Annotated in this window: 212 protein-coding genes (1 of these 212 only partly in view); 119 read left to right on the plus strand and 93 right to left on the minus strand. The window is 64.0% G+C overall.

Going from position 1 to position 228,043, the window contains the following annotated elements:
* Positions 1–124 precede the first annotated feature (124 nt).
* Both AC239G_RS00755 and AC239G_RS00760 read left to right on the plus strand, forming a co-directional pair.
* Complete coding sequence (locus tag AC239G_RS00755) at positions 125–928, plus strand: ABC transporter ATP-binding protein (protein WP_487489575.1); 804 nt, start codon at positions 125–127, stop codon at positions 926–928.
* A gap of 82 nt (positions 929–1,010) precedes the next feature.
* Positions 1,011–1,202: a hypothetical protein gene (locus AC239G_RS00760; RefSeq protein ID WP_039211572.1), complete on the plus strand. Its 192-nt coding sequence runs from the start codon at positions 1,011–1,013 to the stop codon at positions 1,200–1,202.
* Positions 1,203–1,232: 30 nt separating this feature from the next.
* Here the strand turns inward: AC239G_RS00760 and AC239G_RS00765 are convergent, their stop codons facing one another.
* Both AC239G_RS00765 and AC239G_RS00770 read right to left on the minus strand, forming a co-directional pair.
* Positions 1,233–2,159 carry a serine/threonine dehydratase gene (locus AC239G_RS00765; RefSeq protein WP_487489576.1) on the minus strand — a complete coding sequence of 309 codons (927 nt, stop codon included), beginning with the start codon at positions 2,157–2,159 and terminating at the stop codon, positions 1,233–1,235.
* A 145-nt stretch (positions 2,160–2,304) separates the two neighbouring features.
* On the minus strand, positions 2,305–3,669 hold the full coding sequence (locus AC239G_RS00770) for an MFS transporter (protein ID WP_139467740.1): 1,365 nt from the start codon (positions 3,667–3,669) through the stop codon (positions 2,305–2,307).
* A gap of 289 nt (positions 3,670–3,958) precedes the next feature.
* On the opposite strand from AC239G_RS00770, the gene paaZ reads away from it, so the two are divergent.
* Positions 3,959–5,995 (plus strand): phenylacetic acid degradation bifunctional protein PaaZ, encoded by a 2,037-nt coding sequence (gene paaZ / locus AC239G_RS00775; RefSeq protein ID WP_139467741.1) that lies wholly within the window; start codon positions 3,959–3,961, stop codon positions 5,993–5,995.
* Between the two features lie 78 nt (positions 5,996–6,073).
* Here the strand turns inward: paaZ and AC239G_RS00780 are convergent, their stop codons facing one another.
* From AC239G_RS00780 to paaI, 4 genes are all read right to left on the minus strand, one after another.
* A complete protein-coding gene (locus AC239G_RS00780; protein WP_487489577.1) occupies positions 6,074–6,976 on the minus strand; it encodes a diacylglycerol/lipid kinase family protein in 903 nt (300 codons plus the stop codon).
* 51 nt (positions 6,977–7,027) lie between these two features.
* Entirely contained in the window at positions 7,028–7,651 is a 624-nt protein-coding gene (locus tag AC239G_RS00785; RefSeq protein WP_487489578.1) for a TetR/AcrR family transcriptional regulator, read from the minus strand.
* Between the two features lie 89 nt (positions 7,652–7,740).
* Positions 7,741–9,036 (minus strand): phenylacetate--CoA ligase PaaK, encoded by a 1,296-nt coding sequence (gene paaK / locus AC239G_RS00790; RefSeq protein WP_487489579.1) that lies wholly within the window; start codon positions 9,034–9,036, stop codon positions 7,741–7,743.
* 159 nt (positions 9,037–9,195) lie between these two features.
* The gene (paaI, locus tag AC239G_RS00795) at positions 9,196–9,660 is read right to left on the minus strand and encodes a hydroxyphenylacetyl-CoA thioesterase PaaI (RefSeq protein ID WP_487489580.1); all 465 of its coding nucleotides are present in this window, start codon (positions 9,658–9,660) and stop codon (positions 9,196–9,198) included.
* Between the two features lie 478 nt (positions 9,661–10,138).
* On the opposite strand from paaI, the gene paaA reads away from it, so the two are divergent.
* The 9 genes from paaA to AC239G_RS00840 all read left to right on the plus strand — a co-directional run bounded on the left by paaA (position 10,139) and on the right by AC239G_RS00840 (position 18,023).
* Positions 10,139–11,152: a 1,2-phenylacetyl-CoA epoxidase subunit PaaA gene (paaA, locus tag AC239G_RS00800; RefSeq protein WP_487489581.1), complete on the plus strand. Its 1,014-nt coding sequence runs from the start codon at positions 10,139–10,141 to the stop codon at positions 11,150–11,152.
* Positions 11,149–11,493 carry a 1,2-phenylacetyl-CoA epoxidase subunit PaaB gene (gene paaB / locus AC239G_RS00805; protein WP_487489582.1) on the plus strand — a complete coding sequence of 115 codons (345 nt, stop codon included), beginning with the start codon at positions 11,149–11,151 and terminating at the stop codon, positions 11,491–11,493. Before paaA ends, paaB begins: the two co-directional genes overlap by 4 nt.
* 13 nt (positions 11,494–11,506) lie before the next feature.
* Positions 11,507–12,487 (plus strand): 1,2-phenylacetyl-CoA epoxidase subunit PaaC, encoded by a 981-nt coding sequence (gene paaC, locus AC239G_RS00810; RefSeq protein WP_487489583.1) that lies wholly within the window; start codon positions 11,507–11,509, stop codon positions 12,485–12,487.
* Positions 12,481–13,056, plus strand: a complete 576-nt coding sequence (gene paaD / locus AC239G_RS00815) for a 1,2-phenylacetyl-CoA epoxidase subunit PaaD (protein WP_487489584.1) — start codon at positions 12,481–12,483, stop codon at positions 13,054–13,056. The genes paaC and paaD overlap by 7 nt, the downstream gene beginning before the upstream one ends.
* The gene (gene paaE, locus AC239G_RS00820) at positions 13,056–14,174 is read left to right on the plus strand and encodes a 1,2-phenylacetyl-CoA epoxidase subunit PaaE (RefSeq protein ID WP_487489585.1); all 1,119 of its coding nucleotides are present in this window, start codon (positions 13,056–13,058) and stop codon (positions 14,172–14,174) included. Before paaD ends, paaE begins: the two co-directional genes overlap by 1 nt.
* Before the next feature lie 91 nt (positions 14,175–14,265).
* Positions 14,266–15,432, plus strand: a complete 1,167-nt coding sequence (locus AC239G_RS00825; RefSeq protein WP_487489586.1) for a thiolase family protein — start codon at positions 14,266–14,268, stop codon at positions 15,430–15,432.
* An 11-nt stretch (positions 15,433–15,443) separates the two neighbouring features.
* The gene (locus tag AC239G_RS00830; RefSeq protein ID WP_487490129.1) at positions 15,444–16,334 is read left to right on the plus strand and encodes an enoyl-CoA hydratase/isomerase family protein; all 891 of its coding nucleotides are present in this window, start codon (positions 15,444–15,446) and stop codon (positions 16,332–16,334) included.
* The gene (locus AC239G_RS00835) at positions 16,331–17,182 is read left to right on the plus strand and encodes a 3-hydroxyacyl-CoA dehydrogenase family protein (protein ID WP_487489587.1); all 852 of its coding nucleotides are present in this window, start codon (positions 16,331–16,333) and stop codon (positions 17,180–17,182) included. The genes AC239G_RS00830 and AC239G_RS00835 overlap by 4 nt, the downstream gene beginning before the upstream one ends.
* Before the next feature lie 64 nt (positions 17,183–17,246).
* The gene (locus AC239G_RS00840) at positions 17,247–18,023 is read left to right on the plus strand and encodes an enoyl-CoA hydratase/isomerase family protein (protein WP_139906540.1); all 777 of its coding nucleotides are present in this window, start codon (positions 17,247–17,249) and stop codon (positions 18,021–18,023) included.
* On the opposite strand, the gene AC239G_RS00845 is transcribed toward AC239G_RS00840, so the two are convergent.
* The 7 genes from AC239G_RS00845 to AC239G_RS00875 all read right to left on the minus strand — a co-directional run bounded on the left by AC239G_RS00845 (position 18,020) and on the right by AC239G_RS00875 (position 24,298).
* On the minus strand, positions 18,020–18,769 hold the full coding sequence (locus AC239G_RS00845) for a TVP38/TMEM64 family protein (protein ID WP_487489588.1): 750 nt from the start codon (positions 18,767–18,769) through the stop codon (positions 18,020–18,022). The genes AC239G_RS00840 and AC239G_RS00845 overlap by 4 nt on opposite strands.
* Before the next feature lie 45 nt (positions 18,770–18,814).
* On the minus strand, positions 18,815–20,305 hold the full coding sequence (locus tag AC239G_RS00850; RefSeq protein WP_487489589.1) for a S1C family serine protease: 1,491 nt from the start codon (positions 20,303–20,305) through the stop codon (positions 18,815–18,817).
* Between the two features lie 133 nt (positions 20,306–20,438).
* The gene (locus AC239G_RS00855; RefSeq protein ID WP_139467758.1) at positions 20,439–21,047 is read right to left on the minus strand and encodes a DUF998 domain-containing protein; all 609 of its coding nucleotides are present in this window, start codon (positions 21,045–21,047) and stop codon (positions 20,439–20,441) included.
* On the minus strand, positions 21,044–21,481 hold the full coding sequence (locus tag AC239G_RS00860) for a MarR family winged helix-turn-helix transcriptional regulator (protein ID WP_139467759.1): 438 nt from the start codon (positions 21,479–21,481) through the stop codon (positions 21,044–21,046). Before AC239G_RS00860 ends, AC239G_RS00855 begins: the two co-directional genes overlap by 4 nt.
* Positions 21,482–21,751: 270 nt before the next feature.
* Positions 21,752–21,922, minus strand: coding sequence for a hypothetical protein (locus AC239G_RS00865; protein ID WP_167193235.1), 171 nt, complete (start codon positions 21,920–21,922; stop codon positions 21,752–21,754).
* 15 nt (positions 21,923–21,937) lie between these two features.
* Positions 21,938–23,308: an L-lactate MFS transporter gene (locus AC239G_RS00870; protein WP_139467760.1), complete on the minus strand. Its 1,371-nt coding sequence runs from the start codon at positions 23,306–23,308 to the stop codon at positions 21,938–21,940.
* Between the two features lie 204 nt (positions 23,309–23,512).
* Positions 23,513–24,298 (minus strand): SurA N-terminal domain-containing protein, encoded by a 786-nt coding sequence (locus AC239G_RS00875; protein ID WP_434592815.1) that lies wholly within the window; start codon positions 24,296–24,298, stop codon positions 23,513–23,515.
* Positions 24,299–24,546: 248 nt separating this feature from the next.
* Here AC239G_RS00875 and AC239G_RS00880 point away from each other — a divergent pair, with 248 nt between their 5' ends.
* A complete protein-coding gene (locus tag AC239G_RS00880; RefSeq protein ID WP_487489590.1) occupies positions 24,547–24,903 on the plus strand; it encodes a VOC family protein in 357 nt (118 codons plus the stop codon).
* On the opposite strand, the gene AC239G_RS00885 is transcribed toward AC239G_RS00880, so the two are convergent.
* On the minus strand, positions 24,884–26,059 hold the full coding sequence (locus AC239G_RS00885; protein WP_487489591.1) for an epoxide hydrolase family protein: 1,176 nt from the start codon (positions 26,057–26,059) through the stop codon (positions 24,884–24,886). The genes AC239G_RS00880 and AC239G_RS00885 overlap by 20 nt on opposite strands.
* A gap of 64 nt (positions 26,060–26,123) precedes the next feature.
* Positions 26,124–26,906, minus strand: coding sequence for an NAD(P)H-dependent oxidoreductase (locus AC239G_RS00890; protein ID WP_487489592.1), 783 nt, complete (start codon positions 26,904–26,906; stop codon positions 26,124–26,126).
* A 67-nt stretch (positions 26,907–26,973) separates the two neighbouring features.
* On the opposite strand from AC239G_RS00890, the gene AC239G_RS00895 reads away from it, so the two are divergent.
* On the plus strand, positions 26,974–27,309 hold the full coding sequence (locus AC239G_RS00895) for a winged helix-turn-helix transcriptional regulator (RefSeq protein WP_180987771.1): 336 nt from the start codon (positions 26,974–26,976) through the stop codon (positions 27,307–27,309).
* A 56-nt stretch (positions 27,310–27,365) separates the two neighbouring features.
* Here the strand turns inward: AC239G_RS00895 and AC239G_RS00900 are convergent, their stop codons facing one another.
* The gene (locus tag AC239G_RS00900) at positions 27,366–27,923 is read right to left on the minus strand and encodes a dihydrofolate reductase family protein (RefSeq protein WP_482401132.1); all 558 of its coding nucleotides are present in this window, start codon (positions 27,921–27,923) and stop codon (positions 27,366–27,368) included.
* A gap of 159 nt (positions 27,924–28,082) precedes the next feature.
* On the opposite strand from AC239G_RS00900, the gene AC239G_RS00905 reads away from it, so the two are divergent.
* Positions 28,083–29,282 (plus strand): M20 metallopeptidase family protein, encoded by a 1,200-nt coding sequence (locus AC239G_RS00905; protein ID WP_434592832.1) that lies wholly within the window; start codon positions 28,083–28,085, stop codon positions 29,280–29,282.
* Between the two features lie 115 nt (positions 29,283–29,397).
* Here AC239G_RS00905 and AC239G_RS00910 read toward each other — a convergent pair whose 3' ends face one another.
* Positions 29,398–31,140 carry a BCCT family transporter gene (locus AC239G_RS00910; protein WP_487489593.1) on the minus strand — a complete coding sequence of 581 codons (1,743 nt, stop codon included), beginning with the start codon at positions 31,138–31,140 and terminating at the stop codon, positions 29,398–29,400.
* A 74-nt stretch (positions 31,141–31,214) separates the two neighbouring features.
* On the minus strand, positions 31,215–32,177 hold the full coding sequence (locus tag AC239G_RS00915) for a flavin reductase (RefSeq protein WP_139467767.1): 963 nt from the start codon (positions 32,175–32,177) through the stop codon (positions 31,215–31,217).
* A 142-nt stretch (positions 32,178–32,319) separates the two neighbouring features.
* On the opposite strand from AC239G_RS00915, the gene AC239G_RS00920 reads away from it, so the two are divergent.
* From AC239G_RS00920 to AC239G_RS00945, 6 genes are all read left to right on the plus strand, one after another.
* Positions 32,320–33,030 carry an amino acid synthesis family protein gene (locus AC239G_RS00920; RefSeq protein WP_139467768.1) on the plus strand — a complete coding sequence of 237 codons (711 nt, stop codon included), beginning with the start codon at positions 32,320–32,322 and terminating at the stop codon, positions 33,028–33,030.
* Complete coding sequence (locus AC239G_RS00925; RefSeq protein WP_139467769.1) at positions 33,027–33,578, plus strand: amino acid synthesis family protein; 552 nt, start codon at positions 33,027–33,029, stop codon at positions 33,576–33,578. The genes AC239G_RS00920 and AC239G_RS00925 overlap by 4 nt, the downstream gene beginning before the upstream one ends.
* A 15-nt stretch (positions 33,579–33,593) precedes the next feature.
* Positions 33,594–34,337 carry an alpha/beta fold hydrolase gene (locus AC239G_RS00930; RefSeq protein ID WP_487489594.1) on the plus strand — a complete coding sequence of 248 codons (744 nt, stop codon included), beginning with the start codon at positions 33,594–33,596 and terminating at the stop codon, positions 34,335–34,337.
* On the plus strand, positions 34,334–35,818 hold the full coding sequence (locus tag AC239G_RS00935; RefSeq protein ID WP_487489595.1) for an aldehyde dehydrogenase: 1,485 nt from the start codon (positions 34,334–34,336) through the stop codon (positions 35,816–35,818). Before AC239G_RS00930 ends, AC239G_RS00935 begins: the two co-directional genes overlap by 4 nt.
* 4 nt (positions 35,819–35,822) lie before the next feature.
* Positions 35,823–36,044, plus strand: a complete 222-nt coding sequence (locus AC239G_RS00940) for a tautomerase family protein (protein ID WP_139467772.1) — start codon at positions 35,823–35,825, stop codon at positions 36,042–36,044.
* A gap of 75 nt (positions 36,045–36,119) precedes the next feature.
* Positions 36,120–37,166 carry an LLM class flavin-dependent oxidoreductase gene (locus AC239G_RS00945; protein WP_181271100.1) on the plus strand — a complete coding sequence of 349 codons (1,047 nt, stop codon included), beginning with the start codon at positions 36,120–36,122 and terminating at the stop codon, positions 37,164–37,166.
* A gap of 124 nt (positions 37,167–37,290) precedes the next feature.
* Here the strand turns inward: AC239G_RS00945 and AC239G_RS00950 are convergent, their stop codons facing one another.
* The 3 genes from AC239G_RS00950 to AC239G_RS00960 all read right to left on the minus strand — a co-directional run bounded on the left by AC239G_RS00950 (position 37,291) and on the right by AC239G_RS00960 (position 40,602).
* Complete coding sequence (locus AC239G_RS00950; RefSeq protein WP_172172886.1) at positions 37,291–37,971, minus strand: GntR family transcriptional regulator; 681 nt, start codon at positions 37,969–37,971, stop codon at positions 37,291–37,293.
* Between the two features lie 312 nt (positions 37,972–38,283).
* Positions 38,284–39,498 (minus strand): formaldehyde dehydrogenase, glutathione-independent, encoded by a 1,215-nt coding sequence (fdhA, locus tag AC239G_RS00955; protein ID WP_139906550.1) that lies wholly within the window; start codon positions 39,496–39,498, stop codon positions 38,284–38,286.
* Between the two features lie 171 nt (positions 39,499–39,669).
* Positions 39,670–40,602: a LysR family transcriptional regulator gene (locus AC239G_RS00960; RefSeq protein WP_139906551.1), complete on the minus strand. Its 933-nt coding sequence runs from the start codon at positions 40,600–40,602 to the stop codon at positions 39,670–39,672.
* A 262-nt stretch (positions 40,603–40,864) separates the two neighbouring features.
* Between AC239G_RS00960 and AC239G_RS00965 the strand changes: the two genes are divergently transcribed.
* The 4 genes from AC239G_RS00965 to AC239G_RS00980 all read left to right on the plus strand — a co-directional run bounded on the left by AC239G_RS00965 (position 40,865) and on the right by AC239G_RS00980 (position 47,617).
* Entirely contained in the window at positions 40,865–42,085 is a 1,221-nt protein-coding gene (locus AC239G_RS00965; RefSeq protein WP_229664036.1) for an aromatic ring-hydroxylating oxygenase subunit alpha, read from the plus strand.
* Positions 42,082–43,596, plus strand: coding sequence for a flavin reductase family protein (locus AC239G_RS00970; protein ID WP_487489596.1), 1,515 nt, complete (start codon positions 42,082–42,084; stop codon positions 43,594–43,596). Before AC239G_RS00965 ends, AC239G_RS00970 begins: the two co-directional genes overlap by 4 nt.
* A 47-nt stretch (positions 43,597–43,643) precedes the next feature.
* A complete protein-coding gene (locus AC239G_RS00975) occupies positions 43,644–44,996 on the plus strand; it encodes an MFS transporter (protein ID WP_181271097.1) in 1,353 nt (450 codons plus the stop codon).
* Between the two features lie 62 nt (positions 44,997–45,058).
* Positions 45,059–47,617, plus strand: a complete 2,559-nt coding sequence (locus AC239G_RS00980; RefSeq protein ID WP_482401137.1) for a GcvT family protein — start codon at positions 45,059–45,061, stop codon at positions 47,615–47,617.
* Positions 47,618–47,758: 141 nt separating this feature from the next.
* Here AC239G_RS00980 and AC239G_RS00985 read toward each other — a convergent pair whose 3' ends face one another.
* From AC239G_RS00985 to AC239G_RS00995, 3 genes are all read right to left on the minus strand, one after another.
* Positions 47,759–48,799, minus strand: coding sequence for a PLP-dependent cysteine synthase family protein (locus AC239G_RS00985; protein WP_487489597.1), 1,041 nt, complete (start codon positions 48,797–48,799; stop codon positions 47,759–47,761).
* Between the two features lie 92 nt (positions 48,800–48,891).
* Positions 48,892–49,521: a peroxidase-related enzyme gene (locus AC239G_RS00990; protein WP_482401139.1), complete on the minus strand. Its 630-nt coding sequence runs from the start codon at positions 49,519–49,521 to the stop codon at positions 48,892–48,894.
* Between the two features lie 329 nt (positions 49,522–49,850).
* Positions 49,851–50,441 (minus strand): TetR/AcrR family transcriptional regulator, encoded by a 591-nt coding sequence (locus AC239G_RS00995; protein ID WP_482401140.1) that lies wholly within the window; start codon positions 50,439–50,441, stop codon positions 49,851–49,853.
* 116 nt (positions 50,442–50,557) lie between these two features.
* Between AC239G_RS00995 and AC239G_RS01000 the strand changes: the two genes are divergently transcribed.
* The 11 genes from AC239G_RS01000 to AC239G_RS01050 all read left to right on the plus strand — a co-directional run bounded on the left by AC239G_RS01000 (position 50,558) and on the right by AC239G_RS01050 (position 62,359).
* A complete protein-coding gene (locus AC239G_RS01000; protein ID WP_139467782.1) occupies positions 50,558–51,553 on the plus strand; it encodes a hypothetical protein in 996 nt (331 codons plus the stop codon).
* Positions 51,553–52,836, plus strand: a complete 1,284-nt coding sequence (locus AC239G_RS01005; protein ID WP_487490130.1) for an MFS transporter — start codon at positions 51,553–51,555, stop codon at positions 52,834–52,836. The genes AC239G_RS01000 and AC239G_RS01005 overlap by 1 nt, the downstream gene beginning before the upstream one ends.
* A gap of 4 nt (positions 52,837–52,840) precedes the next feature.
* Positions 52,841–53,182, plus strand: coding sequence for a DUF1330 domain-containing protein (locus AC239G_RS01010; protein ID WP_139467783.1), 342 nt, complete (start codon positions 52,841–52,843; stop codon positions 53,180–53,182).
* A 304-nt stretch (positions 53,183–53,486) separates the two neighbouring features.
* The gene (locus AC239G_RS01015; protein WP_487489598.1) at positions 53,487–54,323 is read left to right on the plus strand and encodes an alpha/beta fold hydrolase; all 837 of its coding nucleotides are present in this window, start codon (positions 53,487–53,489) and stop codon (positions 54,321–54,323) included.
* A 155-nt stretch (positions 54,324–54,478) separates the two neighbouring features.
* Complete coding sequence (locus tag AC239G_RS01020; protein WP_487489599.1) at positions 54,479–55,642, plus strand: thiolase domain-containing protein; 1,164 nt, start codon at positions 54,479–54,481, stop codon at positions 55,640–55,642.
* Complete coding sequence (locus tag AC239G_RS01025; RefSeq protein ID WP_487489600.1) at positions 55,642–57,357, plus strand: AMP-binding protein; 1,716 nt, start codon at positions 55,642–55,644, stop codon at positions 57,355–57,357. The genes AC239G_RS01020 and AC239G_RS01025 overlap by 1 nt, the downstream gene beginning before the upstream one ends.
* Positions 57,354–58,322 (plus strand): SDR family NAD(P)-dependent oxidoreductase, encoded by a 969-nt coding sequence (locus tag AC239G_RS01030; protein ID WP_139467787.1) that lies wholly within the window; start codon positions 57,354–57,356, stop codon positions 58,320–58,322. The genes AC239G_RS01025 and AC239G_RS01030 overlap by 4 nt, the downstream gene beginning before the upstream one ends.
* Positions 58,323–58,403: 81 nt before the next feature.
* On the plus strand, positions 58,404–59,444 hold the full coding sequence (locus AC239G_RS01035; protein WP_253903964.1) for a DctP family TRAP transporter solute-binding subunit: 1,041 nt from the start codon (positions 58,404–58,406) through the stop codon (positions 59,442–59,444).
* 1 nt (position 59,445) lies between these two features.
* Complete coding sequence (locus tag AC239G_RS01040; RefSeq protein ID WP_139467788.1) at positions 59,446–60,000, plus strand: TRAP transporter small permease; 555 nt, start codon at positions 59,446–59,448, stop codon at positions 59,998–60,000.
* A complete protein-coding gene (locus tag AC239G_RS01045) occupies positions 59,997–61,520 on the plus strand; it encodes a TRAP transporter large permease (protein WP_139467789.1) in 1,524 nt (507 codons plus the stop codon). The genes AC239G_RS01040 and AC239G_RS01045 overlap by 4 nt, the downstream gene beginning before the upstream one ends.
* A gap of 71 nt (positions 61,521–61,591) precedes the next feature.
* A complete protein-coding gene (locus AC239G_RS01050; RefSeq protein ID WP_139467790.1) occupies positions 61,592–62,359 on the plus strand; it encodes an SDR family NAD(P)-dependent oxidoreductase in 768 nt (255 codons plus the stop codon).
* Positions 62,360–62,463: 104 nt separating this feature from the next.
* On the opposite strand, the gene AC239G_RS01055 is transcribed toward AC239G_RS01050, so the two are convergent.
* Both AC239G_RS01055 and AC239G_RS01060 read right to left on the minus strand, forming a co-directional pair.
* A complete protein-coding gene (locus tag AC239G_RS01055; protein WP_139467791.1) occupies positions 62,464–63,420 on the minus strand; it encodes a PCC domain-containing protein in 957 nt (318 codons plus the stop codon).
* A 63-nt stretch (positions 63,421–63,483) separates the two neighbouring features.
* Positions 63,484–64,953 (minus strand): MFS transporter, encoded by a 1,470-nt coding sequence (locus AC239G_RS01060; RefSeq protein ID WP_139467792.1) that lies wholly within the window; start codon positions 64,951–64,953, stop codon positions 63,484–63,486.
* A gap of 71 nt (positions 64,954–65,024) precedes the next feature.
* On the opposite strand from AC239G_RS01060, the gene soxR reads away from it, so the two are divergent.
* A complete protein-coding gene (gene soxR, locus AC239G_RS01065) occupies positions 65,025–65,492 on the plus strand; it encodes a redox-sensitive transcriptional activator SoxR (RefSeq protein WP_139467793.1) in 468 nt (155 codons plus the stop codon).
* A 49-nt stretch (positions 65,493–65,541) separates the two neighbouring features.
* Here the strand turns inward: soxR and AC239G_RS01070 are convergent, their stop codons facing one another.
* Positions 65,542–66,441, minus strand: coding sequence for a LysR family transcriptional regulator (locus AC239G_RS01070; RefSeq protein WP_139906565.1), 900 nt, complete (start codon positions 66,439–66,441; stop codon positions 65,542–65,544).
* A gap of 138 nt (positions 66,442–66,579) precedes the next feature.
* Here AC239G_RS01070 and AC239G_RS01075 point away from each other — a divergent pair, with 138 nt between their 5' ends.
* Both AC239G_RS01075 and AC239G_RS01080 read left to right on the plus strand, forming a co-directional pair.
* Positions 66,580–68,043 (plus strand): M20/M25/M40 family metallo-hydrolase, encoded by a 1,464-nt coding sequence (locus AC239G_RS01075; RefSeq protein ID WP_487489601.1) that lies wholly within the window; start codon positions 66,580–66,582, stop codon positions 68,041–68,043.
* A gap of 79 nt (positions 68,044–68,122) precedes the next feature.
* On the plus strand, positions 68,123–69,418 hold the full coding sequence (locus tag AC239G_RS01080; protein ID WP_487489602.1) for an MFS transporter: 1,296 nt from the start codon (positions 68,123–68,125) through the stop codon (positions 69,416–69,418).
* Positions 69,419–69,496: 78 nt separating this feature from the next.
* Here the strand turns inward: AC239G_RS01080 and AC239G_RS01085 are convergent, their stop codons facing one another.
* Entirely contained in the window at positions 69,497–70,198 is a 702-nt protein-coding gene (locus tag AC239G_RS01085) for a YoaK family protein (protein WP_139467797.1), read from the minus strand.
* 204 nt (positions 70,199–70,402) lie between these two features.
* On the opposite strand from AC239G_RS01085, the gene AC239G_RS01090 reads away from it, so the two are divergent.
* The 3 genes from AC239G_RS01090 to AC239G_RS01100 all read left to right on the plus strand — a co-directional run bounded on the left by AC239G_RS01090 (position 70,403) and on the right by AC239G_RS01100 (position 73,304).
* The gene (locus tag AC239G_RS01090) at positions 70,403–72,208 is read left to right on the plus strand and encodes a gamma-glutamyltransferase family protein (RefSeq protein WP_487489603.1); all 1,806 of its coding nucleotides are present in this window, start codon (positions 70,403–70,405) and stop codon (positions 72,206–72,208) included.
* Between the two features lie 2 nt (positions 72,209–72,210).
* Entirely contained in the window at positions 72,211–72,891 is a 681-nt protein-coding gene (locus tag AC239G_RS01095) for a GntR family transcriptional regulator (RefSeq protein WP_139467799.1), read from the plus strand.
* Between the two features lie 206 nt (positions 72,892–73,097).
* Entirely contained in the window at positions 73,098–73,304 is a 207-nt protein-coding gene (locus AC239G_RS01100; protein ID WP_139467800.1) for a hypothetical protein, read from the plus strand.
* A 51-nt stretch (positions 73,305–73,355) separates the two neighbouring features.
* Here the strand turns inward: AC239G_RS01100 and AC239G_RS01105 are convergent, their stop codons facing one another.
* Positions 73,356–73,853, minus strand: coding sequence for an SRPBCC family protein (locus tag AC239G_RS01105; RefSeq protein ID WP_139467801.1), 498 nt, complete (start codon positions 73,851–73,853; stop codon positions 73,356–73,358).
* 1 nt (position 73,854) lies between these two features.
* Positions 73,855–74,265: an ArsR/SmtB family transcription factor gene (locus AC239G_RS01110; RefSeq protein WP_139467802.1), complete on the minus strand. Its 411-nt coding sequence runs from the start codon at positions 74,263–74,265 to the stop codon at positions 73,855–73,857.
* A gap of 328 nt (positions 74,266–74,593) precedes the next feature.
* On the opposite strand from AC239G_RS01110, the gene AC239G_RS01115 reads away from it, so the two are divergent.
* The 3 genes from AC239G_RS01115 (at position 74,594) to AC239G_RS01125 (ending at position 77,953) form a co-directional block, all read left to right on the plus strand.
* Positions 74,594–76,054 carry an APC family permease gene (locus AC239G_RS01115; protein WP_139467803.1) on the plus strand — a complete coding sequence of 487 codons (1,461 nt, stop codon included), beginning with the start codon at positions 74,594–74,596 and terminating at the stop codon, positions 76,052–76,054.
* Positions 76,051–76,968, plus strand: a complete 918-nt coding sequence (locus AC239G_RS01120) for a universal stress protein (protein WP_487489604.1) — start codon at positions 76,051–76,053, stop codon at positions 76,966–76,968. The genes AC239G_RS01115 and AC239G_RS01120 overlap by 4 nt, the downstream gene beginning before the upstream one ends.
* 133 nt (positions 76,969–77,101) lie before the next feature.
* The gene (locus AC239G_RS01125; RefSeq protein WP_487489605.1) at positions 77,102–77,953 is read left to right on the plus strand and encodes a fumarylacetoacetate hydrolase family protein; all 852 of its coding nucleotides are present in this window, start codon (positions 77,102–77,104) and stop codon (positions 77,951–77,953) included.
* A gap of 91 nt (positions 77,954–78,044) precedes the next feature.
* Here AC239G_RS01125 and AC239G_RS01130 read toward each other — a convergent pair whose 3' ends face one another.
* Positions 78,045–78,572, minus strand: a complete 528-nt coding sequence (locus AC239G_RS01130; protein WP_482401159.1) for a hypothetical protein — start codon at positions 78,570–78,572, stop codon at positions 78,045–78,047.
* Between the two features lie 280 nt (positions 78,573–78,852).
* Between AC239G_RS01130 and AC239G_RS01135 the strand changes: the two genes are divergently transcribed.
* The 11 genes from AC239G_RS01135 to AC239G_RS01185 all read left to right on the plus strand — a co-directional run bounded on the left by AC239G_RS01135 (position 78,853) and on the right by AC239G_RS01185 (position 89,453).
* Positions 78,853–79,200 (plus strand): hypothetical protein, encoded by a 348-nt coding sequence (locus AC239G_RS01135; RefSeq protein ID WP_259358179.1) that lies wholly within the window; start codon positions 78,853–78,855, stop codon positions 79,198–79,200.
* A gap of 1 nt (position 79,201) precedes the next feature.
* Entirely contained in the window at positions 79,202–80,650 is a 1,449-nt protein-coding gene (locus AC239G_RS01140) for a sodium:solute symporter family protein (RefSeq protein ID WP_487489606.1), read from the plus strand.
* Between the two features lie 136 nt (positions 80,651–80,786).
* Positions 80,787–82,094 carry a CaiB/BaiF CoA transferase family protein gene (locus AC239G_RS01145; protein ID WP_139467813.1) on the plus strand — a complete coding sequence of 436 codons (1,308 nt, stop codon included), beginning with the start codon at positions 80,787–80,789 and terminating at the stop codon, positions 82,092–82,094.
* Between the two features lies 1 nt (position 82,095).
* The gene (locus AC239G_RS01150; protein ID WP_180345552.1) at positions 82,096–82,563 is read left to right on the plus strand and encodes an acetyltransferase; all 468 of its coding nucleotides are present in this window, start codon (positions 82,096–82,098) and stop codon (positions 82,561–82,563) included.
* A gap of 38 nt (positions 82,564–82,601) precedes the next feature.
* A complete protein-coding gene (locus AC239G_RS01155; RefSeq protein ID WP_482401161.1) occupies positions 82,602–83,162 on the plus strand; it encodes a dihydrofolate reductase family protein in 561 nt (186 codons plus the stop codon).
* Between the two features lie 156 nt (positions 83,163–83,318).
* On the plus strand, positions 83,319–84,266 hold the full coding sequence (locus tag AC239G_RS01160) for a hydroxymethylglutaryl-CoA lyase (protein ID WP_482401162.1): 948 nt from the start codon (positions 83,319–83,321) through the stop codon (positions 84,264–84,266).
* Between the two features lie 13 nt (positions 84,267–84,279).
* Positions 84,280–85,494, plus strand: coding sequence for a CaiB/BaiF CoA transferase family protein (locus AC239G_RS01165; RefSeq protein ID WP_487489607.1), 1,215 nt, complete (start codon positions 84,280–84,282; stop codon positions 85,492–85,494).
* Positions 85,495–85,563: 69 nt separating this feature from the next.
* On the plus strand, positions 85,564–86,628 hold the full coding sequence (locus tag AC239G_RS01170) for a Bug family tripartite tricarboxylate transporter substrate binding protein (protein WP_487489608.1): 1,065 nt from the start codon (positions 85,564–85,566) through the stop codon (positions 86,626–86,628).
* Positions 86,625–87,221, plus strand: a complete 597-nt coding sequence (locus tag AC239G_RS01175) for a tripartite tricarboxylate transporter TctB family protein (RefSeq protein ID WP_376905046.1) — start codon at positions 86,625–86,627, stop codon at positions 87,219–87,221. The genes AC239G_RS01170 and AC239G_RS01175 overlap by 4 nt, the downstream gene beginning before the upstream one ends.
* 9 nt (positions 87,222–87,230) lie before the next feature.
* Positions 87,231–88,745 (plus strand): tripartite tricarboxylate transporter permease, encoded by a 1,515-nt coding sequence (locus AC239G_RS01180; protein ID WP_482401163.1) that lies wholly within the window; start codon positions 87,231–87,233, stop codon positions 88,743–88,745.
* Between the two features lie 9 nt (positions 88,746–88,754).
* A complete protein-coding gene (locus tag AC239G_RS01185; RefSeq protein WP_482401164.1) occupies positions 88,755–89,453 on the plus strand; it encodes a helix-turn-helix domain-containing protein in 699 nt (232 codons plus the stop codon).
* A gap of 40 nt (positions 89,454–89,493) precedes the next feature.
* Here the strand turns inward: AC239G_RS01185 and AC239G_RS01190 are convergent, their stop codons facing one another.
* Positions 89,494–90,168, minus strand: coding sequence for an SRPBCC family protein (locus tag AC239G_RS01190; RefSeq protein WP_482401165.1), 675 nt, complete (start codon positions 90,166–90,168; stop codon positions 89,494–89,496).
* Positions 90,169–90,633: 465 nt separating this feature from the next.
* Between AC239G_RS01190 and AC239G_RS01195 the strand changes: the two genes are divergently transcribed.
* Together AC239G_RS01195 and AC239G_RS01200 are read left to right on the plus strand one after the other, a co-directional pair.
* On the plus strand, positions 90,634–92,715 hold the full coding sequence (locus AC239G_RS01195; RefSeq protein WP_487489609.1) for a hydantoinase/oxoprolinase family protein: 2,082 nt from the start codon (positions 90,634–90,636) through the stop codon (positions 92,713–92,715).
* Positions 92,712–94,550, plus strand: a complete 1,839-nt coding sequence (locus tag AC239G_RS01200) for a hydantoinase B/oxoprolinase family protein (protein ID WP_139467824.1) — start codon at positions 92,712–92,714, stop codon at positions 94,548–94,550. Before AC239G_RS01195 ends, AC239G_RS01200 begins: the two co-directional genes overlap by 4 nt.
* 64 nt (positions 94,551–94,614) lie before the next feature.
* Here the strand turns inward: AC239G_RS01200 and AC239G_RS01205 are convergent, their stop codons facing one another.
* From AC239G_RS01205 to AC239G_RS01240, 8 genes are all read right to left on the minus strand, one after another.
* Entirely contained in the window at positions 94,615–95,304 is a 690-nt protein-coding gene (locus AC239G_RS01205) for a FadR/GntR family transcriptional regulator (protein ID WP_139467825.1), read from the minus strand.
* A gap of 194 nt (positions 95,305–95,498) precedes the next feature.
* Positions 95,499–96,356 carry an HpcH/HpaI aldolase/citrate lyase family protein gene (locus tag AC239G_RS01210; protein WP_181271064.1) on the minus strand — a complete coding sequence of 286 codons (858 nt, stop codon included), beginning with the start codon at positions 96,354–96,356 and terminating at the stop codon, positions 95,499–95,501.
* Entirely contained in the window at positions 96,349–97,722 is a 1,374-nt protein-coding gene (locus AC239G_RS01215) for an MmgE/PrpD family protein (protein WP_487489610.1), read from the minus strand. Before AC239G_RS01215 ends, AC239G_RS01210 begins: the two co-directional genes overlap by 8 nt.
* A gap of 14 nt (positions 97,723–97,736) precedes the next feature.
* Positions 97,737–98,891 carry an acyl-CoA dehydrogenase family protein gene (locus AC239G_RS01220; protein ID WP_139467828.1) on the minus strand — a complete coding sequence of 385 codons (1,155 nt, stop codon included), beginning with the start codon at positions 98,889–98,891 and terminating at the stop codon, positions 97,737–97,739.
* Positions 98,892–98,895: 4 nt separating this feature from the next.
* A complete protein-coding gene (locus AC239G_RS01225; protein ID WP_376905041.1) occupies positions 98,896–100,056 on the minus strand; it encodes a CaiB/BaiF CoA transferase family protein in 1,161 nt (386 codons plus the stop codon).
* A 77-nt stretch (positions 100,057–100,133) separates the two neighbouring features.
* A complete protein-coding gene (locus tag AC239G_RS01230) occupies positions 100,134–100,661 on the minus strand; it encodes a MaoC family dehydratase (protein ID WP_139467830.1) in 528 nt (175 codons plus the stop codon).
* 68 nt (positions 100,662–100,729) lie between these two features.
* On the minus strand, positions 100,730–102,070 hold the full coding sequence (locus tag AC239G_RS01235; protein ID WP_180345554.1) for an MFS transporter: 1,341 nt from the start codon (positions 102,068–102,070) through the stop codon (positions 100,730–100,732).
* A gap of 55 nt (positions 102,071–102,125) precedes the next feature.
* On the minus strand, positions 102,126–103,619 hold the full coding sequence (locus AC239G_RS01240) for an amidase (protein WP_482401168.1): 1,494 nt from the start codon (positions 103,617–103,619) through the stop codon (positions 102,126–102,128).
* Between the two features lie 340 nt (positions 103,620–103,959).
* On the opposite strand from AC239G_RS01240, the gene AC239G_RS01245 reads away from it, so the two are divergent.
* Positions 103,960–104,460 (plus strand): NADPH-dependent FMN reductase, encoded by a 501-nt coding sequence (locus tag AC239G_RS01245; RefSeq protein ID WP_259358188.1) that lies wholly within the window; start codon positions 103,960–103,962, stop codon positions 104,458–104,460.
* 183 nt (positions 104,461–104,643) lie between these two features.
* Here the strand turns inward: AC239G_RS01245 and AC239G_RS01250 are convergent, their stop codons facing one another.
* From AC239G_RS01250 to AC239G_RS01260, 3 genes are all read right to left on the minus strand, one after another.
* Positions 104,644–104,973 (minus strand): putative quinol monooxygenase, encoded by a 330-nt coding sequence (locus AC239G_RS01250; RefSeq protein ID WP_139467834.1) that lies wholly within the window; start codon positions 104,971–104,973, stop codon positions 104,644–104,646.
* A gap of 82 nt (positions 104,974–105,055) precedes the next feature.
* Positions 105,056–105,841: an acetoin reductase gene (locus AC239G_RS01255; RefSeq protein ID WP_446656385.1), complete on the minus strand. Its 786-nt coding sequence runs from the start codon at positions 105,839–105,841 to the stop codon at positions 105,056–105,058.
* Positions 105,842–106,010: 169 nt separating this feature from the next.
* Positions 106,011–106,838 (minus strand): IclR family transcriptional regulator, encoded by an 828-nt coding sequence (locus AC239G_RS01260; protein ID WP_172172749.1) that lies wholly within the window; start codon positions 106,836–106,838, stop codon positions 106,011–106,013.
* Between the two features lie 112 nt (positions 106,839–106,950).
* Between AC239G_RS01260 and AC239G_RS01265 the strand changes: the two genes are divergently transcribed.
* The 8 genes from AC239G_RS01265 (at position 106,951) to AC239G_RS01300 (ending at position 115,561) form a co-directional block, all read left to right on the plus strand.
* Positions 106,951–107,526, plus strand: coding sequence for a hypothetical protein (locus tag AC239G_RS01265; RefSeq protein WP_376905038.1), 576 nt, complete (start codon positions 106,951–106,953; stop codon positions 107,524–107,526).
* A complete protein-coding gene (locus tag AC239G_RS01270; protein ID WP_446656384.1) occupies positions 107,526–109,148 on the plus strand; it encodes a GMC family oxidoreductase in 1,623 nt (540 codons plus the stop codon). The genes AC239G_RS01265 and AC239G_RS01270 overlap by 1 nt, the downstream gene beginning before the upstream one ends.
* 127 nt (positions 109,149–109,275) lie before the next feature.
* Positions 109,276–109,836 (plus strand): dihydrofolate reductase family protein, encoded by a 561-nt coding sequence (locus AC239G_RS01275; RefSeq protein WP_487489611.1) that lies wholly within the window; start codon positions 109,276–109,278, stop codon positions 109,834–109,836.
* Positions 109,837–110,012: 176 nt separating this feature from the next.
* The gene (locus AC239G_RS01280) at positions 110,013–110,771 is read left to right on the plus strand and encodes an HpcH/HpaI aldolase family protein (protein WP_420096793.1); all 759 of its coding nucleotides are present in this window, start codon (positions 110,013–110,015) and stop codon (positions 110,769–110,771) included.
* A 339-nt stretch (positions 110,772–111,110) separates the two neighbouring features.
* Entirely contained in the window at positions 111,111–111,959 is an 849-nt protein-coding gene (locus tag AC239G_RS01285; RefSeq protein WP_139467840.1) for an ABC transporter permease, read from the plus strand.
* Between the two features lie 11 nt (positions 111,960–111,970).
* Positions 111,971–112,999 carry an ABC transporter substrate-binding protein gene (locus AC239G_RS01290; RefSeq protein WP_139467841.1) on the plus strand — a complete coding sequence of 343 codons (1,029 nt, stop codon included), beginning with the start codon at positions 111,971–111,973 and terminating at the stop codon, positions 112,997–112,999.
* A gap of 13 nt (positions 113,000–113,012) precedes the next feature.
* Positions 113,013–113,792 (plus strand): ABC transporter ATP-binding protein, encoded by a 780-nt coding sequence (locus AC239G_RS01295; RefSeq protein ID WP_139467842.1) that lies wholly within the window; start codon positions 113,013–113,015, stop codon positions 113,790–113,792.
* Positions 113,793–113,911: 119 nt separating this feature from the next.
* The gene (locus AC239G_RS01300; RefSeq protein WP_139467843.1) at positions 113,912–115,561 is read left to right on the plus strand and encodes a M24 family metallopeptidase; all 1,650 of its coding nucleotides are present in this window, start codon (positions 113,912–113,914) and stop codon (positions 115,559–115,561) included.
* 222 nt (positions 115,562–115,783) lie between these two features.
* Here AC239G_RS01300 and AC239G_RS01305 read toward each other — a convergent pair whose 3' ends face one another.
* The 3 genes from AC239G_RS01305 to AC239G_RS01315 all read right to left on the minus strand — a co-directional run bounded on the left by AC239G_RS01305 (position 115,784) and on the right by AC239G_RS01315 (position 119,985).
* Complete coding sequence (locus tag AC239G_RS01305) at positions 115,784–117,943, minus strand: aldehyde dehydrogenase family protein (protein ID WP_446656382.1); 2,160 nt, start codon at positions 117,941–117,943, stop codon at positions 115,784–115,786.
* Between the two features lie 109 nt (positions 117,944–118,052).
* Positions 118,053–119,000 carry a 5-dehydro-4-deoxyglucarate dehydratase gene (kdgD, locus tag AC239G_RS01310; protein WP_139467845.1) on the minus strand — a complete coding sequence of 316 codons (948 nt, stop codon included), beginning with the start codon at positions 118,998–119,000 and terminating at the stop codon, positions 118,053–118,055.
* Between the two features lie 100 nt (positions 119,001–119,100).
* Positions 119,101–119,985, minus strand: a complete 885-nt coding sequence (locus AC239G_RS01315; RefSeq protein WP_487489612.1) for a LysR family transcriptional regulator — start codon at positions 119,983–119,985, stop codon at positions 119,101–119,103.
* A 199-nt stretch (positions 119,986–120,184) separates the two neighbouring features.
* Here AC239G_RS01315 and AC239G_RS01320 point away from each other — a divergent pair, with 199 nt between their 5' ends.
* Complete coding sequence (locus AC239G_RS01320; RefSeq protein ID WP_139467847.1) at positions 120,185–120,982, plus strand: IclR family transcriptional regulator; 798 nt, start codon at positions 120,185–120,187, stop codon at positions 120,980–120,982.
* Positions 120,983–121,055: 73 nt separating this feature from the next.
* Here AC239G_RS01320 and AC239G_RS01325 read toward each other — a convergent pair whose 3' ends face one another.
* The 9 genes from AC239G_RS01325 to AC239G_RS01365 all read right to left on the minus strand — a co-directional run bounded on the left by AC239G_RS01325 (position 121,056) and on the right by AC239G_RS01365 (position 131,927).
* Complete coding sequence (locus AC239G_RS01325; protein ID WP_139467848.1) at positions 121,056–121,988, minus strand: beta/alpha barrel domain-containing protein; 933 nt, start codon at positions 121,986–121,988, stop codon at positions 121,056–121,058.
* Between the two features lie 10 nt (positions 121,989–121,998).
* On the minus strand, positions 121,999–123,303 hold the full coding sequence (locus tag AC239G_RS01330) for a CaiB/BaiF CoA transferase family protein (RefSeq protein WP_139467894.1): 1,305 nt from the start codon (positions 123,301–123,303) through the stop codon (positions 121,999–122,001).
* 49 nt (positions 123,304–123,352) lie between these two features.
* Positions 123,353–124,834: a GntP family permease gene (locus AC239G_RS01335; RefSeq protein ID WP_172172731.1), complete on the minus strand. Its 1,482-nt coding sequence runs from the start codon at positions 124,832–124,834 to the stop codon at positions 123,353–123,355.
* A gap of 244 nt (positions 124,835–125,078) precedes the next feature.
* Positions 125,079–126,152, minus strand: coding sequence for an alcohol dehydrogenase catalytic domain-containing protein (locus tag AC239G_RS01340; protein WP_487489613.1), 1,074 nt, complete (start codon positions 126,150–126,152; stop codon positions 125,079–125,081).
* The gene (locus tag AC239G_RS01345; RefSeq protein ID WP_487489614.1) at positions 126,149–126,841 is read right to left on the minus strand and encodes a phosphonatase-like hydrolase; all 693 of its coding nucleotides are present in this window, start codon (positions 126,839–126,841) and stop codon (positions 126,149–126,151) included. The genes AC239G_RS01340 and AC239G_RS01345 overlap by 4 nt, the downstream gene beginning before the upstream one ends.
* A 111-nt stretch (positions 126,842–126,952) precedes the next feature.
* A complete protein-coding gene (phnE, locus tag AC239G_RS01350; protein WP_487489615.1) occupies positions 126,953–128,632 on the minus strand; it encodes a phosphonate ABC transporter, permease protein PhnE in 1,680 nt (559 codons plus the stop codon).
* Complete coding sequence (phnC, locus tag AC239G_RS01355) at positions 128,629–129,546, minus strand: phosphonate ABC transporter ATP-binding protein (protein WP_487489616.1); 918 nt, start codon at positions 129,544–129,546, stop codon at positions 128,629–128,631. The genes phnE and phnC overlap by 4 nt, the downstream gene beginning before the upstream one ends.
* Before the next feature lie 11 nt (positions 129,547–129,557).
* Positions 129,558–130,562, minus strand: coding sequence for a phosphate/phosphite/phosphonate ABC transporter substrate-binding protein (locus tag AC239G_RS01360; RefSeq protein ID WP_487489617.1), 1,005 nt, complete (start codon positions 130,560–130,562; stop codon positions 129,558–129,560).
* A gap of 249 nt (positions 130,563–130,811) precedes the next feature.
* Entirely contained in the window at positions 130,812–131,927 is a 1,116-nt protein-coding gene (locus AC239G_RS01365; RefSeq protein WP_487489618.1) for a TIGR03364 family FAD-dependent oxidoreductase, read from the minus strand.
* A gap of 187 nt (positions 131,928–132,114) precedes the next feature.
* Between AC239G_RS01365 and AC239G_RS01370 the strand changes: the two genes are divergently transcribed.
* The 4 genes from AC239G_RS01370 to AC239G_RS01385 all read left to right on the plus strand — a co-directional run bounded on the left by AC239G_RS01370 (position 132,115) and on the right by AC239G_RS01385 (position 135,839).
* On the plus strand, positions 132,115–132,879 hold the full coding sequence (locus tag AC239G_RS01370) for a GntR family transcriptional regulator (protein WP_487489619.1): 765 nt from the start codon (positions 132,115–132,117) through the stop codon (positions 132,877–132,879).
* Positions 132,880–133,096: 217 nt separating this feature from the next.
* Positions 133,097–134,440 (plus strand): FAD-dependent oxidoreductase, encoded by a 1,344-nt coding sequence (locus AC239G_RS01375; protein WP_487490131.1) that lies wholly within the window; start codon positions 133,097–133,099, stop codon positions 134,438–134,440.
* 22 nt (positions 134,441–134,462) lie between these two features.
* On the plus strand, positions 134,463–135,404 hold the full coding sequence (locus AC239G_RS01380) for an NAD(P)-dependent oxidoreductase (RefSeq protein ID WP_487489620.1): 942 nt from the start codon (positions 134,463–134,465) through the stop codon (positions 135,402–135,404).
* Between the two features lie 39 nt (positions 135,405–135,443).
* Positions 135,444–135,839: an MmcQ/YjbR family DNA-binding protein gene (locus AC239G_RS01385; protein WP_487489621.1), complete on the plus strand. Its 396-nt coding sequence runs from the start codon at positions 135,444–135,446 to the stop codon at positions 135,837–135,839.
* A gap of 24 nt (positions 135,840–135,863) precedes the next feature.
* Here AC239G_RS01385 and AC239G_RS01390 read toward each other — a convergent pair whose 3' ends face one another.
* Positions 135,864–136,520 carry a hypothetical protein gene (locus AC239G_RS01390; RefSeq protein WP_487489622.1) on the minus strand — a complete coding sequence of 219 codons (657 nt, stop codon included), beginning with the start codon at positions 136,518–136,520 and terminating at the stop codon, positions 135,864–135,866.
* 149 nt (positions 136,521–136,669) lie between these two features.
* On the opposite strand from AC239G_RS01390, the gene AC239G_RS01395 reads away from it, so the two are divergent.
* Entirely contained in the window at positions 136,670–137,536 is an 867-nt protein-coding gene (locus tag AC239G_RS01395; RefSeq protein ID WP_487489623.1) for an aldo/keto reductase, read from the plus strand.
* 38 nt (positions 137,537–137,574) lie between these two features.
* Positions 137,575–138,105, plus strand: coding sequence for a GNAT family N-acetyltransferase (locus AC239G_RS01400; protein WP_487489624.1), 531 nt, complete (start codon positions 137,575–137,577; stop codon positions 138,103–138,105).
* An 84-nt stretch (positions 138,106–138,189) separates the two neighbouring features.
* On the opposite strand, the gene AC239G_RS01405 is transcribed toward AC239G_RS01400, so the two are convergent.
* Both AC239G_RS01405 and AC239G_RS01410 read right to left on the minus strand, forming a co-directional pair.
* On the minus strand, positions 138,190–138,609 hold the full coding sequence (locus AC239G_RS01405) for a helix-turn-helix transcriptional regulator (protein WP_487489625.1): 420 nt from the start codon (positions 138,607–138,609) through the stop codon (positions 138,190–138,192).
* Between the two features lie 4 nt (positions 138,610–138,613).
* Positions 138,614–139,066 carry a hypothetical protein gene (locus tag AC239G_RS01410; protein ID WP_487489626.1) on the minus strand — a complete coding sequence of 151 codons (453 nt, stop codon included), beginning with the start codon at positions 139,064–139,066 and terminating at the stop codon, positions 138,614–138,616.
* Between the two features lie 96 nt (positions 139,067–139,162).
* On the opposite strand from AC239G_RS01410, the gene AC239G_RS01415 reads away from it, so the two are divergent.
* Both AC239G_RS01415 and AC239G_RS01420 read left to right on the plus strand, forming a co-directional pair.
* On the plus strand, positions 139,163–139,882 hold the full coding sequence (locus AC239G_RS01415) for a hypothetical protein (RefSeq protein WP_487489627.1): 720 nt from the start codon (positions 139,163–139,165) through the stop codon (positions 139,880–139,882).
* Positions 139,883–140,070: 188 nt separating this feature from the next.
* On the plus strand, positions 140,071–141,576 hold the full coding sequence (locus AC239G_RS01420; RefSeq protein WP_487489628.1) for a PepSY-associated TM helix domain-containing protein: 1,506 nt from the start codon (positions 140,071–140,073) through the stop codon (positions 141,574–141,576).
* A gap of 139 nt (positions 141,577–141,715) precedes the next feature.
* Here the strand turns inward: AC239G_RS01420 and AC239G_RS01425 are convergent, their stop codons facing one another.
* From AC239G_RS01425 to AC239G_RS01435, 3 genes are all read right to left on the minus strand, one after another.
* Entirely contained in the window at positions 141,716–142,636 is a 921-nt protein-coding gene (locus tag AC239G_RS01425; RefSeq protein ID WP_181271418.1) for a carbon-nitrogen hydrolase family protein, read from the minus strand.
* A gap of 121 nt (positions 142,637–142,757) precedes the next feature.
* Entirely contained in the window at positions 142,758–144,731 is a 1,974-nt protein-coding gene (locus AC239G_RS01430) for a hydantoinase B/oxoprolinase family protein (protein WP_487489629.1), read from the minus strand.
* Between the two features lie 10 nt (positions 144,732–144,741).
* A complete protein-coding gene (locus AC239G_RS01435) occupies positions 144,742–146,829 on the minus strand; it encodes a hydantoinase/oxoprolinase family protein (protein ID WP_487489630.1) in 2,088 nt (695 codons plus the stop codon).
* A gap of 164 nt (positions 146,830–146,993) precedes the next feature.
* Between AC239G_RS01435 and AC239G_RS01440 the strand changes: the two genes are divergently transcribed.
* From AC239G_RS01440 to AC239G_RS01465, 6 genes are all read left to right on the plus strand, one after another.
* Positions 146,994–148,205 (plus strand): PucR family transcriptional regulator, encoded by a 1,212-nt coding sequence (locus tag AC239G_RS01440; RefSeq protein WP_139469523.1) that lies wholly within the window; start codon positions 146,994–146,996, stop codon positions 148,203–148,205.
* 9 nt (positions 148,206–148,214) lie between these two features.
* A complete protein-coding gene (locus AC239G_RS01445; protein WP_487489631.1) occupies positions 148,215–150,548 on the plus strand; it encodes an MMPL family transporter in 2,334 nt (777 codons plus the stop codon).
* Positions 150,549–150,819: 271 nt separating this feature from the next.
* Entirely contained in the window at positions 150,820–151,281 is a 462-nt protein-coding gene (locus AC239G_RS01450; RefSeq protein WP_487489632.1) for a MarR family winged helix-turn-helix transcriptional regulator, read from the plus strand.
* A gap of 73 nt (positions 151,282–151,354) precedes the next feature.
* Complete coding sequence (locus AC239G_RS01455) at positions 151,355–152,410, plus strand: pirin family protein (protein WP_487489633.1); 1,056 nt, start codon at positions 151,355–151,357, stop codon at positions 152,408–152,410.
* Positions 152,411–152,514: 104 nt separating this feature from the next.
* Positions 152,515–152,889 carry a GNAT family N-acetyltransferase gene (locus AC239G_RS01460; protein ID WP_339394073.1) on the plus strand — a complete coding sequence of 125 codons (375 nt, stop codon included), beginning with the start codon at positions 152,515–152,517 and terminating at the stop codon, positions 152,887–152,889.
* A gap of 7 nt (positions 152,890–152,896) precedes the next feature.
* Positions 152,897–153,367, plus strand: coding sequence for a carboxymuconolactone decarboxylase family protein (locus tag AC239G_RS01465; RefSeq protein ID WP_487489634.1), 471 nt, complete (start codon positions 152,897–152,899; stop codon positions 153,365–153,367).
* A 68-nt stretch (positions 153,368–153,435) separates the two neighbouring features.
* On the opposite strand, the gene arr is transcribed toward AC239G_RS01465, so the two are convergent.
* Entirely contained in the window at positions 153,436–153,846 is a 411-nt protein-coding gene (arr, locus tag AC239G_RS01470) for an NAD(+)--rifampin ADP-ribosyltransferase (RefSeq protein ID WP_039211492.1), read from the minus strand.
* Between the two features lie 238 nt (positions 153,847–154,084).
* On the opposite strand from arr, the gene AC239G_RS01475 reads away from it, so the two are divergent.
* Positions 154,085–155,392: an Nramp family divalent metal transporter gene (locus tag AC239G_RS01475; protein ID WP_487489635.1), complete on the plus strand. Its 1,308-nt coding sequence runs from the start codon at positions 154,085–154,087 to the stop codon at positions 155,390–155,392.
* On the opposite strand, the gene AC239G_RS01480 is transcribed toward AC239G_RS01475, so the two are convergent.
* From AC239G_RS01480 to AC239G_RS01495, 4 genes are all read right to left on the minus strand, one after another.
* Positions 155,382–155,879, minus strand: a complete 498-nt coding sequence (locus AC239G_RS01480) for a GNAT family N-acetyltransferase (protein ID WP_487489636.1) — start codon at positions 155,877–155,879, stop codon at positions 155,382–155,384. The two genes, AC239G_RS01475 and AC239G_RS01480, sit on opposite strands and share 11 nt — an antisense overlap.
* Positions 155,880–155,931: 52 nt before the next feature.
* Positions 155,932–156,714 carry a DUF4352 domain-containing protein gene (locus tag AC239G_RS01485; protein WP_487489637.1) on the minus strand — a complete coding sequence of 261 codons (783 nt, stop codon included), beginning with the start codon at positions 156,712–156,714 and terminating at the stop codon, positions 155,932–155,934.
* A 292-nt stretch (positions 156,715–157,006) separates the two neighbouring features.
* A complete protein-coding gene (locus tag AC239G_RS01490; RefSeq protein WP_487489638.1) occupies positions 157,007–158,035 on the minus strand; it encodes an aldo/keto reductase in 1,029 nt (342 codons plus the stop codon).
* Positions 158,032–158,469, minus strand: a complete 438-nt coding sequence (locus AC239G_RS01495; protein ID WP_487489639.1) for a MerR family transcriptional regulator — start codon at positions 158,467–158,469, stop codon at positions 158,032–158,034. Before AC239G_RS01495 ends, AC239G_RS01490 begins: the two co-directional genes overlap by 4 nt.
* 186 nt (positions 158,470–158,655) lie before the next feature.
* Here AC239G_RS01495 and AC239G_RS01500 point away from each other — a divergent pair, with 186 nt between their 5' ends.
* Complete coding sequence (locus tag AC239G_RS01500; protein WP_487489640.1) at positions 158,656–159,219, plus strand: dihydrofolate reductase family protein; 564 nt, start codon at positions 158,656–158,658, stop codon at positions 159,217–159,219.
* A gap of 143 nt (positions 159,220–159,362) precedes the next feature.
* Here AC239G_RS01500 and AC239G_RS01505 read toward each other — a convergent pair whose 3' ends face one another.
* The 4 genes from AC239G_RS01505 to AC239G_RS01520 all read right to left on the minus strand — a co-directional run bounded on the left by AC239G_RS01505 (position 159,363) and on the right by AC239G_RS01520 (position 163,289).
* A complete protein-coding gene (locus AC239G_RS01505) occupies positions 159,363–160,646 on the minus strand; it encodes a TRAP transporter large permease (protein ID WP_487489641.1) in 1,284 nt (427 codons plus the stop codon).
* Positions 160,646–161,290, minus strand: a complete 645-nt coding sequence (locus AC239G_RS01510; protein ID WP_487489642.1) for a TRAP transporter small permease — start codon at positions 161,288–161,290, stop codon at positions 160,646–160,648. Before AC239G_RS01510 ends, AC239G_RS01505 begins: the two co-directional genes overlap by 1 nt.
* On the minus strand, positions 161,290–162,324 hold the full coding sequence (locus tag AC239G_RS01515; RefSeq protein ID WP_487489643.1) for a TRAP transporter substrate-binding protein: 1,035 nt from the start codon (positions 162,322–162,324) through the stop codon (positions 161,290–161,292). The genes AC239G_RS01510 and AC239G_RS01515 overlap by 1 nt, the downstream gene beginning before the upstream one ends.
* 266 nt (positions 162,325–162,590) lie before the next feature.
* Positions 162,591–163,289: a GntR family transcriptional regulator gene (locus tag AC239G_RS01520; protein ID WP_487489644.1), complete on the minus strand. Its 699-nt coding sequence runs from the start codon at positions 163,287–163,289 to the stop codon at positions 162,591–162,593.
* 145 nt (positions 163,290–163,434) lie between these two features.
* Here AC239G_RS01520 and AC239G_RS01525 point away from each other — a divergent pair, with 145 nt between their 5' ends.
* From AC239G_RS01525 to AC239G_RS01535, 3 genes are read left to right on the plus strand one after another with little or no spacing between them, the layout of a single operon-like run.
* Entirely contained in the window at positions 163,435–164,676 is a 1,242-nt protein-coding gene (locus tag AC239G_RS01525; protein WP_487489645.1) for a CaiB/BaiF CoA transferase family protein, read from the plus strand.
* Between the two features lie 5 nt (positions 164,677–164,681).
* Positions 164,682–166,424 carry a FumA C-terminus/TtdB family hydratase beta subunit gene (locus AC239G_RS01530; protein ID WP_487489646.1) on the plus strand — a complete coding sequence of 581 codons (1,743 nt, stop codon included), beginning with the start codon at positions 164,682–164,684 and terminating at the stop codon, positions 166,422–166,424.
* Between the two features lie 35 nt (positions 166,425–166,459).
* The gene (locus AC239G_RS01535) at positions 166,460–167,608 is read left to right on the plus strand and encodes an acyl-CoA dehydrogenase family protein (RefSeq protein WP_487489647.1); all 1,149 of its coding nucleotides are present in this window, start codon (positions 166,460–166,462) and stop codon (positions 167,606–167,608) included.
* A 20-nt stretch (positions 167,609–167,628) separates the two neighbouring features.
* Here the strand turns inward: AC239G_RS01535 and AC239G_RS01540 are convergent, their stop codons facing one another.
* On the minus strand, positions 167,629–168,099 hold the full coding sequence (locus tag AC239G_RS01540) for a MaoC/PaaZ C-terminal domain-containing protein (protein WP_487489648.1): 471 nt from the start codon (positions 168,097–168,099) through the stop codon (positions 167,629–167,631).
* 113 nt (positions 168,100–168,212) lie between these two features.
* Here AC239G_RS01540 and AC239G_RS01545 point away from each other — a divergent pair, with 113 nt between their 5' ends.
* Both AC239G_RS01545 and AC239G_RS01550 read left to right on the plus strand, forming a co-directional pair.
* Positions 168,213–169,676, plus strand: coding sequence for an MFS transporter (locus tag AC239G_RS01545; protein WP_487489649.1), 1,464 nt, complete (start codon positions 168,213–168,215; stop codon positions 169,674–169,676).
* A complete protein-coding gene (locus tag AC239G_RS01550) occupies positions 169,669–170,178 on the plus strand; it encodes a nuclear transport factor 2 family protein (protein ID WP_487489650.1) in 510 nt (169 codons plus the stop codon). Before AC239G_RS01545 ends, AC239G_RS01550 begins: the two co-directional genes overlap by 8 nt.
* Before the next feature lie 2 nt (positions 170,179–170,180).
* On the opposite strand, the gene AC239G_RS01555 is transcribed toward AC239G_RS01550, so the two are convergent.
* Positions 170,181–170,819 (minus strand): TetR-type transcription factor C-terminal domain-containing protein, encoded by a 639-nt coding sequence (locus tag AC239G_RS01555; RefSeq protein WP_487489651.1) that lies wholly within the window; start codon positions 170,817–170,819, stop codon positions 170,181–170,183.
* A gap of 59 nt (positions 170,820–170,878) precedes the next feature.
* Here AC239G_RS01555 and AC239G_RS01560 point away from each other — a divergent pair, with 59 nt between their 5' ends.
* From AC239G_RS01560 to AC239G_RS01585, 6 genes are all read left to right on the plus strand, one after another.
* Positions 170,879–171,643 carry a hypothetical protein gene (locus tag AC239G_RS01560; protein ID WP_487489652.1) on the plus strand — a complete coding sequence of 255 codons (765 nt, stop codon included), beginning with the start codon at positions 170,879–170,881 and terminating at the stop codon, positions 171,641–171,643.
* Between the two features lies 1 nt (position 171,644).
* On the plus strand, positions 171,645–172,577 hold the full coding sequence (locus tag AC239G_RS01565) for an alpha/beta fold hydrolase (RefSeq protein ID WP_487489653.1): 933 nt from the start codon (positions 171,645–171,647) through the stop codon (positions 172,575–172,577).
* On the plus strand, positions 172,574–174,286 hold the full coding sequence (locus tag AC239G_RS01570; protein WP_487489654.1) for an AMP-binding protein: 1,713 nt from the start codon (positions 172,574–172,576) through the stop codon (positions 174,284–174,286). Before AC239G_RS01565 ends, AC239G_RS01570 begins: the two co-directional genes overlap by 4 nt.
* Positions 174,287–174,328: 42 nt before the next feature.
* Positions 174,329–175,504, plus strand: coding sequence for an acyl-CoA dehydrogenase family protein (locus AC239G_RS01575; RefSeq protein ID WP_487489655.1), 1,176 nt, complete (start codon positions 174,329–174,331; stop codon positions 175,502–175,504).
* A gap of 113 nt (positions 175,505–175,617) precedes the next feature.
* Positions 175,618–176,475 carry an HTD2 family dehydratase gene (locus AC239G_RS01580; protein WP_487489656.1) on the plus strand — a complete coding sequence of 286 codons (858 nt, stop codon included), beginning with the start codon at positions 175,618–175,620 and terminating at the stop codon, positions 176,473–176,475.
* Positions 176,476–176,486: 11 nt separating this feature from the next.
* The gene (locus AC239G_RS01585; RefSeq protein ID WP_487489657.1) at positions 176,487–177,635 is read left to right on the plus strand and encodes a CoA transferase; all 1,149 of its coding nucleotides are present in this window, start codon (positions 176,487–176,489) and stop codon (positions 177,633–177,635) included.
* A 70-nt stretch (positions 177,636–177,705) separates the two neighbouring features.
* Here the strand turns inward: AC239G_RS01585 and AC239G_RS01590 are convergent, their stop codons facing one another.
* The 3 genes from AC239G_RS01590 to AC239G_RS01600 are packed head-to-tail and all read right to left on the minus strand — an operon-like array spanning position 177,706 to position 179,981.
* On the minus strand, positions 177,706–178,635 hold the full coding sequence (locus AC239G_RS01590) for an HNH endonuclease (protein ID WP_487489658.1): 930 nt from the start codon (positions 178,633–178,635) through the stop codon (positions 177,706–177,708).
* A gap of 2 nt (positions 178,636–178,637) precedes the next feature.
* Positions 178,638–179,063 (minus strand): (deoxy)nucleoside triphosphate pyrophosphohydrolase, encoded by a 426-nt coding sequence (locus AC239G_RS01595; RefSeq protein WP_420095920.1) that lies wholly within the window; start codon positions 179,061–179,063, stop codon positions 178,638–178,640.
* Positions 179,064–179,072: 9 nt separating this feature from the next.
* Positions 179,073–179,981: an Lrp/AsnC family transcriptional regulator gene (locus AC239G_RS01600; RefSeq protein WP_420095919.1), complete on the minus strand. Its 909-nt coding sequence runs from the start codon at positions 179,979–179,981 to the stop codon at positions 179,073–179,075.
* Between the two features lie 208 nt (positions 179,982–180,189).
* Between AC239G_RS01600 and AC239G_RS01605 the strand changes: the two genes are divergently transcribed.
* From AC239G_RS01605 to AC239G_RS01615, 3 genes are read left to right on the plus strand one after another with little or no spacing between them, the layout of a single operon-like run.
* Positions 180,190–181,491 (plus strand): MFS transporter, encoded by a 1,302-nt coding sequence (locus AC239G_RS01605; protein ID WP_487489659.1) that lies wholly within the window; start codon positions 180,190–180,192, stop codon positions 181,489–181,491.
* Between the two features lie 29 nt (positions 181,492–181,520).
* The gene (locus AC239G_RS01610; protein ID WP_487489660.1) at positions 181,521–183,248 is read left to right on the plus strand and encodes an amidohydrolase; all 1,728 of its coding nucleotides are present in this window, start codon (positions 181,521–181,523) and stop codon (positions 183,246–183,248) included.
* 4 nt (positions 183,249–183,252) lie between these two features.
* The gene (locus AC239G_RS01615; RefSeq protein ID WP_487489661.1) at positions 183,253–184,809 is read left to right on the plus strand and encodes a zinc-binding metallopeptidase family protein; all 1,557 of its coding nucleotides are present in this window, start codon (positions 183,253–183,255) and stop codon (positions 184,807–184,809) included.
* A gap of 12 nt (positions 184,810–184,821) precedes the next feature.
* Here the strand turns inward: AC239G_RS01615 and AC239G_RS01620 are convergent, their stop codons facing one another.
* Positions 184,822–185,862 (minus strand): DUF2891 family protein, encoded by a 1,041-nt coding sequence (locus AC239G_RS01620; protein WP_487489662.1) that lies wholly within the window; start codon positions 185,860–185,862, stop codon positions 184,822–184,824.
* A 233-nt stretch (positions 185,863–186,095) separates the two neighbouring features.
* On the opposite strand from AC239G_RS01620, the gene AC239G_RS01625 reads away from it, so the two are divergent.
* Positions 186,096–187,595 carry a peptide MFS transporter gene (locus AC239G_RS01625; RefSeq protein WP_487489663.1) on the plus strand — a complete coding sequence of 500 codons (1,500 nt, stop codon included), beginning with the start codon at positions 186,096–186,098 and terminating at the stop codon, positions 187,593–187,595.
* A gap of 209 nt (positions 187,596–187,804) precedes the next feature.
* Positions 187,805–189,370, plus strand: a complete 1,566-nt coding sequence (locus AC239G_RS01630; protein ID WP_259358251.1) for an amidohydrolase — start codon at positions 187,805–187,807, stop codon at positions 189,368–189,370.
* 67 nt (positions 189,371–189,437) lie between these two features.
* Here AC239G_RS01630 and AC239G_RS01635 read toward each other — a convergent pair whose 3' ends face one another.
* Entirely contained in the window at positions 189,438–190,358 is a 921-nt protein-coding gene (locus tag AC239G_RS01635; protein ID WP_259358252.1) for a LysR family transcriptional regulator, read from the minus strand.
* Positions 190,359–190,463: 105 nt separating this feature from the next.
* On the opposite strand from AC239G_RS01635, the gene AC239G_RS01640 reads away from it, so the two are divergent.
* Together AC239G_RS01640 and AC239G_RS01645 are read left to right on the plus strand one after the other, a co-directional pair.
* On the plus strand, positions 190,464–192,323 hold the full coding sequence (locus AC239G_RS01640) for a solute carrier family 23 protein (RefSeq protein WP_487489664.1): 1,860 nt from the start codon (positions 190,464–190,466) through the stop codon (positions 192,321–192,323).
* A 155-nt stretch (positions 192,324–192,478) separates the two neighbouring features.
* Entirely contained in the window at positions 192,479–192,805 is a 327-nt protein-coding gene (locus AC239G_RS01645) for a CHY zinc finger protein (protein WP_259358254.1), read from the plus strand.
* A 25-nt stretch (positions 192,806–192,830) separates the two neighbouring features.
* Here AC239G_RS01645 and AC239G_RS01650 read toward each other — a convergent pair whose 3' ends face one another.
* Genes AC239G_RS01650 through AC239G_RS01660 form a run of 3 tightly spaced genes read right to left on the minus strand, consistent with a single transcriptional unit; the run spans position 192,831 to position 197,014 of the window.
* Entirely contained in the window at positions 192,831–193,478 is a 648-nt protein-coding gene (locus tag AC239G_RS01650) for a hypothetical protein (RefSeq protein ID WP_259358255.1), read from the minus strand.
* A gap of 12 nt (positions 193,479–193,490) precedes the next feature.
* Positions 193,491–195,452 (minus strand): primary-amine oxidase, encoded by a 1,962-nt coding sequence (locus AC239G_RS01655; RefSeq protein ID WP_259358256.1) that lies wholly within the window; start codon positions 195,450–195,452, stop codon positions 193,491–193,493.
* A 5-nt stretch (positions 195,453–195,457) separates the two neighbouring features.
* Entirely contained in the window at positions 195,458–197,014 is a 1,557-nt protein-coding gene (locus AC239G_RS01660; RefSeq protein WP_458310579.1) for an APC family permease, read from the minus strand.
* A 137-nt stretch (positions 197,015–197,151) separates the two neighbouring features.
* Between AC239G_RS01660 and AC239G_RS01665 the strand changes: the two genes are divergently transcribed.
* Positions 197,152–197,769 (plus strand): TetR/AcrR family transcriptional regulator, encoded by a 618-nt coding sequence (locus tag AC239G_RS01665; protein ID WP_458310578.1) that lies wholly within the window; start codon positions 197,152–197,154, stop codon positions 197,767–197,769.
* Positions 197,770–197,859: 90 nt separating this feature from the next.
* Here AC239G_RS01665 and AC239G_RS01670 read toward each other — a convergent pair whose 3' ends face one another.
* From AC239G_RS01670 to AC239G_RS01690, 5 genes are read right to left on the minus strand one after another with little or no spacing between them, the layout of a single operon-like run.
* Positions 197,860–199,380: an aldehyde dehydrogenase family protein gene (locus tag AC239G_RS01670; RefSeq protein ID WP_487489665.1), complete on the minus strand. Its 1,521-nt coding sequence runs from the start codon at positions 199,378–199,380 to the stop codon at positions 197,860–197,862.
* 51 nt (positions 199,381–199,431) lie between these two features.
* Entirely contained in the window at positions 199,432–200,835 is a 1,404-nt protein-coding gene (locus AC239G_RS01675; protein ID WP_259358260.1) for an MFS transporter, read from the minus strand.
* Between the two features lie 59 nt (positions 200,836–200,894).
* Entirely contained in the window at positions 200,895–202,037 is a 1,143-nt protein-coding gene (locus tag AC239G_RS01680) for a M20 family metallopeptidase (RefSeq protein ID WP_172172627.1), read from the minus strand.
* Positions 202,034–202,717, minus strand: coding sequence for a DUF1028 domain-containing protein (locus AC239G_RS01685; RefSeq protein ID WP_172172625.1), 684 nt, complete (start codon positions 202,715–202,717; stop codon positions 202,034–202,036). The genes AC239G_RS01680 and AC239G_RS01685 overlap by 4 nt, the downstream gene beginning before the upstream one ends.
* Positions 202,714–203,184 carry a RidA family protein gene (locus AC239G_RS01690; RefSeq protein WP_172172623.1) on the minus strand — a complete coding sequence of 157 codons (471 nt, stop codon included), beginning with the start codon at positions 203,182–203,184 and terminating at the stop codon, positions 202,714–202,716. Before AC239G_RS01690 ends, AC239G_RS01685 begins: the two co-directional genes overlap by 4 nt.
* Before the next feature lie 131 nt (positions 203,185–203,315).
* On the opposite strand from AC239G_RS01690, the gene AC239G_RS01695 reads away from it, so the two are divergent.
* From AC239G_RS01695 to AC239G_RS01715, 5 genes are all read left to right on the plus strand, one after another.
* Complete coding sequence (locus AC239G_RS01695) at positions 203,316–204,242, plus strand: LysR substrate-binding domain-containing protein (protein ID WP_259358262.1); 927 nt, start codon at positions 203,316–203,318, stop codon at positions 204,240–204,242.
* Between the two features lie 199 nt (positions 204,243–204,441).
* The gene (locus AC239G_RS01700; protein WP_487489666.1) at positions 204,442–205,734 is read left to right on the plus strand and encodes a flavin-containing monooxygenase; all 1,293 of its coding nucleotides are present in this window, start codon (positions 204,442–204,444) and stop codon (positions 205,732–205,734) included.
* Positions 205,735–205,822: 88 nt separating this feature from the next.
* Positions 205,823–207,379, plus strand: coding sequence for an aspartate ammonia-lyase (locus AC239G_RS01705; protein ID WP_487489667.1), 1,557 nt, complete (start codon positions 205,823–205,825; stop codon positions 207,377–207,379).
* A 181-nt stretch (positions 207,380–207,560) separates the two neighbouring features.
* Positions 207,561–207,977, plus strand: coding sequence for a VOC family protein (locus tag AC239G_RS01710; RefSeq protein ID WP_487489668.1), 417 nt, complete (start codon positions 207,561–207,563; stop codon positions 207,975–207,977).
* 40 nt (positions 207,978–208,017) lie between these two features.
* Positions 208,018–208,596: a YdeI/OmpD-associated family protein gene (locus tag AC239G_RS01715; protein ID WP_487489669.1), complete on the plus strand. Its 579-nt coding sequence runs from the start codon at positions 208,018–208,020 to the stop codon at positions 208,594–208,596.
* Between the two features lie 6 nt (positions 208,597–208,602).
* Here the strand turns inward: AC239G_RS01715 and AC239G_RS01720 are convergent, their stop codons facing one another.
* The 4 genes from AC239G_RS01720 to AC239G_RS01735 all read right to left on the minus strand — a co-directional run bounded on the left by AC239G_RS01720 (position 208,603) and on the right by AC239G_RS01735 (position 214,693).
* Positions 208,603–209,367, minus strand: a complete 765-nt coding sequence (locus AC239G_RS01720) for an enoyl-CoA hydratase (RefSeq protein ID WP_487489670.1) — start codon at positions 209,365–209,367, stop codon at positions 208,603–208,605.
* Positions 209,364–210,593, minus strand: a complete 1,230-nt coding sequence (locus AC239G_RS01725; RefSeq protein ID WP_180345660.1) for a CaiB/BaiF CoA transferase family protein — start codon at positions 210,591–210,593, stop codon at positions 209,364–209,366. Before AC239G_RS01725 ends, AC239G_RS01720 begins: the two co-directional genes overlap by 4 nt.
* A 64-nt stretch (positions 210,594–210,657) precedes the next feature.
* Entirely contained in the window at positions 210,658–213,600 is a 2,943-nt protein-coding gene (locus AC239G_RS01730; RefSeq protein WP_487489671.1) for an FAD-binding and (Fe-S)-binding domain-containing protein, read from the minus strand.
* A gap of 7 nt (positions 213,601–213,607) precedes the next feature.
* On the minus strand, positions 213,608–214,693 hold the full coding sequence (locus AC239G_RS01735) for a pyridoxal-phosphate-dependent aminotransferase family protein (RefSeq protein WP_487489672.1): 1,086 nt from the start codon (positions 214,691–214,693) through the stop codon (positions 213,608–213,610).
* Between the two features lie 485 nt (positions 214,694–215,178).
* Here AC239G_RS01735 and AC239G_RS01740 point away from each other — a divergent pair, with 485 nt between their 5' ends.
* The 3 genes from AC239G_RS01740 (at position 215,179) to AC239G_RS01750 (ending at position 217,607) form a co-directional block, all read left to right on the plus strand.
* Positions 215,179–216,621, plus strand: a complete 1,443-nt coding sequence (locus tag AC239G_RS01740; protein WP_487489673.1) for an SLC13 family permease — start codon at positions 215,179–215,181, stop codon at positions 216,619–216,621.
* Between the two features lie 120 nt (positions 216,622–216,741).
* Complete coding sequence (locus AC239G_RS01745) at positions 216,742–217,212, plus strand: helix-turn-helix domain-containing protein (protein WP_139469487.1); 471 nt, start codon at positions 216,742–216,744, stop codon at positions 217,210–217,212.
* Between the two features lie 59 nt (positions 217,213–217,271).
* Positions 217,272–217,607: a HepT-like ribonuclease domain-containing protein gene (locus AC239G_RS01750; protein ID WP_218973660.1), complete on the plus strand. Its 336-nt coding sequence runs from the start codon at positions 217,272–217,274 to the stop codon at positions 217,605–217,607.
* A gap of 123 nt (positions 217,608–217,730) precedes the next feature.
* Here AC239G_RS01750 and AC239G_RS01755 read toward each other — a convergent pair whose 3' ends face one another.
* A complete protein-coding gene (locus AC239G_RS01755; RefSeq protein ID WP_487489674.1) occupies positions 217,731–220,757 on the minus strand; it encodes a DEAD/DEAH box helicase in 3,027 nt (1,008 codons plus the stop codon).
* Positions 220,758–220,830: 73 nt separating this feature from the next.
* Here AC239G_RS01755 and AC239G_RS01760 point away from each other — a divergent pair, with 73 nt between their 5' ends.
* Genes AC239G_RS01760 through AC239G_RS01770 form a run of 3 tightly spaced genes read left to right on the plus strand, consistent with a single transcriptional unit; the run spans position 220,831 to position 221,941 of the window.
* Complete coding sequence (locus tag AC239G_RS01760; protein WP_487489675.1) at positions 220,831–221,199, plus strand: DUF6841 family protein; 369 nt, start codon at positions 220,831–220,833, stop codon at positions 221,197–221,199.
* On the plus strand, positions 221,196–221,645 hold the full coding sequence (locus tag AC239G_RS01765; protein WP_139469484.1) for a VOC family protein: 450 nt from the start codon (positions 221,196–221,198) through the stop codon (positions 221,643–221,645). The genes AC239G_RS01760 and AC239G_RS01765 overlap by 4 nt, the downstream gene beginning before the upstream one ends.
* The gene (locus AC239G_RS01770; RefSeq protein ID WP_139469483.1) at positions 221,642–221,941 is read left to right on the plus strand and encodes a biopolymer transporter Tol; all 300 of its coding nucleotides are present in this window, start codon (positions 221,642–221,644) and stop codon (positions 221,939–221,941) included. The genes AC239G_RS01765 and AC239G_RS01770 overlap by 4 nt, the downstream gene beginning before the upstream one ends.
* Positions 221,942–222,008: 67 nt before the next feature.
* Here the strand turns inward: AC239G_RS01770 and AC239G_RS01775 are convergent, their stop codons facing one another.
* Positions 222,009–222,473, minus strand: coding sequence for an SRPBCC family protein (locus AC239G_RS01775; RefSeq protein WP_139469482.1), 465 nt, complete (start codon positions 222,471–222,473; stop codon positions 222,009–222,011).
* Positions 222,474–222,710: 237 nt separating this feature from the next.
* On the opposite strand from AC239G_RS01775, the gene AC239G_RS01780 reads away from it, so the two are divergent.
* Entirely contained in the window at positions 222,711–223,991 is a 1,281-nt protein-coding gene (locus tag AC239G_RS01780) for an ArgE/DapE family deacylase (RefSeq protein ID WP_458310561.1), read from the plus strand.
* A gap of 54 nt (positions 223,992–224,045) precedes the next feature.
* On the opposite strand, the gene AC239G_RS01785 is transcribed toward AC239G_RS01780, so the two are convergent.
* Positions 224,046–224,768, minus strand: coding sequence for a haloacid dehalogenase type II (locus AC239G_RS01785; protein WP_458310560.1), 723 nt, complete (start codon positions 224,766–224,768; stop codon positions 224,046–224,048).
* Positions 224,769–224,916: 148 nt separating this feature from the next.
* Here AC239G_RS01785 and AC239G_RS01790 point away from each other — a divergent pair, with 148 nt between their 5' ends.
* The 3 genes from AC239G_RS01790 (at position 224,917) to AC239G_RS01800 (ending at position 227,085) form a co-directional block, all read left to right on the plus strand.
* The gene (locus tag AC239G_RS01790) at positions 224,917–225,702 is read left to right on the plus strand and encodes a helix-turn-helix domain-containing protein (protein ID WP_376904959.1); all 786 of its coding nucleotides are present in this window, start codon (positions 224,917–224,919) and stop codon (positions 225,700–225,702) included.
* 190 nt (positions 225,703–225,892) lie between these two features.
* Entirely contained in the window at positions 225,893–226,555 is a 663-nt protein-coding gene (locus tag AC239G_RS01795) for a small multidrug efflux protein (RefSeq protein WP_487489676.1), read from the plus strand.
* A 107-nt stretch (positions 226,556–226,662) separates the two neighbouring features.
* Positions 226,663–227,085, plus strand: coding sequence for a hypothetical protein (locus tag AC239G_RS01800; protein WP_487489677.1), 423 nt, complete (start codon positions 226,663–226,665; stop codon positions 227,083–227,085).
* Here the strand turns inward: AC239G_RS01800 and AC239G_RS01805 are convergent.
* Entirely contained in the window at positions 227,069–227,320 is a 252-nt protein-coding gene (locus tag AC239G_RS01805) for a hypothetical protein (RefSeq protein ID WP_487489678.1), read from the minus strand. The genes AC239G_RS01800 and AC239G_RS01805 overlap by 17 nt on opposite strands.
* A 160-nt stretch (positions 227,321–227,480) precedes the next feature.
* Here AC239G_RS01805 and AC239G_RS01810 point away from each other — a divergent pair, with 160 nt between their 5' ends.
* Positions 227,481–228,043 carry the 5' portion of a homing endonuclease associated repeat-containing protein gene (locus AC239G_RS01810; RefSeq protein WP_487489679.1) on the plus strand. Its footprint extends 88 nt past the window's final position, so only the first 563 of its 651 coding nucleotides appear in the window; the start codon lies at positions 227,481–227,483; its stop codon lies off the right edge, out of view.

Below are 228,043 nucleotides of genomic sequence, written 5' to 3' on the forward strand. Positions count from 1 at the left end.
AGTGCGGGGGCCGCCTCGGCGAATTGGGTCCTAGAATCGAGGAGCCCGGACGCAGACAGCTGCTCGGGATCGAACATCGGCCCATGGGCGATGTTCGACAGATGATCCGAAGTGGAGGTGAGACGTGGCAGAGACGGTCCTCGAAATCGCCGGTGTGACATTCCGGCGTGGGCAGACGCAGATCCTCCATGGCATCGATCTGCGCATCAGTGCCGGCGAGCACTGGGTGCTCATCGGTCCGAACGGGGCGGGGAAATCGACCCTGCTGAGTTTCGCCTCGGCGCAGGTGTTCCCGACCTCGGGCACCGTCGACATCCTCGGATCACGCATGGGCCGGGTCGAGCTCGCAGCGCTGCGCCGCCTCATCGGACACGTCAACCCGCGCCATCCGCTGCGGTCGAACCTCACCGTCCGCGAGGTCGTCCTCACCGGGCTGACCGGCACCGTCGAACGACCCATGCGGTGGGAGCCCTCACCCGAGGATGTTGCGAAGGCCGATGCCCAGATCGCCGAGGTGGGTCTGGGCTCCCGCGCCGACGTCGGGTGGAAAGTGCTATCACAGGGGGAGCGCGGGCGTGCGCTCGTCGCCCGGTCGCTCATCGCCGAACCTCAGCTGCTGCTCTTCGACGAACCGACCACAGGTCTCGACGTGGCCGCCCGCGAACAGCTGCTCGAGACCATCGACGCCCTGTCGGTGCGCTCGCCGGAGCTGTCGACGCTGCTGGTCACCCACCATCTCGAGGAGATCCCCGAGACCACCACGCATGCCGCGCTCATCTCCGACGGTCGGCTGACCGCCGCCGGTCCCATCGCCGAGGTGCTCACCTCCGAGCAGGTCACCGCCGCCTTCGACCATCCGATCGAGGTGGGCTTCGCCGACCGCCGCTGGTCGGCCCGCGCAGTCCGGTCCGGTGCGGTGCTCGGCTGACGAACTGCGTCCGTGCTGAGGATCGGCTGGGACGATCACCGCGCGCATTGCACGGCTGTGCACTCGGGCCTAGGCTTGAGGCATGAAGATGAGTACCGTGTGGAGCATCATCGGCGCGATCATCGCCATCATCATCGCATGGTGGGTGGTCAATGTCGCGTTCTCCATCGCGTGGTTCCTCGTCAAGGCCATCATCACCGTCGTCGTGGCGCTCGCGATCTTCGGCCTCATCAAGGCCTCGTTGAAATCGAAGGACCGCGACCGAACACGCTGACTTCCTGCCTTCGACCGCGCTGACTGCGCCTCAGAGATCGCCGAGGCTCGTATTCGCCCCGCAGAGGACGACGCAGACTTTCTCGCCCTCGGCCGGCACATAGCCGACACCGCGGACTCCCGCCAATGCCGTCGCCGCGGCGTGCTCGACCGCCAACCGGTGTTCGTCCCACAGTCGCTGCCGAGCTTCGACGATCGCGTTGTCGCTGACCAGCACCGAGGTGACCAGATCCGACCGTGCCGCCTCCTGTGCCAGCGGTGTGGCGCGACGGGCACCGAGCGAATCCGCGGCCACCGAATCGACTGTGACGTCGACCGGCTCGTCCGCCTCAATCGCTGCATTCAGCGCTCGACAGTTCTCCGGCTCGACAGCCACTGTTCGCACCCCGTGATGGGTCGCGGCCGTCGCAACCCCGGCGAACAGGCCGCCGCCTCCGACGGAGACGACGACCGTGTCGAGATCAGGCACTTGCGCCAGGATCTCGGTCATCAGCGTGCCCGCGCCCGCAGCGATGAGCGGATGGTCGTAGGCGTGCGAGGCCAGCGCCCCCGATGAGTCGACGAATTCCTGGCAGGCGGCGGCCGCCTCGGCGAATTCGGAACCGACCAACTCCACTCGCGCGCCATACGAACGCAGCCGTTCGACCTTCACGCTCGGCGCGGTGGTCGGCAGGAATACGGTCGCCGGTACACCGGCGGCACGGGCGGCCCAGGCGCAGGCGAGCCCCGCGTTGCCGCCCGAGGCGATCGTCACTCCCGCCTCGGGGAAGGTGCCTTCGGCAAGGTGAGCCTGGATGAAGTTCTGTGCACCGCGGGCCTTGAACGTGCCGGTGTGCTGCATGAACTCGAGGGCGAAGACGTGTCCTTCCTCGTCGGCCGGGGCCACGGTCACCGGGCGCACACGGCCGGTGATCCGTGCAGCGGCGGCTTCGATGTCGGAGTACGTCAGCTCAGTCATCTCATCAGCCTATGCGAGAGCTGCTGAGGGGGTGCGCCGCCTCGGTGGATTGTTGGGTCGATCCACGGCGTTTCAGGCGGAGGAATCACCGTGGATCGACCAGGAAATCGAGGTGCAGGTGACGAACCAGGGGTTCGCGGCAGCCTCAGTGATGCTTCGTCAGGCCGAGGTCGTTGCCCTTCGTCTCCTTGACGAGGCTGACGCCGATGAGCGAGATGATGCACACGATGATCATGTAGATCGCGATCGAGATCGATGAGCCGGTCTCGGCGAGCAGGGTCTCGGCGATGGTCGGGGCGAAGGCGCCGCCGAGGATCGCGCCGAGCGCGTAGCCGATCGAGACGCCCGAGTAGCGGACCTCGACGGGGAACATCTCCGCATACATCGCGGACATCGGGCCATAGGACAGGCCCATGCCGACGGTGAGGACGAAGATGCCGATGCCGTACATCCATATGTTGGCCATATCGATCATGAGGAAGGTCGGGATGAGCCAGACGATGAGCAGGACGTACCCGATCTGGAAGGTCCGCACGCGACCGAGCTTGTCCGACAGCGCACCGCCCCACATCGTGAACACCAGCCAGCCGAAGCTCGCGAGCGTCGTCGCCAACAGTACGGGTGCACGGTCTAGGCCAACCGATCCGCCCTCGGCGATGGGGCGTGAGGCGTAGGCGGCGAAGAACGCGATGATCATGTAGCCCACGGCGTTGTTGCCGATGAAGATGAGCGCGGAGAGGACGACTTCCTTCGTGTTCTTCTTGAACAGGGTGCCCAAAGGAGCCGAGGATTCGGCCTTGCGCTCGGCGAGCTCGGCGAAGACCGGGGACTCCTCGACCTGCCGGCGGATGTAATAGCCGACGAAGACGAGGACGACGGAGAAGAGGAACGGGATCCTCCATCCGAAGCTCGCGAACTGTTCGGCGGAGAGGACCGTGGTGAGCACCCAGATCACACCGGTGGCCAGGATCATGCCGACCGGCACGCCGATCTGCGGGTACGCACCGAAGATGCCGCGCTTGGAGATCGGAGCATGCTCGACCGACAGCAGCGCGGCCCCACCCCATTCGCCGCCGGCGGAGAAGCCCTGGAGGATCCGCAGCAGGGTGAGCAGGATCGGTGCGCCGACACCGATCATCGCGTAGTTCGGGAGCAGTCCGATGAGCGAGGTCGCGGCCCCCATGAGGATGAGCGTGAGCACGAGCATCTTCTTGCGTCCGATCCGATCGCCGAGGTGGCCGGCGATGATCGCGCCCAACGGGCGGAAGAGGAACGAGATGCCCAGAGACGCCCACGCCATGATCTGGCCGAGTGCCGGATTGTCCGCGGCCAAAGGGCCGAAGTACTGGGCGGAGAGGACGAGGCCGGCGGCCTGAGCGTAGATGAAGAAGTCGTACCACTCGATGGTGGTGCCGACGAGGGTGCCGGCGAGGACCTTACGCTCCTCGCGGGTGATCGAATGAGGGGTGGCCGGATTCGGAGTGACCGGGCCTGAAGCGGTGGCGGACATGAGCGGAACCTTCTGTTGCTGGGCGACTTTGCCGGGTGCCGTCTCCGGAGGCGGTGGTCCTCGACTCTGAGTGATCGCCGGTGCCTCGGGTCTGGCGGCGGACGGATGGACGTCTGCCTCGACTGACTGCCTGGTCAGTAATTGAGAACGATCATAGGTCAGAATGCACCCCCGTGTCACTCGGTGACAATTACCGACCGATTGGTTAGTATATGTTGAGGAATCGGCAGCGGTGCCGAATGCGGCCGCCGTGGACCGGGAGACGTCGTTTCACCAGGGAGAGCAAAGCATGACCGAAATCCTCAGTTCCTATGTGGCCGGAACCTGGCACACCCCCGGCTCGGCCGACGGTGCCCGGCCCGTCCGCGACGCCGGCACGGGGGAGCTCCTGCACTCGGTGAGCTCGGCCGGAGTCGATTTCTCCGCCGTCGCCGACCACGCCCGGACCACCGGCATCGCCGAACTGCAGAAGCTCACCTTCCACCAGCGCGGTGTGATCCTCAAGAAGCTCGCGACCTACCTCATGGAGCGCACGAAGGACTACCACGAGATCTCCTTCACCACCGGCACCACGAAGCGCGACGCCTTCGTCGACATCGAAGGCGGAATCGGCACACTCTTCACCTATTCCGGCGTCGCCCGCCGCCAGATGCCGAACTCGACCGTCCACCTCGACGGCGGAGTCGAACGCCTGTCGAAGAACGGCACCTTCGTCGGCCGCCACATCCTCACCTCCCGGCAGGGCCTCGCGCTGCAGATCAACGCCTTCAACTTCCCCGTCTGGGGCATGCTCGAGAAGTTCGGACCGATGTTCGTCGCCGGCGTCCCCGTCGTCGTCAAGCCCGCCACCGACACCGCCCACCTGACCCGTGCCGTGGTCGCGGATATGATCGAATCCGGTCTGCTCCCTGCCGGCGCGATCCAGCTGGTCTCCGGTGACGTCACCCCGCTCTTCGACCGCCTCGCCGAACAGGACGCGATCGCCTTCACTGGTTCCGCGAACACCGCCCGCACGCTGTCCGCGCTCGACTGCGTGACCCAGCGCGGCACCCGCTTCTTCGCCGAGGCGGACTCGCTCAACTTCTCCCTGCTCGGTCCCGATGCCGCACCCGGCACGCAAGAATTCGACCTCTTCGTCTCCGGCGTCGTCGCCGAGATGACCGTCAAGGCCGGACAGAAGTGCACCGCGATCCGCCGCACCTTCGTGCCGCAGGCCCACGCCGAGGCGGTTGCTGAGGCCATCACCGCGAAGCTCGCCACCCAAGGTGTGGGGGATCCGCGCGAGAAGTCCACCCGCCTGGGCCCCGTCGTCTCCGACAAGCAGCGCACCGACGTCCTCGACGCGGTCGACCAGATCATCGCCGGGGGAGCCCGCGTGCTCACCGGCGGGCGTGAGGAATCCGATCGTCTGGCTGCCGAACACGGTGGTGCCTATGTGGCGGCCACCGTCCTCCAGGCCGATGACGCTTGGTCCGATGCCGTCCACGACATCGAGGCTTTTGGGCCCGTGACCTCGATCATCACCTATTCCGACACCGAGGAGGCCGTCCGCCTGGCCGCCCGTGGCCGCGGTTCGCTGGTCGGCTCCGTCGTCACTCACGACCGTGAGTTCGCCACCGAATTCGTCCGGAAGATCGCCCCATGGCACGGCCGTGTGCTCGTCCTCGATCGTGACGATGCCGAAGAGTCGACCGGTCACGGTTCGCCGCTGCCGAACCTCATCCACGGCGGCCCCGGACGGGCCGGCGGCGGTGAGGAGATGGGCGGACTGCGCGGTATCACACACTTCATGCAGCGCACCGCGATCCAGGCCTCCCCGGACATGCTCACCGCGATCGGCGGGGAATGGGTCAACGGGTCGGAGCGCCGCCTCGGCGATCATCCGTTCACGAAGTCGCTTGCGGATCTGCGCCTCGGCGACACTCTCGATTCGGAGTGGCGGGAAGTCACGCTCGACGATATCGAGCACTTCGCGAACTTCACCGGGGATACCTTCTACGCCCACATGAACGAGGAGGCGGCCGCCGCGAACCCGTTCTTCCCGGGACGCGTGGCGCACGGCTACCTCATCGTGTCCTTCGCCGCCGGACTCTTCGTCCAGCCGGACCCGGGCCCGGTGCTCGCGAACTACGGACTCGAAGGGCTCAACTTCATCACGCCTGTCTCCCCAGGTGACAAGCTCAAGGTGACGCTCACCGCCAAGCGCATCACCCCGCGTGAGACCGACGAATACGGTGAGGTCCGCTGGGACGCGCAGGTCGTCAACCAGAACGACGAACCCGTGGCGAACTACGATGTGCTCACCCTCGTGGCTAAGGAATACTGAGGCGAAGGCTGGGTAGGCCTGCCGCTATGACGACGCCCCGCGCCGAGGATGCACATCCTCCGCGCGGGGCATCGTCGTTCAGGAGGTCTGCGGGACGCGGACCTTCAGCGATGACGGTCGGATCCTCACTGTGGCGGGGGTCTGAGCGATCGCGTCGCCGTCGACGATGATTTCGACCGGCGCAGCGCCCTCGGGGACGTCGATCTCCACCTCCCGGGCGTGAGCGAAGTGGATATGCGGGTGTCGGTGATGCCGGCCGAGGCTGTATTCCACGACTTCGACGGCGAGCTTGGGCAGGAACCCCTCCCGGAGCAGAACCACGTCGATGAGACCGTCGTCGAGGGCCGCCTCGGGGGAGAGCCGGAGCCCGCCGCCGTAGCGGCCGGAATTCGCGAACCCCGCGGTGAGCCCACGGAAGTCGAGGTGCTGACCGTCGATCGTCAGCTTCAGCTCGATGCGCTTGGGCGGCAGCAGTGCACGGACGACGCCGTAGAAGTAGACCCAGCGTCCGCGGATGACCCTCGCCAGATTCGCTTGGTGCTGCACTGTCGAGTCTAGGCCGAGGCAGACATTGCCGAGGCACACCTGTCCGTCGAGGTCGAGCACATCGATGGTCCGGTCACGGCCGTCGGCCATGATGGCCGCGGCGGCTTCGATGTCCTTCGGAATGCCGAGTTTGCCGATGAGGTCATTGCCGCGTCCACCGCCGATGACGCCCAACGCGGTATCCGTGTCGACGAGTCCGGCCGCGACCGAACGCGCCATCCCATCACCGCCGAGGGAGACGACGAGATCGGAGCCCTGCGCGGCGAAGTCGGCAGCGAGCTGCCTGGCATGGTCCGCACTGGTGCTCCTGACGAATGTTGCCTCGAGTCCGTGCGCGGCTAATGCCGTCGTCAGGGGGTCGATCCGCTTGAGCACGGCACCTTTGCGTGCACTCGGATTGAGGATGATCGGAACCGTCGTGGCGGCAGCACTCATGACATTCTTCCCGGGACGTCGCTGTCCAAAAGTTCGGCGGCGTGAAGGCCCTTAGGCCTCCAGCCCCTGGAAGGCCATCGTCGTGACCGCCTCGGCGATGGTGTCGGGGTCGACGGGATAGCTGGGGCGGTACCACTCGGTGATCGAGTTGACCATGCCGAAGAGCAGACGCGTGATGAGCCCGGGAGTGAAATCCGAGCGCAGACCACCCTCGGCGATGGCGCTCTCGACGAGAGCGCGGACCTTCGCATCGATACGGCGGCGGGCCTCGAGGGCCTCTCGTTCCAGAGGTGAGTTCCCGCGCACCCGCAGCAGCAGGGTCACCGAATGGTGGTACTCGATGAGGATGACCACGCTGGCGCGCACGGCCAACCGCAGCCGTTCGAGCGCGTTGACGTCCTCACGCAGACTCTCGGTCTCCACCGCCGAATCGAGGGCGCGGACCCCGCGGCTGATCGCCAGATGCAGCAGCTCTTCCTTCGACGTCACGTGATGGTAGATCGCCGACTTCGTGATGCCGAGCTCGCGGGCGACGGTGTCCATCGAGGTGCCGTCGTAGCCACGCGAGACGAAGACTTCGGTGGCCTTGTTGATCAGGGTCTCCCGGTCGTAGCCGGGACGGCCGCGGCGGGAGCGTTTGGGGGCGGTCACCTCAGTTGAGGGGGATTCAGGCATGCGCACCAGTCTAACGAGATCCGCGGCAGATCGCCGCGAATCCGGTCACAAAGCGGCAGGTGCGCATGCCCGAATCCAGAGTGCTCATCTCAGCGCACGCCTTCGCGACGGTCGATGATGCGCTTCATCTTGCCGACCGAACGAGGCAGGTCGCCGGGCATCTTGATGTCGATGGTGCAGGAGACGCCGAGGCGCTCCTTGATCCGAGCGGCCACGAGCTTGTCGAGACCGTCGAGCTCGACGGCGCCCACACCCTCGCGGGCCTCGACCTCGACGCTCATCTCGTCCATCCGGCCCGGGCGGGTGAGGACGAGCTGGAAGTGCGGGCTCAGCGGCGCGAATTCGAAGAGCACGGTCTCGACGTTCGCGGGGTAGACGTTGACGCCGCGGATGATCATGAGGTCATCGGAGCGACCGGTGATGCGCGAGATGCGGCGGAAGTTCGGGCGAGCGGTGCCCGGCAGCAGGGTCGCGAGGTCGTGCGTGCGGTAGCGGATGATCGGCAGCGCTTCCTTCGTCAGCGAGGTGAAGACGAGTTCGCCCTCCTCACCGTCGGGCAGCACTTCGCCGGTGAAGGGATCGACGATCTCCGGGTAGAAATGGTCCTCCCAGATCGTCGGGCCGTCCTTCGTCTCTGCGGATTCGCAGGCCACACCCGGGCCCATGACCTCGGAGAGGCCGTAGATGTCGACGGCGTTGATGTTGAAGGAGTTCTCGATCTCCTTGCGCATCTCGTCCGTCCACGGCTCAGCACCGCAGATCGCGGTCTTCAGGCTCGTCGAAGTCGGATCGATGCCCTGCTTGTGGAATTCGTCGAGGATCGTGAGCAGGTAAGTCGGGGTGGCCGTGATGATGTCCGGCTTGAAGTCCTGGATGAGCTGCACCTGGCGCGGGGTCTGCCCGCCGGAGATCGGGACGACGGTGAAGCCGTGACGCTCTGCGCCGTGGACGCCGAGTCCGCCGGTGAACAGGCCGTATCCGTAGGCATTGTGCATCATCTGCCCGCGTTTGCCGCCGGCGCCGATGATGGACCGCGCAATGAGGCTGCCCCACCGATCGAGATCGCCGAGGGTGTAGCCGACGACCGTCGGCAGACCCGTCGTGCCCGAGGACGCGTGGATGCGTGCGACCTGGTCCTGCGGGACGGCGAAGAGACCGAATGGGTAGTTGTCGCGCAGGTCCTGCTTGTTCGTGAACGGCAGCTTCGCAATGTCATCGAGGCTCGTGATGTCGGCGGGAGTCACGCCGAGGTCGTCGAAGGCCTTCCGGTAGAACGGCACCCGTTCGTACACCGAGGTCACCGTCGTCTTGAGGTTCTTCAGCTGGTCGGAGCGCAGCTCGTCCAGGCTCATCCGTTCGCCGGCGTCGAGGTCGGTCTCAGTCATCATCGTCTCCTTGCGAATCTCTTCTGTGTGTCAGATCCAAAGACCGCCGAGGTGGTCCACCGTTCTTCGGTGTCCGGTCGTCGACGGGTGGTTTGGTGGGGGTGGTCCGGCGCGGCTGGGTGCCGGACGCGGGTCGGAAGGTCGTGGGGTCGGCCGGGTCTACTTGCGGGCGGGCAGCGTGCGGGAGCGTCCGCGGTAGGTGGCGATGATGTCATCGCCGCGGGTGACAGTGACGTCGTAGATGCCCGAGCGCCCCTGCTTGACGATCTCCTTGCCGCGGGCGACGAGCTCGTCTCCGAGGTAGGTGGGTTTGAGGAAGTCGATGTCCCCTCCCGAGGCGACCGTGATCGAGCCGGGATAGTTGCAGGCCATCGCGAAGGTGGTGTCGGCGAAGAGGAAGACGTAGCCGCCGTGGGTGATGTCGTGGCCGTTGGTCATGATGTCGGTGACCGTCATCGAGCACTGTGCCCAGCCGGGTCCGTGGTCATCGACGATGATGCCCAGGTGCTGGGAGGCGCGGTCATTGGCGAACATCGCGGCCGCGCCGGTGAGCTCCTCGGTTGGGGAGGGGGCGTCCGGGGTCTCCGACTCCGCGGTCGTCGTATCGTGGGCGGGTTGTCCCATAGTCGGCTCCTCCTCGAGTCGCGGTTTCGGGCACCGAGGCACGGGAGGTGCCGGCGCCGCTGCGCTTGGACGACGGTGAAAGATCCCCCGCGATTCCGGACGGGCTGCCCGTCGGAGAATAAACGACCATCTGGTCAATAAATATCGTTCCGATCGTCGCCGGTGTCAAGTTCTGCGGTGGAATTTGTTCGAGGTGGAAGCTGGATTGTTGGGTCGATCCACGGTGGTTTCGGCACCGAGAACGCCGCGGATCGACCCAACAATCCACTGAACGGCACGGCGTCGGCAGGGCGGCTCCGTTGTGGGCGGCATTGCGCCTCGGCGAGGGGTGTGCGACACTGGTGGCAACAATACAGAACAAATGGTCAGTAAATGGATGTCCCAGCCCGAAGGTTCTACGATGGTCGGACCGATTCGAGGTCGGCAGACGCTGACCGAGGCAGGTCCTGACAAGGGCACATCCAAGGGTGGAGTGGTCATGACAACTCAAGTGAACGACAACCGCTTCGACGAGGCGCAGCTGCAGGAGCAGTTCGACGCCACGATCGAGGCCAAGGATCGGATCGAACCCCGGGACTGGATGCCCGAGGCCTACCGCAAGACGCTCATCCGCCAGGTCGCGCAGCACGCGCACTCGGAGATCATCGGCATGCAGCCCGAGGGCAACTGGATCTCCCGCGCCCCCTCCCTGCGGCGCAAGGCCATCCTGCTGGCGAAGGTCCAGGACGAAGCCGGACACGGCCTCTACCTCTACTCGGCCGCCGAGACCCTGGGCGCCACGCGCAACGAACTCACCGAGAAGCTCGTCGCCGGCAAGCAGAAGTACTCCTCGATCTTCAACTACCCGACCCTGTCGTACACCGATGTCGGCACGATCGGCTGGCTCGTCGACGGGGCGGCCATCTGCAACCAGGTGCCGCTGTGCCGGACCTCCTTCGGCCCTTACGGCCGCGCGATGATCCGCGTGTGCAAAGAGGAGTCGTTCCACCAGCGTCAGGGCTACGAACTGCTGATGACGATGATGCGCGGCACCGAGACCCAGCGCGAGATGGTCCAGGAATCGGTCAACCGCTTCTGGTGGCCGGCGCTGATGATGTTCGGACCCCCCGACGACAATTCCCCGAACACCGAGCAGTCGATGGCCTGGGGCATCAAGACCCACACCAACGACGAGCTGCGTCAGAAGTTCGTCGACATGTCCGTCCCGCAGGCCGAGGCGCTGGGCGTGACGTTCCCCGACGAGAACCTCAAGTGGAACGAAGAGCGCGGACACTACGACTTCTCCACCCCGAACTGGGACGAGTTCTGGGCCGTCGTCAAGGGCGACGGACCCTGCAACGCCCAGCGTCTGGCCCACCGCAAGCGCGCCTGGGACGAAGGGGCATGGGTGCGCGAAGCAGCGCTCGCCTTCGCCGAGAACCAGAACGCCGAGGCGGCAGAGACGACCCCCGCCGCCGATGAATCCACCACCGCCGAGGAGGCAGCGAAATGACCGAGACCAACCCCGGCGCCGCCTCGGCGAAGGACAATTCCGGCTCGACCGGCTCGACCCGCGGCGAATGGCCGCTCTACGAGGTCTTCGTGCGCGGCAAGCGCGGACTCAACCACGTCCACGTCGGATCGCTGCACGCTGCCGATGACCAGATGGCCGTCCACCACGCCCGCGACGTCTACACCCGACGCAACGAAGGCGTGAGCATCTGGGTCGTCCGCGCCTCCGACATCACGGCCTCGAGCCCGGACGAGAAGGACCCGATGTTCGCCCCCAGCGGCGACAAGGTCTACCGTCACCCCACCTTCTACGACATCCCTTCCGATGTCCCCCATATGTGAGTAGGGGCGAGAAATGACTGCGAACAACGAACCCACCATCCACGTCGAACACGACGAAGCCGGCACGAACGTCGAACACGATACGCACGACAACGCGTACTCCGGACTGCTCGTCAACGACGCGAACTGGGCCTTCGGCACCGACTTCGAAGACCCCCTGGCCGGAGTCGACACGACCGTTCCCGACGGCGTCGACGCGAAGGACCTCGGCGCGTACTGCCTCATGCTCGGCGATGACGCGCTCGTCTTCTCCCAGCGGATCTCCGAATGGTGCTCGAACGCCCCGGACCTCGAAGAGGACATCGCGTTGGCGAACATCGCCCTCGACCTGCTCGGTCAGGCGCGACTCCTGCTCGCCCGCGCCGCTGCCGCCGATCCGGAGCTCGTGCCCGAACTGCCCGCAGGCTCCCCGGTGCCCGATGAGGACCGCCTCGCGTTCTTCCGCAACGACCTGGGCTTCCGCAACGTCCGCCTGGCCGAGGTGCCCAACGGCGACTTCGCCGAGGCGGTCGCGAAGATCCTCATCTACTCCACCTGGCGTCTGTCGATCTTCGAACGCCTCGTCGACAGCCGCGACACCGTGCTCGCGGCCATCGCGGCCAAGGGCGTGAAGGAGATGTCCTACCACCGCGACTTCGCCGGACGCTGGGTCGTGACCCTGGCCCGCGGCACCGAAGAATCGAAGTCTCGCTTGGTGGCAGCCCTCGATGGACTGTGGCCGCTGTGGACAGAGCTCTTCGAGACCCACTCGGTCGAAGCCTCCGTGGCCGAGGCCGGAATCGGCGTTGACCCCGCGACAGTGGCCGATGAGGCATCCGTGATCCTCGACCAGGTGTTCGCCGCGGCCGGAATCGACCGCCCCGAACGCGGAGGTCTGGCCGGAGTCGGCGTCCACGGCGGCAAGGGCCGGGACGGACTCCACACCGAGGCCCTGTCGAAGCTGCTCGCCGAGATGCAGGTCGTCGCCCGGGAGCATCCGGAGGGGCAGTGGTGACCGCCATGCTCGAGACCTCCCCGACCGACACCCGCACAGCTGACATGGATACTCGTACGACTGACACCGCCGCCGAGGCGATCGACCGTGCCTGGGCCGCCGCCGAACGTGTGACCGACCCCGAGATGCCGATGCTCACCCTCCTCGACCTCGGCGTGCTGCGCGACGTCACGATCGAAGACGGCCACGTCGTCACCATCATCACCCCCACCTATTCGGGATGCCCGGCGATGGCGACGATGCGCGATGACCTCCAACGCGAACTCCTCCTCGCCGGATTCCCCGATGCCGAGGTCCGCGTGTCCCTGACGCCTGCCTGGACGAGCGACTGGATCACCGAACGTGGGAAGAAGGCCCTCAAGGACGCCGGAATCTCCCCGCCCGGAGCCGCACCGCGCAACTCCGGCCCGGTGGCGCTGACGCTCATGCCCACCCGCCGGGCCGTGACCTGCGTGCTGTGCGGATCCGACGACGTCAGGCTGTCCTCCGAGTTCGGCGCGACCGCATGCAAGGCCATGTACCAGTGCAACGTCTGCCTCGAACCGTTCGACCATGTGAAGGAGATCTGATGACCGATCTGATCGATCAGACCGCCGAGGCGGCCCCCGCCACCGAAGCCTCCGACGGACGCTCCCGGTCGGCTTTCTACCCGCTGATCGTGAAATCCGTCGACCACCTCACCGAGGATTCGGCCGCCGTGACCTTCGACGTGCCCGGAGAATACAGCGAACTCTTCGACTTCGCGGCCGGACAGTCCCTGACCCTGCGTCGCATCATCGACGGTCAGGAGCACCGCCGCACCTATTCGATCTGCGCCCCGGCCGGAACCGCCCCGCGCATCGGTGTGCGCGAAGTCCCCGAAGGACTCTTCTCCCTGTGGCTGGTCAACGAGGTCCGAGCCGGCGACGTCATCGAGGTGCAGCCGCCCTCGGGCAGCTTCCGCGCCGATGCTTCGGCTGGCGGCAAGCACCTGTGCATCGCCGCAGGATCGGGAATCACCCCGATGCTCTCCATCGCGTCGACCGTGCTGTCCAACCCCGAAGCCTCGGTGACTCTGCTCTACGGCAACCGGCACACGAACACCGTGATGTTCGCCGAGGAGCTCGCCGACCTCAAGGACGCCCGCAACCAGCAGCTCGACCTCGTTCACGTGCTCTCCCGCGAACCCCGCGATGTCGAACTGTTCTCCGGCCGCCTCGACGAGGAGAAGCTGCGAGATCTGTTCTCTGCGATCGTTCCGATCGGCAGCATGGACCATGTGTGGCTGTGCGGACCCTTCGGCATGCTCGAAGATGCCCGCAAGGTGCTCGCCGAATTCGACGTGCCCAAGGAGCGGATCCACTTCGAGCTCTTCTACGTCGACGAACCGCCACCGGAGGTCGTCCACGCGGACAAGGTCGTCGAAGGCGCAACCAGCGACGTCACGGTCATCCTCGACGGCAAACGCTCCACCTCGGCGATGTCGCAGGGCAAGACCATCCTCGATTCCGCGCAGGAATCCCGGTCCGATCTGCCGTTCGCCTGCAAGGGCGGCGTCTGCGGAACCTGCCGCGCGAAGATCTGCGGCGGCGAGGTCAACATGGTCCGCAACTACGCCCTCGAGGACGCCGAGGTCGAGGCCAACTTCGTCCTCACCTGTCAGACGTTCCCCGTCAGCGACGAAGTCGTCGTCGACTTCGACTCGTAAGCGTCCCGAACCCCAGCGGGCGCGGGCCCGCACACCAACGGGTGCAAGCCCGTACCATGTCACCAACCCGAACTCTTCAGCGAGGAGACCCATGCCCGAGGCATTCATTCTGGACGGACTGCGCACCCCCATCGGACGCTACGGGGGTGCACTGGCCGACCAGCGGCCCGACGACCTCGTGGCGACCACGATGAAGACCGTCGTCGAGCGGGCGGGCATCGACCCGACCGATATCGACGAGGTCATCCTCGGCTCGGCGAACCAGGCCGGTGAGGACAACCGGAACATCGCGCGCATGGCCGTGCTCCTGGCCGGACTTCCCGAGTCCGTGCCCGGGTTCACCGTCAACCGTCTGTGCGCCTCGGGGATGACTGCGATCACGACGGCGCGGGCGATGATCGCCGCCGGAGACGCCGATGTGGTCGTGGCCGGCGGAGTCGAATCGATGACCCGTGCTCCCTGGGTGAGCGAGAAGCCCTCACGCGCCTGGTCGAAGCCGGGCCGGACCTGGGACACCTCGATCGGATGGCGGTTCACGAACCCCGCCTTCGATGAGGACACGACTCTGTCCATGCCGCAGACGGCCGAACGCGTCGCCGAGAAGTGGAAGCTCACCCGCGAGGCCCTCGACGAATTCGCCTACCAGTCGCATCAGAAGGCCCTGGCCGCGCAGAAGGCCGGCAGCTTCGACCCGGAGATTCTGCCCATCGGCGACGTCGCCGCCGATGAAGGCCCGCGCGCCGATTCGACCCAGGAGAAGCTCGGCAAGCTGCGCCCCATCCACGGACCCGGCGGACTCATCACCGCAGGAAACTCCTCGTCGCTCAACGACGGTGCCGCCGTCGTCGTGCTCGTGTCCGAGGACTATGCGAACAAGCACGGACTCACCCCGCGCGCCCGCGTCGTCGCCGGTGCCAATGCCGGTGTGTCCCCGGAGATCATGGGCATCGGACCCGTCCCCGCGACTCGCAAGGTGCTCGAGCGCACCGGGTGGAAGGTCGGCGAACTCGACGCCGTCGAACTCAACGAAGCCTTCGCCTCCCAGTCGTTGGCGTGCATGGGCGACCTCGGACTCGACCCGGAGACCGTCAACGGCTTCGGCGGCGCGATCGCGCTGGGCCATCCGCTGGGCTGCTCGGGCACCCGCATCACGCTGACCCTGCTCAACCGTCTGGAACAGGCCGATGCGAAGCGCGGACTGGCGACCATGTGCGTGGGCGTCGGTCAGGGATCGGCACTGCTGCTGGAGCGCGTGTGAGCGCCGGCGGCATGGGAGCCGGCGGTACAGCCGGTGTGAGCGATTCCGCCTCCCCGCTGCTCGTCGAACGCCACTCCGACCGGACGATCATCCGGCTCAACCGGCCCGAGGTCCGCAACGCCATCGATCAGACGATGGTCGATGCCCTCCACGCCGTGTGCGCCGAACTCGAGGCCGAACCGAAGGTTGCGATCCTCACCGGCACCTCCGGTGTCTTCGCCGCAGGTGCCGATATCTCGCAGCTGCGCAATCGTCGCCGCGATGATGCTCTGGCCGGGATCAACTCGAAGATATTCTCCCGCATCCAGGAACTGCCGATGCCGGTCATCGCCCTCGTCGAGGGATTCGCCCTCGGCGGCGGTGCCGAACTCGCCTTCGCCGCGGACTTCCGCATCGGCACCCCGTCGACGAAGATCGGCAACCCGGAGACGGGTCTGGGCATCCTCGCTGCCGCCGGAGCCGCATGGCGTCTGCGCGAACTCGTCGGCGAACCCCGCGCCAAGGAGATCCTCCTTGCCGGGCGGACCCTGCAGGCCGACGAGGCCAAGGCGATCGGTCTGCTCAACGACGTCGTCGACCCCGAGGATCTCGAACTGGCCGGTCAGGCGCTGGCGGATCGGATTGCGAGCTTCGCACCTTTGGCCGTGCGGTTGAGCAAGTCGGCGTTCCACGCCCCTCGCGAGGCGCATCCGCTCATCGACAATGTGGCCCAGGCCGTGCTGTTCGAGACCGAAGAGAAGTTCGCCCGCATGGATGCGTTCCTGTCCAAACGCGAAGCGAAGAAGGCGAAGAAGGCCGCCGAGGCGGAAGCGGCCGAGCGTGCACGCGCCGAAGCCGTGGCCACCGAAGCGATCGACCAGCAGGAAGAGACGCGCACCCGAGGAGAAGGCGACAACGCATGAGCGACATTACGACAGACACACCGGCCCGCGTTCCCGACGTCGTCGGCGTCTATGGCGGCGGACGGATGGGTGCCGGTATCGCGCATGCCTTTGCCACCGCCGGCGCCCGCGTCATCGTCATCGAGAACACGGACGAGACCGTGGCCGCCGCCAGGGAGCGCATCGACGCATCGATCGAGAAGTCGCAGTCGAAGGGCATCGAGGTTCCCGGAACCGTCGTCGTCGACCGTGATCCCACTCTGCTCGACGAGGCTCTCCTCGTCGTCGAAGCCGTGCCCGAGATCGTCGAACTCAAGCAGGAGGTGCTCGCTGCCATCGCGAAGCACGCTCCTGCTGCGAGCATCGGCACGAACACCTCGGCGCTGTCGATCGACGAGCTCGCCGCAGCCCTGCCGCGGCCGCAGGCGCTCATCGGCCTGCACTTCTTCAACCCGGTGCCCGTGTCCGAACTCGTCGAGGTCGTCGTCGGCACCCACACCGATCCCACGCTCGTCGACGTCGCCAAGGAATGGGTGACGGGGCTGGGGAAGACGGCGATCACGGTGAAGGACTCGCCCGGATTCGCCTCCTCCCGCCTCGGCGTGGCTCTCGCTTTGGAAGCGATGCGGATGGTCGAAGACGGCGTCGCCAGCGCGGAGGACATCGACCGGGCCATGACCCTTGGCTACCGGCATCCGGCCGGGCCGCTGAAGACGACGGACATCGTCGGCCTCGATGTGCGCCTCGGCATCGCCGAGCACCTCGCAGCGGAGATCGGTGAGCGCTTCACACCCCCGCAGATACTGAAGGACAAGGTCGCCGCCGGTGAACTCGGCCGCAAGACCGGACAGGGTTTCTACACCTGGTGACCACGGGCGTCCGCCCGGCGGGCACCGGCCGCACCGCACTGACAGGACACGCAAAGGAGCATCCATGACCGAGATCCAACTGAAGAACCGCGGCCCGATCGCCGAGCTCGTCCTCGACGGACCCGAGTCCCGCAACGCCCTCGACGCGGACAACCTCCGCGATATCGCGGCCGCCGTGGCCAAGGTCGCCGAGGCGGTCCCGAACGTCCGCGTCCTCCTCATCCGCGGAGAGGGCAAGGTCTTCTGCTCCGGTCGCGACATCGCGAACGTCGACGTCGAGACGGATGACGCCCACGCCTTCCTCGCCGAGATCTTCGCCCCCGTCTTCCAGGCGATCAGGGCGCTGCCGATCCCCGTGATCGCCCAGGTCCAGGGGGCGGCCCTCGGGCTCGGGTACGGGGTCGCGGCGGCAGCCGACATCATCTTCGCCGCCGATGATGCGAAGTTCGGGTCCCCGTTCGCCGCAATCGGTGCGATGCTCGATTCCGGCGCCCACCACGTGTTCCTCGACCGGGTCGGCTATCACCGGACGATGGATCTCATCGTCACCGGTGATTTCATGACCGGCGCCGAGGCGGCCGCCACCGGGATCGTCTCCCGTGCGGTCCCCGCCGCGGAACTGACCGACTTCGTCGAATCGAAGCTGGAGAAGATCGTCACCGGACCGGCCGAGGCCTTCGCGATGGAGAAGGGCTTCGTGCAGAAGCTCGCCGACGAACGTCCGAACCTCGCCGAGGTGCTCGCCCAAGAGGCGGCCCTGCAGGAATCGGCGCGTCAGACCCCGGACTACGCCGAAGGATTCACGGCGTTCCAGGAACGCCGCAAGCCGAACTTCGGCTAAGACTCAGGAAGTTCAGGCGTCTCTGCCTGTGCGTGTTCGGCGTCTCGGGTGCGCTTCCACCGGCGCATCGTGATGATCGTCAGCGTGATGACCAAAGCCCAGGAGATGCCCACGCCGATGCCGTTGAGGACATTCGGCTCCCCGATGAAGGCGCCGACGGCCACGAGGGAGAGCTGACCCGGCAGGGACGAGATGATGGTGGCGCTGAGGAATGTGCGGTTGTCGATGCCCAGTGCTCCGCTGCCGTAGTTGACCGGCCAATACGGGAACCCGGGCATGAGGCGCAGGGCGCACACTGCGTAGAAGCCGCCGCCGGTGAGCTTGGATTCGATCGTCTCGGCATGGGAGCCGAGCAGCCGCAGCACAGTGTCCCGGCCGAGCGCCCGAGCGATCCAGTAGCCGATCCAGCAGCCCGCGACGACTCCGACCATCGACAGAATGGTGCCGAACGGCAGCCCGTAGATGAGTCCTCCGGCGGTGGCCATGATCGTCACGGGGATCGGGGTGGCGGCGACGGCCATATAGATGAGGACGAAGACGGCGAAGCCCCAGAATCCGGCGGCCGCGATATCGGCCTGCAGCACATCGACCGAGGGCAGACGAACATTGAAGACCGCCCATACTCCGGCCAGAACGACGAGGGCGAGAGCGATATTGCGCAGGATCGTCGGCCAGTCGAGGCGCCCACGGCCCGACCGGGGGCGGTGCGACCACTCCGCGGGCGAGGCGTCTTCGTGTCCGGGCATGGCCCGATCTTACGTCTCGCCCGGGGTGGTTGGGCAATCTCCGGCTCAGGCTGCGGGGCCCTCGGTCAGAGTCACCTTCGCGCTGTGGGTCTGACCGTCGGCGTCCGTCCAACTCAGCGACACGGTGTCACCGGGCTTGTGCTCGGCGATGGCCGAGGAGAGGCCGGTGCCGTCGGTGATCTGGGTCGAGCCGACCCGGGTGATCGTGTCTCCGGCGGTCAGTCCCGCCTCGGCGGCGGGGGTGTCCTCATAGACTCCGGCGACGACTGCTCCTGCGGCCTGCGACGACGAGCCCGACTGGCTTGGCTGACCTGACTGGCCGGCTTGGCCCGACTGGCCGTTCGAACTGCCGTCTCCCGGCTGGATCGACTGGCTGCCCTGGCCCGACTGGCCCTGACCCGACTGCGAATCCTGTTGGACCCCGATGCCGAGGAACGCCGGGTAGCCGAGCGTGTTCGTGCTCGTCTGCTCGCCGTCGATGATCGACTCGGCCGTGGACAGCGCCGACTCGATCGGAATGGCGAAGCCGGTGACGGTGGCCGATCCCGACGAGGCCGCGGTATTCATACCGACGACCTCGCCCTCGTCGTCGAGCAGTGCCCCACCCGAATCGCCGGAGACGATATCGGCCTGGACCTGGATCATATTGTTCAGCGTCTCCGAATCCTCGGAGCCCTGAGCGGTGGTGGTGACGGAGGCGCCGAGGTCGGTGACCGTGCCGTCGGCGGCCTGCAGCTGTCCCTGTCCCTCGGAATTGCCGACGGCGGTGACGTCGTCACCGACCGTGACCGAGTCGTCGTCGACCGTGGCCGGCTGCAGGTCCGAGGCGCCCTTGAGCTGGAGCACGGCGACGTCCTCCGTCGAATCGGAGCCGACGACGGAGGCCTCGTAGGTCTTGCCGGTGGTGGCTACGGTGACGGAGATCTTCGTCGAATCGGCGATGACGTGGTTGTTCGTCAGCACGAGACCGTCCTTGCTCAGCACGATGCCGGTGCCGGCCGCCTCGGCGTTCTCATAGCCGAGCTCGGTGTCGATGAGGACGACGCCGGTCGACTCCTTCTCACTCGCCGGGCTGGCCTCCTGCTGGGAAGAGCCGTCGCTGCCCTGGCCGGTGTCAGGGGACTGCGAGCCGCCGCCGGGAGCGGTGCCTCCGCCGTAGCTGCCTTGGCCGCCGTTTCCCTGTCCGAAGTTCGGGGACTGTGTTCCGTTCTGCACGCTGCCCCCTTGGCTGTTGCCGCTCTGCCCGCTGCCCTGGCTGGGGTCGGTCGGCTGCCCGGTGAAGGGGATGGCTGACTGGGTGGTCACGCCCGCGACCGTGCGGGTATGGGCCGCCGCGGCGGTCGGCAGACCTGCAGTCGTTCCGATGCTCAGCGCCAGCGCCGCTGCCGCTCCGGTGACGGTCAGGGCGAGTCGACGCCTCCGGGGGCGGGATCGGGTGACGGATGCTGCCGCCGTCTCGGTGCCGAATGCGTTCTCACCGTTGTACCCAGCGCCGGTCGCCATCTGTGCTGACCTCATGCGCTTCGACTCGTTCATGGTCTGTGCCTTTCTCCGTTCTGCGGAAGTGCTCTGTGATTCCTATTGAGTACCCGCACGCTGTGGCCAAGCTGTGGCGCAGCTGGAGCGAAGCTTCGACTTTGTCAGTCGAGGGCTGAGAGGGTTGAGCCGATCAGCCGGCGATGACGATGATGCCGATCGCGGCGCCGATGTAGAAGAGGTTGACCGAGAGGATGAAGATGCGTTCGGCGATGCCGAAGAACTTCGGGCGCAGGGGCTTGATGATGAGCACGGCGACGCTGACGATGAGGGACACGAGTGCGAACCACGAGATCACCTGGAGGAGCTGTGCCAAGGGTGCCGGTCCCTCGGCGATGAAGAGTCGCACGAAGTTGCCCATGCAGGCGTAGCTGAGGGCGAACCAGGCGATAGCCATGAGATAGTGCAGTCGCCCGATCGTGGTCAGCTTCTCGCCTTCCAGATCGGTGGGGACGAAGGGCAGGGCGAGGAAGATCATCGCGAGGACCGCGAGGGCGATGCTGACGAACGTCGAATCCTCCCAATCCGGCAAGCCGACGACGACCGCCGCGGCGAGCAATCCCCAGAACGGCACCGTCACCCAGGTCATCGCGCTGCTCAGGCGCCGGGTTGAACCGACCGCATAGTCGCTGACGGCGTGGCTGACGATCGAGTACTCGCTCTTGACGAGGTGGAGAGCGATGAAGAGGGCGAGCCGAGCCAATCCGCAGGCGGCCGCGAGGGCGGCGAGGATGAGGGTCATGAGTGGTCCTTCGGGGTCTCGGAGCGGATGGTGCGGACCTCGTCGTGGAGGTCGCGGATCGTGGAGGCCAGAGAGTTCGGGTCGATGCCGATCGCTCGGGCATTGTCGTCGAGGGAGTGTCCGAGCAGGCGTGCGCAGTGCCCGCTTTTGTCTTCCCCCGCCGAGGTGAGGCGCAGTTCCCTACGATTGCCGGATCCCGGAGTCGCGCCGTTGGTGATGAGGCCGTCGGTCAGCAAGGCTTTGACGATCCCGGATCCGGCCGCCTCGGTGACGCCGAGTGATTTAGAGAGCGTGCGCCCGGTGATGTCGGGGTGCTGGCCGAGGATGACGAGGGCGACGTACTGGTTGTAGGTCAGTCCCTCGGGGCGCAGCATCTGCTCCGCCCACCGGTCGAGTGTGCGGACCAGGTCGTGGAGTTCATGAGCGAGATCCATGCTGTAAGTTAAGCACTTAAGTTAGTCGGTGGCAAGGGGCCGGCGAAGATTCTTCACTGAGGGGGAGGAAGACGGTCGGGGGTCACAGCAGGGCTGTCCACGGCCGGTCCGACCATGACTGAAGACGACCGAACCCCGGCAGAACCATGGTTCTGCCGGGGATCGGAATGGGGCCCGCGTCGAGGACGGCGGGTGGGCGGCTGCGTAGGGGCCGCCTCGGCGAGGTGAGGGTGGGGAACCGCCTCGGCGAAGTTCCTGCCTGAGGGAGTCTCAGCCGGTGAAGATCGCGACGGCCTTGACCACGGTCAGGGACAGGCCCCAGAGGAGGCCGCCGACCACGACGACGGTGAGGACAGAGCCGACGGCCCTATAGGCGCCGCCGACGGGGGACTGCGGCGATCCGGAGTCGGGGACGTGGGCTACGGGGGTGGAATCGTTCATGATCTGACCCTTCCTTCAGTTCTCTTCGAGGGCGGCGGCCTGCTTGGCGGCGACGTCCTCTTCGCGTTCGAAGTATTTTTCGCTGACCGGGCGGACGAGCACATTGGCGATGAAGCCGATGACCAGCGCGCCGACCATGATGAACATTCCCGGAGTGTAGAGCTCGGGGCCTTCCTTCCCTGCCGCCTCGCCGGCCTCGACGACGGAGTTGACGATGAGCGGACCGGCCACACCGGCCGCCGACCAGGCGGTGAGCAGGGCACCGTGGATGGCTCCGACCTGGTAGACGCCGAAGAGGTCCTTGAGGTAGGCGGGGATCGTGGCGAAGCCGCCGCCGTAGAAGGAGATGATGATGAGGGTGGCCAGCACGAAGAGGAAGATCGAGCCGCCGCCGAAGAGGGCGACGACGAGGTAGAGGATCGCACCGACGCCGAGGTACATCATGTAGTTGTTCTTCCGACCCAGGTAGTCCGAGGTCGTCGACCAGATGAATCGGCCGCCCATATTACCGATCGAGAGCAGACCGACGAAGCCGGCCGCTGCGGCCGCGGTGATGCCGAAGTAGGACTGGATCATCGGGGCGGCGTTCTCGAGGATGCCGATGCCCGCGGTGACGTTGAGGAACAGGACGACCCACAGCAGCCAGAACTGCGGTGTGCGGATGGCATTGCGGACCGAGACGTTGCCCTTCGTCTGCATCGGCTTCGCCTTGACCTTCGAGGGGTCGAAGCCCTTCGGGGTCCATTCGGGGTGGGGGACGCGGATGACGAAGGCACCGGCGGCGATGACGACGGCATAGACGATGCCGAGGGTGACGAAGGTCGGGGTCAGACCGGCGACGAGGTGTTCCGGGTCGGAGCCGCCGCCGAAGAGGGCCATGAGCTGGTTCGACATCGGGCTGGCGATGAGGGCACCGCCGCCGAAGCCCATGATGGCCAGTCCCGTGGCCAGGCCCGGACGGTCAGGGAACCATTTCATCAGGGTCGAGACCGGGGAGATGTAGCCGATGCCCAGACCGATTCCGCCGATGACTCCGTAGCCGAGGTAGACCAGCCACAGCTGCCCGGTCATGATGCCGAGCGAGGCGATGAAGAAGCCGACGACCCAGCAGGTTCCGGCGGCAACCATCGAGGCGCGGGGGCCGTTCTTCTCCACCCAGGGGCCGAAGACGGCAGAGGAGATGCCGAGCATGAGAATCGCGATCGAGAAGATCCAGCCGATCGAGACCTCACCGGCGTCGAAGTGCGACATGAAGGGGATCTTGAAGACGCTGAATGCGTAGACCTGGCCGATGCACAGGTGGATGGCCAGAGCGGCCGGTGGGATCAGCCACCGGTTGAAGTTCTTCGGCGCGACGATCGCCGAGCGCGTGAGAATGGAAGCCACGGGAAGTCCTTTTCTGCAGTGGAACTCGTGTCACCGTCGACACCGGTCAGCGGACGGCAGGTGCGGCCGGCGGTCAGTTGACCGACCGGAGAGTCCACCTCAGAGTAAGTTCCACACAAGAGAAATGCGAGGAACACTCAGCATTTTCTTGAGAAAAGGCGGCAATTTCTTGCCAAGTGGGATGTCGTCCGTGGCTCTCGGGGCTCAGAGGCGGATCGTGACGTCGGCCTGCTTACGCAGCTTCTTCGCGAATTTCTGCGTCGCTTCCTGAGACTTCTGGTTCTTCACCTGTTCCTTGAGCTGGGGACGCATGTCCTCGATCGGCGGCATCTCCTGCTGGCCCTGGCCGCCCTGCTGCGCCATCTGCTCCTGCTGGGACTTCGCCTGTTCGTAGGCCTGCCCGATCTCTTCGCCGCTGACCTCGAACTCACCGTATTCGTCCTCGACGAGGCCCTCGATCTTCAGCTGGTTCTTCAGCTCCGAGCGGACGTTCTCCTCGTCCATGCCCTGGTCCTTCATGGCTTTGAGGAAGTCCTTCTCGCTCATCTGTCCCGATTTCGCGGATTCCTTGAGCCCCTTGTCGATGTCCTTGTCCGAGACGTCGATATTGCGCTTGTCGGCTTCCTGGACGAGCACTTCGGTGCTCACAAGGTTCTCGACCGTCTGCTTCTTCAGGCCCTTCTCATCGACCGGCTGACCGGACTGCTGAGCCTGCATCTGCATCTGCTGATACTGGGTTTCGAAGAGGGGAACGAAGTCGTCCTTGAGGATCTTCTCACCGTTGACCTCGGCGACGACCTTCGGAATATCCTTCGTGTTCGGTTTGCCCTGCTGGCCCTGTTGGTCTTGAGCAGAGTCGGCGCCGGGGGACTGTTCGGCCGCGGCCGAGGACTCCTTCGGCTTTGCTTCGTCGCCCTGACTTCCGCAGGCGGCCAACGCCACCACGGATACGGACATGGCCAGGCCCAGCAGCCACCGGTTCGTTCGCACATTCACTCCTGCTCATCGGTTTCAGCCTGCCAGGCTAACAGTGCCGACTCCCCGAAGAATGTGTGGAGTATGTACGTCGCTTGGTAAGGACGATTGCGGTCGGCAGGATCGGGGAGGTCCCGGGTGTTCTCTGTTCGTCTCGGATTCGTCGTTAAGGCACTGACGGTCGGCCGCCTCGGCGGATACACTGCGGCTACCGGAATCGTACGGAGCACGGTCCGTGCCATCCGCAGCGAAGGGAGTTGGCCATGGAATCGACGTTTCGCGGAGTGTTCCTCACCTGCACAGACGCCGAGGCGACCGCCGCCTTCTATCGCGAGATCGCGGGGCTGCCGCTGACGACCGAGGGCGATGAGGAGTACTCCTACTTCGTCGTCGAGGCCGGGGGAGTGCAGGTGGCTCTGCACTCGGCCGAGGCGTTCGCCGACTATGCGTTCCCGCCGGTGACGGAGGCGAATCTCACGCACCTGTACTTCCGGATCCCGGATCAGGCGGAGTTCCTCGAACGGATCAAGAACGCGGGCACTCCGCTCGTGGCGGTCGACGATGTCGTCGTCACGGTCGAGGACCCCGACGGCCGGAAAGTCATGTTCGGCACGGCGTGAGGATTGCCGTCAGACCGGCCCTGAGGTCAGCGAGGAACTCGTGCGGTGCTTCGAGGGACGGGAAGTGTCCGCCTTTCGGGGCCGCCTGCCAGCGGACGATGCGCCGGTAGCGTTGCTGTGACAATGCGCGCGGATACCTTTCGATATCGCAGGGGTACATCGTGATAGCCGTCCGAACGTCGACTCGCAGATCGGGGTCGAGGGAGTCGTGGCTTTCGAAGTAGATGCGCGCCGAGGAGGCACCGGTGCGCATCAGCCAGTACAGAGAGACGTTGTCGAGCAGTCGGTCCCGTGAGATCGTTTCGAAGGGGCTGTCGCGGGTGTCCGTCCATTCGGCGAACTTGTCGAGGATCCACGCCAGCTGGCCGACAGGTGAGTCGACGAGGGCGTAGCCGATGGTCTGTGGTCGGGTGGCCTGCTGATGGGCATACGCTGCCCGATTGGCCCAGAAGTCTTCAGCGTCCACGGCCCATGCGCGCTCGCCTGCTGTCAGCTCATCGAGTGATGCACCGGGAATGCCGGGTGCATAAGTGGTGTGGATGCCGATGAGGTGATCGGGGAAGCGTCCGCCGAGGATCGTGGTGATGACCCCTCCCCAGTCGCCGCCGAAGGCTGCGAAGCGGTCGTAGCCGAGTCGGCCCATCAGCGTGACCCAGGCTTCGGCGATTCGGTCCGTCGACCAGCCGGTGCCGCTCGGTCTGTCGCTGAAACCGAAACCCGGCAGTGAGGGAACGACGCAGTGGAACGCCGGTGCCTCGGAATCGGTCGGTTCGGCCAGTTCGTCGATGACGTCGACGTATTCGGCGATGCTGCCGGGCCACCCATGGGTGAGGATCAACGGGGTCGCGTCGGACCGCGAGGACCGGCGGTGGAGGAAGTGGATTCCGAGTCCGTCGATGACGGTGCGGAACTGGCCGATCTCGTTGAGCCGAGTCTCGAAGTTTCGCCACGAATAGTCGGTTCGCCAGTAGTCCACGAGGTCGACGAGGTCGGTGAGCGGGACACCCTGGGACCACCGGCCAGGTCCCGGTGCCGGCGTCTGGCCCGCGACGGTCTCTGCTTCGGGCAGGCGGGCAGTGGCGAGTCTGCGGTTGAGGTCATCGATTTCGGACTGCGGGAGGTGGAGGTCGAAGGGTTCGACGGCACTTGTGCTCATGGGTTCGGTGGGCCTTTCGATAGTGCGGCGTACGACGGGCTGCGGATCTGTATTGAGCGTCCGGTCAGCAGACGGTGTGGATCCGCAGCCCGTGCTCTCCGGGGCACAGGTGGGGCGCGAGTTCCCAGTCAGGTGTGTACTCGCCGGTGAACTGCGGCCGGTAGGGGACTGTCGGGGCAGTGAAGAGCTCGCCGAGTCGGTCGGTGAGTCGGGTACGGATCGGCGTCAGGTCGTCGATGCGGTCGGCGCTGGGAATGGCGAACGGTTCGAGCACGCTCATGCCGGTGTAGGCGAAGGTCCCGTGCAGGAGGCCGAAGAGGAGTTCGTTGAGCTCGCCGGACTTCCCGCGGGGGCCGATGGCGTGCGGGCGATCTCCGAGGGTGGTGATGACGAATGCGCGTTTGCCGGTGAATGGGCCCTGTTCGAAGCGGAGCCGTCGTCCCGTGTTTTCGTCGGTGCCGAAGGCGAAGCCGCTGACGAAGACTCGGTCGAACCAGCCTTTGAGAATCGCCGGCATCCCGTACCACCACAGCGGGAACTGAATGACGAGCGCATCTGCCCGTCGCAGCTTCTCCTGCTCGCGGACGATCGCGTCAGGTTGGGCGCCGGTGAGGTGCGCAGTGCGGGTGTCGGCACTGATGCGGAACCGATCCGATGAGGGGATGCCGGCATCGCGAGGGCGAAGCACCGGGTCCCATTCCATGGCATAGAGATCGGATTCGAAGACGGTGTGGCCGAGTGTGCGCAGATGCTCGATTCCGATCGTGCGCAAGCTTCCGTTGAGCGAGCGTGGTTCGGGGTGGGCGCTCAGCCAGAGGACTGTCGAACGTGTGTCGTCGTATTGCATGTCTACATCGTGGACTCTTAGAGTACAAGCGTCTAGTACGGACATTTCTGTCCCTATGGAGGTGCATATGCGGTTGCCGGTCCGTCGCGCGATGGAGGTGTGCCCGGTCGAGGTGGCGGTCTCGGCGGTCGGCGGCACCTGGAAGCTCACTGTCATCAAGCATCTGCTCGAGGGAACTCGCCGATTCAACGAACTCGGGCGACTGGTGCCTTTGGCGAACACGAAGACTCTCACCAGGCAGCTGCGCGAGCTCGAAGAGGACGGCCTGGTTCTGCGCACTGTATATCCGGAAGTGCCGCCGCGCGTCGAGTACTCACTGACCGATCTGGGACGCAGTCTTCAGCCGATCGTCGAGGCGATGAACGAGTGGGGCAAGGACTTCGAACGCACTCACGCGGACTGAAGACAGGGGCAAGTGCCGTCCGCGGGCTCTGGCGCTCGGTCCTGCCGTATGGTGCTTCAGGCGCTCGGCTCGTAGGCCGAGTAGGTGATGCCGCTCGGGAAGGACTTCGCATCGATGAGCTTGAGGCGCGGCGGTCTGGCCGAGTGCGCGCCGTCGTGAAAGTAACCGCGTCCGCGACCCTGCCATACCGGATAGGTGAACATCCGATACTCATCGACGAGTCCCTCCGCGATGAGGTCGTGGGCCAGGGTGATGCTGCCGGTGACGATGACATCGCGTCCCGGTGCCTCGCGCAGGTCAGCGACCGCGCGCAGCGGATCGGAGCTGATGATCTGTGTGTTCTGCCAGCCCGGTTCGGTCAACGTCGAAGACACGACGCGTTTGTCGACCTGATTGAGGTGGTCCGCGACTCCGGTGGTGTCATCGGTGGCGTTCGGCCAATAGCCGCGGAAGTCCTCGAAGGTCTGCCGACCGAGCAGCAGCACGTCCTCGTTCGCGGATTGCCGCATGAGTTCGGCCGAGAGCTCTTCGTCCTGGGCCTGCGGATCGAACCAGTCGTCGAGCATCTCGACACGACCGTCGAGGGTGATGTTCTGAGTGATGATGATGCGCACGCTCGGTCTCCTCGTTGAGTGACGTGGGTAATCAACACTACTTGCCCGTGTAGACCGGCAACAAGGGTGCGTTGACCACCGGAGGGCATAGATTGGTAACAGCAGCCGACCGGAACCGGTCGAACCGAACCGCACGCCACCCACACGATGAGGAGCCCCATGACCACCCCAGATTTCCGCACCGAAGCTCAGGGCCACCTCGGCGATCTCATTTCCCTGCGACGGAAGCTGCACGCGAACCCCGAACTGGGATTCGACCTTCCTTTCACGCAGCGGACGGTGCTCGATGAGCTCGCCGGGCTGGGACTTGAGATCACCACGGGGGAGTCGCTCACCTCGGTGGTGGCCGTCCTCAAGGGCGGGAAACCCGGGCCCGCGGTGCTGCTGCGCGGCGACATGGACGCGCTGCCGGTCGTCGAGGACACCGGCCTCGACTTCGCCTCTGAGAACGGGAACATGCACGCGTGCGGTCACGACCTGCACACGGCGGGGCTTGTCGGCGCCGCACGCTTGCTCGCCGCTCACCGCGAGGAGATCCCCGGATCGATCATCTTCATGTTCCAGCCCGCCGAGGAGGTCGAAGGCGGGGCCGAGCCGATGATCGCCGAGGGCGTGCTCGAAGCCGCCGGTGTCCCGGTCGTCGCGGCCTACGGCATCCACGTCGAAGCCGACGTTCGAGGTCGCTTCACGACGAAGGGCGGGCCGCTCATGGCCGGCTTCGCCGACCTCAACCTGACCATCCACGGGGCGGGCGGACACAGCAGTCAACCGCAGGCGACCCGCGACCCCGTGCCGGCGCTCGCCGAGGTGGTGCTGGCCCTGAATACGATGACCGGTCGGTCCTTCGACATCTTCGATCCCGTCGTCGTCTCGGTCACTCAGCTCGAAGCTGCGCAGGCCAGCAACGTCATCCCGGACTCGGCGAAGCTCACGGCCTCCATCCGCTTCCTCTCCGCCGAGTCTGTGGCCCTGCTGCAGGAGCGGGTGACGGAGATCGCCGAGAACATCGCCCGGGCTCACCGCTGCACCGCCGAGGTGGACTTCCAAGTGGGATTCCCCGTGACCGTCAATAACCCCGCCGAGTCGACGGTCGTGCTCGAGCGACTGGGCTCAGTATTCGGGTCCGAGCGGGTCGTCGAGATGGAATATCCGCGGATGGGGTCGGAGGACTTCTCCTTCGTCTTGCAGAAGGTGCCGGGTACCTTCGTGTTCCTGGGCGCGACGCCCGAGGGCATCGACCCGGACGCCGAGACGAACCATTCGCCGAGGGTGGTCTTCGACGACGGCCTGCTCGGCGATCAGGCCGCGGCGCTCGCCCACTTGGCATTCGCGCGGCTGAAAGATGAGGAGAAGCGCTGACACCTCTGGCACAAAACAGTGGTCGCAATCGGATACTCAGGAGGTCGTCCTGAAAGTATCCGATTGCGACCACTGTTCGAGATTCCGTCTGAGGCGGTGGAGTCTGCCAGCGGGGTCAGTCGGCGGCGGGTGCCGGCTTGACGGTGGTGTCATCGATATCAACGGACTCATCGCCGCGCGTGCCTGTCCCGCCAGTTTCGAGGTCCCGGCGCCGCACCGTGCGGTACGCATCCATCGTCTGATCCTCGTGCAGCGTTTTGACGATGCAGTAGCCGAGCAGCGCCACGATGACCGCGAACGGCAGGGCGGAGAGCATCGCCGCTTGCTGCAGTGCCGCGAGTCCTCCGGCGAAGAAGAGGACCATCGCCGATGTTCCCGTGAGCGCACCCCAGACGGCGAGCACCCATCGGCTCGGCTCGAGCGTGCCGCGAGACGTGAGCATGCTGAGCACGAATGTGTTCGCATCCGCACCCGAGACGAAGTAGAGGACGACGAGAAGAATCGCGATCACCGAGGTGAGGCCCACCCAGGGCAGATGTTCGAGGGTCTCGAAGAACGCCGAGTTCACATCTTCGGCCGCTGCCGCGCCGATCCCGCCATCACCGTCCATGTCGATCTTGATCGCGGTGCCTCCGAAGATCGTGAACCAGACGAAGAAGACAAGACTGGGAATGCCCATGACGCCGAGGACGAATTCGCGGACGGTCCGCCCCTTCGAGATCTTCGCGAGGAAGACGCCGACGAAAGCGCCCCAGCTCAGCCACCAGGCCATCATGAAGTAGGTCCAGTACTGGTACCACTCGACGTCACCGGAGACCAGCGGAGTGAGCAGGCTGACCTTGAAGAAGTCGTTGAGGTACTCACCCGTCGAGCGGAAGAAGAGGTTTCCGATGAACCCGGTCGGCCCGACGATGAGGACGAAGAGGCCGAGGAAGATCGAGAGCACGGCGGTCGTCTGGCTGAGGAACTTGATCCCGCGGTTGACTCCCGAGAGTGCCGAGAGCGTGAAGACCACCGTGATGCCGAGGATGATGACGATCTGAACGAAGAGCTCGTTCGGGATTCCGAAGACTCGGTTGAGGCCCTCGCTGATCTGAGAGGCACCGAGGCCGAGCGACGTGGTCGTGCCGAACAGCGTGGCGATGACGGCGAGGATGTCGATGACATTTCCCAGCCAGCCGTCCATTGCCTTGCCGAACAGTGGCCGCAGCATCGGGGAGATCAGTCCGGTGTTGCCGCGCCGGTGAGTCGAGTAAGCGATGGCGAGGCCGAAGACTCCGAACACGGCCCAGGCATGCGGTCCCCAGTCGAAGTAGGAGAACTGCAGAGCACGTACGGCGGCTTCGTTGGTGCCGGGGTCGGCGAGCCCATGCGGCGGGGTGGTGAAGTGGGTGATCGGTTCGGCCACACCGTAGCTGATGAGGCCGATGCCCATCACCGCGGAGAGAATCATCGTCAGCCAGGCCCAGGTGCTGTATTCGGGACGGTCATCATCGGCACCGAGGCGGACCCGGCCGAAACGACCGAAACCGAGGTAGACGAGGAGACCGATGCACCCGAGCGTCAGGACGAGATAGACCCATCCCACCTTCGCGGCGACGGCATCCATGGCAGTGGTCATCGCCGCAGCCATGCCGTCAGGGGAGAGGACTCCCCACAGCGTGAATGCGCCGACACCGAGGATCGAGATCCAGAAGACGCGTCCAGGTCGGTGTCGCATGGCATCGGCATAGCGTATGGCCGGACTCGGCCCTGTCAGCGAGTCGAGGCCGCTGCCGGGCAGCTGCGCGCGGCGGCGTCCGCTCCGTTCCCCACTGTCATCGTCAACGTCGGGATCGTGCTCGGGTTCGGAATACATCAGGACTCCACTTCTTCGTGTGTCGTAGGGAGAGGGGTTCGGGTGGTATTGGAATTCGCCAGGGCGGGACGAGATCAGTTGAGAGAGGTGAGATCTTCGCTGTCGAAGAAGCGACCGGCTTTGTAGATCATCGGCTCGTCCTCGGATGCCTCGGCACTGCGGACACGTCCGATGAAGACCGTGTGGGTCAGCGCTTGGAAGCGCTCCTTGATCTCGACTTCGATCGATGCTGCTGAGCCGTCGATGAGTGGAGAGCCGCTGGCTCCCTTGTGCCAGTCGAGCTCGGCGAACTTGTCTGCGGCTTTGGACGCGAACGTGCCGATGGTGTCCCGCTGATTCCGGCTCATGATGTTGATGCCCATGTGCGTTGAGCGGAAGAGCGCGGGATACGTCGACGAGGTCTTCTGTACGCAGACGAGCACGAGCGGCGGGTCGAGAGAGACCGAATTGTAGGAGTTGACCGCGAGGCCGCGCGGCTTGCCGTCCTCGTCTGTGGTGGTGACGACGGTGACGCCGGTGATGAACTGACGGTTGAAGGCCTTGAGGGCATCGGCCGAGGGCTCTCCGGAGAGGTCATCGGTGACGACTTCGGGTTGAGCCTCGAATGCCGAGGACAGGGACTTCAGGCCCAGATCGGCCAGGAGCTCGTGGGCATCCCAGGTGACCTCTTCGCGGGCGATCCGGCCCTCTTCGAGGCGGATGAGATTGGAACCGTGCGTCGTCACCGGCTGTCCTGTGGGCGGAACGTCGTTGAGCGGCTGGGTGAAAGTGCCCTCCGAGTGCCAGTAGATCGCGCCCTGGTCGCCTTCGATGAGAATGTGGTCGATCGTCGTTGTGAGGTCGGGGAAGGCGGCGCGGATCTCGTTGATCTCGGCCTTCGTCTCCTCGGCGGTCATGGTCCGACCGGAGTTGGCTGACACTCGCTGGTAGTCGTCGGTGAAGAGCGAATCGAGCGCATCGGTGCGCCCGCTGTCCCAGGCCTCGTGCCACACTGCGCGGATTTCTGTCTTGAGCTGTTCAATCGTGATCTGTTGCATGCTAGGTAGCGTAGATAGAGTGTGATGCATTCGTCAATAGATCGTGAAAAACTCGTAAAACGCGCAATCTAAGAGAGCTATTGACATGCTTCGATGCATGCAAGTAGATTCCTTGTATGCAACAAACTCGAGAGAAGGACGCATGACAACCACCCCGACACGGCTGCAGAAGCCGGGCCTCGGAGCACAGAAGCCCAGCCTCGATCGATTGAATGATTTCGATGAGCTGCCGGCTGATTTCGACGAGCTCGCCTGGCGTCTAGGTGTCCGATCGATCACCGTGCAGCGTGAAGAGATCATCGCCGACGGCGGAGCCTCGCCGGATGCCCCGTTGACGCAGGCGGCCGCCATCGCCGTGCTCGCCAATCCCTGGGCGGGCACGGACACGCAGGCCGATCTGGCGCCGGCTGCCGAACAGGTTGCACCGGTGCTCGCAAAAGTGCTCACCGACAGACTGCTTGACGCGCTCGGGCCGGCTTCTGCGATCGAGGCCTTCGGCAAGGGTGCCGTCGTCGGTGTCGATGGAGAACTTGAGCACGCTGGGGCTCTCATCCACACTCCGTACTTCGGCAATATCATGCGAGAGATGCTTGAAGGCACTTCTGTTCTCTGCTTCGCCGACGGTCGATCGGGTCCTTCGGCATCGATCAGGGTGCCGATGTGGCACAAGACCCACGCCACCTCGCGAGACCATTATCAGACCATCGACCTGCGACTCACAGATGCTCCGAAGGCTGACGAACTCTGTGTGATTGCGGCGGCCTCAACGGGGCCGAGGCCCTTCGCCCGCATCGGCGACCGTCGCACCGACGGTGCTGTGACCACCGAAATCCTGAAAGGACTGACGAAATGAATATTCGCAAGATCACGACGGTGACCGAAGAGATCCTGGCCGAAGGCGGACGGCGAACGGACCCCGTCATCACTGTGGCTGCCGTGGCGGCAGTCATCGAGAACCCTTGGCATGGGCAGGACTTCGTTGAGGACCTCGGCCCGGGAATCGACGCGACGGCGAGCGAACTCGGCGCTGTTCTCGCTCCACGGGTCATGGAGGCTCTGGGCGGCACGCTCGAGGCCTATGGCAAGGCCGCGATCGTCGGACTCTCGGGAGAGATCGAGCACGGTTCGGCACTCATCCACACCCTCAAGTTCGGCAACCACTTCCGCGACGCCGCGCAGGCCTCGACTCTTCTGCCGGCTGTGGAGAAGCGCGGCGAGGCCGGAGCTGTCTTCGACATCCCTCTGAAGCACTTCACCGACGCGACGATCCGGTCTCACCACCAGACTTTCGAGTGGAGGGTCGCGGACGCTCCGCACCCCGGCGAGATCCTCATCGCACTCGCAGGCTCAACAGGTGGACGCCCGCAGCAGCGACTCGCTTCGCTCTCGACCGAGCAGTAGGAAACGAGGCGGACGATGCCGACAGACGATGAAGACCCTGTCGTATTGCTCCACGGGGTCGGTCTCGACCGCACGGTATGGACACGGGTCGAAGCGCTGCTGCCCAGGACCACCTCGGCGATCGACCTGCCCGGGCACGGAGCCCAGCCGCCGCTGACCGGACCTACGGACCTGGCGGCGATGGCGTCTGATGTGCTCGCACGGATGCCGGCCGGTCAAGTGCACCTTGTGGGATTCTCCCTCGGCTCGCTCGTCGCCCAGCAGATCGCGATCGGGGAGCCGACGCGCGTGCGCAGCCTCACCTGCGTGAGCTCCGTCTGCGCTCGCACGCAGGAGGAATCTTCTGCGGTGCAGGGGCGACTCGAAGGTGCGGAGTCGGACTTCCGCGGCAGCATGGAACGAGCACTCGACCGGTGGTTCCCGGAAGATGAGGGAGATTCCGAAACGCTGCGGGACGAGACGCGGCCTGTGCTTCTGGCCAACGACCCCGATTCCTATCGTCACGCCTACGCCGTCTTCGCGACGGGCGACCGGGAGCTCGAATCGAAGCTGAATGCGATCACCGCACCGACCTTGGCGATCACCGGCGAACTCGACCCGGGGTCGACTCCGGAGATGAGCGAGAGGATCGCGAATCGGATTCCGGACACACGGGTCGCGATCGTCTCCGGCGCCCGGCACATGCTGCCCGTCACCCATCCCGAGGTGCTCACCGATCACCTCCGCGCCCTGATCAACCACACAGAAGGGAGTCGATGATGACTACGCGACTCGACCATTTCATCGGAGGGGAGCACCGCGCACCCGCCGACGGGGAATACCTCGAGAGCACGAACCCTGCGACCCTTGAGACGCTCTACAGCTTCGCTCGCGGCACAGGCGCCGATATCGCACAGGCAGTCGAGGCCGCGCAGCGAGCCTTCGACTCCACCGCTTGGCAACGGACCACGCCGACGCAGCGAGGGCACCTGCTGCGCCGATTCGGCGACCTCATCGGGCAGAACGCCGAGGAGCTCGCCCGTTTCGAGAGTCAGGACAACGGCAAGCTCCTGCGCGAGATGAAGGGGCAGCTGCAGGGCCTGCCCGAATACCTCTACTACTATGCGGGACTGGCCGATAAGGTGCAGGGATCGCAGATCCCGACGAATTCGCCCGAAGTCATCAACTTCACCCAGCGCGAGGCGCTCGGCGTCGTCGGACTCATCACGCCGTGGAATTCGCCGATGACCTTGACGATCTCGAAGCTCGCACCGGCGCTGGCGGCGGGGAACACCACGGTCATCAAGCCGAGCGAATACACCTCGCGAACGATTCTGCGCCTGGCCGAACTTGCGGACGAGGCCGGTTTCCCCGCCGGCGCCGTCAACGTCGTCACTGGCCTCGGCGCCGAGGCGGGACAGGCCCTCGTCGACGCACCGCAGCTGGCGAAGATCTCATTCACCGGCTCGACCCAGACAGGTTCGGCCATCGCCAAGTCCGCGGCCGGCCGCTTCATCGGATCGACGCTCGAATTGGGTGGAAAGTCTCCGAACATCGTCTTCGACGATGCGAACGTGTCCAATGCGGCGATGGGCGTCATCGCCGGCATCTTCGCCGCAGCCGGACAGACCTGCATCGCCGGGTCTCGAGTCTTCGTCCAGCGCGGGGTCTACGACGAACTCCTCGAAAAGGTCACCGCTCGGGCGGCATCGATCGTCCTCGGCGATCCCATGGCCGAGGACACCGAGCTCGGACCGCTCGCCTTCGCGGCTCAGCGGGACAAGGTCGAGGAATACGTCCGCCTCGGCGAGGAAGAAGGCGGACAGATCGCCTACGGGGGCAATCGTCCCGATGTCGGTCTGCCCGGGTACTTCTTCGAACCGACCGTTCTCACGGAGACGACGAACGATATGCGCATCTGCCAGGAGGAGATCTTCGGGCCGGTTGCCGCGATCATGCCCTTCGACACCGAGGAGGAGGTCCTCGGGCTGGCCAACGACACCGAATACGGACTGGCTGCCGGGGTGTGGACGCAGAACCTCGCCCGCGGGATGAGGATGTCGCAGCGACTCGATGCTGGCACCGTGTGGATCAACATGTATCGGGCGATGTCGCCGATGTCTCCTCGGCAGGGTTTCAAGAACTCCGGGGTCGGGGTCGAACACGGTCTCGAGTCGATGCACGAATACACCAGGCTCAAGAGCGTATGGATCAACACCGACGAAGGGCCGGTCGCAGATCCCTTCGTGCTGGGCAGGTGAGATCATGCCGCTCATCGATATCTCGATCGCGAGAGGCCGCACTCCCGAACAGCTGCGTGCCCTAATCGCCGGAGTTCATGAAGTTGCCGCATCCACGACGGGAGCCGCCGACGAGAACATCACCGTGATCGTCCGCGAAGTAGAGAAGGACCTCTGGTCGCGGACGAACACGACGATCACCGAACGCGAGAGTGCCGCGGCCGGTGTTCGGGAGACCGACGGTTGAATACCGCCACGGCGATCACACATCACTGAAGAACATGTCGGAGGCACGGAGGCCTCCGCTGGGAAAGGAACCATCATGCGCTTTTCACTCTTCCTGCACATGGAACGCTGGGACGACTCGGTCAGCCCTCAAGAGCATTGGAAGAACCTCGTCGAGCTCGTCAAGATCGCCGAAGCCGGAGGATTCGGCACTGTCTGGATCGGTGAGCACCATTCGATGGAGTACGTATCCTCGCCGAGCCCGATGCCGCAGCTGGCCTACTTGGCCGCCGAGACGTCGACGATCCGGTTGGGGTCGGGCACGATCATCGCCCCGTTCTGGCACCCGATCCGAGCTGCCGGCGAGGTGGCTCTGCTCGATGTGCTCAGCGGCGGTCGGGCCGAGGTCGGCATCGCCCGCGGTGCCTACCAGTTCGAGTTCAACCGTCTGGCCGATGGTATGCCGGCAGCCGACGGTGGTGAATATCTGCGTGAACTCGTTCCGGCGATGAAGGAACTGCTCCAAGGTGACTACGCCCATGAGGGCAAGCATTGGCAGTTCCCCGTCTCGACGGCCGTGCCGAAGCCGGTGCAGAACCCGACTCCTCCGATCTGGCTGGCCGCCCGCAGCCCTGAGACTCATGACTTCGCCGTCGCCAACGGCTGCAACGTCCAGGTCACGCCGCTGATGAAGGACGACCGTGAGGTCGAAGACCTGATGAACAAATTCAACACCGCGGTCGCCGCCCATCCCGAGGTCGAAAAGCGCCCCGAGATCATGGTGCTGCGCCACACCTACGTCCACTCCCCGGAGGAGCCGGACGGTTGGAAGGTGGGTGCCGCCGGGGTGAACAAGTACTACCGGACGTTCTCGTCGTGGGCCTTCGGGAAGAAGGACCCCGTCGACGGATTCCTCGATCCGACCCCGGAGGAGAACTTCGCCGACCGCCCCGAATTCGAGCTCGAGTCGCTGCACAAGTCAGCGATGATCGGCACCCCGGCGGAGGTGACCGAACGCATCCGCCACTACGAGGACCTCGGCTACGACGAGTACAGCTTCTGGTCGGACAACGCGCTCAGCCATGATGAGAAGAAGGCGTCCCTGCAGCTCTTCATCGACGAGGTGGTTCCGAACTTCCAGTGAGGTGACCAGTTCGCCTGACGGCGTACGCCAACGGGGCCGGGAAACATAGAGTTTCCCGGCCCCGCTGGCGTGCGTCAGAGGTGGCGACGGCTCAGCATCAGGTGGTCCGGCCGTTTTCTGGAAGTCAGGAGTCGCGCTCGAGAGACAGGGTGGTGCGTGTCTGTGGAACGAGGAGTTCCTGGGTCGAGGCGAACACGTGCGCACGCATCGTCGTTTCGGCGCCGAACGGGTCCTTGTCCTGGATCATCGTGAGAATCTGGCGGTGCTCTCGGCTCGAGTCCACTGCCCTGCCCGGATGGTTGAGAGTTTTGCGCACGAGTCTGAAGTACGCGAGCTGATTCATCAGGCGCGAGTACTGTTCGACGAGTTTGTTGTTGTCCGCTCCGTCGACGAGGGTCTGGTGGAAGTCCTGAACCTGCGAAGCGTAGGTGTCTGTGTCGCCTGCGTTCGACGACACCTCTGATGCTGCGACGATCTCTTCGAGCTGGTCGAGTTCCGGGCAGGGCCCGCGGCGAGCCATCAGGGCGGCGGCCAGGCCTTCGAGGACCTCCTTGAGCTGGAAGAGCTCGACGATCTCGCGTCGGTTCGGCTCGCGGATGAAGGTGCCGACCTTTGGGCGGATTTCGATGAGGCCCTCGAGCTGGAGCTGCTTGAGGACCTCTCGGATCGGGGTTCGGCTGACATCGAACTCCTGTGCGAGGGAGACCTCGGAGAGCGGATTGCCCGGTTCCAGTTCGCCGCTGGTGATCTTCGACCGGATACGCTCGAGAAGCGTGGGTGGCGGGGAATCGGGAGAATTCTGCATAGCCCGATGCTATGTTGCATGCATCAAAAGGGTCAAGGCGAATGTGGTCTATCCTCGCGCTTGGCCGCAATGGCAATGTTTTCTTTGGCTGCGACCTAGGCTCGAGTGCATCTACACACGACCGCGTGGCAAATTCTGCCATGCAAGATACGTCACTTGGGTGCTCTCATTTCGGTCCATGGGGCACAAAACAGTGGGCGCAATCGGATACTCAGGAGGTCGTCCTGAAAGTATCCGATTGCGACCACTTCTCACCGCTTCACCCGGCTTTCGGCCATGAGAAGCTCGGGCTCAGCGTGAGGTCTGAGAGCCTCAGGCGGAGATGAGGCCGTGCGGGTCGAGGACGAACTTCTTCGCGACACCGGAGTCGAAGTCGGCGTAGCCCTGCGGGGCATCCTCGAGGCGGATCGGGGTCGCATTGACGTTCTTCGCGATCGAGACCTTGTCGTGCAGGATCGCCTGCATCAGCCCCCGGTTGTACTTCATCACCGGGCACTGGCCGGTCACGAACACATGCGACTTCGCGAAGCCGAGTCCGAACCGCATCGACAGCGACCCTTCCTTCGCCGCCTCATCGGGCGCGCCCGGATCGCCGGTGACGTAGAGGCCGGGAATGCCGAGGCTGCCGCCGGCTCGGGTGATGTCCATGAGCGAGTTGAGCACCGTTGCCGGCGCCTCGTGGCTGGCGTCCTTGCCGTGTCCGCGCGCCTCGAAGCCGACGGCGTCGATTCCGCAGTCGACCTCGGGCTCGCCGAGGATCTGCGCGATCTGGTCCTTCGGGTCACCCTTGGAAACGTCGACCGTCTCGCAACCGAATCCGCGGGCCTGAGCCAGTCGATCCTCGTTGAGATCGCCGACGATGACGCAGGCCGCGCCGAGCAGAAGCGCCGAGGTGGCCGCGGCAATTCCGACCGGACCCGCACCGGCGACGTAGACCGTCGAACCCACCCCGACACCGGCGCTGACGGCGCCGTGGAACCCGGTGGGGAAGATGTCGGAGAGCATCGTGAGGTCGAGGATCTTCTCCATCGCCTGATCCTTGTCCGGGAACTTCAGGACGTTCCAGTCGGCATAGGGCACGAGCACGTACTCGGCCTGACCGCCGACCCAGCCGCCCATATCGACATAGCCATAGGCCGAGCCCGGACGATCGGGATTGACGTTGAGGCAGATGCCGGTCTTGCCTTCCTTGCAGTTGCGGCAGCGACCGCACGAGATGTTGAACGGCACCGACACGAGATCGCCGACCTTGACGAATTCGACGTCTCGGCCCACCTCGACGACCTCACCGGTGATCTCGTGTCCGAGCACGAGACCCTCCGGGGCAGTCGTACGGCCCCGGACCATGTGCTGGTCGGAGCCGCAGATGTTCGTCGCCACCGTCTTGAGGATGACACCGTGATCGACCTTGCGGCCGATATTGGCGGGATTGACTCCAGGCCCGTCCTTGAGGACGAATTCCGGGTACTCGGTGTCGATGACCTCGACCTTCCCGGGACCTGCATAGCTGATTGCCTTATTGCTCATCGTTGAGCCTCCATGGGTGCGAAAGCGTGGGAATTCGATATGCGAGTGCGACGAACGGGAGCTCGTCGACAGCTCTGACATATCAGTCTGACATCAGACTTAGATGCAGTCTCGCCGTCGTGAGAGAGCTCTGTCAAGCCCCCGTGTCGGTGGCCGGGCAGAGGTGCCGTTTCAGGAGTCTTCGCGCAGGCGCGTCGAGAGGATGTACTGGGAGGTCGTGCGCAGATGTTGAAGGGAATCCCTGATCAGCGGGGATCTGCGACTGCCGGCGCGGACAGCGGCGATGATCTTCCGGCTCAGTCTCCCGGTGCCCGTCAGCCGCACCCGGCTGACGTTGTCCTCTCCGGCGAGGCTGGCCAGCCTCGGCAGCAGGCTCACTCCGACCCCGGCGCCGACCAGGGCCGCCGACGTCTCCCACTCCGCGGACTCGTGCGCGACCGTCGGCGTCACTCCCGCGGCGGTGAACGCGGCGATGAAGAGCGAATGATAGGGCGAGCCAGGGCCGGCCGTGATCCAATCCTCACCGGCGAGCTCGCTGAGAGTCACCGACTCCCTGCCCGCCGCAGGGTGGCCTGAAGGCACCATGACGTCGAGGGGATCGTCGAGGAGGTCGATGCTCTCGAAGCGGGGATCCTCCTCGACCTGGACATTGCCCTGCATCGAGACGATGACGGCGAGGTCGATGCGCTCGGCGACGAGGAGCTCGAAGCAGCGAGTCGGAGTCGCCTCGATCACGTGGACGCGGACCTTCGGCCGTGAAGCCCGCAGGTTCGCCGCCAAGGGCGCGAGCAGGTTCGAGGATGCTGTCGAGAAGCCCCCGATTCCGAAGTGAGTGGGGGCCTGATCCCCGGCCCCGAGCGCGCCGGCGCGGATGTCCTCCCACGCGGCGGTCAGTTCGTCGGAGCGGCGGACGAGGTAGCGCCCCGTCGCGGTCAGTCGCAGACCGCGACCGTCCTTGACGAGAAGGGTCATGCCCAGGGACTGCTGCAGCTCTCTGAGCTGGCCGGAGACCGCCGATGCGGAGTAGCCGGTGAGCTCGGCGGTGGCGGCGATGGTGCCGCAGGCGGCGAAGGTGCGCAGTGTCGTCAGGCGCGGATCGATCATGCGCACAATTATGCAGTGAATCCGCAGAATATGTAACGAAATCTCGCGCTTTTTCTGCAGGGAGTTCCTCGCTAGTGTGACTGTCGAGATCGTTCCGGCAGCACACGGTCTCCGCGGTCTCCGCCGAGGATTTCGCCCCTTCCATCGGTGGGCCGCTGCAGGCAGACATCAAGGGAGATGAGCATTGACAGCTACTAACCTGGCACCGACGAAGAAGGGCTTCCCTGCGGGGTTCACCGAGGAGAAGCTCGACGAGACCCGAATCCGACTCGACACCCGTCGGACAGGCTTCTCGCTCGAAGCTCCGTTCTACACGGATCCCAACCTCTTCAATCTCGATATGCAGGCCATCTTCGGTCAGCACTGGGTCTTCGCGTGCAGCGTCGCCGAGATCCCCGAGCCGGGTGACTATGTCACGCTCGACTACGGTCCGTACTCCCTCATCGTCCTGCACAACGACGACGGCGGCGTCAACGTCCTCCACAACGTCTGCCGCCACCGCGGGGCACGAGTCCTCACCGATGCGCAGGGAACGACGGGCAACCTCGTCTGCGGCTACCACTCGTGGACGTACTCCCCCGAGGGCGACCTCATCCACGCCTCGGCGCCGGGGGAGATGACCTTCGACAAGTCCTGCTACGCACTCAAACGCGCGCACGGGAAGATCGCCGCCGGACTCGTGTTCATCTGCCTGGCCGAAGAGCCGCCGACGGACTTCCACGAGACCGCGAAGATCTTCGAACCTTATATCGCCCCTCATGAGCTGGCGAAGACGAAAGTCGCCTATCAGCAGAACATCGTCGAAGAGGGCAACTGGAAGCTCGTGATGGAGAACAACCGCGAGTGCTACCACTGCGACGGCCACCCGGAGCTCGCGTGCTCGCTGTTCCCGACCTGGGGCCTGACCGATGAGACGATCCCGCCCCACCTCGAAGACGTCTGGGACCGCAACCAGCAGGCGCAGGCCTCCCTCGAATACCGCTGCCGCCGCTACGGCCTGCCCTATGAAGTCGTCGAAGAACTCGACACCCGGGTCGGCGGCATCCGCATCTCCCGCGAATCGCTCGACGGAGCGGGGGAGTCCTTCTCGGCAGACGGGCGCCGGCTGTCGAAGAAGCTGCTCGGCGATCTGCCGGACTTCCGCCTCGGCCGCTGCTCGATGCATCTGCAGCCGAACTCCTGGTTCCACCTCCTCGGCGATCACGTCATCACCTTCGCGGCATTCCCGATCAGTGCCTCGAAGACCCTCGTGCGCACCACTTGGCTCGTCGCCGACGACGCCGTCGAAGGCGTCGACTATGACCTTGAGACCCTCACTCACACGTGGAAGCAGACCAACCTGCAGGACAAGGCCTTCGTCGAACTCTGCCAGCAGGGAGCGGCGAGTCCGTTCTATGAGCAGGGTCCGTATATGAAGAGCGAATACCAGGTCGAAGCCTTCATCAACTGGTACGTGCAGCGGATGCGGGAGCACGTCGGATGAGATCCTCCGCTGTGCCCGCGCTGCCGCTGGCCCAGCGGGTGCGCGGACTGGAGATGCCCTGGAACCGCGTGCTCTCGAGCGCCTCGGGGCCGGCCGGAGCCGCCACCGCGCTGGGTCCGTGGCACCCGCAGGAATTCGCAGCCGAATGTGTGGAGACCATCCCCGAGGCGGGAGGGATGATGGTCTTCGTCTTCCGTCGCATGGACGGGGCGCCCCTGGCGTTCCGGTCGGGGCAGTACATCAACATCGACTTCCCCATCGACGGACCGACTGCCGAGCCGGTGTCGCGCAGCTATTCGATCTCCTCGGCCCCGACCGAGCCGTGGACGTTCTCTATCACGATCAAACGCGACCCCAAGGGCAAGGTGTCGCCCTGGGCGCATGACAATATCCGCCCCGGCACCGTCCTCGACATGCTCGGCCCTGTCGGTGCGTTCCACCTCGCCGATTATGACCGGCGAGCACGGTTCCTGCTGCTCGCTGCCGGAGCCGGAATCACTCCGTTGATGTCGATGATCCGCACCGTCCACTCGCTGCCCGGCCAGGCCGATGTCGTCCTCCTCTACCACGGAGCCGCCCCCGACTCCTTCGCCTTCTCCGAGGAACTCGACTTCCTCGCGAACGTGGATTTCCGGATCAAGGTCATCTACTGCCTCGGCGATCGGGAATGCGGCGACGAATGGGAAGGGCGGACGGGACGGCTGTCGACGTCGCTTCTCGAGGAGCTCGTGCCCGACGCCAACGGTCGGCAGGTCTTCGCCTGCGGCCCGGAGGGATACCTCAACTCCGCGACCGAACTGCTGCGCGAAGTCGGCGTCGACGACACCTCGGTGTTCATGGAGTTCTTCTCCGGCGATCGTGAGATCCGTGCCGAATACGCCGAGGAAGTCGCCATCGCCGGCGAGATCGCCGAGGAGATCGCGGCGACGACCGAGGAATACTTCGAGTCCCAGCCGGCCGCGCTCGACATGTACGAACCCGAGTACGACGCCGACGGACCGGTCGAGGCGGTCGGCGCACCGACCGAAGCCGTCGACGCCGAGGCGGTCGTGCCCGTCGACGACGAGGTCGAGATCGAGGTCGTCGGGGTCACCGATGAGAACCTCGCCGAGGTGGGGCCCGGATCTGAGTCCGACGCTGGGCCCGCGGTCCCGGCTGGGGATGAGGCGGCCGCCTCGGCGGGGGGATCGGGCGACGAGGACGAAATCGCCGTCGTCGACCCGGCCGCACTGCCTACTGTGGGGCAGGGTGAGCACACGATGTCGTTTGTGCGCACCGGCCTCAACGTCTGCGTCGGGGAGGACGAAACGGTCCTCCAGGCCGCGCGGAAGGCGGGGGTGAAGATCCCCGCGAACTGTCAGGAGGGCATGTGCGGATCCTGCAAGGTCGTCAAGCTCGACGGCGATGTCGAGATGAACCATCTGGGCGGAATCCGCGCCAGAGAGATCGACGCGGGGAAGTTCCTGCCGTGCTGCTCGACGGCGAAGACCGACCTCGTCATCGACGCCTGAACCGGGCGCTGACTACCATATTCGTTCGGTGAGTCGAAGGAGACCACATGACACAGCAGAAGGACATCGACGGCATCGAGCCGGTCCGTCGTGATGCTTTCGCGCAGCGGACCGATGCCGGGCGGATCTCGATCGATGAGGCCCCGCTCAACCGGCTCGTGCTCCTCGTCGCGGTTGCGGCCTTCGGTGGGATCTTCATCGACGGCTACATCCTCGGCGTCATCGGCGGTGCCGTCGCTCCGGCGGCCGCGGAGCTGGGGCTGTCGGCATTAGGGCAGGGACTGATCGCGGCAAGTGCGCTCATCGGGATCTTCGTCTCCGGTCTGTTCTTCGGGCGGATCGCCGACCGCTATGGGCGCAAGCGGGTGTTCTTCTGGAACCTCGTCGGCTTCGTCGTCGTCTCGCTGGCCCAGCTCTTCGTCGTCGGCACGTGGGACCTCGTGGCCATGCGGCTGCTGCTGGGCCTGCTCATCGGCGTCGAATACGCGGTCGGCACCGCTCTGCTGGCCGAATTCACCCCGCGCCGCCACCGCAGCGTTCTGCTCGGGTCGATCGCGGCGTTCTGGTTCATCGGGTTCATCTCGGCATTCGTCGTCGCCCACGCCTGGGACGCGGATTCGTGGCGAATGCTCCTGGCCAGCAGCGCGGTGCCGGCCCTGGTCGTGCTCATCCTGCGCATGGCCCTGCCCGAATCGCCGAGGTGGCTGCAGGCACAGGGACGCACGACCGAGGCGCAGGCGATCGTCTCCGCCCACTATGGCCCGCAGTACGGACTGCCTCCGGCGCCGACCGAGGTTGTCAAAACCCGCCTGCGTGACTTCTTCCGCGAGAACGACGTTCGCACGGTGATCTACTCCGGACTGTTCTGGTTCTGCCAGGTCGGTCCGCTGTTCGCGATCTTCACGTTCATCGTGCCGGTGCTCGAGGACCTCGGACTCAACAGCGGATTCTCCACGGATCTGCTCATGAACGGGCTCCAGCTCCTCGGTGCCGGCGTGGGATTGTGGCTGCTGTGGCTGCTGCCCCGACGCACGTTCGTCAATTGGACCTTCGCGCTCATGGTGGTCCTGCTCGTCTTCCTCGGCGGCTGGACTGAGCTGCCGTCATTGGTCGTGCTCATCGTCTTCGGCGCTTTCGTCCTCATCATCACGGCGTCGAACAGCATCCAGTATGTCTATCCGCCGGAGATGTTCACCACCCGGTTCCGCAGCACCGGCGTCGGCTACGCCGCGGCATTCAGCCGAGTCGGTGCTGCCGGAGCCACCTACCTCTTCCCGGTCACGCTCGAACACCTGGGTGTCTCGAGCACCCTGCTCATCGCGGCGATCTTCCCTCTGGTCGGGTTCATCGCTTCGCTCTTCTGGGCACCGGAAACCAAATACTCCGCATTGGACGACTGAGCTCCGCTCCGGCGTCTGCTGCGACAACTGCCTCTACCACCGTCAATAACAAGGAGTACTCAGTGCCGATCTCATCACCACGAGTCGTCATCATCGGAGCCGGCATCGTCGGCGCCAACCTCGCCGACGAACTCGCGCAGCTGGGCTGGACCAACACCCTCGTCATCGAACAGGGCCCGCTGAACATCCCCGGCGGTTCGACCTCACACGCCCCGGGACTCGTCTTCTCCTCGAACGCGTCGAAGTCGATGACCGAATTCGCGCAGTACACGATCGAGAAGCTTACCTCGCTCAAGGACGCCGACGGGCGCGGATCGTTCCTGCCCGTCGGAGGCCTCGAGATCGCCACCACCGAGGATCGGCTGCAGGACCTGCACCGTCGAGCCGGATGGAACCGCTCCTACGGCGTCGAAGCCGACGTCATCGACGCCGACGAATGCGCGAAGCTCTTCCCAATGCTCAACCGGGACATGGTCCACGGCGGTCTGCTCACCCCGGGTGACGGCCTCGCATTGGCGGCGAAAGGCACTCAGATCGTCATCGATCGTGCCCGTGCCGCAGGGGTCGAATTCCGTGATCGCACAACGGTGACCGATATCGAGACCACAGGCGCTCGCGTCAGCGCTGTGATCTGCGGCGATGACCGGATTCCTGCCGATATCGTCGTCTCCTGCGCCGGATTCTGGGGACCCAAGATCGGTGAGATGGTCGGTACTCCGATCCCGCTGCTGCCGCTGGGCCACCAGTTCGCCTGGACCACCGAGGTGCCCTCGCTCATCGGGAAGAATGAGTTGCCGGCGGGTGCGCAGGCTCCGATCCTGCGCTACCAGGACAAGGACCTGTACTACCGCGAATGGGGTGAGCGGATCGGCATCGGCTCCTACGCGCACCGGCCCATGCCCGTCGACCTCGACACGCTGCAGACCTACTCACCCGATGAGATCACCAGCGAACGGATGCCCTCGAGCCTCGAGTTCACCCCGGACGACTTCGCCCCCGAATGGGAGGCGACGAAGACACTGCTGCCCGAACTCGCTCAGACTCAGATCCAGCGCGGCTTCAACGGCATCTTCTCATTCACCCCGGACGGCGGTTCGCTGGTCGGACAGTCCCGTCAGGTCGACGGATTCTTCGTCGCCGAGGCGGTGTGGGTGACCCATGGCGCCGGCATCGCCCGCGCTGTGGCCGAGCTCATCGCCGAAGGACGGTCGAAGACCGATCTGTCAGGCATCGACCTCAACCGTTTCGAGGATGTGCAGACATCAGCGGACTACGTCAGCGAGACCTCCCAGCAGAACTTCGTCGAGATCTACGACATCATCCACCCTCTGCAACCACGAGTCTCCCCGCGTGACCTGCGCTCGAGCCCGTTCCGGAGGCAGCAGGAGGAACTCGGTGCGTTCTTCCTCGAGACCTCCGGCTGGGAGCGGCCGCACTGGTTCGACGCGAACGCGAAGCTGCTCGAGGAAATGCCGTCCGAGTGGGCGGCACCGGAACGGGACGCCTGGGCGGATCAGTTCCATTCGCCCATCGCCGCAGCCGAAGCGTGGAAGACGCGCACCTCGGTGGCGATGTTCGACATGACCCAGCTCAAACGCTTCGAGGTCACCGGCCCCGGTGCCGGCGAACTGCTGCACGGGATGACCACTTCGTCGATGCTGCGCAAACCGGGAGCGGTCAGCTACACGTTGCTGCTCGACGAAGCCGGCGGCATCACGAGCGACATCACGGTCGCGATCCTCGACGAGGAGACCTACCAGGTGGGAGCGAACTCGAACATCGACCTCGCGGCCATCTCGCGGGCGGCCAAGCATCAGTCGGCCGCCGACCCGTCCAAGTGGGTGACCGTGCGCGAGACGACTCCCGGCACCTGCTGTATTGGTCTCTGGGGCCCGCTGGCCAGGGATGTCATCGCCAAGGTCACCGATGAGGACTTCAGCGATGCCGGACTCAAGTACTTCCGCACGAAGCCGGCGGTGCTCGGCGGTGTGCCGGTTACCGCGATGCGCCTGTCCTATGTCGGCGAACTCGGCTGGGAGATCTACACTTCGGCGGATCTCGGGTCGCGACTGTGGGACGTGCTGTGGGAAGCCGGTGAGGAATTCGGCATCATCGCCGGAGGCCGCGAAGCCTTCAACTCGATGCGGCTGGAGAAGGGGTTCAGGTCCTTCGGCACCGACATGACCAGCGAACACGAACCGGTTCAGGCCGGACTCGGATTCGCCGTGAAGGCGTCGAAGACCGACGACTTCACCGGCAAGGCCGCGCTGGAGTCGAGGGCCGCAGCCGCGACGACGAAACTGACCTGCCTCACCCTCGACGTGCCCTCTGACGTGGTGCTCGGCAAAGAGCCGGTGTACGTGGTCGGTGGGTCGGGTGTCGCGGACGGCGAGACCGCCTCGGCGAAGTCGGACGGATCGGACGGATCGGGAGTCGCGGACGGCTACGTCACCTCGGCGGCTTACGGATACACGATCGGGAAGTCGATCGCCTACGCCTGGCTGCCGAACACTCTGGCGGTTGGTGACGCTGTGCAGATCGAATACCTCGGCCGCCGCCTGCCGGCCACAGTCACCGCCGAGCCGCTCTTCGACCCGGGGATGACGCGCCTCAAGGGGTGAGGCATGGGGTGTGAAGGCTGAGTCTTAGCCCCGTGCCGAGACAATGGTCGAGCGCCGAGACGACTGTGCACTCGGTGCGCACAGTCGTCTCGGCGCTCGACCATTGTCTCAGTGTGAGAAGTGGTGCCCCGGATTTCCGCCTCAGGCGTGTGCTGCTGGGGCCGGTTCCGTTTCTCTCACGTCGTCGTTCGTCCGCTTGTAGAGTCCGGTTGAGAGGTATTTGAAGCCGTTGTCGGGATAGATTACGACGATGTTCTTGTCCTCTGCTTCCGGACGCTGAGCGATCCGCAGAGCCGCGGTGAGCGCTGCAGCTGCGGAGGTGCCCAGGAACAGGCCATCGGATTTCGCAGTGTCCTGCGCTGTTCGGTAGGCGTCTTCGGCTCTCACATCGATCACCTCGTCGAAGGCGAAGCCGTTGTTGAGGTTGGATCTGATGAGGGTCGGAACGAGGTCATCCGGAACATCTCCCACCGGCAGCGTGCCGTCGATGATGTTCCCGGTGAAGTCTTCACTATCGGGGCGTGAGGATTCTGCGGCTTGAACGCCGACGATTGTCACGTCAGGATTCTTCTCTCTGAGGTAGCGTGCCGTGCCGACCAGAGTGCCTGCGGTGCCGGCGGCGGCGACGAAGTAGTCAACGTGTCCGTCGGTGTCCTCCCAGATCTCCGGTCCCGTGGTCGCGTAGTGGAATTCTTGGTTGGCCTCGCTCACGGTCTGACCCGCATAGTAGTGACCCTGCTCGTCGGCGATGCGTTTGATGCCTCGGATGAGGTCATCGAGCACCAGGCCCTTCTCTTCGAAGTCGGCGACCTCTTCGATGTCGGTGAGCGAGTGAGTGTCGAGACCGTATCCGTTGAAGATGTCGATGCGCTCCTGAGTGGTGCCCGGCTCGAGGTAGGGAGTGAATTTCAAGCCCTTGGCATGTCCGATCGCGGCCAATGAGATTCCGGTGTTGCCGCTTGTCACGTCGACGAGCGTGCTCCCTTCCGAGATCTCACCCTTCTCCAGTCCCTCATTGATGAGGGCAACGGCAAGACGGTCCTTTACGCTGCCTGAAGGGTTGAGGTACTCGAGCTTTCCGATGACGTGGGCTCTGATTCCGTGCTGTTTCTGATAGTTCGTCAGTTCGACGAGTGGGGTGTTGCCGACGAGCTCGACAATCGACCGGTGGATGTTCGACATGGTGATGCTCTCTCTCAAGATGGGGCTGGGTCCAGTGGGGCTATGTGCACTGGTGGCTGACGGTCGCAGGCAGGTTCGGTGCGCGGCGCGGGTCAGCTCTCGAAGAACTGTTCGTCGGGAAGGACGCCGAGTGCGATGGTGAGTCTGTTGCCGGCAGCGAAGGCGATTACGACGTAGAGAGCCTCGGCGATCTGTTCGTTGCTCAGGCCGTGGCTGCGGAGTTCCGCGTAGTCACGGTCGGTGACGGAGCGAGCATCAATCGACACCTTCTCTGCGAATTCGGCCAAAGCGCGCTCGCGTGCGTCCAGTTCCGAGACCTCGCGATGGTCGAGTCCGATCCTCGTCGCCAGGGAATGGTCGTGAACGGTTCGGCCGTACGACTGGATGTGGTTGAGACGGCAGTATGAGCAGCCGTTGACTGCGGAGGTGACGAGGGCGAGGAAGTCTCTGTCCCTGTAACTCAGATTCCCCTTCGTCCCTAGGAGCGACAGAAGGAACGAATTGAGATGGAAGGCAGACTCCCCGCCGATCGCACCGGCGGCTGCCCAGTTCGGCAGATATCCGAGCTGGGACTCGAGTTGGCGGAGTTGGTTCTGCAGCGCTTCGGGGAGGTGCTCACGATCGGGGACCGGGAGTCGAGAGATGGGATTGTCCCGTCGCGGTGTCTCATCTCCGGTCAGATTCGCAGAGTTGATGTCTATGTGGTCGAGGGTGTCAGTCATGCGTTCCACTCCGTTCTCGTGTCGGCGCCGCCGATCGACGTCGTGATGGGAACACTAAGCAGTGAGGGGCGAACGGCATCGGGCGATGCGTCACAAACGGTTGAGCGGAGTCATGGAGTGAAAAGCCAGGTCACATCGTGACTTATTGGTTGAGGCCGTGACGCCACCCCTCTGTTTGTGGTCGGTCCACCGCGGTGAGATCGCTGGTTTCGCCGCGTCGCCTCGGTGGAGTCACCACAAACCCGATTCCGACTGCGCTGCGGTGTTCGCGATCGCGCTCCTTCAGGCCCCGAGGTAGCCACGTTCGGCGGCAGGGTTGTTCGTCCTCGTCAGCGTGACGTGACCTCGGCCGAGGCGACAGCCTTGATTGCGGCAGCGATCGGCTGATCGAGCCAGGTCGGGATCTCGCCGCCGATGTGGCTGCGCACCATGCCGTAGGGGGTATCCCTGGAAGCCAGGGCGATCAGCTCCAGTCTGCGCTGCGTGACTCTGCCGAATCGGCGTCGGGTGAGATCGGCGAAGAGGGCGGCCACCGGGTCATTGAGTCCGGTGAGGTCATCGAGCAGTCCCTTGGGCGGGTCGGCGAGCAATTCTGAGTGCCGGTAGAGGGTGAGAGTCCGGGCCTCGTCGGGATTCTCTCGACAGAACCGGGGGATGAGCAGGCCGGTCTCGACGATCGCCTCGAGCGGGTCATCGACATCCGTGATCGCTGCAAACGTGTCGTGGAATCGGTGCACGCACCGGATCCAGGCAGAAGCGAACAGCGACTCCCGAGTGGGGAAGCGGTGGTAGATCGAACCCGACGGTGCACCGAGCTCATGCGTCACATCGGCCACTGTGGCGGCATGGCCGCGTCGGCCGACAGCGCTGATGGCCGCCGAGAGAATATCGTCCCGCGAATAGAGTGCGCGTTTCGCCATGCTTGTCACGTCCTCTCGCTCCAGGTGTTCGGATCAGTCCGGCGAATCGGGGATTCTCGTTCGAAGGGTTGACCGTCGAGCCACCGTACCTCAAACTAGAGACTAGCATCTAGAGAATGTCCTCTAATTCGGGAGTCGCCGTGGCGAACGCACGGACATCAGCACCTGCACCTGTGACATCGCTGCAGCGCGCCGCCATCATCACGGCGATCGTCGCGGTTCTGCCATATCTCGCCTTCAAGGTCCTGTGGCTGAGCGGTTCGTCGGTCGGTTCGACCACGTCGGCCGGAGGCGAGGGAATGCTTGCGCCGCGCTTTCTCATCGGTAACACCATCACTCTCGCGATGATGGTGGTGGGCGTGGCCTTCGTGGTGGCGCTGACACGACCGTGGGCGCAACGCATTCCGGCACCTGTGGTGTTCGTGCTCGGAGCCGGAGCGGCCGGGCTCCTCGGTCCGATACTGCTGGGACTGCCGCCGGGCATTCTCATTCAGGCGCTCATCGAAGGAGAGGTGCGACTGGCCGAACAGGGAATGCATCCCTGGGTGTTCGGGCTTGTCTACGCCGGATTCTGCGCTCTGGGCGTGGCGATGGCGATCGTCGTCGGAGCCTATGTGATCCGGCGCTGGGGCGATCTTCTGAACACTCCGCCCCCGGCACCGTCGCCGACCATGATCGTCTGCGGTGCGCTCGGCATCCTGCCCTTCAGCTGTGCCATGGCCTTCTGGGCGATTGCGGGACCGGGAAGCACCGGGCCCCAGGGAATGGAGCAGCCGGCACAGCGGATGGTTTTGGCGGTGACCGCGCTGTTCGGCCTTCTCTGCCTGCTGTGGCCGCTGCTCTCCCGCCACCTCGGACGATGGCCGCGAACGGCGTGGCTGGTGACCTGGTCCGGGTGCTGCGTTGTGGCTCTCCAGGGGCCGACGCAGATTCTTCTCGCTCAGGGCGGAGAGATTGCGCCGGTGGTCGTCGGGATCGCTGTCCTCGCGACTCCGGGCGCCAGCCTCTTCGGTCTCGCTGTGCTGAGAACCCACCTGCGCAGGCTGGGCCGGACTCATCTGCCGTCGAGCCGGGACCGGCCCCGGCTCGATGGTGCGGATCGGTCAGCGTGATGCCGCCCTGGCTCTTCGTCCTGCTCGCAGTCTCGTTCGTCCTCTATACGGACGACTATGTCATCGCCGGAATTCTGCCCGAGATCGCCGCCGACCTCGGGGTGACCGAAGGTCAGGCTGGTCAGCTCGTCACGGCGTTCTCGGCGACCGTGGCCGTGGCCGCGCCGGTGGCAGCTGTCGCGCTCGCCCGGGTCCCGCCTCGGCGGCTGTTCCTTGTCGCGCTCATCATCTTCGCCTTAGCGAATTTCGGCGCGGTGGGAACTTCGTCCTTCGCCGTGCTGATGGTTCTGCGGGTGGTGGCGGCCGCGGCGACAGCCAGCGCCACCCCGGCCATCTTCGCGTTCGCTGCGTCCCATGCGCCGACGGAGAAGACTGGCCGCTACCTGGCGACCGTCTCCCTTGGGGTGACCGGATCAATCGCGCTCGGTGTCCCACTGGGGACGTGGATCGGCGGCGCATTCGGATGGCGGGCGACCTTTCTGGCCGTTGCCGTAGCCGGGATGCTCGCGCTCATCGGTGTCCTCCTCACTGTTCCCGGAAGCGGCCGCGGCGACCGCTCTCCACGACTGTCAGAACAGCTGCGCAGCCTCACGCGCGCCCCGATCGCCGTGAGTCTCGCGGCGAACTGCCTGCTCATGGCGGGGACGATGATGGTCCTCACCTACCTGGCGCCCTATCTGAGTGCGACCGCCGGATCCGGAGTCGAGGAACGGGGAGTGGCATTCGGGCTCTCCGGGTTCGCGGGCATGGCCGGAATCTGGCTCGGCGGTCAGGTCGCAGACCGATGGGGCCCCGGGCGAGCACTGTTCTTCGGGATCGGCGTCATCATCGCCGCCATGGTCGCGATGTGGGCGATGTGGGCAGTCCGGCCAGTGCCCATCTGGCTCGTGCTCATCGTCACGACAGTGTGGGGCGGAATGGCCTTCTGGAACTCACCCGCGATCCAGATGCGCCTGCACAGACTTGCCGGGCCCCTGGCCGGACAGGCACTGGCGGTCAACACTTCTGGGACCTACCTGGGCATCGCATTCGGGGCCGCCGTCGGCGGGGCCGTGCTCACCGAGACGGGTCCCGGAGTCCTGCCGCTGACCGCGGCGGGATTCGGGCTGGTTGCCCTGTTTCTGTTGGAACTCGTTCGGCGGTCGCCGCCGGCTGGACGGGCGCGAGACACCGATGTGACGCCGCCTGCTGGCGAGGCGTCCCACGGCAGCAAATCCTCGAACCACGGAGATCAATCGCACCACCGCAACTCATCGAAGCACACAGAGAACACAGGAGAATGACACCATGACCGCCTACGCAATCGCCCACCTGCAGCAGTTCGCGCCGCACCCCGAGGTCGCCGAGTACATCGACCGGATCGGTGAGACCTTCGAACCCTTCGGCGGACGGTTCCTCGTCCACGGCACCGTCCACGAGGTGATGGAAGGGCGGTGGCCGGGACACGTCGTCATGATCGCCTTCCCCGACGCTCGGCTCGCTCACGAATGGTGGGACTCACCGGCCTATCAGGACATCGCCCCACTGCGTTCGCGCCATATCGACACCGACATCGTCATCGTCGAGGGAGTGGCCGAGGGCTACGATCCGCGGACCACGGCTCAGGCCCTGCGCGACCAGCTCGGCTAGCCGCCGAGCTGGCGGGGCTTTATCGAAAAACGCACGGAGCGTCGAGAAACGGGCGCGCACACCCGTTTCTCGACGCTCCGCCCGTTTTTCGGCGGCTACGCCAGTGGTGGTGTTTAGAAGGCCGACACCAATGTTCCATATGGTGGATTTTCGTTGCCTCGCGGAACGTGAACGATGACGATAGCGAGACAGGGTCGAAATGAGGTCACAAAGGGGTCTTCACTGCGTCGAGTTTCGTGCAATGGCGACTCATCGGGTCGGCTCTGCCTGTTCACCGGACCGGTGCTTTCTGAAGGAGCGTGCCATGCCTGTTCTCACCACCAACGATGGAGTGAACTTGACCTACCGCGACAGCGGAGGAGACGGAGTTCCCCTGGTTATGCTCCACGGCTGGGGCCAAACTCAGGCAATGTTCCGCTACCAGCTCGCCGGATTGGCGGGGAGTCGTCGAGTCATCACGCTTGATCAGCGCGGTCACGGACTCTCTGAAAAGCCTCACCACGGCTACCGGATCGCGCGTCTCGCTCAGGATCTCAGCAATCTTCTGGATGACCTTGGACTCGAAGAGGTAGACCTTCTCGGCTGGTCGATGGGCGTCTCCGTGTCCTGGAGTTATATCGATCAGTACGGTACTGGACGGATTCGACGTTTCGTCGCTGTCGACCAGCCAGCTGCCGTCGCAGCGGTTCCGTGGCTGACTGAGGACGAACAACGCGAATGCGGTGCGATCTTCGGTGTTGACGGACTCCTCGAACTGGGCAGTGCGCTCAACGGACCTGACAGTGAACAGGTGTGTGAGGACTTCGTGCGAGGAATGTTCTCCGGGGAACCCGATCCAGAGGTATGGAACTTCGTCGCCGAGGAGATCAAATCGTTCCCGTCCTATGCCGCGGTCCCACTGCTCTTCGACCATTGCGCTCAGGACTGGCGAGACGTCTTGCCCCACATTGATGTGCCCACTCTTGTACTCGGGTGCGATGGAAGCCACGTCAACCCCGATTCCCAACGTTATGTTGCCGCACAGATTCCCGACGCACGCATTCACGTGTTCCCGGTCGAAGAGGCGAACTCGCATTTTCCGTTCCTCGAGAATCCGTCGGCGTTCAACGCCGTCGTCGAGGAGTTCCTCGTCGCGAAGTGACTCACACCGGACCACGCCTCAGGCCGTGCGCAACCAGCTCGGCTGAACGACACCAATGTTCCATATGGTGGATTTTCTTTGACCAGCTGGTGGGACCGGGAAAGTATGAGAGGACAGTGCTCGTTCCGCAGAGCCCGGTACCCGAAGGAGTGTCCATGTCCTCACCTGCGATCATCGGCTGGTCCCACGGCAAGTTCGGACGATCCGAATCACCGCTGCCCCAGATGATGGCCGACGTCGCCCGCGACGCCATCGCCGAGGCGGGACTGGAACCGGCCGACATCGACGTCATCCACGTCGGCGTCTTCAACAACGGACTCTCCCGCCAAGGCTTCGAAGCCGCACTGCCGGGGACCGTGTTCCCCGAACTCGCGCGCACACCTGCCCACCGCCACGAGAACGCCTGCGCCACCGGGTCCGCCGCGATCTTCGCAGCCCACGACTCCATCGCCGCCGGCCGCCACAGGACCGCCCTGGTCATCGGCGCCGAACGCATGACCCAGGCCTCCGGCCACGACGTCAACGAAGTGCTGCTCAGCGCCAGCTTCCGGGAAGAGGAAGAGCACTATAAGTCCTTCGCCGGAGTCTTCGGCGAGATCGCCCGCCAGTACTTCGACCGATACGGCGACCACTCCGAAGCACTCGCGAAGATCGCCGCGAAGAACCACGCCAACGGATCGCAGAATCCTCTGGCACACATGCAGAAGGACCTCGGCTTCGAGTTCTGCAACACCGTGAGCGAGAAGAACCCGTACGTCGCCGAACCCCTGCGCCGCACCGACTGCTCGATGGTCTCCGACGGAGCTGTGGCACTCGTCATGGCCGCCGAGGATGTCGCCGCCTCCGCATCGCAGGCCGTGACCTGGAGAGGCATGGGCAACGCCAACGACGTCCTGCCGCTGTCCCAACGCGACCCGCTCGAGATGGCCGGCGCCCGCGCCGCCATGGAGCAGGCGCTCACAGCTGCCGGCATCGGCATCGACGACCTCGACTTCCTCGAGACTCACGACTGCTTCACCATCGCCGAGCTCCTCGAATACGAAGCCTTCGGACTCGCCGCCCCCGGGCAAGGCCACACCCTGCTCGACGACGGTGCCACCGAGGTCGGCGGCCGCCTGCCCGTCAACCCCTCCGGCGGACTCAAAGCCAAGGGCCACCCCATCGGCGCCACCGGTGTGTCCATGCACGCCCTCGCCGCCGCCCAGCTGACCGGTCGCTCGCCCGGCATCCAGATCGAGACCCCGGAACTCGCCGGCGTCTTCAATATGGGCGGTGCCGCCGTATCGAACTTCGCCTCCGTGCTCGAGCGCGTCCGCTGATGCGCGCCATCTCCCAGACGTCCCCGGCCAAGGACTTCACGCCCACACCTCGGCGCGGGGTCAACGTCTCCCACTTCCTCACCCAGACCGCTCGCCGGATCCCCGACCGCCTCGCCGTCGTCGACGACGACCACGGGCAGCGGTGGACCTGGGCCGAACTCGACGCCCGCGCCGAAGCGCTCGCCGCTGCCCTGCAGACCGGTGGAGTCGACCGCCGCGACACCGTCCTCCTCGTCTCGGCCAACCACGCCGAGGTGATCCAATCCTTCTGGGGCATCCTGCGCTCCGGCGGTGTCATCGCCCCACCGAACGCGGCCCTGTCGACCGAGGAGCTGCTCGGCATCAGCGCCGAAGTCGCCCCCGCCGCCGTCATCGCCGACCGCGCCCACGCCGACTTCGTCACCGCTCTCAAAGACACCGGCTTCACCGGCCCCGTCTTCTGGATCGGCGACCTGCCTACCGGCGGCGCCTCGCCGAGCGCACGACTTGACGTCGACAGCACTCATTACGAAGAGTCGTCTCGGCGCGAAGGTGTGCTCTCGGCGGAGGTGAGTGATGCAGAAGCCGTCGACTCGGCAGTCGACGAGGACGATCCCTGCTGGTACTTCTTCACCTCCGGGTCGACCGGGCGACCCAAGGCTGCGACTTTCACGCACCGCCACCTCGGCGCGGTGCTGATGAATCACCGCTGCGACCTCTTTCCCAACGAGGACGAGACGGGGGCGTCCCTCGTGCTCGCGCCGCTGTCGCACGGTGCGGGCATCCACATGCTCGGTCAGGTCTTCGGCGGCACCCCGTCGATCATCCACCCCGGTGGCAAGCCCAGCGTGGAGTCCCTGTGGCCGGCCATCGATGCCTACGGGATCACGAACGCCTTCACCGTCCCGACCATCCTCAACCGCATCGCCGCCGGCTACCCAGAGGGCCGCGGACCCGAGGACCACACCCTCGAGCGGGTCATCTACGCCGGAGCCCCGATGCTCGCGACCGACCAGGCCCAGGCACTCGAAAGGCTCGGGCCCTGCCTCGTCCAGTACTTCGGACTCGCCGAGGTGACAGGAGCGATCACGATCCTCCGCCCCGAGGACCACGGAGCCATCCCCGTCGACGACGCCGGCATCGGCACCTGCGGCCGAGCCCGCACCGGAGTCGAAATCGTCATCGTCGACGAGGCCGGCACGCAGCTGCCCGCCGGTGAACAGGGGGAGGTCTGCGTGGCCGGACCGACCGTGTGCGCCGGCTACCTTGGCCGCCCCGATGCGAACGCCGAATCTTTCGCCGGAGGACTCTTCCACACCGGTGACGTCGGCTACCTCGACGAACGCGGGTACCTGTTCCTCACCGGCCGGAAGTCCGATATGTACATCTCCGGCGGTTCGAACGTCTACCCCCGCGAGATCGAGGAGCTCCTCCTCACCGACACCGAGGTGGCCCAAGCCGTCGTCGTGGGCGTGCCCGACCCGCAGTGGGGCGAGATCGGCGTGGCCGTCATCGAACGCGCGCCGTCGACCGGGAACGAAGGTGCCGGTGGCGCCGATGCCGATGCGGAGGACCTGGCCGAACGGCTGACCGCGCTGTGCAAGTCGGGGCTGGCGAAATACAAGGTACCCAAGGAGATCCACTTCGTCGAGACCATGCCGGTCACCGCCTACGGCAAACTCGCGCGCAAGGAACTCAAGGCCGAATACTCCCAAGGACGGGGCAGCGCACGATGAACACGACAGAGACGGCAGCCGTGTCAGTGCCGACAGGTAGGTTAGTCGGCACGACGATCATGGCCATCGGATGCGGCACTCCGGACGGGGAGGTGAACAACGGCTTCGCCGCGGCGATCGGATTCCTGCGCGAGGGAGCGAAGGTCTGCATCGTCGACCGCGACCCAGGTGCGCTTGACGAAGCGACGCGGGCCCTCGCCGAGGCGGCCGCCGCCGACGGTGCTGACGGCACTGACCGTGTCGACCTCAGCAACCGTCGCGACGGTGAGCCCGACCGCGACACCGGTGCCGATCGCGTCCCCGGCACGGGCGTCCACCTCGGCGGGGTCGACCTCGACTCTCAGCTGACCACGGTTGTCGCCGATGTCGGCGACGAAGACTCCCTGGCCGCGGCGTTCGCGCACTGCGCCGACCGCCTCGGTGGACCGACCGTGCTCCACTACAACGTCGGCATCGTCGTCAACGGGGGAGTCGACGAACTCGACACCGACGGCTTCCGACGTGCCCTCGATATCAACCTCACCGGGGCGTTCTCCTCGATCAAGCATGCTCTGCCGCATATGCGTGCGGCCGGGCACGGGTCGATCATCACGGTGTCCTCGGTCGGCGGCATGCGCTACATGGGGTATGACTATCCGGCGTATGCGGCGTCGAAGGCCGGACTCATCGAACTGACGAAGGTCGTCGGCGCGCAGTACGCCTCCGAAGGCATCCGCGCGAACTCGATCGCCCCGGGCCTCATCGAGACCCCGCTCATCCACCGCTCGATCTCGGGCCACTTCGGCTCGGTCGAGGAGATGCTCGCCGCTCGGCATGCGCAGTCACCGACGGGGAAGATGGGTCGGCCCGAGGACGTAGCGGACCTCGCGGTGTTCCTCGCATCAGGCGAATCGGCTTACATCAACTCCACTCTCATCCCCGTGGATGGGGGACTGACCCATTACGCGGGGATGCCGAAGCGATGACGCGGACGGCGGCGGTCGCCTCGGCGAGGGCCCGACCCCACCGAACTCAACGACAGTGACATAACGGAAATCAAGGAGGCAATGGTGCCGAGAATACGGACGACGAGGACCATGCTCGTCTGGTCCGCCGTACTGATGGTGTGCGCCCTGCTGCTGGCAGGGTGCGGAACGAACTTCGGCACCACCGACGACGGCAAGCAGCGCTACCGGTGGAAGATGACGGTGACGACCGGATCGACTTCGACGTGGTACCTCGCTGCGGAGAAGTTCGCGAAGGACCTCGACGAGGAGACCGACGGACGGATCACCATGAAGGTCTTCGCCAACGAACGGCTTTCGGCCGGTGAGGCCACGGCCGGAGTCGAACAGCTCATGGACGGGGCGAAGGACTTCTCCTACAACTCGCCGATCATCTACGCCGGCGTCGACCCGCGCTTCGGCGCCGTCACCGCCCCCTTCGTCTTCGACTCCGTCGAGGACGGTCAGAAGGCGCTCGCCGGAAAAGGCGGGGACGTCTACGGCGACTACCTCGCCGAACGCGGAGTGCACCTGCTCGGCTTCGGCGAATCCGGAATGCGGCAGCTGACGAACACGCATCGGCCCATCCACACGCCCGAAGACATGAAGGGCATGAAGTTCCGCATCCCCGGCTTCGGCATGTACACCGACCTCTACCGCGGTCTCGGCGCGAACCCGACGACGATGCCCTTCGGCGAGGTCTTCACCGCTCTGCAGCAGGGAGCCATCGACGGGCAGGAGAACCCGATCGACGTCATCTACTCGGCGAATCTGCAGGAGGTCCAGCCGTATCTGACGCTGTGGAACTACTCCTATGACCCGCTCGTCCTCGGCATCAACAAGGACCTCTATGACTCACTGACTCCGGAGGACCAGAAGCTCGTGAGCCGCCTGGCCGGCGAGGCCAACGACTTCCAGATCAAGAAGAACCGCGACGGCGAAGAGAAGCTCATCGCCGAACTCGCCGACTCCGGTATGGAGGTCAACGAACTCAGCGATGAGGAGAAGGACGCCTTCCGCGCCAAGCTGGGTCCGATCTACAGCGAATACCGCAAGGTCTGGGGACCGGACATGTCCCAGGCGTTCATCCCGAAAGGACTGTGAGATGAGAGTCATCAGATTCTTCGAGGACTGGGTCGTCATCGCCTCGTTCATGGTGATCGTCCTCGTCACCTTCGTCAACGTCCTCTCCCGCTACATCTTCAAGGCCTCACTGGCCTTCTCCGAGGAGATCACCATCAACCTCCTCGTCGTGCTCACGATGATGGGAGCCGTCGTCGGGATCCGCCTCGGCGCGCATCTCGGGTTCACCTACCTTGTGGAGAACGCGAAGGGCAGCGTTCGCCGGGCACTGCTCATCACCGGCACCACGCTCATCGTCGTCTTCCTCGCCGTCCTCCTCATCTGGGGCGGCGAGATGACCATCGCGCAGGGGCTGCGCGGCCGGGCGACGCCGTCGCTGGGCATTCCGCAATGGCTGTTCACCCTGTCGATTCCCTTGGCCGGGCTGCTCGGAATCTTCCGCAGCCTCCAGGCCCTGCGGACGGCACTGCACGAGGACACCTCCGCCGAGGCGGTCGTCGAGCGGCTCGCCAGCGAAGCCGCCCCGACCATCGACTCGTCCGAATTCTCAACCGACTCCGAAGGAGGCCGGAAATGATCGCGCTTCTGCTCTTCGGCAGCTTCTTCCTCTTCCTCGGCCTCGGGATCCCCGTCGCCTTCGCCCTCGGCCTCTCCGCCGTCGTCACCCTGGTGACCACCGACGGTGTGCAGGTCCTCGACGTCGTGCCCTCGGTAATGTTCCCGTCGATGAGTTCGGGCACGCTGCTGGCGATCCCGTTCTTCATCCTCGCCGGCATCGTCATGCAGTACACGGGCATCTCGCAGCGGCTCGTCGACCTCGCGTTCCTCATCTTCGGACGCCTGCGCCACGGCCTGGCCGCGGTGACGATCATCTCCGCGTTCTTCTTCTCCGCGATCTCCGGATCGGGACCGGCCACCGTGGCCGCAATCGGTGCGATCCTCATCCCCGCGCTCGTGCGCAACGGGTACCAGAAGAAGCACGCGGTCTCCCTCGTCGCGGCCTCCGGTTCGATGGGCATCGTCGTGCCGCCGTCGATCGCGTTCATCATCTTCGCCGTCGTCGCCGCCGAGTTCGGCAAGATCTCGATCTCCCGGCTGTTCATCGCCGGCATCGTGCCCGGCATCATCATGGCCGTCGCGTTCTTCATCGCCGCCCTGTTCGTCCCTAGGGTGCGTGAGCTCGCCGGTCTGCCGGTGAGAACGAAGCCCGACGCCGAGGTGGTCACGGGGTCGACGTCGACCGGAACGTCGGCGTCCGGTTCCGCCGGTGCTGACTCCGCCGGGAACGGCGGTTCGGGTGACAGCGCGGCAGGGAGCAAGACCCAGCTGCTGACGGCGAACGGGCAGGCCGCCTCGGCGAATTCCGGATCCACCGGATCGAGCGTCGGCGCCGCGGATCCGACAGCCACGGTCAACCCCGAGGGCGGGTTCGGCGAGATCATGACCGCGCTGGTCAAAGCCATCCCCGGGCTGCTCATTCCGGTGATCATCCTCGGCGGGATCTACGGCGGAGTCTTCACCCCCACCGAGGCGGGAGCCGTCGCATCCGTGTACGCGCTCATCGTCGGGGTGTTCGTCTACCGGGAGCTGACCTGGAAGGACATGCCGAAGGTGTTCCTCGAATCCGGGGTCTCGACCGCGGTCATCATGTTCATCGTCGGCGTGGCCAGCCTCTTCTCCTACGTCATCACCGTCGAAGGGGTGGCCGACCGGATCTCGACGGCAGTGCTGGGGGTGACGGACAACAAGTACCTCATCCTCGCGGCGATCACGATCATCCTGCTCATCGTCGGTGCCTTCGTCGACGCGATCAGCGCGTTCTACCTGTTCATCCCGATCCTCGTGCCGATCCTCATCGGTGTAGGCGTGGACATGACGACGATCGGCGTGTTCATGACCGTCAACCTCGCGATCGGCCTGTTCACGCCGCCGGTCGGACTCAACCTCTATGTGGGTGCGGGCATCGGGAAAGCCAAACTCGAGGAGGTCGTGCGCGGGATCCTGCCGTTCCTCGTCTGCGCGATCGTCGCCCTGCTGCTCATCACGTACATCCCGGCGATCTCGAACTGGCTGCCTGACCTGCTCGGGGTCGGGTAGTTCGGGCAGGTCCCGGCCATTCGGTTGGGCCGGGGATCTCACGCCTCACTCAACTCTGTCGAAGGAGAAACATGGAACCGTATCTGCTCACGAACAAGACGGCCCTGGTCACCGGTGCCGCGCAGGGCATCGGCCTGGCCATCGCCACGGCGCTGGCCAGGCGAGGCGCTTCGGTCGGCATCGTCGATCTCAAGGGCGCCGAGGAGGCTGCCGCGACGTTGGCCTCGGAGTACCCGGATCAGCGGTTCGCGGCGTTCTCGCTCGATGTCCGCGACGCCGAGGAAGTGACCGCTGCGGTCGGATCGTTCGTTTCGACGTTCGGGGGTCTCGATATCCTCGTGAACAATGCGGGCACGGCCGCGCGCATCGGCATCGATGAGATCACCGCCGAGCAGTGGCAGCGTGATATCGAAACCAACCTGGGTGGGACGTTCAACTTCATCAAGGCCGCCGTCCACCCGCACATGTGTGATGCGGGACGCGGGTCGATCATCAACATCTCATCGATCTCGGGCATCAACGGCGGAGCGGTCTCCGACGGAGAAGCCGGGGCACGGTCGGGGCCGGCATATGCGGCGAGCAAGGGCGGGATCATCGCCCTGACGAAATGGGTGGCCAAGGAGTACGGACGCCAGGGCATCCGCTGCAATTCGGTGGCACCGGGGCCGGTCGAATCAGCGCTCACCGTCGGTCAGACTTATGACACCTCAGGGCAGGCTCTCGATCGGATGGGCCAGCCGGATGAGATCGCCGAGGCGGTCGCCTACCTTGCCACCGATGGTGCCGCGTTCACGACCGGACAGATCCTCCGCGTCGACGGCGGGGCCGTGATGTCGTGAGCGTTTGAGTGTTCTGAGCTCGAACGGACGATCCCCGCATCATCCTCAGGATGGTGCGGGGATCGTTGTCTCTGCGGACCTGTCTGGCTGGGCGACGTGTCCGGTCAGGCTGTGCGGCGGACGAAGAGTTCGAAGGTCACGGCCACGGGGTTGGCTTGAGGCTTGAGGGTGCCGGAGCTGACCTCTCCGGCGACGTCGACGACCTCGCCGGAGAGGGCGATCCGTGGAGTTGAGTTTCGCGCTCCGGTCACGGCGCCGCTCAGATGGGTGAACTCGACGGCCGGCCACGGGGCGGTGCCATCGGTGAACACGGCTCCGGTCGTACTGCCGAGACTCGCGACCACCTCGGCGGAGTCGAAGTCAGCGGTGCGGCAGACGGCGAGGACCGCCTCGTCGAGGATCTCACCGGGACGTACGCGGGTGACGACGGCTTCAGCGGGGCGGGTCGCCGCGGCGAGATCGGGCGCGGTTGATGATGACGCGGCGGCGTGTGCCGGTGTGACCGGGTGCGGTGCGAAGGCGGAGAACCCTGTCTCGGGATCGACGTCGCTGATCAGGTGGGCATCGGGCAGGGCGAAGAGCCGGATGGTCAGTCCGAACGGTCCTGTCAGGGTGCCCGGGAGCAGGTGGCCGCCCTTGGTTTCGCCGTCAGCATTGGTCCACGATGCATGGACGTGGCAGAAGGGGGAGTCATCGCGCCAACCGATCGTAGCCGAGGCGTGGCGCAGGCGGCTGGGGTCGTCGACAGTGAATGCTTGAGTGAAGGACATCGGGTGCTCGGCGTCGGGGCCGTAGGCCGGATGAACATAGTCGATATGGCCGAACTGTCCGGAGACGAACTCGGCCATGATGCCGGGAACGGCGAAGTCGGTCAGGGATGCTTCGAGTGAGGCGAACAGGTCCGCGCCCTCCGGCAGTTCGAGGACATGCTCGGTGCAGCGGGTCGGGACGGAGACGATGCGGGGGCTCTGTCGCTGACCCGCGTGGACGACCGCAGTTCCGGGTGCCTTCAGCGGGAAGGTCGGCTGTTGCAGTGCTGTCGTCTCGGCTCCATTGCTCATGTCTCGATTATGGTCAGGCGCCAGGGCCGGTGTCGCCGAAGATCCAAGTGGTGGAACATGAGCTCAGACATCTGACGGAACGGCGGCGGCCGCCTCGGTGCCGCGCATGATCATCACGGTACCGATGATGCCGATGCCGCCGAGGACGGCGATGCCGGCACCCATCGTCATCGCACCGGTCGCGCCCGGACCGCCGACGGCGACGAACACTCCGACAAGTGCTGAGGCGATCGTGTTGCTGATGAGCTCGGCGGTGCCGAGCCCGGCGGCCGCCTTGGATCCTTCGACGGGGTCATCGCTGCTGCTCATCGCCGCGACGTTGAGGTGCGGAAAGGCGAGGCCGATTCCGGAGCCGGCGAGCACCAGACTTACGGCCCAGACCCAAGCGATCCACTCCGCGTCGACGAATTGAGTCGCGGCGTAGATGACCAGCCCCGCGGTCACAAGGATGGGGCCGAGGGTCATGAGCCTCCGGCCGGTGCGAGAATCATCGATACTCGCGCTGAACAGCTGGACGAAGCTCCAGCCGACCGAGATGCTAACGCCGAACACAGCCGCCAACAGTGGCGGCATGCCGACGAGATCTTGACCGAACTTCGGCAGAAAGATCTCCACCATCGCCGCGGAGCTGAGGATCCCGATGACGAGGTAGATCCACTTGAGCGGATTGCCGCGCTGGTAGGTGATGTGCGGGAGGACTGGAGAAGCGGAAGTCCGATCGACGGCGATGAAGGTGATGATGAGTGCCGCTCCTGCAACAAGAGCGATCGTCGTGGGCCAGCCCGTGTGAACCACTGCGGCAATGCTGAAGGCAGCGGAGGCAAGGACGAGCAGCGACAGCGAGGGGATCGGAAGGCGGCCGAAGTCCCGTTGACCGGAAGCCTCGAGGGGAAGGCTGCGCAGCGCCATAAGGCCGAGCACAACCGATATCAGCGTCAGCAGACCGAAGGCCCCGCGCCAGTACCCGACCTGGGCGAATGCTCCGCCGACGGCTGGGCCGATAAGTGTGCCGAGCCCCCACATCGCCGAGACCAGTCCTGTCGCGCGAGTCCAAAGGCGCTTCGGCAGGGCATCGCGGATCACCGAGTAGCTGAGCCCGGCGAGCAGACCTCCGCCGAGTCCCTGAACGACCCGCGCGATCACCAGCAGCTCCATGGTAGGAGCGAGCGCGGCGCCGAGCGAGCCGACAGCGAAGAGGCCGAACGCGAGCAGGTACGACCACGCAGCGCCCATCGAACCGAGCACTCTGGCGACGAGCATTGAGGCGAGCACAGAGGCGACGAGGAATGCCGTGGTCACCCATGCGAAGTACTGCTGCCCGCCGATGTCGGCGATCGTCGACGGCAGAAGGGCTGCCGTGACGAAGGTGTTCATCGCGAACACTGCGATGCCGCCGGCGAGGACGAGGGAGGCGCTTGCATGCTCGGCGCTGAAGAGTTCCCGCCAGCCGCCCGTCGACTGCGCTGCGGCGGCATCCGCGGTTGCGCCTTCGGAGGGGTGTTCGGGAATCGCACTCTCGTGTTCGTCTCTCATATCGATTACGCTAGAACCTCAACTTAAGTTGAGGTCAATAGGTCTCTGCTGAGCGAGGAAAAAGAATGTCCATGAGCGACAAGAAGCCGTCGCCGACCGATATCCTGTCCGTGGGCGATGTGGCTGCACGAACCGGAGTCGCCGTCTCTGCGTTGCATTTCTACGAACGGCAGGGCCTGATCGCCTCGGTCCGTACCGCTGGAGGCCAGCGCCGATACGCCCGTCATGTTCTCCGCCGGGTTTCGGTGATCCAAGTGGCGAAGAGGATGGGCATTCCCCTCGCCGAGGTGGCCGAGGTGTTCGAGGATCTCCCTGCCGATCGGATGCCCGGGAAGTCCGATTGGCGACGGATCAGCGAGCGCTGGAGGGGCAAGTTGGAAGCCCGTCGCAAGGAGATCGAGCGGATGGAGAGCGAACTCGTCGAATGCATCGGCTGCGGCTGCGTCTCACTGCGCAGCTGCCGAGTGCTCAACCCGGATGACGCGCTCGGCTCGAGCGGTTCGGGCCCGCGCCTGCTTCCGGAATTCCCCTCCGAGTGAGGGGATGAACGGTTCTAAGAGAAGAAGAATGTGAAGAACCCGGAACATCTCACAAACTGTTCTGCAGAGCCTCCACTACGAGATCGAGACCGTGGGATTCGCGGCGCGGATCGGCTTCGAGGACCTGAATGTAGCGCGATTCGATATCCGGATCGACGATCGGAATCGCTTTGCAGCCAACTGCATTGAGATTCGTCGGAATGGTTCGCCCGGCCATCATCGCGATCATCGACGTTCCCACGAGAGAGCGCAGCATGAGAACCGGACATGTGGCCTCAAGTGACGGGGAGAAGACCTGCCCCTGGGCCCGGACTGCCTGCTCGATGCGCATCCGAGCAGTGTTCCCGGCGGGAAGTGTTCCGACAGGAAAGTCCGTCATATCGCTGATGAAAAGACTGGACCGGTCAGCCAGCGGATGGTGTCCGTCGAGAATCGCAAAGTTCGTCGCTTCCACTTCGGCGACTTTGCGGACCCCCGGTAAGGTTCCGAATTCGTGGCTGGAGACCGAGAAATTCACGCACAGGTCGGCCCGACGGTTCCGCAGCACCTGCAGAGCTTCGACCGATCCGCGGTCGATGATGCTGACCTGAACTCTGTCAGTCATCCGCATCAGTCGGTTGATGGCATCGGCCACCACGGTCTGCCCCAACCCGGTGCTCGTCACGATCGAGACTGTTTCGACCGCGCCCGAGTACTCCCCGAACGAGTCGGCGAGCAGTTCCGACTCGGCGATGGTTCGGCGGGCAAAATCCGCGACGGCCAGGCACTGTGCTGTGGGATTGACTCCGGCACTCGTCCGTTCGAAGAGCTGTGTGCCGTAATGCTCTTCCAGGCTCCTGATCTGACGGCTCGCTGTCGAGTGCGAGATGAAGATCGACCTCGCGGCGAGATGGATCGACCCGTATTCGACGACGGCTAGCAGGGTCTTGAGACTGCGGAGATCGGTCATCGTGGTCGTCCTTCGGCCGGGTGCGACTCCAGAGTACGTCGGTGGTGCAGCAAACGCACCACCTCGGTGCGGGAAACGCACCTGGGTGTGGACGGATCCGGGTGTTGTCGAGTCGTCTGCTGGGCGATGCTGACAGTCATGAACGCAGAGAACACTGTCCGCGAGGGTGCGGAAGATTCCCCCGAAACCCGAACTGACCTTGCCCGGCGTGCAGGCGAATTCGTCCGCGGCGCAGACTTCATCGATCGACTCTCCCGCAGAGTCGCCCGGCGCACCGAAAGCCAAGCACCCGGAGGCGGGCCGGCAGCGCTGGCCTACCTCAGCGAAGAGCTGGTTCCAGAACTCGACGAACTCGATTTCGTTTCGACCATCCACGACAATCCGGAATCGGACGAACACCCGCTTCTCATCACCAAGCGCGTCGAGGACCCGAAGCTGCCCACGGTGCTGCTCTACGGCCATGCCGATGTGCAGTTCGCCCACGATTCGCAGTGGGCCGAGGGCCTCGACCCCTGGGTGCTCACTCGTGACGGTGACCGCCTGTATGGCCGCGGCACTGCCGACAACAAAGGCCAGCACAGCGTGAACACGGCGGCATTGAAGACCGTGCTCGACGGCCTCCGTGCAGAGCACGGAACCGGCGAAGCCAGTCTCGGCTACAACATCACGATCCTCATCGAGACCGCTGAAGAGGCGGGGTCCAAGGGCTTGCGCTCGTTTGCGGCCGCACATGCCGATGACCTCTCGGCCGAGCTCTTCCTCGCCTCCGACGGTCCACGGATCGCCGCCGAGGTCCCCACGCTGTTCCTCGGCTCCCGTGGGGCACTGAATTTCCGGCTCATCGCCCACGAGCGCGACGGCGACCACCACTCGGGCAACTGGGGCGGTCGGCTGCGGAACCCGGCCACGGTCATCGCCGCCGCGATCAACGCTCTGGTGGATGCCAACGGCGTCATTCGGATCCCTGCACTGCGCCCTGACGATCCTCCCGCCTCGGTGCTCGATGCAGTGGCGAAGCTGCCTGACATCGCCGAGGAAGGTGCTCCGGAGACTGATCCGGACTGGGGTGAGCCCGGCCTGAGCCCTGCTGAACGGGTCTTCGCGTTCAATGTGCTCGAGGTCCTCGCCCTCGATGCGGGCGACCCGACTCAGGTTGTCAACGCGATTCCCGGCGCCGCCTCGGCGAGCATGCAGCTGCGATACGTCGTGGGCACGGATGTCAGCGATTTCGAGAACCGGGTCCGGACCTTCCTCGAAGAACAAGGGATCCATGGGGTCGCGGTCGAGCTCGAACACTGCATGCCGGCCACACGTCTGGACCCGGAAGCACGAGTCGTCACGGCAGCGGTGGACTCGATCCGCGAGACGACCGGACTCGACGTCGCCGTCGAGCCGAACCTCGGGGGAACCATCCCGAATGATGTCTTCGCCGAAGTGCTCGGACTGCCGACCGTCTGGGTGCCGCATTCCTACCCGGGATGCAACCAGCACGCACCGAATGAGCATGCGCTGGTATCGATCCTCGAGCAGGGTGCGGAGATCATGACGGGAATGTTCTGGGACATGCGCATGCGTCCGGGCGACTGGTTCTCCTCGAAATGATCCCGCCAGCTGTCGGAGACCCCATGTCGCAAAAAACCAAGCCGTCCCACCACCACACTGCAGGCAAAGGAGCCCAGTCATGACAGAACAGCTGTCAGCGCAGAATACCGCTGAGAACAAACCGGTGAAATCGTGGAAGGTCATCACCGCGGCCTCGATCGGAAACGCCCTCGAGTGGTACGACATCTCGGTCTATGCGTACTTCTCCGTCTACATCTCCGTGGCGTTCTTCCCCTCCGAGAGTCATGCGGTCTCAGTGATGCTGGCCTTGGGCACTTTCGCTCTGTCCTTCTTCATCCGCCCGGTCGGAGCAATCGTGCTCGGCAGCTTTGCTGACCGGAAGGGACGCAAACCGGCACTGACGCTGACGATCTGGCTGATGTTCGCAGGCACCCTGATGATCGTGCTCATGCCACCGGCTCATGTCATCGGACTGGCTGCGCCGCTGCTCATACTGCTTGCGCGGCTCATTCAGGGGTTTGCCGCCGGAGGCGAATTCGGTTCGGCAACCTCGCTCATGGTCGAACACCTGCCCGATCGCCGAGGGTTCGCTGCAAGCTGGCAGTTCACCTCGCAGGCGATGTCGACAATTCTCGCCTCCGTCATCGGTGTGGCCGTAACGACGACGCTGACGCAGGAGCAACTCGAGACCTGGGGCTTCCGCCTGCCATTCATCGTCGGACTCCTCGTCGGCCCGGTCGGACTCTACATACGTCGGCATGTCCCCGAATCTCCCGAGTTTGCCGCTGCCCAAGCTGAGAAGCCCAAGGAAGCAGCAGCAATCGGAGGGGTGCTGCGACATCACAAACTCGCGGTGCTGTTGGCGATCGGTGCGATCGCTGTCTCGACCTGCCTCAACTACTTCATCACGTATGTGCCGACTTACGCTGTCGACAACCTCGGTATGAACAGCTCCGCAGGATTCTGGGCAACGCTTGTGTCCGGACTCGTGCTGTTCCTCTGCACACCGGTCGCCGGCTACTTCTGCGACAAGTTCGGACGGTTGACCTTCATGATTCCAGCGGCGCTCGCGGTCATGGTGCTCACTTGGGTCCTCTTCACCTGGGTAGTCGCGGCCAATGCGCTGACGGTGCTCATCGTCGTGGTGGTCATCTTCTCGATCCTGAAAGCCGCCTATTACGGACCGCTGGCCAGCGTCATGGGCGATATCTTCCCGACTGAGGTGCGAGGGACCGGGTTGTCACTGGGCTACAACGTCGGCGTTGCCATCTTCGGAGGACTGACCCCGCTGGTGGCGGCCTGGCTCATCGGCATCACCGGTGATGCGAAAGCCCCGGCTTACTGGGTGCTGCTTGCTGGAGCGCTGAGCGTGGCGGCGATCCTCGTGGTGTGGAAGAAGCTCGGCGTGCGCTGATGTCCAGGGTATGGGGCCGCCGTGAGATCGGGGCCGTGGTCGATTGCGATCACGGCCCCGACTGGGCGAATACGGAACTCAGGCGTTCGAGGCAACGGCGGCGGCCGCCTCGGCGCGGGTTCGTCTCTTCTTCTCGCCGAGGTGACCGATCACGGCTGCGGCGGCGATCATGACGGCGACGAGGGCGATGCCGATCCACTGGTTGAGCATGAGCGTGGCGGCACCGGCCAGCGCTCCGATGAGGATGAGGACGACGGCGAGGGCTCGGCGGATCCAGCGGACGTTGTCACCGCCGGCCAGGCTCGAATCGGCGGCGAGGCCGACGATCGTCGAGGTCACGACCACGGTGGTGACGTCGGCGATCTTCATCTTCCGTGCTGCCGCGGCCTGCGCGCCCATGAGCGCGGACAGGGCCGAGGTGAAGATCGTGCCGGCCAGCCCGATCTCGGGGTCGGGGACGACCGCGACGTAGACGGATAATGCGGCACAGCCGACGGCGACGCCGGAGAAGATCGCGGTCGTCCGGTGGTGCCAGTTCTCGCCGATGTCGCCGAGGATGCGCCCGGACAGTGCCGCACCGACCATGAAGAACACGAGGGCGAGGGCGGGGCGGAGGACGGGAACGCCGTCGGCGCCGGCGAGGCCCATGCCGAGGATGACGACGTTGCCGGTCATATTGCCGGTGAAGACCTTGTCGAAGCCGAGGTAGCCGATGGCGTCTACCATGCCGGTCGAAAAGGTCAGCAGCAGGAGCATGGCCAGGTCGAGGCGACGAGTCATGGTGTCCTTTCCGGGCGAGTGGAGCCGGCGGCAGTGCCGGAATGTCGCCATGAGGGGCAGTTTGTATACAAAACTGTAATCAGGTGGCGGTTGGCATGCAATCGAGGGGCAACCGGAATTGTCCGGGTATCGTCGTTATCGACAGCTGACCACGGCTTGCACGCCGAACCACGATCAGCTGACCACTGCCGAAGGACTTCGCTCATGACCTTTACACCGCCCCCAGCATTCACCACGCGCCCCACCCTCGAGGGGCACTTCGGGATGGCGGCATCGACGCACTGGTTGGCCACTGCAACATCGCAGGCGGTGCTCGAACGCGGCGGGAACGCCTTCGACGCCACCGTCGCCGGAGCCTTCGTCCTCCACGTCGTCGAGCCCCACCTCAACGGACCCGGAGGTGACATGACCGGGATCTTCGCCACCGCCGCCGAGCCTTCCCGGCCACAGGTGATGATGGGTCAAGGGCCGGCTCCGGCCGCGGCGACGATCGAGCATTTCCGCGGCGAGGGCCTCGATATGGTTCCCGGTTCCGGGGCTCTCGCCGCCGCCGTTCCCGGAGCCGTCGACTCGTGGCTCAACCTGCTCGAACACCACGGGACGTGGGAGCTCGCCGACGTCCTCGACTTCGCCATCGACTACGCCGATAACGGGCATCCGATCCTCGCCCGAACAGCCGGGGCGATCGCGAAGGTCAGCGAACTCTTCACTGAGCACTGGCCGACCTCGGTCGCACAGTGGATGCCCGAAGGCCGAGTTCCCGATGCCGGCGAGCTGGTGTTCAACCACGCCTACGCCGATGTGCTGCGCAGACTCATCGCCGCCGGTGACGGCACTGCGACACGGGAGGAGCGGATCCGAGCGGCCCGTCGGGAGTGGAAGTCCGGATTCGTCGCGCGGGCGATCGCCGACTTCATCACCACCGCGCACAGACACTCGACCGGAGGCGACCACGCCGGAGTCATGACTCTGAAGGACATTTCCGTGTTCGACGCTGGGTTCGAAGATCCCGTCACCATCGACTTCCGCGGATATCAGGTCGCGAAGATCGGTGCCTGGGGTCAAGGTCCGGTGCTGCTGCAGACTCTGAAGATCCTCGAGGGCTTCGACGATGACCGCCTCGACCCGTCGACCGAGAGCGGAGCGCACACGATCCTCGAAGCGCTGAAGCTGGCCATGGCCGACCGTGACACCTACTACGGCGATGCCGACGTCGACCTCGACTGGCTGCTCAGCGACTCCTATGCGGCCTCCCGACGAGAACTCATCACTGAGCAGGCATCGGCGGAATTCCGGCCCGGTCTCGGCCGGGACGGTGCGGCGCCCGTCTTCACCACCCCCCTCATTCCCGAAGGTGATGACAAAGAAGCGCTGATCAAAGCCGGCATCGGGGAGCCGACCGTACAGAAGAACGGCGTGAACAACGGCGACACCTGTCACCTCGACGTCGTCGATCGGTGGGGCAATATGATTTCGGCGACCCCGTCCGGAGGGTGGCTGCAATCCTCGCCGACCGTCCCCGGACTCGGATTCTGCCTCGGCACCCGGCTGCAGATGATGTGGCTCGACGAGGCGGCCCCCTCGGCACTGCGCCCGGGCAAGCGTCCGCGCACGACATTGACCCCGACCTTGATCTCCCGAGACGGGCAGCCGGTCATCGCTCTCGGCTCACCCGGCGGTGACCAGCAGGAACAGTGGCAGCTGCTGCTGATCCTGCGCATGCTCGTCGGCGGCTACCGTGCGCAGGAGGCCATCGACGCACCGGCACTGCACACGACGTCGTTGGCGGGATCGTTCTGGCCGCGCACCTGGGTTCCGGGTGGGGCGGTCGTCGAGGACCGCCTCGGCGAGGATGTCATCAACGGGCTCATCAACCGCGGTCATGACGTGACCAGGGCGGGGGAGTGGGAGCTCGGTCGGCTGTCGTGCGTGACCCGGGATCCGGCGACGGGGCGGCTGAGCGCAGGAGCGAATCCGCGTGGAGCGCAGGGTTATGCGGCGGGGAGATGACCATGGCTGATTCGCACGATGCGCCACTGGATGTCGCCGCGCAGATCCGCACCGACATCATCAAGGGCAAGCTCGAGCCCGGGACCAAGCTGCGTGAGGTCGCCCTGGCCGAACGCTACGAAGTGTCGCGGATTCCGATTCGGGAAGCGCTGCGAACTCTTGAGGCCGATGGGCTCGTCGAGTCCCGGAAGTTCAGCGGTTCGGTTGTCGCGCCCTCCCCGGCCGAGGATGCCGAGGATCTGTTCGAGATCCGCATCGTGCTCGAATCGGCGACCGCGAAGCGCGCCGCCCGCCGGGCCGCCGAGCTCAGTGCCGGCGGCGAGCATGATGCGAAGTGGTCGGAGATCCGCGCAGAGATCAACGAGATCCTCGAGGCCGGCGACGCCGTCATCGCTGATGAGCGCTTTGAGGACCTCGCGGTGCTGAATATGCGATTCCATTTCGCGGTCGCCGAGCTCAGCGGGAGCCTGTCGTTCATCAGCCTGCTGCGTCAGATCTCCGGCAAGATCGAGTGGCTGTACTCGCTCAACCTCATGCGTCGAGGCCCGCAGGCGTGGCCGGAGCATCGCGAGATCATCGCTGCCATCGATGCTGGCCAGGTCGAGCTATCCGCCGAGGCAATGGCCCGACACGTGCGCCGCAGCCGCGATTCCTACTTCGCCACCATGTCCGAACGCCCCTAATTGCTACCTGACGGCGGCTCAGCAACCTGGCGCCAGGTTGCTCAGCCGCCGTCAGGTGCCTTGGAGAGCGAATTTCATCCTTTTGTGGGAGATACATCGACTCGGAGACCCGCTACTGTTGAGTGGTCCCGTCACCGTTACGACGCCCGTTGAAGGTTCGTCGGACGTGATGACGGTCCAGTCAGCCCAGCCCATCAACTGGAACGGTGATCAGAAACTTGCAGGAACCCGCCCGTCGCTCCCTGCTGCTGACAGCATTGAGCTATCTGCTCGTCGTTGCGGGAATCAGCCTGCTGATCCTCGCGGACGAGGTCCCGGGTGCAGCCCTGCTGGGCTCCGGTGTCTTCCTCATCGGCATCAACGAGCTGTGCCTGTACATCGCCAAGTCGTCCGAACGCCCCACAACTACCTGACGGCGGCTCAGCAACCTGGCGCCAGGTTGCTCAGTCCCCGTCACGTAGTAATTAGGCCTCGACGAGGAGGCGGTCGAGTTTGTTGTAGCCCTCGACGATGCCGTGCTCCATACCCGAGGCGACCATGCCGTCGCGGGATTCGAGCGAGTCGAAGATCGAGGTCGACATCAGCCGTGTCCGCCCGTCGCCGAGGTCAGTGAGCGTGAGGATCTCGAGGTTGACCGCGTCCGGGAATCCCTCAAAGGTGAAGGTCTGGACGATGCGCTCGTTCTCCCGCACCTCGTGGAACGAGCCGAAGAACGCGTACTCGCCGCGATCGTCGTTCGAAACATAGCTCCAGTTCCCGCCGGTCGTCGCATTCCATTCGCGGATCGTGTTCGTGATCGAGTCCGGTCCGCACCACTTGACGAACAGTTCGGGGTCGATGTGGGCCCGGAACACCTTGTCCGGTGAGGCGGCGAAATCGCGGGTGATCGAGACGGTCTGCACCCCCTCGGGGACGTCGAGCTTGAGAGTCGAATAGTCGGCTGCGGTGTCTGTGGTGGTCATGTCATGCTCCTTTGCGTGATTTTCTGTGGGGTGATGTGTCCTCGGATCCCTCCGCCGAGGCGGCGCTGGAGTCCGAGTCGTTCGCTTCCTCGTCCGCGTTCATCGCTTCGAGGACCGCGTCGAGGCGTTGGTAACGTTCCTCTGCCTGCTGCTTGTATCTTTCGATCCATTTCGTCATCAGATCGAACACATTGTCTTCGAGGTGGACTGGTCTGCGCTGGGCGTCACGGGTGCGGGAGACCAGTCCGGAGTCCTCGAGCACCTTGAGATGTTTCGATACGGCCTGCAGGCTGACGTCATAGGGTTCGGCGAGTTCGTTCACCGTCGAGTCCGCGACGCTGAGTCTGGCCACCATGTCCCGCCTCGTCGGGTCGGCCAGAGCGGCGAAGACCTTGGACAGCTGATCGGCCACTTGAGCCTCCTGTGAATCTGAATCGAAACAATCACTCAACCAATGGGTTGATAAAAGGGTATGTCTGCCAGTTCCCGTAAGTCAACCATTTAGTTGAATAAAGTATTCGTTGGAGCGTATCTCGTGCTCCACCTGCAGTGACGTGCGCAGGGTCGGGGCCGCCTCGGCGAGAGGCGACGGATTTCGCACCGATGAATTCCGGTAGAAACCGAATCGGACCGCGCAGTCTGTCGTATGGTCTCAGTAGCGGCGAGCAGCGAGCGCACCTGACCGGTGCGCGACGGGCTCCGCCGACAGGCAAGTAAGACGATGAAGTCTGGAGATGAACATGCCCACACTGCGACAGCAGCTGTTCCGGATCAAACCGGTTCCGCGGCAGAAGGAAGACGTCGAGACCGATCTCAAACGCACGATCGGGCTGTTCTCGCTGACGATGGTCGGCGTCGGCTCAACCATCGGCACCGGCATCTTCTTCATCCTCTCCGAGTCCGTTCCGGTGGCGGGACCCGCCGTGATCTGGTCATTCGTCATCGCCGGCGCCGTCGCCGGCCTCGCGGTCATCTGCTACGCCGAGCTCGCAGGATCCGTCCCCGTCTCCGGTTCCTCCTACTCCTATGCGTACGCGACCCTCGGCGAACTGCCGGCGATGGGGGTGGCCGCGTGTCTCCTCCTCGAATACGGAGTCGCCGGTGCGGCCGTCGCGGTCGGCTGGTCGCAGTACGTCAACCAGCTGCTGTTCAATCTTTTCGGATTCCAGATCCCGCACGCCCTGGCCTACGCGCCGGAAGAAGGCGGCATCGTCAACCTGCCTGCCATCCTGCTGCTGGCGATGTGCTGCTTCCTGCTGGTGCGCGGCACCGGCGAATCCATCGTCGTCAATGCGATCATGGTCTGCCTCAAGATCGGCGTGCTCATCTTCTTCATCTGCGTCGGCGTCACCGGCTGGGACTCGAATAACTTCGCCGACTTCGCTCCGTTCGGCATCTCCGGAGTCGTCGCCGGCTCGGGTCTGATCTTCTTCAGCTACGTCGGCATGGACGCTGTCGCCACGGCCGGCGATGAGACGAAGAACCCGAAGAAGACGATGCCCCGAGCTCTCATCGCTGCCCTCATCATCGTCACCTCCGTCTACGTCCTCGTCGCCGTCGCCGCCCTGTCCGCCCAGCCGTGGGAGAAATTCGACGGACAGACCGCAGGCCTGTCGGCTATCCTCGAGAACATCGTCGGCTCGCAGTGGCCCGGCACGGTCGTGGCCGCCGGCGCGGTGATCTCGATCTTCTCCGTCACCCTGGTCTCCATCTACGGCCAGTCCCGGATCCTCTTCACGATGGCCGGCGACGGAATGATGCCCAAGCTCTTCCGTGAGGTCAATCCCCGCACACTCACCCCGGTCAAAGGCACGATCGTCGTCTCCGCCGTCATCGCGGTCCTCGCCGGCTTCATCCCGTTGAACTTCCTCGCCGAGATGACCTCGATCGGCACCCTCGTCGCCTTCGTCGTCGTCTCCCTGGCCGTGATCATCCTGCGCGTGCGCGAACCGAACCTCGAACGCGGCTTCAAGGTCCCGTTCTATCCCGTCCTGCCGGTGCTCTCGATCATCGGCTGCTTCTGGATCATCTCGAGCCTGCAGGTCATCACGATCGTCGTCTTCATCATCTGGACCGCCTTTATCCTGGGCCTGTACTTCATCTTCGGCCGTAAGTCCTCCGTCCTCGGCCAGCAGCTCGCCGAGGCGGGACCCACCAATCCCGAATCCCCCGGACCGGACTCCACAGGAGGAGCCAAATGAGCATCGTCGTCGGTCTTGCCCCAGGTCAGGACAACCGCGCAGCCGTCGAGCTGGGCATCGTCCTCGCCCGCACCTATCGACGCCGGATCGTCGCAACCGCCGTGGACTCCGCTGCGTTCCCGATGGCGCCCGTGCACTTCGAGAGCCAGTACGAGAACAGGTTCCGCACTGTCGCCGAGGCGGCCCTCGACGAGGCGCGTGCGCTGATTCCCAGCGATATCGAGTCCGAATGTGTCCTCCACTCCGCGCGGTCGTCTCGGCGCGGTCTGCTCGAGATGTGCGAGAAGACCGACGCCTATCGCCTCGTCGTCGGACCATCGTCGGAAGGGAAGCCGGGCAAGATCGCGCTCGGGTCGGTGTCGAACGGTCTGCTGCACAGCGCCAGGCTGCCGGTGGCCCTGGCCCCGGCCGGATTCGGAGCGCCTGCAGGGGCGAGGCTGGAGCGGATCACGGCCGCGTATTCGGGATCGTCCACCTCGGCAGATCTCATTCTTGGTGCTGCGATGGTTTCGGCGGAGTCGGACGTGCCGTTCCGCATCGCTTCGTTCGCCCCGCGTTCGCGTGTGGTCGCCTCGGCGAACGTGCCTTTCGACATGGAGTCACGCGTCATCGACGAATGGACGAAGACCGTCCAGCGTGACACGGACAAGATCCTGTGCTCGATCGAGCAGCTGCACATCAAGCCAGGTGAGACGGACGTCGTCGTGGGAACCGGCGCCGATTGGGCCGCGGCTCTCGGCGCTGTCGAGTGGAAGCATCCGGAAGTGATGATGCTCGGGTCCTCCGGGCTGGGTGCGCTCAAGCGGGTCTCGCTCGGCAGCCACGCGATGCGGATCCTGCAGAACTCTCCGGTGCCGATCGTCGTCGTGCCCCGTCGAGCGAAGGCCGATTACACGCGCCAGCAGACCGTGTGACGGTCGGTCCGGGTGGGCGCTTCGACGCCTGCGGGTGTCCAATGCTTGAGCAGTTCCAAATTAGCGCAGGCAGTCTCGCTAGCCTGGCGACAGGTCACAACGACGTGGCCGAGAGCTAGTAGAGAGGAACCGCATGGAACTGCTGCGACTGGGACCGATCGGACACGAGATTCCGGCAGTCCGCCACGACGGAGTCTGCTTCGACCTCCGCCCGCTGACCGATGACATCAACCCGGACTTCTTCGCCGCCGACGGCATCGGACGCGTCCGAAGCGCGCTTGAGGCTGGGGAACTCAAGCCGCTCGACGGTGCTGATGAGATGCGCATCGGCGCGCCGCTGACCCGACCTTCTGCCATCGTGTGCGTGGGCATGAACTATGCCGCTCATGCTCGTGAGGCCGGAGCCGAACCTCCCGAGCGACCCGTCATCTTCTTCAAGATGCCCTCGACCATCGCCGGGCCCAATGACCCCATCGAACTGCCGCCGTACGCGACTAAAGCTGATTGGGAGGTCGAACTCGGAGTGGTCATCGGATCACGGACCTTCAGGGCCGCCTCGGCGGAGGAAGGACTCAATCACGTCGCCGGGTACGTGCTCGGCAACGATCTGTCCGAACGCCGACTGCAGATCGAGGAGTCCGGGGGCCAGTGGTCGAAAGGGAAGAATCTGCCCGGGTTCACCCCGATCGGGCCGTGGATCCGCCCCGCCGCCGAGGTGGACCCCGGCAACCTGCGCCTGCGCAGCTGGGTCAACGGCGAAGCCAGGCAGGATTCGTCGACGAGCGACCTCATCTTCTCCGCCGGCGAGATCATCTTCCAGCTCAGCCAGGCGATGGCCTTCGAACCGGGCGACGTCATCCTCACCGGCACACCGCAGGGCGTCGCGCTGTCGGGGCAGTACCCGTACCTGGTCGACGGCGACGTCGTCGAAATCGAGCTCGAGGGCCTCGGCCGACACCGACAGATCGTGACCGTCACGGAGTGAATGCACGAAGCGGCGCACCGATGACTGGTGCGCCGCTTGTGTTTGCGGATCGGCGTCTCAACGATGACGCCGGATCAGGTGATGGCTGAGATCAGCGGTTCTCGTCGAAGCCGCCCTGCTCGCCACCGAAGCCACCCTGGGCCTGATCCCGGCCGTCGAAGCCGCCCTGCTCCTGCTGATCCGACTGACCCTGCTGGCCGCCCTGTTCGCGGTCGTTGTCTCCACCGAAGCCGCCGGACTGCTGTCCTTCCTGGGACTGCTGGCCACGGTCGTCTCCGCCGAACCCGCCGTCGTTCTGACCGCCCTGAGCCTGCCGGCCGCGATCATCGCCGCCGGGTCCGTCCTGTTCCTGACCCCTGGGCTGGCCACCCTGCTCACGGTCATCTCCACCGAATCCGCCGGACTGTTCCTGGCCGCCCCCGAAGCCGCCCTGTTCCTGGCCGCCCTGGGCCTGCTGATCCTGGCCGCCGAAGCCACCCTGCTCCTGCTGGCCCGACTGGCCCTGCTGGCCACCCTGATCGCCGAAGCCACTCTGCTGTCCCTCGGGACCGCTCTGCTGCTCATTGCCGAAGTCGTTCTGACCGCTGTCGTTGTTGCCTGCGAAATCGTTCGATTCCATGTCCAACTCCTCATTCGGTGACGAATCATCGCTGTCTGCGACTCGATTGCCAGTCTTCGGTACCCAGAGCCTGGCTGACAATAGAGTTCAAGGAATGTTGCACGAAGTTCACTCAAGCCGCAGCTGATGTTCAGCCAAGGGGGCTTTTCAATGCGACTTTGCTGTCAGCGGCATTTCGTCACCGTCCAGCACCGATTGTGGAGAGAAGATGGACGTGGTCGTGACCATGGTGGTCGGACCGCCGGCCGAGCAGACCGGCCGAACGAGTGCGGGAGGCACAATGAGTACACCCGATTCCGACACACGACGGGTGACGAAAGGTCGCGTCACGGTCTGGGCGGTTCTCTGTCTCATTCCGGTGATCGCCGCCTTCGTCCTCCAATGGCTGCCGATTCTCAACGGCCCACATCTGTTTCTCGGGCTGCCGACCATCTTGTGGTGGACCTGTGTGCCCGGCAGCCTCCTCGTCACCGGCATCCTCCTGATCATTGAGAAGACCCGCCCCGATCTCGAACGGCAGGGCCACCTCGACGACCTTGCCCTCGAAGAAGCCGAGAGGCTCGAATCGGCCAAAGTCGGAGACCGACCGGAAGTGCAGGCACACCCCGACAACGGTCGGGAGGGCTGAGATGAGCACTATCGAGATCGTCACCCTCGGCGGAATCGTCCTCGTCGCAATTCTCGGTTTCATCGGACGCAAGAAGCCCAATGCCGACCTCTCCGAGTGGACCGTCGGCGGCCGACGCTTCGGCGTGGCCACGACCTGGCTGCTTCAGGCCGGCGAAACCTTCACCACCTTCACCTTCCTCGGTACCGCCGGACTCGTGGTCTCGGGAGGCGCCGCCGCCTTCTACTCGATGCCCTACGTACCCCTCGGCTACCTGGTCCTCTACTTCATCGGCCCGAAGATCTGGCGCATGGCCAAAGCACGCGGGCACCTGACACAGGCCGACTTCCTCGAACACAGCTACTCCTCGCGCACCCTCGGAGTCATCGCAGGCATCTGCGGAGTCATCTTTCTGCTGCCCTACCTGCAGCTGCAGATCACCGGACTCGGCCTCATCGTTCAACTCGTCACCGGTAACCGAACGACGGGCGTGTGGTCAATGGTCATCGCTTTCATCCTCGTCGTCGCCTTCGTCCTGTGGTCGGGTCTGCGAGGCGTGGCCACGACCGCGTACTTCAAAGACGCGCTCATGCTCGTCATGCTCTTCGTCGTGTGCATCTCGATCCCCATCCATTTCACCGGCGGATTCACGAACGTCTTCGACACCGTCGCTGCGACCATGCCCGACCTCCTGAGCGTCCACGGCACAGAGGAATACGGCATCCCCTGGTACATCTCGAACATGGCGATCAGCGCCATCGGCGTGGCCTTCGTGACTCTTCCGCACATGTGGCCGCCGATCCTCGCAGCCCGCAGCTCCGCGGTGCTGCGTCAGAACTACCTGTGGCTGCCGATCTACAACACCTTCATCGTCCTGCCGCTCATCGTCGGCTACGTGGCCGTCATCATCCTCGGTCGGAACACCGACGCCGACTCGGCTCTGCTCCACCTGTCCGGACAGATGTTCCCCGATTGGGTGATCGGAGTCCTCGCCGTCGCCGGAATCACCACGGCGATGGTGCCCTCGGCCGCGCTGCTCATCGGTATCTCGACCCTGGCTTCACGCAATGTCTTCCGGATCAGATCCGAACGGCATCAGTTCACTGCGACTCAGATCATCGTCGTCGTCGCCACTGCCCTGTCGCTGCTGCTGGCCATCGTCATGCCCGACCTGCTGGCGAACCTCCTGCTGCTGACTTTCTCCGGCCTCGACCAGCTCGCCCCTGCGATCGCCGCGGCTCTCTTCTTCCGCGGTCGTCTCAGTGTTCGCTCGATCATCGCCGGTCTCGCGGCGGGACTGATCGTCGTCATCGCCTACACGTTCTGGCTGCCGTTGCCGTGGGCGATCAGCGAAGGCATCATCGGCCTCGGCGTCAACATCCTCGTCGTTGCGGTCTGCGAAGCCGTGCGTGCCGGGGTCGGTCGGTCGAAGGCTGAGATTCCGACCGAATCCATCGGTCAACGCGCGTAGGTCACGCTGCGGAACAGCTGAGCACCGCCTCGGGGAGGTGGACCGTCCGACCGCCCGGGCGGCGGATATCCGCGCCGATCGCCCCGACACCTGGCACCATGGGAGAACCGAACCACGCACAACTAGGAGCATCGTCATGAGCACGCACCGACTTCCCCTTTCCGGTGTGCGAGTCCTCGAACTCGGAAACTACATCGCCGCACCCACCGCCGGGCGGATGCTTGCGGACTTCGGCGCCGAGGTGATCAAGGTCGAACGCCCCGGCACCGGCGATGAGCTGCGCAATTGGCGGCTCAAGGCCGGCGACACCTCGATGCTCTACCGCACGATCAACCGCAACAAGAAGTCGGTCGTGCTCGACCTGCGCAGCGACGAGGGACGCGAAGCTGTGCTCGAACTCGTCCGCCGCAGCGACATCCTGCTCGAGAACTTCCGCCCCGGCACCCTCGAGAAATGGGGACTCGGCCCCGACGTGCTCGAAGAGGCGAACCCCGACCTTGTGTTCGTGCGCATCTCAGCGTTCGGCCAGACCGGACCGATGTCGTCCCGGCCCGGTTTCGCCGCCGTCGCCGAAGGATATTCCGGCTTCCGCGAACTCGTCGGCGACCCCGACCGCCCGCCGGTGCGCGTGGGCATCTCGATCGGCGATTCGATCGCCGGAATGCAGGCGGCGTTCGGTGCCGTGATGATGCTCTTCGACCGACAGCGGCAGAAGATCGCCGGAGCCGCCGAGGCGGTCGTCGGATCCGCGCACAGCTTCGAAGGCAAGGGTCCGCTGTCGGAGCGGACCGTCGACGTCGCGCTCAACGAGGCGATGTTCTCCGTGATGGAATCCCTCGTCCCCGACTACTCCGCATTCGGCGAGGTCCGCACCCGCACCGGCGGTCGGATGGAGGGCATCGCGCCCTCGAACGGCTACATGTGCGCCGGCGGGAAGTCCGTGGTCATCGCCGGTAATGGGGATGGAATCTTCCCGCGGCTGATGACGGCGATCGACCGTCCCGACCTCGCCGAGGATGCCGACCTGCAGACGAATGCCGGCCGTTGGCAGCGGCGCGACGAACTCGACGAAGCCATCGGGGCGTGGTGCGCGCAGCGTTCAGTCGAGGACGTCGTCGAGACTCTGGAGGAAGTGGGCGTTCCGGCGGGACCCATCTACACGGCCGAAGATCTCGTCGCCGATGAGCAGCTCGCCGCTCGCGGGATGATTCAGAACCTCGACGTCTCCACCGGCGAAGAAGTCCTCGAAGACGTCGCCTTCCCCGGCATCACCCCGGTCATCGGCGGCGAATCGATCGCGATCGACCACCTCGGGCCCGACTTGGGCGAACACACCGACGAGGTGCTGTCGTGGCTGGGCCTCGCCTCGGCCGCACGCGGTGAGGCGGATTTCGGTGCCGACTCGGAGGGGAACGTCGATGGTGCCGCCAAAGACACGGACTGATATGACAGCCCTCAGGCTTCGGCCCGCATCCGGGTGCTCTGACGTCCCTGCCCTTGTGGCGATCTGGCGCAGCGCTGTCGACGCCACGCATGATTTTCTGTCCGACGACGACCGGGACGAGATCGAGAAGCATCTGGCTGCGGACTACTTTCCGGCCGTGAGACTCACCGTCGCTGAATTGGACGGCCGAGCCGTAGGGTTTTGCGGGGTCGTCGACGGAGACCTCGCGATGCTCTTCATCGACGCTGGTGAACGGGGCCGGGGGATCGGCTCCGCGCTGATTGACTATGCGATCGAACACGAGGATGTGACCACGGTCGACGTCAATGAACAGAACACCTCAGCGCTGGAGTTCTACCGGCACCAGGGGTTCGAAATGATCGGACGCAGTGAGACCGATGAAGCCGGGCGGCCCTATCCGATCCTGCACATGAGGTTGGCTGGGGATGCCGACGCCAGCGGGAATTGACTCTTCCAGCAGTGCCCGCCCAGGTCTACTCTTATGCCATGGGCGAGCTGAGGTACTCGATCAACGTCACCGTCGACGGCTGCTGTGATCATCGCGTGGGAGTCATCAGCGATGATTTCCATCGCCATCATGCGAACAATCTCAAGCGTGCCGACGGGCTGATCTTCGGTCGCATCACCTACCAGATGATGGAAGACGCCTGGCGCCGGCCCGAAGGTGACACGACCCCGGAAAAGGACCTCGACCCGTTCATTGCGGCCATCGACCCGGCTCGCAAATTTGTCGTCTCCAGCACCCTGGACAGCGTCGACTGGAACTCCGAACTCATCCGCGGCGATCTCGGCACCGCTGTCCGCGAGCTCAAGGAGCAATCGGTGACGGGACTCGCTACAGGGGGAGTGACGCTGCCGCTGGCTCTGGCCGAACTCGGTCTCATCGACGAGTTCGAGATCGTCGTCCACCCCTGCATCGCCGGGCACGGACCCTACCTCTTCGCAGGACTGAGCGACGTTGTCGACCTGGAACTCGTCGACCGCAGCGAACTCGAAGCAGGCCACGCGATTCAGACATACCGGCCGAAGAAGCAGGCTTCCCGATAGACGGGACTGAACTCAGGCAATTCTTCCCGACCTCTCATATGCCGAACAAAGCCTGTTGCCTGGACTGAGCGCGTTATATAACGAGAGTGGAGTCGCGCATGGTCGCGCGGCGACGAACCGTTTCCCGTTCAGCGGGAGCCTGCGTGAAGGAGTCCCATGGTCCGGCCCACTTCCGTCGATATCCTCGACACCACTCTGCGCGACGGGCTGCAGATCGAAGAAGCCATCGTGCCCACCGATGTCAAGGTCGCCCTGGCCGAGAAGCTCATCGGCTCGGGACTCAAGCACATCGAGGTCGGCTCCTTCGTCAATCCGAAGAAGGTCCCGCAGATGGCCGACACCGACGAACTGCTGCGCCGTCTGGCACCACACGAGGCCGACGGGGTCGAGTTCTTCACCCTCGTCTTCAACCTCAAGGGCGCCCAAAGGGCCGTCGACGCCGGGGCGAAGAACATCAAACTCGTGCTCTCGGCCTCCGAAGGACACTCGAAAGCGAATTCCGATGCCTCCATCGCCGAGGCGTCCGACCGCCTCATGGACGCCGCCGTCTTCGCCCGTGACCGGGGACTGCGCTTCGACATCACGACCGCCGTGAGCTTCATCTGTCCCTTCGACGGGATCACCGAGGCTGACCACCTCGTCGAGGTCCTCCGTCCCTTTGTCGACGCCGGAGCCCACAGTGTCGGGGTGGCCGACACCATCGGCAACGCCAACCCATCGCTGGTCCGCCGCAACACCTCGGCGGTTCTCGACGCGTTCCCGGACAAGCCGGTCAACCTCCACCTCCACGACACCTACAACTTCGGCATGGCCAACGTCATCGCCGCCCTCGATCTGGGGATCGCGAACTTCGACGCGGCCATGGGCGGACTCGGCGGCTGCCCCTTCGCCCCGGGCGCCGCCGGCAACATCGGCACCGACGACCTCGTCCACCTCCTCCACCGCGAGGGCGTGGCCACCGGCGTCGACGTCGAGGCGCTCACCGAGGTGCGCGACCCCCTCATCGCCGCCGTCGGACACGACCTGACTTCGAGCCTGTCGGACATCCCCGCGACCCCCGCGGTCTTCGACGACCGGTTCGCGGCCGCCTCGGCGAAGGTCTGAAATGACTTCCCACATGACCGCCGAACAGACCCAGGCAACGACCCCCGAACCGCTGCCGCTCGAAGGCATCCGCGTCATCGAGTTCTCGCACATGGTCATGGGTCCCAGCTGCGGGATGATCCTCGCCGACCTCGGCGCCGAGGTCATCAAGATCGAACCCCGCGGAGCCGGCGACAAGACCCGCTACCTGCCCGGGTCCGGATCCGGGCTGTTCCCCGCGTTCAACCGCAATAAGCACAGCGTCCAACTCGATATCGCCGAGGCGGCCGACCGTGACCGTGTCCTCGACCTCATCGATTCCGCCGATGTCCTGCTCGAGAACTTCCGCGTCGGGAAGATGGAATCGATCGGCTTCGGATACGAGGAGCTCTCGGCCCGCAACCCCGGACTCATCTACTGCTCACTCAAGGGATTCCTCTCCGGGCCCTACGGGAACCGCGCCGCCCTCGACGAGGTCGTCCAGATGCTCGGGGGATTGGCGTATATGACCGGTCCACCCGGCCAGCCGCTGCGCGCCGGAGCCAGCGTCAACGACATCATGGGCGGAATGTTCGGAGTCATCGGCATCCAGTCGGCACTGCGGGTGCGCGAAACCACCGGCCGCGGAAAACTCATCAACTCCGCACTGTTCGAGAACAACGCCTTCCTCGTCGGCACGCACATGGCACAATCCCAGATCAGCGGCGAACCACCCCGCCCGATGCCGACCCGGCAAGCAACCTGGGCCGTCTACGACATCTTCCGCGATGCCGACGACAACCAGGTCTTCGTCGCCGCCGTCTCCGACGGGCAGTGGCGCGACCTCTGCGACGAATTCGGACTGACGGGGCTGGCCGCCGACCCGGACATGCTGACCAACCAGGGCCGAGTCGACCAGCGTGACCGTATTCATCGCGAGCTCCAGCAGGCACTGTCACAGCTGAGCCTGGCCGAGATCGAAGACAAGTGCACCCGGCGCGGCCTGCCCGTCGCTCCGGTCAACACCCCGGCCGACCTCACCGACGACCCGCACCTTGTGGCCTCCGGAGCGCTCGCCCACACCGGGCTGCCGACAGGTGCAAGCGTGGAAGTGCCGCTGCTGCCGCTGACCTTCGACGGGAACCGGCTCGGGCTGCGCAGCGATGTGCCCGAACCCGGCCGCCACAACAGCCATTACCGGGACGGCCCCGCAGTGCCGACGGGCCCACCGGTCGATGGACCCCAGCCCGACGAGACCCGCCTGGACTGACAATTCAGCCAGCGGCACCACCAAGCACACCACCAAATATCGAGAACCGAACTCACAAGGGGACAGCTCATGCGATCAACGACGATCACACGCACACGGACGGCCGCCTCGGCGAAGGAAAGGTCGACGAGTACCCGCAAGCGCGCGGCGAAGATCGGGGCCGTGCTCGCTTCGGTCGCCCTCGTCGTCACTGCCTGCGGGAACAAGGCGCAGCCCCCGGGCGAGGGCGGGGACTATCCGAAGGGACCGGTCTCGGTCACCGCTCCGGCTGAACCCGGATCCGGCTGGGACACCACGGCACGCGCGCTGGTCGAGGCGCTGCAGAAGGAAGACATCGTCTCCTCGCCGCTGCCCGTGCAGAACAAGCCCGGCGGCACCGGCTGCTCGTGGCTGACGTCGATGATGCAGCAGGAGAAGGGCAAGGACGATCAGATCGCCATCACCTCCCTGGCCAGCCAGACGATGAAGGCGCGCAACCTCTGCGAGTTCGGTCCCGAGGACACGACGCTCATCGCCACCCTCTACGTCGAGGACTTCATGGTCGTGACGCCGAAAGACGGGGACTTCAAGGATCTCGACGCCCTGGTCAAGGCGCTCAAGGACGACCCGCAGAAGGTCACCGTCGCGGCCGCCGGAGACGACACTCTGCCGTTCGCCCTGTTCGCGAAGGAAGCCGGCGTCGACCCGGCCGACATCAACTTCGTCAACTACGACGGCGGCGGCGAGCAGACGACCGCCATGCTCAACGGGGACGCGAAGGTCGCCATCGCCGGCATGAGCGAATTCCGCTCCGTCATCGAAGCCGGCGACATCGAACCCCTCGTCACCTTCGCCCAGGAACCGCTGGCGGCGCCCTTCGACACGGTGCCCACCGCGAAGGACTCCGGCTACGACGTGACCTTGGGCAACTGGCGCGGAGTCTACGGACCCGCCGAGATGCCGCAGGAAGCCGTGGACTTCTGGGCCAAGGCGCTCGAAGACGTGAGCAAGTCCGACGCCTGGCAGGAGACGCTGAAGAACAACCAGTGGGCCACCGAGTTCCACACCGGCGACGACGCCCAGGCCTACGTCGACGACGCGGCGAAGACGGTCGCCGAAGGCGTCAACGAGACCGACCTGGGCAACAGCAAATGACCGCTTTCCGCACCGACCTCATCACCGGCGGCGCCATCGCCGTCATCGGCGCGGTGTACTACATCGCGACGTTCTCCATCCAGGAGACCGCGAACATCGTCACCCCGCGCACCTTCCCCGCCATCGTCGGGATCGGACTCATCGTGCTCGGCCTCTTCCTCGCCGGCCAGGCCGTCGTCCGGCACCGGAAGGACACCCTCGCCGAGGCGGGGACCGGGTCCGGGGGAACTGCACGTACGACTCCGGCGAGGGACGGGGACGGTACGGCCGCCTCGGCGGGGGAATCATCCCTTGAAACCGCCGACCGATCCTCCGGTCAGGAGGGGGTCAGCGGGATCGTCCTCGAAGCCCCGCCGGAGCCGCAGGTGCGCAAGGTCGTATTCCAGTTCGCGCTCTTCTTCGTCTATCTGGCGATCCTCATCCCAGTCGGATTCCTGCTGTCGACGGCGGCGTTCCTGATGGGGCTGACCAGCATCTACGCACCTGAGAAGTGGATTCGCAACCTCATCTTCTCCGTCCTCTTCGCGGTCGTGGTCTACACGGCGTTCGTCTACGGACTCGCCGTGTACCTGCCGGTCGGGATCCTGGGTTAGGGGGCGGGCATGGACACTCTCATCGATCTGGGAGGCGGCTTCGCCTCGGCACTCGAGCCGGTCAGCCTCGCCTTCGCCCTCCTCGGCGTGCTGCTCGGCACAGTCGTCGGAGTGCTGCCGGGAATCGGACCGATCTCCGCGATCGCGATCCTCATCCCGGTCTCCTTCGGCATGGAGCCGGTGCACGGCCTCATCCTGCTGTGCGGAATCTACTACGGGTCGATGTACGGCGGTTCGATCACCGCTACGCTCATCAAAACCCCCGGTGAGGTCGCCAGCGCGGTGACCGCGATCGAGGGCTACGAGATGGCCCGCCGCGGTCGGGGCAAGGCCGCCCTGGCGACCGCGGCGATCGGTTCGTTCCTCGCCGGCACCCTGGCGATCATCGGGCTGACGTTCCTGTCCCCGGTGCTCGTCAAGCTCGCGAACGTCTTCGGCGCCACCGAATACTTCCTGCTCATGGCCACGGCTCTGCTGCTCGCGTCGACGATGTCGGCGGGCTCGCGGGCGAAGGCGCTCATCTCGATCTTCATCGGATTGGCCGTCGGCCTCATCGGCCTCGACTTCCAGACCGGGCTGCCCCGGCAGACGTTCGGGATGAGTCTGCTCTCCGACGGAATCGACTTCACGATCTTCGCGATGGCGCTCTTCGCTATCCCCGAGGCGATCCGGAACCTCGCGCTCGGACGTGGGGCCAAGGACGAGATCCAGAGCTTCGGCAACGACAAGTGGATGACGAAGGAAGACTGGCAGCGGTCGGCCGGGCCGTGGGCGCGTGGTTCCGTGGTCGGCTTCATCATCGGCATCCTGCCCGGAGTCGGTCCCTCGCTGGCGTCGTTCATGTCCTACATCATGGAGAAGCGGATCTCGAAGCGGAAGGACGAATTCGGCCACGGTGCCATCGAAGGCGTGGCTGGTCCGGAGGCGGCGAACAATGCCGGTGTCGGCGGTGCGATGATTCCGCTGTTCAGCCTCGGCATTCCGGGTTCGGCGACGACGGCGCTGCTGCTGTTCGTGTTCACGATGTACGGCCTGCAGCCGGGGCCGCTGATCTTCCGGGACGAGACCGGGCTGATCTGGACGATCATCGCGAGCATGTACATCGGCAATATCGCGCTCATCATCCTCAATCTGCCGCTAGTCGGGGTGTTCGTGAAGCTGTTGAAGATGCCCAAGGAGATCCTCTTCTCATCCATCCTCGTACTTGTGGTCATCGGCGCCTACGCCATCGAATTCAGTCTGTTCGGGCTGATGATGCTCGGCATCTTCGGCGTCATCGGCTACCTCATGGAGAAGGGCGGCATCCCCTTGGCTCCGGCGATCCTGGCGCTCGTGCTCGTGCCGCTGCTCGAGGACAACTTCCGGCGCATGCTGCAGATCTCCGGTGGATCGTTCGCACCCCTGGTCACCAGGCCGGTGTCGCTGTCGATCATCATCCTCATGGTGCTCGGCATCATCGGACCTATCATCTTCCGGTGGTGGGTGTCCCGGCGGAAGCTGCTCGCTGATGTGACGGTGTCGTGAGGAGTGGGAATGAAGAGTTCTGACCAGGCGCCGGCGGAGATCGGAGTCATCGACCGCAGTGCGGCCATCCTCGAAGTCCTACAGGACTCGCCGATGACGGCTGCGGAGGTGTGCCGCCGACTCGGCTATTCGAAGTCGACGACGTATCGGCTGCTGACCGACCTGCGGGCGCACAAGTTCATCGTCCGTGACTCCTCGGGGCTGCTGCGGTTGGGGCCCTTCCCGGGCAGGCGCAATATCGCCACGACGAACTCGGTGCTCGACCATCTGCGGACGATGACCGGGGAATCCGTGCAGCTGTGGGTCCGCGTCGGTGAGGACCGTGTGTGCGTGCGCAACGTCGAAGCCGATCATGAGCTGCGCGTCTCGCGCGGAGTCGGTGCGGTGCTCCCGCTCGTCGACGGCGGCTCGGCTGCCCTGGCGCTGTGCGGGCCGGGAAATCCGGCGGAGTTCTACGCGACCAAGCAGGCACGGGTGGCCGGGACCGCCTCGGCGAGTGTGGCCTTCACCGTCGGTGCGATCGTGTTCGCGCTCTGTGTGTCCTACCCGCTGACGCGGGAACCGGACAACGTCGCCGGCGCCTATCGCAGCCTGCTCAGCCGGGCTGCCGTCGAGCTGCGGGCGTTGCTCGACGGCAGCGAGGAACTCGAGGTGCTGCGCGATATCGCCCGGTTGGCGCTGGGTGCCCGGAAGCAGGCGGGAGAGTAGGGAGGACTATTCCGCCGTTGGCTCAGTCAGCGGATGAAGGTCACTCTGCCGGAGGCTGGCCGAGGTAGAAGCCGGTGGTGCGTTCTGCGGCGGCGCGCGCCTGATCGACCGGGGTTCCTGCCGCCGCCGAGGCCTCGCCCCAGCGGGCGCTGGAGGTGCGGACGAATTCCTGGGCCGACGCCGAGGCGACCCATTCATTCTCGTCTTCCGGGCGTCCCGTACCGGCCACGAGATGGTTGGCGAGACCGAGGAGGGAGATGTCCCACCCGACCCCGGTGGCGCCGGGTCCGAACTGCACCCAGAAATCGGCGTGCGCCTCACCTGCGTGCGAGTGCTCGAGGGTCAGGCGTGCGCCGCCGTCTGCCTCGGCGAAGCGGACGGTGACATGGCTGACTCCTCCCGCAAATTCCCAGGTCAGCGAGTAGAAGTGGGGCGGTTCGCAGTTCTCGATCGTGCCGGAGGCATTGCCTTCGATCTGGTAGCGACCGCCGAGTTCGAGGTCGCCGCTGACGGGTGCGAACCAGCGCTCGAGCCGAACCGGATCGGTGCAGGCTTCCCAGAGGTCTGCGACGGTGGTCGGGTAGGTCTGGCTCAGCGTCTGGACCGTGTGCTGGGTGTCGCCCTCGACGGTGATGTTAAGCCCGCGGTCGACGGCGTCGGCCTGCGCGGCGAGGACCTGGTCTTCGGTGGGGCGACTGGAGTCGGGGGTGGTCATGGAAGCTCCTCGGAGGTCGTCGATGATCTGACGGCGGTTGAAGGTGAGGTGCGGGAGGTTCGCCGAAGATCGGCGGTACTTCATGGTAACCAAGGATGCGCGGCGGTGGAATGGTGTCTGATTCGGCTTCTGCCAGACGGCACTGTCGCTTTGCGCGGGCGATCTCGGCTGACAGCATGTCCGATTGCGGGACCCAGAAACGACGGAATGGAGTGAGCCACTCGTCGACGCCGCGCAGTAGTGCCGCCTCGGTGTCGAACGGAGTGGAACTGGATCCGGTTTAGAGGGGGTATCCCAATCGCTTAAACATCAGGTGTTTATGTAAGTATTCTCGTGAATTCCTGGAAATATTGTCGAGAATTGGGTCTAGCGGCCTCTATATATCTGATGTATATTCGCTTCAGTGGTGCGCACAGAGCAGTGTCAGGCATCACTGAAATCCTCCTACACATTGATTGGACTTCCATGAGACGACTTGGAGTTGACGTCGGCGGAACTTTCACCGACCTGGTCCTATGGGACGACGACGGCACAACCACAGTACATAAGACACCTTCGACCAATGAGGACCCGTCAGTCGGCACGATGAAGGGGATCTCTGCGCTGGAGGTCAAAGCGGAGATCGACCTCGAAAGCATCGACATGTTCTTCCACGGGACGACTGTGGCGACCAACATCGTCCTCGAGCACAACGGTGACGACGTCGGCCTGATCACGACTGAGGGGTTCAGAGATCTCCTCCACATTGCGCGGAAGAAGCGTCCTCTGAACTATTCGAACTATCAGGAGCTGCCTTGGCAGAAATGGCAATTGGTTCCTCGCCGAAACAGGCGGACAGTGCCCGAACGCATTGATGCGTCCGGAGCCGTTCTCACCTCGCTGGACGAAGACGCCGTTCGACAGGAAGCGCGGCTCCTGCGGGAGCGTGGAGTTGCCGCGGTGGCCATCGCGTTCCTGCACGCCTACAAGAATCCCGCCCACGAACAACGGGCACGCGAAATCGTAGAGGAAGAGTTCCCAGAGGCGTTCATCTCTCTGTCCAGCGAAGTTGCCAGCCAGTATCGAGAGTACGAGCGATTCTCGACGACCGCTCTCAACGCCTTCGTCGGACCGAAGACATCGAACTACATCTCGAAACTCGTCGACGAGGCGAGTGCTGCGGGCGTAAGTGACGACGTCCACCTCATGACCTCTGCTGGCGGACTCGTCACTGCCAGGAGTGCTCGCCAAACCCCGGTTTCGCTCCTGACGAGTGGTGTCGTCGCCGGGCTCATCGGAGGCTGCGCAATCGGAGCGGCCTCCGGCTATCCGAGCGTCATCACGCTCGACGTGGGAGGCACATCAGCCGACGTTGGAGTCGCACCCGACGGACGCCTCCGGATGAAACACTTGCTCGATACCCGTATCGGCGACTATCACGCAATGGTTCCGATGGCCGAAGTTGACACCATCGGGGCGGGTGGAGGCTCGATCGCTTCGATAGATGAAGGAGGCATGTTCCGTGTCGGCCCGCGCAGCGCCGGTGCCGTGCCGGGTCCTGCTTGTTTCGACCGCGGCGGCACTGAACCTACCTCGACTGACGCCATGGTGGTCCTCGGGTGGCTGCGCGAGAAGAGCTTTCTCTCCGGAACCATGGAAGTCCGACCGCAGCTCGCCGAGCAGGCAGTGAGGAATCACATCGCTGAGCCTCTGGGCCAAAGCACCGAGAAGGCGGCCATGGGCATCTTTACGGTGCTCGCACATTCAATGACCGAAGCGATCAGTCTGCACTCGGTCCGCAAGGGCTACGATCCACGAGACTTCTCACTGGTCGCAGAAGGCGGCGCCGGTCCGCTGTTCGCCTGGCATATTGCAAAGCAACTCGATATTCCGCGGATCATCGTGCCAACGCACCCCGGGATCACCTCGGCAGTGGGCCTCCTGGCCACCGACATACGCTACGAAGTTCCGACAACGGTGTGGACCTCGTCGGACCAGGCTGACATCGACCTGCTTGCACGCGAAGTCGCCCGCCTGACCGACCAGGCCGTCGCGCAGCTCAAAGGCGACGGAATCCCCGATGAGCACATTGACCTCGAGTGCAGCGTCGACTGCAGATACGTCGGACAAGGCTACGAACTGCGAGTCCAGGCACCCAGCGGAGAGATCGACGCCAACTGGGTGGAGCAGGTCGCTCAAGCTTTCCACGAGCAGCACGGGCGTATGTACTCGCAGCGGTTCGACGACAAACCGGTCCAATTGGTCAATGTTCGGATGACCGGTATCGGAATGGTGCCTCAGATCAGGCTTCCGAAGATAGCCGTTGGCGATGCCGACTCTACTCCTGCGAAGGTGGCGACGGCACAGACCCTGATGTGGACGGATGATGCGGGCAGTCCGAAGTGGGTCGACACAGACGTCTATTCTCGAGAGCTTCTTCGAGCGGGCAACGTCTTCGACGGACCGGCCATTGTCGAACAATTCGACTCGACAACTGTTATTGGAATCGGACAACGGGCCACGGTCGATGAGCTCGGACACATCATCATCGAAAGGTGCGCACAATGAGTGAAACAACAATGCCGATGACTGGTGTCTCACTGGCACCTGAAGTCCCTCATCGCACGTGGAACTCGGTTGAGGTAGACCCGATCACCTTGCGAGTGATCGGAGGTGCCCTCGATTCTATGGCGAAGGAGATGGCCCAGGTTCTCTACCGGATGGCGTATTCGAGTCTCATCCGAGAATCAGAGGACTTGGGAGCTGGAATCTTCGATGTCTATGGACGAGAACTCTGCGAATCGGACTCGACACCGATGCACTGTGGGTCGATCCCCGCCTATATCAAGGGAGTAAATCGCCGGCTTGCAGGAAGCTACCGTCCCGGAGATGTGATTCTCCATAACCATCCGTACCACGGTGCAGCTCACTCGCCTGACTACGGAATCATCATTCCCATTTTCTGGAACGACGAACACATTGGATTCGCCGGATGCACAGGGCACGTATCGGACATTGGCGGTAATTTCCCGGGACTGTGCATGGACGTTGTCGACGTCTGGGCAGAGGGCAAGCTGATGGACTCGATGAAGATCTACGATGCGGGCGTGCGCAACGACATGCTCATTCAGCATATCCTCGACAACGTCAGAACGCCGGAGCAGAACCGCGGCGACCTCGAGGCGCTCGTGTCATGCGCTCGTATCGGGGAAAAGAGATTCGTCGAACTCCTCGAGACGTATGGCCTCGATACTGTGATGAGCGCGAGCGAAGCCTGGATGGACTATTCGGAGAACATGCTCCGGAGCCGGATTCGCGAATTGCCGAACGGCAGCTACGAAGCACCGATCGGCTACCTCGACGATGATGGGAAGAACCGCGGAGTCCCGTTGAAGGTGGCAGTCCGAGTCGACATCGAAGACGACGAAGTGCTTATCGATCTCACCGGTTCGAACGACCAGGTTCCTACAGCATTCAACGTTCCTTTCGAAGGCTCGGTGTTGCCGGTTGCGGTGAGCGCCATCCGAACGATATTGCTCGACGAGGAGACGACTCCAGAATACGTCCCTCAAAACGACGGCTGCTTCCGTCCGGTCCGGGCCTATGCCCCCGAAGGAACAATATTCAACCCAGACTTCCCTGCTTCGTGCTTTGCCCGATTCTCACAGGTCAATCGTGTCTTCGACTCGATCAACTTGGCGTTGGCACCGATTCTGCCGGACCAGGCGGTTGCCGGTTCATCGTCCGCGCTCTGCGCCATCGCATATTCGGGAGTTGCGGAAGATGGAGAGAGCTACTGGGTATACATCGAGATCAATGAAGGTTCGTACGGTGGTCGCAACGGCCGAGATGGGCTCGACGCCGTCGACGCGCTGATGGCGAATACGAGAAACAACCCGATTGAGGAACTCGAACTCAACCACGCCATGCGCGCCGAACGATACGAGCTGCGCGATGAATCTCCGGCACCGGGACAATGGAGAGGCGGCATTGGCAGTGTCCGCCGCTGGCTGATGATGACGGACACCTTCCTCGGGTCCGAGGCCGACAACCGAAGCGATCCGCCTGCGGGTGTGTTGGGCGGCGCTGACGGAGTCTCCGGGTCTTTCGTTCGCAATCCGGGAACGGAACGAGAAGAGGTGCTCCATTCGAAGGTCACTCAGGAGGTCGTTCACGCAGGAGATACCTTGGAGATCCGGATGCCCTCAGGAGGCGGATTCGGCGACCCTTTCAAGAGAGACCCCTTCGCGGTTCTCCACGATGTATGGGATGAGTATCTGACCTCGGAAGAGGCTGCTCGTGATTATGGTGTCGTCGTCGATACTGAACGGTGGGTCGTCGACGACGCGGCAACGTCGGCACTGAGGTCTCGAGATTCTCAAACTCGAAACGCCGAGAATTGATCTGCGCAATGCTCAGCATCAGTGAGGGCCCTCTTCTTGTAGGAGGGCCCTCACTAGTGCTGAATCAGAGACCGCGACTGCGGTAGTACTCAGAGACGGAATCCAGATGCTGGCGCATGAGTGACATCGCGGCCATAGAGTCGCGGCGGACGATCGCGTCGAAGAGCGCCGAATGATCGTGGCTCACGCTCGTGCCGATGTTTGCAGCAGCATTCGCTTCGCCGACGATGTTCTGAAGTGCATTGAACAGTGGGATAGTCACGACTTCGAGCAGGGGGTTGTGCGCCGCCTCGACGATCTGCTGATGGAAAGTCGAATGGCTGGAGAACGACGATTCTTCGCTGCGCAGACTCGGATCCGAGTTACGCAGCTTATTCAGGTCGTCGTCGGTTCGTCTCGATGCAGCATAGCCGGCTGCCGGAACTTCGGTGATATGCCGGATCTCCATGAGGTCATCGATCGAGATCGAGTCCGAAGAGGCCAGGAGAGTGACCCCGACTTCCAACTGCGAACCCAAATGACCGACGGTCGGAATCGTGACGAACGTGCCCCCATTGACGCCGCGAACGCTTTTGACCAGATGTTCGCTCGACAGGGTGCGAAGTGCTTCGCGAATGGTGCTCTGTCCGACAGCGTAGGTCTCGCGCAAGTCGGCGTCTGAGGGCAGCCGAGAGCCGGGGGCAAAAGTCCCGTCGAGGATGTTTCGACGGATCTTCTCAGCGACGACGGCATAGGCGGTTTTCGACTCAACCATGTGAAGTCCTGACCAGCAATCGATTGAGGCGGGTGCACTGAGGCATTCTGTCTACTCTCCTTGTCAGGCTGTTCGAATCGGTGGTCTGCAGCCGAAGACGATCACCTGTGATGCCATGGTAGTGCGATACCCTTCCACGGACCGCTCAGCTCGCGCAGATCCGTGTCGGATCGCATTGCCGCCGGGTGCTCAGGTCACTGGGTCCTGGCGAGAACTCCTTCCGCCCTGCGGATGATGACTTCGTCGACGAGCTCGCCATCGAGGACGAACGCGCCTGCAGCTCGAGATTCGGCCTCAGAGACCACGGCAGCTGCCCAAGCCACCTCTGACTCGCTGGGAGCGAACTCGCCGCGAATGATTTCGATCTGTCTCGGGTGAATCGCCAGTTTGCCGTCCATTCCGTATGCTGACGCCACCGCGGCGGCCCGTCGCAGCCCCGCATCGTCCGCCACAGTGGCATGCACCGAGTCAATGACGGGAACGTGGTGAGCTCGACCCGCGAAGAGGAGTGTCGCCCGGGCAAATGCGAGCAGGTCCTCGAACACACCAGCGGTCCCTTTTGTGTCGCGCGATCCCAGATCCAATTGCAGATCTGCCGTTCCCAGGGCCAAAGCATTGACGTTGGGGTGAGCCGCGATGCGATCGGATTCGACGACCCCGCGAGCCGTCTCGACGAGGGCGACGACGCTGAAGTCAGCTAGCTGAGTGAAGGGCTGATGTGATTCAGCCATCGGAACCATGACCGAACGGAAGCCCATCTCCCGTGCGAGTTCGAGGTCCCTATCGGCGTGCGCAGTAGACAGGCCGTTGATACGCAGACAAGCCCGCCTCGGTACGGACTCGGATCGCCGCAGCAGGCTTCGGGCTTTCTCCTTATCGGCTTCGCGAACTCCGTCTTCGAGGTCGATGACCATCTGGTCGCTGACTGCTGCGGCTTTCTCGAAGCGCTCTGGTCGGTCGGCCGGGACGAACAGCCATCCGGGACCCAACACGTCTGTTTCCGGCGGGTTCGTGGCGGTGACGCTCCCCGGTCCGCTGTCGACGTCAACCACAGAAATCTCCGATGACAGCGGCGGCTGGCCGGCCGACAGGAGCATCTGTCACGGTTGCCGCGATCTCTGCTGCTCGTACCGAGCCGACGACTGGTGATGCGCAGGCGGAGAACTTCTCAGCCACCTCGGCGTTCGTCAACGGGCGGGATTCGTGACCACGATTGATCTGCTCCGCCTCGTGGAAGGTGGTGCCGTCGTCGAGTGTAATGGCCAGGTCTCCGGAGAATGCTTTCGGATAGAGGCTCGCTGGGTCGTGCTGTATATCCACCCGTGCTGCGACGCTGAGGACCGACTCGTCGGCGCGAGCCGTCTCGTCGAGTTCGGCGAACGTGATCTGCCCGTGCTGCAGAGCCGCAGCTGTGAGATAAGGCAGGCTGAACTTGGCGTCGTACTCGCTGCGAGGTCGCAGCTTGTCCGCAGCCGGTTCGCAGACCACCGCACCGGGTACATCATGGATCTTCGCCGAGATCGACGCGATTCGGTCGAAGTCGAAGTTCGGTTCTTGCCGGAGGCGCAGCGCAATATCGATGAACGAATGGGTGAAGTGACAGGTGGGGAACGGTTTGACAGCAACATTCGCCACTTCCCATGTCTCACCGAGGGTTTCGAAGACCTCGAGCCCAGGCGCATCTTCACCCTGGATATGAGTCCGATACAGACCGAATCGGCCCTCGTAGATTTCCGTCGGACCGGTGTACCCGGCAGCGGCGAGCGAAACAGCATGGAGGCCGGCGTTGGCCGCCCAACCCGGGTGCAGCCGTTTCGTAGGGGCTCCCTCATCGAGGAACTGGAGGGGTCCGGAGGAGAACGAACCGACGATGCCCTGAGCGTCAACGAGTTTGCCGACCGGAAGGCTGCGCAGGACTCCGATGCCGACTGCCGATCCGAACGCTCCGAGGATACCCGTGGGGTGGAATCCTTTGTCGTGGAACCGTCCGTCGACGGCCATCCCCAGACGGGAGTTCACCTCGATGGCGAGGATGTAGCCGAGCAGGAGGTCGCCGAAGCTGATTGATTCGTCGGCGGCGCTCGCGCTGATGACGGCGGCAAGAGAGGAGGCACTGACGTGCGATACGGCGGCTATGTGCGTGTCATCGAAGTCGTGGCCGTGGATCATCAGGCCGTTCGCGATCGCCGCTCCGGTCTTGGAAAGCGTGGTCGAGCTGCCGATGACCGGAGTCTCACCAGGGTCGAGCTCAGCGAGTCCGGCCAAGGTGACTGCCGCGAAATCCTGATTGCTGGCAGCAAGGGCGACCCCGACCGAGTCGAGCATAAGATGACGGGCACGCGACTGCACTTCTGCGGGAATGTCATCGAGCCTGATCGAAGCGACTGAAGAGGCAATGGATTCTGAGATGCTGGTCATGAGGTCTCCTGAAATCAGATCGCGGTACGGCCGGAGAAGATCGACTTGGCGATCACGGTATTGAGGATGTCATTCGTGCCTTCGCCGATGCTCATCAGCGGGGCGTCGCGATACAGCCGTTCGATCTCATACTCCTTCGAGTAGCCGTAGCCGCCGTGGATGGACATGGCTTCGATTGCGGATTCGAGGGCGACTTCTGAACAGAAGACCTTTGCCATACCGGTCTCTCCGTCTGCCCGACCTTTGAGCAGCGACTGAGCCGACCAGTACATCAGCTGACGCGCCGCCTGCACCCGTGTTGCCATCCGGCCGACCCGCAGCTGGATCGCTTGGAACTGGGAGATGGGCTGACCGAAGGATTCGCGTTCCTGGGCGTAGGCGACTGATTCTTCGAGCGCCCTCTGCGCGATGCCGACGGAACGGCCTGCAATATTCACTCGTCCCCATTGCAGTGCAGAGAGCACCTGCTGCATACCTCGGCCCTCGACTCCGCCGAGCAGAGCGTCGGCGCTCACTTCGCAGTTGTCGAAGACGATCTCACAACTCTCGGGGCCCTTGTAGCCGAGCTTCGGGATGTCCTTGGTGACTTCGAAGCCGGGTGTGTCCGCACTGACCAAAAGGATGCTCATGCCCTTGTGCGCTGGCGTTGTCGAGGTATCTGTCTTCACGAGAACCGGCAGCGGATCGGCATGCCTTGCGTTCGTGATCCACATCTTGGCCCCGTTGATGACGTACTTTTCACCGATCTTCTTCGCCGTCGTCTTGATGCCCTGCAGATCGGTTCCGGCATCGGGCTCGGTCAGAGCGAGGGCCGTACGCCGCTTTCCCGAAGCGAGAGCAGAGAGGTGCTTCGACTTCTGCTCGTCTGTGCCGTGTTCGGCGATCATCTTCGCCGCCATCGTGTGGCTGCCGAGGACTCCAGCGATGCCCATCCAGCCACGGGCAAGCTCCTCGAAGACGATTCCGAAAGAAACGGGATCGATGCCCAGACCGTCGTGCTCCTCGGGGATGGTCAGTCCGAACAGCCCCATTTCTTTGAGCTTGTCGATGATTTCGGCCGGGTATTCACCCGCTGCTTCCATCTCTCGGGCGACGGGGACGATCTCCTTGTCGACGAAAGTCCGCAGCGATGTCTTGAAATCGTTCTGCTCTTCGCTGAGTTCGAACATGGTCTCAGGCTCCTTTGCTGTTCAAAGTGGTGCCGATCTCTTTCAGGAGTTCGGCGCGGTGTTCATCGATCGTCGGAGCTGCTCGATTGCTCGTCAGCGGAGGTCCGACTCGCGGGGCCGTCGCAATATTGCGGATCGTTCCCCACCGATGGTGTTCGGTGTCGAAGACCAGGCCGCGTTCGGCGATCAGCGGATCCTGCAGCGCCTCTGCCACGCTCTTGACCTTGGCCACAGGGACTCCGGCTGTTTCCAACAGCTCGACCCACTCATCGGCGGGGCGCTGGAGGAAAGCCTCGTCGAGGATGTCGAGAAGTTCTCCTCGGTGTTCGATCCGCTTGTCGAAGCTCGAGAACCTGTCGTCGTTCAGCCTTTCGTCTCCGACCACCTCGGCGAGGCGGAGATAGAACTTCTCTTTGGCGCAGCCGACGGTCATCCAACCGTCGCTGGTCTCGAACGCCTGGAACGGGACGAGCGACGGATGTGAGGACTTGGGGGTCCGCTGCGGTTCGAATCCCTCGTTGAGATGCCAGTTGCCCACGTAGGTGAGCATCGACACCGCCGTGTCGAAGAGGCTGAGGTCGCAGTCGGTGCCCACTCCGTCTCGACGGGCGGCATGGACCGCCGCGAGCATCGAGATTGCGGCGACGAGTCCGCCGCTGAAGTCGACGAGAGACAAGCCTGATTTCGTGGGTGGTCCGTCGGGCTCGCCCGTGATGTCCATCCATCCGGCCGCGGATTGCAGCATGTAGTCGTAGCCCGGCCGCTTCGCCGCCGAACCTCCGCCGTAACCGGACAGGTTGCAGCACACGATCTGGGGATTGATGTCCTGGAGGTCGGCGTAGGTGATGCCGAGCTTGGCCGGAACATCGCCGCGGAGATTCGAATAGACGACGTCGGCACCGGCAACGAGGCGGTCGAAGATCTCACGATCGGCTGCATCACTCAGGCTCAGCGCGATGCTGCGCTTGTTTCGGTTGAAGGACTCGTAGAAAAGCGAATCGGTTCCCTCGCGATACGGCGGAACATAACGTCCGATATCGCCGCCGGTGCTCGGGTCTTCGATCTTGATGACATCGGCGCCCAGATCGGCGAGTTGCATGGATCCCCAGGGGCCCGCACCGTACTGTTCGACAGCGATGATTCGGATGTCTTCAAGGGGCTGCATCCTGTCTCCTCTTGAGTTCGTTGTGTTGTCTTGATGCGGAGTCCGCGGCTGCGGGAAAGGCGTGTTCATCATGGTGCTCAGCTGTAGTCGCTGACCGAGTCAGCAGTCTCGGGGAAATGCCCTTGGCCGATTCCGCTGTCTCTCGTGGCGATCATGACCGAGCGCTTCCAGCTGACCACGGTGACGCCGTCCTGGTTGAGGCCGCGAGTCGTCATCGAGATGATGCCTGCGTAGTCACGGGACTTCGACCGACGAGCCTCGGTGCACGCGCTTTCCGCGTAGAGCGTGTCGCCGACATAGACGGGGTGGCGGAAGTTGATGTCCGTGAAGGCGAGGTTCGAGATAGCGTTCTGACTCATGTCGAACACGCTCAGGCCGAGCACCATGGCCACAGTGAGACCGGAGTTGACGATGACCTTGCCGCCAGTGATCGGATTCTGCGAAGCGAAGTGTTCGTTGAAGTGGTTCTGGTTCGTATTGAGGGTCAGGTTGGTCAGCCAGACGTTGTCCGCCTCGGTGATGGTGCGTCCGAAAGGGTGCTGATAGATGTCACCGACGGTGTAGTCCTCGAAGAACCGGCCGATGGTGGCGTCGTGGATTGTCATGTTTCTACTTTCTTAGTGGGCAGTGGCTGAAAAGTCAGGGGAGTGCTGTCTCATCGGGCAAGGCGAGATCAGGAGATCTCTTCGAGGCTGCGTCCGCGGGTTTCGATGGGTATCGCAACGACGACGGCGATCATGCACACGGCCATGGCGCAGACGAAGCCGATGGGGCCGAAGATCCCGAATGCCACGAACAGTCCCGACATGACGAACGGCACGACGATCGACGCGCCGCGAGCGAAGGTGTATGAAATGCCGGTTCCGCGCAGACGGAAGCGGGTCGGATAGAGCTCGGGCATGTAGGAGTAGAGGACAAACGTCACCAGGGTGTAGATCGCAGTAACGAGCAGAATGCCGATGACGACGATCATGAGGATCGACTGCGCGGCCGCATAGGCCAGGCCGAGTGGTATGACGATGATCGAGAACACGACGATTGCCGTACGTCGGTTGAGCTTATTGATGAGCAGCAGGCAGACGAGGCCTCCACCAGGTGCGCCGAGAGCCATCGCCGTCGTATAGGCCAGGGAGTGGGAGACGTCGATGCCCTGTTCGACGAAGAACGTCGGCATCCAGGAGATGAAGCCGTAGACGAACATGTTGACTCCGACGGCAAGGACGGTTCCGAGTACGGCAAGCTGCCAGAACGGGCGTTTGGAGGTTGTCGGCGATTCGTCGGCGTTGGTGGCAGTGGTCGGTGCAGGCGGATTGGTCTCCAAGGTCGTCGCCGATTTCGCTTCGAACCGTTCGACGATCGCCTGAGCCTCGCTCAGTCGTCCCCTGACCACAAGCCAGCGGGGCGATTCCGGGCACCTCCGGCGTGCCAACCAGACGATGACCGCCAGAACGGCCCCGATGACGAACATCCAGCGCCATCCGAAGTTCGAGATCACCAATGCGCCGATCGCCGAGGCGAAGAGCAGACCCGAATTCACGAGGATGCCGAGGGCTGCTGTCCACCTCCCGCGACTACGTGGGGGAATGAACTCGCCGAGGATGGCAGCGGCGAGGACGAGTTCGGCCCCGAGTCCGATACCCATAACGAATCGGGTGCCGACGAGGAATTCGAAGTTCGGAGCCAGTGCGGCGGCGAACCCAGCGACGGCGAAGATGGCCAGATTGATCTGATAGCTCATCCGTCGTCCGAATTTGTCCCCGACGAAGCCGGCAGTTGCCGCTCCGAGCAGCATGCCGAAGAACGTCATGGACATGAAGACTGCGATCTCGTGGACCCCGGCGAAGCCTGTCGAGACCAGTGCCGCCGAGACACCGGCCGCGACATAGATGTCGTAAGCATCAATCATGGCCCCAGCCCCGATGTAGGCGAAGAGCTTCTTGTGTTCTGTGTTGGGGGTGAGCGCATCCATGCGCGCCCCGATTTCTATTTGTTCTGCAGTGGTGTCAACGGACATCCTTGTCGCGCCTTTCATCGGATTCATACCGAAATAGTGGTGATTCTCTGGGCAGTCATTTCTGTGGTTGTCTGCAGGTCTCTGCAATAGTCGCCGCGACTGCGAGCAGCGCCCGGTCGTCGTAAGGGCGGCCGATGAGCTGAAGTGCAGGCGAGAGGCCTCCTCCTGCAGTTGGCAGCGGGACAGTGATCGCAGGCAGTCCGAGATAGTTGATGGTGCGTGTGTACCTGCTGGCTCGCATGTAGTCGCTGCGAGCACGGGAACCTGTCGCGTTGGACGTCGACATCTGTGGCGCGAGGATCGGGCTCGTCGGTGTGAGGAGGAACCGCGAACCTCCCATAGCCGTGGCGAGAAACTCGGAGGTCAGGGCCGAACGGCAGGCGAGAGCATCTGCGTAGCCGATCGCGGGAATCGCAGTTCCACGGATCACGCGTGAGAGGACCTGGTCGCCGAGGAGGTCCCAGTTCCATCCGAGGATGCTGCCGACGTTTCGTGCGGCCTCGACGCTGACAACTGTGACGGACCTTCTGTTGAGCTCGGCATCGTCGATGTCGACTCCCTTTCCGTCCAGACGTCCGAATCCACTGGTATTGCTCAGTCCGATCTCCTCGACGACGTCGAGTGCACTAGCGAATGCGGAGGCGACCTCGTCCTCGCAGTCTCTGTCGACGGCAGACCGGGACAGGTGTGTGAAGCCGGAGAACTCTGAGGCATTGCAGGTTTCGAGCCGGCTGCGAGCTTCGATATAGACGACCGAGGGGTCGGAGACGAGAACCTCGAAGGCCTGCTGCGCAATCGTGGTGTCGGAGGCCAGCAGACCGATGGTGTCAAGAGTCTCGGAAAGCGGGATGAGACCGGAATGGGAGAAGAGGCCATTGGTGGGTTTGTATCCGACGAGGCCGCAATAGGCAGCTGGAAGCCGTACGGATCCTCCGGTGTCCGTACCCAGAGAGAGATCGCAGGCGCCGGTGGCGACGGAGATTGCCGAGCCACTCGACGAACCCCCGGACAGGTGGGAAGCGCTGAGGGGATTGACGCCGTCTCCGAACCATTGGTTGTGGCCGGTGGGACTCAGCGCGAATTCCGCCATATGGTTGGCCCCGATGATCGCTCCTCCTGCCGTTTCGAGTGAGCGGAGTATGGGGGAGGTGGTCTCTGCTCGCGTGTCCGACAAGGCCGGGCTGCCAGCAGTGATCGGATAGTTGCGGATGCCGATATTGTCTTTGTGGGTGATTCTCAACCCGGACAGTTCATATGTCAGTACAGGTGCGCCAGTGACCGTGGACTCTGTGTATGTGCGGAAGATTCCGGTTCTCGGGGACTCGTCGACGGTGTTGTGCCAGTGAACATCTGAGGAATCGACTGAAGTGCCTGGTGGATTGAGCCAGTGAGGCGGTGACGGTGGTGTGAACGAGCGGTCTATTTCGGTGGCACTCGCGGCAACTAGGGATTCTGCACGGTCATTGCCGACAGAGCCGAGGAGGTTGTCGACGGCTCCGCTGATGCGCGCCGCCGGGTGCGCATCGTGGTTCTCAGAGGTGGTGCTCATTTCAGCCCGTTCTCATTGCGATGTGCGGTGCAGCGCGGCTCTGCGCGCACCGGCCATGGAGCGACTCGAGGCGATCGAGTGGAAACTCCTGATGGCAGAATCGAGCTTAAACCTATGATGTTTATACGTCAATAGGAATCTTCTAGAGCTAAAGCTGGCTCTGAGGCTCGTTAATATCTGATCAATTGGGCTTCGATGTGGCTATGTGACGGTGAAACGCGTCTGTGACTCCCTGTGACTGTGGCGAAATAGGACTCTGGTCTGCATGGTTAGGGTGACTGTCATGGAAGGCGGCGAATGTCCGTCCTTCATCGGCTCAACTGTTGGGAGAGGACCCCTTATGACCACACGCATCGCCGTCGTCGTCGGCAACCCGAGCTCGAATTCGCGAACCCGCCAAGTGGCCGAAGACCTCGCCGCCAAGATCGCCGAGGTGACCGGATCCGAGATCGACGAAACCATCGAACTCGCCGAGGTGACCGACGAGATCTTCGAATGGAAGTCCGACCGCCTCAACACACTCACCGAACGTCTGGCCACCGCCGACTACGCCGTCATCGCCACGCCGACCTATAAGGCCAGCTACACCGGACTGCTCAAAGCCTTCCTCGACCGGTACGACGCTGGCGGTCTGCACGGGCTGACCGCGATCCCGGTCTTCACGATCGGGTCCCCGGCGCACACGCTCGCGGTGGAGACGACCCTGCGTCCGCTGCTCGTCGAACTCGGCGCCAGCGTGCCGACGAAAGGTCTGGCGTTCCCGACCGCAAAATTCGATGACCGCGCAAACGTGCTCGACGAATGGGTCGACAGCCAGAAGGCGTACCTGCCGCAGAGGTGAGCCTTCAGCTTGGTGAACCTGCAGCGGCTTAGTGCAGGGGCCGAGCTATTGCAGTTTCACCACGCGGGAGAGCTGGCCGGTGCCGGGAACGTGGCGCGGGCCCGCTGAACGCATCAGCGGACCCGCGCGACATCCTCGGCGAATGAGGTCGCCCCGATCGGGGACGGGTGCCTCGGTGGGGGTTCAGCCGATCTGCAGCTCGCCCATCGCATCCCAATCGTCACCGTCGATCTGACGGGAGATGATCTTCGGGGTCGCTGCCAGCGCGGAGTGCATCGGCCCGCCTTCGGCGGTCGCGGCCTGGAAGTGGTCGGACTTCACGTGCGCTTCGGCGGCATCGTCGTCGAAGGCTTCGACGAGGACATACTCGTTCGGGTCATCGAGGCTGCGCGACCAGTCGAACCATTTGTTGCCCGGTTCGGCACGGGTCGCCTCGGTGAATTCGCGGGTGAGTTCGGGCCACTGGTCGGCCATTTCGGGCTTGACGGGGAACTTCACGACGATGAAGATCATGGCTTCTTCCTTCTCTCTGTGGTTGTTCTCTCGGGTGGAGATGTGGGTGTGGCGGTGTCGGTTTCTGCTATCAGCGACAACGTTACGAGAACTGCATTCCGCCGTCGACGAGCATGGTCTGCCCGGTGATGTAATCGGAGTCCTCGCTGGCGAGGAACGACACGAGGTTCGCGACGTCCTCGGGCACGGACACCCGGCCCATGAGGATGTCACCAGCATATTTCTTGATCGCCTCACCCTTGGCCAGTCCCTCCTCGGCGGCGAGCTTCTCATCGATGAGATCCCACATCGCGGTGCCGACGATGCCGGGCCCGTAGGCGTTGACGGTGATGCCGTGCTTGGCCCACTCCATTGCCGCACCCTGGGTGAGCCCGCGCACCGCCCATTTCGTCGCCGAATACGGCGACAGGAGGGCGAAGGGGCGGAACGCGACGATCGAGGCGGCGCCGATGATCTTGCCGCCGTTGCCCTGCTCGATCATCTGCTTCGCCGCGGCCTGATACGACAGGAACACCCCGGTGAGATTGACGTCGACGATCTTCTCGAAATCGGCCTTCGAATATTCAATGAGGGGTTCGACCTGCGCGATTCCGGCGTTGGCGACGAAGACGTCGAGTTTTCCTCCCGCTTCCACGGCGACCTCGACGAGGCGGCTCAGCGAATCCTCGTCCGTGACGTCGACCTCAGCGACGGTGGCCCTCCCACCTGCGCTTTCGATCGTTGTGACGGTCTCCGCCACCCCGTCCTGCATGCTCGGCAGGTCAGCCACGATGACATGATGGCCATCGGTTCCGAGCCTCTGCGCGATGCCCTGACCGATTCCCCGAGCGGATCCCGTCACCACTGCGACGCTGTTGTTCGTGCCCATTTCTCCTCCTTGAGTTCTCAACTGTGAGCGAGCACGATCATTCTCAGCAGAGCCGGCAGCCGGAGGACATGGTTCTTCTCATGTGGCGATAAAGCTGGGGGTCACACGTGGCCGGTTGTGGGGCGGGTGGTCGCTGTCGCGAGTGCTGTCTCCATCGGGAGTTCGGGGCTCAGGCGTGTTCGGCGACGGGGACGGTGACCGACCCGCCGCGCAGGTAGCTCGACGCCAGTCCCGCATGCTCGCGCAGGGTCGACTCGACCAGCTTCGCGCGACCCGCCATCTTCGACGAGGGGGTGCTGATCGCCATCGCCCCGACCTGCATTCCCGTGCCGTTGCGCACCGGCACGGCCGCGCAGGTCTGACGGGGCAGGAACTCCTCGTGCTCCCAGGCGATTCCGCGGGTGGCCACCTCGGCGAGGTGGGGGTCGAGGGCCTCCCGACTGATCATCGTCTGCGGGGTGAGCACCTGCATCCCGCGCGCCTCGAGGTAGTCGGTGCGCTGCGGTTCGGGCATTCCGGCCAGGAGGATCTTGCCGAAAGCGGTGGCGTGCGCCGCCTCGTGGAAACCGAAGCGCAGAGGCCGCAGCCGCGGATGCTTCTCGCAGTCGGAGCAGTAAGTGAGGATGATGTCCGAGCCGCGGTAGATCGCGAAATAGGCGGCAGTGCCCAGCGACCGGTGGAGCTGATCGGTGATCTGCCGGATCGGATGCGGAGCGACGAGGCGCTGCTGGAACGACAGTCCGAGTTCGAAGCATTTGGGACCGAGCTCGAAGCGCTTGGTGTCCTTGAGGTAGACGAGATACCCGGAATCGGCGAGCTCGTTGAGGAGCCGGTAGACGGTGGGCAGCGGGATCTCGAGGCGGGTGGCCACGGTCTTCGCGGCGGCACAGCCCGAAGCGGCGACGGCCTCCAGGACGGAGAAGGTTCGTTGGATCACGGCACTGTTGGACACACGGTCTCCTGACTGTGCGATCGCCTCGGCGATCGACTTTTTCATGTGATGAGAATGAGGATAGTCCATGGTGTCGCGGGTCACATAGGTTGCTCATGTCAGGACAGTGGTGGGCGTGCGTCGATGCCGCCTGCCGAGTGGAGCAAAGGAGCATCCGATGGCATTCCCTGCAAAATACCCATCGCTGAATGCGATGGAGATGACGGACGAGGCGAAGCAGACCCTCATCCGAGTGCTGCGCGTGGCATTCCCGCACGCAGATTTCCCCGACGGACCGTATTTGCGCACCGCGGAGAAGATCCTCATCGCCGCCGATGAGGAGACGTGGTTCCGGGTGGCCCTCATCCAAGGGCTGCTGTCGTTGGATCAGCTCTCCGACGGTGATTTCTGCGGACTCGATGATGACTCCGCGCTCAAGGTGCTGCGCCGGGTCGAGTCCACCGAGTTCTTCGGTTTCGTCCGCCGCACCGCCGTGCTCAACCTCTATGACGATGTCGAGGTGTGGGAGACGCTCGGCTACGAAGGACCCTCGTTCGACAAGGGCGGCTACATCAACCGCGGCTTCGACGATCTCGACTGGCTGCCCGAACCGCGGATCGTCTACCCCGAGGACGAGCCGCTGCCGGAGCTCGGCGACGGGGTTGCGGGTGTCCGCAGCGGCAGCGCTGCCGGTGACGATTCGACCAATCAGCCGGCGCCGCAGAGCGTCGAGATGGGTGAGGTGAAGAAGTGATGACCGCTGAGAATATAGGACGCGGTGCCAGCGCCGAGGCTGGACGCAGCGTGACCGGATTCAGCATCGACCCGGACGAAGAGGCCGTCGTCATCGTCGGCTCCGGCGCCGGCGGGGGAACCCTGGCCTACGAGCTCACCGCGAAGGGCATTCCCGTCGTCGTGCTCGAAGCCGGGCCGTATCTGCGCAACGAGGACTACGTCAACAACGAATGGGAAGCCTTCAACCAGATGGCCTGGCTCGATCCCAGGACGACGACCGGATCGTGGCGGATCGCCCGCGATTTCCCGAACCTGCCGGCCTGGATCGTCAAAGCTGTGGGCGGCACGACGACCCACTGGTCGGGAGCGACCCCGCGATTCAAGGCTCATGAGTTCAAGGCCCGCAGCGTCTACGGCCGCATCGACGGCGCCAACCTCCTCGACTGGCCGATCACGCTTGAGGAGATGGCCCCGTACTACGACCGGGCCGAGAAGGCGATGGGTTCGACCCACGTCCACGGCCGGAAGCCGCTGCCGGCGAACAACAACTACAAGGTCTTCGCCGGAGGGGCGAAGGAGGTCGGCTACAAGTTCTATGCGACCGGGCCGTACGCCACGAACGCCGAAGAATACGACGGCCGCCCCGCCTCCATCCAGGACGGCTTCAACTTCCAAGGCGATAAGAACAAATCCAAATGGTCGACCCTGGTCAGAGAGCTGCCGCGGGCGGCGGACACCGGGCTGCTCGATCTGCGGCCCGAGTCCCAGGCAGTGCAGATCACCCACGATGCGGGCGGTCGGGCCGACGCCGTGCTCTACCTCGACAAGGACGGCAACCTCCACCGTCAGGCCGCGAAGGTCGTGTGCGTGGCCGGCAATTCGATCGAGACGCCGAGGCTGCTCCTCCTCTCCGGCACACCGTCCTTCCCCGATGGGTTGGCGAACTCGTCCGGCCATGTGGGCCGGAACTATATGCGCCACCTGACCGGTACCGTGTGGGGCCACTTCGACAAGCCGGTGCGGATGTATCGCGGGGAGACGATGGCCGGAGTCATCGCCGACGAGTCGATCCACGACCCCGACCGCGGATTCTCCGGCGGCTACTACATGGAGACGATCTCGTTGGGCCCGGCATTCATGGCCTCCTTCGTCGAGCCCGGCGGCTGGGGACCGGACTTCGCGGCGCTGCTCGACCGGTATCTCAACACGGCGGGAATGTGGATCGTCGGTGAGGACATGCCGCAGGAGAGCAACCGGGTGACGCTGAATACGACGGTCAAGGACACGAACGGTCTGCCCGTGCCGAACGTCCACTACGACGACCATGCCAATGACCTGGCGATGCGCGAACACGCCTACGCCGCAGGTCAGAGGGTCTACGAGGCGGTCGGAGCGCAGACCTCCCACCGCACTCCGCCCTATCCGTCGACGCATAACCTCGGCACCGCGCGGATGAGCGAACGCCCCGAAGACGGAGTCGTCGACAAATGGGGCCGGACCCACGACGTGAAGAACCTCTTCATCTCCGACGGATCGGTCTTCACCACCGGCGCCGCCGCGAACCCGACACTGACGATCGTGGCGCTCGCGATCCGGCAGGCCGAGTACATCGCCGAGGCGCTGCGGACTCAGGAGATATAGGGGCGGCAGGATGTCGTCGCATCGATCGGCGTCGGTTCTGTCAACGGATGGAATCGACGCCGAACTGCTGTGAGAGAGCATCGGACCAATAGGATGAAAGGGAGACGCATTAAGGAGGAGACTGCCTGTGGCACGTACCGTCTACTACACCGCGACCACGCTCGACGGGTTCATCGCCGACCCGAATGACTCGCTCGAATGGCTGCTGCGCCAGACCGAAGAACCGCCGGACGACGGGTTCATCGACGGAGTCGGAGCGATCGTCATGGGCTCGACGACGTACGAATGGGTGCTGCGCAATCTCGACGGGCCGTGGCCCTATGAGGTTCCCGCGTGGGTGATGACCCACCGGAAGCTCGGCCTGCCCGAAGCCGGGAAGGATGGGAAGACACCCGACATCCGGTTCGCGAAGGGCTCGGTCTCCGACCACTACTTCGAAATGTGCACCGCCACGGGCGACCATGACCTGTGGGTGATGGGCGGCGGCGACCTCGCCGGACAGTTCGCCGACGAGGGACTCCTCGACGAGATCATCACCTGGACCGCGCCGGTGGTCCTCGGCAAGGGGCGCTCGCTGCTGCCGCGCCGCCTCGACCTCGAACTCATAGAGGTCGGACACAGCGATCCCTTCGTCATCTCCCGCCACCGAGTCATCGGGCCCCTCCTCGAGGACAGCCCAACCGAGTGAAATCCCTCGCCGAGGTGGGGCGACGTTTCGTACGGGTCGATCTTTGGTACGGACGTTCAGGGCCGCCTCGGCGAAGTGATCGATGATCTATACGCAAGGGTGGGCCGCCTCGGCGAGGTTCATCCGGATATCGGGCACCCCTGGTGGGCGGTGGGATTCCGTGATTCGATGCAGTCATGACTGCTGCGATTGAGAACCATCGGGCCCGCCTGCGCGCGGGGGAGATCTACAACGGACTGTGGATGATGTCGACGAGTCCGGAGCTGGCGAAGGCCGGGTCGGCGGCCGGATTCGACTATGTCTGCCTCGACCTGCAGCACGGGCTGGTGCGGCCCACCGACGTGCTGCGACTGTCCGACGCTGTGCGCGCCAGCGGCGACGCACTCGTAACGGCGCGGGTCGCGGCGAACCGATTCACGGAGATCGGGGCGCTCGCCGACGCCGGAGTCGAGGCGATCATCGTTCCGCTCGTGTCCTCGGTCGACGAGGCACAGGCTGCGGTGGCCGCGCTCGACTATCCCTCGCGGGGCGGGGATCGTTCGTGGGGGCCGACAGCCGAGATCATGCACGGCGCCGTGCAGGATACGCGGGATGAGCGGCCTCTGCTGTTCGTCATGATCGAAAACGAGGAGGGTCTGGCCGCGGTCGAGGACATCTGCGTCGTGCCGGGAATCGACGGGGTGTACGTCGGTCCGTCCGATCTCGCGTTCGCTGTCGGCGCGCTGCCGGGGCAGCACAACGAGGCCCACGCCGAGGCGCTCGTGCGGATCCGCACGGCCGCTGATGCCGCCGGGGTGGTTCCGGGAATCCACTGCGGCGACGGCGAGGAGGCTCGGTTGCGTCGGGAACAGGGCTTCCGCTTCATCACCTCATGCGGCGACTTGGGTGCCGCGGGCCGAGCCTTCCGAGAGGACCTGGCAAACGCCCGCTCCTAGTTTCTCCAATTACTACCTGACGGCGGCTCAGCAACCTCGCGCGAGGTATCTGGGCCGCCGTCAGGTAGTTCGGGGATCCGCGTTGCGCGCGACGTTGCCATGGTGCGCCAGGATGTTCTTGGGAAGTCCGAGTATCCTGGCGTTTCTCAGTTCAACTCTCGAGTTTTTCCTGCCTGCACAAACTCATTGATGCAATTCCTTCAGGGTATCGAAACATGCGAAAACAATCTTGGACAGGCATCGTTGAGTCGCGAATACTGGAACGCATCACAGTTGTTCCACGTCACAAATGCAATGCCACACCTGCTCATGGACCAGAACCCAATGGAGGGATCGCCAATGACAACAGCACCACGCATCGATACCGATGCAGTTCGACCTGTGGAGCCCAGCCCTGCGCCGGCAGCTCCGCCGACTGCATCTAGGCTCAAACCTGAGTCATTCACAGCGGGAATCAAAGCTGTTGTCGGGCTCGTCGGATTGTTCGCGATCTGGGAGCTAGCAGTCTTCATCTTCGACTTCCCGAAGTATCTGCTTGTCGGTCCGATTTCGGCGTTCGAAGAATTGTTCACGAACCCGGGATACTTCGCGGTCAACGCTCTCACTACCCTGCAGGAAGGTCTCGCAGGCTTTGCGCTCGGCACAGCATTGGGCGTTCTGTGTGGAGCACTCCTCTATTACGCTTCCTTCCTTCGTCCCTTCCTCTATCCGGCGCTCATCGCCATCGACACGATTCCGAAGGTCGCTCTGGCGCCGCTGTTCATCGTCTGGTTCGGCTTCGGCTTCGAGTCGAAGGCTTTCGTGGCAATGGCCATCGCATTCTTCCCGCTCGTCATCAACACATTCGACGGGCTCAACTCTGTGCCGCACGAGCTGCAGGACCTTGCACGCATCAACCGTGCCTCGAAGCTGAAGAAGATGATGAAGATCGATTTCATCTATGCGCTTCCTTCGATCTTCACGGGAGCTAAGATCTCGATCTCGCTGGCTGTCGGCGGTGCCGTGGTCGGTGAGTTCATCGCCGGGTCCAAGGGCCTCGGATACGTCATTCTTCTCGCGAACTCTCAGGTCGACCTCCCCTCGATGTTCGCAGCATTCATCGTGCTTGCGGCGATCGCATTGCTTCTCTTCTTCATCATCGACCTCATCTCGAAGAAGCTGCTGCCGTGGAAGAACTACACGAAGTGAGAGGCGGAACCATGCACATCTTGAAGAAACTGCTAGTTGCGCCGCTCCTGCTGTCTGTCGTCACTCTGACAGGATGCACGCCAAAGGACGGACTCGATGACTTCAACCTCATGGTCGACGTCGCCTATCTGCCGAAGCACGCACCGTTCTTCGCAGCTGAGGCCGAGGGGTTCTTTGAAGAGGAAGGATTCGACGTCTCGCTGATGCCGGGTTCCGGCTCAACGAACACCGTGACTTCCGTCGAAACCGGGAGAGTCGACGCCGGATGGGCCGATTTCGGCGCGACCATCCTCAGCCAGGGCAAAGGAGCTCACGTTAAGCAGGTGAATCTGCTTCAGGCCCGATCAGCGTATGCGACTATCGCACTCGAGAGTTCGGGTATCAAAACCTGGGAGGACATGAAGGGCAAGACGGTGGCGACTGAGGGTGCCGGTGCCATGACGGCTATGTGGCCGCTCGCGCTCGAACGCAGTGGCCTCAAACAGGATGACGTCAACGTCGTCCACGCCACCGGCGAATCGAAGATTCCAGGTCTGCTGGCCGACCGCTGGGATGCGAACCTCGCGCTCTACGTCTCCGACGAGCCGGCGCTGATGGCGCTCGGTGAGAAGGCGAACATCCTCAAATGGTCTGACGTCGGCATCGACCTCTACGGCAATGGCATCGTGGTCTCGGATGAGGCCCTGAAGAATGATCCCGAGCGTGTTGAGCGCTTCAACCGCGCGATGCAGAAGGGCTTTCTCTGGGCCTGCGACCACCCGGATCAGACTGCAGAGGACTTCACGAAGGAAGTTCAAGGGTACGAACCGGAGACCGTGACCTATGCGCTCAAGTCGCAATGCGAGTTGAACTGGGCCACCGGAAAGTCAGACGACCAGTTCGGTGTGATGACCGACGATGGAGTTGGGCAGATGCTGAACGTGGCCACTGACTTCCTCGGTCTCGAGAATTCGACCGACCTCACCGTCGATGACATCTATACGAACGACTACATCGACCCGATTCGCCATGACGAAGACGTTGCGGCACCCACAAAGTGAATGGAGTACGACCATGACCACTGACTATGCGATCTCAGTCAACAACGTCGGCAAGACCTACACCTCGCGAGACGGGCAGGAGAACGTCGTCCTCAAGGGACTCGACTTCCATGTCAACCCGGGGGAGTTCGTCTCGATCGTCGGCCAGTCCGGCAGCGGAAAGACCACTCTGCTCAACACGATCTCGGGTCTGCAGGAAGCCTCTGAAGGCGAAATCCTCATCCGCGGACGTGAGATCAGCGCCGCTCTCAAGGACATCGGAATGGTGTTCCAGAGCCCGGTCCTCCTGCCCTGGCGGAATAATCTCGACAATGTCCTCCTGCCCTTGGAATTTCGTGACGCCGTCACATCGGAATCCAAGGACCACGCCATGGAGCTGCTGCACATGGTCGGACTTGGAGAGAAAGCGACCCGGTACTCCTACGAGCTCAGCGGTGGGATGCAGCAGCGCGTCGCCATCTGCCGCGCGTTGGTTTCACGTCCGGAAATTCTCCTCATGGATGAGCCATTCGGCGCACTCGACGCGATGACGCGTGATTCGATGAACTTCGAAATCCAGAGGATCTGGCGCCGCACGGGCTGCAGTGTCCTCTTCGTCACCCACAGCATCTCTGAAGCTGTATGGCTGGCAGATCGAGTCGTCGTTGTCGGTGATCGTCCGGGACGGATCGTCGCTGACGTCAAGGTGGACATCGAACGTCCCCGCGCGAAAGAGCACAAATTCTCAGAGAACTTCGCCAGCTACGTGGCGGAGATCGAATCCCACATCGGCGTCACCGCCGGAATCAGCTGAGCGGTCCGCCCGTCCGGCCCGACGAACACATGCCAGGGATGGCCGGCAGGGATCCTTCGGCCCAAGGCACACCGCACGAGGCGAACACGTCTCAAGGAAGATATGGAGTTGGAAACGCAATGATCAAACTGACAACCGACAAGACGCGTCTGGCAGATTCGTTCGGACTAGATGCCCAGAAGAGCCTTCTGTTCTCTGCGATTCGCCTTGATTCGAGCCCTCTGGTTGCACCGATCATCGCCGACACGACCGACGGTGAAGTGCTGCTTGTTCGCCAGCAGGAGCAGGGAAACGCCCTGTCCGCCGGGGTACCGAAGGAGCGGATGAGATTCTATGCGCCGTGGGTGACGATCGATCCCCGAATTGTTGCCGATACACCAGCCTCAGCATCACTCTCGACATTGGTTGAGGAGCTCGCAGAAGGGGATCAGGTCGGTCTCGACTCCGGTGTTGTCATGAAGCACTACTCGACGTTGTCGAAGAGCCTCGATGTCGTCGCCGACAAGCAGCCGACGACTCCGGTGGTCGCCTATGAGATCGACACCGCAGCGGTTCTTGAGCGCTTCTCTCGCTGGCGTGAGCTCGGAGCGGAGACTGCGACGCGGCTCATCGACGACGTCGAACATCTTGACGGACTGGACAAGGAGATCCAGTCGCAGACCGACACACGCTATTCGGCGCTGCAGTCGATGGCGAAGGACCGCGGTCTCGACGCCGTCATCATCGCCGCTCCGCCGAACTTCAGCGAGGTCGTCGGAACTCAGCAGAGCGAAGATCAACTGGCGGTTTGGTCAACGCAGGACGAGAAACTCTACGTTCTCGCCCCGGAGACCGCGCACGGTGTGACCGGCACTCCTATCGGCCGCTTCGCCGGACTTGGTGCGGCAGCTGTGGCACTGGCTCATGGCAATCAGATCGGCGTTGAGGAGGAGTGGATCGCAACCGGTCTGGCACTCGAACTCGAAGCCGAAGGCGCCGTCCTCAATGAGTTGTCGACCGCTCTTGGTCACTGGCGCGATATTCGTGACCACGAAGACCTCGGGTTCCAGATCGTTGCTGCCAGGTGCAGCGTCTTCGCCATCGAAGAGGCTCTGAAATGGGCGGAGGAGTCGTTGGCGGCGGGGCTTGAGTTCACCGAGCTCGACATCTACGCGCGCTATGTGGACAAGATCGTCGAATTTCGCACGGACAACGTGATTCCTTTTGCGATCGAACCGTACTTCACCAACTTGCACTCCTCGAACAGAATGCTGTTTCCCGGACCTCCCGTCGATTTCCCGATCAACGATGACACGAAGTGCATCCAACTCGACGCCGGTGTGCGGATCACCTTTGACGGGATCACTGTGGCGACCTCCGATATGGCACGGTCGCTTCCGCGTACCGATAGTGCCAAAGAGGCCTATGAGTTCTTCTTCGACGTGGTCCGTGAGGGAATCATCGGCCAGTTGCGTCCCGGAGTCGTGTGCGAGGATGTCCATCAGGGGACATTGGACTACTTGGCGCCCCACCTCGACAGGATGATCGAGATCGGCATGCTCGGTGCAGACGTGGATTTCAACACGGAATACCGGAAGCGCAATGTCGGGCACCTCATGGGCAAGCAGGAGTCATTCGCCAACGAGCTGCGTCCCGGCTACAAGCACGTCTTGGAGGTCGGTTCCTTCGGCGCCGCGGAGATCCCGTGGCGGTACGGCAATGTGGCGATCGGCACTGAGGACCTCTGGTTCATCGGGTCGGACCGTACCTATATTCTCTCCAAGCGCTGAGGCGGGACCTCTCCACTTCGATGTGTCACACGCAGGACGCTCAACTCCTTACAGGTTGAACGGGGCGGACATTCCCACAAGGGAGTGTCCGCCCCGTTGCGTAGATTGAAACCAGCAGAAGAGTGAGATGCAGTTACCTTATGGTCAGCAGGGAATTGAAAGCGGTCCGGTCGTTGAATCGACCGGACCGCTCTGCGTTTGTGCTGTCAGCTTGGCAGCTGATCAGCTGGGGCGGAGTTCACCTGGACTCTTGAGCTTGACCACGGCTTCGATCTCAACCGGTGAGTTCGCAGGGAGACGCGGGACTCCCAGAGCAGTGCGTGCATGACGGCCTGCGTCTCCCAGAGCATCGACAAGGAGTTTGGAGGCCCCTTCAGCGACGACGGGGTGCTTACTGAAGTCTGTCGGACTGGCCACATAGACGTTGAGTTTGGCGATGCCCTCGACATTGTCGAGGCTGAGGTTCGTCTCCAGCTGGGCAATGAGATTCACCGCGCACAGCTGAGCTGCCGCAATTCCGTCCTCTATGCTCAGATCCTCACCGACGACTCCCTGGACCGGTACTTCTCCGCCTTGTTTGGCAATCTGCCCGGACACGAAGGCCAACTGGCCGGCGACGGTCACCGTCTCGTAGCTGTAGCTGGCGGGATTGGCTTCGGGAAGGTCGAATCCGAGTTCATTGAGACGGTGGCGCACGCCGTCTGCGAAGGATTTCGCCGAGACAGCTGCGTCGGTAGCGGCCGAGGCATCGCCACGCTGTGCTGCAGAGTATCGACCATCGAGCACCCGGGCCACCGCCCAAGGATTGGCGTCCTGGAGGACCGGATGAAGAATGGCCAGCGGGACGTTCTGGTAGGCGACCGGGCGGAGGAACCTGTCGATCGCAGTTGCACCCACCGAAGTGGTCTGCGGAGCTGACGTCGCTGGAAACGGTCCACCATGGATCATCGCATGGCCGACATCGACTCCTGTCGGCCAACCGTTGACGATGATCCGTCCGACGGTGAGTTCCAGCGCGCGCACAAGCGCGTCGGCCACCTCGGTGTCGTGTTCACCCATCTGCAGTGTCGCAGTCAGCTGTCCTTCGAGCTCTGCTACGACATGCTCCAGCTCATCAGTCGAGTGATAGCGCACGACGAGGGCAGCGGAACCGAAGATCTCATTCTGCAGTTCCTTGTTCGACGCGAAGTCCTGGATCGAGGTCGTGAACACGCGGGGCCCGGGCGCGTTGAGCGTCTCCCCATCCGCCCCCTGAGCCAGAGATGAGACGCCCGGCTGTGCTGAAAGCTGGTCGATTCCACTCTGCCAGGCTGCGGCTATGGAGGGAGTGAGCATCGTTTGACCCTTCGCCGCGTTGAATTCCTCAGCAATGCGAGCCGTCAGAGCATCTCCACGGTCGCCGTTGGGAACGAAGAGAATTCCAGGGGAGGTGCACAACTGACCGGAGGAACCGGTCACTGCTCCGAAAAAGCCTTGGGCCACCTCGGCGACGTCATCGGCAATGGCGCCTGGCAGGACGAACACGGGATTGATTGAACTCATCTCGGCATAGACAGGGATCGGTGTGGGTCGAGCCGCGGTGGCGGCCGACAATGCCAGTCCGGCAGCCCTGGAACCGGTGAATCCTACGGCCGTGATTCGCCGGTCCGTGGCTAGCTGCTGCCCGACCTCGGAGCCAGCCCCATAGACGAGTGAAAAGACGCCCGGGTGAAGCCCGCTGTCGCGAACGGCACGAGTGATGGCGGCACCGACCAGTTCGTTGGTCCCGGGGTGGGCATTATGGGCCTTGACGATGACCGGGCATCCGGCAGCAAGTGCGGAAGCGGTGTCACCGCCTGCGGTTGAGAAAGCAAGGGGAAAGTTGCTCGCGCCGAAGACAGCGACGGGGCCCAGAGGAACCTTGCGCTGACGAATATCGGGGCGCGGCAGCGGTGCGCGGTCCGGGAGCGCGGGATCAATGCGCACGCCGTGGGCGTCACCGAGCCGAACGACCGATGCGAACAGGCGCAGCTGGTTGGAGGTTCTGGTGATCTCGCCATTCAGGCGCCCCGCAGGAAGTCCGGTCTCCAGAACGGCCCGGTCGACGATGCGCCGCGCGTCAGACTCGATATTGGCTGCGATTCTCTCGAGAAAGGTTGCGCGGATCTCCGGCGAAGTGCCGCGGTACGAAGGGAACGCATCGTGGGCCTCGGCGATGGCTGCGGATACCTGCTCCTCGGTGAGCAGCGTGTATTCGGGATCTAAGGTCTCACCTGTCGCCGGATTGATTGCACGGCTGGTCTCCCCCTGTCCTGGCGTCTTCGTGCCGGCCACAATTGATGTGCCGGAAAGTGATGTGTCGACGTCCGAGTCGGTCGTCGCGGTAGTGAACTGCGTCGTCATAAGTGACCTCTATTCCTGATAGCGATGTCGGCGCCGACCGGCTCAAGCCGATCGGCGCCGATCTGTGGGTGTGGCTGTCTCAGCCGCGGATTCGTGGCGGACTGAACGTTCAGGCGACCGCGGACGCGGTGCGGTCGAGTCGGATGCCGGCAGCGGACATAACTTGTTCGAGATCCTGCAGGTCTGCCTCGGTGAGGTTCTGCAAGGGTGGCCGGACCGGCCCGCAGTCGCGGCCGATGACTTTGAGGCCGCCCTTGACGATGGAGACGCCGTAGCCGGCCACTCGTTCGCGGATCTTCGAGTAGGGCAGGACGAAGGAGTTGAGCTTCTCTGTCACGGCGGCGCGGTCCTGTTTGCGCACCGCATCGTAGAAGTCGAGGGCGAATTCGGGTGCGAAGTTGAACATGGCGGATGAGTAGGTGCTCATTCCGAGCTGCAGCAATGGCAGTGCATAGACTTCGGCGGTCGGAAGTCCGCCGAGGTAGAAGAGGCGGTCGCCGGTGCGGGCGTAGACCTTCGTCAGCTGCTCGATGTCGCCGAGGGCGTCCTTGAAGCCGATGAAATTCTCATGGGTGTCGGCGAGGCGCTCAACGGTCTCGGGCGAGTAGATCGCATTTGCCCGGTTGTAGACGATGACGCCGATCTTGGTTGCTTTGCAGATGGCGGATACGTGCTCGAAGAGGCCGTCTTGGCTGCATTCAGTGAGGTAGGGAGGAAGGGCCAGAAGGCCCTCTGCTCCGGCTTCCTCGGCGTCGATCGCATTCTGCACGGCGTGTGCAGTGGCACCCCCTGCCGAAGCAAGGACCGGCACTTCAGTACGTGAGTTTGAAACTGCCAAGCCCACGACCTGTTTCGCTTCCGGGGGAGTGAGGCTGAATCCCTCGCCGGTTCCGCCAGCGGCGAAGAGTCCTGCGACGTCGAAGCTCGACTGCCAGGTGATGTGGTCGGAATAGGCGTCGGCGTCGAGGGACAGGTCTGCGTTGAATGCTGTCGCGGGGAAGGAGAGGAGTCCGTCCTTGAGGTGGTCGGCGAGTTCTTGAGGTTGGTAATTGGCCACGGAATGACGTCCTTTTTAGTCGGGATAGTGATCCCACTGTAAGAACGAGGAATAATTCCTGTCCAAGATTATTTATATATGCATTGATGCCCAGAAGGTATTATCTTAATTCTCTGCGAATCAATGCGAGGACTTCCTTGAGTGCCGGGTTGCGGGACTCCGGATTCCAGATCGCATGAAGTTCGACGACATCGCGTGGAGCGTCGTGGAGCGGCACATATGTGACACCGTCGACGCCGAGGCGAGCAGCTGATTCCGAGACGACGGCGATGCCGCGACCAGCAGCGACGAGATTGACGATGGTCAGGATCTGGCTCAGCGAATGAGCCACCTCATTGGCTTCGACATCGATGTAGCGAACGGTGAGATCGTAGAAGTATCGAGCCCTCGTGGCATCGTGCATGAGCAGTCGCTGACCGGAGATCTCCTTTGTGCCCACAGAGTCACGTGCGGCGAACGCATGGTCCGAAGGGACTGCCAGTACGAGCTGCTCAGACAGGACCAGGGTCGCGTCGATGGTTTCGGGAATGCGGCCCACTCGCCCCAGGCCGATGTCGATCTTGCCCTCAGACAAGGCCTTGATCTGTTCTCCCGTAACCATCTCGGCGATCTCGACGCTTATGCCCGGCAGCTGTTCTGCCAGGGTCGAGACCAGACTGCCGAGGACGCCGAACGTCGAGACCGCAGTGCACCCGATGGTGATCTGACCCCAGGAGCCCTCGGCGATCTTCTGTGCTCGCCGCGGGGCACGCTCGACGGAGGCGAGCAGACCGTATGCCTCAGCGAGGAAGGCCTCACCTGCCGGCGTAAGTGTGACGGTGCGATTGTTGCGTTCGAAGAGGTGGACACCGATCGATTTCTCCAGCTTCTGGATCTGCCGGCTCAACGGTGGCTGGGTCATATTCAGCTCTTCAGCGGCGCGTCCGAAGTGAAGGTTTTCGGCCACCGCGATGAAGCCGGTGATCTGTGCCAAGGTGAACTGCATCGCTCGCTCGTTTTCTTTCGTGGGCCACGGCCTGTGCTGTTCAGCAGTGTATCGGGCGTGCGGCACCTCGCTTTCAGTTGTCGGCAACTCCCTCCGCGCTACCCGACGGCGGCCCAGATACCTCGCGCGAGGTATCTGGGCCGCCGTCACGTAGTTCTGGGCGGGGCACGTTGAGTCCATCGCGACTAAGCTGGCAAACATGACCGATGCGGACAAGCAAGCCGGGCGTCAGAACCAACTTCTGGTGCTCGGGAAGATTTCTGCGATCCTCGACGCCTTCTCGCTGCGTGCTCCGGAACGGACGCTCACTGATATCCGCGACGCGACTGGCTTGCCGGCATCGACCGTCCAACGACTTGTCGCCAACCTCGTCGAGCAGGGGTTCCTCGAGAAGACTGAGGACAAGTACCGGATCGGCATGCGGATGGCCTTCTGGGCGGCCCCGGCCACGACTGGGCGGGATGAACACGATGTCGTCATCCCGGTGCTCAGGGAGCTGCGGGATCTTACTGGGGAATCGGCTGTGCTGTTCCGGCGGGAAGGCGACTACCGAGTGTGCATCGGCCTGGCCGAGACCCGGCATGCGCTGCGCCGGGAGCTGCATGTTGGGAAGATGATGCCCTTGCATGTCGGCTCGGCCTCACGGGTCCTGCTCGCATGGGATCCTGAAGCGATGGAGCAGCTGCTCGATGCCACGCTCGACCCGCTCACGGATGCGACGATCACCTCGCCGGACGAATTGCGTCAAGTGGTCGCGCAGACGAAAGCTGACGGGTTCGCCATCACCATTGGCGAACGCGAATCGGGCGCATCGGGACTCTCGGCGCCGGTCTTCGATGCCAGAGCGAGGATCACCTCGGCGGTCTCCATCAACGGTCCTGTCTTTCGGATGCCCCGCGAGGTCTGCGAGGAATGGATCGAACCTGTCGTCGACGCGGCCGAACGGATCACTCGGCTCCTCGGCGGACGCTTCCCCGGCGAGGCCGCGGAATCCTGATCGTCGGCCGCGGATATTCCGCAGTCCGAATGCACCGGTTCGTCTACGACCTCTATTGGCCAATCCTTCGCAATCAGGTCGTAGGGATCACCCAGGGAAAGGCCTCCGCCTTGGAGCGGGCGCCCTGTGCAGCCTTTGATCGCGGTTCTTCACCGAGTTCAGTGGTGATCGATTCCGAAAGCTCGACGAGGTCGGCGAACGTCCCCGGCGTCAGCCATTCAGGACGAGTGGCGAAGAGCAAGTCCTCGCTCGAAGTATTGCCGCTGGCACCCGGAGCAAACGGGCATCCGCCGAGTCCGCCGAGAGCTCCATCGAGGACTGCGGCACCGGCAGAAGCGGCCACGAGACTGTTGGCGACTCCCAAACCCCATGTGTCGTGGCCGTGGAAGACGACCCGGCGGTCTCTGTTCGTCTCGGCTGCGGCAGCGATGAGCGACGACACCTGGGCCGGCACGGCCTGACCCAGTGTGTCGCAGATGACGATGTCGTCGGCGTCGATCGCGCGCGGATCGCGGGCAATGGCCAGTACCCGTTGCGGGTCGACTTCGCCGTCGAACGGGCAGGTGAACGACGTCGCCAGGCACAGTTGGATGCGTCCGCCCGCGGACCTGACGATGTCGAAGCTCTCGGGGAAGGCAGACATGCTGGTCTCCGTGTCGCGGCCGATGTTTGCCTTGTTGTGAGCGTCGGACACGGACAGACAGTACTGGATGTTGGTGATGCCGGCGTCGACGGCCCGTCGGACCTGACCGGGAGTGGCCACCCAGATCCAGCAGTGGGCGAGTTCGTCCTCGGTGAGCGCCTCGACGACTTCGAGCGTGTTGGCCATCGGCGGTACGAGGTCGGGGCGGGCCATGGAACCGAGCTCGATCTCCTCGACGCCGGCGGAGATGAGAGCTCTGACGACGGCAACCTTGCGTTCGGTGCTCAGCAACTTTCCCGTGAGCTGGAGCCCGTCGCGCAATGTGACGTCGCGGAGGATGGGAGTTGTGGAAGCGGCGGTCAAGGGAACTCCTTCAGTCCTTCTTCGTGGCCATGCGGATGTCGGCGGTGCTCATTCCAAGGCGGTCGCCGAGGATCTCCTCAGTGTGCGCGCCGAGGTCGGGCCCGAGCGTACGGATCGGCAGAGACCTCTCGCCGATTACAGGGACGATTCCAGGGAATCCCACCTCGGTGAGCGTCTCCTCGCCGGTCGACACCTCGCGGTACTGAATCATGTCGCGCGCGATGAATTGGGGCTCGTTGACGATGTCCGCGGCTGTGTGGATGGCTCCGGCCGGGACGCCGGCGGCATCGAGAGTGTTGAGTGCGTCGGACACGGTGCGGGTGAGGGTCCACGCTCCGATTGCGGCGTCGAGGTCGTCCCGGCGGTTCCACCGTCCAGCGTTGGTCTGAAGGTCGGGGTCCTCGGCGAGATCCGGCCGGTCGATGGCTTCCATATACCGTTTGAAGATTCCGTCTCCATTGCCCGCGACGACGATGGAGCCGCCGTCGCCGCACAGATAAGCGTTCGATGGGGCGATGCCCTCCATCCGTCCGCCGGTGCGCTCGCGTTCAGTTCCATAGGCGCTGTAGTCAGGGACGAGGGATTCGAGCATGGAGAACATCGCCTCGTGCAATGCGACGTCGACCATCCGGTTGGGTGCGGCTGAGCGGCTGGCGGGTTCCGCATCGGACGTCTGGTCTGGTCCAGTGGTGGCGTGGTGTTGTGCATCGCGGAGTGCGAGGCGTTGGAATAGGGAAATGGCGGTGCCGAAAGCGGCGTAGAGTCCGGCGATGGAGTCGCCGATTGAGACTCCGACCCGGACCGGAGCGCGGTCGGGGTCGCCGACGAGGTTGCGGAATCCGCTGAAGGCCTCGGCGACGGCGGCGAAGCCCGGGCGCTCGGCGAGCGGACCGGTCTGTCCGAAGGCAGAAATGCGCGTGATGATGATGTCCGGATTGACCGCGTGCAGGACGTCAGGTCCGATCCCCCAACGCTCAAGCGTGCCCGGACGGAAGTTCTCGAGAAGGACATCGGAGTCGCGGACGAGATCGAGGATCGCCTGGCGGCCGATTTCCGAGCGAAGGTCAAGTTCCACGGACTTCTTGTTGCGATTTATCGTCCGGTAGAGCATGGACACACTGCCCTTCTGCAGCCGCCAATTGCGCAGTTCGTCCCCGGTGTGCGGGCGCTCGATCTTGATCACTTCGGCGCCGAAGTCTGCGAGGAGGCGCCCAGTGGTGGGAGCGGCAATGTAGTTGCCGAGTTCGATGACACGCACACCTTCCAGGGGAAGTGGCGCCTCGGATTGTGAAGTGGTCGTCAGGAGCGTGGGCATGTCCCCGGGAGTGGGGGCGGCAGCAGTCAAGGGGAATCCTTTCGGTGGTTCAGATGAACAGGCTCAGGGCCAGGACGCAGATGAGAGCGACGACGGAAGCGATGGAGAGTGAGACGGTGACGGTCTTCAGGGCTCCGCGGACTGTCTGGCCGAGGAGGGTCTGCAGCAGCCAGAAGGTATTCGAGGTGACGTGGATGATGAACAGTGAACCGGCGCCGGCCGCGAGGGCGATGAGCACAGGGTCGAGTCCGATGCTCGGTGCCACGGGAGCGAGGAGCCCGGCGGCGGTGATCGCCGAGAGAGTGACGGAGCCGACGGCCACGTGGAGGATTGCGGCGATGCCCCAGACGACGAGGAGAGGAGCCACGGTACTCGCAGAGAAGACCTCTCCGAGAATGTCGCCCATGCCGGCTTCGGTGACCACAGCGGCCAGGGAGCCGCCGACCCCGGTGAGGAGAAGGATTTGGCCGCTCTCCCGGAAGCCGCTGGTGACGGCATCTTCGATGCCTTCGCGTCCGATGCAGAAGTGCGCAACGACCATAGTTCCGAGGAGCCCGATGAGCAGAGCGATGTTGGGCTCGCCGAAGAAGAGGACCCAACCGGGCGTGAATCCGGCGATGTCGGCCACCGCGCCACCGGCGATGAAGAACAGGGCCAGCAGCAACGGACCGAAGAGCAGCCACAGTGGTGGTTGATGGGTTGACGTCGACTCGGCCGTCGCGGTCATGACGGCACCGCCTTCATCGGCGGGACGGGAAGGGTCATCAGGCTGTGACGATGTCCTGGCGGCACCTGATGATGCACCAGCCGAAGAGCGGGCTCCTGCGGTGGACGTCCCAGCCGCAGAACCGGCGGTTGAGGTCGCCTCCGCCAGTTCCTTCTCGACTTCTTGTTCGTCTCGTTCCTCCTTCCACCAGCCCCGGCGGAAGAGGAATGAGGTGATGAAGATGGTGAGGAGGACGGTGGGCACGACGACGAGCAGACCGAAGACGAGCATCTTGCCCAGGGGGACGCCGAGGAGTCCGGCGAGGGCGAGTGCGCCGACGCCGGGGACGGTGAAGACGATGCCGCACTCTAGACCGACGGCCATTGCGACGGCCATCTTCGGAGTTCCGAAGCGACCGATCCTGTGTCCGACGCGTTTGGCCAACGGTGCAGTGATGACGAGAAGGACATCGACGAAGATCGACTGCAACACAGTTCCGACCGCAGTCCCCAGCGCATAGGGGATGCCGCGGGAGCCGAAAATGCGGAGCAGCCCATCGACGAGGCGGGAAATCGCTCCGGTGGCGTTGAGGATCGATCCCATCAGGATGCCGAAGGCGATGAGAAGTCCGAGGTCGACCATGATGTCGCCGAAACCCTTGGTGATCGTCTCGACGGTCTTCTCCACTCCCATCCTTGTGATGAGGCCGAGGTAGAGCGAACCGATGACGAGGGAAATGACTGGATTGACCTTGAAGCGCACGATCAATACAACAGTGGCGACAACCGCGATGGCTGTATTGACGATGATGGCGACGTCGGACATCAACACTCCTATGTGTGTGTGCGTGAGTCATTGCTGACTCACGATATGAGTTCAAACTCACAATGTCAATATTGCGGGAGACCGCTGGAGCGTCGATCCATTAGAGGAGACCCCGGGTCGCCATGCAGTACCTGGTCCCCGGCTGGACCTTCGACGCCAAGAAGCCCTGCCTAGTGAGGTAATTACTACCCGACGGCGGCCCAGCAACCTCGCGCGAGGTATCTGGGCCGCCGTCAGGTAGCAATTAGAGGGAGACTATCGTGCGGAGGGCTTTTGGCGGGGACGCGAATTCCTGGGGCAAGTCAGCCAAGGGGATCGGGCCGCCGAGGATGTCCTTCCACGGCAGAGCAGCCCCGTCGGCTGCCAAGAAGTCCACGGCCTCGGCCAGGTGGTGAGGTTCGAAATTGTGGACTCCGGTGATCGTGCGCCATCCGCGCACCATCTGCTCGGGATCGATCGACACCTGCGGCCCCGGCGTCACGCTGCCGGCGAGGACCACAACGCCCCCGACACCCAACGGCGAAATGCAGGAGCGCACCCCTGACTCGGCACCCGAGAGCTCGAGAGCGACCTCGACATCAGCGATCTCCTCACCTGGTTCAACGGACCGCGTCGCCCCCGCCCGGTCGGCCAGAGAGCGGCGGTCCGGGTGCGGATCGGCGGCGACGACCTCGGCCGCACCGCGGGCCAGAGCGGCTCCGACCGCGGTCAACCCGAGCATCCCGATGCCATTGACGAACACCCGTCGTCCCCGCAGGTCACCGGCTGCTTCACACATCGCCATGACGGTGGCCACGGCGCATCCCGCGGTCGCCGCCACCCCGTCGGGCAGCGAATCCGGCACCGGGACCATCGCCACCCCGGCCGGCAGGTGGATATGGCTGGCGTAGGTGCCCGACAGCGCCCAATCCGACTCGGCCGATTCGTGGCCGACCTTGCGCACCGAGCTGCATTTCGCGCTCAGCCCGCGCCGACAGTTCCGGCACTGACCGCACACCGAGGTGACCGAGAAGACCACGCGAGTGCCGACGGGCACATCCCCGCGCGTCTCCTCGACGATGCCGACGCCCTCGTGGCCGAGTACCGAGGGGCATGCCCCCGACCGACGTCCGCTGACGGTGTGCCGATCGGACCCGCACACCGTCGCCGCGGTCAGCCGGATGAGGCTCTCGCCCGGTGCCAGCTGCGGCCGGTCGAACGTGCGGAGCTCGAATTCCGAGCCTCCCGTCCACACCTGGGCAAACGGCTGAGCGGTCGCGCGGCCACGATCGGCCGCCTCGGTGCCGGTCATCGTCGAATCGGGGACGGTCGATTTCACTTCGCGACCACCGCAGCTTCCTGCTCGGCGAGGACCGCGGGCAGATCCGCCACGGAATCGAGGACGAGGTGCGCGCCCTCGGCCGCGAAATCCTCTCGGCTCAGGTGCCCGGTGAGCACGCCCACGGCTGTGACCTCGGCGTTGAGTGCCGATTCGATATCCGCCGAGGTGTCTCCCACGCTGACGACGGCAGCGCGGTCGGTGACCCCGACCGTGTCCATGACCTTGTTGATCAGGTCCGGCGCCGGACGTCCGGCGGGCACTTCGTCGCCGGTGACCGCGACGTCGAAGGTCTCACCCGGCGCCCAGCCCATGGTGGAGAAGATGAGGACGGCGATCTCGCGGGAGAACCCGGTGGTCAGGCCCACCTTGATCCCACGCTCACGCAGGGTCGACAGGGCCTCCTCGATTCCGGGCAGCGGACGCGGAGGATTCTTGGTGTAGGTCTCGCGCAGCTCGGCACGGAACCAATGCCAAGCCCGCTCGTGGACCTCCTCGGTGACCTCGATTCCGCCGAGGCGAAGCAGATTCTCGATCGCCCAGTGCTTCTCCGTGCCCATCCACTTCTGGAAGACCTCATCGGAGTAGTCTGCGCCCTCTCGTTCGGTGGCCTCGCGCAGCACGCGGTAGACCTCGTCCCGTTCGTCGATGGTGGTTCCGGCCATGTCGAAGACGGCAAGTTCAGTCATGTCGATTCTCTTTCTCTTGCGGTGGTGCCCACGCGAGTTCGTGGGCTCTGCTTCGTCCGCTTGGTCGGCGGACGGAAACTTCGGTGGGCGGGTGGACTTGATTGCGCAGGCTCAGCGCACGGCTCGGCGCAGCCACATGGACAGGGCCTCGACTGCGAGGACGACGGCGACCATGAAGATGAGCACCATCGTCACGACATCGAACTGGTTGACCCGCGAGGCGTTGAGCAGCAGGAATCCGATGCCTCCGGCGCCGACGACGCCGAGCAGCGTGGCCGAGCGGATGTTCGTGTCGAGCAGGTACATGATGTGGGCGACGAATGCCGGTGCCGCCTGCCGCAGAGTGGCGGAGAAGAACACCTGCGCCTCGCCGGCTCCGGTGGCCCGCATCGCCTCCTGGACCTGGAGGTCCGTCTCCTCGATGGAGTCGGCGATGAGCTTCGAGAGCAGGCCGATCGCGCCGATGGACAGCGCCAGTGTTCCGGCCACCTCGCCGAGTCCGGAGATGACGACGAAGATGATCGCGAGGATGAGCTCGGGGATGCCGCGGACGATGACGACGAGGACGCGGAACGTCTCGTGCACCGCCTGGTTCGCCACGACGTTGCGGGCGGCGAGGATGCCGATGGGCACCGCGAGGATCGCCCCGATGAACGTCGCCGCCAGTGAGATCTGGATGGTGACGAGCAGCTGTTCGACGAGGTTGGTAAGCGTCCCGCCGGTCGACGGCGGGAAGAACAGGGCCACGGTCTGCGGCAGGTCGAGCAGACCCGCGGCCAGGGCCGACCATGACACGTCCACCCGCCACAGGGCGGCGATGGTGAGAACGATGAGCACCGCCGCCGAGGCGAAACGACGGAACCGCGCCACGCTCCACGGTGGGGTGAGCGTGAGATCGCCGACCCCGGTGGCCCGACCCCGGTTGAATATCCGGTCGACCCAGGTGCCGCCGGTGATCTTCGCCCCCGTCGAGGCCATGAGCGCGGCCCGGATGGAGCCGGAGACGAGTTCGATGACGATGCACAGGACGAGCACGATGACCGCCAGCGCCATCCCGCGCTGGTAGTCCAAGGTGCGCAGGGAGTCCGCGATGGCCAGGCCGATTCCGCCGACGCCGACATAGCCGAGCAGCACCGAGGTGCGCAGGTTGATGTCGAAGCGGTGCAGAGCCGTGGCGATGAGCTGCGGCATGAGCGTCTGCGGGATCGCGGTGAGGATCTGCTGGGAGCGGCTGCCGCCGACGGCTTCGATCGATTCGCGGGGTCCGTCGTCGAGCTCTTCGATGGCATCGGCGTAGAGCTTGCCGATCATCCCCACCGAATGGATGCCCATGGCGATGATGCCGGCCGTGGCGCCGAGGCCGAACATCCGAAGGAACACGATGGCGAGCACGAGGTCGGGAATCGCTCTGGCGAGGACGATGAGGGTGCGCGCCGTCCACTGCGAACCGCGCCCCATCCGGGTGGGGCGAGCGGCGAAGAGGGCGACGGGGATCGAAAGCACGACGGAGAGCAGAGTCGCCAGGAACACGATCGCCAAGGTCTCGACGACAAGCGAGACGGTCTCACCGAACGCCGGGAAGTCGAGCGGGACGATGCGGGAGAAGAACCGCACGGCATTGTCGAACGACGAGGCGATCGTGGCGATGTCGATCCCGAGCGACCACACCGACCAGGCACCGGCGACGGCGAGGCCGATGAGCACGATGACGGCGACGGCGGAGTTCCCCGACGGGCGGGGACGCCGCGGTTCGACGACGGCGGGAGCCTCTCGGTCGAGCACGAGACTCATCGGGTGGCTCCCACCCGGGCGCCCGCCTCGGTGCCGGACGTCGCGGTCTGCGATCCGGCAGTGGTCGCACCGGCTCGCTCGCTCGCCTCGGTGGCGGTGTCCATTCCGGACACGCTCGAGTAGATCTGGGAGGCCTCCTCGGCGCTGAGCCCGGCGGTCTTGCGGTCGAGGACGACCCGACCGGTGCGCAGACCGATGATCCGGTCGGCGAAATCGATGGCCAGCTGCACCTGGTGCAGTGAGGCGATGACGGTGAGGTCATCCTCGGCGGAGATCTGCCGCAGCAGGTCGATGACGTCGCGGGCCGATACCGGGTCGAGGGAGGCGACCGGTTCATCGGCGAGCAGCACCTTCGGGTGCTGCATGAGTGCGCGGGCGATCGCGACCCGCTGCTGCTGACCGCCCGAGAGCGTATCGGCACGTTGGTAGGCGCGGTCGGCCAGACCGACGCGGTCGAGCTTCTCGAGGGCTTCGCGGCGGATGGCCTTCGGGTACATCATCAGGGTGATGCGCGGTCCGCGCAGCGATCCGAGCGCCCCGGCGCAGACGTTCTCGAGCACGGACATCGGGCCGACGAGGTTGAACGACTGGAAGATGACGCCGATGTCGCGGCGCACGGCCTTCAGCTCCGAGCGGCGCAGCCGGTCCATGTCCTCACCGAGGACGCGCACCTTCCCCGAGGTGGGGGTGTGCAGTCCGTTGATATGGCGCAGGAGGGTGGATTTGCCCGAGCCGGAGAGGCCGAGGAGGACGCTGATTCCGCCGGTGCGAAAACCCAGGTTGACGTCGTCGAGGCCGAGGACTCCGCCGCCGAAGTCCTTCGTCACATGGTCGAGTTGGACGGAATAGATGGAGTCGATCTCCTTCTGGAGTTCCGGTGTGGTCGGGCGGGGAATGGTGTGTGAGTGTGTCATGGTCATCCTTCTCAGCCGATGTTCTTGCAGGCGTCGGCCTGGGTGGCGTCGCAGATGTCGCGGATCGAATCGAAGTCCGAATCGGAGACTTCCTTGTAGCCGTACGTGATCTCTTCGGGCAGGACGCAGTCGTCCTCGGAGTCGCAGATTCCGGCCTCGACCATCGCCGGGACGTTGGCCTTCTCGCGCAGGATGTTGGTGATCTTCGCGGCCGTATCGGCGTCGAGGGAGTCGTTATTCACCGCGATCGGGTCCTCGGTGATCGGGTCTGATTCCCAAATGGGTTCGAGGCTGCCCTTGTCGACCTGGCCGGACTTCTCGAGGGTGGCGAGCATGGCGTCGTGGGCGAAGGCGACATCGCAGTCACCGGAGTTCAGCGACAACAGCGAGGCGTCGTGGCCGCCGGACATCACCGGTTCGAGGTCCTTGTCGATGTCGATGCCTTCGTCCTGGAGTCCCTTCATCGGCACGAGGTAGCCGGAGGTGGAGGCGGCATCGACGAAGCAGACCTTCTTGCCCTTGAGGTCCTTCATGTCCTTGACGTCGGAGCCCTTCTTCACATACGCCAGCGAGGTGTAGGCAGGATCCTTGGCTTTGTCGTTCGTCGGTGCCGCGGCCGGTTCGATGTTGATGCCCGAGTCCTTGGCGATGACGTAGGCGAAAGGCCCGAAGGAAGCGGCGTCGATCTGGCCGGCGCGCATGCCTTCGACGACGGCGGCGTAGTCCGAGGCGTTCTGGAATTCGACCTTCTTGCCGGTCTCTTCTTCGAGCAGCTTCGTGACGTTCTCGAAGGAGGACTCGAGCGTCGAGGAGGATTCGGCGGGGACGGCGGCGAAGGTGATCGTACCGTCGCCGTTTCCTCCGGAGCTGCCGCAGGCGGCGAGCAGAGGCAGGGCGAGGAGACCGGCGGTGAAGGTCCGGACCGCTGTGGAGCGGAGGAGGGAGGTCATGGTCATGGCGAATGGCCTTTCGGAGAGCAGTGCGGCAGAGGCGCTGAGGTGATCGTTCGCATTCATCGTGCCGAGATCACCGGCGAATGTCTATACAAGTAGAGGCAGTTCACCGATTGGACATGACAACTTCACGGTCGGTTCGGAGTTACCCCGACGTATCGTGGCGGCGGTCACTGAAATGGTCGGGTGGGTGCGGCCGGGCGTCGCATCTCTGAGGGCAGCGAATCGGCCCCGAGGTGGTCGCGCGGATGGGCGCGACCACCTCGGGGCCGGTTGGGTTTGTCGGTGTCAGGGCGGGGAAGGGGAGTGGCCTCAGATGTCGGCGGTGCCGCCGGAGAGGATGAGGTCGGCGATGCCGAACGACAGGGTCATTCCGATCCCCGAGGCGACGACGGCGACGGTCGTGCGTTCGTCCGGGCGCTCGAGGACGAGGTTCGTCGTCGGGCTGTCGGCGTACATTCCTAGCCACCGCTGCAGCACCCGCGGGCTCTCGATCCCGAGCATCGAGGTGGCCCGATCGAGCAGCAGTGCGCCGATCTTCTCGTCGATGAAGGGTTCCGGGCTGAGGTCGTAGGCGTGTGAATCGCCGATGAGCAGGCCCTGCGGGATGTCGGTGACCATGAGGTTCACGATGCAGCCGCGAAGCTCCGGTTCCCGTTCGTCGAGGTCGTGGCGCAGCGCCTCGGCGCCGGGCATCGCCGCGAACCCGTCGTAGCGGGCCAGGGAGGTGCCGGTGAGCATCGCGAAGCCGGTCGGAATGTGCTGCGGGGCCTCGATGAGCGACATGACGAGCGAGCAGATGCGGATCTCGTGGGATTCGGCGATCTCGGGGAAGAGGCTGGTCAGCTGATAGCCGGGGCAGACGACGACCTGCTCGGCGTGGAAGTTCCCGCGTGTCGTCGACACGGTGCCGTCGGCCACCGCGGTGACGTGCGTGTTCCAGGTGAATTCCACGCCCTGGCCGGCCAGCCATGCGGCGATTCTCGGGGCGGCCTGTCGCGGGTCGACGCGCATGTCCTGCGGCAGATGTGCGCCGCCGATGGCCGGGAGGTCGGGGTTGCCGACCGCCTCGACGATCGCCTCCGGGTCGAGCAGTCGAACTTGGTCGGGGCCGCGATGGGCGGCGAACTGCTCGAGGACGGTCAGCTCGGCCTCGGTCATGGCCGGGATGAAGGTTCCGGTCTCGGCGGCCCAGAGTCCCGTGGCGGCCGCGGCGTCGAGCCAGCCCTCGCGGGCCTTCGAGGCGATCGGCTGCGCGGCATCGGACTGGCCGGTGAAGCAGGCGTGGCCGAAGTTCTGGATGGACGAGCCCACGGGGCGGTCGGAACGGTCGATGATGTGGACGCTGCGGCCCTGTCGGCGGGCGAGGAATGCGGTGGCCAGGCCGAGGATGCCTGAGCCGGTGATGATGAGATTTGTTGTCGGCATTCCCTCATATTCGTGCGGTTGTCGGATAAGATGAAGATATGTATGTACAAGTTTGATGTCTGTTCACCTGAATGTGACATTCGGACTTCGTTGAGCCATGCCGAGTTCACCGAGACAGCGCTTCCTCAACTCTGAGGCGCTGTCCTCTGAACCGTCGAATGAGCACCGTCGAAGGAGAAGTGAGGTCATGACCACCGGCCCGAGGCACCGCACCCGTCAGCAGCATGACGAGATCGCGCACTATCTGCGCACGGCGATCCGTGAAGGCTCGTTCCAGCCCGGCGATGAGCTGCCCTCCGAGGCGGAGCTGACGCGGAAGTTCGAGAGTTCGCGCGGACCGGTGCGGCAGGCGATGTCCGCTCTGCGCGGGGAGGGGCTGATCTCCTCGGGGCGGGGGAGGCGCACGGTCGTGCTCGACAACGTCCTCACACAGTCCTTCGACGACGTCATCTCCTTCTCCCAGTGGTGCCACGCCTCGGACATCGTGCCCGGCCAGGTCACCCAAAGAGTGGCGCGGGAGCCGGCGGAGAAATCCCTGGCCGCGAGCCTGCGGATCGCCGAGGGCGATCCGATCGTCTCGGTGTTCCGGCTGCGGCTCATGGACGAAGCTCCGGCCATGGTCGAGAGGCTGAACTATCCATTCGAGTTCGGACGTCACGTGTTGGCCTTCGACACGGATTCCGGGTCGATCTATCAGGAGCTCATCGACCAGGGCGTCGACATCAACCGGGCGTCACGCACGATCGATGCGGTCGGAGCGAACGATGACGATGCCAGGCTCCTCGAAGTCCCCGTGGGCACCCCGCTGCTGCGGGTGCGCCGGAGGGCGTTCACGACCGCCGGTGATGTCATCGAGTCCTCCGATGACCGGTACCTGCCGTGGAAGGCGAGCTTCACGATGAACTCCACCCGCGGAAACCCGAGCTCCATGTCCTTGATCTCCGGCGACTAACTCCCTAATTACTACCCGAGGGCGGCCCAGCAACCTGGCGCGAGGTATCTGGGCCGCCGTCGGGTAGCAATAAGGGGCGGGTACAGTGACAGACACCGACTCGAGAGGACAGAGCATGACCACAGAGACAGTGACGCAGTAGGGCACCTCGACCGAAACCACCCCATCCTCCACCCCCACCGGAGCCGACCACACCGAGCATGTCGACTTCCTCGTCATCGGCTGGGGCAAGGGCGGCAAGACTCTGGCCGGGACCATGGCCCGCGCCGGCAAGAAGGTCGCCGTCGTCGAACAGTCGGAGACGATGAACGGCGGCTCCTGCATCAACATCGCCTGCATCCCCACGAAGATCCTCGTCCACGACGCTGAGAACAAACGCGCCGATGACGACACCGACGAATACTTCGCCAAGGCCGTCAAACGCCGCGACACACTGACCGGGGCGATGCGGAAGAAGAACCACTCGATGCTCGCCGACCTCGACTCGGTGCTGCTGGTCAACGGCCGCGCCGAGTTCACCGGCGAACGCGAAGTCCGCGTCACCGGCGGCGCCGACACCATGACGATCACCGCCGACACCGTCATCGTCAACACCGGATCCGTCGCGAACATCCCACCCATCGACGGTGCCCAGCTCGGCGGCCGCATCCACGACTCCGAATCGCTGCAGCACGTCGACCCGTTCCCGAAACGCCTCGTCATCGTCGGCGGCGGCTACATCGGACTCGAGTTCGGATCGATGTTCGCCCACTTCGGCTCGCAGGTCACCGTCCTCGACCGCGGACCCCGCCCGCTAGCGAACGAAGACGACGACGTCGCCGAGGTGGTCGCCCAAGCCCTCGCCGACGACGGAGTCACCATCGTCAACGACGCCTCCGTCACTGCAGTCGACGACGGCGCCGACGCCGCGACCGTGACCTATGAGGTCGACGGAGAAACGAAGACCATCGACGCCGAGGCGGTCCTCCTGGCCGTCGGACGCAAACCCGCGACCGCGGACCTCGGCCTCGAGAAGGCCGGCATCGACACCGACGACCGCGGGTTCATCGGCACCGATGAGCACCTGCGAAGCTCCGCCGAGGGCGTGTACGCGTTCGGCGACGTCAACGGCGGACCGATGTTCACCTACATCTCCCTCGATGACAACCGGATCCTCGCAGACCAACTCCTCGGCGAGGGCAAACGGTCGACGAAGGACCGCGGATCCGTGCCGTACACGATGTTCCTCACCCCGCCCGTCGCCCGCGTCGGCCTGACCGAGAAGGCCGCTCGCGACGAAGGCTATGAGATCAAGGTCGGAGCGAAGCTGCAGGCCGATATCGCCGCGGCACCACGGGCGAAGATCGAAGGCGACCCACGCGGAATCGTCAAGTTCGTCGTCGACGCGACAACGGACCACATCCTCGGCGCGGCCCTCGTCCACGTGCACTCGCAGGAGGTCATCAACACCGTGGCGCTCGCCATGCGCCATGACGTCACCGCGACCGAGCTGCGTGACACGATCTACACGCACCCCTCCGCCACCGAGGCGCTCAACGAGGTGCTCGGCGCACTCACGTGAGCGCCGCGATAGGCTCGCCATCATGAGCCGCCGCATCGTCATCACCACCGATTACCTCGAACCCGGCGACAGCGTCGACCGGCTGCTGCGGGAGCACGGGCTCGAACCCGTCTACTCCCCGGCAGTCGGTTCCCGCACCGAGGATGAACAGCGCAACCTCCTCGTCGATGCCGTCGGTGCGATCGTCGCCAGCGAACCGATCACCAAAGACATGCTCGCCGAGGCGGCCGACCTCCGAATCCTCGCCCGCAGCGGAGTCGGATACGACTCCGTCGACACCACCGCGGCCCAGGAACTCGGCATCCACGTCGCCAACACGCCCGGCGTCAACCATCACGCCGTCACCGAGCTCACACTCGCCCTCATGCTCAACTGCGCCAAACACCTGAGCAACGTTATCGCCGGCACCAAAGCCGGGCAGTGGCCCCGCACGGCAGGCACGGAACTGCGGGGCAAGACGCTCGGCGTCCTCGGATACGGGCCCAGCGGCAAGGCAATCGCCGCAATCGGTGCAGCTCTGGGCATGAAAGTCATCGTCGGCACTGCCCACCCCGATACCAAGGCGGACCCGAGCATCGAATTCGCCAACGTCGACACCGTCGTCGCGGCCGCCGACTATCTCACTCTCCACGCCCGAGCGACCGGCAGCCCGATCATCGGCGCCGACAGGCTCGTTGCGATGAAGGACACCGCGTTCCTCATCAACACCGCTCGCGGATCACTCATCGACGAGGCGGCCCTCGTCGACGCCCTCGACCACGAACAAATCGCCGGCGCCGCTCTCGACGTCCTCCAAGCCGAACCGATGACCGCAGACGACCCGCTGCGCAGCTTCGACAACGTCTGGATCACCTCTCACCTGGCCGGGCAGACAGTCGAAGCCAGAGAACGCGCCGGTCTCGCAGCAGCTCAAGCAGTCATCGATGTACTCGACGGAAAGGAACCCATCGGACTCATCGTCTGAAGAGTCCTATCCCACCTGCCGACGGCGTACCGTTGACTCATGGCGCATCCGCAGATGTTCGATGACGACGATCCGCTGCTCGAGCGGGCCCGCGCGATCGCACTCAGCCTGCCCGAATCGGCCGAGAAGATTTCGCACGGCAGACCGGCCTTCTTCACGAAGAAGATCTTCGCTCATTACGGCGGCACCGAGAAGCTGGCATCGGGGGAGATAGTGCAGCACCCGCAGGCACTGCTCGTCCTGCTCGACCCCATGGACGCCGAGGTGGTGCTCGAGCGACTGGACTCCTTCGTTCCCATGTACCTGGGAACCTCCGGCTGGGTCGGTCTGGAAACCGCCGGCCTGGATAACGAAGAGCTGCGCGAACTGATCATCGATTCGTACCGCAGCACCGCCTCGACGAGGTTGATCAAGGCCCTTGACGCTCAGGAATGAGCGCTCAATGTTCCCGCTGGGCGATCAGTCTCGAGCGGTCCGCACACGCTGCTGGTCAGCTTCGACCCGTGGGCGCCGCGACCTCGCAACGACGAGCAGGCCCAGTCCCACAACGGCGGCGACCACTCCTGCAAGGAACCCGTAGAAGGGGAACCCGTACAGCGTCACCGAGAACTCCTGACCGGTGACGGAGTCCCCGCTGCAGGTCAGGGCCGGCGGCAGATAGTCGGCCGTGACCGAGAAACCCAGCACATCGTCACCGCCGACGGATTCCGGGCAGATCCCAAAGCCGTCCGATTTTGCGTACCACTGAAAATACTGGCCGAGCATCATCAACGGCAGTACGAAGACCCCGACCGCGATGAGCCGCAGCGGCCACCGACCTCGACGCGTGTCGGCCAGCGGCGAACGGTACAGCCCGAGCAACCGGGTCACCGCGAACGCGATCAGCACACCGAGAAGCACCGCGACGCTGACCGCGGCGAGTGCCATCGAGACCATAAACAGCGCCGAGGTGGCTCCGGAGTGCTCGACCATCGCCGACGTCAGCCAGTGGGTGGCATGGAGAAGCATGGCGACCACCAATCCGGCGCTCGGCAGCAGGAAGGCCACCTGCCAACGCGAAAGCCTCCGAATACGGCGAAGGAATCCCCACTCCGCAGCTCGCGCGTTCGTCTCCATGCGACCACGCTAGCCCAAGCCGCATTGTGAAAACCCCACGGCAGTGCCTCCTCGGGAGACCTCATAGGAAGAGTTCACTCACGACACCCTGCTCAAACTCAAGGCGAATGCTCTGGCCAGCACGGCCTCGGCGGTCATAGGGTGAATACATGACGACCCCAGCGAACACCCCCGCGCAGAACTCACCGATCCCCACCCTCGACCTCAACGACGGACGTGCGATCCCGCAGCTCGGGCTCGGCATCTACGCGATGAAGGGCGAGGAAGGCGTCGACGCCATCGTGGGTGCCGTCGACAATGTCGGCTACCGCCTGCTCGACACCGCGGTGAATTACGAGAACGAACGCGAGGTCGGGCAGGCCATCGCGAACGCCGGAACCCCGCGCGAGGACCTGTTCGTCACGAGCAAGATCCCCGGCCGCCACCACGGCTTCGACGAGGCTATCGCCAGCACCGAGGAATCGCTGGCCCGCCTCGGCCTCGACTACCTCGACCTCCACCTCATCCACTGGCCCAACCCCAGCGTCGGCAAATACGTCGACACCTGGCGCGGGCTCATCGAACTGCGCAGACGCGGGCTCGTGAAGTCCATCGGCGTCTCGAACTTCACCGAGGAGATGCTCACCGAGCTCGTCGAGAAGACCGGCGTCACCCCGGCCGTCAACCAGGTCGAGCTCCACCCGTATTTCCCGCAGGAGAAGCTCATCGCCTTCCACCGTTCGGTCGGCGTGCAGACCGAGAGCTGGTCCCCGCTCTACCGTGACCAGGGACTGTTCGATGAAGCCCCCATCGCCGAGGCGGCCGCCGCCCATGGCGTGACTCCGGCTCAGGTGGTCCTGCGCTGGCATATCGAGATCGGCAGCATCCCGATCCCGAAATCGGCGAACTTCGAACGTCAGCGGTCCAATGCCGACGTCTTCGAGTTCGAACTCACCCCCGCCGAGGTGGCGGCGATCTCCGGACTCGAGCGCGGTCGGATGAAGGACCGGGATCCGCTCACCCACGAGGAGATGTGAGGCGGCACTGCAGTTGTTGACGCCGATCGCGAGGACAGGTGGAATTCCGACGGACAACCCGGGCTGACTTTCCGCTGCTCGCGCGGTGGCTTGACTCGCCACACGTTGCCCGATTCTGGAATCACGAGACGACTCCGGAGGCGATCGAGCGGGACTTCGGCGGCAGCGTCGACGGCACGGAACCCTCGTTCGACTTCATCGTCGAGGACGCGGGGGTGCCGGTCGGCTTCATCCAACGCAGTGCGATCTGGGATTATGCGGACGAGCAGCGGGAGCTCATCGCTCTAGCCGAGGCCCCGCCAGATGCGCTGACGATCGACTACTTCATCGGAGAGGTCACCGCGACAGGCAAGGGCATCGGCACGCGGATGATCCGGGAGTTCACCGAGCTCTGCTTCGCTGACTGCCCGGCCGCCTCGGCGATCATTGTGCCGGTGATCGCTGGGAATCCGGCGTCGTGGAGGGCTCTCGAGGCTGCCGGATATGAACGGTTCGCCGCGGGGCACATCCAGCCCGACAACCCGATCGACGACGGGTGGCACGTCATCTATCGCCGGGATCGTCCCTGAAGGCTTGGCAGACTAGGTCCGAGGTGCAGTCGCCGTTGGTACATGCCCGGGGCCGTCATTGCGGAGATCGAACTCCCGGCGCTGTCATCTCTGTTCCGGCACCTCGACGAGGCTGCCCCTGATTCCCGACAGATAGTTCGCGCCCAGCGGGGTGAGAGAGAGCAGCTTGCGTTTCGCCCCAGTCCGCGGCGCATCGACCGCCGTGCTCTGCAGGAACCCGGAATCCTGCAGGCGTTTGATGGTGCGATAGAGGCCGCGTTCTGTGATCTGCCATCCCGTGGCTGCGGTGACCGCCTCGGCGATGGTGGAGATCTCGGCCGGCTGATGCGTCGCGACAAGGGAGAGCGTGATCGGGGTGAGCATCGACTTTTTGTAAGTCTCGACCCAGGACTCGACGCGGTGGTCGAGCCACTCCCGCTCTTCCGGGGTGACTGCGGCCGGGCTGCCGTTCGCCTCAGTCGTAATGTCGATTGCCTCGTTCGTGGCGTCATGAGACTGTGCCACCACCTCAGTCCTCCCAGCCGCGGCCGAGGACTGAGCCGAGGAGGTGGACCAGCAGTCCAAGCCCCCACAGGGCGCTCATCACGAGGGTGGCTCCGAACCACGAGCTCTCGAGCAGGGTGCGGGCCGCGTCTCCGGCGCCGTCGACTTCGAAGTTGAGGAACATCACCCGGAGGATCGCGTGCAGATTGAAGGAGGTGGTGACGGTGACGAAGGCAATGGCATGGATGATGACCACGCCGAAGCGGACACGTTTGAGCGCGGTCAGGTTCCGCCACAGCCACACCGCGATTCCGATGGCGACGAGTGCTGTGAGTCCACCAGCGAGGATCGTGACCTCGCCGCCGGTGGCAGCGACGACGATCTGCACGATGGCCATGGCGATGATGAGACCGAGCGTGTATGGGAGCAAAAGGGTTCGGGCGTTGGCGGGCGATGACGTCTGCGGAGCTGTAGTCATGTTGGTACTGTACCTATGGTTCACTGCCTGGCGCAAGGGTCGATCCCGCACGATCATTCGGGTGGGTTCCACCTGTGTGACAATGGCACTGTGAGGATGAGAGTCAGGCACCGGCGCGCTCTGCGCGGCACTCTCGCCGCAGCGTTCGCGACCTTTGTCGCGCTGACGTCGCACATCCTCGGCGGTGGATCGTTTCCGACTGCGATGGGCGTCATCGTGCCGCTGGCGCTGTCGACCCTCGTCTGCGTTCTCTTGGCCGGGCGCCAAATGTCGCTGCCTCGGCTGACGGTCTCTGTCGGAATCAGCCAGACCCTCTTTCACCTCCTCTTCTCCCTCTTCACTCCGCACGGTTCCGCATCGCCGAACACGATGGCGCGCTCCGACAACGGACTCGCCGCGCTCCTCGGCTCGCACTCTCACCACTCGCCGGCGCATGGAGCCCATTACGCGTCGATGCACTCGACGCCCGGCGGCGCGATGCAAATGGCCCATGACTCCACGGTCATGCCTGCCATGGACGGTTCAGTGGGCGCAGTAGCCCAGATGCATTCGCACTCGTCACCGGGGATGCTGCTGGCCCACTGCGTTGCCGGGATCGTGACGATCGCGATGATCTATTGGGCCGAGCGACTTCCGGTCATGCTCGGCGAGTTCGCCCGCCTCATCATCCGAGCGGTCATCCCGCGCCTCGTCCTCCTGCGGGCGCAGATCGAGAAGCCGCGGTCACTGATCGGCTTCGAACCCGAACTGCCGCGCAGCCTCGGAGTGTGCCGATCCCCGGTGCTGCGGCGAGGGCCACCCCAGCCTGCTTTCTGACACTCATCACATCCGCGCATCGGCTCCCGTGAGCCGGTGCGATCACTGCTGACCCCATCCGGTCGTCGGCCGCGACTGCGTGTCGTGCGCAACCACTGCCGACCGCAACTGCCCGTCGAGCGCATCTGCTCGTCGAAGGCATCAGGCCGACCCGATCCGGCTCAGCGCACCTGAGAGAAAGCATCATCATGACCACCCCTTCATCAACCGTGCCCGAAAGCTCGGGCCCGGAACCGACCAGCCACCGTAACCACCCCGACCGCCCCGACCGTCCTATTCCGTGGCTCGGTCCGCTTCTGCGCCGTCTCCACTTCTACGCGGGCATCCTCATCGGCCCGTTCATCCTCATCGCCGCGCTCACCGGGGCGGCCTACGCGATCAGCCCGACGCTCGAGAAGCTGGTCTATGCCGACCAGCTCAGCGTCCCCGCCACCGACGACCCTCTGCCACTGGCCGGCCAGATCGACGCCGCGAACACCGTCATCGCAGGCAGCGATTCGACGCTGTCCGCCGTGCGACCGGCCCCCGAGCCGGGCGATACCACCCGGGTGATGTATGACGATCCCAGCCTCGGGGAGAGCGAATCCCGGGCGATCTTCGTCGACCCCGCCACCGCCGAGGTGGTCGGTGACCTCACCGTCTACGGAACCTCGGGTGCCCTGCCGCTGCGGACGTGGATCGATCAGATGCACCGGAGCCTCCACCTCGGTGACGTCGGGCGGATCTACAGCGAACTCGCCGCCTCATGGTTGGGAATCGTCGCCGCCGCGGGTCTCGTCCTCTGGATCCTGCGCGCTCGCAAAACAAGGAACCCCGCCGCGATGCTGCGACCGAGCCGGAAGCACAAGGGGCTGAGGCGCACGTTCTCCTGGCACGCTTCGGTCGGTGTCTGGGCGGCGATCGGCATGCTCTTCCTCTCAGCCACCGGGATCACGTGGTCGCAGTTCGGCGGTGAGAACGTGACGAAGCTGCGCGCCGCGCTGAGCTGGGAAACCCCGGCGGTCTCGACGGAACTCGGCGGTCAGAACGATGCGGAAGACGCAGCCGGTGCAGCGAGCGCCGGTGCGCATGCGCACCATGGAACCTCCGCCGAGGCGGCCGACTCTGCCGCTGCTCGTTCCGCCATCGACCCGGCCGACTTCGACATGATGTTGGCCATAGCTCGTGGGGTCGGCATCGACTCCGAGTCCGTCGAGATCCTGCCGCCCGAGGAAGACGGATCCGCATGGGTGGTGCAGGAGATTCAGCGCAGCTGGCCCACTCAGGTCGACACGGTCGCCTTCGACCCCGAGACGATGAAAGCCGTCGACCGGGTCGACTTCTCCGATTACGGTGTGGCGGCCAAGCTCGCCCGCTGGGGTGTCGACCTGCACATGGGCACACTGTTCGGCTTGGCCAACCAGATCGTGCTCGTTGCACTCGCTATCGCCATCGCGTCGATGGTCGTCTGGGGTTATGTCATGTGGTGGCAGCGACGCCCGCGCCGCGGTCCGGTGACTCGTTTCGGATCCGCACCTCCTCGGGGAGCGCTGGTCGAAGCACCGTGTTGGGGAGTGGCGGCGGTTGTGCTCGTCGCCATCGGGATCGGGGTGTTCCTGCCGTTGGTGGGCATCAGTCTCGTGGCCTTCGTCGTCATCGATGTGCTGCTGGAGCTGAGAGCGCGCAGACGGGGGCGAGCCCGAACGGCGAGTTAGCGGCCTCGGACTCCGGTCGGATCATCACATTCTGTGCGAATCGCCATCACATTCTGGACAGCCCATCGGGACGCGAACCGATGAGCTGTCCAAAATGTGATTCGATCGGAGTCTGCCGGCGCGATCAGCCGCCCTCGCCTCACTCGAACGTCACGGAGCTCTTCGCGCGAGTGTCGACTCGCAGCTCAAAAACGTCCGGCCGGGAGTAGTGGCCCACCGGGTCGAAATCGAGGTGCGAACGGGTCTTGGCGCCGAGGTCGATGTCGGCGTAGAGGATCGTCTCCTCGTCATAGACCGGTCCCGCCAGCACCTCGCCGGTGGGTGCGACGATGACGCTGCCGCCGCGGATCGCGGTCTCGCCGTAGGGGAGTTCCTCGTCGAAGGGGTGGTCGTCGGGGAACTCGCTCTTCGTGATGAACTGGCATGCCGAGAGCACGTGAGTGCGGCCCTCCAAGGCGATATGCGTCATCGTCGCCGTCCAGGTCGGACGGTCGTCGACCGTCGGCGCGCAGTAGACGGAGACGCCCTTGGCGTACATCGCCTGGCGCAGCAGTGGCATGTAGTTCTCCCAGCAGATGACGCTGCCCACTCGGCCGAAAGGTGTGTCCATCGTGTCGAGAGTCGACCCGTCTCCGAATCCCCAGATGACACGCTCGGTGCCGGTGGGCATGAGCTTCCGGTGTGCGCCGACGATCCCGAGTTTCGGGTCGATCATCACTGCTGTGCAATAGAGGGTGTTGCCGGACCGTTCGATGATGCCGATGACGACGAAGGCACCGACCTCGCGGGCCGCCTCGGCGAGCTTGGTGATTTCCGGTCCATCGACGGTGACTGCTCCGTCGAAGTACCGTTCGAATTGCGCCCGGCCCTGCCCGGTGCGCATTCCCACGGGAGCACCGAACGTGCTGCCCTTCGGGTAGCCGCCGATGAACGCTTCGGGGAACACGACGAGCCCGGCCCCCTGGCCGGCGGCCTCCCGCAGCCGGGCGATCGCCTTGTCGGTCGACGCTTCGGCATCGAATGGAACGGACCCTGCCTGGACTATTGCCACTGTGTTCATGATGCTCGACCCTCTTTTCTCTGTGGATTCTCCTGCTATCACTCTCGAACGCGAGGTGATTCAGGTCAAACAATCGGGGCGTTCGCCTCGAATGGACGAGCGCCCCGATTGATTCGAGTCATCAGCTCCAGTGCGAAGCAGACCGAGTCCGCATACTGTCGCGGAACTGTCCCGTTGACTTCTCCAACAACTCTCCGGTGCCCCAATCGAGCACGACGCCGTATTGGCGGATGACGTCGTGGACGGTGATCTCACCATCGCGGTAACGGCGGGCCACCTCGGCGGGGTCGGCTTCCAGCCAGGACGCACGTTCGGAGCGGATCCGTTCCCGCTCCGTCGCTGTCACGGTCTCATCGATCTCGTACTCATCGAGCTCGGCATCGATCTCACGGATGACGACGCCGTAGTCTTTCGCCGCCCGGTCGATGGAGACATAGCCGTCGATGACGTCCTCGAGCACCTCGACAGTCGGCCGATCCAGCGGGTCACCGAAGCCACCACCTCCGGCGCTTGGTCGTTCGAACGTGTCACCGGGGCTGATGGCTACATTCGAGAACGTGGCACCCAAGTAGCGCGGGTTCTCTGACGAAGGATTGAGCCAGACTCCGTGTGGGATCGACGGCAGTCCGCCATTGATGCCCCACGTCGTCGACCGCCCGCGGTCGCAGCAGTAGCTCATCACCGCACCGGTCGCATCTGTGAGGATGCCGCCTTTATTCACTCCACATCCTCCGCGGAATCTGCCCGGCCCGCCGGAGTCGATGTTGATCGAGTGCTGAGTCGTGATTACCGGAGTCAAGCGCTCCTGTCCCTCGACCGGCTGCACGGCGAGTCCGGTGCCGAATACCGGTGAGGTCGCGGATGAACCGTCCTTCGTCGACCGGCCGCCCCAACCGCCAGCCATCCAGTCGTACCACATGAAGTACGGGCTCGATTCGGTCCTGGCATCATGACCGCCGACGAGCAGATACTCGAGGTTGAATGCACACGCCATCGCGCGTTCGGGCATGATGTGGGACCACAGTTCGAAGATCGCGTTCATGACCTTCTCGTACGGGCCCGAACAGAACCCGGTCACTGCATGCGGCCAGCCGGCGTTGACGACGGTTCCCTCTTCGCCGATCTCTGCGGTCACCGCCTGGTAGAACCCGGAGTTGAGCGGAACCTCGGGGAAGAACGTCTTCGTGCCCGCGTAGATCGCAGAGAAGGTCGTCCCGTAGCCGGAATTGAGGAACGTTGAGACCGCCTCGGCGGATCCCGTGAGGTCGTAGTGGATACCTGTCCCATCGAGCGTGAGCTTCACCCGGATCGGAGCCAGCCCCTCGCCCTTAGCCGGATCGCCGTCGAGGAAGTCGACCGTCTCCCACTCGCCCTTCGGCAGTTCGCCGAGGCTGGCGAGCACGGTGCGGCAGACATAGTCCTGCGTCTCCTGCATCGCATCGAGGACCGTGTCCTTCGAATATTTGTCGACGAGGCGGAGCACTTCGCGTTCGCATACAGCTGTGGCCTCGGCTTGGGCGTTGAGATCGCCGAGGGCCTGATCGGGAGCACGCGTATTCGACACGAGCAGCTGAGCTACATCGTGGAGGAACCGGCCCTTGTGCCAGACCCGAAGCGGGGTGATGCGCAGTCCCTCGCCGAAGTGCTCACTGGCAGAGACATCGAACGAGCCTGGAACCGACCCTCCGATGTCAGCCCAGTGGCCCTTGTTCTGGGCGAAGCCGATGATCTCGTCGCCAGCGAAGATCGGACGGATGAAGCTGACATCGTTGAAGTGCGTGCCGCCTCGGTAGGGGTCATTGATGAGGAAGACGTCACCGGGATTGATGTCGTCACCGAACTCCTCCATGACGGCCTTGCACTGGAAGTGCAGGGTGCCGACGTGGACAGCGATGTCGGCACTGCCCTGCATGACTGTGTTTCCGTGGCGGTCACATAGTGCCGACGAGAAGTCGCGGGAATAGATGACGAACGAATAGCAGGTCCTCAGGATCTGCTCGCTCATGAGGTCGACACTTGTGGCGAAGGCGTTCTTGAGCACTTCGAAAGTCACCGGGTCAAGGGTGGATGTCGACTTTTCTGTTGTCGTGGTCATGGTTCTCTCCTCACAGTCCGTTCTGTGTCGAATTCTCGGAGGCGGAAGCCAACGCCGGCTCTTCTGCCTCGGCCGTCAGCGCGATGCGAATGTTTAACCACTCGTCGATCACCGCCGAAGAGTTCGGCGGGATCACTGTGGTCGAGTCGATCTGATTGAGAATCGCTGGTCCGATGAACGCTGCGCCGGACGGCAGGTTCTCACGCTGGTAGACCGGCGTCGGATGCCACTGACCGTCGAAGTAGACATCGCGGGTCTCGATCGGTTCTCCAGGATCCTTGCTACTGACCGGAGTCGGTTTGAAAGTCGGTTTCGGCGTTTTTCCGAGCGCCTTGAGATGCAGCTGATAGATCTCGACAGGGGTGTCGTCCTGCCGGAATGCATACTGCTTCTCATGCTCCTCGTGGAAGAGCTGGACGGCCTCACGCAGAGCGTTCGGACCCGATCCCATCTTCACTTGCAGCGAGCGCCACTGACCGTGATAGCGCATCGAGATCCCGCGTTCGAAGACCGCGTCCTCGTCGGCGACCTTCTCGTGCCGCAGTCGGTCCCGACCTTCGAGTTCGAGCTCACGGAAGTGCTGCTCGACAGCTTCGGAATCTGCGGAGTCGGCGACGCCGGTGAACATTTGCGACAGGTCGTGCTGAATGTCAACGAGGAGGCACCCCAGCGCCGAGGTGACTCCCGGGCTGGGAGGAACGATGACCGAGGGGATGTTGAGTTCGCGAGCGACGTCCGCTCCGTGCAGCGCTCCTGCACCGCCGAAGGCGATGAGGGCGAAATCTCGTGGGTCGAGCCCGCGACGGATGGACACGAGGCGGACCGCATCTGCCATGTTCGCGTTGGCCACCTGGGCGATGGATTCGGCCGCGGAGTCGACATCGAGGCCGAGCGGATCGGCGATCTTCTCCTTGATCGCTGCCCGTGCGCTCTCCCGGTCCAGCGTCATCTCGCCGTCGGCGAGGTCGGTGCCCAGACGATTGAGGGCGAGGTTCGCATCGGTGTTCGTCGGCTGATCGCCGCCGCGGCGATAGCAGACCGGACCGGGAGCGGCACCGGCCGACTGCGGCCCGTTGCGCAGGGAGCCGGCGATGTCGATGTGGGCCAAAGAGCCGCCGCCGGCGCCGATGGTGAGTACTTCGATGCTCGGGAAGACGATGGGGTGGCCGTATTCGACTTCCCATTCGTTCGTCTCCCGCAGTTCGCCGTCGGCGATGAGTGAGATGTCCGTCGAAGTGCCGCCCATGTCGAGTCCGACGGCATTGGCATGACCGCACTGCTCGGCCACGTGCTGAGCGGCGATCGCGCCGGCGGCGATTCCTGAGGCCGCGAGTCGCACCGGGAACCGCTTGACCATCTCCGAGGTCATCGATCCACCACCCGAATGGAGGAGAAGGAGTTCTCCGGCATAGCCGTCCTCGGTGAGGTTGGAGTCGAGCTGTTCGACGTAGCCGGATACCAACGGACCAAGAACGGCATTGGCGACAGTCGTGTTGAACCGGTTGTGTTCGAAGATCTCCGGCAGCACCTCGGCCGAGGTGGAGATGCTGGCTCCGGGAAGCTCCTCGGAGAGGATCTCGCGCATCCGGATCTCGTTCGCGGCGTTCGCATAGGAGTTGACGAAGCAGACGGCCACGGTGTCGGCACCGCGCTTCTTAAGCAGGCGGCCGAGCTTCCTGGCCTCGTCTTCGTCGAGCTCGGTGACGATGTTGCCCGCGTAGTCGACGCGTTCGGTGACCTCGAAGCGGTCACGGCGACGAATATAGGGGCCGGATACATCGGAATAGGCGTCCCACAGATCGTCCTTCGTGCCATCGCGGATCTCAATGACATCGCGGAAACCCTTGGTCGTCACCATCGCTGATTTGGGAAATCTGCGAGTGATGAGCGCGTTGGTGGCAACAGTCGTGCCATGTGAGAAGAGCTCGACCTGGCTGAGGTCGATGTTCGCCCGCTTCACTCCGTTGAGGACAGCTTCCATGGGGTTGTCCGGGGTGGACGGGACTTTCGTCACCCGCATCGTCTGGGTGGATTCATCGAATACACAGATGTCGGTGAATGTTCCGCCGACGTCAACTGCGACGCGTAGATCTGCCACGGTCATCTCCTTTGATTGTGGTTTCCCTCATAGCCTGGGCTTCGATGATCGGGCCGGTCAATGGAGCAGACAAAGGAAAAGACGGCTAGATTTGTAAGAATCACAAAGCCGTGCCGACGGCGCGGAATGATGCAGCAGGCGAGTGGGAGCAGAGGTGAAATCCGATGGGTTCGAGCCGAGACACCCTGGCGCGAGAGCGGATCTTCGATGAGCTTTTGAGCGCGATGAATTCTGCAGATCCGCTTGAATCGGCGCTCTCCCGGGTAGCACGGATGAGTAGGGGAGCTGGTCTCGTCATCAACGAACTCGGCGAGGTCGTCAGATCCGTCGGTTCCGCCCCGGTCCACCTCATCGCCCGGTGGACTCAGGAGGAGGTCGTCGGTCCGGCGACACCAGCGGGCTGGGCCGAGTCGACGTCCGGTGCGATCGGCCGCTGGAAGGTGCACGCTCGGACCGTGCGACTACGCAGTCGCACCCATGTCATCGTCGTCGCCGTCCACGCCGATGACGAAGGGGCCGGTACTGCCGGCAGCAAGCGCAGAAGTGGAACTGGGGAGGGCAGGGCTGGCAGCGGCACGGACACCACCCACCCTTCCGCCGAGGTGATCCTCGATGTTCTGTCCAAACTCTTGCGCGCCTTCGAGGGATTCGAGTCCTTTTCGATCAGCAATCGACGGGAGGAATCGTCGCGGGTTCTGCGCGACTTGGAAGCCGGTGTCTCTCCCGGTCGCGAACCGGCGCTCTGGCGGGTCCTCGAGACCTTCGGATTTACAGCCTACGAGCCGATCCGAGCCCTGCGTCTCCGCATCGACGCCTCCGACCCGGGGTATGGGAAACCGACCCCGAACCCGGGGCGCGGTCTGGTCATAAAGGATTCCGGGCACGTCAGTTCGATGGTCGAACGGACCGCGCTGTGTACAGCAGACTTCGATATTGAGGGCAGCCTCGACGATTTCGGCCTCATCGGAGTCGGGGTCTCCGGACTCTTCACGGCACTCAGTCAGGTACCGGAGATGCTGCAGACGGCGGACGTGGCGCTTGCCTCGGCGGGGGAGTCGAGGTTCGCTTTCGTCGACCGCATGCGCCCGATCGAGTGGGCGGCGGCCCGGATGGGTTCACGATTCGACCGTCGGCTCGTCGCTGCTTTCCTCAACCCGATAATCGCCAAGCCCGAATCTTCCACCACACTGCGCACCTACGTGGAAAGCGGCGGCAACATTTCTGAGGCTGCAGGTCGGCTGCATGTGCACGAGAACACTGTTCGTTACCGAATCGGGCAGATCGAGAAGGTATTGGGCGCACGCCTCACCGATCCACGGACGGCCGCAGAAATCGTCCTCGCACTGCAATGTCTCGATTCCGCCGAACACGCGTAGCATGAGACTATGCCCCGTCACCTCCTGACCTCGACGCCGCCGAACCCCGACCCTCGCCGAGGCGGTCCCGCCGGTGACGACGTGAACGGCTCCGACACAGCTGCCGCGCCCAAACAGCACCCCAAAGGCCCCGTCCGCGGCCGTGGGGCACTGCTCGCCCTCTTCGCCGTCCTCCTCGTCGCCTGGGTCGGCATCTCGGGAGTCGGGGGACCGTACTTCGGCAAGATCTCCGAGGTCGCCACGAACGACCGCTCGTCGTTCCTTCCAGAATCCGCGGAGTCCACGCGCGCTCAGGACCAGATCGAGAAGTTCAGCGACCTCGATTACGTTCCCGCCATCGTCGTGCTCGAGAACAGCGACGGAGTCACCGACGACGACCGGTCCCGCCTCGATGAGCTGACGAAGACGCTCGAGGACAACGACCTGCTGGCCGCAGACCCCTCCCCGGCCATCCCGTCCGATGACGACGAGGCCCTCCAGCTCATCCTCCCGGTCTCCTCGACGACCACCTCCGACGACGTCGAATCCATCAGAGACGTGGTCGGAAAGGTCTTCCCGACCGCGACTGCCGCCGATATGACTTCGGACCAGGCCGCGGAAGCACCGACCACGGTGGCAGACGTCCACGTCACCGGTCCGGCGGGCTTCTCCGCCGACCTCTCCGAAGCCTTCGCCGGCATCGACGGCATCCTCCTGCTCGTCGCGCTCATCGCCGTCTTCGTCATCCTCATCATCGTCTACCGGTCCCCGCTGCTGCCCGTCATCGTCCTCTTCACCTCGGTCGCCGCGCTCGCCGCCTCGATCTTCATCGTCTGGCATCTCGCCGACGCCGGGATCCTGCTCATCAACGGCCAGGTCCAGGGCATCCTCTTCATCCTCGTCGTCGGCGCCACCACGGACTATTCCCTCCTCGTCGTGGCCCGGTTCCGCGATGCCCTGCAGACCGAGCCGGATCGTGTTCGGGCCGGGCTCGCTGCGCTCAAGGGCGTGGCCGAACCGATCGCGGCCTCCGGAGGCACCGTCATCGCCGGCCTCCTGGTCCTCCTGCTCACCGACCTTGCGTCGACGCGCGCCCTCGGCCCGGTCGCGGCCATCGGCATCGTCGTTGCCATGCTCGCGGCGCTGACCTTCCTGCCCGCCGCGCTCATCATCATCGGTCGTGCCGTGTTCTGGCCGTTCCGACCCCAGGTGACGACCGCCGAGGTGGGGCTCCGTAAGAAGGGAATGTGGGCCCGGATCGCGGGTGGGATCGCCGCGCGCCCGCGCCTGATCTGGATCGGACTCGTCATCCTGCTGGCTCTGCCGCTCATCGCGGTGCCGCAGTTCAAGGCCTCCGGGGTCGCGCAGAGCGAGTTCGTGCTCGGTGAATCCGAGGCTCGTGACGGCCAGGACGTCCTGGCCGAGCATTTCCCAGGTGGGTCCGGAACTCCGACCCAGGTCGTGCTCGATGCGAACGAACTGAGCACTGCCGCCGAGGCGGTCGGCCGCCTCGGCGGGGTCGGTTCGATGACCGTGGCCGCTGAGGATTCCCCGAGCGGAACCATCGGGATCGACGAGGACGGAAAGCTCCAGCCCCCGCAGGGTGGCCCGGGCAGCGGCGCACCGGATGCTGCCGGCGGCTCGGCGGCGATCGATCCCACCGAGGTCGACGGTCAGGTCCTCCTCGAAGTCACCCTCTCCAATGCGGCGGACTCCCTGGCTGCCGAGACGACGGTGACGGAGATCCGCGAGGCCGTCCACGACGTCGACCCCGATGCACTGGTGGGCGGGCAGACCGCGGTCGACCTCGACACGAACAACACCGCCGAGGCGGACCGGACCCTGGCGATCCCGATCATCCTGGTTGTCATCACGGTCATCCTCATCCTGCTGTTGCGGTCCCTGTTCGCGCCGCTGCTGCTCGTGGTCCTGACCGTGCTGTCCTTCGGCACCGCGCTGGGAGTCTCGGCGCTCGTGTTCAACCACCTCATCGGATTCCCGGGCGCCGATCCCTCGGTGCCGCTCTACGCCTTCGTCTTCCTCGTCGCGCTCGGCATCGACTACAACATCTTCCTCATGTCCAGGGTGCGCGAGGAGTCGCTCAAGGTGGGCACAAGGGCAGGCGTGCTCAAGGGGCTCGTGGCGACGGGTGGGGTGATCACCTCGGCGGGCGTGGTGCTTGCGGCGACCTTCGCGGCACTCGGGGTCATCCCAATCATGTTCCTCGTCCAGCTCGCCTTCATCGTCACTTTCGGCGTGCTGCTCGACGCCATCCTCGTGCGCTCGCTCGTCGTCCCGGCGCTCGTCCACGACATCGGACGCGGAGTGTGGTGGCCGTGGCGGAAGCGGATCCCGCAAGACTGAGCCGGGCGGGGATCGGGCGAGCCGCCTCGGCGAGGTCGAACCGATGGTGAAGGGCCGACGGCGGCAACACGATACCCCCGGAGTGAGACCGGAGTCCGGGCGACTCTGCTCAATCTCTCCAGCCGGGGGTACGTTGGGGATGTGCCGGGTACTGACGCCGAGGGGTGGTCGACGGGCCCCGAATCTGGGGCCAGTTATATCATTGAACTACTATTCTGTTGACTATGCAACAAAAGTGTGGCATGACACATCGACGAGCGGGGGCGGACCGATGGACAAGACGACTCCGGTGAGCAGCATGATCAGGCAGAACGGCCCAATCAAGATCGCGGCCTGGCGTCTGATGATGGAGAAGTATCAGGACTTCTATACGAGGTTCGTACACGAGTTCCGGACACGGCACGGGCTGACCGTGAACGAGTTCGACGTGCTCATCAACGCCCGACCCGAGGCCCAGGTGCGCCATCGAGACCTGCTGCGCAGCCTCGTGATCAGCCGCAGCGCGCTCAGTCGATTGCTCGGCAAGCTCGAGGATCGTGGCTTGGTCACGCAAGAGCCCGACCCGGAGGATCAGCGCGGGGTGCTCGTCGCCCTGACCGAGGAGGGACTGCGGCTCTGCGACGAGGCGGCCGCGACGAATGCGGAGATCATCTTCGCCAGTTTCGCCGGGCTCACGGATGCCGAGGCCGACGTGATCTTCGAGCTCGTCTCGAAGATCTGCCCGGTCGAGTAGGGGAGTGGGCGAGCGGCATTCGCGCGGAACTGTCCCCCTCCCCGCCCGCCGCGAAGAGGGCTACGATGTGGCCATGAGCAACGTCGAGACCCGCCCCGATCAAGTGGTCTGCAAGGCCGGGGGACTGCCCGGGCCGGCCTGTGACCAGCAGGGACGTTCCCCGGTTGAAATCATCACCTCCCGTGAGGTTCCGCTCGGCGGTCCACGGGCGATGATCGTGCGCCGGACCCTGCCGCAGCGGCAGCGTTCCCTCATCGGCCCTTGGTGCTTCGTCGACCACTACGGACCCGCCGATGTCTCGGTCACCGGCGGCATGGACGTCGCACCTCACCCGCACACGGGTCTGCAGACCGTGAGTTGGCTGTTCGAAGGCGCCATCCAGCACATCGATTCCGGCGGCAATGCGGGCCTCGTCCTGCCCGGCGAAGTCAACCTTATGACCGCAGGCCGAGGCATCTGCCACTCAGAGGTCTCGACCGACGACACGACGACTCTGCACGGCGTCCAACTGTGGTTGGCCCTGCCTGATTCCACCCGCCACCAGCCCGAACGCGAATTCGAGCACTTCGAACCCGAGCCCGTCGACATCGACTGCGGGGAAATGCTCGTCTTCCTCGGCCGCCTCGGCGAGGGATCGTCACCGGTGCACACGCATACTCCGCTGCTCGGCGCCGAGATCCGCCTCGATCCGGGCGCAGCCATCGACCTGCCCGTCGATCCGCGGTTCGAGCATGGCCTCCTCGTCGATTCGGGTGATATCGCTCTGGAGAACGTCGATCTGCCGGTCGCGTCGATCGGCTATACGGGCATCGGCGTCGACGAACTGCGCATCGCCAACCACGGCGACGAGCCCGGCCGGCTCATCCTCATCGGCGGCGAACCGTTCACCGAAGAGATCGTCATGTGGTGGAATTTCGTCGGCCGCACCCACGAGGAGATCGTCCGGTACCGCGAGGAATGGCAGGCCGAAGGCGATCGCTTCGGCGCCGTCGACGGCTACGTCGGCAAGGGCGGGCCCGGTCGGAATGCCGATGGGATGGGCAGGCTCCCCGCGCCGAGGATGCCCGACGTCACGATCAAAGCGCGGAAGAATCCGCCCCCGCAGGTCCAGGGCGGGCCCGAAGGGTGAAGCCCTGGGCGGACTCGAAGGATGGGGTGCGGGGAATAACTTCGCACCGGAAACCGTCCTAGGTGATGACCGGATCTTCGGTTCTGAGCGAAAGGGTTGCACCAATGTCGAAGACATTCGAAGACAAGACCGGCGCCGAGGTGACCGTGACCTTCAATGAGGACGGTCAGTCCTATGACATCGCCGTAGCGGATGGGACTGTCGCCGGGCACGCGTACTTCCTGACCGGCCCCGATGCGGAGACCGAACGCATCTTCCACCACACCGTCGTCGACGAGCAGTTCGGCGGCCGCGGGCTGTCGAAGATCCTCGTCGCCGAGGCGCTCGAAGACTCACGTGAACGCGGAGTGACCGTGGTGCCCGTGTGTCCGCTCTTCGTCAAGAAGCTGCAGGAGACCGGCGACGACTACGCCGCGCAGGGCGGAAGGTTTCGCAATGCCACCGGCGCCGACTTCGACATCATCAAACGACAGGCGTGAGTGAAAGATGAGCAACGCGAGCCGACCATTCATCGACAAGATCCACCCCGAGAACTACAATGCGCTGGCGCAGGCGGCCGCTGCCTCGCGGAAGTCATCGCGAGAGGTAGGTCTGGATGACGGGCTCATTGAGCTCGTCAATACGCGGGTCTCGCAGATCAACGGCTGCCGCACCTGCCTGAGCATCCATGCCCCGGCGGCGAGGAAGGCCGGCGTCTCCCAGCTGAAGCTCGACGTGCTGCCGAGTTGGCATGAGGCCGAGATCTTCACTGACAAAGAATTCGCGGCGCTGACCTTGGCAGAGTCCCTGACCGTACTGGACAAAACGGAGGATCGGGACGCGATCCACGCCGAGGTGGCTCAGCACCTGACGACCGAGCAGATCTCTGCCATCGAATGGTCGACCATCCTCATCAACGCGTTCAACCGCATCTCGATCGCCAGCGACCACCCGGTGTTCGGAGCCAAGCAGGACTGAGTTCTCGCGGGCGCTGAGTCGGACTTTGCGCCGTTGAGTACGACGCGACGCGGCATTGCAGCAGTAACTCAGTTGATGATTTCGGCGCTGTCGTCGTCGAGAAGTGCCGCGAGCTTGTCTCTCCAGGTCTTCAGCTCGTCGGGAGACATGCGCGGCCAACCGTCGACTTCACGGATCACTTTGAGGGGTTCGGTGCTCCGATAGGACCGGGTGGGATTGCCCGGGAACTTCTTGTCGGTGACGTTCGGATCGTCCTCGAAGTCGCCGGTGGGTTCGACCTCGTAGACGTGCGGCGTCCCGTCGAGTGCGGCGACCTGGGCGGCGAGCCCTGCCCCGTCGATGATCGCTGTGAAATAGATGTGGTTCATGATCACCTCGGGGCGGTAGTTCGATGAGTACCCCGCGGTGAGCAGATCGCCCGGACTCAGTTTCGCTTTGGTGCCGTGGAAGAACGGCCCGTCATCAAGCAGCTCAGACATGCCTCGAATATACGCGTGAAGACTGCGAATCGGTCCCAGAACTGGCGACTAGAATGGGCCTTGAGCGGTTGATGTGGAGCGCTGCGGCATGGGCTGAAACAGGGGCGTTTCCCGGGTGTTGAGACTTGCGTCCCGAAATGTGACAACTTCGGCCATACTCTCCTGAGCGAACGATGCCTCGAGCGAACGATTCCGGTGGCATCGTCGACGTACTCACGTGAAGGAGCCCACCCCGCCTATGTCCGCCGATATGACGTCGCCGACGAAGAACGCCGCCTCGGCACCGAAATCACTGACCGGACGCCTCCGCCTCATCGGCCCGGGCATCGTGTTGGCGCTCGCCAGCGTCGGGGCTTCGGACATGATCACGACGATGAACTCCGGGGCCGAGTACGGACTCGCGCTCATCTGGGTGTTCACGGTCGGCATCATCCTCAAGTTCGTCCTCTCCGAGGCGGTTGCGCGGTTGCAGATGAGCGGTGATCGTTCCTTGGTCTCCCACCTCACCCGGTTCGGCGGGCGGACGTTCCCGATCCTCTTCCTCATCGCCGAGCTGCTCGTCGGGCTGTTCTTCGGGGCCGGAGTCGTCGCGGTGACGACGACGATTCTGCAGGCGATCTTCCCGGTGCTGCCGTTCTGGCCGACCGCGATCGTCGTGCTTCTTTCCGCCGCGGTGCTCGTCGGCATCGGCCGGTACGGGATCGTCGAAAAGGCCATGATGGGCTTCGGGATCATCATGTTCTTCGGCATCCTCGCTCTGGCGATCTCAGTGTTCCAGGGCCAAGACGCTCAGCAGGTGGCCGCGGCGACGATCGTACCGACGTTCCCGAATACATCGATCATCACGGTGATGTCGCTCATCGGCGGAGTCGGGGGAGCGACGGGCATCCTCGCTTACTCGTTCTGGATCCGCGAGAAGGCGTGGCGCACACCTGATTGGAAGCCGGTCGTCCGACTCGACCTGTTCATCAGCTACGCACTCGTCTTCGTCTTCGCCGTGGCGATGAGTGCCGTGGGTGCCTTCATCCTCTACGGGCAGGGCTTCACGATTTCGGACAATGATGCGCTGTTCGCCATCGCCGATGACCTCGTGGGGCGGATCGGACAGACCGGCAGGTTGGTGTTCCTCATCAGCTTCCTCGCCGTGGTGTACACGAGCGTGCTCGGCGGGTTCTCCGGCATCGCCTACGTCACCGCCGACTGCCTGCGCGTGCTGCGCCGCTACCCGCATCAGGACGAGCCAGCCAATGAGATGTCGGCGAAGTCGATCGAGTTCCGCGGAGTCCTCGTCTACCTCTCGATCGCGACGCTGGTCATCATGAGCCTCGGCAAACCCGTCACCCTTGTGCTCGTCTACGCGGCGATCAGCGCGTTCATCCTGCCGGTGCTCGCCCTCGCCCTGCTCGTCATCCTCAACCGCTCGTCGGTGCCGGCTCAGCTGCGCAACACGAAGTGGTCGAACGTGCTGTTGGCCGTGTGCCTGGCACTATTCGGATTTCTCGCCGCACTGCAGGTGCAGGAGTCGGTAATGGGATTCATCGGGTGAGATCTTTGAAGTACCGGGCGACCGGCCAGCGTTCGAAGCCGGTTGATTCGTAAGCCGACCGCGCCGGAGCGTGACCCCGATCATCGCCGGTCTCGACCATGACCATGTTCATTCCTGCACGCCTGATGCGCTCGAACGAATGCTCAAGGAGCGCATTGCCGACACCCTGCCGTTGGCAGCGAGGATCAACCGCGAGGACGTAGACCTCGCCCATGCGATCCTCCGGATGCAGACGAGTGCAGACCCAACCCGCCGGTGACCCGGCGACCAGCGCAACGTCGATCTGCTGCGGTTCGTCGTCAAGTGTCGTGGCGAGATCGTCATACTGACGTTCCCGCCAACCTCTCGGGTAGAACGATTCGTAGACGAAGTCCGGGACGTCGGTCTCGAGCAGGGGGAAGACCGGTTCCCACGCACGAATCGACAGATCCAGCAGCGCGTCACGATGTGCCGGCTGGTACGCGACGATCTGCGGTGCAGCATCCATGAACACAGTGTCGCAGACGGGGTCCGATCATGCGCAGGATAGTTGCTGAGCGCTAACGTTCAGTGATCCAAACGGCTCGTTCGCTGTTGAAGCTGAACAAGTCGTCGCTGATCAGTGCGTACTTTCCTTTTTCGCCAGTATCGTCAAAGCACAGATTTCCGTCGGCACTTCCTCCGGGGGCAATATCTCCGTAACTCAGGGGATCCTCGCCAGAGAGGGTCGTGTCTTTCATGTCTCCGGATGGATACTGAAGCTTCCAGTCGATAGCGTTGTACGAAACTTCTGAGTCGCCGTCATTCTTGATTGTGACTTTCGAGCACAGCTGGGCGCCGAAAGTATCATTGACGGTCCGTAGCTCTTCAGCCGTGACCTTGACTCCGCGGGTGCTGATTTCTTCGCCTGGTTTGCCGACAATGTCGTTCTCGGTTTGCCCCGGAAATTGGTCAGTTTTCGGTTCCATTTCCTGAACGTCTTCAGCCGGCTGGGCCGCCGGTTGCGCTGCTGACTGTGTGTCCTTTTGATCAGAACCCAGTGATCCGATGAACGCACCAGTTGTAATGCTGGACGTCAGGGCAAGAAGGATCGCTAGAATTGACGCTACGAGGCCGAAGATTGAAGCTACTTTGTTCGTTGCAACTCGCTTAGACGCCCGAACAATTCCGAGGATCCCAAAGATTCCGCCGACGATTCCCATCGGTATAGCGGTGAATAGCGATACAAATGGGATGAACCCGAGTGCGAGTGCAATGATGCCCAATACGAGTGCTGTCGTGCCGAATCCGTTCTTCGGTTGAGGGCGCATTTGGGCAAACTGAACGGGCTGATAGTAGGTCAAGGGCAGGGTTCCTTCGAGTCCAAAATGTTGCAGGGGATATATGACTCGATAGTAGGCACAGCAGAACTAGTGCCTTGACCAATAATGGGCACGTTTCAATAACGTTTTTCGAGGTCACGCAGTGTGAAAGTCGTGCCCACCTGCCCCGTGGTGTTCCGTTCAGTGGAGGTTCGACGAGGCGTCGGCGCGATTACACTCGGCAGCGTCTCAACCGAGCCAGCTCATTGGCCGACAAATGAGGCGGTCTACGCTACCGTTTGCGGGTCACTTACGCTACCGTTTGGCGCCGTCCTCACTCCCGCCCGGAGCTGATCCACTTCGGGTTGTCGACGATGTTGCGGCCGCCTTCGACCAGAGTGCGGATCTCATCGAGTTGGCTCATGTCCTCAGGCTCGAGGTGCAGGTCGAGCGCGCCGAGGTTTTCCACGCTGCGCTCGGGTTTGCGTGAGCCCGGAATCGGAACCGCGCTGACGCCCATCTCTGCCGCGCGGTGGAACAGCCACCCCAGCGCGACCTGAGCGTTGGTCGCGTTGTGACGGTCGGCCACCTCGGCGACGATGGAGACGATCCTCTGGTTGGCATCCCACGCATCACCCATTCGCGCGGTCCGGCCGCGGACATCGCCGGCGACCTGATCCTTCGTCAGCGTGCCGGTGAGGAATCCGCGACCTAGCGGGCAGTACGGGACGAACCCGACCTCGAGCTCGGCGCAGGCGGGCACGACGTGGTCTTCGACATCGCGCGACCACAGGCTCCATTCGGACTGGACCGCTGTGATCGGGTGGATCGCGTGGGCGCGGCGCAGTTCGTCCGCGGTGACCTCGGACAGGCCGATGTGGGCGACCTTGCCGGCCGTGACCAGTTCGGCCATCGCCCCGACCGTGTCCTCGATGGGAACGTCAGGATCCGGCCGATGCAGATAGTAGAGATCGATCGAATCCACGCCGAGGCGGCGCAGCGAAGCATCGCACGCTGAGTGTGCGTATTCGGGTCGTCCGTCGGTGCGTTTGGTCGATCCGTCGGTGAGCGTGCGCAGTCCGGTGATGCCGAACTTCGTGGCAAGCTGGACCTCATCGCGGCGCTTGGCAAGGAACGGAGCGAGCATCTCCTCGTTCGTCCCGGCGGGACCGGTGGTGCCTTCGCGGGGTTCGCCGTAGACGTCAGCGGTGTCGAGCAGCGTGATGCCGGCATCGACGACCTTGCCGAGTGTGGTGCGGGCATCGTCATCGGTGGTGCCGCCGTAGACGTGAGACAGTGCCATGCAGCCGAAGCCGATGGGTGAGACCTCGAGGTCGTTGAGGCGGCTGGTCGTGGTGGTCATGAGTGGTGTCCTTTCGGTGGGTGCGACGTGTCGTCGGGAGCGCCGCCGTAGACGGCGATCTTGTACTCGGTGGCAGTCAGTGCTCGTTCGAGGTCGTGAATCTGTTCGATGATCCGCTGCCGTTGGTTTCGCATGATCTGCAGGCGCTCCGGAATGGTCGACTCGCCTTGATTGACGAGGTCGACATAGCGGGTGAGTTCGCTGATTCCCATGCCCGACGACCGCATGCGCACGAGGAAGTCGAGTCGATCGACTGCCCTTTGGTCGAAGACGCGATGGCCCGAGGGCGAACGTCCTACTTCGATGAGGCCGATGCGTTCGTAGTAGCGGGCGGTGTGTGCCGTGATGCCGAGGTGGTCACAGACTTCTCCGATCGAACTGGGCGCAGCGGTGGGGCGCGGGGGAGTTCCGACAGGAACGGCAGCGTCAGTCATAGCGTCAACGCTAGAACTTCGAGCGCACTCTAAGTCAAGCGTTTGGTGGAAGAACTTGGCGCTTGTGTCGGCGGTACCCGGAGCATGCAGGGTGGAAATCGCTGTCTCCAGGATTCACCGGCAGCTCGGCAATGCGCTGCCCGACTCTATTGAATGTCGCTGCTCGCAGCTGAGACACTTGGCTACATGTCCGGGTCAGAGCAGTCCCTCCGCGCCTTCGTCTTCCTCGGTCTGAGCGTCGACGGGCGAATAGCGCGACCCGACGGGGACTTGGAATGGCTGACCAGCCGAGGTGAGGCCGCCGGGGATGCCGGGTTCACTCCGTTCATCGAGTCGGTTGATTCTCTGGTGATGGGCCGGAAGACCTACGAAGCCATCGCATCCTACGAGGACTGGCCGTACCTCGATCACCCGATCCACGTGATCAGCACGACGCTTGCCGAGGATGCCGACTCTCGAATCACCGTTCACCGCACGCCCGAATCCGCCATCGACGCTCTGCAGCGAGATGGTCGTCAGCGGGTCTACGTCGACGGCGGGGAGACCGTCCGCTGGTTCTTAGCCGCGAAGCTGGTCGACGAGATCACGCTCTCCCACGTGCCCGTGCTCATCGGCGATGGGCCATCACTGTTCGGGCCGCTCGGCGGCGATGCGGATCTTGAACATGTCCGGACTGACGTTCTCGACGGAGGCATGGTGCAAACCACCTACCGTGTTCTGTCCGGGCCAACCCCGCGCGCATCCGAATAGCGCATCCGAATAGGGGCCCTCAACCAGCCTCGACTCACCGTCTCCTGGGACAGAGAACCGCGGGCCAGGTCGGCTGCACCGAATGTGCCCCGACCTGGCCCGCGGTCGTTTTCGAGTCGCGCGGCTCGCTCTGATCTACACGCTCACCCCACGAACGCCGTGGCGAAGAACGGCACGAACGTGACCAGCGCGAGTGCCGCCAGCAGCACGAGCGCACTCGGGATCGCGGCTTTCGCCACCCCAACGACGCTCATGCCGGACATGCCGGAGGCGACGAACAGGTTGAGTCCCAGCGGCGGTGTGATCATGCCGATCTCGAGGTTCATCACCACGATGATGCCGAAGTGGATCGGGTCGATGCCCAGCTCCATCGCGATCGGCAGCAGGATCGGGGCGAGGATGAGGATCGCCGAGGATGTCTCCATCACGCAGCCGACGAACAGCAGCAGGATGTTGACGAGGATGAGGAACTGCCACGGCTGCAGATCCCATTCGGTGATCGTCGTCGAGATCTGACCCGGGATCCGCTCACTGGCGAGCACGAAGGTGAAGAGGATGCCGTTGGCGATGATGAACATGACCATCGCCGAGGTCTTCACCGACGCGATTGTGACCTCCCACAGCTGCGAGAACTTGATCTCGCGGTAGATGAGCAGCGACACGACCAGCGAATAGGCGACGGCCACGGCGGCCGCCTCGGTGGGGGTGAACCATCCGGAGTAGATTCCGCCGAGGACGAGGAACGGCAAAGCGAGCGCGAGGATCGCATCCCGGAACGCCTTCCACTTGTCCTTGTTCGACATCCGGAAGCCGACCCCGGCGTGACCGTAGCCCTTCTTCCAGGCAACGAAGACGGCCATGCCCAACAGCATGACACCGGCGAGGATGCCCGGCAGCACACCTGCGAGGAAGAGGTCGCCGATGTTCTGCTCGGTGGCGATGCCGAAGACGATGAGCGGAATCGAGGGCGGGATGAGGATACCCAGCGACCCCGAGGTGGCCACGAGTCCCGTGGAGAATTCCTTCGGGTACCCGTTCTTCATCATGGCCGGAATCATCAGCGCACCGACCGCGACGACCGTGGCCGGTGAGGAACCGGAGACCGCGGCGAAGAACATGCACGCGAGCACCGTAGTGATCGCCATGCCACCGCGCAGGTGCCCGACCATGGCCGCACCGAAGTCGGTGAGCCGCCGGGAGATCCCGCCGCGGGACATGATGTTCGCCGCGAGGATGAAGAACGGGATCGCCATGAGCGGGAACGAGTTGAGCGCATTGAACAGTCGTTCCGAGACCTGGGTCATCGGAATGAGCGTGAAGTAGTAGAAATAGACGATGCTCGTCAGGCCCAAAGCGACCGCGATCGGCGCCGAGGTGACGAGCAGTGCGATGAGGACGACGATGAGGACGATGGTGGCTTCGAACATCAACGATCGCCTCCCTTCTCGTCGGTCCCGCCATCGCCGAGGCGGTCGCCCCCGTTGGCTCCCTCCACGCGGTTCGCGCGGTCGCTTCCGTCATCGACGATCGCGAGGTCGTCGACGTCGATGCCGACGGCGGCGGCCTCCTCGGCGAGGACATCCTTGTCGAGCTCTGTCGCAGGAGTGCGCAGGGCACGGATGGTCATCTCGACGGCGCGGATGAAGAACAGCGTCATGCCCACCGCCAGCGAGAGTTCGACGACCCACAGCGGCAGCTTGAGCGCCGGGGTGATCGTCGTTCGCGAGAACGGTTCGGTGATGAGCGCCCACGACAGGTAGGCGATGAAGCCCGCGTAGACCAGAGTGGCCAAGCCGCCGAGGACGACGAAGAACTTCTTCGCTTTGCCCTTGAGCAGCGCTGGCATGATGTCGACGGCCACGTGCTCGTTGTGGCGCAGGGTGACCACTGCGCCGAAGAACGTCGAGAAGATGATGAGGTAGATGACCGCCTCTTCGGACCAGAAGAGGACGTCACCGGTGATATTGCGCAGAAGCACGGCGAAGACCGCCAGGGCCGTGGCCGCGATGAGGCAGCCGCCGGCCAGGAAGTTCTCGAGCCGACTGAGGTACTTGTCGATGGTCTTCATCATCAGCCCCTCGTCTCGTTGCGTTCGAGGAGCTCGTCGACGACCTCGGGACCGATGACGTCGCGGTACTTCTCGTATTCGGACGGCACGACCATGTCCTTGAACGCTTGGCGCTCGTCCTTGCTCGGAATGACGATCTCCGTGCCGCCGGATTCCTCGATGGTCTTCTTCGACTCTTCGTTGACCTTCTGAGCTTCCTTGCGGTTGAACTCGCTGGCCTCATCGGCGGCCTCGTCGACCGCGGACTGCGAGTCGTCCGGAAGCTCGTCGTACCAACGCTTGTTCACCGTGAGGATGTAGCCGATGTAGCCGTGATCGAGTTCGGTCACGTACTTCTGGACCGTGTGCATGTTCTGCGACTGGATGTTCGAGTAGGTGTTCTCGCCACCGTCGATGAGACCCTGCTGCAACCCGCTGTAGACCTCGGCGAACGCGAGCGGGGTCGGAATGCCACCCCAGGTCTCGAACTGGGTGCGCAGCACGTCCGAGGGCTGGATGCGGTACTTCTTGCCCTTCATGTCCTCGGGCTTCAGCGTCTTGTTGTTCGAGTGGATCTGCTTCATGCCCGAATCCCACAGACCGAGGACCTTGAGCCCATTGGCTTCCAGATCGGGATTGGCGTAGATCGCCTTGCCGATCTCCGTATCAGGACTGGCGACTTCGGGGATCTCGTCCGGTTCGTCGAAGATGAACGGCAGGTCGAGAACCTGCAGGCTCGGCGCGATCGTCGTGAACTTCGCGCTCGCCGGAGCCAGCATCTGCACGGCATTGGACTGGATGGCCTGCATCTCGTCCTTGTCGCCGTAGAGTTCCGAGTTCGGGAACACCTCGACCTCGATGCGGCCACCGGACTTCTTCTCGACCTGTTCGGCGAAGAAGTCGGCAGCCAATCCCTTCGGTGTGCCCACCGAGGTGACATGGGCGAAGCGCAGTTCGAATTTCTGTTGATCTCCGCTGCGGGCGGGATTGCATCCGCTCAGCAGCAGGAGGGTTATCGAGAGGCCCGCGATGAGCGGCTTCCACCTCGGTCGTCTCATTGACGTCATCGTCAGCTCCAGTCTGGTTGGCCAGGGGCGAAGCCGATCGGGAGTGTCTGTGTGCGGACGAGCTCACCGAAGACGACGGCCGGTCATTGCCGTGCGGGGAGTTCGTGCCGAGTCAGGTTCTCGATCGACCGTTCACGAGCCTAGAGGACTTTTAGGCAATTTCCAATATTATCAGTCAAATAATGCATTATTTGTCGGGAGGGGCTTCCCGGGTGTGAATCCCGGAGGAGTGGCGCCCACGGTCCGTGCTGAGGCAGTCAGTCCGTGTCGAAGTCGAAGGGGTCGGACACTGCCTGACCGGTCGTTGACTCGGCCAGGCGGAGGAATCCGTTCGTGATGTGATCGCCGAGGTGGCGCGCCGCCGCGTCCGGATCGACGTCGCGGACAGCGTCGACGATCGATTGATGTTCGGCGTGCACCTGGTCGAGTCTCTCGGGGCTGTCGAGGGTGAGGTCCCACGGGAACGCCCGCCAGCGTGCAGCGATGTCGTCGCGGAGCGCGGGCATTCCGCAGCGGTCGTAGAAGAAGAAGTGGAACTCCTCGTTGCGGGTGTTGCGTCCCAGCGAATCACCGTCGGCGCTGGCCTCGTCAAGAGCGTCGAGCAGGCGCTCGGCCTGGCGCAGCTCGTGCCTGGAGATCCGTGTGGTCGCACGGGCGATGGCGAAGGTCTCGGTGAGCTTGCGGGTGACGAAGAGGGATTTGAGACGGTCGACGTCGACGCCGGCGACACGGACGCCTCGGTGGGCTTCGGAGGTGACGAGTCCCTCGGCCTCGAGGATCCGCAGTGCCTCGCGGACCGGCGTGATGGAGGCGTTGAACCAGTCGGCGACCTGATCCTGTCGCAGTCGTTCGCCGCGATCGAGCTCGCGAGAGAGGATCTTCCGGCGCAGGCCGAGGACGATGACGTCCCGTTTGGTCGATGCCGACTCCTGGTCCACCCGGTGCCTTTCGTTCATACGTCACCCGCTGTCGGGGTGTCGGTTCATGTCTCGATGGTCTCAGTCTACAGGCTCAGGCATCAGCCGGGACTAAAGAATGCATTATCTGTGAAGATATGTATGATGTGGATGTCAACGTTTCACACCTCGTCGTGGAGGGCCGATGGCCACTGCTGCACCGACATCCGTACCGAGCCCCGCGGGCCAGGACGACGCGACCGCCTCGAACATGCCGCTGTCCGGCATTACTGTCATCAGCTGCGAGCAGGCAGTCGCCGCCCCCTTCGCCTCACGCCAGCTTGCCGACCTCGGAGCCCGGGTCATCAAGATCGAACGCCCAGGCGTCGGCGACTTCGCCCGCGGATACGACACGACGGTCAATGGACTCTCGAGCCACTTCGTCTGGATCAACCGGAATAAGGAGAGCCTGGCGCTCGACCTCAAGAGCCCTGACGGACTGAAGATCCTCCACGATCTCATCGCCTCGGCGGATGTCTTCATCCAGAATTTCGCGCCCGGCGCGGCAGAGAGACTCGGCCTCGGTGCCGACGAGCTGCGGTCGATTAACCCTCGGCTTATCCACGCCTCGATCTCCGGATACGGAACGGACGGCCCGTACAAAGATGCCAAGGCCTACGATGCACTTGTGCAGGCCGAAGCAGGACTGGTCTCCGTGACCGGAACAGAGGAGTTCCCCGCGAAGACGGGAATCTCGACGGCAGATATCGCCGCGGGAATGTACACGTACTCCGGCATCCTTACCGCTCTGTACAACCGCGAGCGCACCGGTGTTGGAGCCACCTTGTCGACGAGCCTCTTCGACTCCCTCGTCGAATGGATGGGCTACCCTCTCTACTTCACCCGCTACGGCGGCACCCGCCCCACCCGCGCCGGCACCTCCCATGCCGCCATCGCCCCCTACGGTGCGTTCACCTGTGGCGACGGTACTCAGATCATGCTCGCGATCCAGAACGAACGCGAATGGGAACGCTTCGCCACCCAGGTCCTCGACCGCCCCGATATGGTCACCGACGAACGCTTCGACCGCGCCGCCCACCGCTACGCCCACCGACACGAACTCCAAGAGATCATCGACGGAGCCTTTGCAGAACTCACCGGAGAAGCCTGCGACGAACTGCTCGAGACAGCCGGCGTCGCCCACTCCCGGCAGCGCGATATGAGTGAGATCGCCGACCACCCGCAGCTGACCGAACGCCATCGCTGGCACGACGTCGACACTCCCGCTGGACCGATCTCCATGCTCGCGCCCCCGGTCGAGATGTCCGGGGTGGGCAATCGCATGGACCCGATCCCGGCGGTGGGGCAGAATTCGGAGTCCATCCTCGGCGAGCTGGGGATGGACGCCGAGACGATCGGCGAACTGCGCCACAACGGGGTGATCTGACGACGATGAATGACGAGCCCGCACATACGACCGACGGCAGGGCCGCCTCGTCGAGGGGTGACGACTTCGCCTACTCACCTTTGCTGCCCACCGACGGCGAAGGCCCGCGGATGCGCAGGCTCGACATCGGGGGAGTGGAGACGACCACCGTCGAGGTGGCCGGGACGACGCGTACGTTCCTCACGGTGGCACCGGAGACCCTGACCGACCTCGCCGAGGTGGCCTTCAAGGAGATCTCGCATTATCTGCGCACCGATCACTTGGCCAGCCTGCGGGTGATCATCGACGATCCGGAGGCCAGCGACAACGACGTCTTCGTCGCTCTCGACCTGCTGCAGAACGCCGCGGTCTCGGCCGGGGAGATCCTGCCGATGTGTCAGGACACGGGCACCGCGATCGTCTCGGCCAAGCGAGGCCCGAATGTGCTCACCGACGGCGATGATGCGCGGCATCTGTCGCGCGGAATCGGTCGTGCCTACGAGGAGCTCAACCTTCGCTACTCGCAGCTGGCCCCGACGAGTCTGTTCGAGGAGACGAACACCGGCACCAACCTGCCTGCCCAGATCGAGGTGGGGCTGAGCCCTGCCGACAACTATGAGTTGCTGTTCATGGCCAAGGGCGGAGGCAGTGCGAACAAGTCCTTCCTCTATCAGGAGACGAAGGCCGTGCTCAATGAGTCGGCGATGCTTGACTTCCTCGCCGAGAAGATCTCCACCCTCGGCACCGCAGCCTGCCCTCCTTATCATCTGGCCGTCGTCATCGGCGGGCCGTCGGCCGAATTCACGCTCAAGACCGCGAAACTCGCCAGCGCCCACTACCTCGATGATCTGCCGGAGACCGGAGACGCCGAATTGGGGCACGGATTCAGGGACCGGGAATTCGAGCAGACCGTCTTCGAACTCACCCAGAACCTCGGCTTCGGTGCCCAGTTCGGCGGCAAGTACTTCTGCCACGACGTCCGCGTCGTCCGGCTGCCCCGGCACAACGGATCCCTGCCGATCGCGATCGCCGTGAGCTGTTCGGCCGACCGGCAGATCATCGCCCGCATCAACGCAGACGGCGTGTTCATCGAAGAACTCGAACACGATCCGGCGAGGTTTCTGCCGGCGATGGGCCGCGTCGAGGAGATCGAATCCGGCAATGTCACCGCCATCGACCTCGACCGACCGATGCCGAGTCTGCAGGAGCAGCTGTCCGAACTGTCCGTCGGGGACCGTGTGTCGCTGACGGGAACGGTCGTCGTCGCCCGCGACATCGTCCACGCGGAGCTGCGCGACCGCCTCGATGCCGGTGGGGAACTTCCCGAGTATTTCAAAGACCATCCGATCTACTATGCGGGACCGGCGAAGACACCCGAGGGAATGCCCTCGGGGTCGTTCGGTCCGACCACCTCATCGCGGATGGACACGTATGTGCGGCAGTTCCAGGACGCCGGCGGATCGATGATCATGCTCGGCAAAGGCAACCGGTCCGCGCAGGTGAAGAGCTCCTGCGCCGAATTCGGCGGCTTCTACCTCGGATCGATCGGCGGCCCTGCCGCCCGGCTGGCTCAGGACTGCATCACCTCGGTCGAGGTCCTCGATATGGAGGAGCTCGGGATGGAGGCAGTGTGGAAGATCCACGTCGAAGACTTCCCTGCGTTCATCATCACCGACGACAAGGGCAATGACTTCTTCGACAGCACCGGTCCGCCGACGCTCGGCCTCGGCCGGACCCGCACGGTGCGTGACGGCACCCGACTGGACTGAACTTTCCAAATGACGAACGAACAGAGGATTTCACCATGGCAGTGAGCAATGAAGAGCAGATGATGATCGACCTGGTCGCCGAGTTCATCGACGAACAGGTCAAACCCAGCGTCAACCAGGTTGAGCACGCGAACGAATACCCTGAAGCGTGGATCCAGACGATGAAGGACATGGGCATCTACGGGCTCGCCATCGACGAGCCGTGGGGGATGGGCAAGGTCTCGACCGAGGCGTATGCGCTCATCACTCAGGAACTCGCCCGCGGGTGGATGTCCCTGGCCGGTGCCATGGGCGGACACACAGTCGTTGCAAAGCTCCTCCAGGAATACGGCACCCAGGAGCAGAAGGATAAGTACCTGCCTCGGATGGCCACCGGTGAGCTGCGAGCGACCATGGCGCTGACCGAACCCGGCGGCGGCTCCGACCTTCAGGCCATGCGCACCACAGCAGTGAAAGACGGTGACGACTACGTCATCAACGGGTCGAAGACGTGGATCACGAACGCCCGGAAATCCGACCTCATCGCACTGCTGTGCAAGACCGAACCCGAGGCGGAACCCCGTCACAAGGGCATCTCGATCATCCTCGTGGAGAAGGGGGAGGGCTTCACGGTCTCCCAGGATCTGTCGAAGCTCGGGTACAAGGGCGTCGAGACCTGCGAGCTGTCCTTCGACGGTCTGCGGCAGCCGCAGTCGCAGCTGCTGGGTGAGGCCGAGGGTGTCGGGTTCAAGCAGATGATGAAGGGCCTCGAGATCGGCCGCATCCAGGTCGCGTCCCGGTCGCTCGGCGTCGCGCAGGCTGCGCTCGATGATGCGGTGAAGTATTCGCAGGAGCGCGAGTCGATGGGCAAGCCGATCTGGAAGCACCAGTCGGTGGGCAACAAGCTCGCCACGATGGCGACGAAGCTCGAGGCCGCCCGGCAGCTCGTCCTCCACGCCGCCCGCACCTATGATTCGGGTGCGCGTGTGGACATGGAGGCAGGAATGGCGAAGCTCTATGCCTCGGAGATGGCCGCCGAGGTGGCCCTCGATGCCATCCGCGTCCATGGCGGTTACGGATACTCCACCGAATACGACGTCGAACGCTACTACCGCGATGCTCCGCTGATGATCGTCGGCGAAGGCACGAACGAGATCCAGATGAACGTCATCGCCAAGCAGCTCATCGGTCGGAATAAGGCCTGAGCGGCGTCAGCCCTGTTCGGTCACGGCGTGGAAGGTGTCAGTTCGATGAGGAATCCGGATCTCCCCTCCTGCGCCTTCTCGCCGTGCTGATTGAACAGAGTGAATCGCCGGTCGACGAAGCCCTTGTCGCCCGCGGAGACCTTACGGCAGGACAGGATCTCCATCTCGAGGGTCACCGTGTCTCCGATGCGCAGCGGCTTGAGGAACTTCCAGTCGTCGAGGCTGGTCATGGCGATCGCCGATTGCGCGAACCAGCCGGCCCGGTCCATCAGTCCGGTGAGGACGGCGATTCCCAAGGCGCCGTGCAACAGACGTCCGCCTCGGTCCTCCATGTATTCGGCATCGGCATGGACTTGGTTCCAGTCGCCCGAGAGCATCGAGAACATTGTGAGGTCGGCTTCCGTCAGCGTCCGCGCGGGGGACCGATAGACCTGGCCGACCTCGAGGTCCTCGAAGTAGAGGCTGTTGTCAGTGGTGCGCTTCTCGAGCATGGAGTTCTCCTGGGTCAGGGGCCGAAATCGGGCGCCTGTTGCCTGGGTGGAGCGCCTCTGTCATACTCAGCATACAAGAACGAACGTTCTTCCCTGCTCAATGAGGAGTGATAATGCAATCAGCACCCAACTCACCCACCGGCCCTGACGCGACCACGTCCGGCATGACCAAGACCGAACTCGAAACACCCGACGAAGGCAAGATGACCCGCCTCGCTGCCGCATCTGTCATCGCCACAGCGCTCGAGTGGTTCGACTTCCTCATCTATTCGACCGCCTCGGCGCTCGTCTTCGGCCATGTCTTCTTCCCCTCGCTCGAAGGAGCCTTGGGAACAATCGCCTCGTTCGGCACTCTTGCGGTGGGCTTCATCGCCCGGCCCGTCGGCGGCATCATCGCCGGTGCACTCGGTGATAAGTTCGGCCGCAAAGGACCGCTCGTCGCCTCGATGATCGTCATGGGACTGGCCACAACCTCGATCGGGCTGCTGCCCAGCCACGAGACCATCGGAATCTGGGCACCGATCCTCCTGGTGACCGCACGCCTGGTCCAAGGACTCGGCGTCGGCGCACAATGGGGCGGCGCCACGCTGCTGCTGACCGAGCACTCACCGCTGAAGCGTCGCGGATTCTACGGCTCCCTCGTCCAGCTGGGCACCGTCGCCGGCATCATCATCGGCAACGCCTTCTTCCTCTGCATCCTGCTCTTCGTCGATGAAGGCGCCTTCATCGAGTGGGGCTGGCGCGTGCCGTTCCTGTCGGGCATCCTGCTCGTCGCCGTCGGCATCTTCGTGCAGATGAAGATCGAAGAGACCCCCGTCTTCAAGTCGATGCAGGCCAAGGCGGAGGCCGCAACCGCAGGCACGAAGATGCCGCGCGTGTCCTTCCTCCGCGCCCTGCGGCTGTACTGGAAGCAGATTCTGCAGGCCGCGGGTGCATTCTTCGTGGTCAACGGCACCTTCTACATCATGATCTCCGGAATGCTGTCCTACGGCACCGCGAATGTCGGGCTCTCGCAGACGACGATGATCATGATCGTCTGCCTCGCCGTCGCCACGCAGATCTTCACGATCCCCTACTTCGGGGCCTGGTCCGATCGACACGGCCGCCGCAAGATCTTCCTGCTCGGCACCGTTCTCATGGCCGTGTGGGCGTTCCCGTTCTTCTGGCTCGTCGACACCGGCAACCCGTTCCTCGTCGCGGCCGCCATCATCGTCGGCCTCACCCTGCACGCCATGATGTTCGGGCCCCAGGCGGCACTGTTCGCCGAGATGTTCCCTGCCGACGTCCGCTACTTCGGAGCCTCCCTCGGATTCCAGCTGGCGAGCGTCTTCGCTGGTGGCCTCGCACCGATGATCATGGTCTCGCTCATCGAAGCGACCGGCACCTCGGCGAGCGTTTCCCTCTACATCATCGCGATGGCCGTGATCACCTTCGTGGCCGTGTACTCCATCAGGGAACGCTTCCAGGCGAACCTGCATGAGACGGCCGCAGATATCGAAGAACGCGAACTTCGCGAAGCAGGCAAGCTCGATGCGGCTGTGAAGCCGACAACCGCTGAGGAGGCCGAACATGCCTGAGTCGACACTGACCCTCGAAGAGAGGATCACCTGCCTCGAAGACATCCACGAGATTGGGCAGCTCCGCGCCCAGTACTGTCAGGCACTCGATGACGGTCGCTGGGAAGACCTCGCCGACACGTTCACCGAGGACGGCGCGTTCGTCGGTCTGTCCACTGCACGCGGCCGTGCGGAGATGCTCGAGTTCTTCCCACAGCTCAACTCCTCGACCGTGACATCGTGGTGGCACTTCAGCTCCAATGAGACAGTCGAGGTCGACGGTGACACCGCGACGGGGACGACCTGGCTGCTCCAGCCCTGCGTCGTCGACGGCGAATCCCAGATCGCGGCCGGTCGGTACGAAGACACGATGGTCAGGACAGCACACGGGTGGCGTTTCCAGGAGCGTCGAGTCTCGTTCTTCTTCTGGTCGTCGCTCGAATCCGGATGGGACGCGGCACGATTCTCGTTCCCGCCCGCCGTCGACGCCGCCGATGCCCGAACGGTCGAACGGCTCGGATGATGTCAGTCGGAAGAGGCAGGCCGCTCGGCGGCACGGACGAGACCGAAGACGAGGTCGACCTGCAGATCGGCGAGTTCGGCGGGCGAGAGCTCACCGTCGGGCCGGTACCACGTCGACATCGAGTTGCAGAGGGTGACGACGCCGCGCACCGCCGAGCCGAGATTGCGCACCTCGCACTCTCCGGTGGCAGCAGCGTCACCGATCGCTGCTCGGAACACCGCTTCCGTCCTGTCTCTTTCAGTGACCACCTCGGCGCGGTTCTCCCCTTCGAGGTAGCGGAACTCGGTGATGCCCACCACCGAGGCGCGGGGCTGGGCCACGATGAAATCGACGTAGGCACGCACCGCGGCCTCGAGCCTCGACAACGGGTCCGTTCCCGCTGCGCCGACCGCTTCCTCGAGCGAATCGGCCAGGGTTCGCGCCGTCTCTTCGAGCACGAACTCGAGGATCTCACTCTTCGACCCGAAGTAGTTGTACAGATTCGACAAGGAAGTGCCCGCCGCCTTCGCGATCTGCCGCGTCGACGCACCGTGGAACCCCTGGGCGGAGAACACCTCGAGAGAAGCGTGGACAACCGTGTCACGGTCGATGAATCTCGGCGCTGCTCGCCGCCGGTTCGCATTGGCTGGGGTGTCCTCCATGGGCACCAATCTACTCATAAGTTCACCTGCACTCATAAGCACACCCGGAAGGAACTTTCATGACCACCCCGCTCAAACCCGGCCGAAGACTGCTCGCCGATGCTGACGCACTGGCTGCGTCAAGTCCGCTGTCGCTGGCCGACTCCGTTGCCGAGGCGATCGGTCAGGAGCTGGGGCAGTCGGTCCGACTGGTCTCGGCTGAGCTGGAGACGAACGGCGAGGCCCAGACCGACGACAGCGAACTCGTCTCCCCGTCTGCAGTGGTGACGGCCGTCCTGCCTCAAAAGGGACAGGAGCTGCGGACCGAGGTGACAGCTCACCTCGAAGGGGACGCCGCCTATTCCGCCTCGGTGCGTTTCGCCTTCGCCGAAGCCATCGACAACAGCGACGACGTGTCCGATCTGTTCTGCCCAGGCAGTGCTGGTTGGAACAGCGCATTGCGCGATCGCCTGCGTGAGGACTCCGAGTTCTCCACACTCATCGAGGCCTACGACGGAACGATCGGCATCGCCATCGGCGGTCGCCCAGTGCACTTTCGCTGCTACCGCGGTCACGTGCTCGAGGTCGTCGCCCGCTCCATCCTCGGCGCTGACTTCGTGCTCTCCGTCCCCGGCGACGTCTTCATTGATCTCGTGACCGCCGAGCGCAACCGCTTCATGGAGACCGCGATGAGCGGGAGGATGCGCTCCTCCGGATCCGGGTACGAGTACCTGCGCATGACCAGCGCACTGATCCGCATCATCGACCACGCTCGAGCCATGGCCGTCACAGCCGGCTATGTCGGCTCCGAACGCGTCCTCGAAACGAATCTGCAGGTGGCTTGAGATGACGACACTGAACCACACGAACGCTCCGGCAGCGACGACCCTCCGCGCTCACCAGCTGATCATCGACGACCGCATCGCCTTCGTCGAGGACTGGGGCGACATCGACGCGACGCCGCTGCTCGCTGTTCACACCGCAGGACAGTCCGGAGTCCAGTACCGCCACGTGGCGGCCGACCTCGCCGCCCTCGGCTACCGGGTCATCGTTCCCGACCTGCCCGGGCACGGCCGCACGGAGCCGGCGAAGAACGGCCCGGTGACCGACCTCGACGAATACGCGCGATTCGGTCTGACAGTGCTCGACCAGCTCGGGATCGATCGGTTCGTCGCCGTCGGGTGCTCGATCGGCGGCAAGATCACGATCGACCTGGCCGTGCGCGCCGGTGACCGCATCATCGCGGCAATCGCCATGGCCGCCGGATCCCGCCCCGGCCATGTCTCGCTGCGAGGCCTGACACGTGAGCTCGTCGACATCTCGACGCCGTCTCGCGGCGATCGAACCTACTGGGGGACGCGAGCCGTCGTCGGCTCGGCAATCGACGAAGAGCGGCGAGAGCTCATCGCCCGCATGCACTGCAGGGAGGACCCGATCGTGTCGAACTCTGATCTCATCGGTTGGGGCCGCCACGACGTCAGCGCGGGCCTGCCCGGTGTCACCTGCCCGACGGTCCTCGTCGCCGGTGAGGACGACGTGTGGATCGACACCGCAGCGATCCGCCGTGACGCCGAGTCCATCCCTCGAGGCACCTTCGTTCTCCTGCCGGGAATCGGGCACTATCCGATGGAGGAGATGCCGGACTTCGCCGAGGCGGTCGACTCCTGGGTGCGCAGTGCCGGCACTCGCGGTGCCGATACCGATCTTCCCGATTCCGGCGGGGCCGATTCCGGCAGCGCTGACCGAAAGACCGAAGAATTGGAGGCCGCCCGCTCATGAATTCGCCCAGCACTCTCTTCGGTCATCTGAGATCCTGGGCCGAAACCGACCCACAGCGGACGGCTCTCATCGATCCGCTGCCGACCGGTGCCGTCCGTGAAGGCACCGAGTCCGGGCACGTGCGCATCAGTGTCTCGGATCTGCTGGCCCGCGCCAACGAGTTCGCCGATCTGCTCGCCGAGCACGGTGTCGGCCCGAACGACTGCATCGCGGTCTGGCTGCCAAGCTGGTCCGACACCTATGCGTGGCAGTTCGCGGCTTCCGCGCTCGGTGCCCACGTGATCGGGGTGAACACCCGCTACAACGTCGCCGAGGTGGGGCACGTCCTCACCAAGGCCCGCCCGCAGGTGCTCGTCGTGGCCCACGGATTCCGCAACCTCGACTTCCTCGCTACCGCACGGAAGGCCATCGCCGAGGTGGACCAGGAAACTGCCGCACAGCAGGACCGTTCACCGGGGGAGCCGTTCACCCCGCCGAAGGCATTCGTCTGGGCGGTGCCGGGAGCCGCGAGCGAACCCACGATCGCGGACTACGACCTCGGCGCTGGGGCGGTGCTCGTCCCCGCGGAGTCGTCAACCATCGATCAGGCAGCGACTTCATTCGCCGCGGCCGCACCCGAAGAATCCCGGCTGTCGGTTGCCTTCACGACTTCCGGCTCCACGGGGATGCCGAAGCTCGCGGCTCACCGGGAGTCCGCCGTCATCACTCATTCCCAGCAGGTCGCCTCTCGAATCGGCTTCACCACCGGTGACGTCCTCGTCGAACCGCTCCCGTACTCGGGCGTCTTCGGATACTCGGCGGGAATGGGGGCTCTCTTCGGCGGAGCGGCAGTCCTCCTTCACCCGGTCTTCGACGAACAAGAACTCGTCCGGGCCTGGAGCACCTTCTCCGGCTCACACTTCGTCGGAGCCGACGACATGCTCTCCCGAGTGCGCAAGGTCTGCGAAGACACGGGCACGAAACTCGAATCGTGGCGGTGGGCAGGCGTGGCCGACTTTCAAGGAATGTCCGCCGACATCGCCGAATGGGCGGCCGAACAGTTGGGCACCCGCACCGTCGGCGTCTACGGTTCCTCCGAAGTCTTCGCACTCACTTCGTTCTGGCCGAACGACACCCCGGAAAAGCTGCGGTATTCGGGAGGCGGTCGCCTCGTCGACCCTCGCTACGAATACCGCATCGCCGATCCGGTCACGGACCAGCCTGTGTCCGAAGGCTCGGAAGGTGAAGTCCAACTCCGGGGTCCCAACGTCGTCGACCACTACCTCGGTGATCAGGGAGAAGGAAGGAAGAACTTCACCTCCGACGGATGGTTCCAGACGGGGGACCTCGGGCGCGCTCATGGGCCCGAAGCCTTCGAATACGTCTGCCGAATGGGTGACGTCATCCGTCTGCGGGGGTTCCTCGTTGATCCCGCAGAGATCGAGCTGCACCTCATTACCCATCCGGACATCGAGTTGGTCAAGGTCGTCGGGCGCAGCAGCGACGTCGGCGAGCCCGAAGTCGTCGCTTTCGTTCAGCCAGTGCCCGGAACTACTCCCGAACCTGAGGACATCCGGCAGTACTGCCGGCAGCAGCTCGCCAGCTTCAAGGTCCCGACCGAGGTCCGCCTGGTCGAGACCATGCCCGTGACCGCGGGAACGAACGGCTCGAAGATCAAAACCGCCGTCCTTCGAGAATGGGCGGCTCAGCCGGCGGTGGTCGGACAGTGATACGAATCGAAGAAGACATGAAGACCCCAGAAAGGGCAGAAGATGACTCATAAGCCGCGTCCGCGTCCGGACACTCCGCACATGATGACCGAGGAGCGCCTCGAGATCCAGGCGCTCGCCCGTGAGTTCGCCCGTGATGTCGTCCTGCCCATCGCCAACGAGCTCGACCCTGTTGAAGGGCAGTTCCCGGATTCGATGGTCAAGCAGATGGCGGAGATGGGGTTCTTCGGCATCCTCATCCCCGAAGAGTACGGGGGACTGGGGCTTGGTGTGTTCGAGTACTGCCTCGTGGCTGAGGAACTCTCCCGTGCTTGGATGTCGGTGGCCGGCCTGTTGGCTCGCGGCAACGGCATGGGTGGTGGATTCTCGCCCGAGCAGGAGGCCCGTCTGTTGCCGAAGGTTGCCAGTGGTGAGTACCTCGGTGCCTTCGCCCTGTCTGAGGCTGAGGCTGGGTCGGATGTGGCGAACCTGCGGTGCAAGGCCGAACGTAATGCCGATGGTGATTGGGTCATCAACGGTACGAAGATGTGGTGCACGTATGCCGATCAGGCCGACTACATCATCCTCTTCGCCCGCACCTCCACAGAGGAGAAGCGACATCGGGGGATCTCGGTGTTCCTCGTCGAGAAAGAACGCGGCACCTTCCCCGAGGGGATCTCCGGGGCGCCAGCGAAGAAGATCGGGTACCACGGGTGGAAGACATGGGAGCTGTCGTTCGACAACTTCGTCCTGCCTGCCGATGCCCTCCTCGGTGAGGAAGGCCGCGGTTTCTACCAGGCGGTGTCCGGACTCGAAGTCGGACGTGCGCACACGGCGGCCCGGTCGATCGGTCTGGCACAAGCGGCACTTGAGGACTCGATCAAATATCTGAAAGAACGCGAGCAGTTCGGGCATCCGTTGGCTGATTTCCAGCATCTGCGGTTCAAGGTCGCGGACATGGCCGCCCAGATCGAGGCGTGCCGACAACTGATGTACCACGTGTGCACGGAGATCGATTCCGGTCGCCGCTGCGACAAGGAAGCCGCGATGGTGAAGTACCTGGCCGGGGAGATGAGCGAGAAGGTCACCTCGGAGGCGCTGCAGATCCACGGTGGTGCCGGGTACACGAAGGACTTCGCTGTCGAACGCTACTGGAGGGATGCGCGGTTGACGAAGATCTTCGAGGGCTCGTCTGAGATCCAGATGCGCATCATCTCCGACGAACTCCTCGGCCGCTGAATTACTACCCGACGGCGGCCCAGCAACCTGGCGCCAGGTATCTGCGCCGCCGTCGGGTAGTAATTGGCAAGTTGTGGGTGCATTGATGAACTACCGATAGGAAGATGACTGCGATGAGTGAGACGAACCTTCAGGACTGGGTCGGGCGGACCTCGACCGCCTTCGAGACCGCAGACGGGGAACGGGCTGCACGCCTGGCGACCTTACTCGGTCACGACGGTGACCCGGCTGCACCGCTGTTCCCATTGGGGCATTGGCTGCACTTCTCCGAAGGCGATGTGTCGATGAGTGAACTCGGTGCCGACGGGCATGAGGCTCTGGGTGGGTTCATGCCCCCGGTCCCGCTCCCGCGGCGGATGTGGGCCGGCAGCGACCTGACCTTCCACGCCCCGATCCTGCCCGGGCAGACGATCGAGCGGACCACGATGATCGAGTCGATCACGGAGAAGACCGGCAGCACCGGTCCGTTGTGCTTCGTCGTGCTCCGCCACGAGATCACCGCGGACGGGGCCCTCGCGACGACGGATCGGCACACGATTGTCTACCGGGAAGCCACCTCGGTACCGGAAGGATCGGCGGCGAAGCCCCCTCGGACAGATTCGCCCGCCCCCGAAGGCTGGGAGTGGACCACAAGCGTTCGACCGAACGAGGTGACACTCTTCCGCTACTCGGCGTTTACGTTCAACTCCCACCGCATCCACTACGACCACCCGTACGTCACCGAGGTCGAAGGCTACCCCGGCCTGGTCACGCACGGACCGTTGACCGCGACGCTGTTGTTGGACGCGTTCATGTCCACCCACCCCGAGGCGGCTGTGACCGGGTACCGGTTCACCGCGAAGTCCCCCTTGTTCGCGAACGAACAGATCCACCTCGTCGGCCGGGAGTCCGAACCCGGAGTGCATGAGCTCCAGGCCATCGCGCCAGGTGGGAAGACCGCGATCGTCGCCACCGTGACAACGAAGAACTGAGGAGCACCAGCATGACCGACACCCGCCCCGCACCCCTGACCGGTCTCAAGGTCGTCGAGATCTCTGCATTCGTCGCCGCCCCTTTGGGTGCGATGACGCTGGCTCAGCTTGGCGCAGAGGTCATCCGCATCGATCCGATCGGTGGGAACATCGATGCGAACCGGTGGCCGATCAGCGATGACGGCACGAGCATCTACTGGGCGTCCCTGAACAAAGGGAAGCGCTCGGTCACGCTGGACCTGAAGTCGGAGGAAGGCCAGAAGATCGCCACCGACCTCATCGCCGAGGCGGGCACGCTCATCACGAATCTTCCGGCCCGCGGATGGTTGAGTTATGAGAATCTCAAACAGCATCGTGAGGATCTCGTCATGTTGCGCTTGGGTGGGTGGCACGATGGTTCGCCTGCGGTCGATTACACGGTGAATGCGGCCAGTGGTTTCCCGATCATTACCGGTGATGACGAGCGCCCGGTGAACAACGCGGTGCCGGCGTGGGATGTCGCTGCGGGGCTCTATATTTCCAACGGGGTCATGGCCGCGGAACTCGACCGTCGTACCTCGGGCGAAGGCCAGGAAATCACCCTTGCGCTCTCCGATGTCATGCTCGCGACTGTCGGCAATCTCGGCTACATCGCGGAGGTGCAGGCGACGGGGAAGACGCGTGGTGCTTTAGGTAATGGGTTGTACGGCGCGTACGGTCAGTCGTTCGAGTGCTCGGATGGCCGGCAGGTGATGGTTGTCGTCATCTCGAACAAGCACTGGCGCGGCCTGGGCAAGGCGACGGGGCGTGCCGAGAAGCTCGAAATGATCGGGCCACTGCTCGACGTCGACCTAACCACCGAGGGCGGCCGGTTCGAAGCACGAGAGGCGATCGATGCAGTGGTGCGCCCGTGGTTTGCCAAGCACAGTTCCGAGGATGCGACGAGGCTACTTGCCGAGGCGGGAGTGCTCGTCGGTGGGTTCCAGACATTTGAGGAACTGGTGAAATCTGATCCGCGGTGTTCAACCGAAAACCCGATGCTCACCGAGATAGACCAGCCAGGCGTCGGCCGTGTACTCGCCCCGCGTGTGCCGTTGCAGTTCGGCGGAACGTCGGTGCCAGATGCTGTGCCCGCGCCAGCATTGGGTGGGGATACTGAGGCTGTGCTAGCTGGCAAGTGAACGGTCGTAGACACAAGTTTGCAGAGTCCATTGACACGCCAGTTTGGTCGGCTGCCATATGGTGAATAGTTCAGGCAATATCAGCAGCTGTAGCGTTCTTGAATTGTTCATATTTGTATTTGAGTAGTTCATGCTGGGGGCGATCTCGCCTATGCTTTGGGACTGTCATGAGATTCATTCCGTGAAGTTCCTGCAGACCATGTCTGAGCATAGGGCCGTCAATCTCTTTGAGAAGGTCATGGCGGATTTCGACCGTATAGTCTGGACGGACTCCAAGGAAGAATTTGTCGAACGCAGCGTGATGGATCTTGCACATCGCTAAACCGTTAACTACTGAAGGCACCCCTTTCTCGTCGGAATCGTTCACGATATGTGCAGCGTCGAGAAGCGGCGGATGCGCCAAATTACAGACTGAACAGCGGTTCTCATACGCTGCGAGCACGGTGGATCTAAATACGGGTTGGTGGACACGTACCTTCGCCATCCGCCTGAGGTAGCGCTTAGCTACAAACTCTTGTGTAGAAAAGTCGATCCCGCTGATGTCACTGGCATCTTCGGGTGTCGTCAATAGGAACCGCTTCTCTCGAGGTTCTTCACCGACGACATACGTCGGTGCGATTACCTGGAAACGTGCAGGTTGCATGCCTACACCCCAGAACCAGATAATTGGAACCTGCGTTTCCATTGCGTTTCGGAGGCCAATGTTTTCGGAAAAGAAGGGATCGTCTCCGCGCCACATGTATCTGATCAGGCCATCATCGCCGATGGCGTCCTCGTATGGCCTTTTTTGGCCCGGTCCGCGGAAGACAGTTTGGATTGAAAGCGCTGACGAGAATCCTTTAGGTTTTCGGATTCCTTGCTGAGTTGATTGCAGTTTGAATTGCTTGCCGTCGAACTGAAAGTCTTGAATTTCTTCTCGAGTGAGCGGGTCACGACCTCCGTCCGTTCGCATCTGCAACCAAGAGATTGCTGCCTCTCGAAGCCCTGCAGGTTCAGCCACAGCTAGCCTTCTTTCTCGTCAACTTCGGCATTGATCCCATTTCGTTGGATGAGGCGTACTACTGGAAGGTCTGGTTCAGCCCAATCAAGGTGGTCAAGCTCTTCCACGGAACACCAGCGAAGCTCGTCATGATCAGTGCTCCGCTGAGGACGTGTTTCGGTTTCAGCCCAATAGCAAGCGAGATCAATCGACGTTCGGGTGGTCGTTGTGGTGTCTCGCGATATCAAGCTTCCGATCGAGCTGTTTTCCAGGCTGAGTTCTTCGGTCAATTCTCGCTGGAGCGCCTCCTCGGCAGATTCTCCCGCCTCAACTTTTCCGCCAGGAAATTCCCATTTGCCACCTGCGGTCTTTTCCGGCTTACGTCTGCACGCAAGCACCTGATTGCCGGCGTGGAAGACCGCTGCGACTACGCGAAGAGTTTCGCTCATGTCTACAGACTATGCTAACTTTCCAATCGCTCGCGCATAGTCTTCCTTGATGAGGTCGAAGTGGGTCCAAGATTCCACAGCGGCAACTTCGTCGAGTGCCCGTAGATCTTCCATTGTGCAAAGCACTTCGGCGGAGGTGGAACCGACTGCAGTGGCGATGAAATCGTGAGCGCCGTGAGAGCGCGCGGCGAATTCAATCGAGTCGGATTCGAGGATGTACTGCCGGACGGGCTCGGAGGGACCCGCGAGCGCAATGCCCAGACCAGTCGCGAAACGATTGGTGGACAATCCGCCAGATTTGATGGCTGCAATACGTATGACTCCAGCAGAAATGAGTCGTTGCACCCGTGTACGTACAGCAGATGGTGACCGATGGACTATCTTCGCAAGCGCCCGAAAACTGGCCCGGCCGTCGTCCTGCATAGCACTGATGAGCTCGTGGTCCACGTCGTCCAAAAGGATTTTCTGACGGTTCTGAGCGACGAAGAATCCGCGCAGTACGTCGACATAGGTCGTCACTCTTATTTCACGAACCCCGGGAATCGTTCGGACCAATTCGAGAGTCTCGAGCAACTCGGCGCTCGAGCCGTGGCGTGACTCGAAAACCAGAGGCCGCTCGCCGCTAGTAATCGACACGAACACAGCGTCGGGAAGCTGAGCAACTGCCTCGGCAACGGGACGCACCGGCCCGTCGATACGAACCATCGAATGTGTGAGCACGTGATGGCCGGCAACTCCAGGATCGAGGGCCGCGACCACTCGCAGCCCTTCGCGTTCAGTGAGGATCCGCAATCGTTCGGCGATGTGGTGTCGAGATACACCGAATGATCGTGCGAGGTCGAGCACACTGACACGGCCGTCGTGTTGAAGCATGCGGATGATAGCAGTGTCGAGGTGAGAATCCTCCGTCTGTACCAATGCTCCTCCATTTAGACGGTAGGTGCGAACTATTGCCGTACATTCTCGCGGAAGAGATCGGTCGAGTCGACAGATCAGCAGTTCTATCCCGATAGTTGCGAATCATTCGTCGTGACTCCGGGTGATAACCGTTCTAACATCGCTTCAAGCCCACCGCCGTCAGGAAATTGACAAGCAGTCGCGGCCCATCCGAGCAAAGGAGCTCACGATGACCACCCCAGCACCCACAGCACCCGAACGTTCGCACCGGCGAGCGCTCAAATCGGGATTTGCCGCTGCCGTCGGAACGACGATCGAATGGTACGACTTCTATGTCTACGCTACGGCTGCAGCGATCGTCTTTCCGCAGGTATTCTTCCCTGAAGTCGATCGCACGCTCGGCACGCTAGCCTCATTCGGGACCTACGCCGTAGCATTCTTCGTCCGCCCGCTCGGAGGAATAATCTTCGGGCACATCGGTGACCGACTCGGTCGCAAACCGGCACTGACCATCACCTTAATGATGATGGGCATTGCGACGGTCCTCGTCGGTTGTCTCCCCGGCTATGACACGTGGGGCATGACCGCAGCGGTGCTTCTCATCGTGCTCCGCATCGTCCAAGGGCTGGCTGTCGGAGGTGAATGGGGAGGCGCGAGTCTCATGGCCGTCGAGAGCGCTCCACCGAAGTTCAAAACGTTCTACGGAGGGTTCACGCAACTGGGTAATCCGTTGGGCGCTCTTCTCTCATCGGGCGCCTTCTGGGTACTCTCGCTCATGGGTGACGATGTTCTCTTCAGCTGGGGATGGCGCGTGCCCTTCCTCATCAGCATCGTCCTCATCGCCGTCGGCATCTGGGTTCGACTGCGTGTCGAAGAGACTCCAGTCTTCCAGCAGAGCGGCTCCAGTGAGTCGACGCCGATCATCCATACACTGCGCTTCAACTGGTATCCCGTGCTCCTGGGATTCGGGATGGTTGCGATCGCCTCTGGCGGCTACTATCTCGCAACCTCTTATGTCCAGAGCTATGCCACCAGCGAGGAGATCGGACTCGCCGCCTCGATCATCCTCGGAGCGATGACCCTCGCATCCTTCCTCGAAGCCATCGTCACTCTTCCGTTGGCGTGGCTCGGTGACAAGTGGGGCGGAAAGCGCCTCATGTACCTCGGTGTGGGGTTGTCCTTCATCTGTTCCATCCCGCTCATCCTCGCCATCGAGAACCACACGGTGACTTTGATCTACATCTTCGTCTGCGCAATACGCGTGACGATGAGCGCGACCTGGGCGCCTCTGTCAGCACTCCTCACTCAGATGTATCGCCCGCAGGCGCGCTACACCTCGATGTCCTTGGCCTATGGCGTGGGCGCCGCCGTATGGGGTGGACTCTCGCCCATTGTCGCGACCTCGCTCATGGCCGCTACCGGCTCAATCTGGTCGGTGATCGGCCTCTTCGGATTCCTCTCTGCTGTGGCGTGGATCGCGACGGCATTGGCTCCGCAGCACAGCGATGAAATCGAACCCGCCCAACCCTGACCTGTCACGCGCTTTTCGAGGAGATCCCCGTGAGACACCTGGCCACGTATGATGCCCGCGATTCCACCCCTACCCTCATCACCGCCGGAATGATCCGCACGGTCGATGGCAGTCAACCGACTGCCTCGGCGATGTTGATCGGCGGGGGGCAGGTCCTCGCGGTGGGAACTATCACCGACGCCGAGGCGGTCGCCGCCGACCGTGGACTCAATCCCGTCCACGTCGACTTCCCACAGGCCACGATCGTCCCTGGTTTCATTGATCCGCATGCGCACCCGCTCATGTACGGACAGCTGCACACCTGGATCGATGTCTCCCCAGACGCAGCAACCTCGATCCCCGAGATCATTGAGATTTTGCGTCAGGAATCAGCGAAACTTCCTTCCGGTATGCCCATACGTGGGTACGGGTATGAGCAACGTAACCTCGTCGAACGCCGACATCCGACTCGGCGAGAACTCGACGAGGTCTCCCGTGACCGCGAGGTATACATCATGAACGCCTCGGGCCACGGTGGAGTGGTCAATACATTCACGTTCGAGAAGTTCGGTGTCACCCGGAATACTCCGAATCCTGAGGGAGGCGAGTTCTTCCGCGACTCGGAGGGTGAGCTGACCGGCGAACTCTCAGACGCCGCCTGCAATATTCTCACCGGACTGGACGGAGTGAAGATCGGTCACCACGGGCCGAACTTCCACCTCGGCGATGAAGCAGCCGAGCATCAGCGGCAACTCGACATCGTTCAGAGCGAATTCCTCAAAGGCGGCGTCACTGCTATCGGGGACGCTCAGGTTTCGAAACGTGAGTTCGCCGCCTACCTCGGCATGGCCGACAGAGGTGGGCTCCAGATACGAGTGTCGATGTATTTCCTCTCTCACCTTCTTGACGCAGTGCTCGGCCTCGGTCTCACCGGACCGTTCGGCAACGCCTTCCTCTCCGCCGCAGGTATCAAGCTCTACGCCGACGGGACACTGGGAGGATGGACTGCCTACTTCCCTGACGGGTACCTCGGCGATCCCTGTCGGACCGGTCAGCTCTATCACTCTCCCGAAGAATATTCCGAACTGCTACGCCGGGCCCACGACGCTGGCTTGCAGACAGCCACTCACGCGCAATCGCCGATCGCTATCAAGATGGTCGTCGACGCCATCGAAACCGCCATGGCTGAACGTCCCGATACGGACGCTCGTCACCGGATCGAACACTGCGGACTCCCTGACCCGGCCGAAGTGATACGGATGGCGCAGCTCGGGATCAGGCCGGTCAACCAGACCCAGCACTATTACAACTGGGGCGAAGGCGTCGAACAGGCCATCGGAACACCAGGAGAAAGGTTCAACCCGCTGGGGGAGTTCCGGGATGCGGGCGTGCCGATCACCTTGTCCTCGGATGCCCCGGTGGCCGAACCCAGACCTCTCGAAGCGATCCAGGCGGCGGTCACTCGCATCACCCGCCGAGGGCGCAAGCTCGGCCCGGATTCGTTGCGCATTTCGGTAGAGGAAGCACTACGTGCCCACACACTCGAGGGCGCAATCACATTGGGCAGGGACAACGAATTTGGGTCCTTAGCCGTCGGTAAACGAGCAGATTTCACAGTGCTCGAGGCAGACCTGCTCGAGGTCCCGGGAGACGAGATTGCGACTATATCGGTCCTTGAAACGTGGGTCGATGGAGTCTGCCGGTATAGGGCGGACGACGAAATCGCAGTGGCTCGAAGCGGACTGCCAAGATCCGAATCGACTTTGAGTGGGGAGTGAACAAGTGAGCATCAAAGACACAGCACGGGCGTGGATTGACGAGCACATCGGTGATCTCCTCGACTGGCATACCCATATCTGGGAACTGGCAGAACCAGCCTGGCGAGAATTCGACTCGCAGGCGTGGTACGTGCGACGGCTGCGCGAAGAAGGCTTCGAGGTCGAGGATGGTTCAGGTGGAATGCCGACGGCATTCAGCGCCCGGTGGTCGAATGGCCGCGGGCCGACACTACTTACCTATGCCGAGTACGACGCTGTGCCCGGAAACTCACAGGCGGCAACAACTCACGAGGAGCCTCGAGGCGAGCTCTCCCGATTCGCACCTGGACACACGGATCCACACTCGGCACTGGGCATCTCCACCTTGGCCGGGCTACTCGCAACGAAGCACGCCATGACTACCCACGGCATCACCGGCACACTTCTCTATACCGGCGAACCCGCCGAGAAGATGCACGGCTCGAAGGTCGTCCACGGGTTGCGTGGCTACTACGACGTGGCGGACGCGATCGTGTCCTTCCACCCCTTCTATATGCTCCCGCTGTGCAACACCGCGCGATGGGACACTCAGTGCGGGGCGTACTACAGCAAGGTCTATTCGTTCCTCTGCGACGAACCCGAGACCTGGCAGCTGTCCAGCGCGGACCCGCATTCGCCCATCCCGGCTTCGCATTCGGCGGCGCGTGCCCCTGGTGCGAATCTCGCGCTGACTCAGATGCTCACTTCCTCGCGATCGATGCTCGATTCGATGCTGCCGGCCACTGGAGGGTGGAGCTTTACCGATGCCATCCTCACCGATGGTCAGGCGACTGCCGATAATCTTCCTCAACGCGTGGCACGGGTGCAATTCTCCTGGCGGACACCGGACATCGAAATGGCCGAGCATGTCCTAGCTGTTCTTGACAGGAATGCGACTGCTGCCGCAATGATGGCCCATTGTTCGGTCGAGGAACGGTGGGTGGCCCGGAGCCGACCGGGGCGCACGAATCATGTGCTCGCGCAGACCCTGTATGACAACCTCGCCGAGGTGGGGCCACCAATGTACGGATCCGAGGCGGTGGCGCTCGCCCAAGAAGTGCAGCGGAATCTGGGTGCCGAGGTCAGCGCGAAGCCGTTCCTTCCTGAAACGGAACGGCTCATCGAACCGCAGGAGGCCGAACGACAGTTGCGAGAGCAGATGCCCGCATGGCAACGAAACTGGACAAGCGACGACTACGTTGAGATGAGCCACTACGCGCCGCTGGTCAGGTTCTATGTATCGCGGCCTGCGCTCGCCTTGGCGCCTGGAGCTGGACCGTACCCAGGATGGGTGATGAACGCACTCGGCGGGATGCCCGAGCTCATCGCACCAACGATACTCACAGCTGGAAAGACGATCACAGGGACGTTCCTCGACTTACTCACTTCGCCGGACGTCTTGACCCAGGCGAAAGAGGAATTTGAGTCGCGGATCGCGGAAGAGCCGATGCCCGCCCTGCTGCCGGCTGATTTTGAAGCCCCGATCGACCTGCCTTGGCCGGACTACCGTGTAGATCGTGGCAGTGGACGTCGTCGGTGGTGAGAGCGAACATTGTCAGGGACAGCGCAAGTTCATAGTCTCCCAAGCGAACGTCGCGAGCCAATGAGAGGACACGTACTCATCGGAGACTGCAGCCTCGAGACCAGGCGCCATTAGCGAATCGACCCGCGTGAGCATGCCCTTGGCTTGGGCCATAGGCTCGTCGCGGCCAGTCTTTTCCGCAATCGTCTCCAACTTCGGGGCTAAACGCATCACCGATGCCGCGACTGAGAGTCCTAAACCATAGAGGTGGCTCTGCTGACCGTCGGTCGGGTCGAGGACCTTGACTGGAGTGAGAGCTGGTGTTTCGGGGGACAGCTCGGAAAGGAACTCTGGCAGCCAAGACGCAAGCTCATCCTCGGTGAGGATCTCAGCCATGAGATCGGCCTCGCACAAGCCGGGGGAGAGGAAGTCGTGACCGCTGCGTTCCTGGCGGAAGTTCCACGCGACATCCTCGGCGAAGAACCGACGAGCCGCGCCGGCAATGACATCGACTACATCGTGCCGCTCCGCTGCCCGGGCCCCGAGGAGGATTCGGCGCAGCCCAAACGCGGTATTCGAGTGCACGCCATGCCGAACCGGCGCGGCCACCTTCGGCAGCCACGTCGATGCAAGATCGAAGACCGTATCCGCGAGCACCTGAGTATTTGCGCCGAGCGCCCGCAAGTCCGCAAGGTCACTGGCATTGAGCACCCGATTGAGTTCGACCGCCCAGGCCCAGCCATACGGCCGCTCCCACGACGGATTCTCACGGAGGAAGGCCGCCTCGGCGAACATATTCTCCTCGTTCAGGTGTGAAGACAGAACGTCGAGCGCGCGTTCGCGCCAACCGGCACCCTGGGCCACCTCCGTCTCCAGCAGTGACGCCAGCAGGTAGTGCATGTGCACGCTCGAATGCCAGTCATAGGAGTTCGCGAACGCGGGGTGCTTCTCCACAGCGGGCACGATGTCGGCGAGACTCCGCGCCAGATGGTGGGAGGCGAACGGATATTCGCGGGTGATGTTGCTCAGCGCCACCTCGGCGAAGGGGTGGACGTAGTCGTCAATGTGCGGCATAGATCCTCATCGGCTCGGGGTCTCCACATTACTCGCAATTGAGTCCCGCCAAGCCTGGGGAACCGGTCATCTGAAAATCAGACAGAGAGCATCCACAACGACTATTGGAACTGTCGAAGCGCGCTCATTAGGCTCGAACTGCCTCTTCAGCGCAGATGGTAAGCCGATGATTCGCCTTGCCGATCTGCACAGAATCCCATGCTCGACAGAGCACTCAACATGCCGAGGAAGTCATGTCCAATTCGCAGATCGCCGACTCAGCAGAACCGACAGATTCTGCCGCGATGAGCCCCGCATCCAGACCCGAGCGCAAGCAGCCGATCGGCCTATACACGCTATCCTCCATCGAGATGTGGGAGCGCTTCAGCTTCTACGGCCTTCAGGTCATCCTCGCTTACTACATCTACTACACAGCGGGCGACGGAGGATTGGGGCTTTCGGAAGGTGAAGCCCTCGCCATCACCGGGGCCTACGGCGGTGCTGTCTACCTGGGACAGCCCATCGGCGCATGGTTCGCCGACCGTCTCGTCCCTGCACGGACCATGGTCATGGCCGGCGGAGTCATCATCATGGCCGGTCATATCACGTTGGCGACCGTACCGGGCCTGGCAGGGCTCATCATCGGACTCGCCCTGATCACAATCGGGACTGGGGCCCTGACTCCCAACGTGTATACGATGGTCGGCCGCCTCTACAAGGAGCACTCGCCACGGCGAGACTCAGGCTACGCAATCTTCTACACCGGCATTCTCGTCGGGGCGCTCGTCGGGCCTCTGGCTACAGGTTTCCTGCAGGCCGAGTTCGGCTTCCACTACGGATTCGGCGCCGCTGCCGTCGGCATGCTCGTCGGCCTCACCACTTACTTCCTCGGCCGCAATACCGTGCCGCAAGAAGCACGCGTGGTTCCCAATCCGATCGCTTCGTCTGGGAAGTGGAAGGCTGCTGGAGTCGGTATCTCACTCCTGATCCTCATCGCTGTCCTGGTGGGTACGGGGGTGCTGACCACCGGCAACCTCAACAACTACGTTCTGGCGACGATCTGCATCGTCAGCATCATGTATTTCCTCGTTATGCTGCGCTCGAAGAAAGTGACCCCCGAGGAACATAAGCGAGTCAAAGCCTTCATCCCACTCTTCATCACAGGAACCATATTCTGGACGATGATCCTTCAGCTCTTCACCACTTTCGCTGTCTACGCCGATACCCGAGTCACGCTGACGATCGGCAGCTACTCCATGCCAGCCGCCTATATCAGCACCTTCGAGGTCATCGCTGGGATCATCGCCGGTCCGCTAATTGCTGCCTACGGGCAGAAGGTCGCAGGTCGTTCGAACCGCGCTGTGCCGAGCACCTGCTCGAAACTCGGCCTCGGCTTCCTCATGATGACGCTGACCTTCGCCCTCTTCGCCGTCTATCCGATGATTTTCGACGGCAGAATTCCGCTCGTCCCCGTCATCATCGGCATGATCGTCATGGGCGTCACCGAGGTGATGTACGCCCCGATCGGATTGTCGGCAGCATCCCAGCTCTCTCCTCAGGCGTTCAATGCCCAGATGATGGCGTTGTGGGGACTGACGACTGCCGCAGGCGCCAGTCTCTCAGGATTCATGGGCCAACTCTACGGAGGTATGAGTGAAGTCGCGTTCTTCTCACTCATGGCTGGAATAAGCCTCGCTACTGGCCTCGTCCTCTACAGTCTGCGACGCCCGTTGCACGCGCTCGGGCTGAAGTGAATCGCTGTATGTCACCAGCATCACCCAGCGCACAAACATACCTGACCGCACCAATCGACAGCGAAAACGAAGGAGCGTCTGTGCCGAGTGCCGATCGCATCTACAGAGGCGGAACCATCTACACGGTTGATTCCGCAAATCCGACCACCGACGCCGTAGCGATTGCCGATGGGCAGATCATCGCCCTCGGCACCGCGGACTGCGACAGCGTGGCTGGCTCCGACACTGAGGTGGTCGACCTGTCGGGTCGGACATTGATACCTGCCTTCCACGACGCGCATGCTCACCCGGTACTCGGCGGCATCAACCTCGTCCACTGCAACCTCGACGATATCCACGGATATCGGGCTTACCTTGAACGCATCGCCGAGTACGTGCACAACCATCCAGAGGACGAATGGGTCATCGGCGCCGGTTGGTACGGCGACGTCTTCGAAGGAGGATTTCCCCACCGGCACGACCTCGATTACGTGATCTCAGACCGACCCGCGGTCTTCGACAGCCACGATGCTCACGGCTGCTGGGTGAACACGCGAGCACTCGAAGCTGCCGGTATTGACCGTGAAACTCCGGACCCCGACGGCGGTCGGATCGTCAGGGATGAATCCGGCGAACCCACTGGTCTGCTCTTTGAGACCGCTGCAGAGCTCGTCAAGAACCTGCTGCCGGCGACCACATCGAGCGACGTGGAGCAGGCGCTGGCCAGTGCCCAGGAGTACTTCCACTCTCTGGGGATCGTCGGATGGCAGGACGCAGGCGTCGGAGTGCTCACGGGATCGCCTATCGACACTTACCCTCCCTATTTGTCTATGGCGGAAGCGAGCGCGTTCAACAGCAAAGTCACCGCCGCGCTCTGGTGGGATCGGGACGTGCCCTACGCCGAGCAGATCGAGACGCTCAAGGAGCGTCGAGACCTGATCCGACGAGTCGAGAGCGACCGTGGCGTTGGCGGTGTTCAGGTCACCGTTGTGAAGATCATGCTCGACGGAGTGTGTGAGAACCTCACTGGAGCCCTCAAGCGCTCCTATCGTGGCCATGATCATGAACACGGGCTGCTCATGTTCACGGCCGACGAACTCAACGAGATTACTCGGGGAGTCGAGCGGCATGGCTTCGACATCCACATCCATGCTGTGGGCGATCAAGCTCTCAAGCTCGCGGTTGACGCGCTGACTCAGGAAGTAGGTCCTGCCACCGGCCGCCGCCATCAGATCGCGCATTTGGACATTGCGGATCCCGAGGATCTCGCCAGAATGGCGTCGAGCGAACTGATCGCCAACGTCCAGCCGCTTTGGGCCCGTCGAGATTCTGTCCTCGTAGAGACCAAACTCCCACTTCTTCACAATGACCAGCAAGCCCATCACTTCATATTCGCAACGATGAGAGACGCCGGCGTCCGGCTTGCGTTCGGGAGTGACTGGCCGGTTTCGAGTCCCGACCCGATCTGGGGAATCCACGTCGCGGTGAACAGAACGGCTCCGCCGGCCGACCCGCATGGGCAGGACGAGGTCGCTCAGAACGAACCGCTGCTGCCGGGCGAGGAGATCACAGTCGAAGAAGCGCTTCGTGCTTATACCTTCGAAGCCGCTCGTGCCAACAGCTATGAGGACGTCTCCGGGAGCATTGAAGTCGGAAAATCGGCGGACTTTGTCATTCTTGACTCCGATCCCTTTGACGTTGATCGACGTCAGCTAGGTGACATCAGAGTCGAGACAACGATCTCGGCAGGAAAAGTGGTGTATCAGCGCGGGCGAGCTCTTTCAGTCGCCATGTGAGTTCAGTACGATCTCAGATGGGCGACGGACCGCGGTCGAAATGACTTCATCGACCTGCGACGGAAGGTCACCGCATCCTGATAGTATCCTGCCCGTCCTCGGCAATCTCATGCACCCGATGACGGCGCAGTCGATCAAGCAACCAAGTCTCTACCGAACCGAAGCGCCGGCCACGATGCCAGATGAGATCGACGGAGACGAGCCAATCGGTGAACGGGTAGGCATCGAGTCGAAGCTCGACCAGCTCCCCGGAATCGATCTCTGCCAGGACGAGCTGCCTGGGCAGCGTCGCCCAGCCTAGACCAGACCGGGCAAGTGCTGTGAGGGCCTCGTAAGAATCAGTGTGCCATGTCTGTGTCGACTGCAGGTATTCGCTCGTCGGCAACGCGCTCGAGTGCGAGATGTAGGCGAGGTGACGGTAGCCGCGCAACTCATCGAAGCTGGGAGTATGAATCCGTGCAAGCGGGTGGTCCCGGTGTGCCACGTGGGTCATGAGCAGTTTGCCCATCTGATGAAAGCCGAGTGCATCGGGGTATTCCGGAAGGAGGAAGGCGATACCGAGTTCCGCCTCATCGGCTAACACCAGCCGACTCGCGTCGCCGCGGTCAGGATTCCTGATGATGAGATCGGTATGGGGAAACGCCTCTGCGAATTCGTCGAGCACCGGCATGATCTGCTGTGGTGGAACGCCCACTGCGAGTGTGATGCTCGCGGCCTGATCATCGGCAAGAGCGTCCCCGTGCCGCTCGAACGTCACAGCGCGGTCATAGAGTGCGCGAGCTTCCAAGAGCAGGGCTTGCCCAGCTTCCGTGAGCGTCGGTACACGGGTGCTGCGGTCGAAGAGTGCGACATCGAGTGAGATCTCGAGATAGGCGATTGCTGAGCTGATTGTCGACTGGGTGCGGCCGAGGGCCCGCGCCGCTGCAGAGAAGGAACCGTGCTCGACAGTGAGCACGAAGGCTTCCACTTGTTCCAGGCTGAGTCGCATGACTCCAATCTATCGAATGGATCGATGGAAACTCATTTCTTCTATCGGCGCCAGCACAATACTGTCGCACTTGTTCCCTCACTGAGCAATGAAAGCAGGTGCACCATGAAACTCGCGGTCAACGATGCTCGCGTCGCTGTGGTCGACCCGGTAGATGAGATCCTGCCTGTACGGTCGATGCTGACGCTGGGTCTCCAGCACGTTCTTGTCATTTACGCCGGCGTAGTGGCAGTTCCTCTGATCCTCGGGGGAGCCCTGGGGCTGGAACAACCGCAGATCGTCATCCTCATCAACTGCAACCTCATCATCGGCGGCCTGGCGACTCTGCTGCAGACTCTCGGAATCTGGAGGTTCGGTGCACGGCTGCCGCTGATTCAGGGAGCGTCGTTCATCGCCCTGGCACCCATGATGCAGATCGGCACCGAATACAGCATTCAGCATGTCTTCGGCTCAGTCATGTTCGCAGGCCTCCTGGCTATCGGTCTGGCGCCTCTGTTCTCCCGCCTGCTCCGCTTCTTCCCCCGGGTCGTCATCGGATGCCTTATCACCACGGTCGGAATCTCGCTCATGCCTGCAGCAGCCGGATGGCTCGGCGGCGGTGAAGGCAGCGACTCGTTCGGTGCTCCCAAGCATCTGCTCATCGGTTTGCTCACCGTGCTGGTCACCGTGGTCGTCTATGTGTGTTTCAAGGGCCTCATGAGCAGCCTGTCGGTCCTCATCGGCATGTCGGTCGGCACCGTTGCGGCTATGTTCATGGGACTGAGCGACTTCAGCGGAATCTCCGACGCCGCATGGGTTGGCATTGCCGTGCCGATGAGCTTCGGCATCCCCCAGTTCGACCTCGTGCCGATTCTCATCATGACCCTGGCGATGATCGTCATTATGGCAGAGACCACGGGAAACACCTTGGCGATCGGACGGATGGTCGACACACCAATTACCACCCGCCGCCTCGGAAACGCCTTCCGCGGTGAGGGCCTTGCCACGATGCTCAGTGCAATCTTCAACGGTTTTCCCCTCAACGCCTTCAGCCAGAACACCGGCCTCATCGCTATGACAAAAGTACGGAGCCGTTACGTCGTCGCAGTCGCGGGCATCATCATGGTGGTCATGGGGCTGATCCCGAAGGCCGGTGCGATCGTTGCCGCCATCCCTCCCGCTGTCCTCGGCGGAGGCGCAATCGTCATGTTCGGAATGACCACCGCCGCGGGAATCCAAGAACTGGCACGAGTGAAGTACGAAGGCACACACAATTCCCTCATCGTGGCGATCTCGCTGAGTGTTGGCGTGCTGCCGATGGCGATGCCTTCTCTATTGGACTCCGTCGAAGGCCCACTCTCGCTGATCTTGGAGAGCGGCATCTTCCTCTGCGCCATCGTCGCTGTGCTGCTCAATGCGCTCATCAACAGAACAACCCCCAATGAGAACAATGAAGAAATGGATAGAGATATGACACAGACACAGTCGGCAGCCACCGTCAGTGAAATGGACCTCGACCAGCTCCGAAACGTCATCGCACTGGCTGAAGACTCGAAGAATCGTGGCCGGCACCCCTTCGCCTCCACCGTCGTTGCAGCCGACGGGACGGTGCTGGCATCCGCAGGAAACAACTCGATGCCGCCCGAAGGCGACCCGACTCAGCACGCTGAACTGCGAGCCGCAGCCGATGCGGCACGACAGTGCACCCCCGAGCAGCTGGCTTCGGCAACTTTGTACACCAGTGCCGAACCTTGTGTGATGTGCACCGGCGCTGTGTATTGGACGGGCATCGGCCGGATCGTCTACGCGCTCTCGGAGCATCGTCTGCTCGAGCTGACCGGTGATGACCCTGAGAATCCGACCTTCGACCTGCCCTGTCGCGAGGTGCTCTCCCGCGGGCAGCGGGATATCGAAGTGCTGGGGCCGCTGCTGGAGGACGAAGCTGCAGCTGCTCACGCTGGATTCTGGTCCCGCAGAACAAACTGAGTTTCAAGCGCAAGGGGGAGGCGGTACGGGCGGCCCTCCCCTTCCGGCCGCCCTAGCAACACAGTCGATCCCCGGATTGACAGGCAAACCCTGCCACCGCAACAGCGACTAGGCTGAATGGGTACAGTGGACCGGACAATGGAAACAGGTAGGTGATGACGCAAACTCCCGAAGTATTCGGCCCGACGGTCGATGATCACACTAGGTGCGTCCACTACGCCACCGAACTCGACATCATCGCCATCCGCTTCGCCTGCTGCAACCGTTACTTTCCCTGCCACCTGTGCCACTCGGAGACTGCAGGCCATCCCGCACAGCAGTGGTCACGCGAACGATGGAACCAGCCCGCCATCCTCTGCGGGATGTGCTGGACCGAACTGACTATCGAGACGTACAAGTCGGTCGACGAGTGCCCGGAATGCGCCGCGACCTTCAATCCACGCTGCGCGGCGCATTCGGACCTCTACTTCGACGGCCAGTGAAGCCACCGGTCAGTGAGGCAACTGCTCAGTGAAGGAACTGCATCACCACGATCATCGCTGCCATCCCCCAACAGTCGAGTGAAATCAGAGGGTGCCTGCGGGCGATGTCGTGGACGGCGCAGATCACCAAGAGCACAGCGAGGACGACGACGCCAGCTGTGAGGAACGTGCTTATGAGCGACATGTCGCCGGCATGATGCCCATGGCCGCCAGCTCCATGACCGCCGGCATGCGTCGAACCGCTCATGTGCGTCCCATGGTTGAGGACCTGCCACGCCATCACCGGATAGGTGATCGCGGAGAGGACGGCAGCCGTCGGGCTCGAGTGAGGACTCGCCCGTGATACGCAGTGGTCAGGCGCGGTCGATGACCGGCCACCATGGTCGACCTCGGACCAGGACACGCCGCCCGCGCCGCTCGCGACGAGAGCGGGGGTCCGCCTCGGCGAAGGAATCCCCGCCGACGTTCGCAGGAAGAAGGCCAGGCAGAGTCCGACGATGAGCAGAGCGCCCGACCAGATCACCGACGGAACCACTTCGGTAAAGGCGAGGTCGACCATGGCGAGGACCATCACCGCTGCGGCGACGATGGCCGGACGCCCCTTCGCGGCGACGGTCCCGGTCAGGCAAATGGTCCCCGAGGCGACCATGAGGAGAGAGGCGAGGCTGCTCATCGTTCGGATCTGTCAGTCGCACTCGCAGGAGTGACCGGTCTCGGTGCCACAGTGACCCGACTTCGGGCGCGGCACGTCGAGCGCGGGATTCCTGTCGAAGAAGCCATAGGGCTTCATTGTGAACCCGAGCTTGTCGACCGGCATGATCGGCCAGTCCTCGGGACGGGGGAAGTGCGTCATCGCAAACGACGCCCACACGACGATGTCGTCACCATCGACCGGCCGCTGTTGCTCGACCCACTGTGTAATGGTGCCGGCGCCCGGGTTCTGATTCGGATACGTACCTGAGGGGAACCGTTCGTCCGCGTCGAAGTGCGTCAGCCACATGTGCTTCGACCCGAAGCCTGCCCGCTTCGAGATCGATGACCCCTCGGCCGCCATCATCGTCGGCTCATCGGGCACGCGCAGCTCGTATCCGACGGGGAAGCCGTGCCGATTGGTCTTGTCCGGATTGACGATGTGCCAGACCCGGCCGGCCTCACCATCGGCTGTCCGTCCGCCCTCGGCGGTCAATCGGGTCAGCTTGCGGGTGAAGGCGTTGCCGTAGGGGTTGTCGTCGCCGAATGGCACGCGGACAGCTTCCTGCTCGTCGACGGCGTTGGCGATGCCGTCGACCTGCATGTCGAGCCGAGCACAGAACATGTGCTGATGGAAGGGCATGCCCAGTCCCTCGTCGCCGAGGGGAGACGACCAGCGCTGCCGCTGAGTCTCGTCACCGTATGCGGCCGTGTAGACGATGCCGGTGGCCTTGCACTCGAGCTCGATCGTGCCGTCGAGGTAGAGGTACCAGTAGAAGCCGTAGTCGTAGTTGCCGACGGTGATGAAGAAGGAGATGACGAGGCGGCGATTGCGGCGCACATCGACGGCGCCGGTGAACTCATCGGTGTGCTTGAACAGGATCCCTGCATCCTCCTCGTGGATGCAGATGGCGTTCGTGATCGTGTGCGCATGCCCTTGATCATCGGCAAGCACCGCATCGGAGTAGTGGATCTCGCCGAGGCAGTCGCACCCGAGCTCGAGTGAGTTCGTGTTCTTGCCCATCGAGTACTCGCCGGCGTCGAAGTAGTTCTGCCAGAAGCGCACTGGACTGGGGTCGCCGTAGGGCACGACCATCTCCGCCACCGAGGCGCGGTAGACGATGGGGCGGCGCTCGCCCTCGTCATCGAAGCTGAGCTGATGGAGCACCAGGCCCTCGACCGGATCGAAGCCGAGTCGCACCTGCCACTTCTCCCAATCGAGGACATCCCCGTTCAAGGTGAAGCTCGCGCCCTCGGGCTGGGTGATCTCGATCGGCTTCTGCGTCGCCCGCGGCTCGGGCAGCCAGGAATCGAGATGATAGTCGAAGCGCTCTTGGGGCACGGGCACGATGTCGGTATCGACGACCTCGACGACCTCGCCGGTGTTGAGGTCGAGGTAGGCGACCAGCCCCTCGAGCGGATGCGCCCACGCATTGTCCTGCGGGTCCGCCTGGATGAACGACGAGCCGCGTACGAGGCGACGGCCGGCCTCTCCGGGAATATCAAAGCAGCCGGCGGAGAGCGCGCAGATGCGCACTGTCTCGACATCGGTGATGCCGCGAGCCTCGACTGCAGCCCGCCACGTCGCGTCGTTGCGGATCATCTGCTCGGCTTCTTCGTACTCGGTCATGGTGATCGGGGCTTGCCCCTCGGCCGCGACATCGAGCACGCGGGCGAAGAGGACCTTGCGCTCGGATAGTGACACGAGGAGCTCCGTCTGCTCCCCGGTGTCGCGATCGATGATGAGCGAGCGCACACGGCGGTCGAGGTCGGTGGCACCTGAGATGACCTCGCGCTTATCTGGTTCGACGAGGCTGACGAGAGCGAACAGCGTCTGTTCGCTCACGTGGCCGGCATCGACGATGATGGCCCGGTTGAGCTCGATCTCCTCACCGGTCAGGCGGTCGAGGGGATGTGCAGTCGAAGTGCCGACGGTGTTCGTTGTCGGTGCAGTCATGGTCTTCACATGCCTTTCTGTGTATCGAGTGTGTTGTCGAGAGCGGGGTCGAGGTCGTCGAGCAGATCCTGAGGATCGGTCGGTGTGGGGCGGAAGACGCGGACCCGGTGCCCGCGGACGTATCCGATCAGGGCCAGCGCAGCGAGGGCACCGAGGGTGCCGAGAGTGAGGGCCGTGAACGGTCCCTGATCGACGCCCCATTCGTCGAGGAAGTTGTACTCCTGCCCGAAGAGCCGATCGAGTGTGCCGGGGAAGATCGCGACCCAGGATCCGAGCAGAATCCAGAGGAAGGCGATGCCGCCGAGGATGGTGAACCCGACATTGCCGACGGGCACCCGGAAAGGGCGTTCGATGCCGGGGTGCTTCCACCGCAACTTGATGGCCGCGGGGATGATGAGCAAGTAGCTGAGCAGGAAGGTCGAGATCGAGATTGAGAGGACGACTCCGAACAGTGCACCGGCATCACCGCTGAGCTGCATGGCCGCGATGAGGAAGACCGTGGCGACGGTGCCCGAGAGCAGGTTGACGTTGACCGGTGTGCCGAGGGTACGAGAGATCTTGCCGAAGAAGCCTCCGAAGAATGCTCCGTCGGCCGCGGTCAGTGCCTGCATCCGATCGCTCATGATCATCCAGGCCGCGCCTTGTGAGGCGAGGATGATGACGAACATCAGCGCCGCGAGCACGACCATGACCTCGGCAGCGGGGCCGTAGACGGTGAACACCGTCTGCACGGCATCGAGGAGTCCGCCGATGCCGGTGATCGTCTCGGTCGGCAACACGAGCAGCATGGCGAGGACCGGCAGGAGATAGCAGAGCGCGGAGATGAATCCAGAACGTGCGATCGCGACGGGGATGTCCTTCTTCGGGTTCTTCATTTCGTCCGAGGCGCTGTTCGATGCCTCGAACCCGAGGTAGGAGAACAGCAGGAGCGGCACTAGCCCGAGGAAACCGCCGAGGCTGGGGCTGAAGTCCGAGAGGTGGAGCGGCTGAACGCCGTGTTGGGCGGCGTAGATGATCGTGGTGAAGAGGAAGAACGCGATGAAGATGACCTTGAGCACGCCGCCGAGCGTGGGCAGCCACTTCGCCTTCGCCAACGACAGAATCGCCGCGATCACCGTGATCCAGATGAAGACGATCTTGAAGATCCAGTCGCCGATCGACCCGGCCTCGAGCGGGCTGATGAACTGGTTCCAGGTGCCGGTGGCGAGGAACGCCATCGAACCGCCGACCCACACTGGCTGAGTGACCCAGCTCAGTATCGAGGCGATCGCGCCTGCGGGCCGACCGAAGGCCTGGCGGACCCAGATATAGGCTCCGCCTTCACCAACGAAGGTGCTGCCGGTCTCGGCGAAGACGAGCGCGTAGGGCACGAGGAAGAAGATCGCGAGGACGAGTGTCCAGGTGAAGGTCTCCGCGCCGAATCCTGCGGTCTCGGCGAGGACTTCAATGCTCAATACCGCCGACATGACGATGAGCACGATGTCGAATCGGCCGAGCGTCTTCTTCAGATGCTGCTTCTGTTCGTCCGCGTATGCGGTCGTGCGTTCAAGGGAAGACACCATCCACCTCCTTGTGAGTGGGCGTCCGATAGAGTTCTTTGAGTTACACCGTAAAGAATTGCACGGGCGGCCGCCGATTGACAGAGGTGCGGCCATACCGATCCGCGTTTGCCTGCATCACTTCAGGAGATAATGGGGCCATGGCACGACCGAAGAATCAGGCGGGACGCCGTGCACAGCTGGTGCAGGCGGCGAAGCAGGCGATCGCGCAGCGCGGACTCAACGGGCTGCGAACCATCGACGTGGCCGCGCACTCAGAGCTGGGTCCCGGGTCGGTGGCTTACTACTATCCCGACCTCGGAGACCTCGTGCGTGAGGTGCACGAAGACGCGGTGTCACGGTTCTACTGGAACCGGCGCGAGCAGGGGATCGCAGGTGAGACTCCGGAGGCCAAGCTGGCCAGGATCATCCGCAGCGGCATCCCGCACTCCCGCGACGACGTCGACTTCCAAGTGCTCAATGAGCTGCATACACACGCGCACAGGGATACTTTCCATGCCGGTCTCATGGCCGAGCTCTACCGACTGGAGGTCTCGCTCTATGCCGCGGTCCTCAACGAGGGCGTCGAGGAGGGCGATTTCACGATGACACTGCCCGTGGGGACGGCGGCGAGCAACCTTGTCGCCCTCGAAGACGCCTACGGACTGCACTTCATGGGCGGAACCCCGCTCGACGCCGACGACATCTTTCGGCTCATCGCCGCAAACGCCGAGGTGCTGACCGGGTGCGGGCTGGCAGAGACGACAATGGCGCGGTGAACCGGCGTCCATCCGAACAGGAGTGGTTGCCGGTTCACCGCGCCGAGAATGGGCTTCAGTGTCGGTGGGTCTTGCCGAAGCGAGGGTGCTTCACCCCCACTGCAGCCAGGTGGTCTTGAAGTCCGAGTAGTTCTCCAGCGCGTGGACGGAGAGGTCGCGGCCGAAGCCGGACTGTTTGAAGCCGCCGAAGGGTGTGGTGAAGCCCAGTGCGTCGACGGTGTTGACCGACACGGTGCCGGCGACCAGGCGCGCGGATACACGATGGGCTCGGGCCATGCTTCCCGTCCACAGTGCTGCTGCCAGACCGTAGGGCGTTTCGTTGGCTTTCGAGATCGCCTCCTCCTCGGTGTCGAAAGGGGTGACGAGGGCGACGGGGCCGAAGATCTCGTGGCTGTGCAGACGGTGATCGGCCGGCAGGTCGGTGACGATCGTCGGCTCGACGAAGGTACGGCGGCCGTTGATCGCAGGGCGGTTGCCGCCCTGGGCGATGGTGCCGTCCGCGCGGGCCTGCTCGATGCATTCCCACACCTCGTCGGCGTGCTTCTCGGATACGAGGCAGCCGATCGCGGAGTCGGGATCGAGTGGGTCTCCGGGCTGGAAGTTCTCGGCTGCGTCCTCGAGCAGATGGACGAACTCCTCGTACACGGGGCGTTCGACGAAGATCCGCGAGGTGGCCGAGCAGACCTCGCCCTGGTTGTAGAAGATGCCGAACGCAGCCTTCTGGGCCGCGGCAGCGAGGTCATCGGTGTCGGCGAAGATGACATTGGCGCTCTTGCCTCCGGCCTCGAGCGCCAAACGCTTCATATTGGACTCCCCGGCGTAGACCTGGAGCTGCTTGGCGACCTCGGTGGACCCGGTGAAGCCGAGCATGTCCACATCCATGTGCCGGCCCAGTGCCGTGCCGACTACCGAGCCGCGACCGGGAACGACGTTGAGGATGCCCGCGGGCAGCCCCGCCTCGGCTGCGATCTCGGCCAGCAGCAGGACCGAATGCGAGGCCTCGACCGGCGGTTTGACGACGAGGGCATTGCCGGCCGCCAACGCGGGCGCGATCTTCCACGTCGCGATCTCCAGCGGATAGTTCCACGGCACGATGACCCCGATGACGCCCAGCGGTTCGCGGGTGACGAGCGCTGTCGACCCCGCCGGGGTCACCGGAATCTCGTCACTGAGCTTCTCGATCGCCTCACCGTAGAAGCGGAACAGGGCCGCGGCCCCCGGGGCGTCGATCGTCGAGGACTCACCGATCGGCTTGCCCATGTCGAGTGTGTCGAGGAGGGCGAATTCGTCCGACCGCGCTTCAATGAGCTCGGCCAGGCGCAGCAGCACCTCACGCCGATGCGTCGCCGAGGCGCGCGACCACTCGCCGCCATCGAACGCGGCGCGGGCGCTCGCCACCGCCGCATCGACATCGGATCCGTCACCGAGGTGGAGCTGCGAGATCACCTCACCGGTGGCGGGGTTCGTCTTCGGATGAGTCTGCCCCGAGCGTGCATCGACCCGTTGCCCGTTGATGACTGGGCGTCCGTCGATGGTGAGAGCCGCCGCTGCGGCCCGCCACTCGGCCAGGCTCGCCGGTCGGGTCGTGGTGTCAGTCAGAGTCGTGGTCATGGAAGGTCTCCTTAGCATGTGGTGCGGAAAGCGAGTGAGCAGTGAGAGCCGTCAGCGGTCGCTGGAGGGTTCGACGGCCGAGGGGCCGGGGCGCTCGGCCGGGGCTCCCGCTTCGGTGGCCGAGGTTGCCGAGGACTCCTCGAGGTCGTCGGAGCGCAGCAGGTCGATGCCGCGGGTCTCGGGCAGGGAGGCGACGGTGACGATGCCGATGACGCCGACGACTGCGAGGAACCAGCCGGGGCTGAGCGTGCTGCCGGTGGAATCGATGAGCCAGGTGAGGATGTACGGCGCAGTGCCGGCGAAGAGCGCGGCCGTCAGGGCATAGGCGATGGACAGTCCCGTCTGCCTCGTCCGGGTCGGGAAGAGCTCGACGACGGTGGCGGCGTGGGTGCCGAGGATGATCGCGAGGATGAAGGCCAGGCCGAAGGTCGAGACGAACGACGCCCAGGGGTAGTCGGCGCCCATGAGGAGGAACAGCGGAACCGAGAGCACCGTGAGCGCGATCGCCGCGGTCATGAGCACAGGCTTGCGTCCGAACCTGTCCGAGGCGAGGCCCGCCAGCGGGACGATGACGAGGCCGAGTGCCGAGGCCAGGGTCGACAGCAGCGCGGCCCGTCCGGGTTCGATGCCGACGGCGGTCTCCTGATAGGTGAGCAGGTAGACGAGGACGACGTAGAAGGTGACGTTCATGAACGTCTCCATCCCGCAGGTCTGGAGGAACTGCTTGGGGTTGCGCTTGAACACCTCGCGCAGGGGCGCCTCGGCGACGGTCTCCATCTTCTGCAGGGCCGAGAACTCCGGGGTGTCCTCGATTTTCCGGCGGATGTAAAGGCCGATGAAGCCCAAGGGCACGGTGATGAGGAACGGGATCCGCCAGCCCCAGGCGCTCACCTGGTCGGGCGTCAGCGCCTGGTTGAGCAGAAAGACGACGAAGGAGGCCAAGAGGAACCCGGCCAGGGAGCCCACTTCGAGCCAGCTGCAGCCGAAGCCTCGGCGCTTCGGCGGTGAGAACTCACCGAGGAACGCCGCGGCGCTGCCGAATTCGCCGCCGGCGGCCAGCCCCTGCACGATGCGGGTGACGATGAGGAGGATCGGAGCGAGCATACCGATCGTCGCGTAGGTGGGAAGCACTCCGAGTGCGAGAGTCGACAGGGCCATGGCGAGGATGACCAGGGACAGGGTGTGCTTGCGTCCGAGCTTGTCGCCGAGGCGGCCGAAGATGACCGCGCCGATCGGCCGGACGAGGAAGGAGACGGCGAAGACGGCGAAGGTGGCGAGCAGTCCTGCTGTGCTGTCCTCCTCGGGGAAGAAGATCGCTGCGATCGTCGTGGCCATATAGGCATAGACGGCCCAGTCGAACCAGTGGACGAGAACGCCGATGGAGCCGGCGACCACGCTCTTGCGCAGACCTTTCTGATAGGCCAGCCCCTCGGCAGCCTGTGTGTCACCTGACATGTCCGAATCCTCCTTTGGAATCGTGGTTGCCAGCGCGGTGCTGGCGGTGCGGCCGTCCGTCAGCCGCGCTGGACGCTCACATCCGCGGCGGTCCAGGCCAGAGCGGTGGCGCCGTCGATGAGTGTGCTCTCGGCCTTCTCGCCGACGCAGGACTCTGCGAACGCCGCCTGATGGTTGCTCGCCTCGCCGCCGACCCCGATGTAGGGGTGGATGGCGTCGACGATCTGGGAGACGTTGCCCATGTCCGTCGATGCGCGGTTCATCGTCGCTGCGACGGGGTCGACGTCAAAGTCCCGGCCCAGCGCGAGAGCATTGGCCCGGTAAGCCTCGAGTGCGGCTTCATCGGTGCGCATCTCCGAGTAGCGACGGCTCTCCGGGGTGATCGACAGCTGCGCACCGGTGGCCAGGGCTCCGGCCTCGAAGCAGTTGACGACCTTCTGCTCGAGGGCGATCAGCTCCTCGGTCGACTCGGCCCGCACGTACCAGCGGCCCTCGGTCTTCTCGGGAATCGCGTTCGGAGCTTCGCCGCCGTTCGTCATCACGCCGTGCACTCGGACGGTCTTCGGCAGCTGCTGGCGGAGCAGACCGAGGGCCACCTGGGCGATGAGGAATGCGTCGTTGGCATTGATGCCGCGTTCCGGGTATGCGGCGGCATGGGCGGCTCGCCCGGTGTATTCGACATGCCAGTGGGTGACGGCGAAGGGCTCGGCCTCGGCGACATCGACGGGAGCGGGATGGGCCATGAGCGCGAAGTCGAGTTCGGTGAAGGCACCGCGGTCGAGCAGTTCGATCTTGCCGCCTCCGCCCTCTTCGGCCGGTGTGCCGATGACCTCGACGGTGATGCCGAGTTCCCCGGCCGCCTCGGCGAGGCCGATCGCCCCACCGACGCTCATCGCGGCGATGAGGTTGTGGCCGCAGGCGTGACCGAGGCCGGGCAGGGCGTCGTACTCGGCGAGGAAGCCGATGGTGAACTCGCCCGACCCGAACGTGGCGCGAAACGCGGTTTCGAGTCCGAGGTAGGGGCGTTCGACGGTGAAGCCGTGCTCGGCCAAGACCTCGGCGACGGCGGCCGAAGAGCGGAACTCCTGCCAACCGAGCTCGGGGTCGTCGTGGAGGGAGTTCGACAATTCGATGAGCCGCGGGGCGACCTCGGAGATTCTGGCGGCGACTCGATCCTTGGCTGCGGTTGCCGCGTCGTTCATCGATCGTCACCGGGCACGCCGTAGGACGGCGAGGCGGCCGGATCGAGGCCGCGCGTGATGTAGTCGTCCCGCTGGGGCATCCAGATCTCGAGGAGGCGGCCGAGCTGCCCGATCGGATCCTCATCGGCCCAATCGACGCGCAGATCGGTGACCCTCCAGCCGGAGCCGTTGACCACGGACAGGCCGGCGGAGTGGACGGGTCCGGCTTCGCCGCCGGCGGCCATCGCTGCCTCGAAGGCCGCGAAGAGGCGTTCTTCGAGACGACCGGTCGCAGACAGCGCGGTCTCGACGAAGGCGTCGAGGACTGTCAGGTCCGCGAGCATATTGCCTCCGGCCACGGCGTTGGTCTCGGTGCGGGCGCCGAAGATGCCGAGCGCCTGCGCGCCCGAGTGCGCGGCGGTGTTCCCGGCGGCGTCGATGACGAGCAGCTGCCGAAAGTCGATCGCGGTGGGATCGGCAGCGGCGACGACCGCATCGAGTGCCAACTGCGCGTCCTTGCCGGAGCTCATCTCGTCGATGATGGCCGGGCCGAGCCGTGGGTCGGTGATGTTCTGGGAGTTCACCCCGCCGACCCCGTCGGTCAGACTGATGCAGCGTGCGGCGACGGCCGGCGAGGATGAAGAGATCGCGGAGCCGAACTCCCCGGTCTCGGGATCGTGGAGGAGGAGCGAGAAGGTCACTGGGCCACCTCGGTCCGTCCCGCCTCGGTGCCGTTGTTCGCAGCGGAGTTCTCGCTGATGACGGCGGTGGCGTCGATCTCGACGAGCCACTCGGGGCGCGCCAGGGCCTGGACGACGATGCCCGTCGAGACTGGGTAGACGCCCTTGAGCCACTTGCCCATGGTCCGGTAGACGTCCTCGCGGTAGCGGGGATCGATGATGTAGACGGTGACCTTGACGATGTCTGCGAGGCTGCTGCCGGCTTCTTCGAGGAGCATCGCGATGTTCGCCATCGCCTTCTCCGCCTGGGCGGTGACATCGCCGATGCCCACGGACTCCCGGGTCTCGAGGTCCTGGCCGATCTGTCCGCGCAGGTAGACGACGCCGCCGGCGACGACGGCCTGGCAGAGATCGTTGTCCAGATTCTGCTCCGGATAGGTGTCCTTGGTGTTGAACATTCTCAAGCGTGTGTGCGTCGGCTCTGCCATGGCGGCGTCTCCTCGTCGAGTGAAGCGGTCTTTGTCTGCCACCCATTCTCGAGACATTCCATTCATCTGTGAAATAGTTATAATTTAGTCAGAGCATCTACAAAACAGATTCTTCATCGCAGGGAGACGCAATGGTGCAGAGATTCGCGATCACGCTCACCCAGCTGTCCTACTTCGCCGAATGCGCGAAGACGCTCAATATGACCGAGGCCAGCCAGGAGCTGCACATCGCCCAGTCGGCTGTGTCGACGGCGATCAACCAGCTGGAGAAGGCCCTCGGTGCTCCGCTGTTCGTGCGTCAGCACTCGAAGGGCCTCGTGCTGACCTCGGCCGGTGAGAGCCTGCTCCATGAGACCCGGGAGATCTTCGGGCGGATCACCGACGCCGTCGACTCGATCCAGGCCGGCCAGCGTGAGGTGCGCGGAACCATCGTCATCGCCTGCTTCCAGACGATCGCACCGTTCCTGCTTCCGCAGCTGCTCCAGCGATTGGGCGAGCGTCACCCCGACCTGACCGTCGAAGTCGTCGAGGGAGACCACGAGGAGAGCATCGATGCCCTGCGCAGCGGTCGGGTCGAGCTCGCGCTCAACTACGACCTCACCGAATCCGACGGCATCCGCGCCGAGATCGTCGGCGAGGCTAGGCCGCACGTCATCGTCGGCACCGACCATCGTCTCGCCCGTCGGAAGAAGGTCTCTCTGAGCGAGCTCGCCGAGGATGACTTCGTCGTCCTCGACTTGCCCGACAGCCGCGAGTACTTCCTCAACATGCTCCGCCTGGCTGGCATCACCCCGCATGTGCGCTACCGGAGCTCGAGCTACGAGACCGTGCGCTCGATGGTCGCCATGGGCCTCGGGTTCTCCATCCTCAACCAGCGACCGCGCATCCGGCAGACCTACACGGGGGAGCGTACGACTATCCTCGAGATCTCCGATCCCGTCCCCACCCTGCACGTAGCCGTGTCCACCCTGGCTCGATCCGGCCGGACGGCGAAGGCTGCTGCCGTGTCCGACGTCGTCCGCGAGATCCTCGCCGAGGTGGCCCCCGAGTCAGGTTGAGAGCGTGTCCATTAGATACCCCCAAGTGATCGACGACTAAGTCTTGCATCTATTCATAAGATGCAGTGGACCGTGAAGAACTATTGGCATTGCCGCTTCCACCTGCGGTTTGCTGGAAGGCGTCAGGGCAACATCGAAGTTGTGCCCGCCAGCAACGAAGCAGATGCCGCCGCAGCGCGGCACCGACGGAAGGGTGTCCATGTCGAACACAACCGCAGAAACCACCGAAGTCGTCGTCATCGGCGGCGGCCAGGCCGGTATCGCGATGAGCGAGCATCTCAGCGAGCGGGGAGTGGCCCATGTCGTCCTCGAACGCGACCGGGTCGCCGAGGCCTGGCGCTCCCGCCGGTGGGACTCCCTCGTCGCCAACGGGCCCGCCTGGCACGATCGCTTCCCCACGCAGGAATTCGCGGACACCGAACCCGACGGCTTCGCCACGAAGGGACAGGTCGCCGAATACTTCCAGACCCTCGTCGAGGCCAAGGACCTGCCGGTGCGCACCAGGGTCAGCGCCACCTCGGTGACGGAGAACGCGGGAACCCGCGGATTCCGCGTGACCACCGACGCCGGAGTCATCGACGCCGACTACGTCGTCGCCGCCACAGGCCCGTTTCAGACCCCGCGGATCCCCGAGATCATCCCCGCCGAGGCGGGACTGACGCAGATCCACTCGAACGACTACAAGAACCCGGAACAGCTCGCCGACGGAGGCGTCCTCGTCGTCGGCGCCGGGTCGTCCGGCGTGCAGATCGCCGCCGAGATCCAGCGGTCGGGTCGACCGGTCCACCTCGCCGTCGGTCCCCACGACCGTCCGCCGCGGGCCTACCGCAGCCGCGATTTCTGCTGGTGGCTCGGCGTGTTGGGCAAATGGGACATGGCCACACCGCCGGCTGGAGCCGAGCATGTCACGATCGCCGTCAGCGGAGCGCAGGGCGGGCACACCGTCGACTTCCGGGACCTCGCGAATTCGGGCATCACCCTGCTCGGCCGAGCGAACTCCTATGCCGACGGCATCCTGCACATCGGTGACGACCTGCAGCGCAACATCGCCCGCGGCGACGAGAACTACCTGTCGCTGCTGCGTGAAGCCGACGAGTACATCGAACGCAATGGCCTCGACCTGCCGCCCGAGCCCGAGGCGCACATCCTCGGACCGGACCCGGACAGCGTCAGCGACCCGATCCGCGAACTCGACCTTGTCGCAGCGGGGATCCGCACCGTGATCTGGGCGACCGGCTTCGGCGTCGACTACTCCTGGCTGAGCGTCGACGGCGTCCTCGACGAAAGCGGATACCCAGTGCAGAAGCGCGGTGTCAGCCCTGTCCCCGGCATGTACTTCCTCGGGCTGCCTTGGCTGTCCCGACGCGGGTCGAGCTTCATCTGGGGAGTCTGGCACGACGCGAAGTACCTCGCCGACCAGATCGGCATCCAGCGGATGTACCGTGACTATGCGCCATCGACCACCGATGCTTTCGCAGAGGCTGCGTCGTGACGGCCCTGATCGCGAGGCACCACTTCGTTCCGCCCTCGTTCTCTCGGCTCTTCGGCCGACAGGCGAAATGTGAGAGTCTGAAGACACTATGACTGAGTCGATTTCATCCTCACCGCAGACCGCTTCGATTCCCCTGACCTCGCAGAACCCGCAGACCGTGCCCACCCGCACCGAGACCGACTCGATCGGCAGCATGGAGATCCCCGACACCGCCTATTGGGGTGTGCATACTGCCCGGGCGAACGAGAACTTCCCGATCACCCGCCGTCCGATCAACGTCTACCCCGATTTCGTCCGTGCCTTCGCCTGCGTCAAGCAGGCCGCGGCCCGGGCGAATGCGGAGATCGGGGCGCTCGACGAGCAGCGGGCGAACCTCATCGACTCCGCGTGTGAAGAGATCAAGGCCGGCAAGCTCCACGATCAGTTCACCGTCGGCGTCGTCCAGGGCGGAGCCGGCACCTCGACGAATATGAACGCCAACGAGGTCATCACCAACCGCGCCCTCGAGATCGCCGGCCGACCCAAGGGCGACTACGCCTTCCTCAACCCGAACGACCACACCAACCACAGTCAGTCGACGAACGACACCTACCCGACCGCCATCAAGATCGCACTGGCATTCTCACTGCAGAACCTCCTCGGCGAGCTCACCCTGCTCGCCGACGCCTTCGCGGCCAAGGGGCGGGAATTCGCTCACATCGTCAAGGTCGGGCGCACCCAGCTGCAGGATGCGGTGCCGATGACCCTCGGACAGGAGTTCACCGCGTTCGCGGTGACTCTGCGTGAGGACGTTCAGCGGCTCGAAGAGGCAGTCGCCCTCCTCGGCGAGGTGAACATGGGAGCCACGGCGATCGGAACCTCGATCAACGCCCCGGTCGGCTACAAGGAAGCGGTCATCGAACACCTGCGGAAGATCACCGGTCTCGACCTCGTCACGGCCGGCGACCTGGTCGAATCCACCTCCGATACCGGAGTCTTCATCACCTTCTCCGGTGCGCTCAAGCGCAGTGCTCTGAAGTTGTCGAAGATCGCCAACGACCTGCGCCTGCTGTCCTCGGGGCCCCAGGCCGGCCTCGGCGAGATCAACCTGCCCGCCCGTCAGGCGGGGTCGTCGATCATGCCCGGCAAGGTCAATCCGGTCATCCCCGAGGCGGTCTCCCAGGTTGCGTACTCCGTGGCCGGGGCCGACGTCACCGTGTCCATGGCCGTCGAGGCTGGACAGCTGCAGCTCAACGCCTTCGAACCGATCGTCGCCCACTCGCTGTTCCAGTCGATCACGTGGCTCGAACGGGCCTGCCAGACATTCCGGGTCAACTGCGTCACCGGAATCACTGCCAACGAAGACCGGCTGAACGATATCGTCGACCGCTCCGTCACCGTCATCACCGCGCTCGCCCCGGTCATCGGCTATGCCTCGGCTGCGAAGTTGGCCAAGGAGGCTCTGGCGAGGAACGAATCGATCTCGGACCTCGTCGTCGAACACGGTCTGCTCGAGCGAGATCAGCTCGGTGAGATCCTCAGTCCCGAACGGCTGACCGGAATGCCGGCCGACGACAGCGTAGACAATTCGGCCGACAGCGCCGAGGCGGTTCCTCGGGACGAGATGACGGGGGAGCTTCCTGTCATCCCTGATACGGAGGGCTGAGCGGCTCGGTTGTCCGCCGCCAAGCGCGCGGGCTGCTGCTTCGTCGCTCGATGGTCGCAGTCCGCCCATGGCATCGCCGGACTGCACATGTCGTGTGCTCGCGCGCGTAACCTTGCAGGAGCACTGTGCACGTGGAACCACTGATTCTCCGACCGATGACAGCTCCGAGAGGTGACGCACGATGTCGATTGATGCCTATATCTTCTTCAGTGACGGACAATGCGCTGAAGCGTTCAACCACTACCAGGAGATTTTCGGCGGCGAGCTGACGATCATGCCGATGAAAGACGTCCCCGAAGACCAGCGAATGCCCGGTTCGACCGACGAGACTGTCATGCATGCCGCGCTGAAATTCGGGGATACCTTGCTGATGGGATCGGATGACACCACGGGCGATGGAGGTCCGCGGCAGGGGATCGCTCTGTCGTACACAGCCTCCGACCTGGAGGCCGCCGGCACGGCGTTCGCCGGTCTGTCTGACGGAGGCGAGATTCAGATGCCTCTGGGGCCGACGTTCTGGTCCGAAGGCTTCGGCATGTGCCTCGATAAGTACGGAGTGCCGTGGATCGTCGATACTGCCGAGTCGTCTGACGGCTGACGGCACAGCGCGCCCCGTGACGACTGACGACGGCCCGCCCATGACCGAAAACTCGCCTACATCCCCACTGGTCCTCGCCGACCTCGACGCCTGGCGCGAGTGGCTGATCGCCAACGAGCACACCTCAAAGGGTGTGTGGGTACTCATGGCGAAGAAGAACGTCACCACGCCGACCTCGCTGAGCTATCAGGACGCCCTCGAGGAAGCACTGTGCGGAGGCTGGATCGACGGTCAGCGCCGCACCTTCGACGCGACGACGTTCGTCCAGCGCTTCACTCCGCGACGTCCGCGCTCGAACTGGTCGAAGCGCAATGTCGAGATCATCGGCAGTCTCGAGACCGACGGTCGTCTGCGGGATCGCGGCCGCGCCGAGGTGCGGTTGGCTCAGCACGACGGCCGCTGGGAGAACGCCTACCCCAGGCAGTCGGAGGCCACCGTCCCCCATGACCTGCGGGAAGCCCTCGCCGAGGCGCCCGCCGCGCAATCCGCCTTCGACGCGCTCAACCGCGCGGAGAGGTTCACGGCCATGCTGCCGATCCTCACCGCCCGCACCGAGACGACCAGGGCCAGGATCATCGCCCGACTCGTCGACCGCCTCGGCGAGGGAAATCGGGACTGAGCCGGCTTACTCCCCGGTCCACTCAACCGGGGTCTTGGTGAGGAATCCTTCGACGGCGTTCGCGAAGTCCTGACTGCCGTAGACCTTTGAGACGACATCCGCATCGTCGACGGGTCCGCCGGCAGCCAGCCGGCGGAGGTTCTCCTTGATCGCCCACTGCGTCAGCGGTGCCCCGGTCACGACCCGCTCGATGAGGGCTTCGGCCTCGGCGTCGAGATCCTCTGCGACCGCGGTGAGGAACCCGGAGGCCAGCGCTTCCTGCGCGTCGACCTTCCGCGCGGTGATCAGCATCGACGCCGTCCGCGGTTCCCCGAACGCCCGGACCAGCCGGCGCAGGGTGTTCGCGGACAGGGTGTTGCCCAAGGTGCGGGCGATGGGAACGGAGAACGCCGAGGCGGCCGATCCGATCCGCACATCCGCGCAGCACGCGATCCCCAGACCTCCGCCCACACAGTGGCCGTCGATGACGGCGATGACCGGTTTGCCGACCGTGGCCAGAGCCCCGAGCACTTCGTCGATGCGCTGCTCGTACGCGACTCCGTCCTCACCGGTGAACCCCCGGAACTGCGCGATGTCCGTGCCGGCCACGAAGGCTCGGCCCCCGGCTCCACGGAGGACGAGGGCACGCAGCTGCGGGTCCGCGTCGACCTGAGCGGCCGCCTCGGCGAGCTTCTGATACATCTCGAACGTCATCGCATTGCGCGCCTCGGGACGATTGAACGTGACGCGAAGGGTGCGTCCGACGACCTCGGTGATCACCTGATCGCTCATGACCGGACCTCCGCGGTGATGGTGTCGGTTCCGGCAGGGGCGGAGTCCGAGTCGGACCCGGCCGTCCCGGTACCGCCCGCGAACTCCGCGAGCACCCGGTCGGTATCCGCACCGAGCGACGGTCCGGCCGGACCATGGGTCATCTGCGAACGGGAGAAGCGCATCGGATTGCCCAGCTGCGTCACCTCGCCGAGGCGGGGGTGCTGGGAGGCCCAGAAGAAGTTCCGCTGCTGCAGGTGAGCGTCGGTGAAGACCTGCTCGTAGTCGTTGATCGGTGCGGCCGGGACACCCACGCGATTCATCTCCTCGACCACCTCGGCGATGGTGCGGGCGCGCAGCCGATCCTCGATGACGGCGATGAGGGCCTCTCGGTTGGCGAACCGCAGTGCTGGCTCGGCGTACTTCGGGTGGTGCTCGAGATCGGCGAGGTCGAAGGCCGAGCAGAACCGCGTCCACGTGGCCGGAGTGTTCGCACCGATGGTGACGAAGCCGTCGCCGACCTCGATCGCCTGATACGGTGCCTGCGCCTGATGAGCCGAACCGTTCGGCCGACTCACCGTCCCGGCACCGAAGTACCCGCCGGCCTCCCACACCGCCAAGGACACAGCGGATTCGAAGAGGGAGACATCGAGGTACTGCCCCTGCCCGGACTGGCGTCGCTCATAGAGGGCGGAGACGATGCCGAGCGCGACGTAGAGCGCGGTCGAGAGATCGGAGATCGGCACTCCGACCTTCGCCGGCGGCTGATCGGGGAATCCGGTGATGCTCATCAGCCCCGACCGGGCCTGCGCCATGATGTCGAGGCCGGCCAGGGGAGCCAGCGGCCCGTCCTGTCCCCAGCCCGAGGCGGAGGCGTAGATGAGATCGGGATGGCCCTCGCGCAGATCCTCGTATCCGAAGCCCATCTTCGTCAGCGCCCCGGGTCGCATGTTCTCCACGAGGACGTCCGCCTCGGCGAGCAGGGAGTGCAGGCCGGCTCGGCCTGCGTCGGATTTGAGGTCGAGGACGATCGACTCCTTGTTGCGGTTGAGCCGGATGAACGGGCTCGATTCGCCGTCGACGAAGGGCCCCGCAGCGCGCATTGGATCGCCGCCCGGCGGTTCTATCTTGATGACGCGGGCGCCCATATCGGCCAGCTGCATCGTCGCATACGGCCCGGCGATGAACACACCGAGCTCGAGCACGGTCACCCCCGACAGCGGTCCTGGTGCTGAGTCGTCACTCATTGCGTCCTCTCTGACTGCATTCTCACTGGTCGGTCGGTTCGGCGGGTCCATCCCCTCGGTGCCATCACGCCTCGGCGGCTTCGGGCAGGCGGGAGGCGCGGGCCGAATGCCCGGGCTTCGACGCCTCGCCGGTGAGCAGCTGCGGAAGCGTCATGCCGTTCACGTTCGCGAGGTCCGCCGCCTGGGTGCGGCAGGAGAACCCGTCGGCCAGGTAGATAGAATCCTCCGGCGCATCCCGCAGGGCCGGCAGCAGAGCGTTCTCTGCCACCGCCACCGAGGTCTCGTAATGGCCGGCCTCCATGCCGAAGTTCCCGGCCAGACCACAGCAGCCGGCAAGTTCGTGCACCGTCGCGCCGGTCCGCTCGAGGAGCGCCCGGTCTGCGGCGAAGCCCATGACCGAATGATGGTGGCAGTGAGGTTGGACGACGACGGTGCGTCCCGTGAGATCGGGGACGTCGAGCTCCGCGTCGACGAGGACCTCGGCCAGCGTCGAGGTGGCGGCCGCGATCCGGCGAGCCCGTTCGTCATCGGGGAACAGATCGCCGAGGTCGCTGCGCAGCACCGCGGTGCAGCTCGGCTCGATGCCGACGATCGGAATGCCCTTCCGGGCATAGGGATCGAGGATCTCCATCGTCGATTCGAGCTTCCGCTTCGCCGCGTCGAGCTGTCCGGTGGAGATGAGTGTCAGCCCGCAGCAGGCCTGCTGCTGCGGCAGGAGGATCTCGAATCCGGTCGATTCCAGCAGGTCGACGGCCGTCCTGGCCCCGGCATCAGAGAGGTATTCGGTGAACGAATCCGCCCACAGCAGGACCTGTTTCTTGCTCGCCGAGGTAGTGCTCACGTATTCGTCGGCGATGAGGGCGTCCCGATCCGCCGCTGAGGCACCGCGCGCCTCGGCGGGGGAGATGCGGGACTTCGCCCAGCGGGAGAACCGGCGATCATTGAACCGGACCATCTTCCGGCGTGGGTCCATGCCGCCGCCGGTCAGGACGAGTGTGGCCAGGGGGCGGAACTCCAGCACCGCGTTCGCCAAAGCGCTGACTCCGGGCACCGCGGTGAGCAGGCGGCCCCAGGTGGGCAGCCAGCCGAGCGAATAGTGTGCGAGGGGACGGAGCCTGCCGCGATAGGTGCGGTGGAGCACCTCTGACTTGTACTGGGCCATGTCGACCCCGGCCGGGCAGTCGGACGAACAGGCCTTGCAGCTTAGACACAGGTCGAGGGACTCGGCCACCTCGGCGCTGTCGAATGCGTTGATCAGGCCTCCGTTGGTCACCTCTTGGAGGACCCGGGCGCGACCGCGGGTGGAGTCCTTCTCATCTTTCGTCGCCAGATACGACGGGCACATGAACCCGCCGGACCCGGAGGTGTCGGCACGGCATTTGCCGACGCCCACGCAGCGGTGGACGGCGTTCGTGAAGCTGCCTTTGTCGTGCGCGAAGGAGAAACCGCCGGCCGTGCCGATCGAGATCGACTGCGGCCTGCGCAGGTCGGAGATGATCGGCAGCGGGTCGACGATGATGCCCGGATTGAGCAGGCTGTTCGGGTCGAAGAGCCGTTTGACCTCGCCGAGAGCGGCAATCGCCTCGTCCGAGTGCTGGAGGCCGAGGAGTTCGGACCTGGCTCGCCCATCGCCGTGCTCGCCGGAGGCGGATCCGCCGTATTTCGTGACGAGTCGCCCGGCCTCCATGACGAAGTCGTGGAAGACGTCGATGCCGTCGGGGCGGTCGAAGGGGAAGTCGGTGCGCATGTGCACGCAGCCGTCACCGAAATGGCCGTAGGGCAGGCCGCGGATTCCGTAGGAGGCCATCAGCTCGTCCTGGTCCCGCAGGTAGTCGCCGAGCACCTCGGGCGGAACCGCGGCGTCCTCCCATCCGGTCCAGGCGGGGTCGCCGTCTTCGGTGCGTCCGGCCAGACCGCCGGCGTCGGCGCGGATGCCCCACAGGGTGCTCGCTTCTTTTCCGGCGGGCAGGATGCGGAAGTGGTCGGTGCCGGCCTCGGCGGCGATGATCTGGGCGTTCGCGACAGCTTCGTCCGCGGTGGTGCCAGCGACCTCGATGAGCAGCCAGCCCTTGCCCGCCGGCAGTTCGGGCACGGCGTCCTTGCCCTTGTGGTTGCGGACCATGTCCATGAGCCGCGAGTCGATGCCTTCGACGGCGAGCGGGCCGTGGGGCAGCACCCGGGGGACGGCATCGGCGGCTTCGAACATGTCCGGGTAGCCGAGGACGAGCACCGTGGGTGAGTTCGGAAGATCGCCGAGGCTGACGACCGCCTCGGTGATCGTCGACAGTGTGCCTTCGCTGCCGACGAGGAACTTCGCGAGGTTCGGGCCGTTCTCCGGGAGCAGATGCTCCATCGCATACGCCGAGGCCTGGCGGCTGAACCGGCCGAACTCGGTGCGGATGACTCCGAGGTGACGGCCGGCCACCTCGGCGAGTCCGGGAATGGGATCGAGCCCAGCGCCGGCGAGGAACGAGCGGCCGGTGCCGTCGATGGCTGTCATCTCGACGATGTTGTCGACGGTGCGGCCGGCCGAAATCGCGTGCGGTCCGCAGGAGTTGTTGCCGATCATGCCCGCGATCGTCGCCCGATTCTTCGTCGAGGGATCGGGGCCGAAGGTCAGCCCGTGCGGTTTCCCGGCCTTCTGCAGCTCACTCATGAGCACACCTGGTTCGACCCGGGCGGTCTTCGCCGTTGGGTCGATGTCGAGGATGTGGTTGAGGTGGCGGGAGAAGTCGATGACGATACCGGTTCCGATCGAGTTGCCGGCCTGTGAGGTGCCGCCGCCGCGGGAGGTGATGGGCACACTGTGCGACCTGGCCACGTCGAGAATCGAGACGACGTCGGCCGTCGATTGCGGGAAGGCGACGACCTGTGGGACCACTCGGTAGTTCGACGCGTCGACGGCATATTCGGCGAGTCGGCGGGGCGAGGTGTCTACGGTGCCTGCGATGCTGCGGGTGAGATCGGTGACGACGTCGGTGATGTCGGTGTTCGTGTCAGCGCTCATGGTGAGCTCAGCTCTCGCGGAGGATGTCGAGGGCGGCTCCGAGTCCGGCCGGGTCGATCTTCACTCCCGCCAGCTGCAGTCCCATCTGGACGCCCGCGAGGGTTCCGGCGAGGGTGAGATCGTTGAGATCACCGAGGTGGCCGATTCGGAAGACCGTCCCCTGGAGTTTGGACAGGCCCGCCCCCAGAGACATGTCGAAGCGGTCGAGGATGAGCTTTCGCAGCTCATCGGCGTCGTGTCCGTCGGGCATGACGACGGCGGTGAGCACGGGGGAGTGTTCGCTCTCGTTCGTGCACAGCACTTCGAGGCCCCAGGCCTCGACTGCGGCACGTGTCGCTTCGCCGAAGCGGATGTGGCGGGCGAAGACGTTGTCCAGGCCTTCCTCATTCAGCAGCCGCAATGATTCCTTGAGTCCGAACAGGATGTTCGTGTTCGGGGTGTAGGGAGTCATCCCGTTCCTGCCGGCGGCGAGCATCTCCGTCCAGTTCCAGACGGATTTCGGAAGGGACGAGGACTTGTGGGCTTCAAGGGCCTTGTCGCTCACGGCATTGAAGGACAGTCCCGGTGGGAGCATGAGGCCCTTCTGCGAGCCCGAGACCGTGACATCGACGCGCCATTCGTCGTGCCGGTAGTCGACGGAGCCGAGTGAGGAGATCGTATCGACCATGAACAGAGCCGGGTGGTCTGCGGCGTCGATGGCCGCGCGGATCTCGGAAATGCGGCTCGTGACCCCGGTCGAGGTCTCGTTGTGGACGACGCAGATAGCTTTGAAGCGGTGGTCGGTGTCAGCGGCGAGGGCTTCGCCGATCTTCTGGGGATCGGCGCCGGTGCGCCAGTCGCCCGCAATGACCGTGGGTTTGAGTCCCCATTTCTCAGCCATCGTCTTCCACAATGAGGAGAAATGCCCGGTTTCATAGCAGAGGATCTCGTCGCCGGGGTTGAGCGTGTTGACCAGCGCAGCCTCCCACGCCCCGGTTCCCGTGGCCGGGTAGATGACGACCTGATTGGAGGTGCCGAAGATCTCGGCCATGCCTTCGAGCACATGGCTGAAGAGTTCTTTGAAGGCAGGCCCTCTATGGTCGATTGTGGGCATCGAAATCGCCCGAAGAACAGTATCGGGAACGTTGCTGGGTCCCGGGATCTGTAGGAAATGCCGTCCGCTGATTGTCATTGAAGAATCCTCTCTGATTCCACGATGCGGTACAATACTTTCATTTGACGCTACCACAATGGTTTCGAGAGAAAAATGCCTTTTCCAGGATTCGGAACGGAGTTTTGCGGCATTCAGCTCGTCTGTCGAGTTGAGCCTTTTCTGTCCGGTTCGAATTGCGGTATTCCATTTTCTCTGAGTCTTTGACGTGGAGTTCTGTACTGTCCTGTGGCGAAAGGATTACTTTGAAAACCGCGGATTGGTATACATGCTCCTGTTATTCGGGAAAGTGAAGTCGGGGTCTTGACGGTTTGGAATTCCTCGGGGCAGACTTTCATAAAGTAGCAGCAAGATTTCCACATCGTGGAATGTCGGTTGCGGCAATGGGGTCGTTTCCGACTGATTCACACATCGCATAGGAGCGAATTGTGTCTTTGGAGATTGCTTCGATACTCGTTCTCGTGGCTCTGTTCGTCATCGCCACCTTTGTTTCGGTCCATATGGGTGCGCTCGCGCTCATGGCGACCTTCCTGTTCGGAACCTTTGTTCTCGACGAAGACGTCGACACCCTGTTGTCAGGTTTCCCTGCAGATCTGTTCCTCATCCTTGTCGGTGTCACGTATCTGTTCGCCTTGGCGAAGGACAACGGCACGGTCGATTGGATCGTCCATATCCTCGTCAAGGCCGTCGGCGGTCGAATAGCGCTGATCCCGTGGGTGTTCTTCGTCGTCACGGCTCTGCTCTCCGGTTTCGGTTCCGTGGTGCCGGCGGCCATCGCGATCATCGCGCCGATGGGGATGGGCTTCTCCCGGCGGTACGGCATCCGACCGCTGCTCATGGGGCTCATGGTCATCAACGGAGCGACGGCCGGCGGCTTCTCGCCGCTCAGCATCTTCGGCACGATCACCAATCAGGTCGTCGAACGCAATGACCTGCCGGGCAGCCCGCTGCTGCTGTTCCTCGCGTCCTTCGTCTTCAACGTCATCCTCGGCTTGGTCTGCTTCTTCCTCTTCGGCGGGCGGGAGCTGCTGGGCAAGCGCGATCTCGGGCATGGACTCGAAGACAAAGACGGTGAGCCTGCCGGTGGTGTCGGAGCCGGATCGGGCGGCACCGGTGCAGGCGGCTCGGGCGGAGCGGATGGCTCTGCTGGCGGCGTGGACGGCGGATCGGGCGGCTCTCCTGCGCCGTACCACGACCCCGAGCGCAGGGCGGCGCGACGGTCGGTGCAGACGACGATGGTCAAGGACGCCGACGAGGACGTCGAAGTCACCACCCTCGACCTCAACCGCATCGTCACCCTTGTCGGGCTCGTCGTTCTCGCTGTGATGGTCGTGCCGCCGCTCAACCAGGACGTCGGCTTCACCGCGATCAGCGTCGCCGTGATCATCTCGTTCTTCTCGCCCCGCATCAGCAAGGGCGCGGTGAGCAAGATCGCGTGGCCGACAGTGCTGCTGATCTGCGGCATCGTCACCTACGTCGAGCTCATGGAACGACTGGGCACGATCGACTGGCTCGGCGAGCAGGTCGCTGGCATGGGCGCTCCGCTCTTTGCGGCACTCATCATCTGCTTCATCGGTGCGGTGGTCTCGGCATTCGCGTCGACGACGGGCATCCTCGGTGCTCTCATTCCTCTGGCAGTGCCGTTCCTGCTCACTGGAAGTGTGAGCGAGATCGGCCTGATCATCGCACTGGCGATCTCGTCCTCGGTGGTCGATTCCTCACCGTTCTCGACTTCTGGAGCGCTCGTCGTGGCGAACTCGCCGGAGGACCAGCGTGACAGGGTGTTCAAGCAGCTCATGGTGTGGGGCTTCTCGATGGTCGTCATCGCACCGATCGTCACCTGGCTGATCTTCGTCGTCCCCGGGTGGTGATGAAGGATCCAGTCCCGGGGTCGGGGGTGGAAGGTCAAAGGCTTTCAACGCGAATCGGCGATGGGTTGGAAATGTCTGTGCCTATGGTGTTCATTATTGCACGGGGCTATATTTGAATGTATGGGACGGTTCCAATCGGATAATCCGGGCGAACTCATTCGCGAAGCGCGTCTCGATCTGGGAATCACACAGACCGAGTTGGCCCGGCGCGCCGGCCTGAGTCAGTCCAGCCTGGCCCAAATAGAATCGGGCAAGCGGAACGTCTCCTCTGAGATGCTCGAACGCGTATTGAAAGCGGCAGACTACCGACCCTCACTTGCCCTCGAGATGGCATTTGAACGAATTCGTGACGAAGCTGACCGCCTGGGCCTGAGGAATCTGAGGGTGTTCGGCTCGGTGGCCCGCGGCGACGATGGTTTCAACAGTGACATCGATTTCCTCGTCACTGCGGATGAGGAAGTCGACCTGTTCGATCTCGCGCTTTTCGGAGAGCGGGTCCGACAGATCACCGGCTTCCCCGCAGATGTCGTTGTCGATGATGGTCCGATCCCACCCGGGTGGCAAGCAATGCGAGAGGCCGTGCCGGTATGAACCCATCGGAACCTCATCGAGGCACGTATCGCCGGCCCCCGCGGCGGGAGAAGACGGACGTGGACTTTGACCGGGCGAACATCCGTACCGAGTTGAGGGCGATTCTGCGACGCACGCAATCGGTGGCCGCGACTGCCCGCGAAGAGTTTTCGGACGGAACCGCTTCCTACGATATCGCCGGCATCGCAATCATTCGCCTCGCGTCACTGACCGAGCGGGCTGAGTTCGCGATCTGGATGAAGCTGCTGACGAAAGATGAAGTCCTCAGCATCAGAGCGACCCGGAATATCGTTGCTCACGCGGGCTACGCGTCGATGGATGATGACCGCTTCTGGGACACGGTGACAAAACGTGTGCCGGAACTTATCGAGAGGCTGCTGAGCTCCGAAGAGTGAAACGGCGTCGCTTTCGGTCGCCTGGGCGACCGGGAACTATTGAGGCCGGTCTGGCGAGAATATTTACTTTAGGGCACCTAAAGTAAATACTCTTCCGTGATCCGTGAGGTTAGCTGGAATCGCCTACCCCTCGAGCAGCCCCTTGATGTCCGCGGCGGTCACCGTCTGGCTGAAGGCTTGCCCGCCTGGGCCCCGGCCCACGTACGTGCCGGCGTCGGACATGAGGTCGTCGAAGAGTTCGGCCTTGCGCTTCTGCAGGGCGAGCACCTTCTCCTCGATCGTGCCCTCGGCGACATAGCGGTAGACCATGACGCTCTTCGTCTGCCCGATCCGGTGCGCCCGGTCGATCGCCTGATTCTCCGAGGCGGGATTCCACCACGGATCCATGAGGAAGACATAGTCCGCCTCGGTGAGGTTGAGCCCGAACCCGCCGGCCTTGAGGCTGATGAGGAACACCGGCGCCTCACCCGACCGAAACGCATCGACGACCGCACCGCGATTGCGCGTCGACCCGTCGAGGACGACATAGGGAATCCCGCGAGCGTCGAGGTCCGCGGCGACGTTGGACAGGAACGACGTGAACTGGCTGAACACGATCGACCGGTGGCCCTCGGCGATGACATCGTCGAGCCGTTCCAGGAGCGCCGCCAACTTCGACGACGGCACCTCAGTATGTTCGGCATCGACGATCGACGGATCGAGAGCGAGCATCCGCAGCAGCGTGAGCGACCGGAAGACGATGAACCGCTGCTTGTCGTATTCGCTGTCGATGAAGCCGAGGATCTTCTTCCGCTCCTTCTGCAGAATCCGATCGTAGAGTCTCCGGTGCGCGGCATTGAGCTCGACCGAGATGACCTGCTCCTGCTTCTCCGGCAGGTCCGCAGCCACGAGATCCTTGGTCCGACGCATCATGAACGGTCGGATCCGCCGCTGCAGACGCTGCATCCGTCCCGGGTTCTCACCCGACTCGATCGGTCGGACGTATTCCTCCTCGAACCGGTGAGGACTCGGGAACAGTCCGGGTGCCGTGATCGAAAACAGTGACCACACGTCCTTGAGCGAGTTCTCCAGAGGAGTGCCGGTCAACGCGAGCCGGAACGGTGCCCGCACCTCCTTCGCCGCCAGGTGCGTCTGCGCCGACGAATTCTTGACGAACTGCGCCTCGTCGAGGATGAGCCCCGCCCACTCCATCCGCGAGATCGGGGTCTCCTCCAGCCGGAGCATCGCATACGACAAGACGACGACATCGGCACCGCGAGCCACCTCGGCGAGGTCGGACCCACGCGCCCGCGTCGACTCAGCCACGACACGAACATCGAGGTCAGGCGTGTACGCGGCGGCTTCCTTCACCCAGTTCGGCACCACCGAGGTGGGCGCGACGACGAGGAAGGGAGTGTCCGCCTTCGCGTGCGCGATGAGCGCGAGCGTCTGCAGGGTCTTGCCCAGACCCATGTCGTCAGCGAGGATCCCGCCCAGCCGGCACCGATACAACAGTGCCAACCACCGGAATCCCTGCACCTGATACGGGCGCAGCTTCGCACCGTTCAGGTCGGGCACCTCGGTGGCGGGCAGGTGTTCGAGGTCGGCCAGTGCGCGCACCGAGTCTCTCCAGGTCACGGCCGGTTCGGACTCGTCGGCGAGGTCCTCGAAATCCGACCACAGACCCATATGCATCCGTGAGATCTTCGGCGCTCCGGGCTCCCATTCGGGGATGAGGTCCGCCTCGGCGAGGAGGGCCTTGAGCTTGTCGAAGATCGGCTTGTTCAGCGACAGGAACGAATCGTCGGAGAGCTTGATCTTCTTCGTCCCGGCGGCCAACGCCTTGTACAGCTTGACGAAAGGGACCGGGCGGCCGTCGATGCTGATCTGGAAGCCGAGGTCGAACCAGTCGTTCTTCTCCGACTCGACCGAGGTGATCTTCACGTTCGGCTCCCCGCCGAGCTCCCGGTATGGCTGCTTCTTCCCGCGCGTGATGACCTTGACGTGCTCGATCTCCTCTAGCCCGGGCAGGACGTTGACGACGAAATCCGCGGTGTCGGCGTCGTTGAGTTCGACGTCCTTGATGCCCGGCAGGGCGGAGCCGGTTTCGTGGGTGTCGGCGAGGAGTTTGTCGACCTCGGTGACGACGGCATCTTCGAAGTCGAGTTCGCGTTGCCTCGCATATTCCCTCGCCGAGGCGGCGCTGAGCCTCAATCGATCGACGACGGGGAAGGTGCGGCGGGGTCCCTGGTATTCCCAGTACCAGCTTAAGGAGAGTTTGTCGCCGGCGCCGAAGGCGGCGAAGACGACGAGGCGGGGGCGACCGTACTGGGGGAAGGCGACGGTGGCGTCGCTGCTGATGACCTCGGCGCTGGAGCGCAGCTGCGGGTAGTACTCCTCGAAGAATTCTTCGGCCTCGGCCTCTGGGATCGTGATCGGGCCGGGGGAATGGAGCACGGGCAGTGCGGATTCCTTCGTCGGGGTCTCCGCGGGGGCCAGGGTGACGGTGAAACCGCTGGTGACGTCGACGCCGAAGAAGCCGTGTGTCCAGATCGGCTTGATCAGCCCGGGAGTATATTCGCGTTCGTCGATGGTCGCCCGCGTCTGCACCTGCAGGCGGTTCTGGCTGCGGCGGATGTCGATGGCGGCGCGGGCGGTGTGCCCGATGCGGACGGTCATATCCGGATTGATGCCGACGAATTCGATGCCGAGCTTCTTCCCCTGCGTGAAGTGATCCCACAGCAGGGGGGTGCGGAAATCGCCGAGGTGGTACGGCGCCCCGTCGGGCGTGAAGTCCGTCTTCCCGCGGGTGCGCAGTCCCGCGAGTTGGGTGAACCATTCCTGGTGGGCCGGGTCGATGTCGAACTGCCGGGCCATGCGGTCGATGGTGCGCCAGGTCAGGGACTTCTTCACCCAGTTGCCGGACTCGCTGAGCATGAGCGGGCGGATCGCGAGGCTCGGATTCGCGCCCGGGGTGACGTCGTCCTTGTCGAGGAGGACGGAGTGCTGAGCTTCGAACCATGAGCGGGGGATGACCTGGACGAGCTCGAATCCCAAGGCCACGGGCGTGTGTGAGTGCGGAGCCGCCTCGGCGAGTGGGGCGAAGGCATCACGCCAGTCGGCGGGGATGGCGGCACCGGTCGTGGCGGCGGACGGTCGGGTCTCAGGCACGATGCCATCTTCTCATTGGAGGGTGACATGGGGTGACGGAGCTGTGTCAGGGGCGCGGAGTAGCATCTGCGGCATGGATGAGGACAAAGAGGTTCACAGGCAGTTCTTCGACACCTATACCCGTGCGCTCATCGATCGGGACGCCGCAGCAATCGCCGATCATTACGCGGTTCCGGCGCTCATCGAGTTCCCGAGGCAGCGGATCCTCGTCACCGAGGCGGCGCAGACGGAGAGCTTCTTCGCGAGCGCTTTCGGACAGTACTCGGGCGTCACCGAGGTGAACGCCGAGGTCACGGTGGCAGCATCGACCGACCACAGCATCTGGGCCGACGTCACGTGGAAATATCAGGGAGGTGCCCCCGACGAGCGGAACATGTATCAGCTGGTGCGTATCGAAGACGGCTGGAAAATCGCGGTGCTCACGCCGTTGGAGCTCGGATGACGGGTGAGGCGGAAGACGCTGGATTTCCTGAGCTGCTCCACACCGTCATCGATACGACCGAGCCGAGGATGCTCGCGGAGTTCTATCGACGGCTGCTCGGCTACGTCTATCGCCCGGGAGACGAACCGACCGACGGTCGCAGTTCAGGGACGAGTGCCGAGCCCGAGGTCCCCGACTGGCTGGTGCTCACTGATGCGAGTGGGAACCGGAAGCTCGCTTTTCAGCGGGTTGATCGCCTCGAACCGACGACGTGGCCGGCAACGGACATCCCCATGCAGATGCACCTCGACCTCACGGTGCCGAACCGGACCATGCTGGAACGACAGCTGCAGCGTGCCGAAGACCTGGGTGCCGAACTGCGCGTCGATCGTACCGACGATGAGGACGAACCGCTGTATGTCTTCACAGATCCCTCCGGCCATCCGTTCTGCATATTCGTCGCATGAGCGAGAACAGCGACAATGATGACGAGCGTTGGCTGATCGTCAAAGGACGCCGGTGGCGACGAACCGACCCAGCACTGGAACCGAGCGTGATCGAGGAACTCAAGAGCCGCCTCGGCGCCGCGAGGAACGCCGTCAAGCAGGCGAAGAAGCGGGGCGATGGAAAAGATCTCGCGGAGGCGAGACGGAGGGTGGATGTCGCGAAGAACGGCCTCGGCGAACGCGGTGAATATTGGTGGGAGATGTCGCTCGAAGACCGTCGTCGGCGCGCGGAGACGGCCCTGAACGAACTGCGCTGAGTTCGAACAGGGCCGTCAGGGTGCTGTCAGGCGTGAGGAACACGCGCCTGCGCGCTGCTGCGCGGCGTTAGACTCCGGACACCGCTGCTGCCAGGTTGCCGAGGGACGACTCGAGGTCCTCTTCGCTGACGGCCGGGAAGTCGACCTGCTTGAGCACCTCCTTGTCGGTGACCGCGCTCCAGTCATAGGTCACGGAGACCTCGGTCGAGTCATGGCTGTGGGACGTGAGTTCCCAGACCCACTCCCAACCCGGTGGCTCCTCACCGGCTGGTGCCGTCTTCCAGGCGAGAAGCTTGTTCTCCTCATAGCCGATGACGTGGTTGTCGGTCTTGTAGTCGCCGCCCATCTTGTCCCAGTGCATATTCATCGAGAACTTCTGACCGACCTCGGTGATGCGATCGGTCTTGTCATCCGACTGGACCATTCCCGAGCCGTCGATCTCGGCATGACGCTCTGGATTGGAGAGGACGTGGAAGATGTCCTCTACGGGGGCATCGATCGTGCGGGAAGCGCTGATGCTCGTCTCATTCATGCTTGTCACCTTTCGTCAGATGGTGGCGGGAGTACGGGTCGGTCGACCCGTCCCTGACGGCCACGCTATACGCTCGATCCAAGTGACGGGAGGGGGTGCGCAATCAATCACAGCAAATGCGGTCACTCTTCCGGATACTCGTTGAGGAATGCAGAATAGCCGACAGAGGTACGTGCCATCCGCGTCTCCGGGGCTCGGACCGTCAACCATCAACACGAGAACTGGGAAGAGCACAGCATGAATCGAGAAGTCGCCCAGGCCATCACCGACGCCGTCGACAACGCGTTCGATCGTCAGCTTGAGTTCACCGGTGATCTGATCCGCTGTCCTTCTGTCCGCGGCAGTGAGGCGGCGATCCAGGACCGCATGGAGCAGGAATTCGCCGACAGGGGACTGGAGACCGACCGCTGGCGCATCGACGAAGAGGACATCGAGGATCACGTGGGCTTCGGACCGATGACCGTGCCCTACGACGAAGACTTCAACATCGTAGGCAGCTATCGGCCGGCAGTCTCGCAAGGCCGATCCCTGATCCTGCAAGGTCATGTGGATGTCGTTCCGACCGGACCCTTGGAGAATTGGACTACTCCGCCCTTCGAGCCTCGAGTCGAGGACGGCTGGCTGTACGGACGTGGCGCCGGGGACATGAAAGCCGGACTCGCTGCCAACCTCTTCGCCTTCGACGCGATCTCCGCTGCCGGATTCTCTCCTGCAGCCCCGATCCATCTCCAATCCGTGGTGGAGGAAGAGAGCACCGGCAACGGAGCGCTTTCGGCACTTCTGCGCGGCTACACCGGCGACGCCGTGCTCATCCCGGAACCAGAAGAGAACGCTCTGGTGCGAACCAACGTCGGAGTCATCTGGTTCACCGTTCGTGTCGAGGGGAAACCGAGTCATGTCCGGGAGATGAGCAAGGGCTTCAACGCCTTCGATGCGGCAAATGACGTGATCGCCGACCTGCGCACACTCGAGACGGATTGGAATGGCCAAAAGGACCGGTACCCGGGCTTCGAGGATGTCGAGCATCCCATCAACTTCAACGTCGGAGAGATCTCGGGTGGAGACTGGCCCTCCAGCGTCCCGTCATGGTGTGAGATCTCCGTGCGTGCCGCCATTTATCCGGGGATCGACCCGGAACAGGCGTGGGAAGAGATCCAGGAGCACGTCCGGCACGCGAGCATCGCCCGGCGCGGTCAGGACAGTCGCCTGCCACGCCTGGAGCGAACCGGCTTCTTCGCCGCAGGATATCGACTCGACGAAGGCGGAGAAGCTGAGGCCGTCCTCGGCTCGGCCCACCGGGATGTGTTCGGCCAGCCCCTGCGGTCGTTCTCCACGCCGGGCTACCTCGACGGCCGGGTGTACACGAACTATGGATCGATGTCGACTCTGACCTATGGTCCCCGATCCCTCGACATCCATGCCTTCGACGAGCGCGTCCACATCGAGTCCGTCCGCAACATCACGAAGACCATCGCTCTCTTCATCGCCGAGTGGTGTGGGTTGGAGCCGTTGAAATAGTCACTTTGGCGTTCTGCAGGGACTGCTGGCCCAGCACCCGTTCGAAACGATGCGTCAGCCGATCTGATCGGCCAGGTCCTCGAAGTCCTCGGCAATGATGTCCCATTCGCCCGTGGGTTCGAGATCGATGGTCTGATCGGGTCCATGCTCGGTGGGTCGCCGAACGAAAGCCGTGCGGAGCCCGAGGGACTGCGCCGCGGCCAGATCGCTGTTGTGCGCGGCGACCATGGCGACTTGATGCGGTTCGAGACCGAGGATGTCGGCGGTCCGCAGATACACGTCGGGGTCCGGCTTATAGGCTCCCGCCACCTCGGCGCCGAGGATCGCATCCCAGGCAAGACCAGCACGTTTGGCGACGTCGAGAGCCAACCGGATGTTCGCATTCGACAGTGGAGCGATGATGAACTGCTCCTTCAAACGGGTCAAACCTGCGACCGCATCCGGCCACGGATCGAGCCGATGCCACGCAAGATTGGTCTCGTCGAGGACCGGCGCGGGAATCGAGTTCGGATCGACGCCGAGACCTCTGAGCACTTGCTCGAGATTCTCCCGGTGGAGCACATCCAAACGAACGAACTCTCGGTCACCGTTGCGCACCCGCTCCATCGACGGCTGATATTCGGCCCGCCAAGCGTCGGCGAACTCAAGCGGAACGAGATCGGGAACATGGTCGCGCAAGTGCACGGCCACCTCGGCGGCTACACTGCTGCGCCAGTCGACGACGGTGCCGAACATGTCGAAGACGAGCGCCTTGACCGAATCGAATCCTGCTCTCATGGTTACACGGTAGTCCGCGCACATCAGACCGTCCACGTCGGTTCTCCCGCTCACCATGTCAGTCCGTCCGCTTAGACTGAGCGGTGTTGGGAGTCGACGAGGACCTCATCGACACTGAACTACACGGCATCGGCGGAAGGACCTGACCGTGGGATGGAGCACGAGCGAATTGGCGCGGCTGACCGGCACCACGGTCAACACGATTCGGCATTATCACAAGCTCGGGCTGCTCACCGAGCCCGAACGGATGAGCAACGGATACAAACAGTACGGGGCTTCCCACCTGCTGCGGCTCCATCAGATCCGGCGGATGCGCGAACTCGGGATCCCGTTGTCGGATATCGGTTCGGTCGACGACGATCACGAACAGCAGCAACTCGCCCTCAAGCAGCTTGAGGTCGATCTCGGCGAGCAGATCGCGGCCCTGGAAAAAGCACGCACCGAGGTGTCCCAGCTCCTCGAACACGGAGCGCCGATCGATACTGCTTCAGGCTTCATCGACATCGCCGCCCGGATGTCGAATTCCGATCGCGCACTGATGAACATCTATTCGACCCTGTATGAGGAATCGGCTCTCGCGGAGATGCGGTCCATCATGTCCGAGACCACACCGTACGACCAGGAAGTCGATGAGCTCGCCGAGGATGCCGACGACGCCACCCGCGAACGCTTGGCAGAGCAGATCGCTCCGAGCATGAAGCGACAGCTCGAAGCGAAACCCTGGCTCCTCGCGCCGACCGAGCGGATGACCGGGGACGTGAAGATGGGGCAGGCTGCGATCATCGGCTCGCTCAGAGAGCTCTACAACGACGCACAGATCGACGTCATCCAGCGTGCCTTCATCTCTGTCTTCCCGACTCTCGAGATTCCGGACGAAGATCGCGAGCGGTTCATCGCTTTCATCAAGCACGTGGCCGCAGAGGAGGAGGGCTGAGAAAGAGGACTGAAGAAGGCCGAAGAGGAGGAGAGCTGAAGACAGTGACTGGGGAAGATAGCTGAGGATCCGCTGAGTTCGACGATGAGGGCTTGACCCTGTTCTGAGAACACAGTCTGTACTGAACGTATCAACCATCAGATCCGGTTCATCCGAGCCGGGATCTGCCGATCACGTTCAGGAGAACACCATGAACCCCATCATCGAATTCTTCCAAGGTCTCGCCGCTCAGGTTCCGGATCTGCTTCAGCCGTTCATTATCGCCGCGGCCGGGGCGATCCCCTTCATCGAGGGTGAGATCTCCTCGATCATCGGTGTGTGGGCCGGAATGAACCCCGTGCTCGCCGGAATCGCCGGAGCCATCGGCAACTTCATCTGCGTCACCGTCATCGTGCTCCTCGGAGCCCGGGCGCGCCGCGCCGTCGTGAATCGTCAGAGCGAAAAGCGTGAGCTCGCGGCCGTGGGAGTCGGCGCAGGTGTCGGCTCCGGGGCGTTTGATGGCGCTGCGCCCGAGGCAGCTGCCACGCGGAACGGATCCGCCGACGTTCTCTCTCCGGATCCAGCGGCCGACGGCAAGGCCGGTGACACGGTGACGGAGGGCCACCTCGGTGAAGGTGGGAAGCCCGAGTCCAAGGGACGGGTCAAGTTCAAGAAGTTCCTCACCCGCTTCGGTGTTCCCGGTGCGAGCCTGCTCGGACCGCTGGCGATTCCCACCCAGATCACCTCGACGATCCTCGTCAGTGCTGGTGTGAAGACCTCGTGGATCCTGCTATGGCAGGGCATCGCGATCATCGCATGGACGACCCTGACCACACTCATCGCCACCGGATCGCTCGCCCTGCTGGCCGGCTGAAGCCTCAGAGCACGCGGCCGCCGCCTGTGAACATCCGGCCCCGCAGGTGCCGCCCTCACCAACCCACCGCCCACGGACCTCGTCGCCGCAAGAAGAAAGGACGAATCATGCGCTCGCTGTATCGCCACCGGCTGGTCCTCACCCTCACTGGCCCGATCCTCATCGCTCTGGGACTGCCGCTGATCGTCCCGTTCGCCGCGACCCTGCTGGGCGAGACGATGCAGCTGCAGATGCGATTGAGTCTGCCCGAATCGCTGCTCGCGACCTTGGGCATTCTCGTCGCGTGGTTCGTCATCTCGCGGACGATCGACGTCGTCCTCAGCGGAAGCGACATCGGCGGCAAGATGACCGGGCGTCTGGTGTCGGCGGGTGCGTCGCTGCTCGTGCTCGGCGGAGGCTACCTGCTGATCACCGGTTCGATCCCATTGGCCGCGATCACTGCGGTCGTGATCAGCGGTCTGTTCTTCGCGTTGAATACGATGCTCGATGTTCGGGCGAAACGACCAGCACGAATCAGACAACCCAGCTGACCGTGCCCAAGTACTTCTCTCCGGGGCGAACCGCTTCGCACTCCGCTGTGACGATCCGCTTGACAAAGGGGGCATGGGCAGCGGCCTTAGCCAGGACGATCTTCTCGCAGACGGCGCGAGTCTTGTGATACGTGTAGCTGAACTTCACCACATCAGCGTGAGCGGCGGTGCCACCGAAAACGCTCGCCGTGGCCAGAACCAGAGAGGCTGCTCCGATTCCAAGGACTCGTTTCATCTGCATCGTCTTCTCCACTTCTCAGGGTCAGCATTCTCTGTGCGCGGCTACCGTCTGTGGCCGCACGACCGACACTATTTGCGGTTGCGTGAGTCGGAGACGATTGCGTGTACCGAGGTTGAAACCTGATGTTCCCCACTTGGAACGTACAATGGACTGGATGTCTGATACCGGGAGAACCCACACCTCGTCGCTGGCCGTGCTCGGTGCGCTGCTGTTCATCACCGCCCGCAGCCTCGATTCCACTGGCGCGCCGGGGATCCCCGCAAGTGCCGACCCGGCCAAGCTCAGCCCCACCGACCGGGAGACTCTCGCCGAGGTGGAGTCCGCCCTCACCGTCCAACTCGAGAACTCAGGGACGTCCGTGACGTCCACCCTCGCCGAGGTGGCTGCGGCGGTTGCGTACGTCCGTGGCCGGGCAGAGGTCCCGAGTCTGACCGCGAGCCGGTACGACCGGCTGCGCAAGTCGGTGCTCGACGGCCTCGGCGCCACCTCGGCGCAGGGGGCGACCATCTGGCCGCCGACCAGTCAGACCGCGGTGCAGAGGTTCGGGTCCTGGAACGAAGCGCTCAAGGCCGCGGGTCTGGCGACGAACAAGATCGGTCGAGCCAAGGGGCAGCTGCGCTTCGACGCGGATGCCTACGACAAGGCGATTGCCGAATTCCTCGCCGACTGCGAATCACGCGGGACCGCCGCGACCTACAAGGCTTACACCGAATACGC

Source organism: Brevibacterium sp. Lmc1, assembly GCF_057654315.1.

What these genes read in the sequence shown, in the direction of transcription:
- AC239G_RS00760 (WP_039211572.1), top strand. Translation starts at nt 1,011, where the DNA reads ATGAAGATGAGTACCGTGTGGAGCATCATCGGCGCGATCATCGCCATC.
- AC239G_RS00765 (WP_487489576.1), bottom strand. Translation starts at nt 2,159, where the DNA reads ATGACTGAGCTGACGTACTCCGACATCGAAGCCGCCGCTGCACGGATC.
- AC239G_RS00770 (WP_139467740.1), bottom strand. Translation starts at nt 3,669, where the DNA reads ATGTCCGCCACCGCTTCAGGCCCGGTCACTCCGAATCCGGCCACCCCT.
- paaZ (WP_139467741.1), top strand. Translation starts at nt 3,959, where the DNA reads ATGACCGAAATCCTCAGTTCCTATGTGGCCGGAACCTGGCACACCCCC.
- AC239G_RS00780 (WP_487489577.1), bottom strand. Translation starts at nt 6,976, where the DNA reads ATGAGTGCTGCCGCCACGACGGTTCCGATCATCCTCAATCCGAGTGCA.
- AC239G_RS00785 (WP_487489578.1), bottom strand. Translation starts at nt 7,651, where the DNA reads ATGCCTGAATCCCCCTCAACTGAGGTGACCGCCCCCAAACGCTCCCGC.
- paaK (WP_487489579.1), bottom strand. Translation starts at nt 9,036, where the DNA reads ATGACTGAGACCGACCTCGACGCCGGCGAACGGATGAGCCTGGACGAG.
- paaI (WP_487489580.1), bottom strand. Translation starts at nt 9,660, where the DNA reads ATGGGACAACCCGCCCACGATACGACGACCGCGGAGTCGGAGACCCCG.
- paaA (WP_487489581.1), top strand. Translation starts at nt 10,139, where the DNA reads ATGACAACTCAAGTGAACGACAACCGCTTCGACGAGGCGCAGCTGCAG.
- paaB (WP_487489582.1), top strand. Translation starts at nt 11,149, where the DNA reads ATGACCGAGACCAACCCCGGCGCCGCCTCGGCGAAGGACAATTCCGGC.
- paaC (WP_487489583.1), top strand. Translation starts at nt 11,507, where the DNA reads ATGACTGCGAACAACGAACCCACCATCCACGTCGAACACGACGAAGCC.
- paaE (WP_487489585.1), top strand. Translation starts at nt 13,056, where the DNA reads ATGACCGATCTGATCGATCAGACCGCCGAGGCGGCCCCCGCCACCGAA.
- AC239G_RS00825 (WP_487489586.1), top strand. Translation starts at nt 14,266, where the DNA reads ATGCCCGAGGCATTCATTCTGGACGGACTGCGCACCCCCATCGGACGC.
- AC239G_RS00830 (WP_487490129.1), top strand. Translation starts at nt 15,444, where the DNA reads ATGGGAGCCGGCGGTACAGCCGGTGTGAGCGATTCCGCCTCCCCGCTG.
- AC239G_RS00835 (WP_487489587.1), top strand. Translation starts at nt 16,331, where the DNA reads ATGAGCGACATTACGACAGACACACCGGCCCGCGTTCCCGACGTCGTC.
- AC239G_RS00840 (WP_139906540.1), top strand. Translation starts at nt 17,247, where the DNA reads ATGACCGAGATCCAACTGAAGAACCGCGGCCCGATCGCCGAGCTCGTC.
- AC239G_RS00845 (WP_487489588.1), bottom strand. Translation starts at nt 18,769, where the DNA reads ATGCCCGGACACGAAGACGCCTCGCCCGCGGAGTGGTCGCACCGCCCC.
- AC239G_RS00850 (WP_487489589.1), bottom strand. Translation starts at nt 20,305, where the DNA reads ATGAACGAGTCGAAGCGCATGAGGTCAGCACAGATGGCGACCGGCGCT.
- AC239G_RS00855 (WP_139467758.1), bottom strand. Translation starts at nt 21,047, where the DNA reads ATGACCCTCATCCTCGCCGCCCTCGCGGCCGCCTGCGGATTGGCTCGG.
- AC239G_RS00860 (WP_139467759.1), bottom strand. Translation starts at nt 21,481, where the DNA reads ATGGATCTCGCTCATGAACTCCACGACCTGGTCCGCACACTCGACCGG.
- AC239G_RS00865 (WP_167193235.1), bottom strand. Translation starts at nt 21,922, where the DNA reads ATGAACGATTCCACCCCCGTAGCCCACGTCCCCGACTCCGGATCGCCG.
- AC239G_RS00880 (WP_487489590.1), top strand. Translation starts at nt 24,547, where the DNA reads ATGGAATCGACGTTTCGCGGAGTGTTCCTCACCTGCACAGACGCCGAG.
- AC239G_RS00885 (WP_487489591.1), bottom strand. Translation starts at nt 26,059, where the DNA reads ATGAGCACAAGTGCCGTCGAACCCTTCGACCTCCACCTCCCGCAGTCC.
- AC239G_RS00890 (WP_487489592.1), bottom strand. Translation starts at nt 26,906, where the DNA reads ATGCAATACGACGACACACGTTCGACAGTCCTCTGGCTGAGCGCCCAC.
- AC239G_RS00895 (WP_180987771.1), top strand. Translation starts at nt 26,974, where the DNA reads ATGCGGTTGCCGGTCCGTCGCGCGATGGAGGTGTGCCCGGTCGAGGTG.
- AC239G_RS00905 (WP_434592832.1), top strand. Translation starts at nt 28,083, where the DNA reads ATGACCACCCCAGATTTCCGCACCGAAGCTCAGGGCCACCTCGGCGAT.
- AC239G_RS00910 (WP_487489593.1), bottom strand. Translation starts at nt 31,140, where the DNA reads ATGTATTCCGAACCCGAGCACGATCCCGACGTTGACGATGACAGTGGG.
- AC239G_RS00915 (WP_139467767.1), bottom strand. Translation starts at nt 32,177, where the DNA reads ATGCAACAGATCACGATTGAACAGCTCAAGACAGAAATCCGCGCAGTG.
- AC239G_RS00920 (WP_139467768.1), top strand. Translation starts at nt 32,320, where the DNA reads ATGACAACCACCCCGACACGGCTGCAGAAGCCGGGCCTCGGAGCACAG.
- AC239G_RS00925 (WP_139467769.1), top strand. Translation starts at nt 33,027, where the DNA reads ATGAATATTCGCAAGATCACGACGGTGACCGAAGAGATCCTGGCCGAA.
- AC239G_RS00930 (WP_487489594.1), top strand. Translation starts at nt 33,594, where the DNA reads ATGCCGACAGACGATGAAGACCCTGTCGTATTGCTCCACGGGGTCGGT.
- AC239G_RS00935 (WP_487489595.1), top strand. Translation starts at nt 34,334, where the DNA reads ATGATGACTACGCGACTCGACCATTTCATCGGAGGGGAGCACCGCGCA.
- AC239G_RS00940 (WP_139467772.1), top strand. Translation starts at nt 35,823, where the DNA reads ATGCCGCTCATCGATATCTCGATCGCGAGAGGCCGCACTCCCGAACAG.
- AC239G_RS00945 (WP_181271100.1), top strand. Translation starts at nt 36,120, where the DNA reads ATGCGCTTTTCACTCTTCCTGCACATGGAACGCTGGGACGACTCGGTC.
- AC239G_RS00950 (WP_172172886.1), bottom strand. Translation starts at nt 37,971, where the DNA reads ATGCAGAATTCTCCCGATTCCCCGCCACCCACGCTTCTCGAGCGTATC.
- fdhA (WP_139906550.1), bottom strand. Translation starts at nt 39,498, where the DNA reads ATGAGCAATAAGGCAATCAGCTATGCAGGTCCCGGGAAGGTCGAGGTC.
- AC239G_RS00960 (WP_139906551.1), bottom strand. Translation starts at nt 40,602, where the DNA reads ATGATCGATCCGCGCCTGACGACACTGCGCACCTTCGCCGCCTGCGGC.
- AC239G_RS00970 (WP_487489596.1), top strand. Translation starts at nt 42,082, where the DNA reads ATGAGATCCTCCGCTGTGCCCGCGCTGCCGCTGGCCCAGCGGGTGCGC.
- AC239G_RS00975 (WP_181271097.1), top strand. Translation starts at nt 43,644, where the DNA reads ATGACACAGCAGAAGGACATCGACGGCATCGAGCCGGTCCGTCGTGAT.
- AC239G_RS00985 (WP_487489597.1), bottom strand. Translation starts at nt 48,799, where the DNA reads ATGTCGAACATCCACCGGTCGATTGTCGAGCTCGTCGGCAACACCCCA.
- AC239G_RS00990 (WP_482401139.1), bottom strand. Translation starts at nt 49,521, where the DNA reads ATGACTGACACCCTCGACCACATAGACATCAACTCTGCGAATCTGACC.
- AC239G_RS00995 (WP_482401140.1), bottom strand. Translation starts at nt 50,441, where the DNA reads ATGGCGAAACGCGCACTCTATTCGCGGGACGATATTCTCTCGGCGGCC.
- AC239G_RS01000 (WP_139467782.1), top strand. Translation starts at nt 50,558, where the DNA reads ATGTCCTCTAATTCGGGAGTCGCCGTGGCGAACGCACGGACATCAGCA.
- AC239G_RS01005 (WP_487490130.1), top strand. Translation starts at nt 51,553, where the DNA reads ATGCCGCCCTGGCTCTTCGTCCTGCTCGCAGTCTCGTTCGTCCTCTAT.
- AC239G_RS01010 (WP_139467783.1), top strand. Translation starts at nt 52,841, where the DNA reads ATGACCGCCTACGCAATCGCCCACCTGCAGCAGTTCGCGCCGCACCCC.
- AC239G_RS01015 (WP_487489598.1), top strand. Translation starts at nt 53,487, where the DNA reads ATGCCTGTTCTCACCACCAACGATGGAGTGAACTTGACCTACCGCGAC.
- AC239G_RS01020 (WP_487489599.1), top strand. Translation starts at nt 54,479, where the DNA reads ATGTCCTCACCTGCGATCATCGGCTGGTCCCACGGCAAGTTCGGACGA.
- AC239G_RS01025 (WP_487489600.1), top strand. Translation starts at nt 55,642, where the DNA reads ATGCGCGCCATCTCCCAGACGTCCCCGGCCAAGGACTTCACGCCCACA.
- AC239G_RS01030 (WP_139467787.1), top strand. Translation starts at nt 57,354, where the DNA reads ATGAACACGACAGAGACGGCAGCCGTGTCAGTGCCGACAGGTAGGTTA.
- AC239G_RS01035 (WP_253903964.1), top strand. Translation starts at nt 58,404, where the DNA reads ATGGTGCCGAGAATACGGACGACGAGGACCATGCTCGTCTGGTCCGCC.
- AC239G_RS01040 (WP_139467788.1), top strand. Translation starts at nt 59,446, where the DNA reads ATGAGAGTCATCAGATTCTTCGAGGACTGGGTCGTCATCGCCTCGTTC.
- AC239G_RS01045 (WP_139467789.1), top strand. Translation starts at nt 59,997, where the DNA reads ATGATCGCGCTTCTGCTCTTCGGCAGCTTCTTCCTCTTCCTCGGCCTC.
- AC239G_RS01050 (WP_139467790.1), top strand. Translation starts at nt 61,592, where the DNA reads ATGGAACCGTATCTGCTCACGAACAAGACGGCCCTGGTCACCGGTGCC.
- AC239G_RS01055 (WP_139467791.1), bottom strand. Translation starts at nt 63,420, where the DNA reads ATGAGCAATGGAGCCGAGACGACAGCACTGCAACAGCCGACCTTCCCG.
- AC239G_RS01060 (WP_139467792.1), bottom strand. Translation starts at nt 64,953, where the DNA reads ATGAGAGACGAACACGAGAGTGCGATTCCCGAACACCCCTCCGAAGGC.
- soxR (WP_139467793.1), top strand. Translation starts at nt 65,025, where the DNA reads ATGAGCGACAAGAAGCCGTCGCCGACCGATATCCTGTCCGTGGGCGAT.
- AC239G_RS01070 (WP_139906565.1), bottom strand. Translation starts at nt 66,441, where the DNA reads ATGACCGATCTCCGCAGTCTCAAGACCCTGCTAGCCGTCGTCGAATAC.
- AC239G_RS01075 (WP_487489601.1), top strand. Translation starts at nt 66,580, where the DNA reads ATGAACGCAGAGAACACTGTCCGCGAGGGTGCGGAAGATTCCCCCGAA.
- AC239G_RS01080 (WP_487489602.1), top strand. Translation starts at nt 68,123, where the DNA reads ATGACAGAACAGCTGTCAGCGCAGAATACCGCTGAGAACAAACCGGTG.
- AC239G_RS01085 (WP_139467797.1), bottom strand. Translation starts at nt 70,198, where the DNA reads ATGACTCGTCGCCTCGACCTGGCCATGCTCCTGCTGCTGACCTTTTCG.
- AC239G_RS01090 (WP_487489603.1), top strand. Translation starts at nt 70,403, where the DNA reads ATGACCTTTACACCGCCCCCAGCATTCACCACGCGCCCCACCCTCGAG.
- AC239G_RS01095 (WP_139467799.1), top strand. Translation starts at nt 72,211, where the DNA reads ATGGCTGATTCGCACGATGCGCCACTGGATGTCGCCGCGCAGATCCGC.
- AC239G_RS01105 (WP_139467801.1), bottom strand. Translation starts at nt 73,853, where the DNA reads ATGACCACCACAGACACCGCAGCCGACTATTCGACTCTCAAGCTCGAC.
- AC239G_RS01115 (WP_139467803.1), top strand. Translation starts at nt 74,594, where the DNA reads ATGCCCACACTGCGACAGCAGCTGTTCCGGATCAAACCGGTTCCGCGG.
- AC239G_RS01120 (WP_487489604.1), top strand. Translation starts at nt 76,051, where the DNA reads ATGAGCATCGTCGTCGGTCTTGCCCCAGGTCAGGACAACCGCGCAGCC.
- AC239G_RS01125 (WP_487489605.1), top strand. Translation starts at nt 77,102, where the DNA reads ATGGAACTGCTGCGACTGGGACCGATCGGACACGAGATTCCGGCAGTC.
- AC239G_RS01130 (WP_482401159.1), bottom strand. Translation starts at nt 78,572, where the DNA reads ATGGAATCGAACGATTTCGCAGGCAACAACGACAGCGGTCAGAACGAC.
- AC239G_RS01135 (WP_259358179.1), top strand. Translation starts at nt 78,853, where the DNA reads ATGAGTACACCCGATTCCGACACACGACGGGTGACGAAAGGTCGCGTC.
- AC239G_RS01140 (WP_487489606.1), top strand. Translation starts at nt 79,202, where the DNA reads ATGAGCACTATCGAGATCGTCACCCTCGGCGGAATCGTCCTCGTCGCA.
- AC239G_RS01145 (WP_139467813.1), top strand. Translation starts at nt 80,787, where the DNA reads ATGAGCACGCACCGACTTCCCCTTTCCGGTGTGCGAGTCCTCGAACTC.
- AC239G_RS01150 (WP_180345552.1), top strand. Translation starts at nt 82,096, where the DNA reads ATGACAGCCCTCAGGCTTCGGCCCGCATCCGGGTGCTCTGACGTCCCT.
- AC239G_RS01155 (WP_482401161.1), top strand. Translation starts at nt 82,602, where the DNA reads ATGGGCGAGCTGAGGTACTCGATCAACGTCACCGTCGACGGCTGCTGT.
- AC239G_RS01160 (WP_482401162.1), top strand. Translation starts at nt 83,319, where the DNA reads ATGGTCCGGCCCACTTCCGTCGATATCCTCGACACCACTCTGCGCGAC.
- AC239G_RS01165 (WP_487489607.1), top strand. Translation starts at nt 84,280, where the DNA reads ATGACCGCCGAACAGACCCAGGCAACGACCCCCGAACCGCTGCCGCTC.
- AC239G_RS01170 (WP_487489608.1), top strand. Translation starts at nt 85,564, where the DNA reads ATGCGATCAACGACGATCACACGCACACGGACGGCCGCCTCGGCGAAG.
- AC239G_RS01175 (WP_376905046.1), top strand. Translation starts at nt 86,625, where the DNA reads ATGACCGCTTTCCGCACCGACCTCATCACCGGCGGCGCCATCGCCGTC.
- AC239G_RS01180 (WP_482401163.1), top strand. Translation starts at nt 87,231, where the DNA reads ATGGACACTCTCATCGATCTGGGAGGCGGCTTCGCCTCGGCACTCGAG.
- AC239G_RS01185 (WP_482401164.1), top strand. Translation starts at nt 88,755, where the DNA reads ATGAAGAGTTCTGACCAGGCGCCGGCGGAGATCGGAGTCATCGACCGC.
- AC239G_RS01190 (WP_482401165.1), bottom strand. Translation starts at nt 90,168, where the DNA reads ATGACCACCCCCGACTCCAGTCGCCCCACCGAAGACCAGGTCCTCGCC.
- AC239G_RS01195 (WP_487489609.1), top strand. Translation starts at nt 90,634, where the DNA reads ATGAGACGACTTGGAGTTGACGTCGGCGGAACTTTCACCGACCTGGTC.
- AC239G_RS01200 (WP_139467824.1), top strand. Translation starts at nt 92,712, where the DNA reads ATGAGTGAAACAACAATGCCGATGACTGGTGTCTCACTGGCACCTGAA.
- AC239G_RS01205 (WP_139467825.1), bottom strand. Translation starts at nt 95,304, where the DNA reads ATGGTTGAGTCGAAAACCGCCTATGCCGTCGTCGCTGAGAAGATCCGT.
- AC239G_RS01215 (WP_487489610.1), bottom strand. Translation starts at nt 97,722, where the DNA reads ATGACCAGCATCTCAGAATCCATTGCCTCTTCAGTCGCTTCGATCAGG.
- AC239G_RS01220 (WP_139467828.1), bottom strand. Translation starts at nt 98,891, where the DNA reads ATGTTCGAACTCAGCGAAGAGCAGAACGATTTCAAGACATCGCTGCGG.
- AC239G_RS01225 (WP_376905041.1), bottom strand. Translation starts at nt 100,056, where the DNA reads ATGCAGCCCCTTGAAGACATCCGAATCATCGCTGTCGAACAGTACGGT.
- AC239G_RS01230 (WP_139467830.1), bottom strand. Translation starts at nt 100,661, where the DNA reads ATGACAATCCACGACGCCACCATCGGCCGGTTCTTCGAGGACTACACC.
- AC239G_RS01235 (WP_180345554.1), bottom strand. Translation starts at nt 102,070, where the DNA reads ATGTCCGTTGACACCACTGCAGAACAAATAGAAATCGGGGCGCGCATG.
- AC239G_RS01240 (WP_482401168.1), bottom strand. Translation starts at nt 103,619, where the DNA reads ATGAGCACCACCTCTGAGAACCACGATGCGCACCCGGCGGCGCGCATC.
- AC239G_RS01245 (WP_259358188.1), top strand. Translation starts at nt 103,960, where the DNA reads ATGACCACACGCATCGCCGTCGTCGTCGGCAACCCGAGCTCGAATTCG.
- AC239G_RS01250 (WP_139467834.1), bottom strand. Translation starts at nt 104,973, where the DNA reads ATGATCTTCATCGTCGTGAAGTTCCCCGTCAAGCCCGAAATGGCCGAC.
- AC239G_RS01255 (WP_446656385.1), bottom strand. Translation starts at nt 105,841, where the DNA reads ATGGGCACGAACAACAGCGTCGCAGTGGTGACGGGATCCGCTCGGGGA.
- AC239G_RS01260 (WP_172172749.1), bottom strand. Translation starts at nt 106,838, where the DNA reads ATGAAAAAGTCGATCGCCGAGGCGATCGCACAGTCAGGAGACCGTGTG.
- AC239G_RS01265 (WP_376905038.1), top strand. Translation starts at nt 106,951, where the DNA reads ATGGCATTCCCTGCAAAATACCCATCGCTGAATGCGATGGAGATGACG.
- AC239G_RS01270 (WP_446656384.1), top strand. Translation starts at nt 107,526, where the DNA reads ATGACCGCTGAGAATATAGGACGCGGTGCCAGCGCCGAGGCTGGACGC.
- AC239G_RS01280 (WP_420096793.1), top strand. Translation starts at nt 110,013, where the DNA reads ATGACTGCTGCGATTGAGAACCATCGGGCCCGCCTGCGCGCGGGGGAG.
- AC239G_RS01285 (WP_139467840.1), top strand. Translation starts at nt 111,111, where the DNA reads ATGACAACAGCACCACGCATCGATACCGATGCAGTTCGACCTGTGGAG.
- AC239G_RS01290 (WP_139467841.1), top strand. Translation starts at nt 111,971, where the DNA reads ATGCACATCTTGAAGAAACTGCTAGTTGCGCCGCTCCTGCTGTCTGTC.
- AC239G_RS01295 (WP_139467842.1), top strand. Translation starts at nt 113,013, where the DNA reads ATGACCACTGACTATGCGATCTCAGTCAACAACGTCGGCAAGACCTAC.
- AC239G_RS01300 (WP_139467843.1), top strand. Translation starts at nt 113,912, where the DNA reads ATGATCAAACTGACAACCGACAAGACGCGTCTGGCAGATTCGTTCGGA.
- AC239G_RS01305 (WP_446656382.1), bottom strand. Translation starts at nt 117,943, where the DNA reads ATGACGACGCAGTTCACTACCGCGACGACCGACTCGGACGTCGACACA.
- AC239G_RS01315 (WP_487489612.1), bottom strand. Translation starts at nt 119,985, where the DNA reads ATGCAGTTCACCTTGGCACAGATCACCGGCTTCATCGCGGTGGCCGAA.
- AC239G_RS01320 (WP_139467847.1), top strand. Translation starts at nt 120,185, where the DNA reads ATGACCGATGCGGACAAGCAAGCCGGGCGTCAGAACCAACTTCTGGTG.
- AC239G_RS01330 (WP_139467894.1), bottom strand. Translation starts at nt 123,303, where the DNA reads ATGCCCACGCTCCTGACGACCACTTCACAATCCGAGGCGCCACTTCCC.
- AC239G_RS01335 (WP_172172731.1), bottom strand. Translation starts at nt 124,834, where the DNA reads ATGTCCGACGTCGCCATCATCGTCAATACAGCCATCGCGGTTGTCGCC.
- AC239G_RS01345 (WP_487489614.1), bottom strand. Translation starts at nt 126,841, where the DNA reads ATGACTGAACTTGCCGTCTTCGACATGGCCGGAACCACCATCGACGAA.
- phnE (WP_487489615.1), bottom strand. Translation starts at nt 128,632, where the DNA reads ATGAGTCTCGTGCTCGACCGAGAGGCTCCCGCCGTCGTCGAACCGCGG.
- phnC (WP_487489616.1), bottom strand. Translation starts at nt 129,546, where the DNA reads ATGACACACTCACACACCATTCCCCGCCCGACCACACCGGAACTCCAG.
- AC239G_RS01360 (WP_487489617.1), bottom strand. Translation starts at nt 130,562, where the DNA reads ATGAATGCGAACGATCACCTCAGCGCCTCTGCCGCACTGCTCTCCGAA.
- AC239G_RS01365 (WP_487489618.1), bottom strand. Translation starts at nt 131,927, where the DNA reads ATGCCGACAACAAATCTCATCATCACCGGCTCAGGCATCCTCGGCCTG.
- AC239G_RS01370 (WP_487489619.1), top strand. Translation starts at nt 132,115, where the DNA reads ATGACCACCGGCCCGAGGCACCGCACCCGTCAGCAGCATGACGAGATC.
- AC239G_RS01380 (WP_487489620.1), top strand. Translation starts at nt 134,463, where the DNA reads ATGAGCCGCCGCATCGTCATCACCACCGATTACCTCGAACCCGGCGAC.
- AC239G_RS01385 (WP_487489621.1), top strand. Translation starts at nt 135,444, where the DNA reads ATGGCGCATCCGCAGATGTTCGATGACGACGATCCGCTGCTCGAGCGG.
- AC239G_RS01390 (WP_487489622.1), bottom strand. Translation starts at nt 136,520, where the DNA reads ATGGAGACGAACGCGCGAGCTGCGGAGTGGGGATTCCTTCGCCGTATT.
- AC239G_RS01395 (WP_487489623.1), top strand. Translation starts at nt 136,670, where the DNA reads ATGACGACCCCAGCGAACACCCCCGCGCAGAACTCACCGATCCCCACC.
- AC239G_RS01410 (WP_487489626.1), bottom strand. Translation starts at nt 139,066, where the DNA reads ATGACTACAGCTCCGCAGACGTCATCGCCCGCCAACGCCCGAACCCTT.
- AC239G_RS01415 (WP_487489627.1), top strand. Translation starts at nt 139,163, where the DNA reads ATGAGAGTCAGGCACCGGCGCGCTCTGCGCGGCACTCTCGCCGCAGCG.
- AC239G_RS01420 (WP_487489628.1), top strand. Translation starts at nt 140,071, where the DNA reads ATGACCACCCCTTCATCAACCGTGCCCGAAAGCTCGGGCCCGGAACCG.
- AC239G_RS01425 (WP_181271418.1), bottom strand. Translation starts at nt 142,636, where the DNA reads ATGAACACAGTGGCAATAGTCCAGGCAGGGTCCGTTCCATTCGATGCC.
- AC239G_RS01430 (WP_487489629.1), bottom strand. Translation starts at nt 144,731, where the DNA reads ATGACCACGACAACAGAAAAGTCGACATCCACCCTTGACCCGGTGACT.
- AC239G_RS01440 (WP_139469523.1), top strand. Translation starts at nt 146,994, where the DNA reads ATGGGTTCGAGCCGAGACACCCTGGCGCGAGAGCGGATCTTCGATGAG.
- AC239G_RS01445 (WP_487489631.1), top strand. Translation starts at nt 148,215, where the DNA reads ATGCCCCGTCACCTCCTGACCTCGACGCCGCCGAACCCCGACCCTCGC.
- AC239G_RS01450 (WP_487489632.1), top strand. Translation starts at nt 150,820, where the DNA reads ATGGACAAGACGACTCCGGTGAGCAGCATGATCAGGCAGAACGGCCCA.
- AC239G_RS01455 (WP_487489633.1), top strand. Translation starts at nt 151,355, where the DNA reads ATGAGCAACGTCGAGACCCGCCCCGATCAAGTGGTCTGCAAGGCCGGG.
- AC239G_RS01460 (WP_339394073.1), top strand. Translation starts at nt 152,515, where the DNA reads ATGTCGAAGACATTCGAAGACAAGACCGGCGCCGAGGTGACCGTGACC.
- AC239G_RS01465 (WP_487489634.1), top strand. Translation starts at nt 152,897, where the DNA reads ATGAGCAACGCGAGCCGACCATTCATCGACAAGATCCACCCCGAGAAC.
- arr (WP_039211492.1), bottom strand. Translation starts at nt 153,846, where the DNA reads ATGTCTGAGCTGCTTGATGACGGGCCGTTCTTCCACGGCACCAAAGCG.
- AC239G_RS01475 (WP_487489635.1), top strand. Translation starts at nt 154,085, where the DNA reads ATGTCCGCCGATATGACGTCGCCGACGAAGAACGCCGCCTCGGCACCG.
- AC239G_RS01480 (WP_487489636.1), bottom strand. Translation starts at nt 155,879, where the DNA reads ATGGATGCTGCACCGCAGATCGTCGCGTACCAGCCGGCACATCGTGAC.
- AC239G_RS01490 (WP_487489638.1), bottom strand. Translation starts at nt 158,035, where the DNA reads ATGACCACCACGACCAGCCGCCTCAACGACCTCGAGGTCTCACCCATC.
- AC239G_RS01495 (WP_487489639.1), bottom strand. Translation starts at nt 158,469, where the DNA reads ATGACTGACGCTGCCGTTCCTGTCGGAACTCCCCCGCGCCCCACCGCT.
- AC239G_RS01500 (WP_487489640.1), top strand. Translation starts at nt 158,656, where the DNA reads ATGTCCGGGTCAGAGCAGTCCCTCCGCGCCTTCGTCTTCCTCGGTCTG.
- AC239G_RS01505 (WP_487489641.1), bottom strand. Translation starts at nt 160,646, where the DNA reads ATGTTCGAAGCCACCATCGTCCTCATCGTCGTCCTCATCGCACTGCTC.
- AC239G_RS01510 (WP_487489642.1), bottom strand. Translation starts at nt 161,290, where the DNA reads ATGATGAAGACCATCGACAAGTACCTCAGTCGGCTCGAGAACTTCCTG.
- AC239G_RS01515 (WP_487489643.1), bottom strand. Translation starts at nt 162,324, where the DNA reads ATGAGACGACCGAGGTGGAAGCCGCTCATCGCGGGCCTCTCGATAACC.
- AC239G_RS01520 (WP_487489644.1), bottom strand. Translation starts at nt 163,289, where the DNA reads ATGAACGAAAGGCACCGGGTGGACCAGGAGTCGGCATCGACCAAACGG.
- AC239G_RS01525 (WP_487489645.1), top strand. Translation starts at nt 163,435, where the DNA reads ATGGCCACTGCTGCACCGACATCCGTACCGAGCCCCGCGGGCCAGGAC.
- AC239G_RS01530 (WP_487489646.1), top strand. Translation starts at nt 164,682, where the DNA reads ATGAATGACGAGCCCGCACATACGACCGACGGCAGGGCCGCCTCGTCG.
- AC239G_RS01535 (WP_487489647.1), top strand. Translation starts at nt 166,460, where the DNA reads ATGGCAGTGAGCAATGAAGAGCAGATGATGATCGACCTGGTCGCCGAG.
- AC239G_RS01540 (WP_487489648.1), bottom strand. Translation starts at nt 168,099, where the DNA reads ATGCTCGAGAAGCGCACCACTGACAACAGCCTCTACTTCGAGGACCTC.
- AC239G_RS01545 (WP_487489649.1), top strand. Translation starts at nt 168,213, where the DNA reads ATGCAATCAGCACCCAACTCACCCACCGGCCCTGACGCGACCACGTCC.
- AC239G_RS01550 (WP_487489650.1), top strand. Translation starts at nt 169,669, where the DNA reads ATGCCTGAGTCGACACTGACCCTCGAAGAGAGGATCACCTGCCTCGAA.
- AC239G_RS01555 (WP_487489651.1), bottom strand. Translation starts at nt 170,819, where the DNA reads ATGGAGGACACCCCAGCCAATGCGAACCGGCGGCGAGCAGCGCCGAGA.
- AC239G_RS01560 (WP_487489652.1), top strand. Translation starts at nt 170,879, where the DNA reads ATGACCACCCCGCTCAAACCCGGCCGAAGACTGCTCGCCGATGCTGAC.
- AC239G_RS01565 (WP_487489653.1), top strand. Translation starts at nt 171,645, where the DNA reads ATGACGACACTGAACCACACGAACGCTCCGGCAGCGACGACCCTCCGC.
- AC239G_RS01570 (WP_487489654.1), top strand. Translation starts at nt 172,574, where the DNA reads ATGAATTCGCCCAGCACTCTCTTCGGTCATCTGAGATCCTGGGCCGAA.
- AC239G_RS01575 (WP_487489655.1), top strand. Translation starts at nt 174,329, where the DNA reads ATGACTCATAAGCCGCGTCCGCGTCCGGACACTCCGCACATGATGACC.
- AC239G_RS01580 (WP_487489656.1), top strand. Translation starts at nt 175,618, where the DNA reads ATGAGTGAGACGAACCTTCAGGACTGGGTCGGGCGGACCTCGACCGCC.
- AC239G_RS01585 (WP_487489657.1), top strand. Translation starts at nt 176,487, where the DNA reads ATGACCGACACCCGCCCCGCACCCCTGACCGGTCTCAAGGTCGTCGAG.
- AC239G_RS01595 (WP_420095920.1), bottom strand. Translation starts at nt 179,063, where the DNA reads ATGAGCGAAACTCTTCGCGTAGTCGCAGCGGTCTTCCACGCCGGCAAT.
- AC239G_RS01605 (WP_487489659.1), top strand. Translation starts at nt 180,190, where the DNA reads ATGACCACCCCAGCACCCACAGCACCCGAACGTTCGCACCGGCGAGCG.
- AC239G_RS01620 (WP_487489662.1), bottom strand. Translation starts at nt 185,862, where the DNA reads ATGCCGCACATTGACGACTACGTCCACCCCTTCGCCGAGGTGGCGCTG.
- AC239G_RS01625 (WP_487489663.1), top strand. Translation starts at nt 186,096, where the DNA reads ATGTCCAATTCGCAGATCGCCGACTCAGCAGAACCGACAGATTCTGCC.
- AC239G_RS01635 (WP_259358252.1), bottom strand. Translation starts at nt 190,358, where the DNA reads ATGCGACTCAGCCTGGAACAAGTGGAAGCCTTCGTGCTCACTGTCGAG.
- AC239G_RS01640 (WP_487489664.1), top strand. Translation starts at nt 190,464, where the DNA reads ATGAAACTCGCGGTCAACGATGCTCGCGTCGCTGTGGTCGACCCGGTA.
- AC239G_RS01645 (WP_259358254.1), top strand. Translation starts at nt 192,479, where the DNA reads ATGACGCAAACTCCCGAAGTATTCGGCCCGACGGTCGATGATCACACT.
- AC239G_RS01650 (WP_259358255.1), bottom strand. Translation starts at nt 193,478, where the DNA reads ATGAGCAGCCTCGCCTCTCTCCTCATGGTCGCCTCGGGGACCATTTGC.
- AC239G_RS01655 (WP_259358256.1), bottom strand. Translation starts at nt 195,452, where the DNA reads ATGACTGCACCGACAACGAACACCGTCGGCACTTCGACTGCACATCCC.
- AC239G_RS01660 (WP_458310579.1), bottom strand. Translation starts at nt 197,014, where the DNA reads ATGGTGTCTTCCCTTGAACGCACGACCGCATACGCGGACGAACAGAAG.
- AC239G_RS01665 (WP_458310578.1), top strand. Translation starts at nt 197,152, where the DNA reads ATGGCACGACCGAAGAATCAGGCGGGACGCCGTGCACAGCTGGTGCAG.
- AC239G_RS01670 (WP_487489665.1), bottom strand. Translation starts at nt 199,380, where the DNA reads ATGACCACGACTCTGACTGACACCACGACCCGACCGGCGAGCCTGGCC.
- AC239G_RS01675 (WP_259358260.1), bottom strand. Translation starts at nt 200,835, where the DNA reads ATGTCAGGTGACACACAGGCTGCCGAGGGGCTGGCCTATCAGAAAGGT.
- AC239G_RS01680 (WP_172172627.1), bottom strand. Translation starts at nt 202,037, where the DNA reads ATGAACGACGCGGCAACCGCAGCCAAGGATCGAGTCGCCGCCAGAATC.
- AC239G_RS01690 (WP_172172623.1), bottom strand. Translation starts at nt 203,184, where the DNA reads ATGGCAGAGCCGACGCACACACGCTTGAGAATGTTCAACACCAAGGAC.
- AC239G_RS01695 (WP_259358262.1), top strand. Translation starts at nt 203,316, where the DNA reads ATGGTGCAGAGATTCGCGATCACGCTCACCCAGCTGTCCTACTTCGCC.
- AC239G_RS01700 (WP_487489666.1), top strand. Translation starts at nt 204,442, where the DNA reads ATGTCGAACACAACCGCAGAAACCACCGAAGTCGTCGTCATCGGCGGC.
- AC239G_RS01705 (WP_487489667.1), top strand. Translation starts at nt 205,823, where the DNA reads ATGACTGAGTCGATTTCATCCTCACCGCAGACCGCTTCGATTCCCCTG.
- AC239G_RS01710 (WP_487489668.1), top strand. Translation starts at nt 207,561, where the DNA reads ATGTCGATTGATGCCTATATCTTCTTCAGTGACGGACAATGCGCTGAA.
- AC239G_RS01715 (WP_487489669.1), top strand. Translation starts at nt 208,018, where the DNA reads ATGACCGAAAACTCGCCTACATCCCCACTGGTCCTCGCCGACCTCGAC.
- AC239G_RS01720 (WP_487489670.1), bottom strand. Translation starts at nt 209,367, where the DNA reads ATGAGCGATCAGGTGATCACCGAGGTCGTCGGACGCACCCTTCGCGTC.
- AC239G_RS01725 (WP_180345660.1), bottom strand. Translation starts at nt 210,593, where the DNA reads ATGAGTGACGACTCAGCACCAGGACCGCTGTCGGGGGTGACCGTGCTC.
- AC239G_RS01730 (WP_487489671.1), bottom strand. Translation starts at nt 213,600, where the DNA reads ATGAGCGCTGACACGAACACCGACATCACCGACGTCGTCACCGATCTC.
- AC239G_RS01735 (WP_487489672.1), bottom strand. Translation starts at nt 214,693, where the DNA reads ATGCCCACAATCGACCATAGAGGGCCTGCCTTCAAAGAACTCTTCAGC.
- AC239G_RS01745 (WP_139469487.1), top strand. Translation starts at nt 216,742, where the DNA reads ATGGGACGGTTCCAATCGGATAATCCGGGCGAACTCATTCGCGAAGCG.
- AC239G_RS01760 (WP_487489675.1), top strand. Translation starts at nt 220,831, where the DNA reads ATGGATGAGGACAAAGAGGTTCACAGGCAGTTCTTCGACACCTATACC.
- AC239G_RS01765 (WP_139469484.1), top strand. Translation starts at nt 221,196, where the DNA reads ATGACGGGTGAGGCGGAAGACGCTGGATTTCCTGAGCTGCTCCACACC.
- AC239G_RS01770 (WP_139469483.1), top strand. Translation starts at nt 221,642, where the DNA reads ATGAGCGAGAACAGCGACAATGATGACGAGCGTTGGCTGATCGTCAAA.
- AC239G_RS01775 (WP_139469482.1), bottom strand. Translation starts at nt 222,473, where the DNA reads ATGAATGAGACGAGCATCAGCGCTTCCCGCACGATCGATGCCCCCGTA.
- AC239G_RS01780 (WP_458310561.1), top strand. Translation starts at nt 222,711, where the DNA reads ATGAATCGAGAAGTCGCCCAGGCCATCACCGACGCCGTCGACAACGCG.
- AC239G_RS01785 (WP_458310560.1), bottom strand. Translation starts at nt 224,768, where the DNA reads ATGAGAGCAGGATTCGATTCGGTCAAGGCGCTCGTCTTCGACATGTTC.
- AC239G_RS01795 (WP_487489676.1), top strand. Translation starts at nt 225,893, where the DNA reads ATGAACCCCATCATCGAATTCTTCCAAGGTCTCGCCGCTCAGGTTCCG.
- AC239G_RS01800 (WP_487489677.1), top strand. Translation starts at nt 226,663, where the DNA reads ATGCGCTCGCTGTATCGCCACCGGCTGGTCCTCACCCTCACTGGCCCG.
- AC239G_RS01805 (WP_487489678.1), bottom strand. Translation starts at nt 227,320, where the DNA reads ATGAAACGAGTCCTTGGAATCGGAGCAGCCTCTCTGGTTCTGGCCACG.